This window comes from Agrococcus sp. GCM10030265 (genome assembly GCF_042666675.1).
GTDB lineage: Bacteria > Actinomycetota > Actinomycetes > Actinomycetales > Microbacteriaceae > Agrococcus.
In genome coordinates, this window is sequence record NZ_JBHTCZ010000002.1 from 1 (window position 1) to 229769 (window position 229769).

The window sequence follows — 229769 nt, forward strand, 5'->3', positions numbered from 1 at the left end:
GCCGGACTTCTTTTCGAAAGGGGCCCCAGCCACGACGCTGGGGCCCCTTTTCGCTTTTCCAGGAGGAATGCAGTGGCTGACAGCTCGGACCGCGATCGTCGACGTGACGGATCGCCGACTGGAGGCCGGCCCTCTGGAGGACGACGCGACGGCTCGAGCCCGCGTCAGCGTGACGACCGCGACGGTCGCCCCAACCGCGGCGACGACCGCGGGCCGCGCCGCGATGGTGAGCGCCGCTGGTCGCCCGAGAGCGGCGGCCCTCGTCGCGACGGGCAGCGCGGATACGACGACCGGCGCCCGTCGGACCGTCCGCAGCGCGATGGCGAGCGTCGCCCGTTCCAGCGCGACGACCGCGGTCCGCGCCGCGATGACGATCGCCGTGCGTCGGACCGCCCGCAGCGCGATGGTGAGCGTCGTCCGTTCCAGCGTGACGACCGTGGCCCGCGGCGGGAGGACGATCGTCGTTCGTTCGATCGCCCGCAGCGTGATGGTGAGCGTCGTCCGTTCCAGCGTGACGACCGTGGTCCGCGCCGTGATGACGATCGTCGTCCCCAGCGTGACGGAGAGCGTCGCCCGTTCCAGCGTGACGACCGTGCGCCGCGCCGTGACGATGACCGTCGTTCGTTCGATCGTCCCCAGCGTGATGGCGATCGTCGTTCGTTCGATCGCCCGCAGCGTGATGGTGAGCGTCGTCCGTTCCAGCGCGACGACCGCGGCCCGCGTCGGGACGACGAGCGTCGTCCCCAGCGTGATGGCGAGCGTCGCCCGTTCCAGCGTGACGACCGTGGCCCGCGCCGTGACGATGACCGTCGGTCGTTCGATCGCCCGCAGCGTGATGGTGAGCGTCGTCCGTTCCAGCGTGACGACCGTGGTCCGCGCCGTGATGACGATCGTCGTTCGTTCGACCGCCCGCAGCGTGATGGTGAGCGTCGCCCGTTCCAGCGTGACGACCGTGGCCCGCGCCGTGACGACGATCGTCGTTCGTTCGACCGCCCGCAGCGTGATGGTGAGCGTCGTCCGTTCCAGCGTGACGACCGTGGCCCGCGCCGTGACGACGACCGTCGCCCCCAGCGCGATGGGGAGCGTCGTCCGTTCCAGCGCGACGAGCGCGCGCCTCGCCGGGATGACGACCGTCGTTCGTCCGACCGTCCCCAGCGTGACGGTGAGCGTCGTCCGTTCCAGCGCGACGACCGCAGCCCTCGCCGGGATGACGACCGTCGTTCGTCCGAGCGTCCCCACCGCGAGGCGGCGCGCCCCGGCCGCGAGGAGCACGGGCTGCGTGGCACGGGCACGGGCGAGAGCTTCCGGCAGGTGCGCGACGAGTTCGACGCGCCGCTGATCCCCGCCGACGTCGAGGCATCCGACCTCGCAGGCGAGGCCCGCATGCAGCTGAAGACGCTCGACAAGGAGAACGCCGACGTCGTCGCGCGCCACCTCGCGATGGTCGAGCGTCTGCTCGACGACGACCCGGAGTCGGCGCACCAGCACGCGCTCGCCGCGTCGCGTCGCGCCGGCCGCATCGGCGTCGTGCGCGAGACGCTCGCGATCACCGCGTACCACCTCGGCGACTTCGGGCTCGCGCTGCGCGAGCTGCGCACCTTCCGACGCATCACGGGCAGCGACGAGCAGCTGCCGCTGATGGTCGACTGCGAGCGTGGCCTCGGTCGCCCCGAGAAGGCGCTCGAGCTGTCTCGCAGCGTCGACGCCTCGACGCTGCCGACGCCCGTGCGCGTCGAGCTCGCCATCGCCCGCTCGGGTGCGCGCCTCGATCTCGGTCAGACGCAGGCGGCGCTCGATGAGCTGCGCATCCCCGAGCTGCAGCGCGACGTCGCCCACTCGTACAGCCCCGCGCTGTTCGCCGCGTACGCGACGGTGCTCGAGGATCTCGGGAACGAGTCCGAGGCGGCGGAGTGGATCGCGCTCGCCGACCGGGCGATCGACGCCCTCGAGGCCGCGGCCGACCCGGGTGAGACCGAGACGGTGCGCGTCATCGAGGAGCGCATCGAGGTCGACGACGAGGACGAGCGCGGCTACGGCGACCAGGATGCGGTTGCTGACGCGGATGTTGACGCTGACGCTGACGCGGACGCTGACGCTGACGCGGACGCTGACGCGGACGCTGATGCTGACGCGGATGTTGACGCTGATGCTGACGCGGATGTTGACGCTGATGCTGACGCGGATGTTGACGCTGACGCTGACGCGGATGTTGACGCTGACGCTGACGCGGATGTTGACGCTGACGCTGACGCGGATGTTGACGCTGATGCTGACGCGGTGGACGACGCCGAGCCGGCGCTCGCGCAGGCTGCGGACATGGCGTCGGAGCCGGACGTCGAGTCGACGCCCGACGCGTCGTCGTCGCGCGACGGCGACTCGGACGGCCACTCGGACGCCGGCACGGACTCCGAGCCGGAGGGTGGCGCTGCCGAGGCCGCGCCGGCGGACGACGAGCCGATCGACACGTCCGCTGCCGCGATCGAGGCGGAGGTCGACGAGCTGCTCGCCGGCGCCTTCGTCGGGACGACGCACGGCGACGTCGTCGACGAGCCCGACGCGCTCTTCGACGTCGATCCCGAGGATGCGGGGGAGTCGGCGGCGGAGGCCGCGGACGCCGAGGCCGCGCAGGCGAGCGACGTCGAGCCGGACGCGCCCGCGCACGAGGCCGACGCGTCGGTCGTCGACGGCGCGGACGCCGACGAGGCAGTGGGCACGGACGCCGCCGACGCCGCGGAGGCCCCCGAGGCCGACCGCACGGGCGACGCCGACGCGACCGACGGCGGCACGCGCGCATGACGCTGCTCGACGGCGTCGACGCCGTGCTGCTCGACCTCGACGGCGTCGTGTACGCGGGGCCGGAGGCCGTGCCGCACGCGATCGAGGCGATCCGTGCGATCCGGCAGCCGGTGCTGTACCTGACGAACAACGCGTCGCGCACCGACGCCCAGGTCGCGCACCACATCTCCCAGCTCGGCATCCCCACGGCGCCCGAGCAGGTCGTCACGAGCCCGCAGGCGGCGATGCCGCTCATCGCGGCGCACGCGCAGCCGGGCGATCCCATCCTCGTGGTGGGGGGCGACGGCATCACGGTCGAGCTCGAGGCGCGCGGCTATCGTGTGGTGCGCACGGCGGCGGAGCAGCCGGTCGCCGTGATCCAGGGGTTCGCGCCCCATGTCGGCTGGAAGGATCTCGCCGAGGCGACGTTCGCGCTGCACCGGGGCATCCCGTGGGTCGCGACGAACATGGACTGGACGATCCCGCAGGCGGGGGGCATAGCCCCCGGCAACGGCACCCTCGTGTCGGCGGTGCACACGGCCGTCGGGCGCATGCCCGAGGTGGCTGGCAAGCCCGAGACGCCGATCTTCGAGGCCGCGGTGCAGCGCATCGGCGCTCGCTCGCCCATCATGGTCGGCGACCGGCTCGACACGGACATCCGTGGCGCGAACCGCGCAGGCATCCCGAGCGTGCTCGTGCTCACGGGGATCGACCAGGCTGCGTCGGTGCTGACGGCGACGGCCGAGGACCGGCCGACCCGCATCGTCGCCGACCTGCGCGAGCTCTTCGTCGACTACCCCGAGACGCGCGAGACGTTCGAGCGCTCGACGGGTGCGACGTACGTCGAGGTCGGCCGTGCCGCCGTGCGCAGGCTCGGTGCCGACGTCGCGCTCGTGCGCGCCGGCGAGGGTGCCGACACGCTGCGCGCGGCCGCGCACGCCGTCTTCACCGCCGACCGCGGCGCCTCGGCGCTGCGCATCGATCCGCAGCTCGCGCGCTGACGCACCCGGGGTCGCCCGAGCGTCCCGCCGCGTCCCACCGCGCGCGGTCGTCGGCGAGGCACGGCTCGCCGGGCTCCACGTCGCAGGCCGCCCACCGGGGCTGCGCGTGACCGAGCGGCGGCTGCACGCGGGCGACCTGGCCGCGGCGGCGTGATCCGACCATCGGTCGGCGCGGCCGAGCCTGTCGCCCGCGCCGTCCGCGGCGCTCGCGAGACGCGTGCCGCGCCCGAGCGCTCGGGCCGCGTTCGCCCGCGGCGAAGGCCGTGCGATGCGGGCGCCCGCAGTGCCATGCTCGCATCATGCGCGTCCTGATCCTCGGCGGCACCGCGTGGCTCGGCCACGCGATCGCAGCCGCCCACGTCGCAGCGGGCCATGACGTGACGTGCCTCGCACGCGGCGCCGGGGTGCCGCAGGGAGCCTCGCTCCTGCAGGCCGATCGCGACGCCGGCGTCGCGGCGCTCGACGGGGCGACGGGGGAGTGGGACGAGATCGTCGACGTCACGCGCATCCCGGCGCACGCGGAGGCCGCCGCCGCCGCGCTCGCAGACCGCGCACGGCACTGGACGCTCGTGTCGACGATCTCCGTCTACGCCGCGCACGACGAGCCGGGCGCCGACGAGTCGGCCGAGCTGCTCGAGCCGCTCGACGACCCTGCCGACTACGGCAGGGCGAAGGTCGCGATCGAGCAGACGATGCAGCGCGCGCTGAACGCGCGCCTCCTCGTCCTGCGTCCCGGTCTCATCGTCGGCCCAGGCGACCCGAGCGACCGCTACGGCTCGTGGGCGGCACGCGCGGCGCTCGCAGGGGACGGGCCGCTGCTCGTCCCCGCCTCCGACGTCGCAGCCCAGGTGATCGACGTGCGCGACCTCGCCGATGCGGTGCTCGCCCTCGGCACGCGCGGCGTCGTGGGCGTGCGCGACGCCGTCGGCGACGCGACGACCCTGCACGCGCTCGTCGACGAGATCCGCAGCGCCGCAGGGCACGCGGGACCCGTCGTGCACGCGAGCGACGCCGAGCTGGCGCGCGTCGACGTGCAGCCGTGGGCCGGGCCGCGCTCGCTCGCGCTCTGGCTGCCCGCCGGCCACGCGGGGCTCGGTGCGCGCGCCAACGCCGCTCTTCGCGCAGACGGCGTGGCGCTGCGGCCCACCGCCGAGACCGCCCGTGACGTCGTCGACGACGAGCGCGCCCGCGGTGTCGGACGCGAGCGTGCGAGCGGCATCGGCCGCGACGACGAGCTCGCGGCGATCGCCGCGCTGACCGGCTGACGCATCCACCCGACCCATCCACGCATCAGACCACCACGAGAGGGAACCACCACCATGACCGACACCGCCACGCGCGCCTCCGACCTGCTGCGCCTCCACCGCGACCCCGCACTGCTGAAGGTCGTCAACGTGTGGGATCCGATCTCGACCGCCGCGGTCGCGGGCGCCCAGGGCACCGTGGCGCTCGCGACCGCCAGCCACTCGATCGCCGCGACGCTCGGCTACGAGGACGGCGAGAACATCCCCCTCGACGAGATGCTCGACATGGTGCGCCGCATCGTCGCCGTGACCGACCTGCCCGTCTCCGCCGACCTCGAGGGCGGCTACGGCGACGCGCCCGAGACCATCCGCCGTGCGATCGAGCTCGGCGTCGTGGGCGCCAACGTCGAGGACCAGCTGAAGCCCCTCGACGAGGCGGCGGCGCAGGTCGAGGCCATCATGCGCGTCGCACGCGACGCGGGCGTGCCCGACTTCGTGCTGAACGCCCGCACCGACGCCTTCGTGCTCGGCGGCGACCGCGACCGCGACGTCGTCGTCGCCGACGCCGTCGAGCGCGGCCGCGCCTACCTCGACGCCGGCGCGCCCGTCGTCTTCGTGCCCGGGCCGCTCACCCGCGACGAGGTGGTCACGCTCGTCGACGCGTTCGGCACGCAGCGCCTCACCACGATCGCGGTGCCCGGCACGCCGTCGTTCGACGAGCTGCAGGAGCTCGGCGTCGCGCGCGTCTCGTTCGGCCCGATCTCGCAGCGCGTCGCGCTGACGGCGCTGCAGGAGCTCACCGAGACGGCGCTCGCGCACGGCGAGCTGCCCGGCTTCCGCCCGCTCAACTGACGCAGCGGACGCGGTGGCGCCTCCCCGCGGGGCGCCACCGCGTCGGTACCCTGGCACCGTGACCGATGACACCAGCGCAGGCCTCCTCGACGAGATCGAGCTCATCGAGGAGCAGCCGCTCGAGCGCCGCGCCGAGGCCTTCGCGGCGCTGCACGATCGGCTCGAGGCCGCGCTCGCCGGATCGTGACCGACCGCGACGCATCGCAGCGGCTCGACCAGGCGGTCGTCGCGCGCGGCCTCGCCCGCAGCCGCACGCATGCGCAGCGGCTCGTCGCAGCCGGGGCCGTCACGGTCGACGGGCGCGCCGTGACCAAGCCGTCGGAGCCCGTGGGGCCGGATGCCCGCATCCACGTCGCCGACGACGGCTGGGTGAGCAGGGCGGCGGGCAAGCTGCTCGCGGCGCTCGACGCGTTCGACGTCGACCCCTCGGGCCGCGACGCGCTCGACGTCGGCGCCTCGACGGGCGGCTTCACGCAGGTGCTGCTCGCACGAGGCGCTCGCCACGTCACGGCGCTCGACGTCGGCCACGACCAGTTCCAGGTGCCGCTCGACGCACGCATCACCCTGCTGGAGGGCGTGAACGTGCGCGACCTGCGACCGCCGCTCGAGCCGCAGCCCTCGCTCGTCGTCGCCGACGTCTCGTTCATCTCGCTCACGCTCGTGCTGCCTCCCGTGCACGCCGTCGCGACCGCCGACGCCGACTGGCTCGTGCTCGTGAAGCCGCAGTTCGAGGTCGGGCGTGGCCGGGTGCGCGGCGGCATCGTCGACGATCCGGACGCGCGGGCCGACGCCATCCGCCAGGTGCTCGGCACGGCATGGGCGCTCGGCCTCGGCACGCAGGGCATCGCGGCGAGCCCCGTCGTGGGCACGCACGGCAACCGCGAGTACCTCGCGCACCTGCGGGCGGGCGCGGCGCATCCCGAACGACTCGGAGAACTGCCGGACATCCTCGCGCGCAGCGCGGGCGACGACGCACGGGCGCCCGGTCCGACAGAATGAGAGGGCATGCTGCATCGGATGCGGATGGAGGGCGAATGAGCGAGCGCCGCTTCCTCGTGGTGTTCCACCCGGGTCGCGTCGAGACGCTGCGCACCGCATCGAGCGTGTGCCGCCGCCTCGTCGACGCGGGCGTGACGCCCGTGCTCATCGCCGAGGAGCGCGACGCGCTCGTGGCGCACGCTCCCGAGGCCGCCGTCGTCGACACATACGAGCCCGAGGGTCAGCAGGACATCGAGCTCGTCGTGACGTTCGGCGGCGACGGCACGATCCTGCGCGCGGCCGAGCTGCAGCGCGACACGGGCGCGCCGCTGCTCGGCATCAACATGGGCCACGTCGGCTTCCTCGCCGAGGCCGAGGTGGCCGACGTGCAGGCCGTCGTCGAGCATGCGGTCGCCGGTCGCTACGAGGTGGAGTCGCGGCTGACGCTCGACGTGCGCGTCGTCATCGACGGCGCCGAGGTGGCACGGACGTGGGCCGTCAACGAGGCCGCGATCGAGAAGCACGGCGCCGGCCGCATGATCGAGGCGCTGCTCGAGGTCGACGGGCGGCCGATCTCGTCGTTCGGCACGGACGCCGTCCTGCTCGCGACGCCCACGGGATCCACGGCGTACTCGTTCTCCGCGGGCGGGCCCATCGTGTGGCCGACGGCCCAGGTCATGCTCATGGTGCCGCTCGGGGCGCACGCGCTCTTCACGCGTCCGCTCGTCGTCGCGCCGGAGTCGATCATGTGCGTGACGGTGTCGCCGCACTCGACGAGCGACGCCGTGCTGTGGTGCGACTCGCGCCGCTCGGTCGACCTGCCGCAGGGCGCGCGGGTCGAGGTGCGGCGCTCGGAGACGCCGCTGCGGCTCGCGCGCCTGAACCCCGCACCGTTCGCCGACCGGCTCGTCGCGAAGTTCGACCTGCCCGTGCAGGGCTGGCGCGATGCCGCCAGGAGCGGCTCGTGACGCGGACCCGCCTCGACGAGCTCGCGATCCGCAGCCTCGGGGTCATCGACGACGCCGTGCTCGAGCTCGCCCCCGGCTTCACCGCCATCACGGGCGAGACGGGCGCGGGCAAGACCATGGTCGTGCAGGCGCTCGCGCTGCTGCGCGGCGCGCGCGCCGACGCCGGCCTCATCCGTGCGGGCGACGACCGCGCCGCCGTGCAGGGCGTGTGGATGCTCGACGACGCGACCGACCGCGCGACGATCGACGATGCGGGCGGCGTCGTCGAGGAGGGCGAGCTGCTCGTGGCGCGCTCGGTGTCGCGCGAGGGCAGGAGCCGGGCGCAGATCGGCGGGGCGAACGTGCCCGCCGCGTCGCTGCAGACGCTCGCCGACGCGCTCGTCGCCGTGCACGGGCAGTCCGACCAGCAGCGGCTGCGCGGCGCGCAGGCGCAGCTCGCGGCGCTCGACCGCGCGGCGGGCGGCGAGCTGGGGGCGCTGCTCGTCGAGTACCGCGGCCACCTGCGCGCCTGGCGCGAGGCCGAACGAGAGCTCGCGACGATCGTCGACGAACGCGACGCGCGCCGTCGCGAGGCCGACGAGCTGCGCACCGAGCTGGAGGCGCTCGAGGCCATCGACCCGCAGCCGGGGGAGGACGCCGAGCTCGACGCCCTCGCGCACCGGCTGGAGCACGTGGAGTCGCTGCGTGCGCTCGTCGCCGAGGCCCACGCGGCCCTCTCCGGCGAGGACGGCATCGACGCGACGACGCTCGTAGGCTCGGCCCGCAGGCTCGTCGAGCGCGGGGAGCGCGACGACGCGGCCCTCGCGCAGGCGCTCGCGCTGCTCACCGATGCCGAGGCCGCCGTGCAGGAGGCCGCCACCGAGCTGGCGCGATACGCCGACACGCTCGAGCAGCCCGAGCGACCCATCGACGAGATCCAGGATCGCCGTGCGGCGCTCGCACCCGTCGTGCGCCGGCACGGCTCGATCGAGGCGGCGCTCGAGCACGGCCGCCTCGGCGCGCTGCGCCTCGTCGAGCTCGACGCCGACGACGAGCGCACCGTCGAGCTCGAGGAGCGCATCGCGGCGGAGCGCGACGCAGCGGATGCGCTCGCGACGCGGCTCACCGCGCTGCGCACCGCGGCAGCGGAGGACCTCGAGCAGCGGGTGCAGGGCGAGCTGCGGGCGCTCGCGATGCCCGACGCGCGGCTGCGCATCGCCGTGACGGCCGGCGACGAGCACCACGAGCACGGCCGCGACGACGTCGCGATCCTGCTCGCACCGCATCCGGGTGCCGAGCCGCGGCCCGTCGCGAAGGCCGCGTCGGGCGGCGAGCTGTCGCGCGTCATGCTCGCGCTCGAGGTCGCGCTCGCAGCAGACGACGTGCCGACCTTCGTCTTCGACGAGGTCGACGCGGGCGTGGGTGGCGCATCCGCCATCGAGATCGGCAGGCGCCTCGCGGCGCTCGCGCAGCACGCGCAGGTGATCGTCGTGACGCATCTGGCGCAGGTCGCGGCGTTCGCCGACCGGCACATCACGGTCGTGAAGGCCACCGACGGCTCGGTGACGGCCTCGAGCGTGCAGACGGTCGCCGACGACGCCCGCGTCTCGGAGCTCGCGCGCATGCTCGCGGGCACGGCATCCGACACGGCCCTCGCGCACGCCGCCGAGCTGCTGGCCGACGCGCGCGCCACGCCGCGCACGCGCGCCTGACCGCCGCACCGCCTCCGTCGGATAGGGTGGGAGTCCGTGGCGAGCGATTCCCGGGTGACCAAGCAGATCTTCGTGACGGGCGGCGTCGTCTCGTCCCTGGGCAAGGGCCTCACGGCCGCTTCGCTCGGCAATCTCCTCACGGCTCGCGGGCTCCGCGTCGTGATGCAGAAGCTCGATCCGTACCTGAACGTCGATCCCGGGACGATGAACCCGTTCCAGCACGGCGAGGTCTTCGTGACCGACGACGGGGCCGAGACCGACCTCGACATCGGGCACTACGAGCGCTTCCTCGACATCGAGCTGTCGCAGGCCGCCAACGTCACGACCGGCCAGATCTACTCGCGCGTCATCGAGCGGGAGCGCCGCGGCGAGTACCTGGGCGACACGGTGCAGGTCATCCCCCACATCTCCGACGAGATCAAGCGCCGCATGCGCCTGCAGTCGCACGACGTGCCGCAGCCCGACGTCATCATCACCGAGATCGGCGGCACGGTCGGTGACATCGAGTCCCAGCCGTTCATCGAGGCAGCGCGGCAGGTGCGCCACGAGCTCGGCCGCAAGAACGTGTTCTTCGTGCACGTGTCGCTCGTGCCGTTCCTCGGCGCATCCGGCGAGCAGAAGACCAAGCCGACGCAGCACTCCGTCGCGACCCTGCGCTCCATCGGCATCCAGCCCGACGCGCTCGTGCTGCGCTCCGACCGCCCCGTGAGCGCGTCGAACCGCACGAAGATCGCCCTCATGTGCGACGTCGACGAGCGCGCCGTCGTCAACGCGGTCGACGTGCCCTCGATCTACGACATCCCGACGATGCTCACCGAGCAGGGCCTCGACGACTACATCATCGAGCAGCTGGGCCTCGAGGCGGGCGACGTCGACTGGAGCCGCTGGCAGCCGGTGCTCGATGCCGTGCACCACCCGCGCCACGAGGTCACCATCGGTCTCGTCGGCAAGTACATCGACCTGCCCGACGCGTACCTGTCGGTGACGGAGGCGCTCAAGGCGGGCGGCTTCGCCAACCAGACGGCCGTGACGATCCGCTGGGTGGCCTCCGACCAGTGCGAGACGCCCGAGGGCGCCGCGCAGCAGCTCTCCGACGTCGACGGCATCTGCGTGCCCGGCGGCTTCGGCGTGCGCGGCATCGAGGGCAAGCTCGGCGCCCTGCGGTTCGCTCGCGAGAACGACATCCCGACCCTGGGTCTCTGCCTCGGCCTGCAGTGCATGGTCATCGAGTACGCGCGCAACGTCGCAGGCATCGAGGGCGCGTCGTCGAGCGAGTTCGACGAGGACACCCCGCACCCCGTCATCGCGACGATGGCGGAGCAGGAGGCCCACGTGCACGGCGGCAACCTCGGCGGCACCATGCGCCTCGGGCTGTACGAGGCGGCCCTCGCGCCCGGCTCGCTCGCCGAGCGCGTCTACGACGCACCCGTCTCGCACGAGCGGCACCGCCACCGCTACGAAGTGAACAACCACTACCGCGAGCAGCTGGCGGAGGCGGGCCTCGCCTTCTCGGGGACGTCGCCGGACGGCCATCTCGTCGAGTACGTCGAGGTGCCCGGCCACCCGTACTACATCGCGACGCAGGCGCACCCCGAGCTGCGCAGCCGCCCGAACCAGGCGCATCCCCTCTTCCGCGGCCTGGTCGAGGCGTCGCTCGAGCGCCAGCGCGCGTCGAAGCTCTTCGACGTCGACTCCGAGTCGGGCGCCGAGGCGGCGAGCGCATGATCGAGGACGCGCTCGGCAGCCTCCCCGTCGCCCACCGCGAGACGGTCTTCTCCGGGCGCGTGTGGGACGTCGAGCGCCACACCGTCGACCTGCCCTCGGGCTCGACGATCGTGCGCGACCTGCTCGACCATCCCGGCGCCGTCGCCGTGCTCGCCGTCAACGAGCGCGACGAGGTGCTGCTCGTGCACCAGTACCGCCACCCCGTCGGCGCCACGATGTGGGAGCTGCCGGCAGGGCTGCTCGACGTCGAGGGCGAGGACCCGCTGGTGGGCGCGCAGCGCGAGCTCGCCGAGGAGACCGACACCGTCGCCGCGACGTGGGGCGTGCTGTGCGACATCTCGACCTCGGGCGGGGGCTCGAGCGAGGTGCTGCGCATCTACCTCGCGACCGACGTGTCGGATGCGTCCGAGACGTTCGCGCGCACGGACGAGGAGGCCGAGATGCAGGTGCGCTGGGTGCCGCTCGCCGAGGTCGTCGACGCCGCGCTCTCGATGCGGCTGCACAACGCGACGATGCTGACCGCCGTGCTCGCCTACGAGGCGATGCGCGCCCGCGGCGGCGCGCCCGCGCCCGCCGACGTGCCGTTCGACTGGCACCGGCCCGCGCGACCCGAGCGCTGAGGATCGGCGCGATGCGGCCAGCGGACGCCGTCGCCCGCTACCTGCGCCAGCTCACGATCGAGCGCGGGCTCTCGCGCCACACGCTCGCCGCCTACCGGCGCGACCTCGACGGCTACCTCGGGGTGCTCGCGGCGCGCGGGCGCGACGAGGTCGCGGCGATCGACGCATCCGACGTGCAGGCGTTCCACGCATCCCTCGCCGACCGCGGCCTTGCGGCGTCGAGCGTGGCGCGGCAGCTGTCGGCCGTGCGCGGGCTCCACCGCTTCCTGCTCGACGAGCGGCTCGTCGAGCAGGACGTCGCGCACGACCACCGGCCGCCCAGGCAGGCGATGCCGCTGCCGAAGGCCGTGACGATCGCGCAGATGGCGCGCATCCTCGAGCACGCGGGCGGCGACGATCCGCTGGGGCTGCGGGACCGCGCGCTGCTCGAGCTGCTGTACGCGACCGGCGCGCGCGTCTCGGAGGTGTGCGACCTCGACGTCGACGACGCGCACGACGAGCTGCTGCGGCTGACGGGCAAGGGCGGCAAGCAGCGGCTCGTGCCCGTGGGGTCGTACGCGCGCGTCGCGCTCGACGCGTACCTCGTGCGCGCGCGGCCCCTGCTCGCCACCGCCGGGCGCGGCACCCCGGCGCTGCTGCTGGGTGCTCGGGGAGGGCGGCTGTCGCGGCAGGCGGCGTGGGCGACGATCCAGCGCGTCGCGGCGGAGGCCGAGGTCGAGCGCGTGTCGCCGCACACCTTCCGCCACTCCTTCGCGACGCACCTGCTCGAGGGCGGCGCAGACGTGCGCGTCGTGCAGGAGCTGCTCGGGCATGCGAGCGTCGCGACGACGCAGATCTACACGCGCGTGACCGCCGACACCCTGCGCGACATGTACACGACGGCGCATCCGCGGGCCCGCCGGTAGCGAGCCGCGGCCCTCACGAGGACGCGACGCCGCGGCGACGCAGCACGGCGTCGATCGCGAGCCCGACCGCGAGCCCGACGGCGATGCCGATGCCGGCGGCGAGGACGGGGGAGTCGCCGAGCAGCCACGCGGCGCCGAGGCCGATGAGGACCGTCATCGTCGCCCACAGCGTCGCGGCGGTCGCGATGAGCGGCACGAACGCCCGTGCATCCATCCGCACGGCACCCGCGGTCGCGTTGACGGCGACGCGCAGCCCGGGCACGAAGCGCGCGGCGACGACGACGGAGGCGCCGCGGAGGCGCAGGAGCGTCGATGCCTGCCGCGCGAGCGTGCGCACGCGTCGGATGCGCAGCAGGCGACGCCGCGCGAGCGCACGGCCGAGCAGGTAGGCGAGCGCGTCGCCTGCGGTCGCGGCGAGCGCGATCGTCGCGCCGATGGCGACGGGATGCGGCCCGCCGCCCGTGGCACCGAGCACGACGAGCGCGATCACGACGGACTCGGTGGGCAGCGGCGGCACGATGCTGTCGACGACGCAGAGGCACGCGAGCACGAGCAGCGCCCACGGCGAGGCAGCGAGCGCCACGACGGCGTCGACGACCGAGTCCATGCGCCTCCTCGCTCGGGACGGTACGCGGCGCGCATGACCTGCGGATGGCCGGCGCGTGACAGGCTGTCGGCGGTCGCCGATAGCGTGACGACCGTGTTCCTGCGCGACGGCCTCCTGCTGCACAGCGCGAGCGACCTGCGGGCCGCGAGCGACTGCGAGTTCGCGATGCTGCGCGCGCTCGACGCGAGGCTCGACCGGGTGCCCCGGGTCGAGGAGCCCGACGATCCGATGCTCGCTCGCGCCGGGCGGCTGGGCGACGCGCACGAGGAGCGCATCCTGCAGGCGTACCGCGATCGCGCCGCGCGCGAGCCCGGCCTCCGCGTCGTCGAGATCGCGAGGCCCGACCCGATGACGCTCGCGGGCCTGCGCGCCGCGCGCGACGCGTCGCTCGCCGCGATGCGCGAGGGGGCCGACGTCGTCTTCCAGGCCACGTTCCTCGACGAGGCGACGGGCTTCATGGGCTTCGCCGACTTCCTCGTGCACGAGCAGGCTGCCGACGGCTCGTGGGCGTACGCGGTGTACGACGCGAAGCTCGCGCGCAGCGCGAAGACGACGGCGCTGCTGCAGCTCGCGGCGTACGCGCTCGAGCTGCGGCGCGAGGGGGTGCCCGTGCACGACGACGTGCACCTCATGCTCGGCACGGGCGAGACGACGACCCATCGGCTCGTCGACGTGCTGCCGGTCTTCTCGGCGCGCGTCGCCCGCATGCGCAGGCAGCTCGCCGAGCGGCTGGCCGCCTCCGGGCCCATCCCGTGGGACGCGCCGGACGTGCGGCAGTGCGGCCGGTGCGCGACGTGCGCGCTCGAGGTCGAGCGCACGCGCGACGTGCTGCTCGTCGCCGGTCTGCGCTCGACGCAGCGCGAACGGCTGCGCGCGGCGGGCATCGCGACGATCGACGCGCTCGCCCGCTCCGAGGGGAGGGTGGCAGGCATCGGCGATGCGCCCCTCGCGTCGCTGCGGCTGCAGGCCCGCATGCAGCTCGCGGCACCCGCGTCGGGCGTCGCGTACACCGTCTTCGACCGCCTTCCGCTCGCGCGGCTGCCCGAGCCGAGCCCCGGCGACGTCTTCTTCGACTTCGAGGGCGATCCGCTGTGGTGGGGTGGTGGCGCGCACTGGGGCATCGACTACCTGTTCGGCGCGACGACGTACGACACGGGCGAGGAGGTCTTCACGGCCTTCTGGGCCCACGACCTCGCGCAGGAGCGCACGGCGCTCGAGGACTTCCTCGACTGGCTCGCCGCCCGCCGCCGACGCTGGCCCGATCTGCACGTCTACCACTACGCGCCCTACGAGCGCACGCACCTGCACGCGATCGCGGCGCGGCACGGCGTCCGCGAGGAGGAGGTCGACGACATCCTGCGCGCCGACCTGCTCGTCGACCTCTATCCGATCGTGCGCGGCGCCGTGCGCATCTCGGAGTCGTCGTACTCGTTGAAGCGTCTCGAGCCGTTGTTCATGGGCGACCGCCTGCGCGACGGCGCCGTGAAGGACGGCGGGGCATCCATCGTCGCCTACGAGGAGGTCGGCAGGCTGCGCGGCGACGGCGACGATGCCGCCGCGAACGCGCTGCTCGCCGAGATCGGCGACTACAACCGGTACGACTGCGCCGCGACCAAGGGGCTGCGCGACTGGCTCGCGACGCGTGCCGACGAGCAGGGCGTGCCGCGGTGGCGCCGCGTCGAGGTCGAGGCGCCCGCTTCCGAGCGCCTCGACGCCCGCGAGGACGCCGTCGACGCGCGGCTGCGCGCGCGCATCGAGGGCGTGCCCGCCGACGAGCGCGACGACGAGGCGCGCGCCATCGCCCTCGCGGCGGCCGCGGTCGAGTACCACCGCCGCGAGGACGTCGCGTACTGGGTGCAGCACTTCGATCGTCTGCTCGCGCACGTCGACGAGTGGCGCGACCAGCGCGACGTGCTCGCGCCGACCGACGTCGCGGTCGAGGTCGTCGAGGGCTGGGCGATGCCCGCGCGCGGCCACCTGCGCCGACGGCTGCGCATGGTCGGCCCGATGCTCGCAGGCAGCCGTCTGTCGGCAGGCGACGCGCCGTTCGCCATCTACGCCTCGCCCGCGCCCTTCGGCGAGGACGCCGCGCCCGCCGCGCATCGCGCGCACTCGGGCGTCTCGGTCGTCGAGGCCCGCGAGGACGCCGGCACCTGGACGGTCGAGCTCGACGAGCGCGACCCGACGGGCACGGGGTGGTCGGCGCTGCCCGTCGCGCTCGCACCGCCGCGGCCGATCCCGACGACGAGGCAGCGAGCCGCCATCCTCGAGTGGGGTGAGCGCGTGGCGCGCTCGCCCGAGCGCGTGGTCGACCCCGTGCTCGACGTGCTGCGGCGCGTGCCGCCCCGCATCGCAGGAGGCGTGCCGACCGAGGGCACGCCGGCCGAGCGCATCGTCGACGCGCTCGTGGCGATGGATCGCTCGTACCTCGCGGTGCAGGGCCCGCCGGGCTCGGGCAAGACGCACGTAGGCGCCACCGTGCTGCGCGCCCTCGTCGAGCGCGGATGGCGCATCGGCGTCGTGGCGCAGTCGCACGACGTCGTCGAGCACCTGCTGCAGAAGGCCATCGACCTGGGCGTACCCGCCGACCGGATCGGCAAGCGGCCGAAGACGGGTGCGACGACCGTGCCCGGCGTCGCGCTGCAGACGCGCGAGATCGCCGGGTTCCTCGCGGGGGAGGGCGGCCGCATCCTCGGCGGCACCGCGTGGACGTTCGCGAACGCCGAGCAGGTGCCGAGGCACGCGCTCGACCTGCTCGTCGTCGACGAGGCGGGCCAGTACTCGCTGGCCGACACGATCGCCTGCTCGGTCTCCGCGGACCGGCTGCTGCTGCTGGGCGACCCGCAGCAGCTGCCGCAGGTGAGCCAGGGGCACCACCCCGAGCCCATCGACGCATCGGCGCTCGGGTGGCTCTCCCACGGCCACGACGTGCTGCCCGCCGGGCTCGGCGTCTTCCTCTCCGAGTCGTGGCGCATGCATCCGAGCCTGTGCGCGTCGGTCTCGGCGCTGTCGTACGAGGGTCGGCTGCGGTCGGCGTCCGCGGCCACGCGCCGCATGCTCGAGGGCGCCGCGCCCGGCGTGCACGTCGTCGACGTCGCGCACGAGGGCAACGCCGTCACGTCGGCGGAGGAGGCCGAGGCCGTCGTCGCGATCGTGCGCGAGCAGCTCGGGCGCACGTGGCTCGACCCCTCGGTCGCCGACGAGCCGCGCGCGCTGGGCGCCGCCGACGTCATCGTCGTCGCGCCGTACAACGCGCAGGTCGACCTGCTGCGCCGCACGCTCGACGCCGCAGGCCTGCACGAGACGCGCGTCGGCACGGTCGACCGCTTCCAGGGCCAGGAGGCCGTCGTGGCGGTCGTCTCGCTCACGGCGTCGAGCGCCGACGACGCCCCGCGGGGCATCGAGTTCGTGCTGCAGCGCAACCGCATCAACGTGGCGATCTCGCGGGCGCAGTGGGCGGCGTACGTCGTGCACTCGCCGCGCATCGCCGACGCGCTTCCGTACAGGGCCGACGGGCTCGCGCAGCTGTCGGGCTTCCTGCGGCTCACGGGCCGCGGCTGAGCGCAGGCCGTCGCGTGCCCGCGCGCACCCGGCCGTGCGCTGCCGCGGTCAGCGGATGCGAGGTCAGCCGATGCGCGGTCAGCGGATGCGCGGTCAGCCGATGCGCGGTCGCCGGATGCGCACGGGGCCACGTGCCGTGCGCACGTCGACGACGGCGCCGCGTTGCGTGACCTCGACCTCGCCCGCGTCGGCGAGGCGCGCGGCGACGGCGCGCGTCGCATCCATGAGGTCGCGCCACGAGTCGGGCTCGCCCACGGCGCGTGCGACGTCGCTCGGGCAGATGGTGCGGTCGGGCGCGCGCTCGTCGACGAGGCGCAGCATCGTGCGCTCGAGCTCGGCGTCTCGGGTCACGATGCGAGCCTCCCGCATCCGTGGACGTCGTGCGAGGGCTTGCGAGGCGGCGTCGCCGCTCGGGAGGCGCCGCTCCCGCATCCGTCAGCCTCCCGCGATGCCCGCAAACCCTCGACCAGTGGTTGAGATACACGCCCGTCGGGGCTGCGGGGCGCACGTCGGACGCGCGCCTAGACTCGAACGCATGAGCGGTAGGACGAAGCAGGCGGCGGCGCTGCCGGGCCTCGACGCACCCGCCATGGGCCCCACGGGTCGGCCGCTGCGCGCATTCGACGTGCCGCAGCCGCTCACGAGCCACGGCCCGGCGCGCATCATCGCGATGTGCAACCAGAAGGGCGGCGTCGGCAAGACGACGACGACCATCAACCTCGGCGCGGCGCTCGCCGAGTACGGCCGCAAGGTGCTCGCGGTCGACTTCGACCCGCAGGGCGCGCTGTCGGCGGGCCTCGGCATCGACAACCACGACGCGACGACCATCTACGACCTGCTGCTGTCGTCGAAGCGCGACACGCGCGAGGCCATCCAGCGCTCGAGCGTCGACGGCCTCGACGTCATCCCGGCGAACATCGACCTGTCGGCCGCCGAGGTGCACCTCGTGAGCGAGGTGGCGCGGGAGCAGATCCTCGCACGCGTGCTGCGACAGGTCTCCGACGACTACGACCTCATCCTCGTCGACTGCCAGCCGTCGCTCGGCCTGCTGACGGTCAACGCCCTCACGGCGGCGCACGGCGTGCTCGTGCCGCTCGAGTGCGAGTACTTCGCGCTGCGCGGCGTCGCGCTGCTGAAGGAGACCATCGACAAGGTGCAGGACCGGCTGAACCCGGCGCTGCGCCTCGACGGCATCCTCGCGACCATGTACGACTCGCGCACCCTGCACTCGCGCGAGGTGCTCGAGCGCGTCGTGCAGGCCTTCGGCCCCTCCGTGCTCGAGACGGTGGTGCGGCGCACGGTGAAGTTCCCGGATGCGTCGGTCGCCGGCCGCCCCATCACGCAGTACGCGCCGGAGCACGCCGCCTCGGAGGCGTACCGCCAGGTCGCGCGCGAGCTCATCGCGCGCGGCGCCGTCGCCTGAGCCCGCGCGTGAGCGAGCCCGCCGCGCCGGTCGCCGACGACGCGGTCGCCGACGACGCGGTCGCCGACGACGCGGTCGCCGACGACGCGTCGGGCTTCCGCATCCAACAGGCGCACTTCGACGGCCCGTTCGACCTGCTGCTGACGCTCATCGGCAACCGCAGGCTCGACGTCACCGAGATCGCGCTCGGCGAGGTGACGAACGCCTTCATCGCGTACCTGTCGACGCTCGAGGGCGAGGGGATGCTCGACGAGGCGAGCGAGTTCATCGTCGTGGCCGCGACGCTGCTCGACCTGAAGGTCGCGAGCCTGCTGCCCGCCGGCGAGGTCGTCGACGCCGAGGACGTGGCGCTGCTGGAGGCGCGCGACCTGCTCTTCGCGCGCCTGCTGCAGTACCGCGCGTTCAAGGGCGCCGCGGCCTGGTTCGACGAGCGTCTGACGGCGGAGTCGACGCGGCACGCCCGCTCGGTGCGCCTCGAGGAGCGCTTCCGCGAGCGCGCGCCCGAGCTGCGGTGGACGCTGTCCGCCGACGACTTCGCTGCGCTCGCGCTGCTCGCCATGACGCCGCGCGAGGTGCCCACCGTCGGTCTCGACCACCTGCATGCGCCGCTCGTCTCGATCCGCGAGCAGGCGGCGCACGTCGTCTCCGTGCTGCGCGGCGCGGGCACGCGCACGTTCCGCGAGCTCGTCGCGGGCGCCGAGAGCCGCGGCGTCGTCGTCGCGCGGTTCCTCGCCGTGCTCGAGCTGTACCGTCGAGGGGCGCTCGGATTCGAGCAGGTCGAGCCGCTCGGCGAGCTCTCGATCACGTGGACGGGCCACGACTTCCGCGACGACCAGCTGAGCACCCTGGGAGCCGACTATGACCACTGACGCAGCCGAGGCATCCGTCGACGCGACGCCCGACCGCGCGCACCTGCCGTTGCAGCGCCGCCTCGAGGCGATCCTGCTCGTCGCCGACGAGCCGCAGGGCGTCGTGCACCTCGCGAGCGCGCTCGGCGCACCCGTCGCCAGGGTGCGGGATGCGGTGGCGGCGCTGCGCGCCGACTACGACGGCGAGGGCGACGGCCCCGAGCGCGGGTTCGAGCTGCGGGAGGTCGGCGGCGGGTGGCGCATGTACGTGCGCGCGGCGTACGACGCCGACGTCGAGGGGTTCGTGCTGACGCAGACGCCCACGCGCCTGTCGCAGGCGGCGCTCGAGACGCTCGCGGTCATCGCCTACAAGCAGCCCATCACGCGCGGCGCCATCGCAGCCATCCGTGCCGTGAACGTCGACTCCGTCGTGCGCACGCTGCTCGGCCGCGGCCTCGTGACGGAGGCCTTCACCGACTCCGAGACGGGCGCGATCCACTACGAGACCACCGACCTGCTGCTGCAGCAGCTGGGCCTCGGCTCCATCGAGGAGCTGCCGCCCATCTCGCCGCTGCTGCCCGACTCCGACGAGGACGACGCGTGACCGACCACGACCAGCCGACCGAGGGCGAGCGACTGCAGAAGGTGCTCGCGGCCGCGGGCGTCGCGAGCCGCCGCGTCGTCGAGGACATGATCGTCGATGGCCGCATCGAGGTCGACGGCCGCGTCGTCACCGAGCTCGGCACCCGCATCACGCCCGACGCGCGCGTGACGGTCGACGGCACGCCGGTGCAGCTCGACGTCTCGAAGCGCTACGTCATGCTCAACAAGCCCACGGGCGTCGTGTCGTCGATGGCCGACGACCGCGGACGCCCCGACCTCACGCAGTACGTCGCGGACCTCGACGAGCGGGTGTACAACGTCGGCAGGCTCGACTTCGACACGTCGGGACTGCTGCTGCTCACGAACGACGGCGAGCTCGCGAACGTGCTCGCGCATCCGTCGTTCGGCGTCGAGAAGACGTACGTCGCGAAGGTCGCCGGCCGCGTCGACTCTCGCATCGTGCGCACGCTGCGCAACGGCTTCGAGCTCGACGACGGCTTCATCGCGGCGGACCGCGCCCGCGTGCTCGGGACGCCGGGCAGGCAGGCGTCGATGCTCGAGATCACGCTGCACTCGGGGCGCAACCGCATCGTGCGCCGCATGCTCGACCACGTGGGCCACCCCGTCATCGAGCTCGTGCGACGCCGCTTCGGCCCGCTGACGCTCGGCACGCTCGCCTCCGGGGCCACGAGGGAGCTCACGAAGGAGGAGCGCGGGGCGATCCTGCGGCTCGCACGGTGAGGCGGGCGCGGAGCGCGTCGAGCCGGATGCGCCGCGTCGCCTACCATTGACCGGTGACCCATCGACTCCGCGGACCCGTGCGCATCGTCGGCACCGGCCTCCTCGGATCGTCGATCGGGATGGGACTCACGCGCCTCGGGGTCGACGTGAGCCTCGCCGACGTGAGCCCGACGGCCGTGCGCCTCGCCGCCGACTACGGCGCGGGACGCCCTGCGGCCGCGGGAGACGCGCCGGCGCTCGTCGTCGTCGCCGTGCCGCCCGACGTCACCGCCGACGTCGTCGCGCGCGAGCTCGACGCGCACCGCGACGCGATCGTCGTCGACGTCGCGAGCGTCAAGGCTCCGATCCTCGCCGACCTGCGCGCCGCGGGCGCCGACGTCGCACGCTACCTCGGCACGCATCCCATGGCCGGGCGCGAGCGATCGGGCGCGCTCGCGGGCCGTGCAGACCTCTTCGTCGGCCGCCCGTGGGTCATCGCCGACCACGACGCGATCTCCTACGCGCGCGGCAGCGTCGTCGACGACCTCATCCTCGACCTCGGCGCCATCCCCATCGAGATGGACCCCGACGAGCACGACCGCTCGGTCGCGACCGTGAGCCACGTGCCGCAGCTCGTCTCGACGCTCATGGCCGCGCGCCTGCAGCACGCCGCCGACGAGGCGCTGCGTCTCGCGGGCCAGGGCGTGCGCGACGTGACGCGCGTCGCGGCGAGCGACCCGGGGCTGTGGGTGCAGATCCTCTCGGCGAACGCGCCCGCGGTCGCCGAGCAGCTGCGCGCGCTGCGTGGCGACCTCGATCGGCTCGTCGACGCGCTCGACGACGTCGACCGCGAGGGTGCGCGACGCACGCTCGCCGACGTGCTCGCCGACGGTCGCGCCGGCGTCGAGCGCCTGCCCGGCAAGCACGGGCAGCGGTCGCGCTTCACGCGCATCGCCGTGCGCGTCGACGACCGCCCCGGCCACCTCGCCAGGCTCATGACCGACATCGGAGACGCGAACGTGAACATGGAGGACGTGCGGCTCGAGCACGCCGAGGGCGCGCAGTTCGGCGTCGCCGAGATCCTCATCGCCCCCGAGACCGAGCAGCGCCTGCTCGAGGCGCTCGACGCGCGCGGCTGGGCGGTGGTCTCGTGACCACGGTGGCCATCGACGGGCCCGCGGGCTCGGGCAAGTCGTCCGTCGCGCGCGTCGCCGCGCAGCAGCTGGGGTTCCACCTGCTCGACACGGGCGCCGCCTACCGCTCGCTCGCGTGGCTCGTGCTCGAGCGCGGCCTCGACCCCGAGGTCGAGGCCGACGTCCTGGGCGTGCTCGACGCGTTCGACTACGCCGTCGACGTCTCGGGCGAGGCGCAGCGCTTCTCGGTGGGCGGCGTCGACGTCACCGACGCCATCCGCACCGAGCGCATCTCGGGCGCCGTCTCCGGCGTCGCACGCGTGCCGGCGGTGCGCGAGGCCGTCAACGTGCGCTTCCGCGCACTCATCGCTCACGCCCGACCCGGCATCGTCGTCGAGGGCCGAGACATCACCACCGTCGTCGCCCCCGACGCCGACGTGCGCATCCTGCTCACCGCCGACGAGGCGGTGCGCATCCGCCGCCGCATCGGCGACGTGGGCGACGCCGAGGGCGTCGCCGAGCGCCTGAGCGCGCGCGACCGATCCGACAACCAGGTGGTCGACTTCATGACGCCGGCGCCCGGCGTCACGCTCGTCGACTCCACCCATCTCGACTTCGACGAGACCGTCGCCGCGGTCGTCGAGCTCGTCCGAGCGCAGGAGCGTGCATGACCACCGATCAGCCCCAGAACGACGGCCTCGACGACGTCGAGGTCGTGCAGGCCTACCCGACCGACCTCGACGAGCACGCCGCGCTCGAGGAGGCGCGCGTCGCCTCGCTGCGCGCAGGCCTCGCCGACTACGACCTCGACGAGGAGGACGCCGCACTGCTCGGCGCCGAGATCGGCGAGGACGACGTCATCACCCTGCCGGCGCTGCCGGTGCTCGCGATCGTCGGCCGCCCGAACGTGGGCAAGTCGGCGCTCGTGAACCGCATCCTCGGCCGCCGCGAGGCCGTCGTCGAGGACACGCCCGGCGTCACGCGCGACCGCGTCACCTACCGCGCCGAGTGGGAGGGTCGTGCGTTCACGGTCGTCGACACGGGCGGCTGGGAGCCGGACGCGCGCGGCATCGACCGCTCGGTGGCGCAGCAGGCCGAGATCGCCGTCGACCTCGCCGACGCCGTCCTCTTCGTCGTCGACGTCACCGTCGGCGCGACGTCGACCGACGAGCACGTCGTGCGGATGCTGCGCTCGTCGGCGAAGCCCGTGCTGCTCGTCGCCAACAAGGCCGACGACACCCGCCGCGACCTCGAGGCGTCGAGCCTGTGGAGCCTCGGCCTCGGCGAGCCGTACCCGGTGTCGGCGCTGCACAGCCGTGGCGTCGCCGACCTGCTCGACGCCGCGATGAAGGTGCTGCCCGACGAGTCGGCGGTGGCGAAGGTCGAGATCGGCGGCCCGCGCCGCGTCGCGCTGCTCGGCCGCCCGAACGTGGGCAAGTCGTCGCTGCTCAACAAGGCCGCGGGGGAGGAGCGCGTCGTCGTCAACGAGATGGCGGGCACGACCCGCGACCCCGTCGACGAGCAGATCGAGCTCGCCGGGCGCGTGTGGCGCTTCGTGGACACCGCGGGCATCCGCCGTCGCGTGCACCTGCAGCAGGGCGCCGACTTCTACGCGACGCTGCGCACGCAGGCGGCGCTCGAGAAGGCCGAGGTCGCGGTCGTGCTGCTCGACGTCACGCAGGTGCTGTCCGAGCAGGACGTGCGCATCGTCGACCTCGTGCTCGAGTCGGGACGTGCGCTCGTGCTCGCCTTCAACAAGTGGGACCAGCTGGAGGACGAGCGCCGCAAGTACCTCGAGCGCGAGATCGAGCAGGATCTGCACCACGTCGCGTGGGCGCCGCGCGTCAACATCTCGGCGCGCACGGGCCGCCACCTCGAGAAGCTCGTGCCCGCGCTCGAGACCGCGCTCGACTCCTGGGACACCCGCATCCCCACGGGCAAGCTCAACGCGTTCCTCGCCGAGCTCGCCGCAGCCAACCCGCACCCGGTGCGCAGCGGCAAGCAGCCGCGCATCCTCTTCGCGACGCAGGCGGGCACGCGTCCGCCGACCTTCGTGCTGTTCACGACGGGCTTCCTCGACCCGCAGTACCGCCGCTTCATCACGCGGCGACTGCGCGAGGAGTTCGGCTTCGAGGGCAGCCCGATCCAGGTGAACGTGCGGGTGCGCGAGCGGCGCGAGCGCCGCTAGTCACCAGTCGACGTCGTCGACGCTCGCGATGACCCGCGGCGTCGACGGCGTCGCCGTGCGGCTGCGCGAACGCGTGCCGAGCGGGATGCCGGACAGGTCGAGCCCCGTGCGCGTCGCGAGGTCGTCGAGCGCGACCTCGTAGGTCTCGAAGCCGTCGAGGTATGCCGGCTGCACGTCGGACACGTCCTGCGCCAGCAGGAACGCTCGCGCGCGCACCGCGTCGCCCAGGCGGTAGACGACCACCTTCCAGTGCTCGCGCGGCAGCCGCACGAGGCCGCGGTACTCGGGGTCGCCCGGATCGAGGACGGGGCCCGCGAAGACGACGACGCGGCGCTCGTGCAGCCCGTCGAGGTCGAGCACCGCGTGCTCGAGCTCGCCCCACGCGCCACCGCGCCCAGCCTGGTTGAAGTCGGCGTGCTGCGGCGTGACGTTCGTGAAGCAGAACGAGTCGCGGTTGGCGGCCCTCGCCTGCGCGAGGCTGCCCCACAGCAGGTCGGCGCGCCTGGCGAGATGACCGCGGTCGAGGTCGTTGCGGGCGTAGACCGCGTCGGTGGTCTGCTCGTCGAGCGGCAGCCGCTCGTCTGCGAAGAAGCCCCGCTCGCGGGGGATGTCGGGGAAGAGGCGCAGGCCGTCGATCGACCACGCCACCGACCACGCGAGCCTGCGGGCGCGATGCATCGTGACCGAGAAGTGCTGGTAGTCGAGCACCGGTGCGTCGGGGTCGTCGACCGGCACGGGCGCCGGCACGGCGATGCCGAGGAATCGGGGGTCGTAGCCGGTGGGGGCCTTCGGGTTCGCCATGGTGGGCGATGCTACGGGCGACGTGCGACGGCGCGCGTGCGCGTCGCCGACCGGTCACGCGTCGCTCGCCACCCGGTCACCCGACGCCTCGCCGCCCGGCACGGCTGCCGCGCTCGGCTCGGGCAGCGCCACCGGCAGGTAGTACAGCCCGCGCTCGTCCTCGAAGACGCGCGCGAGCAGCGTCGCCCCCTCCGGCACGAAGGCGTCGACGTCGACGTGGCCGTCGGTCGGGGCGAGGGCCCGCACCGCGAACGCGGGGATGAGGCCCTGCCGCCCCTCGGCGTCGACGGCGAGCGCGTAGCGCGGCCCCGTCGAGCGCACCGTGACGTCGCGGATCGGGATGCGCCCGGACTCCCCGCGCGGACGCTCGGACGCGGGCTCCGCCGTGGCGACGTCGAACTCGCCCGCGAGGTCGTCGGCGAGCCGGTCGACCTCGGCGAGCAGGTTCGCCATCGTGCGCCCCACCGACCGGTGGAAGCCGCTCGGGCGCAGCCCGCCACCCGGCTTGTAGAGATCCTCGTGCGTCAGCTCGCCCCACGCATCCTGCACGCGCGTCTTGATCTGCACCTCGACGGCCACGACCGTCGCGCCGGCCGGCGTCGGCACGTCGACGTCGAGCAGCATGTGGATGGCGCGGTAGCCGGAGGGCTTCGGCTCGGCGACGTAGTCGCGCACCTCGACGACCTGGATGCCGCGCGCCCGCGCCGCCGTGACGTCGGCGGCCAGCAGCGTCTGGTCGCGCGTCGACTTGCAGAGCACCTTCACGCCGACGACGTCGCGCACGAGCTCCTCGACCTGCTCGGGGGTGACGTCGGCGAGCTCGAGCTCGGTCACGGCACGCGTGAGCCGGTCGAGCGTGCGCGCCTCGTCCTTGATGCGGCCGGGCACGACGACGAGCCGCATGCGGTCGGCGTCGGCGAGCAGCGCGTCCGCGCGCTCGTCGAGCCACCCCTCGACCATGCCCATCGCGGCATCCCACGCATCGGCGCGCGTCGCGTACGCGCGCCGGACGGCCTCGATCGGCTGGGGCACGAGGGAGCTCCTCTCGGGATGCGGTGCGCCGACCCTAGCGGACCTGGCGCACCTCGAACTGACGACGCGGGTGCGCGTACGCGTCCTGCGCCTCGACGAGCCGCAGCTCGCGCTCGCCGGAGTCGAGCGTCGTCTGCAGCAGGTCGAACACGCTCGACACCGTCGCCTCGAGCGCATCCCATGCCGAGCCCGACGTGCGGTAGTGCGCCGTGAAGAGCGCGGCCGTGACGTCGCCGGAGCCGTTGGCCTTGAAGGGCAGGAAGGGCGTCTGCACGATCCACGCGCCCTCGTCGTCGGCGACGAGCGTCTCGATGGTGCCCTCGGGTCGGTCCGGGCGCTCGACGCTCGTCACGAGCACCGTGCGCGGCCCCATGTCGCGGGCGCGGTCGACCGACTCGAGCGTCTCCTCGAGCGTCGAGGGCTCGGTGCCCGTCAGGAAGCCGAGCTCGAACTGGTTCGGGGCGATGACGTCGGCGTGCGGCACGACGCGCTCGCGGATGAGGGCGGGGATGGCGGGCGCGACGAAGCAGCCCGACCGCGCGTTGCCCATCACGGGGTCGCACGTGTAGGTCGCGGCGGGGTTGAGGGCCTTCGTGCGCTGCACGGCGTCGACGACGACGTCGACGATCGCCTCGCCGCCGAGGTAGCCCGAGAGCACGGCGTCGACCTGCGCGAGGGCGCCGCGCTCCTCGACGCCGAGGATGACGTCTGCGACGTCGCTCGCGGGCAGCAGCGGCCCGCGCCAGGCACCGTAGCCCGTGTGGTTCGAGAACACGACCGTCGAGACGGGCCACACCTCGTGCCCCAGCCGCTGCAGCGGGAACACGGCGGCCGAGTTGCCGACGTGGCCGTACGCGACCGACGACTGGATCGACAGGATCTTCATCCTCCGATCGTCCCACGCCTGCGCGCACGCGATGCAATCGGGCGACGCGACCGGGCGTCGCGTCGCGTCCGTGCGCGGTCGCTCAGCCGGCGGTCGCGGCCTCGACGAGGCTGCCCTGCGCGTATCCGAGCCAGTCGACGACCGCCTGGAACTGCGCGAGGTCGTCGGCGGTGAGGTCGAGGTGGCTCTCGGGGCCCTCCGCGACGCGCGTGTGCAGCACGATCCGGATGTCGCCGATGCCCGCGAGCCACGCATCCACCGACTCCTGCTGCACCGACACGCGCACGCGCTCGTCGGCGACGGTCGACTGCGCCGCGAGGTCGCGGGCCATCGTGCGCTGACGGTCGAGGCGCAGCGCCGCCTGGTCGTCGGACGTGAGCCTGCGGAACTCCTCAGCGAGCCCGTCGTCCTCGTAGGCGTCGGGGAAGAGGCGCGCGACGACGGGGTCGGCGAGGTCGGCCTCGCCGTCGCGCACCGCCACGAACACCTGGCGCACCTGCGACACGAGGCGCGTGAGCATCGTCGCCTCGTCGGCGGTGAGCTCGAGCACGAGGCTGTCGCCATCGCGTCGCCACGGCCTCATTCGACGCGCTCCAGCGTCGCGAGCAGCCCGTAGCCGTGCATGGCGGCGACGTGGAGCTCCTGCTGCTCGCGGCCGCCGACCGACACGATCGCGCGGCCCTTCGTGTGCACCTGCAGCATGAGGCGCTCCGCCTTCTGCTCGTCGAAGCCGAAGTAGGTGCGGAAGACGTACGTGACGTACGTCATGAGGTTCACCGGGTCGTCCCACACGACGGTCACCCAGTCGCCGTCGGCTGCCGACAGCGTCGCGTCGTCGACCTCGAGGTCGACGCTCGTCGCGGTGCCCTGCATGCATCGACCCTATGCACGACGCGGGTGGCACGTCACGGGGGCGTGCCGCATCCGCGTGGATGGGCTAGCGTGCGGCGCCGACGACCGTGCGCTGCTCGTGCGTCTCGAGCCGGCGCAGGGATGCGCTGCGGCGGTCGAGCAGCACGCTCACGACGGCGAGGCCGAGGCCCGCGGCCGCGAGCAGCACGCCCACCCAGCCGGGGGCGAGGTAGCCGAGGCCCGCGCCGATGACGGCGCCGCCGACGGCGGCGCCGAGCGCGTTGCCCACGTTGAACGCCGCATGGTTCATCGCGGCGCCGAGCAGCTCGGCCTCGCCGGCGATCTGGATGATGCGCGACTGGATCGACGGGATGAGCATCGACGTCGACAGGCCGATGAGGAACGCGAGCACGAAGAGCGCGACGGGCTCGCCGCCCAGCACGGAGTAGAGGCCCATGACGGGGATGACGGCGAGGAAGCCGCCGAGCATCGTGGGCACGAGGGCCCGGTCGCCGAGGACGCCGCCGAGGACGTTGCCGATCGTCATGCCGATGCCGAGCGTCGCGAGCACCCACGGGACGACGCCCTCGGGGAGGCCGGCGACGCGCGTGACCGTCTCGGCGATGTACGAGTAGATGGCGAAGAAGCCGCCGAAGCCCACGGCGCCGACCGCGAGCATGAGCCAGAGGCGGCCGCTGCGCAGCGCGGAGAGCTCGCGCATCGGGTTGCGTGCGGGGTTGCCCTCGACCTGGGGCAGCGTGCGGAACGCGAGGACGAGCGTGAGCGCGAAGATGCCCGCGATGGCGACGTACGACCAGCGCCACCCGGCGGTCTGGCCGAGCCAGGTGCCGAGCGGCACGCCGATCACGTTGGCGACGGTGAGGCCCGAGAGCGCGAGGGCGACGCCCGCGCCCTGGCGGCCGGGGCCCATGATGCGGGCGGCGAGCAGCGACGCGACGCCGAAGTACGCGCCGTGGGGGAGCCCGGAGACGAAGCGCGACAGCATCGTCAGCTCGAACGACGGCATGAGGGCGCTCGACAGGTTCGCGATCGTGAAGGCTGCGGCGAGGATGAGCACGAGGCGCGTCTGCGACATGCGCGCGGCGAGCACCGCGATCGCGGGCGCGCCCACGACGACGCCGAGCGCGTAGGCCGAGATCAGCCAGCCCGCGGTCTGGATGCCGCGCTCGGGGTTCGCGGCGAAGCCGTCGACGAGCTCGTCGCCGATGAGCGGCAGGAGGCCCATGGATGCGAACTCGGTCGTGCCGATGCCGAAGCCGCCGAGGGCGAGCGCGAGGAGCGCGAGGACGCGACGGGTGGGGGTGAGCTGCTGCATGGCGGGGTCTCCGTGAGGTGCGTGGGGACAGGGCTGTGCAGCGCTGCGCACCTCCATCGTATTCCGTCGCCGATCCGCCACGCGGGCGCGGCGAGCCTCGCCGGCTCGACGTCGCGACGCGACGTCGGCTAAGGTGAGGGTTGCCTTACCGCCTCCCCTCTCCCGCAAGGAGCTCCCGCATGGCCGGACCCGCGCGCGTCGCCGCCGTCGCACCGCACTTCGTCGAGCTCGAGGTGCTCGGCACCGAGCAGATCTCCCCGCACCTGCGTCGCGTGACGCTCGGCGGCGAGGACGTCGCGAGCATGACGCCGCAGGGCTACGACCAGTGGTTCCGGTTCTTCATGCGGCGGCCCGGCCAGGATGCCCTGCACGTGCCCACGAGCCCGAAGCAGTGGTTCCCGCAGTACCTCCTCATGCAGGAGGCGAACCGGCCCCACATCCGCAACTACACGATCCGCGCCTTCCGCCGCGACGTGCAGGAGCTCGACATCGACTTCGTCGTGCACGAGGACCCGGGCCCCGGCGCCCAGTGGTCGATCGACGCGAAGGTCGGCGAGCGCGCCGCGCTGCTCGACGAGGGGCTGCTCTACAACGACGAGGGCGTCGAGGGCGACGTGCTCATGGTCGGCGACGAGTCGGTCATCCCCGCCATCGCGGGCGTGTGCGGCTCCATCGATCGGGCGACGCGCGGCATCGCCGTCATCGAGGTCGGCCACGCCGACGACGTGCAGGAGCTCGGTCAGCCCGACGGCGTCGACGTGCACTGGGTGCAGCGCCGCGCCGGCGAGCGCGAGGGGCAGGCCGGCCTGCGTGCGCTCGCCGACCTCGACCTGCCCGGCGAGGTCGCCTACGCGTACGCCGCAGGCGAGCAGTCGCTCGCGACCGGCGCCCGCCGCCACCTCGTGAAGCATCGCGGGGTCGACAAGGCCAACGTGACGTTCACGGGCTACTGGCGCCTCGGCAAGGCCTACGTGTCCTGACGCATCCTGCGGCCTCCGTGCCCCGCATCCGACGAGAGCCCCGGTGAAGAACCGGGGTTCTTGTCGTCTCGGCAAGGCCGCGCCGTGCTCGCACCCGGTTCGCGCCCACGGCGACGCACCGGCCGAGAGGATGGGGATGCGGCGACATCCGCCGCAGGACGAGGAGCGAAGAGCGAGTGACGGACGCAGTGCAGCGATCCCAGGACGCATGGTTGAAGCGCGTCGCGACGGCCGAGTCGGCCATCCCCCTCATCGGCAGGCTGTACCGCGAGCGGAACGTCATCCCGCACGTGCACGGTCGCAAGATCATCAACCGCTCGGCGCTCGAGGTGCTGCGCGCGCACCGGTGGGCGCGCCGCGTCAGCGACGTCGAGCTCGACGTCGCCCAGTCGCTGCTCGCGCTGCAGATCGCCGACGAGCAGGGCCTGCAGGGGGTCTCGCTCGACCTCGGCCGCCTGCTCGACGGCGCGCCAGACGCGGCCGCCGACCTCGAGGCGTACGTGCGCGACGCGCTCGGCTCGCTGCAGTCGTGGGAGCACCAGGAGCCCACCGACGTCGTGCTCTACGGCTTCGGCCGCATCGGCCGACTCCTCGCGCGCATCCTCGTCGGCCACGCGGGCAACGGCCTCGGGCTGCGGCTGCGGGCGATCGTCGTGCGCTCCGGCGGCGAGCACGACCTCGACAAGCGCGCGAACCTGCTGCGTCGCGACTCGGTGCACGGGCCGTTCGACGGCACGATCCAGGTCGACCACGAGGCGGGGACGATCCTCGCGAACGGCACCCTCATCCAGGTCATCCACTCCGACGACCCGTCGACGGTCGACTACGAGGCGCACGGCATCCGCGGCGCGATCGTCGTCGACAACACGGGACGCTGGCGCGACGAGGCCGGGCTCGCGCAGCACCTGCAGGCGCGAGGCGTCGCGCGCGTGCTGCTCACGGCCCCCGGCAAGGGCCCGCTGAAGAACGTCGTGTTCGGCATCAACCACGACATGATCGCCGCCGACGACCGCATCGTCACGGCCGCGTCGTGCACCACGAACGCCATCACGCCCGTGCTGAAGGTGCTGCACGACGCGTACGGCATCGAGCACGGCCACGTCGAGACGGTGCACTCGTACACGAACGACCAGAACCTCATCGACAACTTCCACAAGGGCGACCGGCGGGGGCGCTCGGCGGCGCTCAACATGGTGCTGACCGAGACCGGGGCCGCGAAGGCCGTCGCGAAGGCGCTGCCGGAGCTCGAGGGGCGCCTCACGGGCAACGCGATCCGCGTGCCGACGCCCGACGTGTCGATGGCGATCCTCAACCTCACGCTCGACGAGCCCGTCGAGCGCGACCAGGTGAACGAGCTCCTGCGCCGCGCGTCGCTCAAGGGCCGGCTGCGCACGCAGATCGACTTCGTCGACTCGCCGGAGGTCGTCTCGACCGACTTCGTCGGCAACAACCGCGCCGGCATCGTCGACGGGCTCGCGACGATCGCGACCGGCAGGCACCTCGTCGTGTACGTCTGGTACGACAACGAGTACGGCTACTCGTCGCAGGTGGTGCGCGTGCTCGAGCACATGGCCGAGCAGATGCAGGCGGCTCGCGTCGAGCGCCCGCGGGCGGGGGCCATCGCGGGCGCGTGAGCCTGCCGCGCACCTGAGACGCCCTCAGGGTTCGCCACGCCCGAGGGCGCCCGCCGGACCAACCCGAGACGCCGACCGCCCCGAACGACGTCGTGTGCCCAGCCGGGCACGCGACGCTCAGGAGGGAATCCCATGCAGAAGACCACGCGAGCCATGAGCGGTGCCGTCGCGGCAGCCGCGCTCACCGTCACCGGACTCGCCATCGGCGGACCGGCGGCCATGGCGTCCGATGGCACCTCCGCAGCGGCCTCCTCGTCGTACGCCGCAGGCCTCACCTCGTCGGACGCCGCCACGACCTCGTCGCCCGCGCTCATCCAGGGGCCGCTCATCACCGGCCCGCTCGTCGACGTCGGCGGCATCCTGAACTTCCTGCAGATCGGTCAGTTCCAGTAGGCCTCGCGCCTCCACCGACCCACCACAGGACGAACGGAGCCCCGCGCACCGCGCGGGGCTCCGTCATCAGGAGCACCACGACGTGACGAGCACGAAGCCCGAGAACGACCGCACCGAGACCGATCGCACCGCGACGAGCGACGCCGCCGAGCGCATGCCGCTCACGGCTGCCCAGCGCGGCATCTGGTACGCCCAGGCGCTCGACGCCGACAACCCCGGCTACGCCATCGGCCAGTACCTCGACCTGCGCGGACGCATCGAGCCGAGGCTCATGCGCATCGCGATGACGAAGGTCGTGGCCGACCTCGACGCCATCAGCATGCGCTTCCGCGAGGACGAGGACGGCCCGTACGGCGTCATCGAGCGGCCCCGGCCCACCGACGACGTGCTCGAGGTCGTCGATCTGCGCGGCACGGATGCGGATGCGGCGTTCGCGCAGGCGCGCGAGCGCATGGACGCCGAGATGGCGACCCCGCGCGACCTCACGGGCGACGACCTCTTCGGCGCCACGCTCTTCCTGCTCGACGGCGACCGCTCGCTGTTCTTCCAGCGTGTGCACCACATCATGCTCGACGGCTACTCGGCCGTCGTCGCGCTGCGCTACCTCGCAGGCGTCTACTCCCGACTCGCGCGGCGCACGCCGGGAGGCCGCCTGCTCGACCTCGCCGCCGCTCCCATCGCCCACCTGGCCGCGAGGGCGCCCTCACCGCTGCCGTCGCTCGACGAGCTGCACGCGACGATCGACGCGTACGAGGCGTCCGACCAGCACGAGGCCGACGCCGAGTTCTGGCGCGAGGCGCTCGCCGACGACGTGGCCGTCGAAGGCCTCGAGGGCACCACGGGCTCCGTCGCCCGCGAGGTCGTGCGCGCGTCCGTCGCGCTCGACGACGCACGAAGCGCGCGCCTCGCCGCGCTCGGCCGCGACCTGCCGAAGACGGTCGTCGGAGTCGCCGCGATGTACATGGCGAAGGTGACGGGCGAGCAGCGCGTGTCGCTCGGCCTCCCCGTCACCGCGCGCCGCGGCGCCGTGGCGAAGACGACGCCGTCGATGCTCTCGAGCATCCTGCCGCTGCGCGTCGACGTCTCGTCGACCGCGACGATCGCAGACACCATCGCCCATGCGGGCGACGTCGTGCGCGGAGCCGTGCAGCACCAGCGCTTCCGCACCGAGACCATCGAGGGCGCGCCGACGCACGCCGGCCCGTCGATCAACCTGCTGCCCGTCATCGACGCGCTCCGCTTCGGCGACGCGACCGGCGAGGTGCAGATCCTCTCGACCGGCCCCGTGCACGACCTGTCGATCGTGCTCTCCGGCCTCGAGAGCGACGCCGCGGAGCCGACGCTGCAGCTCGAGGGCGACGCCGAGCTGCACACGCGCGAGACCCTGCTCGAGCATGCCGACCGCCTGCTCGCTCTGCTCGACGCGGCGATCGCCGCGCCGAGCGGCATCGTCGCCGACGCGTCCATCGTGAGCGGCGAGGAGTCGCAGACGCTCGTCGCGCAGGGCGCGGGTGCGCAGGTCGCGCTCGAGCCGCAGACGGTGCTGGAGGCGTTCGCCGACGTCGCCCGCGCCCGTCCGCACGACCCGGCGGTCGTCGCCGACGACGGCATGGTGACCTTCGCGATGCTCGACGCCGACGCGACGCGCCTCGCGCACCACCTCGTCGCCGAGGGCGTCGAGCCGGGCGCCCGCGTCGCCGTGCGCATCGAGCGCAGCGTCGCGCTGCCCACGCTCGTCCTCGCGGTGCTGCGCGCAGGCGGTGCCTACGTGCCGCTCGACCCCGAGTACCCCATCGACCGCGTCGCCGGGATGATCGAGGACTCGGCGCCCGTGCTGCTGCTCACGAGCACGAGCCAGCTCGAGCGCGACCGTGCAGCGGGGGCGACGTGGGCGGTGCCCGCGCTCGCGATCGACGCAGACACCGCCACGTGGCGCAGGCAGGGCGACGACGCGTCGACGCTGCCCGTCGCCGCCGCGAGCGACCTCGCGTACGTGGTCTTCACCTCCGGCAGCACCGGGCGGCCCAAGGGCGTCGGCGTCGACCGGCTCGCGCTGCGGAACCTCTTCCAGCAGCACCGCGCCGAGATGTTCGACCCCGCGGCCGAGCGGCTCGGCCGACCCGTGCGCGTCGCGCACACGGCGGGCCTGTCGTTCGACGCGGCCTGGGATCCGCTGCTGTGGCTCTTCGCGGGCCACGAGCTGCACATGATCGACGACGACGCGCGTCGCGACCCCGAGCGGCTCGTCGAGCACCTCGCGCGGCACCGCATCGACGCCATCGAGACGACGCCGTCGTTCGCCGAGGCGCTGCTCGCCGCCGGCATGCTCGACGCCGAGCGCCATCCGACGGAGATCGCCCTCGGCGGCGAGGCCGTCGGCCCCGCGCTGTGGGATGCGCTCGCCGCCCGCGACGACGTCCACGCCGTGAACCTCTACGGTCCGACCGAGACCACCGTCGACAGCCTCGTCGCCATCATCCGCCCCGGCGAGCAGCCGCACATCGGCACGTCGGTGCGCAACAGCCGCCACTACGTCCTCGACGCCACCCTCACGCCGGTGCCCGACCGCGCCGTCGGCGAGCTCTACCTCGCCGGCACGAACGTCGCGCGCGGCTACGTCGGACAGCCGGGCCTCAGCGCCGAGCGCTTCGTCGCCGACCCGTTCGCGAGCGACGGCTCGCGCATGTACCGCACGGGCGACGTCGTGCGCCGTCGCCGCGACGGCTCGCTGCGCTTCGTCGGGCGCATCGACGATCAGGTCAAGATCCGCGGCTACCGCGTGGAGCTCGACGAGGTCGAGGCCGCCATGCGCCGCCAGCTCGGCGTGACGCGAGCAGCCGCCGTCGTCGTCGGCGAGGGCGCCGCAGCGCGCATCGTCGGCTACGTCACCGGCGACGGCGACCTCGACGGGCTCGGCGCCGCCGTGAAGGAGGGCATGCGCAGGTCGGTGCCCGACTACATGGTGCCCTCGACCATCATGGCGCTCGCCGACATGCCGATGACGCCCAACGGCAAGCTCGACCGCCGAGCGCTGCCGAAGCCCGAGCGCTCGAGCGCCGACCCCGCGCAGCAGCCGCGCACGGCGGTGCAGCGGATCGTCGCGGAGGCGTTCGCCGAGGTGCTGGAGGTCGCGTCCGTCGGCATCGACGAGGACTTCTTCGCAGCGGGCGGCCACTCGCTGCTCGCCACGCGCCTCGCGTCGCGGCTCGCCGACCGGCTCGAGCGCTCCGTGACGGTGCGCGACGTGTTCGAGCACCCGACCGTCGCATCCCTCGCCGCGCGCGTCGGCGACGCGTCGGCCGACGACCGCCCCTCGCGCTTGTCGCGCGCGACGCGGCCCGACCCGATGCCCGTGTCGCTCGCGCAGCGCCGCCTGTGGTTCCTGAACCGGCTCGAGCCCGACTCGGCCGCCTACTCGATCCCCGTCGTGCTCGAGCTCGACGGCCGGCTCGACGTGGGTGCGCTGCGCGCCGCGTTCGTCGACGTCGCGATGCGGCACGAGCCGCTGCGCACCGTCGTGCCGCTCGTCGGCGACGAGCCCGTGCAGCGCATCCTCGAGGGCGCGGCCGCCGAGCCGCCGTTCGTCGCGATCGACGTGCCCGAGTCGCGCGTCGACGACGTCGTGCGCCAGGAGGCCCTGCGCCCGTTCGACGTCACGACCGAGACGCCGCTGCGCGCCGTGCTGCTGCGCGTCGCCCCCGAGCGCCACGTGCTCGTCGCCACCATGCACCACATCGCGTCCGACGGCTGGTCGCTCGCGCCGTTCGCGCGCGACCTCGGCACCGCGTACGTCGCGCGCGCACGCGGCGAGGAGCCCGGATGGGCGCCGCTGCCCGTCGACTACGCCGACTTCGCGCTGTGGCAGCGCGAGCACCTCGGCGACGCGAGCGACCCGTCGAGCGAGCTGGCGCGCCAGCTCGACCATTGGCGCCGCACCCTCGAGGGCGCACCCGACGAGATCGCGCTGCCGCGCGACCGCGCACGCGGTGCCGCCGACGCCTCGGACCCGGCGCAGCACGGCGTGGGGGAGGTGTCGCTCGAGCTCGACGCCGCGCGCCACGCCGCCGTGCGCGAGCTGGCGAGCGAGCACCGCACGAGCCTGTTCATCGTGCTGCACGCCGCGGTCGCAGCCATGCTCGAGCAGCAGGGCGCAGGCGACGACGTCGTGGTCGGCACGCCCGTCGCCGGCCGCTCCGACCCGCAGCTCGACGACCTCGTCGGGTTCTTCGTGAACACCGTCGTGCTGCGCACGTCGCTCGCGGGCGATCCCGCGCTCGGCGAGTTGCTCGAGCGCGTCCGCGCGAGCAACACCGAGGCGTACGCGCACCAGGACGTGCCCTTCGACGCCGTCGTGGATGCGCTGCGCCCGCCGCGCGTCGCCGACCGGCCCCCGCTGTTCCAGGTGCTCCTCACGCTGCAGTCGACCGAGCCGGCGACGCTGTCGCTCGGCGACGTCGACGTGACGGTGCCCGGGCAGATGACGAGCGCGGGCGTGAAGGCCGACCTGCTCGTCGACGTCACGACGCCGGAGGGCGACGACGGACCGCTCGTCGCGACCCTCGGCTACGACCGCGCCCTCTTCGACGCCGCGACCGCCGAGCGGATGCGCGACGCGCTCGACCGCGTGCTCGCCGCATTCGTCGACGCGCCGCACCGGCGCGTGTCGGACATCCCCGCCGTCGACGCCGAGACGATGCGCGTCCTCGAGCGCCAGGCGCACGGCCGCAGCGCCGACGTGCGCGGCACGGTGCTCGACCGCCTCGCCGCGACGGTCGACGCGCAGCCCGAGGCGTCGGCGCTCGTCGACGCGTCCGGTGCGACGACCTTCGCCGAGCTCGGCGCTCGCGTCGATCGCCTCGCGGCGGGGCTCGCGGCGCTCGGCGTCGCGCACGGCGACCGCGTCGCGATCGCGATGCCGCGCACGTCGGACGCCATCGCGCTCGTGCTCGGCGCGCTCCGCGCCGGCGCCGTGGCCGTGCCGGTCGACGTCGCCTACCCCGATGCCCGCATCGCGCAGATCCTCGACGGCGCCGACGCGAGCGTGCTCGTGACGGCGGAGGCGGAGCGTCTCGCGGGGCTCGCGCTGGCAGGGCGCGCACCGCGCATCGTCGCGGTCGCCGAGGTCGACGCCGCAGGCCAGGGCGCACCGGTGCCGAGCGCGCCGGCCGAGACGGACGTGGCCTACCTCGTCTACACGTCCGGCACCACGGGGGCGCCGAAGGGCGTGCAGGTGGCGCACGCCGCGCTCGCGACCGTGCTCGCGCAGCACGAGGAGGCGATGATCGCTCCCGTGCGCGACCGGCTGCACCGGGCGCCGCGCATGCTGCACCTGTCCGGCCTCGGCTTCGACGCCGCATGGGACCCGATCCTGTGGCTCGTCGCCGGCACGACGCTCGAGGTCGCCGACGAGGCGACGCGCATCGACGCCGAGGCCGTCGTGCGCGCGATCGTCGAGCACGACGTCGACGTGCTCGAGACGACGCCGTCGTACGTGCAGCAGCTGAGCGTCGTCGGCCTCGTCGACGCCGTCGAGCGCCGCGGCACGCCCCTCACGGTCGCGGTCGGCGGCGAGGCCATCGCGCAGTCGCTGTGGGACCGCCTCGCGGCGTCCGACGCCATCGACGGCTGGAACCTGTACGGTCCCAGCGAGTCGACGGTCGACGCCGTCGTCGCACGCATCGAGCCCGGCGCCGTCACGATCGGCGCGCCGGTCGCCGGCGTGACCGCACGCGTGCTCGACCGCATGCTGCAGCCCGTGCCGCACGGCGTCGAGGGCGAGCTCTACCTCTCGGGCGCGACGCTCGCGCACGGCTACCGCGGCCGCGCGGGCGAGACCGCCTCGCGCTTCGTCGCCGATCCCGCCGGCGACGGCACCCGCATGTACCGCACCGGCGACGTCGTGCGTCGCCGCGTCACGGGCGAGCTCGAGTTCCTGCGACGCGACGACGACCAGGTCAAGCTGCGCGGCTACCGCATCGAGGTCGGCGACGTCGCCCGATCGCTCGAGCGCGTCGACGGCGTCGAGACGGCGCTCGCGCGCGTCGTCGCACCCGGCGGCCCCGACACCGCCCGCCTCGTCGCGTGGGTCGTCGGCGACGTGGATGCGGATGCCGTGCGCCGCGCCGCCGCCGACGAGCTGCCCGACGCCATGGTGCCGACGGCGATCGCCGTCATCGACGCGCTGCCGCTCACGCCGAACGGCAAGGTCGACGTCGCGGCGCTGCCCGAGCCGACGGCGAGCGCAGGCTCGCGTGAGCCCTCCACCGACGACGAGCGCGCCGTCGCCCGCATCGTCGGCGACGTGCTCGGCGTGCACGACGTGGGGCTCGACGACGACTTCTTCGCGCTCGGCGGGCACTCGCTGCTCGCGGTGTCGCTCATGGGTCGCATCCGCGACGAGCTCGGCGCCACGCTCCCGCTGCGCACGATCTTCGACGCGCCCACGCCCGCCGGGCTGCTCGCAGCCATCGGATCGGGCGCGGCCCTCGCCGACGACGGGCCGCGCGCCGCCGCGGCACCCGCGCTGCGCGCGTGGGCCGCCGAGCATCCGCGCGTCGAGGGCGAGCCACTGCCGCTGTCGCCGAACCAGGCGCGGCTGTGGTTCCTCAACCGACTCGACTCGTCCTCCGCCGAGTACGGGGTCGTGCTGCAGGCGACGTTCGAGGGCGACCTCGACGTCGAGGCGCTGCGTGCAGCGATCGACGACCTCGTCGTGCGGCACGAGGTGCTGCGCACCACCTATCCGGAGGTCGACGGCCAGCCGGTGCAGCGCATCCACCCGCCGACGCGCGGCGTGCTCGGCGACGAGCCCGTCGACACGACGGCGGGCTTCGACCTCGCCGTCGACCTGCCGGTGCGCGCCGCGCTCGTCGCGACGGGCGACGCACGGTGGCGACTCGACCTCGTCATCCACCACATCGCCACCGACGGCGCCTCGCTCGCGCCGCTCGCACGCGACGTCGCGACGGCCTACGCCGCCCGCGCGGGCGGCACGGCGCGGGCGCAGCGCCCGCTCGCCGTGCAGTACGCCGACCACGCCCGCATGCAGCGTGCGCTCGAGGAGGCGGACGGCGGCAGGCACGACGCCTCGCTCGCGTCGTGGACCGAGCGGCTCGCCGGGATCCCCGACGAGCTCGAGCTGCCGGCCGACGGACGCCGACCGGAGTCGACGGCGCGCGCCGCGCGGCAGCTGACGTTCACGATCCCCACGGACGTCGCCACCGGCGTGCAGTCGGCGGCGGGGCTCGCGCAAGCGACGGGCTTCCACGCGTGGCTCGCGGGCCTCGCGGGGTTCCTGCACCGCATCGGCGCAGGCGACGACGTCGTGATCGGATCGCCCTCCGCCGGCCGCTCGGATCCCGACGTCGCCGACCTCGTCGGCTTCTTCGTGAACACGCTGCCGCTGCGCCTCGACCTCGCCGACGCGCCCACGCTCGTCGAGGCGATCGAGCGCGCCCGCGCCGCGACGCTGCACGCCATCGAGCACGAGGCGGTGCCCTTCGAGCGCATCGTCGAGGCCATGGCGCCCGAGCGCAGGCTCGGCAGGCACCCGCTGTTCCAGACGATGCTGTCGGTGGAGGAGCCCTCGGGCGTTGCGCTCGAGCTGCCCGGCGTCGCGACGACGCCGATGACGCCGGACACGACGGGGTCTGCGAAGGTCGACCTGTCGTTCACGCTGCGGCCCCAGCCGGACGGCTCGGTCGCCGGCGTGCTCGAGCACGACGCGACGATGTTCAGCGACCGCGCCGCGCGCGGCCTCGTCGACCGGTGGATCGCGTTCCTCGCCGCGGCGAGCGACGCACCGCGGCGACCCCTGCGCGACGCCGACGTCGAGCCTCGCGTCGACCGCCTCCACGCATGGACGACCCCCGTCGCCGAGCGACCCGCGCTGCTCGACGAGCTCCTCGCGTCCCTCGCGGCGCGCCCCGACGCCCCCGCGATCGTCGCGCCCGACGCGACGCTCGACGGCGCCGCGCTCGCGGGCCGCGTCGACGCGCTCGCTGCGGGCATCGCCGCGGCGGGCGTCGAGCCCGGTGACGTCGTGGCGCTGCGGCTGCCGCGCTCGAGCGACACGCTCGCGGCGCTGCTCGCCGTGTGGCGCGCCGGTGCCGTCGTCGCGCCCGTCGACGCCGAGCTGCCCCACGACCGCGTCGTGTCGATGCTGCGCACCGCGCGAGCCCGACTCGTCGTGCACGCGGGCGGCGACGACGACCTCGCGGTCGCCACCGCCATGGATGCGGGCGTCGCCGCCGAGCACGTGCTGCCCATCGCGTCGCTCGTGTCGGAGGCCGCGCCGGAGCCGCGCCCCGTGGCGCTCGACGCACCCGCGTACCTCATCTTCACCTCCGGCACGACGGGCGAGCCGAAGGCCGTGCAGGTGCCGCACCGCGCGCTCGCGAGCCTCCTCGCGAGCCACCGCGCGACGCTGCTGCCGGATGCGGCCGAGCGTCGCATCCGCATGGCGCACACGACGGGCGTCGGCTTCGACGCCGCGATGGATCCCGTCGTGTGGCTCGCCGCCGGGCACGAGCTGCACGTGATCGACGACGCGACGCGTCGCGACCCGCAGGCGCTCGTGACGCTGCTCGACGAGCGCGGCATCGGTGCGTGGGAGACGACGCCGAGCTACGTGGCGGCCCTCGCGGCGCAGACGTCGATCGCCGAGGTGCTCGACAGGCGGACCGCATCCGACCCCTTCGTCATGCTGCTCGGTGGCGAGGCGCTCGACGCCGGGCTCTGGCGCTGGCTGCACGAGCGCCCCGCGGTCGAGGCATGGAACCTGTACGGGCCGACCGAGGTGGGCGTCGACTCGATGGTGGCGCGCGTCGCCGACGCGCCGGCACCGGAGCTCGGGGCGACGACGGTCGACGTGGTCGGCTACGTGCTCGACGCGCGTCTTCGGCCCGCGCCCGTCGGCTCCGTCGGCGAGCTGTGGCTCGCGGGCGCGCAGCTCGCCCACGGCTACGCCGGGCAGGCGGGCACGACCGCCGAGCGCTTCGTCGCCGACCCGTTCGCCGCCGACGGCACCCGCATGTATCGCACGGGCGACCTCGTCGTCGTGCGCGACGCGGATGCGGGGGAGCGGCCGAGCGTCGTCTCCCTCGGTCGCAGCGACGGCCAGGTGAAGATCCGCGGCCACCGCGTCGAGCCCGGCGAGGTCGAGGCGCTGCTGCGCGGCGTCGACGGCGTCGCACAGGCCGTCGTACGGCCGATCGACACCGCACGAGGCGCGGCGCTCGGCGCCTGGATCGTCGCCGACGAGGGCTCGGACGCCGACGCGCTCGTCGCAGGGCTCGGCGACCGGCTGCGAGGCCGCGTGCCCGACTACATGGTGCCCGCGGGCGTCGCGGCGATCGACGCCGTGCCGCTCACGCCGAACGGCAAGGTCGACGTGCGCGCGCTGCCCGAGCTGCGCGCGGGCGGCGGCGACGGCCGCGCGCCGGAGGGCGAGGCGGAGGTCGCGATCGCCGCGGCGTTCGCCGACGTGCTCGGCGTCGACGACGTGCGCGCCGACGACTCGTTCTTCGCGCTCGGCGGCCACTCGTTCGTCGCGCAGCCGGCCATCCAGGCCGTCAACGCGGCGCTCGGCGCCGGCCTCCCGGTGCAGTCGCTCTTCCAGGCGCCGACCGTCGCCGGGCTCGCGGCGCTCGTCGCCTCGGGCGGCGCGAGCGTGGCCGAGAGCCTGCGCACGATCCTGCCGCTGCGGCGCGAGGGCGAGGGGGAGCCGGTGTTCGCCGTGCACCCTGCAAGCGGCGTCGCGTGGAAGTTCACGACCTTCGTGTCGCGGCTCGAGACGACGCGGCCCATCCTCGGGGTGCAGATGCCCGGCATCGCGCCCGACGAGGAGGAGCCGCCGACCGCGGCCTCGTTCGACGAGCTGCTCGACGCCTACGTGGCAGCGATCCGCGCCGAGCAGCCGCACGGTCCCTACCACCTGACGGGCTTCTCGTTCGGTGGTCGGCTCGCGCACCACCTCGCCGCTCGCCTGCAGGCGGAGGGCGACGAGGTCGCGCTCCTCGCGGTGCTCGACGCCTACCCGACGCCCGGGTCGGCGCTCGAGGGCGTCGCGCATCCCGACGACATGTGGCGCGGCTTCCTCGACGCGAACGGCGTCGAGCCGCCCGAGGGCGAGCTCGACGTGCATCGCGTGCTCGCGCTGCTCGACGCGGCGGGCAGCCCGCTCGCCGACGTGCCCGCCGAGGCCGTCGAGCGGATGGTGCGGCGCTTCCTGCGCCTCGGCGAGCTGCTCGACGAGGCGCCCGTGCCGGTGTTCGACGGATCGATGCACGTGTTCGCCGCGACCGAGCAGGTGCCCGCCGACCGACCGGAGCCGCACGCGTGGGAGCGCTTCGCGACGGGCGCGGTGACGTCGAGCCTCGTGGGCGCGCGCCATCAGGACATGCTGTCGGACCGTGCGCTCGACGACGTCGGGCCCGTGCTCGACGGCCTGCTGCGGCGCGCCTGAGCGTGCGCCGCAGCGGGCGGGGCGACACGCCCGGGGGCTGAGGACGTTTCGACTTCGAACCATCTCCCGGGGCGATCCGAAGCACTCTCGACGACAGACGAGACGATCCCGCGAGCGAGTGAGAGAAGAGCGATGACGAACCCCTTCGACGACCAGGACGGCACCTTCCGGGTGCTCGTGAACGAGGCGAACCAGCACTCGCTGTGGCCCGAGTTCGCCGACGTGCCGCGCGGCTGGGTGGCCGTGTTCGGCCCGGCGTCGAAGGCCGACGGCCTCGCGTACGTGACGGAGCACTGGACCGACATCGCCCCCGTGGTCGACCGCGAGCGCGACCGCGCCGCCTCGTGATCTCGATCCAGGGCGTCACGAAGCGCTTCGGCGACCATCAGGCCCTCGCGGGCGTCGACCTCGAGATCCCAACGGGCTCCGTCCAGGGTCTCCTCGGCCCGAACGGCGCTGGCAAGACCACGACCGTGCGCGTGCTGACGACGCTGCTCGACCCGGATGCGGGCGACGCGTTCGTCGCCGGGCACTCCGTGCGCACCGAGGGCCACGCCGTGCGCTCGCGCCTCGGCGTCTCGGGCCAGTACGCGGCGGTCGACGAGAAGCTCACGGGCTTCGAGAACCTCACGATGGTCGGCGAGCTCTACGGCATGCGCCGCCGTGAGGCGAAGGCGCGCGCACGAGAGCTGCTGCGCGACTTCCGCCTCGACGACGTCGGCGACACGCGCCGCGCCGGCCAGTACTCCGGCGGCATGCGTCGCCGCCTCGACCTCGCGGGCGCCATCGTCGCCCGGCCGCCCGTCGTGATCCTCGACGAGCCCACGACGGGTCTCGACCCTCGCGGCCGCCGCGACACGTGGGATGCCATCGAGTCGCTCGCCTCGGGCGGCACGACGGTGCTGCTCACGACGCAGTACCTCGAGGAGGCCGACCAGCTCGCCGACGCCATCGCCGTGATCGACGCCGGCCGCATCATCGCCGAGGGCACCGCGACCGAGCTGAAGGCGCAGGCGGGCGGCACGCGCGTCGACGTCGTGCTCGCCTCGGCAGCCGACGCGGATGCCGCGCTCGTCGCCGTGCGGCCGACGCATCCCGACGTCGCGGTCGACGTGCGCGCGCGCCTGCTGTCGACGGCGGCGCCGCACGGCGCCGAGTCGCTGCGCACCGTGCTCGGCGCCCTCGCGCAGGCCGACGTCGCGGTGCTGGAGGCCGCGCTGCGGCAGCCGACGCTCGACGAGGTGTTCCTGCGCCTCACCGGCAGCACCGCATCCGACGACGCGGACGACGACGACCGGGCCACGGCCCTCGAGGAGGTGCCCGCATGACGTCCATCGCATCCGCGCTGCGCGACGGGGGCATCGTCGCGCGCCGCAACATCACGGGCGTGCGCCGCACGCCGGGCGCGCTCGTCACGGGCGTCGCCCAGCCCATCATCTTCGTGCTGATCCTCGCGTTCGTCTTCGGCGGTGCGCTCGGCGGCGACGACTACCGCCAATTCCTCATCGGCGGCATCCTGGCGCAGACGCTGACCTTCAACTCGTCGTTCACGGCGGTGTACCTCGCGAAGGATCTGCAGACGGGTCTCATCGACCGCTTCCGTGCGCTGCCGATGTCGCGCGTCGGGGTGATCCTCGGTCGCACGACCTCCGACCTCGTGACGAGCGTCATCTCGATCGTCGTCATCGTGGCGTGCGGGTTCGCGATCGGCTGGCGACTCGAGGCCGACGTGCTGCAGATCGTCGTCGTCTTCCTCCTGCTGCTGCTGTACGCGTTCGCGATCTCCTGGGTGGGCGCGTTCATCGCGATGTCGGCGCGCAGCGTCGAGGTGGCGCAGAGCCTCGGCCTGCTGTGGCTCTTCCCGGTGTGCTTCATCTCGGGCGCCTTCGTGTCGGCGGACATGCTGCCCGGCCCGCTGCGCGTCATCGCCGAGTGGAACCCGGTCACGGCCGTCGCGACGGCGGTGCGGCAGGGCTTCGGCAACGACGCGCCGGCGGGCTTCGCCACGGCGGGCGGGTGGCCGGCCGACAACGCGCTGCTGTACGCGTTCCTCTGCTGCATCGCGATCATCGCGATCTTCGCTCCCATCGCCGTGCACCAGTACCGCAGGATCAGCCGGCGGTGATCGACGTCCTCGCGACGTCGGTCGACGACGTGCACGCGATCGCCGACCGCGTCGCGGGCGCGGCCCGCGGTGCCGGCGCGCGGGCGCTCGTCGACGACGCCGACCGCGAGGCGGCGGACGCGAAGGTGCGCGCCGATGACGCGCGTCGCACGCTCGCGGGCCGAGCGGCGCTGCGGATGCTCGTCGCGGCACGCGCGGGCATCCCCGTGGCCCGCGCGGCATCCCTGCCCGTCGACCGCACGTGCGTGCGCTGCGGCGCGCCGCACGGGCAGCCGCGCATCGACGGCCTGTCGGTCTCGACCTCGACGTCCGGCGGCCACGTGCTCGTCGCGGTGGGCGCGGGCGAGGCGCGGGTGGGCGTCGACGTCGAGCTGCTGCGCACCGAGCTGTGGACGGGGTTCGACGAGTACGTGCTGCATCCCGAGGAGCGTGGTGCGGTGCCCGCGGGGGAGGCGGGCGTCGCGCACCGCATCCGCGTGTGGGCCGAGAAGGAGGCCGTGCTGAAGGCCGCGGGCCTCGGGTTGCGCGCGGCGCCGGCGCGGCTGCGGATCTCGGGCGTCGAGACCCCGGGCGGCTGGCCGACCGGGGCGGGCGTGCTCGACCCCGGGGCATGGCGCCCCGTCGCGTCGACCGACGTGCGCGAGGCGGCGGGGTCGTGGGTGACCTCGGTCGACGTCGGCGAGGATGCGTGGGGCGTGCTCGCCGCGTCGGCGCCGCAGCCGATCCGCCGGTGGGTGGCCGCCGACCTCGCCGGCGGCGTCGGCGGCCCCGAGTAGGGTCGATGGGGATGAGCGACGACGCCGACACCACGAAGCCCGCAGCATCCACCCCCTCCGACGCCTCGGCCTCGCCTGCACCGCCGACGGTGGTCGACGAACTCGTGACGACGCAGCACACCCTGTCGACGCCAGGCGGCGACCTCGCGTACACGGCCCGCGCCGGTCGCGTCGTGCTCTTCGCCGACGAGGTCGAGGACGGCGTGCGCAAGGGCCGCGTCGCGAAGGCGCAGGTGGGCGTCACGGCGTACACGCTCGACGGTGCGGACCCGCTCACGAGGCCCGTGACGTTCGCGTTCAACGGCGGCCCGGGCTCGGCGAGCGTGTGGCTGCACATGGGCGTGCTCGGTCCGCGTCGCGTCGTCATGGGCGACGCGGGCGACCTGCACGCACCGCCGTACGGCATCGCCGACAACCCCGAGACCATCCTCCACGTCTCCGACCTCGTGCTCATCGACCCCGTGTCGACCGGGCACTCGCGCGTCGTCGACGGCGGGAAGGCGAAGGACTTCCACGGCTTCACCGCCGACGTCGAGTCGGTGGGCGAGATCATCCGCCAGTGGGTCACCGCCGAGGGGCGGTGGCTGTCGCCGAAGCTGCTCGCAGGCGAGTCGTACGGCACCACGAGGGCCTCGGCACTCGCGGAGCACCTGCAGGGCTCGGGCATGTACCTGAACGGCCTCATGCTCATCTCGGCGGTGCTCAACTTCGGCGTGCACGACTTCAGGGTCGGCAACGACGCCGCGTACCCGCGCTTCCTGTCGTTCTACGCGGCGACGGCGCACTTCCACGGCAAGCACCCGGGCCGCTCGCTGCAGGAGGTCGTCGCCGAGGCCGAGACGTACGCCGAGCGCGACTACCCCTACGTGCTCGCGCGCGGCTCGCGCCTCACGGCCGAGGAGCGGGCGGAGGCCGTCGCCACGATCGCGCGCCTCACGGGCGTCTCCGAGGACTACGTGTCGCGCTCCGACCTGCGCCTCGAGCACTGGCGCTACTTCGGCGAGCTGCGCCGCGACGAGGGCCTCACGGTGGGCCGCATCGACTCGCGATTCACGGGCTACGCCGCCTCGGGCATCGCCGAGCACCAGGACGCAGATCCGTCGATCGACGCGATCCTCGGCCCGTACTCGGCGGCGTACCAGCACTACCTGCGCGCCGAGCTCGGCGTGGAGGACGCATCGCCGTTCCACGTCTTCGGACCGGGCGTCATCCAGGAGTGGTCGTACAAGGAGTTCGAGAACGCGTCGGTGACGGTGCTCGATCGGCTCTCGCGGGCGATGCGCCAGAACCCGCACCTCAAGGTGCACGTCGCCTTCGGCTACTACGACGGCGCGACGCCGTTCGGCTGCGCGGAGGACGACCTCGCGCACCTGCAGATCCCCGAGGCGCTGCACGCGAACGTCGAGCGCCGCTACTACGAGGCCGGCCACATGATGTACGTGCACGAGCCCTCGCGCGTGCAGCAGGCGGCCGACCTCGCGGCGTTCGTGCGGAGCGCGACGGCGCGCTGAGCGGGGCTGGGCTGGACTGACTGGTCGTTTGGTGCGCTGACTGGTCGTCTCGCGCGCTGACTGACCGTTCCACGCGCTGACTGGTCGTCTGGTGCGCTGACTGGTCGTCTCGCGCGCTGACTGACCGTTCCACGCGCTGACTGGTCGTCTCGTGCTCTGACTGGTCGTTCCGCGCGCAGACTGGTCGTCTCCCGAGCGGACTGGTCGCTCCCGCACGCGCGAAGCGACCAGTCACCGGCGTGGCGGGGCGATAGCGTCGGGGGATGCCCGTGCCCGACCGACCGCTGCCGCCGGAGCACCTGCGCGACCCGGCGAACCGCGACCCCGCGGACGCGTGGGTCGAGCTGCCCGATGGGCGCCGGTTCTGGGGGCTCGCGGGCGCCGCGGGCCTGCTCGTGTGGCAGCCCGAGTCGGATGCCGTGCTGCTGCAGCTGCGCGCAGCGTGGGGCCACTTCGGCGGCACATGGGGGCTGCCGGGCGGCGCGCGCCGCTTCGGCGAGCCCGCGCTCGACGCAGCGCTGCGCGAGGCCGCGGAGGAGGCGTCGGTGCCGCGCGACGCGCTCGAGCTGCTCTTCGAGCACGTGCTCGACCTCGACGCATGGTCGTACACGACGGTCGTCGCACGTGCGACACGCGCCTTCGAGCCCGTGATCGGCGACGCGGAGTCGGATGCGCTGCGCTGGGTGCCCGCCGCCGACCTCGACGCGCTCGACCTGCATCCGGGCTTCGCCGCCGCCTGGCCGGGCCTGCGCGCCGACATCCGCGAGCGCTTCCCGATCTGACGCGCTCCTGGTCAGCGGCGACGCGAAAGTGCGGCTAGACTCTCCAAGGCCCGATCGCGAGATGGGGCAAGCCACGGGCTGTGGCGCAGCTTGGTAGCGCACTTGACTGGGGGTCAAGGGGTCGCAGGTTCAAATCCTGTCAGCCCGACAGCACTTCCAGGGGCCAAGTCCCCAGGAAACACAAGGCGAGAGGCCCCGTCCGAGTTCCGCTCGGATGGGGCCTCTGTCGTCGCCCTCGACTGCCCGCACCTGATCGCGCAGAGCGTCATCGGGCCACGCAGGACTCCGGGCCTGCCGGCCGCCGCGGTGGCAGGCTGGTGGCGTGACGTCCGACTCCGCTCCTCCCTTCCTGATGCGGATCCGCGGCCGACTGCTCACGGCGCTCGCAGGCGACCCGACCGGCATGGCGCCCTACGTCCGAGCGATCGCGGATGGCGACGACGCGGGCTACTTCGTCGAGGACGGACCGGCGTGGACCGTCCACGCCGGGATGGGCACGCTGGTCGCCGGCATCCGCGCACTGCTCCTGCAGGCGCTCCATCCTGGCGCCCTCGCCGGCGTGCACGACTGGTCGCGCTACCGCGAGGATCCGATCGCGCGCCTCACGGGCACCGTCCGCTGGGTCATCACGCTCACCTACGGGTCGAGGGCGCAGGCGGATGCCGAGACCGCCCGGGTCGGCCGCTACCACGGGCGCGTGCGGGGCGAGTACGTCGCCGGCGACGGCGCCGCGCGCCCCTACAGCGCCGACGCGCCCGACCTCGTGCGATGGGTGCACCTCGCCTTCACGGACGCGTTCCTGCGGAGCCACCAGGCGTACGGGCGCCCGATCCCCGGCGGCGCCGACGCGTACGTCGCGGACTGGGCGACAGCCGGGCGCCTGATGCGCGTGACCGACCCGCCCGCCACCGAGGCTGCGCTGCGCGCCGAGATCGACGGCTTCTTCGACCGCGGCGAGCTGCGCCGCGACGAACGCGTCGACGATGTCGTGCGCTTCCTTCGGAAGCCCCCGTTCGAAGGGCTCATGGGCGTCGCCTACCGGGTGCTGTTCGCCGCAGCCGTCGCGACCCTCCCGCCGCGGGTGCGACGCATGCTCGGGCTGCGTCGCTCGTGGCTGCCGGTGCAGACGGCGACCCGCATCATCCTCCGCGTGGTCGAGCGCGCCCTCGGCTCCGGCCCCCGCGCGCAGGACATGGCGCGGCTGCGCCTGCGGCGGCTGGGCCTGTAGCGCCGGCGAGCGGAGCCCTCTGCGAGGGGTCGCAGGTGCGCATCCCGTCAGCCGGACGGCAGAAGCCCCGACGCGGATCGCATCGGGGCTTCGTCGCGTCCGGGCACGTACGACACGGCCGGACGAGGGCGGCGCCGCTCAGGCGAACGTGACCTGCCGCTTGTCGAACGCCACGTAGCCGCTGTAGTCCGTGCCGACCCGGTCGAAGGAGGCGGGGTAGGGCTCGGGGTAGCTCCACGCGGCATCGTGGTGGGTCGTGCCTCCTGCGGTGACGTCGTGGTACTGCGCGACGCCCTTCCACGGGCACGTGTAGGGCGTGTCGCTGTCGCTGAACGCGGCTGCGTCGAGCGACGACGGCGGGAAGTAGTGGTTGCCCTCGATGCTGACGAGGTCCTCCGTGGGTGCGTCGGCGACGACGACCCCGTCGATGATTGCCTGCATGGCTTCGCTCCGTCTCGTTGCGGTGGGCTGTTCGCCCTCGTCCGCACGCTAGCCGACGACTCCCAGCGGCCGCCATGGCTTGCATCGCGGCGAGACCTCGGCACGTACGAGGCCGGTTCGCCGCCCTTTTCCTGACCGCCCGTTCAACCGGGGTCGACGTTCTGTGCCGATCTCGATGGCCCGGCCCGTCGTCTGTGGTTGCCTCCTGCCTGGGCTCGGCGCATCCGGCATGCGCGACGGCAACGGGGAGGAGGCGGCGATGAAGCGGAAGCCCGCACGCTGGCTCCCGGTGGCGGCACCATTCCTCGGGGCGGTGCTCGCCTGGGTCGTGCTTGCAGTCACCAATCGGCACCCCGACGTCATCGCGACCTTCATCGGGTCGTCGGTGCAGTGGCTCCTGACGATGTCCTGCATGGCCGGTCTCATCGTGACTGGAATCCGTCTCGGTGCGCTGTGGGCATCGGTCACGCGCTTCGCCGGTGCCGCGAGGACGGCGGCGCTGGCGTTGGCCATCGGCGGGGCGAGCCTGGTGCTCTTCGCGCAGACGTATTCGGCGACATCCGAGTCCGACGCGTCGGGCTACGTCGGTCTCGCATGCGCTGCCTCCGTGCCCGTGACGGCGGTCGCGGCGACGATCGCTGCGATCGGAACGTCGACAGCGAGCGCGCCCGGGAGCGAGCGGCAGCCTTCGAGCAGCGGGCCCCGATAGCTCAAGGAGCCGATGAGGACCGTGACTTCGCCACCGGGGTCGGTGAGAGGCCCCATCCGACGTTCGGTCGGATGGGGGCACTCGCGAGGACCCTAGGGCTGCGCTCGTCGTCGCGTCGCGAGCAGCATCGCTGTGCCGGCCGTGAGCAGCACGGCGGCGAGCGTCGCAGGCACCGCGGCGTCCGCGCCCGTCTGCGGCAGTCGGTGCGTGCTCGAGGCGGCGACGGCAGAAGGTGCGGGCGCAGGTGCGCGCGGCGCCGACGCTCCGGGTGCGGTCACGGCAGGGCCACCGGGAGCGGGCGTGCCAGGAGCCGGGGTGCCGGGCGCCGGCCTCGGCGTCGTCGTCGGATCGACCGCTGGCGCGGTCACCACCTGCGTCAGCACCGCCGACGTCGAGGCGAGGTTCGTCGCGTCGCCCGAGTAGACCGCCGTGATCGCGTGCGAGCCGGCGGCGAGCGTGACGGTGAGCTCAGCGACGCCGCCAACGAGCGGAGCGGAGCCGAGCGAGACGGTGCCGTCGAACAGCTCGACCGTGCCGGTCGGCGTCGCACCAGCGCCCACGACGGACACCGTGAGCCGCACGCTGCCACCGACTGCGACCGGGTTCGCGTCCGACGTCACCGTGGTGGTCGTCGCCGTCGGCGCGACCGCCGGCACGACGGTCTGCAGGTACGGCGGCGAGACCGACGGCGCGTTCGCCGCGTCGCCCGAGTAGACGGCCGTGATGCTGCGTACGCCCGGCGGCAGTGCCACGGACAAGGACGCGACACCGCCGACGACCGACGCGAAGCCGAGCGACGTGCTCCCATCGCGGAACTCCACCGTCCCGGTAACCGACGAGCCCGCGACCGTCGCCGTCAGCAGCGACGCCGCGGGCTGCGTCACGGTGGCCGCGTCAGAGGTCACGGCCGTGGTCGTCGGCGCGACCGACGACGCCACCGACAGCGTGCCGGGCCCGGAGATCTCGAAGCCGAACACCCCGGTCGACCCCGCGTAGTACGTCGACTGGAAGAGGTAGTACGGCGTGCCCGCCTCGAGCTGCACCGCCGTGCCGAAGCTCGCGTCGTCGATCGAGCCGACGCATCCCGCCGTCGGGTCGGCCGGGTCGAACGGGGCATCGTAGAAGGCGATGAGGCCGTCGCCGCCCGTGAGGTACAGGTCGGAGCCGAGGTAGCCGCCCGAGACGTCGACGGTCACGACGGCCATCGCATAGTGCACGTCGACGCCGACGGCGGGCAGCGTGCACGGCCCAGCCGAGCCGCCGACGCGGGATGCGATGGGATCGGAGGGCGACACCGTGTACGTGAGCGTGGTGGTCGCGGCGTGCGCGGGCCCCGCGAACGCGACGAGGCCCGCGGCGGCGAGGAGCATGGCGCACGCGCCCATGGCGGTGCGACGGAGCATCGATGGCATGGGCGTCACGCTAGGCGCGGGCGCGCATGACGACGCCGCCGAACGGCGAGATGTCACCGGAAGTCGACGGCCCCGCGCCGCCGCAGACCCTCAGCGCCCGTACGACGCAGCGAGTCGCGCGAGGCCCTCGTCGATCGACACCGACGGCGCCCAGTCGAGCGCCTCGCGGATGGGGCGTTGATCGAACCAGTGCGCCGTCGAGAGCTGCTCGGCGAGGAAGCGCGTCATCGGCGGCTCGTCCGCGCCCGGACGCACGGCCCAGACGCGCTCGACGAGCGACCCGGCGACGCGGCCGACGCCCGCGGGGATGCTCACGCGCGGAGGCCGCACGCCCGCCGCGACGCACATCCCGGCCATGAGGTCGCCGACGGGACGCGGCTCGCCGTTCGTCAGCACGAACGCGCGGCCGTGCGCGGCGTCGGCGCGATGCAGTGCCGCGACGATGCCGGATGCGGCGTTGTCGACGTACGTCGAGTCGACGAGCGCCGTGCCGCCGTTCAGCAGCGGCAGGCGGCCGCGGCGGGCGCGGTCGACGATGCGCTCGGTGAGCTGCGCGTCGCCGGGCCCCCACACGAGGTGCGGGCGGATGGCGACGACGTGCATCGCCGCACCGTCGCGCGAGAGCGCGAGCAGCTCGGCCTCGGCCTTCGTGCGCGCGTAGTCGCCGTGCGCGTGACCGGGGGACGCGGGCTCGGCGCCGACGCCGACGAGCGCCGCGCCCGCATGCGCGACCGACGGCGACGACACCTGCACGAAGCGGCCGACGCCCGCGGCTGCCGCGGCATCGAGCAGCGCGCGCGTGCCGTCGACGTTCACGGCGCGGAACTCCGCAGGGTCGCCGGTGAGCGAGACCTTCGCCGCGAGGTGCACGACGCCGTCGACGCCTGCGACGGCCTGGGCGACGGCCGACGCATCCGCGATCGACCCCAGCACGTCGTGGGCGCCCGCGACGCCGGTTGCGCGACGCTGCAGCGTGCGCACCTCGTGCCCTGCGGCGACGAGCGCCGAGGCGACGGCGCGGCCGAGGAACCCCGAGGCACCCGTGACGAGCACGATCACGGCGCACCCACCCGCTCGCCGGCGAGCATCCGATCCGCCCACGCCGACAGGCGCGTGCGATCGATCTTCGAGTTGTGGCGGATGTCGGTGGGCAGGGCGGGCACCTTGAGCACGGCGACGATCGGGATGCGCGCGCTCGCGCGCACGGCCGCGGCGAGCGACGCATCCGCGAGCCCTGCGCGCCGGGCTCCGGCGGAGGTCTCCACGACCGCGACGGCCTGCTGCAGGCCGACGGGGCCGACGCCGACCACGGCCGCCCGACGCACGCCGTCGACGCGCTCGGCGTCCTGCTCGGCGCCGACGGGCGCGATGGCGCCGTCGGCGGTCACGAGCACGTGGGGGAGGCGGCCCTCGATCCACAGCCGTCCGTCGGCGTCGAGATGGCCGACGTCGCCCGTGCGGTGCCAGCGACCGTCGCGGGGCACGTCGCGCGCCGCCTCGCGGTCGGTGAGCGCCAGGCGGTCGTAGCCGTGCTTCAGGTGCGGCGCCGACACGAGGACCTCGCCGAGCACGCCCGGCGCATCCGAGGGCTCGCCCGTCGCGGCGCCCGACGGGTCGAGGGCGCTCACGAGCACGCGGTTCGCGCCGATCGGGGCGCCGACGCACACGCCCGCATCCGACGACGACTCCGCGGCACGGATGCCGTCCAGCGTCACGTCGGTCACGAGCAGGCACTCGGTCATGCCGTACGGGGTGTGGGGCGTCGCGTTCGGCATGAGCGCCTGCGCCGAGGCGAGGAGCGCGGGCGCGACGGGCGCGCCCGTCGACAGGAACGTGCCGACGCCCTCGAGCACGGCCCGGTCGTCGTCGGTGAGCGCATCCGCCGTCGCCACCACGTTGAGGATCGCCGCGGGGGAGAGGAACACCATGCGCCCCTCGGATGCGCGCACGGCGGCCGCGACCGCGGTGGCCGTGAGCGTGCGCGGCGAGGACACGTCCATGTCGGGCGTGGCCGAGCGGGTGCCGAGCGCGGGACCCAGCAGCGCGAACGGCGCGAAGCCCGTCACGAGCCCCGTGTCGCGGCCGATCGCGAAGTGCTCGGCGAGCACGTCGCGCAGCGCCGACAGCTGCCGGTGGCGGTAGACGACGCCCTTCGCCGGGCCCGTCGAGCCGGAGGTGAAGAGGATGGCTGCCTCGTCGTCGGCGTCGGGCTCGGGCGGCAGGGCCGCACCGGCGCCGAGGGCTGCGACCTCGCCGAGGCTGTGCGCGACGTCGAGCGCCGAACGGGCGGCGGCAGGGAGGCGGCGCGCCGAGATGCGCAGGCCCGGCCAGCCGAGCGCGCGAGCCGCGGTGAGACCGGGCGTCTCGCCGATGACGACGTCGGGCCACGCGCCGCGCACGGCGCGCGTGAGGCCGCGCACCCCGAGGCCCGCGTCGGCGACGACGACGACGGCGCCGATGCGCAGGCACGCGTAGAGCGCGGCCGTCAGCGTGGGGCCGGGAGGCACGAGCAGCGAGACGCGGTCGCCGCGGGCGACGCCGAGCCGCGCGAGCCCGGCGGCGATGCTGCGCACGCGCTCGTCGAGCTGCCGCCAGGTGACCTCGCGCGGCGGCTGCCCGGGGCGTACCGCCATGTCGATGACGGCGACGTCGTCATCGTCGGCGCGTGCGTCGAGGCCCGCCCAGATCGGCGAGGAGGATGCATCCGGCGCGGCGGCGGCGGGCTCGGCGGGCGGGGCCGCTCCGGCAGCCCCTGCGCCGCCCGGAAGCCGCTCCGAGAGCCATGTCGTCACCGCATCCGCGTACGGCCTGTCCTCGGCGACGAGATGGCCGGCACCCTCGAAGCGGTGCACGTCTGCGTGCGGCAGGCGGTCGGCGAGGTCGTCGAGGTAGCGGTCGCCGAAGATCGGGTCGCGCGGACCCCACAGCATGAGCGCGGGCACGGTGAGCCTCGCGACGCCCGCGGCGATGCGGTCGAGCTCGGCCCGGGACTCGTGGTGCTCGTCGGCGGGGATGTCGGCGACGAAGCCGCCGATGCCGCCGCGTCGCTCGGCCGTCGCGTACGGCGATCGGTACGCCGCGCGCACCGCGGGCTCGAGGGCGGGCGAGGCGAGCGCGAGCGTCGTGTCGAGGAAGGCGGTCGTGCGCACGGTGGAGGCGGCGAGCATGCCGCGCGCGCCCGCGAGCCGCAGCGGCGCCGGGATGGGCACGCCCCCCGGGTGGTGGATCGCGGTGTTCAGCAGCGCGAGACCCGCGAGCGACTCGGGATGGTCGACGGCCCAGCCCATCGAGACGACGCCGCCCCAGTCGTGCCCGAGCGTCACCACGGGGCCCTCGAGGCTCACGGCGTCCGTGAACGCCGCGAGGTCGGCGACGCGCTGCGCGAGCGGTCGGTGCACGCCCGTGCGCTCCGACCAGCCCATGTCGAGCTGGTCGACGGCGACGACGCGCCACGCGGGCGCCTCGGGCCCCGCAGCGCGGACGGTCGCGGCCGCGAGCGCGCGCCACAGGTACGACCACGTCGGGTTGCCGTGCACGGCGAGGATCGTGCCCGCGATGGGCGCCCGCGCCTCCTCGAGCACCGCTGCGGTGTCGAGGCAGTGCCACCGGCGGCGGCGCCCCTCGTCGAGTCCGCGGCCGTCGGTCTCGACGATGCGGCTCCACCGCGGGTCGAGACCGGGGAAGCCCTCGGGCGGCAGCGAGGCGGGCTGCGTCATGCGCGCGGCATCCCCGTGCCCGGTGCCGCGTGGGTCACCACGCGAGCTCCATCATCGCCGTGTTGAGCCCGGATCCGACGCCCATGAGCAGCACGCGATCGCCCTTCGCGAGCGTGGACTGCTGCTGGTCGAGCGTGATGGGGATGGATGCGGGGCCCACGTTGCCGAGCTGCGGGTACGTGACGGGCACGCGGTCGCGGTCGAGGTGCGCCGCCTTCACGATCGCGTTCGTGTGCACCGACGACACCTGATGCGTGATGTAGCGATCCATGGTCGCCCAGTCCCACTCGGGCGCCGCCTCCTTCCAGGCGGAGACGACGAGGTCGAGCCCGCCCTTCAGCAGCGCCTTCGCGTCGGTGAACATGCCGTCGACGCTGCCGACGCACAGGTCGTGGAACTGCGTCGCGGCGCGCGTGACGCCGCCGAGGATGCGATGGCCGTCGGGGTGCTCGTCGCTGCGCCCGATGACCGCGGCGGCGGATCCCGAGCCGAGGGTGAGCGAGGCGAACTCGCTCATGAACGCCTCGCGGTCGCCGTCGGACGCCAGCAGGCGCTCGACGGTGTTCGTCTGGATCTCGTCGGCGTCCTCGCCGTTCACGACCATCGCGTAGCGCACCTGGCCGGAGTCGACGAGGCTCGCGGCGAGGCTCATGCCGTTGACGAAGCCGAGGCACGCGTTCGCGACGTCGAAGTTGATGGCCGACGACGGCAGCCCGAGGCCGTGGTGCAGTCGCACGGCGACCGACGGCTCGAGGTGCTTGCGCGTCACCGACGTGTTGACGAGCAGCCCCACCTCGCTCGCGTCGACGCCGGCCTGCGCGAGCGCGCGCCGCCCGGCGTCGATCGTCGCCTCGTCGGTCGACTCGCCGTCGATCCAGTTGCGTCGCTCGAGCACGCCGGCGACGCGACGCAGCATGCCCTTGCGCAGCCGGAGCCTGCGCAGGGCTGGTGCGAGCCGCTCCTCGATGTCGTCGGACGTCGTCACCTTGCTGGGCAGGGTGCTCGCGACCGACAGCAGGGACGCGTTCTCGAATCTGGTGGTGGCGTTGCCGGCCACGGGACCTCCGTCGAGCGAGCCCTCGGCTCGCATGGGTCAAGAGCGACCATTTTACGCCCGTACGCACAGTCCTCGAACGGCATGTGCCCGCAGGGCGCTCATGCGCTAGGGGTGGAGCGCGCGCTCGGCGGCGACGAGCACCTGCGGCACGGAGGGCACGCCCGCCGCGCGCAGCAGCTCCTCGCCGGTCGCGGAGCGCACGATGGTCGTGGGGGACCGGGTGATCGACAGCGACTCGCCGAGCTCGGGCTCGAACGCGAGGTCGTGCTCCACGACGACGGTGCCGGGCAGCAGCGTCGCAGCGCGATCGAGCACGGCGCGGGTCTGCCTGCAGGCACCGCAGAACGACGTCGAGAACAGCTCGAGCACGGCGACGGGAGCCTGCGGGTCGGTCATGCGGTGGTCAACCGTCGATGCGGCGCGGGGATTCCGCCTCAGTCGTCCCTGGGGGACCGCACGAGCGCGCCCGCCGTGAGGAAGAGGACGCCGGCGACGACGTGCGCTCCCGTCCACCACGGTCCCTCGAGGTCGAACGGGAACACGGGGTTCCACGCGACCGCGATCGCGCCGAAGACGGGCACCCACCACCAGTGCCCTGCCTGGCCGGCGAAGTACGCCTGGATGAGCGCGAGGATCGCGACGACGAGGAGCACGGCCGCGTACGGCTCCTGCCCGGCGAGCGCCGGCCCGACGAAGCATGCGACGGCACCGAGGATGCCGGGCACGAGCGCGTTGCGCTGGAACGACGGCTGCGGGTCGCGACCACGGTCGCGGCTGCGGCTGGACGGCGGCATCGGGCTCCTCGGTCGGCGGGGGGAGGGACCCCTCGATCCTGCCGCATCCGGCCGTCGACCCCGGCAGAGGACCTCGTCGTCGCATCCGCCGGCGCCGCCCTCCAGCCTCTCGGACGACCGGTCGAGGGTCAACCCCCGCGAGCGCCGCACGGCCCCTCTCGTAGGGTCGCTCGGACATCGACGACGAGGAGACCCATGCGTGACCTGGCCGAGCTGCAGTCGATCCTCGAGGGCGAGGCGCCGGATGGCGCGGGGCGCTCGGGATGGACGATCGCGTACGTCGACGGCCCCGGGGATCAGCCGCGGTCGACGGAGGATGCGCGCGAGCGGGCGCTCGTCGAGCGGCTCGCGGCGGCAGGTGCGCCGCAGGGCGACGTGGATGCCGTGGTCGCGGCGCTCGCGGCCGAGTCGCGGGTGCCGAGCCCGTCGACGCGCTACGTCGCGGTGCGCGACGGCGAGGTCGTCGTCGACGAGCACTTCGCGGGCGCCCGCGTCGAGGGCGAGGCGATCGAGCACGGTGCCGTGCCGCGCATCCTGCCGCTCCTGCGCCAGCGCGCCGGCGCCGTGCGCGTCGTCGTGGTCGAGACGGGCCGCGAGGGTGCGCAGGTGCGGCTCGAGACGGCCGGTGCGCCGGAGCCCGACGTGGTCGAGGAGGTCGTCGGGCGCGACGACGAGCTGCAGAAGGTCTCGACGGGCGGCCTCGGCGACGCGAAGTACCAGCACTACGTCGAGGAGGTGTGGGCGGCGACGCAGGCGCAGGTCGCGGCCGTCGTCGACCGGCTGGTGCGCGAGCATCGACCGCGGCTCGTCGTCGCTGCTGGTGACGTGCGGGCGAGGCAGCTGCTGCGCGAGCGGCTCGCGTCGGCGAGCGCCGAGCTGCTCGTCGAGGTCGACGCGCACACGCGTGCCGACGGGGCGGGCTCGGAGGCGCTCGACGCCGCGATCGCGTCGGCGGTCGACGCGCATCGGCGCGCAGAGGTCGAGCGCGTGCACGATCGCGCTGCGGCGCGCGACGGTGCCGCGGGCGCGCACGGCGTCGATGAGGTCGTGCACGCGCTGCAACGCGCGCAGGTCGCCGAGCTCGTGCTCGACGCGCGCCACGCCGAGACGGGCCGCTGCCTCGACGTGCTCGACGGCGCCCCGTGGGTCGCGGGCGGCGACGCGGAGCCGGGCGACGCGACGGCGATCGCCACGGTGGATGCCGGCGAGGCGCTCGCGCGCGCCGCGATCCTCGGTGGGGCGACGGTGCATGTCGTCGACGACGAGCCCCTTGCGCCGGACGCGCCGCGCGACGACCGCCCGCCGCGCGAGCCCGTCGCGCTGCTGCGGTGGAGCGACGAGGCGGGCGCCTGAGGGACGCGACGACGCCGCGGACGCGACGCGCCGCGGGCGCGACGGCGCAGCGGACGCGACGCGCCGCGGGCGCGACGGCGCAGCGGGCGCGACGGCGCAGCGGGCGCGACGGCGCAGCGGACGCGACGGCGCTGCGGCGTCAGCCCGCGAGCCGCAGGTCGAGCCCCGCCGCCTGCAGGTCGCCGGCGGCGGCGGGGTCGAGCGCCGCATCCGTCACGACGGCGTCGACCTCGTCGAGCCGCAGCGCGCGGTACTTCGCGAAGCGTCCGTACTTCGACGCGTCGGCGACGAGCACCGACCGCTCGGCGACGTCGATCGCCGCGCGCTTCGCCTCGACCTTCGCCTCGACGGGCGTCGTCACGCCGTGCTGCAGATCCCACGACGACGAGGAGACGAACGCCACGTCGATCGAGAGCTCCGAGAGCACGAGCCGTGCCAGGCGTCCCATCGTCGACAGGTTCGAGCGCTCGACGCGGCCACCGACGGCGATGAGGTCGATCGAGGGATGGTCGAGGAAGGCCTCGACCGTCGCGAGGTCGTTCGTGACGACGGTGAGGTCGGCGACGTCCTGCAGGTACGGCCGCATCGCCTGCATCGTCGTGCCCGCGTCGAGGTAGATCGTCATGGTGTCGCGCACGAAGGCGGCCGCGACGCGCGCGATCGCATCCTTCGCCGCGACGTCGACGCCCGCCTTCACCTCGCGGCTCGGCTCGGCCAGCAGCCGCGGCGCGAGCTTGGCGCCACCGGGCGTCGAGGCGACGCGTCCCTGCTCCTCGAGCACGGCCACGTCGCGGCGCACCGTCATGTGGCTCACGCCCAGCAGCTCGGTGAGCTGTCGGAACGACAGCACGCGCTCGCGCTGCAGATGCTGCACGATCGACTCGCGGCGCTGCTCGGGGATCAGCGGTGCTGCCTCGCTCACGAGCGGCCCCTTCCTCGTCGACATGCGGGTGCCGCCAGCCTACGAGCGCGAGGCCTCGGAGGCGCCGTACGACCCGGTCCACGGCATGCCCCAGCGGTCGGCGATCTCGCGCACCTGCTCGGGGGCGATGAGCCGACGCTCGGCGCCCGCCGTGAGCACGGCGATGCGGCACGCCTCCTCGAGCTCGATCGCGGCGGTCACGGCGGTCGGGAGATCCTCCCCGGCGACGATCGCGCCGTGGTTCGCGAGCAGCGCGCCGCGGAACGGATGCGGGCAGTCGGCCACGAGCGCGCCGAGCGCCGCGTCGCCCGGCGCCGCGAACGGCAGCAGCGGCACCTGGCCGACGCGCATGAGCACGTAGGGCGTCAGCGGCGGGATCGCCGACTCGTCCGACCAGGGCGCGAGGCACGACAGCGCGACGGCGTACGGCGAGTGCACGTGCACGACGGCCGCGTGGCGTGCGTCGCGCGCGTACATGCCCAGGTGCAGCGGCACCTCCTTCGACGCCCGCGCGCCCTCGAGCAGGGTGCCGGCGGCGTCGAGCGTCGACAGCGAGGCCGCGTCGAGCGCGCCGAGGCTCGCCCCCGTGCCCGTCATGCGGATGCGGTCGCCGACCCGCACCGAGAGGTTGCCGGAGGAGCCGGGGGAGAGGCCGGCGTCGACGAGCGCTCGGCCGGCGTCGACGAGCGCGCGCGCGGCGTCGTCGAGCGGCGCTCGATCGGTGGATGCCGTGCTCATGCGAGGGCCTCCCACGCGGTCGAGAACAGGTCGGGTGCGCCGAAGTTGCCGCTCTTCAGCACGATGGCGACGTCGCGGCCCTCGGGCGTCGTGACGCCGCTCCAGCACACGCCGGGTGCGAGCTGCGGGCCGATGCGCAGCAACCCGACCTCGAGCGCCTGCACGACGGCGCCGCTCGTCTCGCCGCCTGCGACGACGACGCGGTCGACGTCGCCTGCACGCACGAGCCGGGCCACGAGGCCCGCGAGCACCTGCTCGACGGCGGCTGCGGCTGCGCCGCCGGCGTCGTCGCGCACGTCGGCGAGGTCGCCGACCGAGTAGACGACGGGCAGCGAGGCGGCGTCGAGCGAGCGCACCCATGCGGCGATGCGCTCGGCCTCGGCGTCGGCGTCGGCGAGCGCCGCGTCCACGTCGACGCGCAGCGTCGCGTGACCGGCGGCGACCGCGGCGGCCACCTGGCCGCGCGTCGCCTCGGATGCGGAGCCCGCGACGACGAGTCGTCCGCTCGTGGAGGTCGGCAGCGGGGTCGCGCCGTGACCGCCCGTGGCGTCGATGCCCGCGCCGAGCGCCGCCCCGCCGGAGAGCAGGCGCAGGTGCTCGGTCGCCTCGGCGATCGTGCGCACGTCGCCGTCGGTGACGGCGTCGACGACGAGGTAGCCGGGGCGTGCGGCGTCGATCGCGGCGCGCAGCGCATCCGCGCCCTCGCGCACGACGTCGAGGCCGATCTCGTCGACGGGCGTCGGCGTCTGCGGCTGCAGCAGGTCGCGCACGCGCGAACGCGTCATGGGGGTGAGCGGGTGGTGGCGCATGGGCGACTCCTCGAGCAGCGCACCGTGCACCCGCAGCTCGCCGCCCTCGACCGTGCGCCCGTTCGCGGGGAACGAGGGCACGACGACCGTGCGATCGACGCCGAGGCGATCGCGCACGGCGTCGAGCACCGGTCCGATGTTGCCCTCGTCGGTCGAGTCGAAGGTCGAGCAGTACTTCACGAAGACGCGGTCGGCGCCCCACCCGAGCACGCGCTCGAGGGCGGCGATGGAGTCTGCGACCGCCTCGGCGACGGGGGCGGTGCGCGACTTCAGGGCGACGACGACCGCGTCGAGATGCTCGAGCTCGGCGGCGTCGACCGGGCGGTCGGCGACGACGACGGCGGCGCGCATGCCGCGTGCCTGCAGCGTGGTCGCGAGGTCGGTCGCGCCCGTGAAGTCGTCTGCGACGGCTCCGATGTGCATGGGGCTCCAGGGGTCGGGGCGGCTCGGCCATCGGCCCATCGCCGGTGACGGCATCCACTCTACGTGATGATCTGTGACGATTGTTGACAGGATGTGAAACTGCGTTATGGTTGGCGTCGCTCGCCTCCCATGGCGATCGACCTCGACGACGAATCAGGAACGATGGTGATCCGAAGCATCGCGCCCCGGCGCAGCACGCCCATCCGCGTCGCCCTCACGGGTGCGAACGGCGGCTACGGTCGCACGCTGCTCGACCAGCTGCGCCGCCTGCCCGACATGGAGGCCGTGCAGCTCGTCGACCCCGACGTCGCCGGCGTCACGCGCATGCTCGCCGAGCTCGGCGTCGACGCCGATCGCGTCGCGACCCCCGCATCCACCGCCGAGACCGCAGCCGCCGTCGGCGAGGGCCGCCTCGCGCTCGTCGCAGACGGCGCCGCGATCGACCTCGACTCGATCGACGTGCTCGTCGAGGCGACGGGCCGCATCGAGGCCGGCCACGCCTACGCCGACGCGGCGCTCGAGCACGGCGTGCACGTCGTCATGGTCTCGAAGGAGATCGAGTCGGTCGCAGGCGTCGCGCTCGCCGCCAAGGCCCGGGCCAAGGGCCTCGCGTACCTGCCCGGCGACGGCGACCAGCCCGCCGACCTCCTGCGGCTCGTCGACTGGGTGCTCGCCTGCGGCTTCGAGATCGTCGCGCTCGGCAAGTCGAGCGAGTACGACCTGCGGTTCGACCCCGCGACGGGCGTCGTCGACCAGGCGGGCACGACGATCGACGCACCCGGCCTCGCCGAGCACCTGCGGCTGGGCGACGACGTGCGGGCGACCCTCGACGCGCGCGCCGCCCAGGTGGCGAGCCTGAAGCGCTCCGCCGCCGCCGACGCGTGCGAGATGAACGTCGTGTCGCTGTACACGGGCGCCGTCGCCGACATCGAGGGCATGCACTACCCCGTCGTGCGGCCCGACGAGCTCGCCGACGTCTACGCGACGCGCGACGCAGGCGGCCTCATCGAGCGCACGGGCGCCGTCGACGTCTTCTCGATGCTGCGCCTGCCGGGCGAGGCATCCTTCGCAGGCGGCGTCTTCGTCATCGTGCGCACGGGCGATCCCGTCACGTGGGAGACGCTGCGCGGCAAGGGACACGTCGTCTCGCGCTCGGGCGACTTCGCCGCCATCTACTGGCCGTACCACTACATGGGCATCGAGACGCCGCTCACGATCGCCGCAGCCGTCGACGGCACGGCGACGCTCCGCGAGCCGCGCCAGCACACGATCATGGCCGCGCGCTCGACGGATGCGCTCGCCGCGGGCACGACCTTCCGCGTCGAGGGCCACCACCACGAGATCGCCGGCGTCGCACCCGTGCTCGTCGCCCCCGACTCCGGAGCCATCGCGCCCTACTACCTGCTGTCCGGCGCGCGCCTCCTGCGCGACGTGCCCGCAGGCGAGCTCGTGTCGCTCGCCGACCTCGACGGCGTGCCAGCCGGTGCGCTCGAGGCCTACCGCACGGGCCTGGCGCTCGGCGCCTGACGCGTCGAGCCGCCGGCGCCGACGGCACGAGGCTCGACGCGTCGAGCGAGCGGCGCCAGCGGCACGACGCCGCACCACCACCCCCATCCCATCCCACCCCAGCACCGCACCGAGGAGATCGACGACGATGCACCTGCCACCCACCCCCGAGCGAGCCGCCGAGGCACGCGCATGATCGAGGTCATCGCCCTCCTCGTCCTCGTCGCGGTGTTCGCCATCTCGGCGATCCGCGGCGTCCACATGGGGGCGCTCGCGCTCGTCGCCGCGCTGCTCGTCGGCGTGCTCGTCGTCGGCGAGCCGCTCGACGACGTGCTCGGCGGCTTCCCCGTCGACGCGCTGCTCATCCTGCTCGGCATCACCTACCTGTTCGGCATCGCCCGCACGGTCGGCGCCGTCGACTGGCTCGTCGACCGCTCGGTGCGCCTCATCGGCGACCGCGTCGCGCTCATCCCGTGGGCCATGCTGCTCGTCGGCACGCTCGTCGCGTGCCTCGGCACGTCGCACGCGGCCTTCACGATCGTGCCGATCGCGATGTCGCTCGCGCACAAGCACCGCATCCACTCGACGATGATGGGCATCTTCATGTCGTCGGCGATCGTCGGCGGGGCGCTCGCCCCGACGAGCATCGTCGGCATCACGGTCATGACCGTCGCGAGCACCGCCGACATCGCGTACGACCCCGCGCTGATGTTCGGCCTCTCGATCGGCATCAACCTGCTCGTGTCGTCGGTCGCGTTCCTCATGTTCGGCGGCCGCGAGCTCATCGCGCGCGGCCGTGCCGCGAAGGCCGCCGCGGCCGAGGATGCGCCGCTCGGCTCGGGCGGTCGCACCGCCGTCGCGACCGCGACCCGCACCGAGACCGAGGCCCCCGTGCGGCTCAGCGGCTACGGCCTGCTCACCCTCATCGCGATCCCCGTGCTCATCGTCGGCTTCGCGACCGTCACGATGCTCGAGATCGACCTCAACCTCGGCGCCGTCGCCCTCACCCTCGCGGTGCTGCTCGCCCTCGTCGACCCGAAGGTCGGCAAGCGCGCGCTCGGGATGATCGACTGGAACACGATCCTGCTGCTCGGCGGCATCATCACCTACGTGGGCGTGCTCACGCGCCTCGGTGCGATCGACCAGCTCGGCGAGGTCGCGCGCTCGGTGAGCGTGCCGCTCATCGCCGCGTTCGTCATGTGCGTCATCGCGGCGCTCGTGTCGGCGTTCGCGTCGACGATCGGCATCATCGGCGCGCTCATCCCGCTCGCCGTGCCGCTGCTCGTGCCCGGTGGCGGCCTCGAGATGACGGGCTTCATCTACGCCCTCGCCATCTCGGCGTCGCTCGTCGACTGCGCGCCGTTCGGCACGACGGGTGCGACGATCGTCGCCTCCGGGCACGAGGACGACCGCCCGCGCCTGTACCGGCACCTCGCGACGTGGGGCCTGTCGATGGTCGTCATCGGCCCCGTCGTCACGCTCCTGCTGCTCGTCGTGCCCTTCCTCGGGCGCTAGCTCCCTGTGCAGCACATGCGGCGGCATCCCACCACGGGATGCCGCCGCATCGTCGTGCGGGGCTATCGTCATGCCATGGCAGGCGATGAGGCTCGGCTCGCGACGCTCGCCGACGCACGCGACGTCGCACGCCTGCTCCATGCGTTCAACACGGAGTTCGAGGCTCCGACGCCGCGCGCCGAGGTGCTCGCCGAGCGCCTCGCGACGCTGCTGCCGCGCGACGACGCGTTCGCGGTCGTCGCCGGCTCGCCGCCGAACGCCGTCGGCCTCGTCACGCTGCGCGTCAACGTGTGGTCGGGCACGGTGGCGCTGCTCGACGAGCTGTACGTCGAGCCGGATGCGCGCGGTGGCGGCATCGGCGCGAGCGTGCTCGCGCTCGTCGTCGAGGAGGCGACGCGACGCGGCGCGACCGAGCTCGAGGTCGAGGTCGACGAGCCCGACGTCGACGCGCAGCGCTTCTACGAGCGGCACGGCCTGCCGCTCGTCGACGCCGAGACGGGCGACCGCGCCTTCGTCATCCGTCGCACGCTCGGCTGACGCGCGCGGCCGACGAGCAGCAGCACGGGGCGTGGCGTGCGCTCGCTAGGGTCGTGTCGACGGTCGACGAGGGAGTGGCGATGGAGCGGACCAGGATCGGCGCGAGCGGCCTCGAGGTGTCGAGGGTGACGCTCGGCTGCATGAGCTTCGGAGAGCCGGACGTCGGCAACCACGGATGGACGCTGCCGGAGGAGGAGTCGCGCGGCTTCATCCGCCGCGCCCTCGAGCTGGGCTTCACGTCGTTCGACACGGCGAACTCGTACTCGGCCGGCCGCTCGGAGGAGATCGTCGGCCGCGCCCTCGCCGACTTCGCGACCCGCGAGGACGTCGTGATCGCGACGAAGGTCTTCTTCCCCATGCGCGAGGGCGTCAACGGTCGCGGCCTGTCGCGCGGCCACATCCTCGAGTCCACGCACGCGAGCCTGCGTCGCCTCGGCACCGACTACGTCGACCTGCTGCAGATCCACCGCTTCGACCCGACGGTGCCGATCGAGGAGACGCTGCAGACGCTCGACGACCTCGTGCGCTCGGGCAAGGTGCGCTACATCGGCGCCTCGTCGATGTGGGCCTGGCAGTTCGCGAAGCTGCAGCACACGGCGCAGCTGCACGGTTGGACCCGCTTCATCTCGATGCAGGCGCAGTACAACCTGCTCACGCGCGAGGACGAGCGGGAGATGTACCCGTTCTGCACCGACTCCGGCGTGGGGGCGCTGCCGTGGAGCCCGCTCGCGCGCGGCAAGCTCACCCGCCCGTGGGACGAGCAGTCGGCCCGCTTCGCGACCGACGCCCTCGCCCCGCGCCTCTACCAGCAGGCCGAGGACTCCGACCGGCGCATCGTGGATGCCGTGCTCGCCATCGCAGCCGAGCGCGAGGTGCGCCCCGCCCAGGTCGCGCTCGCCTGGGTGCTCGCGCAACCCGTCGTCTCGTCGCCCATCGTCGGCGCCACCCGCATGCAGCACCTCGACGACGCGGTCGCCGCAGCCGAGCTCGAGCTCACCGACGACGAGCTGCGCCGCCTCGAGGAGCACTACGTGCCGCACGCCATGGAGGGCTTCGTCTGATCGGATGCTGGACCGCCGGCCGGGGCGGGCGTAGCGTCCTCGCATGGCGAGGCTGCTGTACGGCATGATCACGTCGCTCGACGGCTTCGCCGTCGCCGACGAGGGCGACCTCGGGCGCGGCGCCGAGGACGAGGAGGTGCACACCTACGTCGGCGACCTCTTCCGCGACGTCGGCACCTACCTCTACGGCAGGCGCATGTACGAGACGATGGTCTTCTGGGAGACGGTGCACCTGCAGGCCGACGTGCCGCAGCACATCCTCGACTACGGCCGCGACTGGCGCGCGGCCGAGAAGGTCGTGTACTCGACGACGCTGCAGGAGGTCTCGAGCGAGCGCACCCGCGTCGAGCGGCGCTTCGATCCCGACGCGGTGCGAGCCCTCAAGGCGGCGTCCGCCGTCGACCTCACGATCGACGGGCCGACCCTCGCGGCGCAGGCCATCGACGCCGGGCTCGTCGACGAGATCCACGTCTTCATGACGTCGACGGCCGTCGGCGGCGGCACGCCCCTGCTGCCGCGCGGCAGGCGGCTCGACCTGAGGCTGCTCGAGCATCGCGCCTTCGACAGCGGCCTGGTGCACCTGCGGTACGCGACGCGCTGAGGAGGGCTCGACTCGGCTTCGGGGGACAGATCGCACGCGAGACGTCACGTTCGGCATCCGCTGCTCGTCGTCGTCTCGGAGGTATCTCGTGTCACGAACCATGACCATGTCCACCGACGCCGCGGACGTGCCGCGCGCCCCGCTCACCCCGGTCGCTGCACGCCGCATGGCGCAGATCGTCGACGCCGCCGCGCGGATCGTCGCCGAGCGGGGCGCCGAGCGCCTCACGACCGCGGCGATCGCGCAGGCCACGGGGCTCGCGATCGGCAGCGTCTACCGGTACTTCCCCGACCGCGTCGCCATCCTCGTCGAGCTCGGCCGTCGCAGCCGCGAGCGCCTCACCCGGCGCCTCGACGACGCCTTCCGCCTCGGGCAGCCCACGCTCGAGCAGACGATCGACGCGTTCGTCGACGCCGTCGCCCAGCACTACCGCGCCGAGCCCGGGGTGCGCTCCGTCGGCCTCGGCGACCGCATCGACCTCGGCGCCGACCGCGAGCGGTGCCACTGGTCGGAGATCGCCGCGCCCGTCGTCGACGCGCTCGTGCGCGACCACGCCGTGCCGCGCCCCGTCGCGACCGTCGCCCTCGAGACCACGGGCCCCATGGTCGACGCGCTCGTCGAGCTCGCCTTCCGCGCGAGCGCCACCGCGGAGCCCACCTTCCTGCAGCACGCACGCCTCGTCGCCCGGGGATCCATCCGCCGCAACGTCGGGTAGGCGCGTCGGCGCTGCGCGGGCGCTCGACCAGCCGTCGAGGCGATGCCCCTGCAGCCCCACCCGCAGACGACGGCGGGCCGAGGCACCAGCCTGGCCCGCCGCCGTCGTCGCTGCGCGAGTGCGCGAGCGTCAGCCCTGCGTCGTGCGGCGACGCGTCAGCAGCAGGCCGCCCGCGAGCAGCGCGAGCACCGCGGCGACGAGCATCGCCACCGAGCCCTCGGCACCCGTCTGCGGCAGCGAGCCGCCCGAGCCAGCCGAGCCGGCGCCCGGTGCGACGTCGTCTCCGGCGCCGCCGGTGGGCGCAGGCGACGAGGGCGCGGGCTCGGACGGCGTCGGCTCGCTCGGCTGCGGGTCGACCGGCGGGTCGGTCGGGATCGCCGACGCGTCGGTCGTGAGCGACCAGTTCTCGACGAAGAAGTCGGCCGGGGCGATCGTGCCGCGCTCGCTCGCCCAGTCGATGAGCAGCTGCCGGATCTCGAGGCGCTCGTCGTAGACGACGGGCGCCGCGGCGACGTGCGGGAAGCCACCGCCGCCGGACTGACGGTAGTTGTTCACCGCCATCACGAAGACGTCGTCGTCGGCGACGGGCGTGCCGTCGGGGTGCGCGAGGCCCACGATGCGCGATCCCACGGGCTGCGACACGTCGATGACGTAGTCGAGGCCCGTGATGGCGTCGTAGTTGTAGTCCGGCACGCCCTCGGGGCGGTCGGGGTAGGCGGCGTTCGTGCCCGTCTCGGGGTCGAACTCGGCGCCGACCTCGGTCTGCACGAAGTAGCGCGCGGAGTGCTCCATGTAGTCGCGCAGCTGCGCGCCGGTGAGCTCGACGCCCGTGAGGGTGTTCTCGTAGATGTAGAGGCCTGCGATGTCGCGGATCGTCACCTGCCCCTGCGGGAACTGCGCCGTGCGCGAGAACGGCGAGGCCTGCGCGATGACGGTCGTGTCGGCCCACTCGGTGCCGTCGAGCGCCGCCTCGACGGTGTCGAGCTGGATCTGGTTGATGAAGTCGATGATCGCGGTGTCCTCGTAGCGCGACGTGGCAGCGGGGAGCGCCTCGGTCGACTGCGCGACGGGGGTGTTCACGTAGTCGATCGCGGCCTGGTGCTCGTCGCCGATCGCGTCGAGCACCGCCTGCGACTCGGTCGCGATGTCGCGGCCGTAGTGGGGGGTGACGACGGGCGCGAAGCCCGCATCCCACGAGACCTCGAACCCGTCGGCCGTCGGCGCGAGCTCGAGCGTGACCTCGCTCACCGAGGTGCCCCAGTACGCGGGCTGCGTGATGAGCACCTGCTCGCCGGCGGCGTTCGTGACCACGGTCTGCGGCTCGTCGCGGTGGCTGTGGCCGGCGACGAGCACGTCGATGCCCGGCACCATGCGCGCGATGTTGCCCGCGACGTCCTCGGGCAGCACCGTCGGGTCGTAGGCGGCGTCGTCGATGGTGCCCTGGCCGGTGTGGGCGAGCACGACGACGACGTCGGACTCGGCGGCCACCTGCGGCACCCACTCCTGCGCGGCCGTCACCATGTCCTGGAACTCGAGCACGCCGTCGACGAACTGCCGATCCCACACGCGCACGCCGGGCGTGACGAGTCCGAGCACGCCGACGCGCACCGTCTGGCCGTCGATGACGCGCTCCACGACCTCGTAGGGCTTGTGGTACGGCTCGCCGGTGGCGACGTCGATGACGTTCGCCCCGAGCAGGGGAGCGTCGAGGTCCTCGTCGTAGGCGCGCAGCAGGTCGAGGCCGTAGTTGTACTCGTGGTTGCCGACGACCTGCACGTCGGTGCCGATGGCGTCGAACGCCTGCGCCATCGGGTGGTCGATCTCGCCCGCGAGCACCGACTCGCGCTCGTCGCCGTACCCGTAGAGGTAGGTGAAGGGCGTGCCCTGCAGCGCGTCGCCGTTGTCGACCACGACGACCGACTCCTCGCCCTGCTCGGCGCGCACCTCGTCGATCGCGGTGCCGATGCGGGCGAGGCCCAGCGCATCCTCCGCCTCGTACGGCGCGTTCCGGAAGTAGTCCCAGTCGGCGACGTGGCCGTGGACGTCGGTCGTCGCCATGACGGTGAGGGTGACGCCGCCGGGCGGCGGTGCCGCGGTGGCTGCCGCGGGGGCGGCGAGGAGGGCTGCGGTGGCGAGGGCCGCGGTGGCGGCCACGCGTCTGCGAGCGGGCATGGAGGGTTCCTCTCGGGTGGAAGGGAGGCCCACCGCGAGCGGCGCGCGGCGATGCTGCGACCGACGCGGGCGGGGTACCCCGAATCTACGCATCGCACATGACGAGTGGATGAACTCGCCGTGGATCGATCGGCTAGGCCTCGGATGCGGCGACCGCCGTGTGGGTCTGCATGCGCGCTCCCGTCTCGTCGAAGATGCTCAGCACCTCGACGGGACGCGAGCCGACGACCGTCATCATGTGCGGCACCGACGTGTCGAACTCCGCGGCCTCGCCGCGTGTGAGCACGATGTCGCGATCGCCGAGCACGAGGCGCAGCCGACCCGACAGCACGTACAGCCACTCGTAGCCATCGTGCACCCGCGGCTCGCCGCACTCGTGGCCGGGGAGGTACGTGACCTTGAGCGCCTGCACCTTCGACCGCTCGCGCGACAGCGGCGCGAGCACCATGCCGTCGCGGCGGACGACGGGGCGCTGGACCCGTGGGTCGGGCTGCTCGCGCGTCACGAGGTCGTCGATGCGGATGCCGAGCTCGGTCGTGAGGGGCAGCAGCAGCTCGAGCGATGCCTGCCGCTTGCCCGACTCGAGGCGCGACAGCGTGCTCGCCGACATGCGGGCGCGGCCCGCGAGGTCGTCGAGGGTCCAGCCGCGCGCCTGGCGCGCCGCGCGCAGCCGTGCGCCGACCTGGTCGAGCGCATCCATGCATCCTCCTGATCGTCGTCCACGAGCGCACTTGCCGTTTCTGCAAGCACACTTGCCATCTTGTCATGCTCGACCGCATGGTGGAGGCATGGAAGATCGCTACGACGCCCTCGTGCTCGGTGGTGGGGCCGCAGGCCTCTCCGCAGCCCTCATGCTCGGCCGCGCCCGACGCCGCACCCTGGTGCTCGACGCGGGCAGCCCCCGCAACCGCTTCGCCGCCCACATGCACGGCGTGCTCGGCCACGACGGCATCGACCCGGCCGAGCTCCTCGAGCGCGGCCGCGCCGAGATCGCCGCGTACGGCGTCGAGGTCCGCTCCGGCGACGCCGTGCGCATCGACCCCGCCGACGCGGACGCACCGCTCGGCGACCTCGTCGCGACCCTCGCCGACGGCGCGCGCATCCACGCTCGCGCGGTCGTGCTCGCGACGGGCGTCACCGACGCGCTGCCACCCATCCCGGGCCTCGCCGAGCGTTGGGGCGTCACCGTGCTGCACTGCCCCTACTGCCACGGCTGGGAGGTGCGCGATCGCACGATCGGCGTGCTCGCGACGAGCCCGGCGAGCCTGCACCAGGTCGAGCTGCTGCGGCAGTGGAGCGACGACGTCGTGGCCTTCGTGCACGCCGCGGGCGAGCTGCCGCAGGAGGCCCTGCAGCGCATCCGAGCCCGCGGCATCCGCGTCGTCGCCGCCGAGGTCGCCGAGGTCGTGGGCGCCGGCACGGCGATCGACCACGTGCGCACGGTCGACGGCGCCAAGCACCCCGTCGACGCGATCTTCACCGCCGCGACGCTCGTGCCGCACGACGCCGCGGTCGCGCACCTCGGCCTCGCGCGCTCCGAGGGCCCGGCGGGCAGCGTGCTCGCCGTCGACGCCATGGGCATGACGAGCCACCCGCGCATCCTCGCCGCCGGCAACGTCGTCGTGCCGTTCGGCAACGTGCCGCTCGCGATGGGTGCGGGGTCGATGGCGGGCGGCGGGGCCAACGCCATGCTCGTCGGCGTCGACGCGGCCGAGGCGCTCGCGGTGCAGGCGCGCGACGCCGAGCCGCGGCCGGACGTCGCGCCCGCCGCCTACTGGGAGGAGCGCTACGCCGCCAGGCGCCACTGGTCGGGCCACGCGAACGCCGCGCTCGTCGACGTCGTCGGCCCGCTCGAGCCGGGGCGGGCCGTCGACCTCGGATGCGGCGAGGGCGGCGACGTCGTGTGGCTCGCCCAGCAGGGGTGGCACGTGACGGGCGTCGACATCGCGCCGACCGCCGTCGCCCGCGCGCGCCAGGCGGCCGAGCGCGCCGGCGTCGCGGACCGCGTCGACGCCGTCGCCGCCGACCTCGCCACCTGGGAGCCGGGCGGCGAGATCGACCTCGTGACGGCGAGCTTCCTGCAGTCGCCCGTGCTCCTCGATCGCGGCGCCATCGTGCGCGCGCAGGCGGCGCACGTCGCCGTGGGCGGTCGCGTGCTCGTCGTCGCGCACGCGGCCACGCCGTCGTGGGCGCCCGCCTCCATGCACGCGGGCCACCACGCGCTGCCGAGCCCGCAGGAGATCGTCGACGAGCTCGCGCTCGGCGCCGCATGGGCCGTCGACGTCGCCGAGGTGCGCACGCGCGCCGTCACAGCGCCCGACGGCTCCGACGCGACGCTCGACGACGCGGTCGTGCTGCTGCGGCGCATCGCCTGACGCGCTGGCGCGTCGCCCCGGCGAGGTGCCCTGCGACGAGCGACGGGCCCGCATCCTCGAGAGGATGCGGGCCCGTCGTGCGAGCGGTTCGGCTCAGAGAGCGCGGATGTTCGTCGCCTGCAGGCCGCGCTGGCCCTGCTCGGTGTCGAACTCGACGGCCTGGCCGTCGTACAGGTCGCGACGGCCGGAGCCCTCGATCGCGCTGAAGTGCGCGAAGACGTCGGCGGTGCCGTCGTCGGGAGCGATGAAGCCGAAGCCCTTCTCGGAGCTGAACCACTTGACAGTGCCAGTAGCCATGTCATTTTCCTTCGTTCGTGGTCGGCGGGTGCCGACCGGGTGTCGCAGCGATGCATGTTCGATGCGGTTCCGTCGCACGGGACGTGCGACGAGTCGATGGGCGATGCCACGGGGGCTGATCGCGGGATGGGCGGATGGTCGGGCGTCGCAGAGTCTGCAGCGACAGCCATCGACGCTGCCGGACGACGCCGGCGAAATGGCCCTCGAGCGGACCCAAGAAGCCGGGCCCGTGCACCCAGCCTAGGGGTGGAAGGGCCCGAATGGGAACGACGCGCGCGATCCGAGTGCGAGCGCGTGTCAGCGCAGGCCCACCGCGGCGGCGCTCACGCGCCACGTCGCGTCGACGAGCGCGGGGTCGTGCGTGCGCCGCGCGGCGCGTCCGAGCCTGCGCTGGTCGTAGTAGGCGCCGTCCGTCCACGCGACGCCCGGCACCCAGTCGGCGCCCGGCGATCCGGCGGCCAGCAGCGCGAGCGTCTCGCCCGCGTGCTCGTCGCTCGTCAGCAGCCGACGCAGCGCACCTCGGTACAGCAGCCGCAGCGCGCTCGTCGAGCCGGAGCCGAACGAGGTCGCGACGACGCCGGGATGCAGCGACACGGCCTGCAGCCCCGGCAGATGCGACGAGACGCCACGAGCGAACAGCACGTTCGCGAGCTTCGCGGCGCCGTACGCCCGGGCCGGGGTGTGACCGCGTCGCATCGTCGGGTCGCCGACGCCGAACGGTCCCGAGCGCACGCTCGCCCAGTGGTGCGCGGCGCTCGCGGTCTGCACGACGAGGCCATCGCCCGCGCGCAGCGCGTCCGAGAGCAGGTGCGTCAGCAGGAACGGTGCGAGGTGGTTGACCTGCATCGTCGCCTCGTTGCCGTCGACCGTGAGCGTGCGGCGTCCGAGGATGCCGCCCGCGTTGCTCACGAGCACGTCGAGCTCGCCGCCGGTGGCGTCGAGCACGTCGGCCGCCAGCGCGCGGACGTCGTCGAGGCGTGCGAGATCGGCGACGAACGCCCGACCGCCGACCGCGGAGGCGACGGATGCGGTGCGCTCGGGGGAGCGGCCGGCGACGAGCACGCGGTGCCCGGCGTCGGCGAGGCGTCGCGCGGCGACGGCGCCGATGCCGTCGGACGCGCCGGTGACGAGGATGGTGCGGCTCATGCGCCGAAGGCTCGCACATCCGCGTCGTCGTCGCCCGCGTCGCCGGGGGTGCTGGACGAGCCGGGCTCGAAGCGGTATCCCATGCCCGCCTCGGTGAGCAGATGCCGCGGATGCGCGGGGTCGGGCTCGAGCTTCTTGCGCAGCTGCGAGACGTAGAGGCGCAGGTATCCCGTGTCGCGCACGGCGCTCGTGCCCCACACCTCCTCGAGCAGCGCCTGCCTCGTGACGAGTCGCGAGGGGCTGCGCAGCAGCAGGCCGAGCATCTGCCATTCGGTGGGGGTGAGCCGCACGGGCTCGCCTGCGCGCGTCACCGTGCGGGCCGCGAGGTCGACGCGCACGTCGGCGAACCCCACGACCCGGTCGGCCTCCCGCGCGGGGATGCGGCGCGTGAGCGCCCGGATGCGGGCGAGCAGCTCGTCGATCTGGAACGGCTTCGTCACGTAGTCGTCGGCGCCGGCGTCGAGCGCCTCGACCTTGTCGGCCGCGCCCGTGCGTCCGGAGACGACGAGGATGGGCGTCGCCGACCAGCCGCGGATGGCTGCGATGACCTCGACGCCGTCGAGGTGCGGCATGCCGAGGTCGAGCATGACGAGGTCGGGATGCGCGTCGATCGCGACGCGCACGGCCTCGGCGCCGTCGCCGGCCGTGACGACGTCGTAGCCCTTCGCGCCGAGGGTGATGCGCAGCGCGCGCAGCAGCTGCGGGTCGTCGTCGGCGATGAGGATCCTCATGCGCGCACCTCCTCGTCGTCCGATGCGTCGTCGTCGGACGACGCGGCGCCGGCGGCCGCGCCGAGCGTCACGACCATCGTGAGGCCTCCGCCCGGGGTGTCCTCGGCCTCGAGCGTGCCGCCCATCCCCTCCACGAAGCCGCGCGAGAGCGCGAGGCCGAGCCCGAGCCCGGCGGTGTTGTCGGTGTCGCCGAGGCGCTGGAAGGGCACGAACACGTCGTCGCGGCGCTCGGGCGGGATGCCGGGGCCGTGGTCGACGACCCGCAGCTCGACCTGGCCTGCGAACGCGCTCGTCGCGATGCGCACGCGCGTGCCCGCCGGGGCGTGCCGCTGCGCGTTCGCGACGAGGTTCACGACGACGCGCTGCAGCAGCACGGCGTCGGCGACGACGAGCGTGCCCTCGGCGTCGAGGTCGAGCTCGACGTCGTCCGGGCCGAGCCGCAGCTCCTCGAGCGCGGGGAGCACCGCGTCGGCCGGGTCGGTGGGCGCGGCGGACACCGCGAGGACGCCGGCCTGCACGCGGGAGACGTCGAGCAGGTCGGTGACGAGCGTCGTGAGGGCGTCGAGCGACTCCTCGGCGGTCTCGAGCAGCTCGGCGCGGTCGTCGTCGGTCAGGCGTGCGCCCGCGGCGCGCAGCCCGCCGACGGCTGCACCCGCCGCTGCGAGCGGACGTCGCAGATCGTGGGAGAGCGCGGCGAGCAGGGCCGTGCGCACCTTGTCGGTCGCGGCGAGCGGTGCCACCTCGCTCGCGGTCTCGACGAGGTCGTCGCGCTCGAGCGCGGCCTCGACCTGCGCGACGATGACGGCCAGCAGTCGCCGCTCGCTCGCGTCGAGGTCGCGCCCGTGCAGCGCGAGCGCCGCCGCCGCCGTCACGTCGACGCGCGTCGCGACGCCCGTGCGCGCGCCCGAGGTCGCCACGACCTCGCCGTCGTCGACGAGGGCGACGCCGTCGAGCCCGAACGCCTCCCGCGTGCGGTCGACGAGCGCCTGCACGGCACCCGTGCCGCGCAGCACCGACCCGGCGACGGTCGCGAGCAGCTCGGCCTCCGCTGCTGCCCTGCGCGCCGCACGCGTCTGCCGCGCTGCGCGGTCGACGACGATGCTGACGAGCACGGCGATCACGACGTAGAGGGCGAGCGCGGCGGCGTGCGTGAGGTCGTCGACCGCGATCGAGAACAGCGGCTGCACGAAGAGCACGTCGAGCACGAGGCCGCTCATCACGGCGGCGAACACCGCCGGCCACAGGCCGCCTGCGAGCGCGACGACGACGACGAGCAGCTGGAACGCCAGCACGTCGGTCGTGATCGACTCGGCGCTGCGCACGCTCCACAGCGCCCACGTGAGCAGCGGGCCGACGCCGAGCGCGAGCGCGAAGCCCGCGAGGCGACGCCGCATCGACAGCGCGCCGCCCAGGCGAGGCAGCCGCGCTCGCGATCCACCCGCTGCCGCGTCGTGCGTCACGACGTGCACGTCGATCGACCCGGCCTTCGCGATGACGGTCTGCCCGATGCCCGGACCCGTGAGCGCCGACTGCAGTCGGCCGCGACGCGACGCGCCGATGACGAGCTGCGTCGCGTTGACGGCCCGCGCGAAGCCGACGAGCGCCTCCGGCACGTCGTCGCCCACGACCTGGTGGAAGGTGCCGCCGAGCTGCTCGACGAGCGCGCGCTGCCGCGCGAGCGCCTCGGGATCGCCCGAGCGCAGCCCGTCCTGCGTCGTCACGTGCACCGCGAGCAGCTCGCCACCCGACGACCGTGCGGCGATGCGCGCGCCTCGCCGCAGCAGCGTCTCGCCCTCGCGTCCGCCCGTCAGGGTCACCACGACGCGCTCGCGCGCCTCCCACGACGCGTCGATGCCGTGCTGCGCGCGGTAGCGCTGCAGCGCCTGGTCGACCTCGTCGGCGAGCCACAGCAGCGCGAGCTCGCGCAGCGCCGTGAGGTTGCCGAGCCGGAAGTAGTTCGACAGCGCGGCGTCGATGCGCTCGGCCGGGTACACGCGTCCGCCTGCGAGGCGGTCGCGCAGCGCCTGCGGCGACAGGTCGACGACCTCGACGGTGTCGGCGGCGCGCAGCACGTCGTCGGGGATGGTCTCGCGCTGCACGATGCCCGTGATGCGCTGCACGACGTCGTGCAGCGACTCGATGTGCTGGATGTTGACGGTGGAGATGACGTCGATGCCGGCGTCGAGCAGCGCGTGCACGTCCTGCCAGCGCTTCTCGTGGCGGGAGCCGGTCGCGTTCGTGTGCGCGAGCTCGTCGACGAGCGCGACGTCCGGCCGCCGCGCGAGCACGGCATCGAGGTCCATCTCGGTCAGTCGCATGCCGCGGTGCTCGCGCTCGGCGCGCGGCACGACCTCGAGCCCATCGGCCATCGCCGCCGTCGCAGCGCGGCCGTGGGTCTCGACGAGCGCCACGACGACGTCGAGGCCCTCGAGCCCGAGCCGTCGCCCCTCCTCGAGCATCGCGTACGTCTTGCCGACGCCGGGGGCAGCGCCCAGCAGCACGCGCAGCCGCCCTCGTGCCATCAGCCCTCCAGCTCGTCGAGCGCCAGGTTCAGCTCGAGCACGTTCACCGTAGCCTCGCCGACGAAGCCGGCGAGCGGCGCGCTCGTGTGGACCTCCACGAGATCCGCGACGGCGGCGGCGTCGAGGCCGCGCTCGTCGGCGACGCGGTCGACCTGGATGGCGGCGTAGGCGGGGGAGATGTGCGGGTCGAGGCCCGAGCCGGACGCCGTGACGGCGTCGGCGGGCACGTCCTCGGGCGCGACGCCCTCGAGCTCGGCGACCTGCGCGATGCGCTCGGCGACGGCGGCGACGAGGTCCGGATGCTCGGGGCCGTGGTTCGAGCCGGCCGACGCGGCGCCGTCGTACCCGTCGCCCGCCGCCGACGGTCGCGACTGGAAGTACTCGCGCAGCGGTGCGCCGTCGGCGTCGACGAACGCCTGGCCGACGAGCGCGGAGCCGACGACCTCGCCGTCGGCGTCGCGCACGAGCGAGCCGTTCGCCTGCGACGGCATGGCGAGCTGGCCGACGGCCGTGACGACGCCCGTGTAGGCGATGCCGGCGAGCACGGTGAAGACGGCGACGGCGCGGACCGACACCCACAGGGTGCGGAGGGTGGATCGGGTTGCGGACACGGTGGGCTCCTCGGTTCCGGGGCGTGCGGTGGATGCGGTGGACGCGGTGGGTCAGAACCCGGGGATGTGGCGCACGACGAGGTCGATGAGCCAGATGCCGGCGAACGGGGCGACGAGGCCGCCGACGCCGTAGACGAGGAGGTTCCTCGACAGCAGGCGCGACGCCGCGACGGGGCGGTAGCGCACGCCCTTCAGGGCGAGCGGGATGAGCAGCACGATGACGACGGCGTTGAAGATGACGGCCGAGAGCACCGCCGACGCCGGCGAGTGCAGGCCCATGACGTTCAGCACCTGCAGCCCCGGGTAGACGCCCGCGAACATGGCGGGGATGATCGCGAAGTACTTCGCGACGTCGTTCGCGATGGAGAAGGTCGTGAGCGCGCCGCGCGTGATGAGCAGCTGCTTGCCGATCCGCACGACGTCGATGAGCTTCGTCGGGTCGGAGTCGAGGTCGACCATGTTGCCGGCCTCCTTCGCCGCCGACGTGCCCGAGTGCATCGCGACGCCGACGTCGGCCTGCGCGAGCGCCGGCGCGTCGTTCGTGCCGTCGCCCGTCATCGCGACGAGGTTGCCGCCCTCCTGCTCCCTGCGGATGAGGGCGAGCTTGTCCTCGGGGGTCGCCTCGGCGAGGTGGTCGTCGACCCCGGCCTCCCTCGCGATCGCGGCGGCGGTGCGCGGGTTGTCGCCCGTGATCATGACGGTGCGGATGCCCATGGCGCGCAGCTCGGCGAAGCGCTCGGCGATGCCGGCCTTCACGACGTCCTTCAGGTGCACGACGCCGAGGGCGTGCGCGGGGCCGTCGACGGGTGCGACGGCGACGACGAGCGGCGTGCCGCCCGACGAGGAGATCGCGTCGGTCGCGGCCTCGAGCTCGCGCGCCGTCGCCTCCGACAGCCCGGCGCCCTCGGCGAGGAGCCACGCGCGCACCGCCGACACGGCGCCCTTGCGGATGCGCCTGCCGCCGGTCTCGTCGAGGCCCGACATGCGCGTCTCCGCCGTGAAGGGCACGACCTGCGCCCCGGGGGAGGCCGTGGCGCCCTCGTCGATCGCGACCCCCGCCGTGCGCGCGAGCTCGACGATCGACTGCCCCTCGGGCGTGGGGTCGGCGAGCGACGACAGCGCTGCGACGCGCAGCAGCTCGTCGCGGTCGACGCCCGCGAGCGGCACGACGTCGGATGCGCGGCGGTTGCCGTACGTGATGGTGCCCGTCTTGTCGAGCAGCAGCGTCGTGACGTCGCCGGCAGCCTCCACCGCGCGTCCCGACATCGCGAGCACGCCCCGCTGCACGAGGCGATCCATGCCCGCGATGCCGATCGCGCTCAGCAGCGCGCCGATCGTGGTGGGGATGAGGCACACGAGCAGCGCGACGAGCACCGACAGCGCCACGGGGCTCGCGGCGTACGAGGCGATCGGGTTGAGCGTGAGGGTCACGAGCACGAACACGATCGACAGCGACGCGAGGAGGATGTCGAGCGCGATCTCGTTCGGCGTCTTCTGCCTCGCCGCGCCCTCGACGAGCGAGATCATGCGGTCGACGAACGTCTCGCCCGGCTTCGCCGTGATCCGCACGACGATGCGATCCGACAGCACGCGCGTGCCACCGGTGACGGCGCTGCGGTCGCCGCCGGACTCGCGGATGACGGGCGCGGACTCGCCGGTGATCGCCGACTCGTCGACCGATGCGACGCCGTGCACGACGTCGCCGTCGCCCGGCACGGGCTCGCCGGCCGTGACGACGACGTGGTCGCCGAGCCGCAGCTCGCTCGAGGGGACATCCACGATGGTCGCGCGCTCCGCCCCTGCGTCGCCCGCGGCGTCGTAGACCTCGACGCGTCGAGCGACCGTGCTCGTGCGGGTGGCGCGCAGCGTGTCGGCCTGCGCCTTGCCGCGACCCTCGGCGATGGCCTCCGCGAGGTTCGCGAACAGCACCGTCAGCCACAGCCAGGCGGCGATGATCGCCGTGAACGCCGCGGGCACGGGCGTGCCGCCCGACGTGCCGGGGCCGCCCACGAACGGCTCGGCGACCGCGAGCACCGTCGTGAGCACGGCGCCCGCCCACACGATGAGCATGACGGGGTTGTGCCACAGGTGGCGCGGGTCGAGCCTGCGGACGGCGCCGGGGAGCGCCTGGCGCACCTGCGCCCACGACAGGCCGGGACGCGCCGGGGTGCGCTCCTGCGGGGTCGACGCCTCAGGCGACTCGGATGCGGGTGCGACGACGGTCATGCGACCAGCCCTTCTGCGAGCGGACCGAGCGCGAGCACCGGGAGGTACGTGAGCGCGGACACGAGGACGATGACGCCGGTCGTGAGGCCGACGAAGAGGGGGGTGTGGGTGGGCAGCGTGCCCGCGGTGCTGGGCACGCGGTCCTGCCTGGCGAACGAGCCCGCGAGCGCGAGCACGAGGATGATGGGGAGGAAGCGGCCGAGCAGGATCACGACGCCGAGGGCCGCGTTCAGCCAGTCGGTGTTCGCCGTGAGGCCCGCGAAGGCCGAGCCGTTGTTGTTCGCCGCCGACGTGAAGGCGTAGAGCACCTCCGTGAGCCCATGCACGCCGGGGTTCCAGATCGACGTCGACTCGACGTCGGCGCGCACGGCGGGGATGGCGAACGACAGCGCCGTGCCGCCGAGCACGAGCGTCGGCGTCACGAGGATCGACAGGGCCGCCAGCTGCATCTCGCGCGCCGTGATGCGCTTCCCGAGGTACTCGGGCGTGCGGCCCACGAGCAGGCCGGCGACGAACACGGCGATGATCGAGAGCACGAGGATGCCGTACAGGCCGGCGCCGACGCCGCCGGGCGCGACCTCGCCGAGCATCATCGCGAGGAGCGGCATCATGCCGCCGAGCGCCGTCCACGAGTCGTGCATCGAGTTCACGGCACCCGTCGAGGTCCCCGTCGACACGATGCCGAAGAGCACCGACCCGTCGACGCCGAAGCGCACCTCCTTGCCCTCCATCGCAGCGCCGGCGAGCTGCGTCGCCGTGCCGCCCGCCGCGGTCTCGAACGCCATCGCGGCCGCCCAGAGGGCGAGCAGCAGCACGAGCATGATCGCGACGATCGCGAGGCCCTGGCGCCGATCGCCGACCATGGTGCCGAGCATGCGCGGCATCGCGGAGGGGATCGCGAGCATGAGCAGGATCTGCAGCAGGCTCGTCCACCCCGCGGGGTTCTCGAGCGGATGCGCGGCGTTCGCGTTGAAGAAGCCACCGCCGTTCGTGCCGAGCAGGCGGATCGACTCCTGCGAGGCGACGGGCCCGCCCGGCAGCAGCTGCGGGAGCCCCGCGAGGGTCTGCACCTGCTGGAAGCCGGCCAGGTCCTGCACGACGCCGGCCGCGAGCAGCACGAGCGCGCCGAGCAGCGAGATGGGCAGGAGCACCCGGATGGTGCCGCGCGTGAGGTCCACCCACACGTTGCCGATGGTGCCCGCGCCGCGTGCGACGAGGCCGCGCACGAGCGCGACGGCCACGGCCATGCCGATCGCCGCCGACACGAAGTTCTGCACGACGAGCCCGGCCGACTGCACGGCGTAGCCCACCGTCGCCTCGGGCACGTACGACTGCCAGTTCGTGTTGCCGACGAACGACGCCGCCGTGTTGAACGACAGCAGCTCGGGCACGGCGGGCAGGCCGAGCGCGTACGGCAGCACGGGCTGCAGGCGCTGCAGCAGGTACAGGGCGAGCACGCCCACGAGCGAGAAGGCGAGCACGGCGCGGGCGTACGCCTGCCACGTCTGCTCGGCACGGGGGTCGACGCCCATGAGGCGGTACAGGCCGCGCTCGATCCGCAGGTCGCGCGTCGACGTGTACGTGCGGGCGAGGTGGTCGCCGAGGGGGCGGTGCACGAGCGCGAGCACGACGAGCACCACGGCGAGGCTCGCGCCGCCGGTCAGCCAGGCGGAGGCGGTCGCATCCATCAGAACCGCTCCGGGCGCACGAGCGCGACGAGCAGCATGCCGACGGCGGCGAGCGCGAGCGCGGCGGCGACGATCTCGAGCACGATCACAGGCGCTCGACCGCCTTCACGACGAGCCCGAGCAGGGCGAACAGCGCGAGCACGCTCGCGACGACGATGATGTCGAGCATCTTGGGGCACTCCTGTGGCGGTGCGTGACGCACCCGGGACGGGGTGCGGGTGCCGAGCGGCGCCGCATGCGATCCAACGCCTCCCGCATCCCGCGGCCGGCGATCCTCACGGAACCCTCACGGCCGCCCGCGCATCCCTCACGACCCCCGTGCGACGCTGGTGTCAAGGTGGCGACGGCGCCGGATGCGCGGGCGTAGCGTCCAGCGCGAGAGGAGTCGACGATGAGCGACGAGCACGTGGAGGGCACCGAGCACGACCGCGACCGCGAGGCCGAGGGCGTGACGACCGGCGGCCATCAGGACCGCGCCGCGCAGTGGGTGCGCGACGACGGTGCGGGCACGCAGGACGACCCGGGTCCGCAGGACACCGCCGACCAGTGGGCGGGCAGCGGTCCCGAGCGCACCGAGGACGCAGCGGAGCAGTGGACCGGCGACCGCGCCGAGGGTGGCGCGCAGGACACCGCACCGCAGTGGTACGAGGAGGGGCACGGCCGCGGCGACGCGGCCGAGCGCTAGCACGATCGACCTTCCCCCGTCCCATCGCTGCCGCTAGCGTGGCAGCGATGGGACACCTCACCTATGCCGGCGCGACCGAGTACCAGATCGAGGATCGGATGCTCGCCCACCTGAAGGCCGTCATCGCGTCGAAGCTGCGCCGCCAGGAGTCCTTCCTCGTGTCGTGGACGGTCGAGCCCGACTCGGGCTCCGGCCGCGTGAGCCTGTGGATGTCGCCGTCGGTGCCGCTCGAATTCCGCTTCGCGGGCTCGCGGCCTCCGCAGCTGAACGCCGTGTGGCTCGAGGTGCTCGCCGAGATGGCGAACACCGCGCGCGGGCTCGTGCTCGTCGGCGAGGGCGAGGCGGAGGCCATCCACCGCGGCGAGACCCCGCCGGAGCGCTGACCCGGTCCCGGCATCCCACCTGCCGGTCGAGGAGGCCGCGCCCGAAGGGCGCAGCCGTCGCGAGACCCGTCGCACGACCGCGACGTCGAGCCGAGGCACGATCCGCGGAGCCCGCGACGCGCGCTCCTCGACCAGCAGTGGTGGCGCTCCAGCGCGGGGCCGCATCCCACCTGCCGGTCGAGGAGGCCGCCTCCGAAGGGCGCAGCCGTCGCGAGACCCGCGGGCGACCGCGGCGCGGACCCGCTCCCTCGCCCCACGCCGTCCGCAGGACGCCGACGTAGGCTGGCCGCACCGCCACTGCGAAGGAGCAGCCATGACCGACACGATCGTCGCCGGATACGCCCGCACCCCGTTCGCCCGCTACCTCGGGCAGCTCGCATCCACCCCGTCGACCACCCTCGGAGGGCACGCGGGCGCCGCGGCGCTCGCGAAGGCGGGCGTGTCGCCGGAGGCCGTGCAGACGGTGATCGTCGGGCAGGTGCTCCCGGCGGCGGTCGGCCAGAATCCGCCGCGGCAGGCGGCCGTCGCCGCTGGCGTGCCCATGACCGTGCCCGCGCTCGGCATCAACGCCGTGTGCCTGTCGGGTGCGGAGGCGGTCGTCGCCGCGCATCGGCTCATCCAGCTCGGCGAGGCCGACGTCGTCCTCGCGATCGGTCAGGAGTCCATGTCGCTCGCGCCGCATGCGGCGCCCATGCGCACCGGGCAGCGCTACGGCGCGCTCGAGCTCGTCGACACCATGGAGCACGACGGCCTCACCGACGCGTTCGAGCGTCGATCGATGGGCGCGTCGACCGAGTCGTTCAACGGGCCCCTCGGCGTCACGCGCGAGGAGCAGGATGCGTTCGCCGCCTCCTCGCACCAGCGGCTCGCCGCGGCGCAGGACGCCGGGCTCCTCGACGACGAGATCGTGCCGATCGAGGTGCGTAGGGGCCGCGAGACGGTGCTCGTCGCCGCCGACGACGGCGGACGCCGAGACACGACCGCCGAGTCGCTCGCGGGCCTCCGCCCCGCGTTCGACCGCGAGCACGGCACCATCACGGCCGGCAACGCGTCGCAGATCACCGACGGCGCCGCGGCCGTCGTGCTCGTCTCCGACCGGTACGCCGCCGAGCACGGCATCGCCGGGCTCGCGCGGGTGCGCGCGACGGGCCTCGTCGCCGGCCCCGACGTCTCGCTGCACGCGCAGCCCTCGAACGCCATCCTGCAGGCCCTCGGCCGCATGGGCGCGAGCGCCTCCGACCTCGTGGCCGTCGAGATCAACGAGGCGTTCGCGGCGGTCGGCATCGTCTCGACGCGCGAGCTGGGCATCGACCCGGCGATCGTCAACGCGCACGGCGGCGCCATCGCGCTCGGCCACCCCATCGGCGCCTCGGGCGCGCGCATCGTCGGGCACCTCGCGCGGAGGCTGCAGCAGGCCGGGGCGGGCTCGCTCGGCGCCGTCGGCATCTGCGGCGGTGGCGGCCAGGGCACCGCCGTCGTGCTCGAGGCGCTCTAGGCAGGAATGGGGGAGGAGGGGCGCACGTTGGCTCCAGACGTGCGCCTCTCGATCCTCGACCTCGCCCCCATCAGCAGGAAGGAGTCGGTCGCCGACTCCCTCCACGGCAGCGTGCTGCTCGCGCAGGCCGCCGAGCGGCACGGCTTCGCACGCGTCTGGTACGCCGAGCACCACAACATGCCGACGATCGCCTCGAGCGCGACGGCCGTGCTCATCGCGCACGTCGCCGCGCACACGTCGACGATCCGGCTCGGCTCGGGCGGCATCATGCTGCCCAACCACTCGCCGCTCGTGATCGCCGAGCAGTTCGGCACCCTCGCGACGCTGCACCCGGGGCGCATCGACCTCGGGCTGGGCCGCGCGCCGGGCACCGACCAGCGCACGCTGCAGGCGCTGCGCCGCGACCCGCGCGTCGCCGACTCGTTCCCGCACGACGTGCGCGAGCTGCAGGGCTACCTGTCGGGCGCGTCGATCGTCGAGGGCGTGCAGGCCGTGCCGGGATCCGGCACCGACGTGCCGCTCACCATCCTCGGCTCGAGCCTGTTCGGCGCCGAGCTCGCCGCGGCCTACGGCCTGCCGTACGCGTTCGCGTCGCACTTCGCACCCGACCTGCTGCTGCAGGCGGTGCGCGCGTACCGCGAGGGCTTCCGCCCGTCCGCGCAGCTCGCCGAGCCCCACGTCATCGCCGCCTTCAACGCCACGGTCGCTCCCACGCGCGAGGAGGCTGCCGAGATGGACGCCGTCGTGCGCCGCTCGCGCATCCGCGCATTCCTGCTGCGGGGCGCGGCGGCGGCGGAGTCGCTGTCGGACGCCGACCTCGACGTGCTCGCCGAGTCGCCGCAGGGCAGGCAGGTGCTCGCGATGATGCGTCGCTCGGTCGTGGGCACGGGCGAGGATGCCGTCGCAGCGTTCGAGGCGTTCGCCGAGGAGGCGTCGGCCGACGAGGTCATGCTCGCCGTGCACGGCACGAGCGCCGCCGAGCGCGTGCGCGCCCTCGACCTCATCGCCGCGGCGCGCGTGCCCGCGGCGCAGCCCGCCTAGCGCGACGGCGCGGCGCCTACGCCCACACGCCGCTCGACCCTCGGCGGTGGCTGCCGACGAGGTGCGTGTCGACGATGCCCACCGCCTCCATCAGGGCGTGCATCGTCGTGGGTCCGACGTGGGCGAACCCCGCCGCGCGCAGCGCCTTGGCGAGCGCGATCGACTCGGGGCTCGACGTCGGCACCTCGGCGAGCGTCGCGGGTGCGGGCGTCTCGCTCGGCTGGAACGACCACACGAGCGCTGCGAGGCCTCCGGCGTCGCGCAGCGCGATCGTCGCGCGGGCGTTGCCGATCGTGGCGTCGACCTTGCGCCGGTTGCGCACGATGCCCGCGTCGCCCATGAGGCGCGCGACGTCGTCGTCGTCGAACGTCGCGACGACGTCGGGGTCGAAGCCCGCGAACGCGGCGCGGAACGCGGGGCGCTTCGCGAGGATGGTGCGCCACGACAGCCCCGACTGGAACGCCTCGAGCGAGAGCCGCTCGTAGAGGCCGCGCTCGTCGCGTACCGGCATGCCCCACTCGACGTCGTAGTAGTCGCGCAGCAGCGCGTCGTGCGAGGCCCATGCGGGGCGCGCGAGCCCGTCGTCGCCCACGACCAGATCCGCCATGCGACCGAGCCTAGGGTGGACGGGTGACGCAGGTGATCGAGTGAGGGCGGCGCCCCGCGCCACCGCCGAGCGGCAGGCGTGGCGGCAGGGCCTGTCGGTGGCGATCGCGACCGCCGCGTACGGCGTCTCGTTCGGCGCGCTGTCGGTGGCGAGCGGCCTCGACGTGCTGCAGACGTGCGCGCTGAGCCTGCTGATGTTCTCGGGCGGCTCGCAGTTCGCGCTCGTCGGGGTCGTCGCGGGCGGCGGCGCACCCGTCACGGCCATCGCCTCCGCGGCCGTGCTCGGCGTCCGCAACGCGCTGTACGGCCTCAGCGTGCGGCCGTGGCTCGGCACGCGCGGCCCCATGACGCTGCTCGCGGCGCATCTGACGATCGACGAGTCGACCGCCGTGGGCCTCGCGCAGGGCGACGAGCGCGCGCGCCGCGTCGGCTTCTGGGTCACGGGCGTCGGCGTCTTCGTCGGCTGGAACGGCACGACGCTCGTGGGCGCGCTCGTGGGCGACGTGCTGGGCGACGCGCGGCTGTGGGGCCTCGACGCCGCGGCCGCCGCGGCGTTCGTGGGGCTGCTGTGGCCGCGCCTGCGGACTCGGCAGGCCGCCGCGGTCGCGGTGGCGAGCGCCGTCGTCGCCGCGGCGCTCGTGCCCGCGCTGCCCGCGGGCGTGCCCGTGCTCGTCGCCGTCGTCGTCGCGATCGTCGTCGGCTGGACGAACTGGCTCGGCCGGCGCGACGAGCCGGGGGAGGAGCGCGCGTGACGACCTGGCACGTCATCCTGCTCGCGTCGATCCTCGTCGCGGGCACGAAGCTGCTCGGCCACCTCGTCCCGCCGGGTCCGCTCGAGGCGCCGCGGCCGCGCCGCATCCTCGAGCTCGTCACGGTGTCGCTGCTCGCGGCGCTCGTCGCGGTGCAGACGCTCGCCGACGGCGCCTCCCTGGTGCTCGACGCTCGCGTGCCGGCCGTGCTGCTCGCCGTCGTGCTGTACCGGCTGCGGGTGCCCTTCCTCGTCGTGGTGCTCGCAGCGGCGGCGACCGCGGCGCTGCTGCGCAGGCTCGCGGGCTGGGCGTGAGCGTGGCGAGCGGCGGCGCGCGTGACGTAGAGTGCCGGGCATCCCTCGAGCGCACGGGCGAGGCGACCGCGTGCATCGCGTAGTCTGAACCCGAACTCGAACGTTGTGGCCCACGTGGGGCCGACCCTGACACTGGAGGCGGCATGAGCGACCGCGACGGCGCTGCGCACGACGGCGACAGCACCCAGTCCTGGGGCCAGGACTACCAGCAGCAGCTCGCATCGATGCTCTCGGGCGTGGGTGCCGACGAGCAGGAGGCGATCGCGGCGCTGCCCTCGGGCTCCGCGCTGCTCATCGTGCGCCGCGGTCCCGACGTCGGGGCGCGCTTCCTGCTCGACCAGGACGTCACGGTGGCCGGGCGCCACCCCGACGCCGACATCTTCCTCGACGACGTGACGGTGTCGCGTCGTCACGCGGAGTTCGCCCGCTCCGGCCGGGCGTTCGAGGTCCGCGACCTCGGCTCGCTGAACGGCACGTACTCGGGTGGCGAGCGCGTCGAGCGCGCTCCGCTGCGCGACGGCACCGAGGTGCAGGTCGGCAAGTTCCGTCTCACGTTCTACGCGTCGCGACACGATCTCGGCCACGGGGCATGAGCGCGCAGGCCGCGTCGCGCTCGTCCGCCCGCAGCCAGACGACGCTCCTCTCCATCGGCCAGGTGCTCGCGCGCCTGACCCCCGAGTTCCCCGACCTCGCACCGTCGAAGCTGCGCTTCCTCGAGGATCAGGGGCTCGTCGCGCCGTCGCGCACGCCCAGCGGCTACCGCAAGTTCTCGGCGGCCGACGTCGAGCGGGTGCGCTACGTGCTCACGCTGCAGCGCGACCACTACCTGCCGCTCAAGGTCATCCTCGGGCATCTCGAGCAGGTGGATGCGGGCGAGGCGGAGCCCTTCGTCGCCGGCAACGTCGTGTCGGAGGGGCCGAGCATCCTGCGCGTCGATCGCCGGCTGCAGCGGCGTGAGCTCGAGTCGACGACCGGCGCCTCCCGCACGCTCGTGCAGGAGGCCATCGCGGCGAGCCTCGTGCCCGCCGCCGAGCCGTACGACGAGCAGGCCGTGCGGGTGGTGCGCGCGCTGGTCGAGCTGCAGCGCTTCGGCATCGAGCCCCGGCACCTGCGCGGCATGCGCGCCTCGGCCGAGCGCGAGGCCGCGCTCATCGAGTCGGCCGTGCGGCCCGTGCTGGGCAGGCGCGGCGAGGGCAAGCCGAGGGCGGCGGAGGCCGCCCGCGACATCGCGGGGCAGATCGCCTCGATCCGCGAGGTGCTCGGTCGCGATGCGATCGAGCGCGTCACCCGCTGAGGGCTCGCGCACGATCCATCGGCCCATCGTCGGGGGTCGGGCGTAGACTCGGGCGCGAAGAGCCCGACACGCCGGGTCGACATGCCCGATGGCGACGCTCCGGCTCTCTAGGCTTCGAGATGAAGGTTCAACTCCTGCTTGAAGGTTTGAGAAGGGCGCCATGATGGCCGAGAACGAGACGACACCCCGATACGACTCGGGGCTGCTGTTCACCGACGGCCTGCCCGACGATGTCGACGTGCAGGGCTACCGCGGCGCCGACGCCGTGAAGGCGGCGGGCATCACGTACCGCCAGCTCGACTACTGGGCGCGCACCGACCTCGTCGTCCCCAGCATCCGCAACGCGAGCGGATCCGGCTCGCAGCGCCTCTACGCATTCCGCGACATCCTCGTGCTCAAGCTCGTCAAGCGCCTGCTCGACACCGGCATCTCGCTGCAGCAGATCCGCGTCGCGGTCGCGAGCCTGCGTCACGAGGGCGTCGGCGACCTCGCCCAGGTGCGGCTCGTCTCCGACGGAGCGAGCGTCTACCTCGTCACGAGCGCCGACGAGGTCATGGATCTCCTCGACCGCGGCCAGGGCGTGTTCGCCATCGCCGTCGGCACCGTCGTCCGCGAGGTCCAGTCCGAGCTCATCGAGCTCGACACGACGCCCGTCGAGCCCGTCATGGACGAGCTCGCCGCCCGTCGCGCCGCACGCACGCGCGCATCCTGACCTACGCTCCGAACGCGAGAGGCGCCCACCATCCGGTGGGCGCCTCTCGCGTTCGGTCGGGGTGCGTCAGTCGCGACGCTCCTCCTGCAGGTCCTCGCCGGTCGCCTCCGCCTCGGCATCCTCGACGGATGCGGCGCTCGAGGCGTCGATCGCGGCGGTCGGCGCGGGGATGCGGCCGCCGGCGGCTGCCTCGTCGCCGCTCGTCGACGACGCGTCGAGCACGCGCTGCAGCAGCTCGTCGAACTGCAGCGCCATCTCCTGCGCGCCCTCGCCGGGCCACACGTGCAGCGGACGGGCTGCGCCCTGCGCCTGCTGCATCGACGTGCGCTCGGGCAGGATCGTCTCGAGCACGAGCGGCCCGAACATGTCCTTGAGCTCCTGGATGCGGTACTGGTGCTCGAGCGACTGCGGGCGTGCGCGGTTCACGACGATGCCCAGTGGCTGGAGGCGCGGGCTGAGGCCTCGGCGGATCTCCTCGATCGCGCGGAGCGCGCGGTCGGCGGCGGCGACGGAGAACAGGCCGGGCTCGGTGACGACCATGACGCGGTCGGATGCGGCCCACGCCGTGCGCGTGAGCGCGTTCAGGCTCGGCGCGCAGTCGATGAGCACGAGGTCGTACTCGGTCTCGAGCGTCGCGAGCGCCGTCTCGAGCCGCCAGATCTCCTTGACCGTGGGGTGCGGGCCGTCGAAGTTGATCGCCGAGGGGCTGCCGATGAGCACGTCGATCGTGCCGCCGTGGCCCTCCGTCCAGCCGGACGGGGCGATCGCCTGGCGCACGACCTTGTCGCGCGGGTTGCCGAGGACGTCGGCCACGTTGAGACGGCCCTGCACGTCGATGTCCATGCCGGTCGATGCGTCCGACTGGGGGTCGAGGTCGACCACGAGGGTGCGGAGGCCCTTCGCGAACGCGGCCGAGGCGAGGCCGAGGGTGACGGTCGTCTTGCCGACGCCGCCCTTCAGGGAGCTGATGGAGAGGACGTGCACGGTACGCGAGCCTACCCCGACTACTGTGGGATGACGCGCTGGCAGGCCCCTTCCGAACGATCCCCAGGGAGACCCATGTTCCGCAAGCTCCTCGTCGCGAACCGAGGCGAGATCGCCATCCGTGCCTTCCGCGCCGCCAACGAGCTCGGCATCCGCACGGTCGCCGTGTATGCGCACGAGGATCGGAACTCGCTGCACTGCCAGAAGGCCGACGAGGCGTACCAGGTCGGCGAGCCCGGCCATCCGGTGCGCGCGTACCTCGACGTCGACGACATCGTGCGGGTCGCGAAGGAGGCGGGCGCCGACGCCATCTACCCGGGGTACGGCTTCCTCTCCGAGAACCCCCGTCTCGCGACGGCCGCGGCCGAGGCGGGCATCACGTTCGTGGGCCCGCCCGCCAAGGTGCTCGCGTCGGCGGGCAACAAGGTGACGGCGAAGGAGCAGGCGATCGCCGCGGGCGTGCCCGTGCTGCGCTCCACGCCCGCGTCGAACGACCTCGACGCGCTGCTCGCCGGCGCCGACGAGATCGGCTTCCCCGTCTTCTGCAAGGCCGTCGCGGGCGGCGGCGGCCGCGGCATGCGCCTCGTGCAGACGCGCGACGAGCTGCGCCCGGCGCTCGAGGCGGCCATGCGCGAGGCCGACTCGGCCTTCGGCGACCCGACGATGTTCATCGAGCAGGCCGTCGTGCGCCCGCGCCACATCGAGGTGCAGATCCTCGCCGACACCACGGGCGAGACCGTGCACCTGTTCGAGCGCGACTGCTCGGTGCAGCGCCGGCACCAGAAGGTCGTCGAGCTCGCGCCCGCGCCGAACCTGTCGGAGGAGAAGCGCGCCGAGCTCTATCGCGACGCCGTCGCCTTCGCGCGCTCGATCGACTACGTCAACGCCGGCACGGTGGAGTTCCTGCTCGACACGGCGGGCGACCGCGCGGGCGAGCACGTCTTCATCGAGATGAACCCGCGCATCCAGGTCGAGCACACCGTGACCGAGGAGGTCACCGACGTCGACCTCGTGCAGTCGCAGATCCGCATCGCAGCCGGCGAGACGCTCGCCGACCTCGGCCTCACGCAGGACGAGATCTCGATGCACGGCTTCGCGCTGCAGTGCCGCGTCACGACCGAGGACCCCGCAGACGGATTCCGGCCCGACACGGGGCGCATCACCGCCTACCGCTCGCCCGGCGGCGCAGGCGTGCGCCTCGACGGCGGCACGATCAACCCGGGCGCCGAGATCAGCCCGCACTTCGACTCGATGCTCGCGAAGGTCACGTGCCGCGGGCGCGACCTCGCCTCGGCCATCGCGCGCTCGCACCGCGCGGTGAGCGAGTTCCGCATCCGCGGCGTCGCGACGAACATCCCCTTCCTCCTCAACCTGCTCGACGACCCGCAGTTCCGCGCAGGCGACGTGTCGACGCACTTCATCGAGGAGCACCCCGAGCTCACGCGCATCACGCCGTCGCGCGACCGCGCGTCGAAGGTGCTGTCGTGGCTCGCCGACGTCACGGTCAACACGCCGAACGGGTCGGCGGACGGCGTCATCCAGCCGTCGCTCAAGCTGCCGGCCGTCGACCTCGAGGTCCCGGCTCCCGACGGCGCGCGGCAGCGGCTGCAGACGCTCGGCCCCGTGGCGTTCGCGAAGGCGCTGCGCGACCAGACGGCGCTCGCCGTCACCGACACGACCTTCCGCGACGCCCACCAGTCGCTGCTCGCGACCCGCGTGCGCACCGCCGACCTCGTCGCCGTCGCGCCGCACGTCGCGCGCCTGACACCGCAGCTGCTCTCGGTCGAGGCGTGGGGCGGCGCGACGTACGACGTCGCGCTGCGCTTCCTCGGCGAGGACCCGTGGGAGCGCCTCGCGGTGCTGCGCGAGGCCATGCCGAACCTGCCCATCCAGATGCTGCTGCGCGGTCGCAACACCGTGGGGTACACGCCGTACCCGACCGAGGTCACGACCGCGTTCGTCGACGAGGCCGCGCGCACGGGCATCGACGTCTTCCGCATCTTCGACGCGCTGAACGACGTCGACCAGATGCGCCCGGCGATCGACGCCGTCCTCGAGACCGGCACGACGGTCGCCGAGGTCGCGTTCTGCTACTCGGGCGACATGCTCGACCCGGCCGAGGACCTCTACACGCTCGACTACTACCTGCGCCTCGCCGCTCGCATCGTCGACGCCGGAGCGCACGTCCTCGCGATCAAGGACATGGCGGGTCTGCTGCGCGCCGGCGCCGCGTCCACGCTCGTGTCGGCCCTCCGCTCCGAGTTCGACGTGCCCGTGCACCTGCACACGCACGACACGGCGGGCGGCCAGCTCGCGACGCTGCTCGCCGCCTCGGCGGCCGGCGTCGACGCCGTCGACGTCGCATCCGCCGCCATGGCCGGCACCACGAGCCAGCCGCCGATGTCGGCGCTCGTGGCGGCGATCGCGCACACCGAGCGCGACACGGGCCTCGACCTGCAGGCCGTGAGCGACCTCGAGCCGTACTGGGAGGCCGTGCGCCGCCTGTACAAGCCGTTCGAGTCCGGCCTCCCGGGCCCCACGGGGCGCGTCTACAAGCACGAGATCCCCGGCGGGCAGCTGTCGAACCTGCGGCAGCAGGCGATCGCCCTCGGCCTCGCGGACGACTTCGAGCGCATCGAGGACTGGTACGCCGAGGCGAGCCGCATCCTCGGCCGCCCCACCAAGGTGACGCCGTCGTCGAAGGTCGTCGGCGACCTCGCGCTGCAGCTCGTCGCGCAGGACGTCGACCCGGCCGACTTCGAGGAGAACCCGGGCAGGTACGACATCCCCGACTCCGTCATCGGCTTCATGGCGGGCGAGCTCGGCGACCTGCCGGGCGGGTGGCCCGAGCCCTTCCGCACGAAGGTGCTCGAGGGCCGCACGGTCAAGATCGGCGTCACCGAGCTCACCGACGAGCAGCGCGCGTCGCTCGTCGAGCCCGGCGTCGACCGGCAGCAGGCGCTCAACGCACTGCTGTTCCCCGGGCCGACCAAGGAGTTCCACGCCATGCGCGACGAGTACGGCGACCTCTCGGTCGTCGACACGATCGACTTCCTCTACGGCATGCAGCCCGGCGAGGAGCACCGCGTCGGCATCGGCACGGGCGTCACGCTGAACGTCGCGCTCGAGGCCATCGGGCAGCCCGGCGACGACGGCATGGTCACGGTCATGACGGTGCTGAACGGCCAGCTGCGGCCCGTGTACGTGCGCGACCGCTCGGTGAAGGTCGAGAAGGCCGCGGCCGAGAAGGCCGATGCGTCGCAGCCCGGCCACGTCGCCGCGCCCTTCGCGGGCGCCGTGACGGTCACGGTCGCCGAGGGCGACGAGGTCGCCGTCGGTCAGCCCGTCGCGACCATCGAGGCCATGAAGATGGAGGCGGCCATCACGGCGCAGGTCGCCGGCACGGTGCAGCGCCTCGCGATCCAGGGCACGCGCGCCGTGGAGGCGGGTGACCTGATCGCGGTGATCGCATGATCGAGGTCGAGCTCGCGATCGTCGGCTCCGGCAGCGGCAACGCCATCGTGGGCGCCGAGTGGGCGGGGCGCGCCGTCGCCATCGTCGACGAGGCGCCCGCGTTCGGCGGCACGTGCCTCAACCGGGGATGCATCCCGACGAAGATGCTCATCCACCCTGCCGACGTCGTCGAGGCCGTGCGGCACGGTGCCCGCATCGGCGTCTCCGGCACGGCGCACGCCGACTGGCACGCGGTGCAGGAGCGCGTCTTCGGTCGCATCGACGGCAACGCGGCGGCGAGCGAGCGGTGGCGGCTCGGGCAGGAGTCCGTGCACGTCGTGCGCGAGCACGTGCACCTCGAGGACGCCCGCACCCTCGTGACGGCGTCGGGCGAGCGCATCCGCGCCGAGCGGCTCGTGATCGCCGCGGGCTCGCGGCCGCGCGACATCCCCGGCGTCGACCCTGCGCTCGTGCACACCTCCGACACCATCATGCGCGTGCCCGAGCTGCCCTCGTCGCTCGTCGTGGTGGGCGGTGGCGCCATCGCGGTCGAGCTCGCGCACGTGCTGAGCGCGTTCGGCGTCGAGATCACGCTCGTGCTGCGCGGCGACCGCGTGCTCTCGGCCGAGGACGAGGCGGTCTCGGACCTCGCGACCGCCGCGGCCGCCGACCGCTGGACGGTGCTGCGCGGCCGCACGGTCGTCGGCGTCGAGGCGACGAGCGGCGGGCGCCGGGTGACGCTCGACGACGGCTCGACGCTCGATGCCGGCCTCGTGCTGAACGCCACGGGCCGCGTGCCCAACGCCGACGCGCTCGGCGCCGCCGCGCTGTTCGACACGCACGACGACGGCCGACTCGTGACCGACGCGCAGATGCGCGTCCTCGCTGGCGGCGAGGTCGTCGAGGGGGTCTACGCGCTCGGCGACGTCACGAGCGCGCACCAGCTGAAGCACGTCGCCAACCATCAGGCGCGCGTCGTGCGCGACAACCTCCGCGGCCGTGCCACCGAGGACGTCCTCGCGCCGATCCCGCAGGCGATCTTCGGGCATCCCGAGGTCGCGTCCTTCGGCGTGCGTGGCCAGGATGCGCCGAGCGACGCCATCGTCGTCGACCGCGCGTTCGGCACGACGGCCTACGGATGGGCGATGGAGGACGAGTCGTCGTTCGCGCGACTCGTCGTCGCGCGCGACGGCACGATCCTCGGCGCCCACGTCGCGGGCCCGAGCGCCGCGATCCTCATCCAGCCGCTCGTGCTCGCCGCGAGCGAGGGGCGCACGGTGCACGGCCTGGCGCGCAGCCTCTACTGGCCGCATCCCGCATTGACCGAGGTGATCGAGAACGCGCTGCTCGACGCCGAGAAGGAGCTCTCCCGATGACCGTCCGTGAGATCCGCGTGTTCGGCGATCCGGTGCTGCGCACCCCCGGCGAGCCCGTCGACCCCGCCGACCCCGCGACGCGGCAGCTCGTCGACGACCTCGTCGAGACCGTGCGGCTGCCCGGTCGCGCCGGCGTCGCCGCCTGCCAGATCGGCGTCGCGGCGCGCGCGTTCAGCTACAACGTCGACGGCGACGTCGGCTACGTGCTGAACCCCGTGCTCGTCGAGGTGCGCGGCGAACCTGAGCTCGTCGACGAGGGCTGCCTCTCGGTGCCCGGCCTCGGCTACCCGACGCCGAGGCATCCGTGGGCGCGCGTCGAGGGCGTCGACCTCGACGGCGCACCCGTGGTGCTCGAGGGCGAGGGGCTCATGGCGCAGATGCTGCAGCACGAGTGCGCGCACCTCGACGGTCGCCTGTACGTGCAGACGCTCGAGAAGGCGACGCGCGCGCAGGCGATGGCCGACATCCGCGCGTCCGCCTGGTTCTGATCGCCCACGCGGCGCAGACGACGAACGCCCCGGCGACCGCTCGGTCGCCGGGGCGTCGTCGTCTGCGGTCCGGCTACGGCACCGAGACGCCGAAGGACTCGTCGGAGTAGAGCCGCTCGATCTCGTCGGAGAAGTCCGCGGTGATGTTGTGGCGCTTGATCGACATCTTCGGGGTGAGGTGGCCGTTCGCCTCGGTGAAGTCGACGGGCAGGATGACGAACTTGCGCACGCCCTCGGCGCGCGAGACCTGCGCGTTGCCGTGCTGGACGGCGCGCGTGACCTCGGCGACGACGGCCTCGTTCGTCACGGCGTCCTCGACGCGCATCGACTCGTCGAGGCCGTTGTTGCGCAGCCACGTGGGGAGCATCTCGGTGTCGAGGGTCACGAGCGCGCCGACGAAGGGGCGCTGGTCGCCGACCGCGACGACCTGGCCGACGATGAGGTTCGAGCGGATGGGGTCCTCGAGCGACGTCGGCGCGACGTTCTTGCCGCCGGCGGTCACCATGATCTCCTTCTTGCGACCCGTGATCCTGAGGTAGCCGTCGGCGTCGAGCTCGCCGATGTCGCCCGTCTTGAACCAGGCGCCGTCGAACGACTCCGCCGTCGCCTCCGGGTTGTTCCAGTACTCCCTGAAGACCGCGATGCCCGTGATCTGCACCTCGCCGCCCTCGCCGATGCGGACGCCGTTGCCGGGCAGCACAGGGCCGACGGTGCCGATCTTGAACTTGTCCGGCCGGTTGACGGTCGCGGGGGCCGTCGTCTCGGTGAGGCCGTAGCCCTCGAGGATGCGGATGCCCAGCGAGCGGTAGAAGTGGCCGAGGAACGTCGACAGCGGTGCCGAGCCGGAGACGGCGTAGCGCACGCGTCCGCCGAGGGCGGCCTTCAGCTTCGAGTAGACGAGCACGTCGAAGACGCGGAACTGCAGCGCGAGGGCCAGGGGCACCTTGCCCGCGTCGACGGCCTTCGAGTGCGCGACGGCGACCTCGGCGGCCTTGCGGAAGATCTTGCCCTTGCCGCCGGCCTCGGCCTTCTGCTCGGAGACGTTGAAGACCTTCTCGAACACGCGCGGCACGGCGAGGAGGAAGGTGGGGGAGAACGACGTCATCGACTCGACGAGCTTCTTCGTGTCGGGCTGGTGGCCGACCTTGACGCCCGCGGTGACCGCGAGGGCCGCGATGAAGCGGGCGAAGACGTGCGCCGTCGTGATGAACAGCAGCGTCGAGGCTCCGGGCGCGACGACCTCCTTGAGGTCGATCGCCGCGTTGCGCGACAGCTCGACGAAGTTCGCGTTCGTCAGCACCACGCCCTTGGGGCGGCCGGTCGAGCCCGACGTGTAGATGAGGGTCGCGACGTCGTCGGCGTTCGCGATGCGGCTGCGGCGCTCGATCTCCTCGTCGGGCACGTCGACGCCCTTCGCGACGAGGTCGTCGAGGTGACCGGAGTCGATGCGCCACACGTCGCCGATCGCGGGCAGGTCGCCCTGCACCTCGTCGAGACGCGCGAGCATCTCGGCGGTCTCGACGATGACGCGCGTCGCACCCGAGTCGGACAGGATCCACTGGATCTGGCTCGGCGCGCTCGTCTCGTAGACGGGGACGAGGATGGCGCCCGCGAACCATGCGGCGAAGTCGATGAGCGTCCACTCGTAGCGCACGCGCGACATGATGCCGATGCGGTCGCCGGGCTCGACGCCCGCGGCCACGAGGCCCTTCGCGAGCGCCACGACCTGCGCGTGGAACTCGCGCGTCGAGATGTCACGCCATCCGGCACCCTCCGGCACGGCGAACAGGGGCGCGTCGGGCGTCGTCGTCAGGCGGTCGCGCAGCAGGTCGCACGTGTTCGCGTTCGGATCGGGCTCGACGAGCACGGGTCGGATCTGGCCGGCGTCGGTCACGGTGGCTCCTTCGGCTCCGTACGTGAGGGCTCGTCACGATCCTAGGGTGCGAGGCCCCGCCGACGGGGGACGGCGAGGGCGTGGCGCTCGCGCAGGACGCGAGCGGCGTGCTCGGTCCACTCCTCCTCGATGGCGATGGTCGAGGCGGCGTCGCCGCGCCACGCGACCCAGTGCTCGATGATCTGGCTCAGCCCGCGCTCGACGGGCCGCACGGCCTCGAGCAGATGCTCGTAGTCGAGCAGGCCCTCGCCGAGGCGCGCGCCCGCGTAGGTGAAGCCGACCCAGCCCTCGGCGCGCGAGAACCCGAAGTCCTTGACGTGCACGTTGGTCGTGAGGGCCGCGCAGCGCTCGACGACGTCGCGCGGATGCTCGAGCGCGGCGACGGGGTTCGCGGGATCGAGGCAGATGCCGACGGCCGGATGCCCGACGCGCTCGACGACGTCGACGAGCGTCGCGGTCGGCACCTGCTCGTACGTCTCGAGCGCGAGACGCACGCCGGCTGCCGCGTACGCGTCCGCGATGGCGCGCAGCAGCGTCACCGCTTCGTCCGGCGACGGCCGGTGGTCGCCGGACGTGAGCATCGAGCGGACGACGGGCGATCCGAGCGCGACCGCGACGTCGAGGAGGTGGAGGAGGTGGGCGGTCGCGATGCCGCGCGTGCCCACCTCCAGCGCGATGCCGAGCGCGTCGGCGCGATCGCGGAGCGCGTGGAGCTCGTCGGGCGACGCGGCCTCGAGCGGCGGGTGGTCGCAGATCTGCAGCACACCGAGCTCGAGGCGCGCGGCGTCGTCGAGCACGTCGTCGAGCGTCATGGGGCGCTCGGCGTGCTCCGAGAGACGCCACGTGTACGCGTACGTGCTGATGCCGATGCGCGGGATCACGGTCGAGCCGCGTCAGCCGAGGGACGGCACGAGCAGCACCTTGCCGGCGTCGCCCGTGAGCAGCTCGATCGCCTCGTCGGCCTGCGAGAGCGGCAGGCGGTGCGTGATGATCCACTCGAGGTCGACGCGGCCGGATCCGACGAGCAGGAGCAGCTGCTCCCACGTGTCCCAGAGGCGTCGACCGAAGATGCCGCGCAGCGTGATGCCGCGCTTGTTGATCTGCGAGGCGATCTCGAGCTCGGCGGGCTGGCTGGGGTGGCCGACCGTCACGATCGTGCCCTCGTGGCGCAGCGACTCGAGCAGCGGGCCCATCACGCCGCGCACGCCCGAGACCTCGAACGCCGCGTCGAAGCCGCCGCGGTGGCCAGCGAGGTCGCGGCAGAGCTCGACGACGTGCGCGCCGGGCGCGACGGCCGTCGCGCCGATCGACTCGGCCTGCCCCCTGCGGAACGGGTTCGGCTCGACGACGACGACGTTCGCGGCGCCGAGCGCTCGCGCGATCTGCGCCGTGAACAGCCCCACGGGGCCTGCGCCGTTCACGAGCACGTTCTGGCCGGCGACGTCGCCGCCTGCGCGCTGGATGGCATGCATCCCCACGCCCGCGCCCTCGAGGAGGGCGGCGGCCTCGAGGGAGATGGAGTCGGGCACCGGCACGCAGACCTGCGCGGGCACGATCGCCTGCTCGGCGAAGAGGCCGTCGACGTGCATGCCGACGATGCGCGTGCGCGGGCACGTGTGGGCCGTGCCGGTGCGGCACTCGAAGCAGCGACCGCAGGCGATGTGGCTCTCGAACGCGACGCGATCGCCGGCCGCGAGGCCCTCGACGCCGTCGCCGACGGCGACGACGGTGCCCGAGCCCTCGTGGCCGAGGACGACGGGCGGCGCGAGGCGGAAGGCCTGCGCGGACGGCGTCCACTCGTGCAGCTCGCGGTCGGTGCCGCACAGGGATGCGGCGGCGACGTCGACGAGCACCTCGCCGACGCCGGGCTCGCCGATCGTCCAGTCCTCTCGGTAGGCGAAGCCGGGGGCGGGGGCGGGCTTGATGACGGCTCTCATGCGTGCTCTCCAGGGGTGAGGCCTGCGAATCGCCGCAGGACGTCGGTGGGGCCGACCTGGCCGCCCTTCAGCAGCACGCGGCAGCCCGCTGCATCGGAGGCGTCGTCGGTGCGGCAGATGGGTCCGACGAGCACGAAGAGCTCGTCGACGCGCACCTCGCGCGCGCCGAGCGCGACGAGGGCGTGGCTCGAGGTGTCGCCACCGCAGATCGCGAGGTCGCGGGTGCGGCCGGCTCGCACCATGCGGCCGGCGAGCCTGCCGATGAGCCCGCCGACGTCGGCGGCGGAGGCGGTGGATGCGCGCAGGCGCGCATCGTCGCCCCCGCGGGCGGTGTGCGCGACGACGTGGCGGCCGGCGCTCAGGGCGGCCTCGACGGCGCGGCTCCAGTCGGCGTTGGCCTCCGACGCCGCGTCGCCGAACGCCTCGGCGGGGATGGCGACCTCGACGAAGCCGGCGGCGAGCGCGTCGTCGAGCTGCGCAGCCGTCGTCGACGAGGCGGATGCGCTGACGACGAGCACGGGACCGGAGGGCGCGGTCGTCGCCGGTGCGACGCGCGTCTCGCGGTGCAGGGCGCGCGCGAGCGCGGCCATGATGCCGCCGGAGCCGACGACGAGCGCGGGGGCGGGGCCGCGGTCGGCGTCGTCGAGCAGGCGCTGGGCGATCGCGTCCATGTGCGCCGGCGTCACGGCGTCGACGACGACGGCGGGTGCGTCGCTCGCGGCGAGCGTCGCCCACGCATCCCGCAGCCGCTCGGCCGACTCGAGCTCCGGCAGGTGCAGGCCGGGGACGACGGGGGAGCCGGGCAGCTGCTCCTGCAGCACGAGCCGCAGGTCGGCCTCGCGCATGGGCGTCGAGGGATGCGTCGCCATGACGGGGTGCCTGTCGAGGCGATGCACGGCGCCCGCGTGCCTGCCGAAGTGCTGGCTGAAGGCGGTGTGGCGGCCGAACTCGGGCTGCGCGGGCACGACGGGCACGGCGCCGCGACCCGGCCACGTCGCGCGCATCGCGTCGATGCTCGCGCCGATGGAGCCGATCGTCGGCGAGGAGTCGAACGTCGAGCACACCTTGTCGAGCACGACGCGCAGCTCGCGCTCGGCGAGCGCTGCGAAGCCTCGCGTCGCCTCCGCATGCAGCGCGGTCGCGTCGAGCGAGCGCAGGGGGCCGGCGATGCCGACGACGTCGACGTCGTCGGGCAGGGGGTGCGCGGCGTCGAGCACGAGCGCCGCGTCGAGGCCCTCGGCGTACGCCTGCGCGAGCACGTCGGCCGCGCCCGTGAGGTCGTCGGCGACGAAGCCGATCGTGGCTCGCCCGCTCATGCGGCGGCGCCGAACGTGCCGAGGGCGCGGGCGAGCGTCGTGTCGCCGACGGCGGCGAGCCTGGCGCCCGCGTCGTCGAGCGGCTCGCCCGCGACGGCGGCCGCCCACGCGGCACGCAGGCTGCGCACGCCCGCAGCGGGTCCATCGGGGTGGCCGATGACGCCGCCGCCCGCGAGCATGAGCACGTCGTCGTTGCCGATCGCCGCGAACGTGGGATGCGGCGAGCGCACCGTCTGCGCCGACGAGAGGGTCGGCACGGGTCCCGCGGTCGACCCGAGCGGCGTCTGGAGCGCTCGGATGGAGTCGACGACCTCGTCGTCGCGCTCCGAGAACTTGCTGCCGAGCCCGCTCGCATGCAGGTGGTCGGCGCCCGCGAGCCGCGCGAGCACCTGCCAGGCACGGTACGAGACGCCGAGCCCCGGGTGGCGCATCGATGCCGACAGGCCCGCCCGGTGCCCGTGGATCGGCACGCTCGCGAACGAGCGCAGGTGCTCGAGCCCGGGGATGCCCATGACGGGGATCGCGAGCATGACGCAGCCGGTGCCCGCGGCGACCGCGAGGTCGTGCCGCCGCTCGAGGTTCGCGACGTCGCCCGTGATGTTGGCGGCGTACAGCGCGCGACGTCCCGTCGTCTGCGACGCTCGATCGATCTCCTCGCCCGCGATGCGCACGCGCGTCGCGAGGGGGAGGTAGCCGGGGTCGGTCATGAGCTCGTCGTCCTTCACGAGGTCGATGCCGGCGCCGACGAGCGCGCGCACGACGGCGCGGAACCCGTCGGCGTCGAGGCCGACGTTCGGCTTCACGATCGTGCCGACCATCGCTCCCGTGGCACCGCCGAGCACCGTACGCGTGCCCTCGACGCCGAACGCGGGGCCCGCGTGGGCCGCGATGAGCTCGTCGGGCAGGTCGAGCGCCTCGAGCCTGCATGCGAAGAGGTCCGCGAGCTCGAACAGGTTGCCCGCGACGGTCGTCTGGATGGTCGCGAGGTCGGCGCCGACCGTCTCCATGGGGAACTCGACGACGATGCGCGCGGCCGTGACGTGCTCGGGGCTCGTGCGCGACGGGAGGGAGGGCGCCGTGCGCCCCAGCTCCTCGAGCGACACGACCTCCGCGCCGTGTCGCTGGCGCAGCGCGTCCGTCTCCCCGGCGATCCGCACGAACGTGCCGCTCGACTGCTCGCCGGCGAGCAGCGCGGCGGCGCGCTCGGGCTCGACGGCCTCGATGCGGTACGTGGCTCGGATGCGTCGTGGGTCGCGCATGGGTGCTCCTCGCATGCCGTGGGTGGGTGGATGGCGGTCAGTCGTTCACGGAGTCGGCGACGGCGTCGCGGAACTCCTTCGACCTCGACCCCTTGGCGATGCCGCCCTGCCTGCGCATGACCCAGCCTGCCGTGAGCGGTGCGAGCACCGCCGTCACGAGCACGGCGGTCGCTGCCTGCGCCGTCGCGGCGCCCACGAGGGGCTCGAGGCTCGGGTCGGCTGCCGCGACGGCCGCGGGCACCGCGACGGCGTTGCCCGCCGTCGTGCCCGCTGCGAAGCCGATGCCGCTCTGGCCGCCGCGCTTCAGCACGTATCGGTAGCCGAGGTAGGTGAGGCCGCCGGTGAGGACGACGACGAGCACGCCCATGGCGACGCCCGTGAGGCCGCCCGTGAGCACCGTGAGGAAGGAGATGCCCGTGCCGACGGAGAACGACATGAAGGGGATGACGATCGAGGGCACGTGCTCGAGCACCTCGGTCCACTCGCGGTCGAGGCGACCGATGACGAGGCCGATGACGAACGGCACGATCGCCGCGACGATCGCGAGGAAGGGGATGTCGCCGAGGCCGGAGGCGCCGAGGAAGATGAGCGCGAGGAAGGGGCCGTCGTCGAGCGCGGAGGCGATGTAGGCGCCGCGGTCGCGCGAGTCGCCGTACTGGCTGGCGAACGCGAGCCAGAGCCCGCCGTTCGAGTTGCCGAACACGGCGATGAGGCCGAGGACCGAGATGCCGAGGATGCCGTCGATGCCGACGACGAGGCCGAGCACGACGGCGAGCGTGATGGGCACGAGCGTCTTCGCGACGAGCACGACGAGCGTGGTGCCCGCTGCGGCCGCACCCGTGCGCGAGCCGGTGATCTGGGCGCCGGTCGAGACGATGAGCAGGCCGATGAGCACGAGCGTGCCGTCGCGGAAGAGCGCCGTCGTGAAGCTGCCGATGCCGAGGGCGTCGGGGATGAGGTTGGCCGCGAGCACGCCGAGGACGAGCGGCACGATCACGAGCCCGCCGGGGATCCGGCTGAGCGACCTGAACATCGGGAGGAGGGAGGCTCGCTCCATGGGGGGCTGCGTCATTGCGTGCTCCGTGTCTCGGGGACGACCATTGTCCGTACGAAAGATACGGACAACAATGGGGCAGGATGGGCCGAGGGTCAAGCGACACGCGGCCCGCGCGTCGGATCTAGGCTGAGAGGCCCATCGCGACGACGAGGAGGCGGGATGCTGGGCGAGCTCGCTGGCACGCCGCTCGACCGCGGCGGCGCGCCGCTGCACGAGCAGCTGCGTCGACGCGTCGCGTCCGCCATCGCGTCGGGGGCGCTCGAGGCAGGCGCCGCGCTGCCCACCGAGCAGGAGCTGCAGGACGCCCTCGGCGTCTCCCGCTCGGTGGTGCGCCAGGCGCTCGCGGCCCTCGCCGCCAGCGGTGCGATCGAGCGCCGCCGCGGCCGCGGCAGCGTCGTCGCCGCCCGCCGCACCCTCCACCGCAGCGCCGAGCGCGCCGGCGGACTCCTCCAGCACGTCGAGGGGCAGGGGTCGTCGCTGCGCACGCGCGTGCTCGCGCTCGAGCAGCGCACCCTCGCCGGCGACCTCGCCGCCGAGCTCGGCGCCACCGACGCGTGGGCGCTCGACCGCATCCGCTCGGTCGACGGCAGCCCCGCCGTCGCGGGCGAGACCCTCTTCCCCCGCGACCGCTTCCCGCATCCCACGGTCGAGGCGCTCACCGACGCGTCGCTGCTCGACTGGATGCGCTCGCAGGGTGCCGAGCCCGTCGGTGGCCCCCGCAGGCTCCGCGCCGCGCCTGCCGACGCACGCGTCGCGGGGCTGCTCGACGTCGAGCCGGGCACGCCGCTGCTGCTGCTCGAGGGCGTGACGGAGGACGCCTCGGGCAGCGTCCTCGAGCGCTTCTCGCTGTGGCACGCACCCGAGACGGTCTTCGACGTCGCCGCGCGCGTGCGCGACGACGCGCGCGATGCGGCGATCGCCGACATCCGCGAGCGCCTCGCCGCCCTGCAGGGCGCCGTCGCGCGGCTCGACGGGTGACGTCGCGCGCCGCCGCGGACGGCGACGGCCTCTGGCTAGAGTGGTGCGCCGGGGGTGGTCGCCGATGTTCAACTGGCTGCTGAAGCACTGGATCGTGGGGCCGTACATCCTCACCGTGTTCCGCCCGTGGATCAAGGGCATGGAGCACATCCCCGCCACGGGCCCCGTCATCATCGCCGGCAACCACCTGTCGTTCATCGACTCCGTGCTCATGCCGCTCGTCGTGCGCCGTCGCGTCTACTTCCTCGCGAAGTCCGAGTACTTCACGGGGCGGGGTCTGAAGGGCGCCTTCGTGCGCTGGTTCTTCCTCGCCTCCGGGCAGCTGCCCATCGACCGGTCGGGCGGCAAGGCGAGCGAGGCGAGCCTCGAGTCGGGCCTGCGGGTGCTCGCCCGCGGCGACGTGCTCGGCATCTACCCGGAGGGCACGCGCAGCCCCGACGGCAAGCTGTACCGCGGCCGCACGGGCATCGCCCGCATGGTGCTCGAGGGCCAGGTGCCCGTCGTGCCGTGCGTCATGATCGGCACCGAGCAGATCATGCCGACCGGCACGTTCATGCCGAAGGTGGGCCGCGTGGGCATCGTCTTCGGCGAGCCGCTCGACTTCTCGCGCTACTACGGGCTCGACACCGATCGCTTCGTGCTGCGCTCCGTCACCGACGAGATCATGTACGCGCTCGCGCGGCTGAGCGACCAGGAGTACGTCGACGTCTACGCCTCGAGCGCCAAGGCGAAGCGCACCGACGCCCGGCCGACGCCCGCGCGCCCGGCCGCGGAGGCCGCATCCGCCTGACCTCGAGCGGTCGCGGCGAGGCACGCGCGCACGCGTAGACTCGACCCTCGTGACCACCGCACTCGTGAGCCCCGATCCGACCGTCGTCGCAGGGCTCGACGCCTATCGCTCGCTGCCCATCAAGCAGCAGCCGAGCTGGCCGAGCGAGGATGCGATCGCAGCCGTGCGCCAGGAGCTCTCGACGCTGCCGCCGCTCGTCTTCGCGGGCGAGGTCGACATGCTGCGCGATCGGCTCGCCTCGGCGGCGGCCGGGCAGGCGTTCGTGCTGCAGGGCGGCGACTGCGCCGAGACCTTCGCGGGTGCGACGGCCGACCAGATCCGCAACCGCGTGAAGACGATCCTGCAGATGTCGGTCGTGCTGACGTACGGCGCGGCGATGCCCGTCGTGAAGATGGGCCGCATGGCGGGCCAGTTCGCGAAGCCCCGCTCGAGCGACCTCGAGACCCGTGAGGGCGTCACGCTGCCCGCCTACCGCGGCGACATCGTCAACGGCTACGACTTCACGCCCGAGTCGCGCGCCGCCGACCCGCAGCGCATCCTCCGCGGCTACCACATGGCCGCGTCGACCCTGAACCTCGTGCGCGCCTTCACGCAGGGTGGCTTCGCCGACCTGCGCGAGGTGCACTCCTGGAACAAGGGCTTCGCGAAGAACCCGGCCAACGCGCGCTACGAGGCCCTCGCGGGCGAGATCGACCGCGCCATCCGGTTCATGGAGGCGGCGGGCGCCAACTTCGACGAGCTGCGCGCCGTCGAGTTCTACACGGGCCACGAGGGCCTGCTCATGGACTACGAGCGCCCGATGACGCGCGTCGACTCCCGCACGGGGCTCGCCTACGACACGTCGAGCCACTTCCAGTGGATCGGCGAGCGCACGCGCGAGATCGACGGCGCGCACGTCGACTTCTTCTCGCGCGTCCGCAATCCCATCGGGGTGAAGCTCGGCCCGACGACCACGGCCGACGACATGGAGCGACTCGTCGACCGCCTCGACCCCGAGCGCGAGCCCGGGCGCCTCACGTTCATCACCCGCATGGGCGCCGGTCGCATCCGCGACGCGCTGCCCGCCCTGCTCGAGGCGTCGAAGTCGCTCGAGTCGACGCCCGTGTGGATCACCGACCCCATGCACGGCAACGGCATCACGACGCGCAACGGCTACAAGTCGCGCCGCTTCGACGACGTCGTCGACGAGGTGCGCGGCTTCTTCGAGGCGCACCGCGAGGCCGGCACGTTCCCGGGCGGCCTGCACGTCGAGCTCACGGGCGACGACGTCACCGAGTGCCTCGGAGGCTCGGAGCGGATCGACGAGGCGGCCCTCGAGAGCCGCTACGAGTCGCTCTGCGACCCGCGCCTCAACCACATGCAGTCGCTCGAGCTCGCGTTCCTCGTCGCCGAGGAGCTGCGCGCCATCTCCTGAGGCTGGGACGACGACGCCGGGCGGGTCCATCGCGGACCCGCCCGGCGTCGTCGTGCGGGGTCAGTACTGCGCGGTGAGCGTGACCGCAGAGCCCTCGTCGACCGAGGCGCCGGCCTCGGGGCTCACGGCGGTGGGCTGCGCGACGGCCTGCAGCGGCCCGGGCACGTTGGTGTCGAGGGTGACGACGAAGCCGAGCGCCTCGAGCGCCGCGACGGCGTTCGGGATGTTCATCGAGAGGATGTCGGCGGGGATCTGCACCTGCGGCACGCCGCTCGACACGACGATCGAGACCGCGGCGCCCGACTCGGGCTGCGCGCCCTCCGGGTACGCCGCGCGGATGATGCGCCCCTCGGGGACGTCGCGGCTCGCCTCCGTCGCGACGTCGCCGATCGTGAGGCCGACCGCCTGCAGCACGGTCTGCGCGTTCGCCTGGTCGAGCCCGGCGAGCCCGGGCTGCGGCCCCCGCGACACGACGGGGTGGAACGACGAGCCGCGCGGCCACTCGGGCTGCGACTGCGAGTCGGCGCCGCCCGGCGCCCATGCGGCGAGCACGATGCCGTCGGGCTGGTCGGAGAACCAGGGGATGCTCTCGACGGCGACGAAGCCGGCGGCCTCGAGCGTCGCGGCGGCGTCGCCCTCGGCGACGCCCGCGAGCTGCGGAGACGGCAGCATCTCGACCCCGAGCGACACGACGAGCGTCACCGCCGCGTCGCGCGGCAGCTCCGTGCCGGGCGCGGGGTCGGTGCGCAGCACGCCGTCGAGCTGCACGTCGGGGCTGTGCTCGCCGACGCGGTCGTCCGCGACGACGAGGCCGGCCTCCTCGAGCGCCGCGGTCGCATCCGCGATGCTCGAGCCCTGCGCGATCTCGGGCACCGTCGTCTGCCCGCCCGGCCCGGCGTTGAACCACCAGCCGGCGCCGGCGGCGACGAGCGCGAGCACGAGCACGATCGCGAGCAGCACCCAGCCGCGCCTGCGGCGCACGAGCGCCTTGCGCTGCAGCGCGTGCGCCGCGGGCGGCACCTCGCCCGTGCCGAGCGACGGCAGGTCGCCGGTCGCCACGGCGGCGCGCGGCGCGCGGCGCTCGGGACGGCGCTCGGCGGCCGTCTCGACGACGGCGGTCGCGGCGGTGGGCGCGCTCGTGGGCAGCATGCGCGTGTGGGCGCTCGTCGTCGAGCGCTCGCCACTGCGCACGCGCACGACCTCGTCGAGCATCTCGCCGGCATCCGACGGCCGCAGGTTCGCGTCGCGATGCGTCGACCAGTGCACGAGCAGGTCGAGCTCGTGCGGGATCGACGGCTCGAGCGACGAGGGGGAGGGCACCTGCTCGTGGGCGTGCTGGTACGCGATCTGCAGCGGCTGCTCGCCCGTGTAGGGCTGCTTGCCCGTGAGCATCTCGAAGAGCATGATGCCGACGGCGTAGATGTCGCTGCGCGCGTCGGCGATGCCGCGGGTCACGAGCTCGGGGGAGAGGTAGGCGATGGTGCCGAGCAGCGCCTTGCCCGTGGCCGTGTTGGCCGTCGCGGCGCGCGCGAGGCCGAAGTCGGCGATCTTGATGCGACCGTCGTGCGCCAGCAGCACGTTCTCGGGCTTGATGTCGCGATGCACGATGCCGGCGCGGTGCGCGGCCGACAGCCCGGCGAGCACGGCCTCGAGCACCTGCAGCGCCTGCTCGGGGCGCACGCGCCCGCGCTCGAGCAGCAGGTCTCGCAGCGTGATGGAGGGGATGTGCTCCATCACGAGGTATGCGAGCCCGGGCTCCTCGCCCTGGTCGAGCACGTTCACGACGTTGGGATGCGCGAGCCGGGCGGCCTGCCTGGCCTCCTGGATGAAGCGCTCGCGGAACTGGTCGTCGTCCGCGAGGTGCGGATGCATGACCTTGATGGCGATGCGGCGGTCGAGCCGGAGGTCGGTGGCGACGTAGACGGTCGCCATGCCGCCACGGGCGATGCGGTCGACGATCTGGTACCTGCCGTCGACGAGGCGCCCGATGAGCGGATCGTCGAGCGGTGCGGGCACGTCAGGATCGTAGAGGCTCGGCGGCGGTGCGCCGTGCGGGCACGCGGGAGACACGGCACACTGGTGTCGTGGACACCGCTTGGCTCACGATCCCCGATCTCGTCGACCGCATGGGGCTCGGCCCCTCCCGCATCCGCAGGCTCGTGGAGGAGCGGGCATTGCCCGCCACCCGCCGCGACGGCGTGCTCGTCGTGCCCGAGGTCTTCCTCGTCGACGACGCGCCCATGGGGGAGCTGAAGGGCACCGTCATGCTGCTCGGCGACCTCGGCTTCGACGACGACGAGGCCGTCGCATGGCTCCTCGAGGACGAGCCGTCGCTCGGCACGAGCCCGATCGCCGCGCTGCGCGCCGGCCGCAAGGCCGAGGTGCGGCGCGTCGCGCAGGCGCTCGGCTAGCGACTAGCGGTCGCGGTTCGCGGCCGCGGCGGCGAGCCGCTCGAGCTCGAGCACGGCGCCGCGCGAGAGCTCGGCGTCGCGCAGCGCCTCGAGCGCGCCGCCGACGGCGCGATCGATCATGCCCTCGAGGCGCTCGAGCGCACCCGCGTCGGCGATGGCGCGCTGCAGCATGCGGATCTGGTCGGGCTCGAGCGCAGGGTCGCCGAGCAGCTCGTCGAGCGTCGTGCGGGGGCCGGCCGCCATCTCGCGGCGCGCGAGCTCGATGAGCACGGTGCGCTTGCCCTCGCGCAGGTCGTCGCCGGCGGGCTTGCCGGTGACCTCGGGATCGCCGAAGACGCCGAGGATGTCGTCGCGCATCTGGAAGGCGGTGCCGACCGGCACGCCGTAGCCGCTCAGCGCCTCGAGCTGCTGCGCGCTGCCGCCCGCCATCGTCGCGCCGAGCAGCAGCGGCGCCTCGACCGAGTACCGCGCCGACTTGTAGACGGCGACGGTGTGGGCTCGCTGCAGCAGCGACTCTGGCTCCTGCCGCACCCACGCCGCCTCCTCGAGGACGTCGAGGAACTGGCCGTAGCCGACCTCCTCGCGCATCGTCGAGAAGACGCCCATCGCGGCGGGGCCTCGGCCGGCGGGCAGCGCTGCGGCACCGGCGCGCGCGAGGTCGTCGGCCCAGCCGAGCAGCAGGTCGCCGACGAGGATGGCGCCGTTCACGCCGAACGGCCCGGCACGGCCTGCCCACTCGCTCGCTCGGTGGACGCCCTCGAGCCTGCGGTGCACGCTCGGCTGGCCGCGACGCGTGTCCGAGGAGTCCATGACGTCGTCGTGCACGAGCGCGGCGGCATGGAAGACCTCGACCGCCGAGGCCATGGCGACAACGGCCTCCCACTCGGGGTCCTCGGGGCTGCCCGTGGTGCTGGGCGCGTCGGGGCGCGCGGCGGCGACGGCGTGCCAGCCCCAGTGCAGGAAGCCGGCGCGCATGCGCTTGCCACCCGTCGTCAGGCCGTCGACGGCGTCGAGGATGGGCGAGAGGTCGGGCGAGATCGCGGTCGCGGCGGCACGCCGCTCGAGGAGGAAGGACCGGATCCGCGCATCGACCGCCGTGGAGAAGCGGGAGCCGGACACATCCATAGCCTAGTGACAGTCCCAGGGCGTAGACTCGGTCGTCCGGGAACCTGGGGGGACTACATGCCTTTGAGCGAGCAGGAGCAGCGCCTTCTCGACGAGATGGAGCGCAACCTCTACAAGCACGAGGCCGACATCGTGTCGACGTCGAGCGGTCCCCGCACCGTGAACTACACGCGCGTGGCGCTCGGCATCGCGCTCGTGGCCGCCGGCCTCGCCGTCGTGGTCGTGGGCGTCGTGGTGCAGATCGCGCTCGTCGGGGTCGGGGGCTTCGGCCTCGCCGTCGCGGGCGCCATGGTCGCGCTCACCGCGTCGAAGCCCGCCGAGCCGTCGGAGGACGGCGCGCCCGCCACGGGCGCGGCGCCGAAGCAGCGCAGCCGCTCGTCGATCATGGATCGCCTGAGCGACGAGTGGGACAAGCGCCAGCAGCAGTAGCGCTCCACCCGCACCGCTCCACACGAGCTCGAAGGCCGGCCCCCACGGGGCCGGCCTTCTCGCGTCTCGGCGGCGACGAGCAGCCCTCCACCGCGCTCCACGCCCTGTGCATCGAGCCGGCGGGCGCCTCCCTCCACCGCGCTCCACGCCCTGTGCATCGAGCCGGCGGGCGCCTCCCTCCACGGCGCTCCACGCCGACCACGGCGCGGCGCCCGCCCGCCCTCGCGCGCCACCACCGCTCGTGGCGCGGCCTCGGCGCGCCCGCGGGCTCCTGCCCGTCCTCCACCGCACTCCACCAGGCGATTGCTGGGAAGTCGCGGCGAATCCGAGCGGATCTCCGTTCTCTGTGGGTGAAAGTGGAGTAGAGTGGAGGAACGTGCAGCACGCACGTCCCAACCACTGGCCGGATGGAGAGGGGGCGCAGTGTTCCTCGGCACCTACGCCCCGAAGCTCGACGACAAGGGCCGCGTGATCCTGCCCGCCAAGTTCCGCCAGGACCTCGAGTCGGGCATCGTGCTCACGCGCGGCCAGGAGCGCTGCATCTACGTCTTCTCCGCCATCGAGTTCCAGCAGGTGCACGAGCGCATCCGTCAGGCGCCGCTCACGAGCGCCGGGGCCCGCGATTTCCTGCGCCTCTTCCTCTCGGGGGCCTCGAGCGAGTCGCCCGACAGCCAGCACCGCATCACGATCCCGCCCGCGCTCCGCGAGTACGCGGGCCTCGAGCGCGACCTCACCGTCATCGGCGTCGGCGACCGCGCGGAGATCTGGGCCACCGACGCGTGGACCGCCTACTACGAGGCCAAGGAAGCCGACTTCTCGAGCACCACGGAGGAGGTGATCCCGGGGATCTTCTGACCCGAGCCCTCGACCCTCAGCCGAGGCCGCGCCGCACTTCCCCGGTGGCGCGACCGCGGATGGGGATCCGGGATTCGGGATCGGGCCCCGCACATCATGGCCGCAGACGCACTCCACACCCCCGTCATGCTCGAGCGCTGCCTCGAGCTGCTCGCCCCCGTCGCCGGTCGCGACGGCGCCGTCGTCGCCGACGCGACGCTCGGCATGGGCGGCCACGCCGAGCGACTGCTCGAGCGGCACCCGGGTCTGACCCTCGTCGGCATCGACCGCGACCCCGACGCCATCCGCATCGCGGGGGAGCGGCTCGCCCGCTTCGGCGACCGCGTGCGCATCGTGCGCCACGTGTACGACGAGCTCGAGGAGTCGCTCGACGCCGCGGGCGTCGACCGGCTCGACGGCATCCTGTTCGACCTCGGCGTCTCGAGCCTGCAGCTCGACGACGCAGATCGCGGGTTCGCCTACTCGAGGGACGCCCCGCTCGACATGCGCATGGGGCAGGAGGGCACGACCGCCGCCGAGCTCGTCGCGACGCTCGACGAGCGTGAGCTCGCCCGCATCATGCACCGCTACGGCGACGAGCGCCTCGCGAGCCGGTACGCCCGAGCGATCGTGCGCGAGCGGCAGGAGCGCCCCATCGTCACGAGCGCCCACCTCGTCGAGGTGCTCGACGCCGCGACGCCCGCCGCCGCCAAGAAGCAGGGGCACGTCGCGAAGCGCGTGTTCCAGGCGCTGCGCATCGTCGTCAACGACGAGCTGGGCGTGCTCGAGCGCGCCATCCCCGCGGCGCTCGACGCGCTCGAGCCCGGCGGGCGCATCGTCGTCATGGCCTACCAGTCGCTCGAGGACCGCATCGTGAAGCACGCGCTGCGCGACGTCACCACCGACCGCACGCCGCTCGGCGTGCCGGCCGCGCTGCCCGAGCACGCCGCGCCCTACCGGCTGCTGCTGCGCGGCGCCGAGCAGGCCGACGCCGACGAGCAGGCCAGGAACCCCCGATCCATCCCCGTGCGGCTGCGAGCCGCCGAGCGCATCGAAGGAGGAGCATGAGCGCGCTGCCCGCCATCCACGCACTGCCGGAGCGGACCCCGGATCGTGCCCCCGAGCGTCGCAGGGGACTCGTCGTCCTGCCGCGCCCCCGTCTGCGCCGCGCCCCGAGCATCGTGCACGGCGCCGTCGCGCTCGCAGGGCTCGGCGCGATCATCCTCGGCCAGCTGGGCCTGTCGATGCTCGTCGGCGAGAGCGCCTACGAGATCGCCGGCCTCCAGTCGACGTCGGCGACGCTCGGTCGCCAGGAGCAGACGCTGCAGGAGCGCCTCGACACGCTCGAGTCGCCGCAGCAGGTCGCGCTCGCCGCCGAGCAGCTCGGCATGGTGCAGGGCCAGGCGAGCATGTTCCTGCAGCTCTCGACCGGCGCGGTCGTCGGCGGGCCCGACGCGCTGCACATGCAGCAGCCAACCGTCGCCACCGACGGCAGCCTCCTCGTCGCGAACGAGCTCGTGCAGCCCTCGCAGCAGGCGCCCGCGGCGCCGGCGCCGGCCGAGGAGCCTGCGGAGCCCGAGCCCTACCCGGGGATGCTTCTGCCCGCCGAGGGCGTGGCACCCGGGGTCTCGGGCTAGTCGCCGCTACCGTCGCAGCGAGCCTCGCGAGGGGCGAGCGAACGTGAGGAAGGGGAGCCGTGCCGTCGAAGCAGCGCATGGGGCGCCACACGCGTCTGCGGTCGATCATCACCGGCGTCGTCATCGTGGCGCTCGTGGGCGCATGCGTCGTGCGGCTCGTCGACATCCAGCTCGTGCGCGCCGAGGCGCTCAACGCCGAGGCGGCGGGTCGCGTGGGCGCGACGGTGCCGGTGCACGGCACGCGCGGCGACGTGGTCGACGCGAACGGCACGGTGCTCGCAGGCACGGTCGACCGGTGGGATCTCACGATCTCGCCGCAGTTCGTGCACGACCTCACGGAGCGCGACGGGCTCGCGCCGGGCGAGGTCGTCACGGGTGGCGAGATCTTCGAGCGCCTCGCGGAGATCACGGGCGACGACCCGCTCGCCTACCAGGCCGCGGTCGACGCGGCGCTCCAGGCCGACGCCGCCTCCGACTACCTCGTGCTCGCCACTGGCCTCGACGGCACGCAGTACCAGCGCATGCGCGACCTGCAGACCGAGCTGCCCATCGGCTTCGTCACGATGCGCTCGAACCCGCAGCGCATCTATCCCGCGGGTGCCGTCGGCGGCAACCTCGTGGGCTTCATGGGCACCGACGGCCCGCTCGCCGGGCTCGAGATGACGCAGAACGACTCGTGCCTCGCGCCGACGCAGGGCACGCAGACCTTCGAGCGCGCGGAGGACGGCACGCCCATCCCCGGCAGCACCGTCGTGACCGACGAGGCCTCCGACGGCGGCACGCTCGCGCTCACCATCGACGCCGACGTGCAGTTCCAGGCGCAGCAGCTCGCCGAGCAGTACCGCCAGCAGTACCAGGCGCAGCACGCGAACGTCATCGTCGCGCGGACGGACGGCACGCTCGTCGCCGTCGCCGAGACGCCGTCGGTCGACCCCAACGACCCGGCGGCGACCCCGTCCGAGTTCCGCGGCTCGTTCGCCTTCACGCAGGGCATCGAGCCCGGCTCGATCTTCAAGACCATGGCGATGGCGGCCATGCTCGACCTCGGGCTCGTGCAGCCCGAGGACGAGCAGACGGTGCCCTGGCGGTACGACCCCGACGGCCCGGTCCGCGTGTCGGACTCGCGGTCGCACGCCGACGAGCGATGGACGGCGACCGGCATCCTCGTCAACTCGTCGAACGTGGGCATGGTGCAGCTCGCGCAGGGCCTCGGCCGCGACGACTACTTCGACTACCTCGAGGGCTTCGGCTTCGGCGAGCCCACGGTGGGCTTCCCGGGCGAGGAGGCGTTCCCGCTCGCGGCCGAGCCCACGTCGCTCGACCCGCAGACGCAGCTCAACGTGCTCTTCGGCCAGGGCATCCAGGTGACGCCGATGCAGATGGTCGGCGCGTACCAGGCCCTCGCGAACGGCGGTGTGCGGCAAGATCTGCGGCTCGTCGGCTCCTGCACCCTCGCCGACGGCACCGTCGTCGAGCCCGCGGCAGGCGACTCGAACCGCGTCGTCAGCGAGGAGACCGCCGACACGCTCCTGCAGATGATGGAGCACGTCGTCACCGACTACGGCGCCGTCGACTTCCCGATCCCCGGGTACCGCGTCGCCGCGAAGACCGGCACCGCGGAGGTCGTGCTCGACCCCGCCGCGGGCTACGACCCCGTGCAGCGCATCGTCACGACGTCGGGCGTGTTCCCCGCCGACGACCCGCAGTTCGTCGTGTACGTGCAGCTCGACCTGCCCCAGACGGAGCGCACCAGCGCGGCAGCCATCCCGCTGTTCCACGATATGGTGAGTGTCCTGATCCGGGAGTACGACATCCCGCCGAGCACCTCGCAGGCTCCAGACCTGCCGCTCGAATGGAACGACTGAGATGGACGGTGGAACGGTGGAGGGAGTCGTCCCGCCGATCCTGAGGCCCGAGCATCCGACGCCGAGGCCGCTCAGCGCGCTCGTGGACGAGTTCGCGCTCGAGCCCCTCGGCGACCCGGACGGCGTCGAGGTCACGGGGATCACGAACGCATCGCACGACGTGCGCCCCGGCGACATCTTCGCCGCGCTGCCCGGCCTGCGCAGGCACGGCGCGGAGTTCGCAGCCGACGCCGTGCGCCGCGGCGCCGTCGCGGTCGTGACGGACGCCGCCGGCGCGGAGGTCGCGGGCGTCGACGCGCCGATCATCGTGCTCGACGAGCCGCGTGCCGCGCTCGGCGAGATCGCCGCGTGGGTCTACCGCACGCGGGAGGATCCGCCGAAGCTGTACGGCATCACGGGCACGAACGGCAAGACGTCGACCGCCTTCATGCTCGAGGGCCTCCTCGCCGACCTCGGCTTCGTCACGGGCCTGTCGACGACGGCCGAGCGCCACGTCGGCGACGAGATCGTCACCTCGAAGCTCACGACGCCCGAGGCGAGCGAGCTGCACGCGCTGCTCGCCCGCATGCGCGAGGCGGGCGTGCGCGCCGCCGTGCTCGAGGTGAGCGCGCAGGCCATCGAGCGCCACCGCATCGACGGCGTCGAGTTCGATGTCGTGTCGTTCACGAACCTCAGCCATGACCACCTCGACGACTACGGCTCGATGGAGGCGTACTTCGCCGTCAAGCTCGAGCTCTTCACGCCCGACCGCGCCGAGCGCGGCGTCGTGTGCGTCGACTCCGAGTGGGGCAGGCGCGTCGCCGAGGAGACCCGCATCCCCGTCACGACGGTGTCGTCGACGGAGGCGGAGGCGGACTGGCGCGTCGAGGTGCTCGAGGAGCGCGTCGACGGCACCCGCTTCGCGCTCGTCGGCCGCGAGCGCACGATCGAGGTCGAGATCCCCTTCATCGGCAGGCATCTCGCGGTCGACGCCGCCATCGCGATGCTCATGCTCGTCGAGGACGGCTTCGAGCTCGACGCCATCGCCGAGTCGGTGTCGCGCGGCGTCCGCGCGACGCTGCCCGGTCGCATGGAGCGCGTCTCCGGCGACCGCGGCCCGGCGCTGTTCGTCGACTACGGGCACAGCCCCGACGCGTTCCAGCACACCCTCGAGGCGCTGCGGCGCGTCACCCAGGGTCGCGTCATCTTCGTCTTCGGCGCCGACGGCGACCGCGACGCGACGAAGCGCGCCGAGATGGGCAGGATCGGCGTCACGTACGCCGACGAGCTCGTCGTGACCGACTTCAACCCGCGCACGGAGGATGCCGCGAGCATCCGTGCGCAGATCCTCGAGGGCGCGAGGGCGGTCGACGCCGCTCGCGTGCACGAGGTCAGCCCCGAGGAGGACGCCATCCGTCTCGCCGTCACGATCGCCGGCCCCGGCGACACCATCCTGTGGGCGGGCCCCGGCGATGCCGACTACCGCGACGTCGCAGGCGTCCGCGAGCCGTTCGTCGCGCGCGACGAGGCGATCCTCGCCCTGCACGAGGCGGGCTGGACCGAGTGATCGCGCTGCAGGCATCCGACCTCGCGCGCGTGGTCGGTGGCACCCTCGCGGGCGCCGACGTGCGCGTCTCGGGCTCGGTGCAGACCGACTCGCGGCTCGTCGAGCCGGGCGACGTGTTCGTCGCCATGCCAGGCGAGGTCACCGACGGCCACCGCTTCGTCCCCACGGCCGTCGCGGCGGGCGCGGCGCTCGTCGTGTGCGAGCGCGCGATCGACGACGACGTGCCGCACGTCGTCGTCCCCTCCGGCCTCGCCGCCCTGCAGGCGCTCGCCGCGCACGTCGTCGCCGCCGTGCGCGAGCACTGCACCGTCGTGGGCATCACGGGCTCGAACGGCAAGACGACGACGAAGAACATGCTGCAGGCGATCCTCGAGCGCCACGGCGAGACCGTCAGCCCCGTCAAGTCGTTCAACAACGAGGTCGGCGCACCGATGACGATGCTGCGCGCGACGGCGTCGACGCGCTACCTCGTGCTCGAGCTCGGCGCGAGCCGCGAGGGCGACATCGCCTCGCTCGTGCGCCTCGCGATGCCGGACGTCGCGGTCGTGCTCAAGGTCGGGCTCGCCCACGCGGGCGAGTTCGGCGGGGTCGAGCGCACGCAGCGCGCCAAGCACGAGCTCGTGCGCGACCTGCCGGAGACGGCGGTCGCGGTGCTCAACCACGACGACGACCGCGTCGCCTGGATGGCGGAGCGCACCGATGCGCGCGTGCGCTGGTTCGGGCTCGAGGCCGACGGGCTCAGGCCCGGCGACCTGCGCGCGGACGACGTCGCGTCGACGATCGACGGCACCTCCGCCGTCATCCGCCGAGGCGACGAGTCGTGGCCGATGACCCTGCGCATCCTCGGCGAGCACCACGTGATGAACGCGCTCGCCGCCCTGTCGGTCGCCGACGAGCTCGGCATCGCGATGCCCGACGCCATCGCGGCGCTCGAGTCGATGGTGCGTGCCGAGCGGTGGCGCATGGAGCTGCTGCGCCCCGAGTCGGGCGTCGTCGTGATCAACGACTCCTACAACGCGAGCCCCGACTCGATGGCGGCTGCGCTGCGCACGCTCGCGCACGTCTCGCGCGCCTCGGGCGCACGGTCGGTCGCCGTCATCGGCGCCATGACGGAGCTGGGCGAGAGCCAGGTCGAGGAGCACGATCGCGTCGGCAGGCTCGTGGTGCGCCTCGGCATCGCGCGACTCGTCGTCGTCGGCGAGGGTGCGAAGGCCGTGCACGACGCCGCGGAGCACGAGTCGTCGTTCGGGCAGGAGACGACGTACGTCGAGACGGCCGAGCAGGCGCTCGCGCTCCTGCGTGCGACGCTCGAGCCCGGCGACGTCGTGCTCGTGAAGTCGTCGCTCTCGGCGGGCCTCAAGGATCTCGGCGACGCGATCGGAGGCGTCGCATGATCGTGCTGCTCGTCTCGGGCACGATCTCGCTCGCGTTCGCGCTGCTCGTCACGCCCCTCTACGTCCGTCTCGCGACGCGACTCGGCTGGGGCCAGTTCATCCGGGCGGACGGACCCCAGTCGCACCACACGAAGCGCGGCACGCCCCAGATGGGCGGCCTCGTGTTCATCGTCGCGACGATCGTCGGGTACTTCGGCGGCAAGCTCGTCGGCTCGCTCGACGGCGTGCCGAACATGCCGACGGCGCCCGCGCTGCTCGTGCTGCTGCTCATGGTCGGGCTCGGGGCCGTCGGCTTCCTCGACGACTACCTCAAGGTGCGCAAGCGGCAGTCGCTCGGCCTCGGCGGCTGGGCGAAGATCGCAGGCCAGGTGCTCGTCGGCGTCGTGTTCGCCGTCCTCGCGCTCCAGCTGCCCGACCAGCACGGGCAGACCCCGGCCTCGACGGCCATCTCGGCCGTGCGCGACATCGAGTGGCTCGACCTCACGCGCCTCGGCCTCGTCGTCGGCATCGGCCTCGCCGTCCTCTGGTTCGTGTTCATCATCGTCGCGACGTCGAACGCCGTGAACGTGCTCGACGGCCTCGACGGCCTCGCGTCGGGCTCGACGATCTTCTCGGCCTCGGCCTTCGTGCTCATCGGGTTCTGGCAGAACGGCCAGGCGTGCCTCGGCCTGCAGCCCGACGCCGCCGTGCCTGGCGGCGCCGTCGACGCCGACCTCTACCGCTGCTACGCCGTGCAGGCGCCCCTCGACCTCGCGGTCGTCGCCGCGTGCCTCGCCGGCGGGCTCATCGGCTTCCTCTGGTACAACACGAGCCCCGCCCAGCTCTTCATGGGCGACGTCGGGTCGCTCGGCCTCGGTGGCGCGCTCGCGGGCCTCGCGATCATGACGCACACGCAGCTGCTGCTCGTGCTCGTCGCCGGCCTGCCGCTCGTCGTCACGGGCAGCGTCATCCTGCAACGCGTGTACTTCCGTCTCACGGGCGGCAAGCGCATCTTCCTCATGAGTCCGCTGCACCACCACTTCGAGCTGAAGGGCTGGGCGGAGATCCGCATCGTCGTGCGGTTCTGGATCGTGTCCGGCCTGTTCGTCGCCGCCGCCGTCGGCCTCTTCTACCTCGATTGGGTGATCCATCCTGTCCCGTGACGCGACCGAGCCCCGTGACCTGTCCTCGCTGACGAGCTGGCACGCCGACTGGCGCGGCATCCGGGCCGTCGTGCTCGGCCTCGGCGTCACGGGCTTCGCGGCGGCCGACACGCTCGTCGAGCTCGGCGCCCAGGTCACGGTCGTCGCCGAGCGGGGCGACGCGGAGCGCGAGCGCATCCTGACGGTGCTCGGCGTCGAGACCGTCGTCGCGAGCGCAGCCGACGCGCCGGATGCGCTCGTCGACGCCGAGCTCGTCATCGCGTCGCCCGGCCTGCCGCCGACGCATCCGTGGCTCGTGGCCGCCGCGGCGCGCGGCCAGGCAGTGTGGGGCGACGTCGAGCTCGCGTGGCGCGTGCGCGACAAGGTGCGCGCAGCCGAGTGGGTGCTCGTCACGGGCACGAACGGCAAGACCACCACGACGCAGCTCGTCGCCCACATGCTGCGCGAGGGAGGCCTGCGCGTCGCGCCCGTCGGCAACATCGGCACGCCCGTGCTCGACGCCGTGCGCGACCCCGAGGGCTTCGACGTGCTCGTCGTCGAGCTCTCGTCGTTCCAGCTGCACGCGCTCGGGGAGGTGTGGCCGCACTCGGCCGTGTGCCTCAACCTCGCGGACGACCACCTCGACTGGCACGGTGGCGCCGACGCCTACCGCTCGGCGAAGGCCAAGGTCTATCGCAACGCGCGCGTCGCCGCCGTGTACAACGTGGCCGACCCCGCGACGATGTCGATGGTCGAGGAGGCCGAGGTCGTCGAGGGCTGCCGCGCCATCGGCTTCGGCCTCGGCATGCCCGGCCTGTCCGAGCTCGGCGTCGTCGAGGGCATCCTCGTCGACCGCGCCTTCCTCGACGACCGCCGCTCGCAGGCGCTCGAGCTCGCGACCCTCGACGATCTCGGCGTCGCAGGCCTCGCGACGCCGCACATGGCGCAGAACGTGCTCGCGGCCGCCGCGCTCGCGCGGGCCGTCGGCGTCGAGCCCGCGTCGATCCGCGCGGCCATCCGCTCGTTCCGCCTCGACCACCACCGCACCGAGCTCGTGGGCGTGGTCGACGGGGTGCGGTTCGTCGACGACTCGAAGGCCACGAACCCGCATGCGGCCGACGGCTCGCTCACGGCCTTCCCGCAGGTCGTGTGGATCGTCGGCGGCCTGCTGAAGGGGGTCGACGTCGGCCCGCTCGTCGAGCGTCACGCCGGCAGGCTCCGCGCCGCCGTCGTCATCGGCGTCGAGCGGCAGGCCGTGCTCGCCGCGTTCGCGCGACACGCGCCCGGCATCCCGGTCGTCGAGGTCGACGAGCCCGACACTGGTGGAGTCATGCGGACGGCGGTGACGGCAGCGTTGGCGCACGCGACGAGCGGCGACACGGTGCTCCTCGCCCCGGCGGCCGCGTCGATGGACCAGTTCCGCGACTACGCCGACCGCGGGACGCAGTTCCAGCAGGCGGTGCGCGAGAGGTGGAGCCATGGCGACGACGGTGGTGGACGCCCCTCCGACGCCGGCAGCGGCGGGCCGAGCTAGCAGCGCGGTCGTCCGGCTCCGCAGGCTGTTCCCGACGGTCTCGGGCAACGAGCTGCTGCTCGCGGGCACGACGCTCTTCCTCGTCGTGTTCGGCCTCGTGATGGTGGCGTCGTCGTCGGCGATCGAGAGCCGAGCCGAGAACGGCTCGATGCTCGGCGCGTTCCAGCGCCAGGGCCTCTTCGCCCTCGTCGGCGTGCCGCTCATGCTCATCGCGAGCCGCGTGCCCGCGTCGTGGTGGCGCAGGCTCGCGTGGCCGGCCATCCTGCTCGCGATCGCGCTGCAGGCGCTCGTGGTCTTCACGCCGCTCGGCATCGTCGTGAACGGCAACCGCAACTGGCTGTCGATCGGCGGCTTCACGCTGCAGCCCGGCGAGCTCGGCAAGCTCGCGCTGTGCGTGTGGATCGCGGCGATCTTCGTCCTGAAGGACGATCTCGGCAGGCGGTTCCTGCACGCGTGGATCCCCGTGGCCCCCGTGGCGGGCGCCTTCATCCTGCTCGTGCTCGAGGGCAACGACTTCGGCACCGTCATCATCCTCGCGATCGTCGTGCTCGGCACGATGTTCTTCGCGGGCGTGAAGTGGTGGCATCTCGTGCTGCCCGCCATCGCGGCGGGCGTCGCCGCGGTGCCCGTGCTGCTGTCGGCCGACTCCCGCGTGCAGCGGCTGCAGTCATTCGTCGTCGGCTGCCAGAACACCGACCAGGACTACTACGACACCTGCTGGCAGCAGCTGCACGGCATGTGGGCGCTCGCCAACGGCGGGCTCTTCGGCGTGGGGCTCGGCAACTCCCGCGCGAAGTGGATGTGGCTCGCGGAGGCCGACAACGACTACATCTTCGCCATCATCGGCGAGGAGCTCGGGCTCGTGGGCGCCGTCGTCGTGCTCCTGCTGTTCGTCGTGCTCGCCGTCGCGCTGCTGCGCATCGTGCGCGACGCGCGGCAGCCCATGACGCGCATCGTGACGGGCGGCGTGCTCGTGTGGATCGTGGGCCAGGCCATCGTGAACATCTGCGTCGTGCTGGGGCTCCTGCCCGTGCTCGGCGTGCCGCTGCCGCTCATCTCGGCGGGCGGCTCGCAGCTCGTCGCGACGCTCCTGGCGATCGGCATCGTGCTGTCGCTCGCGCGCAGCGAGGCGCGGCTGCGTCAGACTGGACCGTGATGTCGTCCTACCTCTTCGCCGGCGGCGGCACCGCCGGTCATGTGAACCCCCTGCTCGCGACCGCCGATCGGCTGCGCGAGCGCGAGCCCGACGCTCGCATCGTCGTGCTCGGCACGCAGGAGGGGCTCGAGCGCGACCTCGTGCCCGCCGCGGGCTACGAGCTCGTGACCATCCCGAAGCTGCCGTTCCCGCGGCGCCCGGATGCTGCCGCGATGCGCTTCGCCCGCTCGTGGGCGCCGACCGTCCGGCGCGTGCGCGCCCTCGTCGCCGAGCGCGACGTCGACGTCGTCGTCGGGTTCGGCGGCTACGCGTCCGCTCCCGCGTACCGCGCCGCGCATCTCTCGCGCACGCCCCTCGCGATCCACGAGGCGAACGCTCGCCCGGGGATGGCGAACCGGCTCGGGGCGCGCTGGACGCGCCACGTGGGCCTCACCTACGCACCGACGACGCTGCCCGGCACCGTCGTCGGCATGCCGCTGCGCCGCTCGATCACGACGCTCGACCGCGCGGGCCTGCGCGCGAGGGCGCGGGCCGAGCTCGGGCTCGACGCCGAGCGGCCCACCCTGCTCGTGACGGGCGGCTCGCAGGGCGCCCGGTCCATCAACCGCGCCATCGTCGCCGCGGCGCCCGCCATCGTCGACGCCGGCTGGCAGATCCTGCACCTCTCCGGCGGCAGGCAGACCGACTTCGAGCCCGCGACCGTCGAGCACTACGTCGCGGTCGAGTACCTCGACGGCATGCATCTCGCGTACGCGGCTGCCGACCTCGTGGTCTGCCGTGCTGGCAGCCTCACGGTCAGCGAGCTCATGGCCGTCGGGCTGCCGGCCGTCTACGTGCCGCTGCCGTACGGCAACGGGGAGCAGGCGCTCAACGCGCACGACCAGGTCGCCGCGGGCGGTGCGATGCTCGTCGACGACGGCCTCATGGCGTCGGGGTGGGCCGAGGACGCCCTCGTGCCCCTGCTCGCCGATCGCGACCGCGTCGCCGCCATGGCGTCGGCGACGCGCGGCTCGGCGATCGCCGATGGCGACGACCGCATGTGCGACCTCGTGCACGCAGCGATCCAGGAGCAGCGATGATCGAGCCCGACCTGACCCAGCCCATCCCCGAGGGCATCGAGCGCGTGCACATGATCGGCATCGGCGGCTCGGGCATGTCGGGCATCGCGCACATGCTGCTCGACGAGGGCGTGCGCGTGTCGGGCTCCGACCGCTCCGGCTCGGCGACGGTGGATGCCCTCGTCGCGCACGGCGCGGCCGTCGCCATCGGGCACGACGCCGCGAACCTCCCCGCCGACGTCGACGCCGTGGTCGTCACGAGCGCGCTGTGGCCCACGAACCCCGAGCTCGTCGCGGCGCAGGAGCGCGGCATCCCCGTGCTGCATCGCTCGCAGGCGCTGCACCTGCTCGCGCGCGGCAAGCGCCTCGTCGCCGTCGCGGGCGCGCACGGCAAGACGACGTCGACCGGCATGGTCGTCTGGGCGCTGCACCGGCTGGACGCGGGTGCGAGCTACGTCAACGGCGGCACGATCGCGGGTCTCGGCGGCTCGAGCGGCCACGGGCCGAGCGACCTCTTCGTGCTCGAGGCCGACGAGTCGGATGGCTCGTTCCTGCTCTACGACGTCGCGGTGGCGCTCGTCACGAACGTCGACACCGACCACCTCGACCACTACGGCACCCCCGGCGCCTTTGACGCGGCGTTCGCGCGCTTCGCCGACGCGGCCTCGGAGGCGGTCGTCATCTCGAGCGACGACGCCGGTGCGCGCCGCGTGCGCGACCTCGTCGGCCACGAGCGCGTCGTGACGTTCGGCGAGCACGACGACGCCGACGTGCGCGTGCGCGACGTCGAGACGGGTGCCGGCATCCGCTGCGTCGTGGAGCACGCGGGGGAGCGGCACGCGATCGCGATGGACGTCGTCGGGCACCACAACGCCGTGAACGCCGCGGGTGCGTTCGCCGTGCTGCTGCAGCTCGGCATCGCGCCCGCCGAGGCCGCGGAGGCGCTCTCGGGCTTCGCGGGCACGGGCCGCCGCTTCGAGTCGCACGGCGAGCGCCGCGGCGTGCGCGTGTACGACGACTACGCGCATCACCCCGCCGAGGTCGAGGCCGCGCTCGCCGGGGCGCGCACCGTGCTCGGCGGCGGCAGGCTCATCGCGGTGCACCAGCCGCACCTGTACTCCCGCACGCGCGACATGGCGGGCGAGTTCGCGGCCGCCTACGAGCGCCTCGCGGACCACACGATCGTGCTCGACGTCTACGGCGCACGAGAGGACCCCATCCCGGGCGTGACGGGTGCCCTCGTGTCGGGCGCCTTCGACGACGCCGACCGCGTCGACTTCCTGCCGGACTGGCAGGCGGCGGCCGATCGCGTCGGCGAGATCGCGCGCGACGGCGACCTCGTGATGACGCTGTCGTGCGGCGACGTGTACCGCATCATCCCGCAGCTGCTCGCCTCGCTCGAGGCCACGGACGGCGACGGGTGAGGCGCCCGGAGGGATTCGACGGGCCGCCGCGGCCGCCGCGGCCGCCGCGGCAGCCAGAGCCCCCGCGGGCCGAGGAGCCGGAGGAGCCGCGCGCCGTCGTCGCGCCGCAGCCGGCGGAGGCCGCGGGCGCGACCGAGGAGGCGCCGATCGTCGCGCAGCCGGGCGCTCGTCGACGCAGCGAGTCGCACGCGAGCCGCACGGATCGGCTGCTGCGCGAGGCCGAGCTGCGGCAGCTGCGCATCGACCGCGCGGAGGCGCGTCAGGCGGCGGCGACGGCGCGGCAGGCGGCGAGGGCGAGGCGCCGCGCCGAGCGCGCGGAGGTGCGGAGGTTCACGGCGGCGTCCCGCGGGCGCCTGCGCGGCGCGCTCGTCGCCGCGGGCGTGCTCGTGGGCTCGTTCGCGCTGCTCGTCGGCCTCGTGCACTCGCCGCTCATGGCGGTGCGCACCATCGAGGTGCAGGGCTCGCAGCGCGTCGACGCCGTGGCGATCCAGGCGGCGCTCTCGGGCCATCTCGGGCAGCCGATCGCGACCGTGACCGACGGCGGGGTGCGCGAGGACCTCGAGCGGTTCACGGGCCTCGAGTCGTTCGTGGTCGACGTCGTGCCGCCGGGCGCCATCGTCGTGCGCGTCGTCGAGCGCCAGCCGGTGGTCGTCGTGGAGGCCGACGGGCAGGACGTCATGCTCGATCCCGCGGGCGTCGTGCTGGGCCCGCCGGATGCGACGGTGCTGCCCCGGCTGCAGGACGTCGAGGTCGGGTCGGCCGCGTACGAGGCGGTCGCGGCGTCGCTCGTCGCGATGCCGCGGTCGCTGCGCGACCAGGTCGCGACGATCACGGCGTCGACGAGCGACGACGTGGCGATGACGCTCGTGGCCGGCCAGCAGGTCGTGTGGGGGAGCGCGGAGGACGCGCGGCTCAAGGCCGACGTGCTCTCGGCGCTCGTCGCGGCGGCCGATCCGGCGACGCCCGCGACGTTCGACGTCAGCGCGCCCGAGCATCCCGTCGTGCGTCCCTGACGCGCGCGGCACGATCCTCATCTCGTTCCTCGCAGCCGCGCGGCGTGTCTCGGCCGCGGCGCCGACGCACCGCCGTACCGTCGGATCCGACAACGAACGCTGAGGAAATCTCTAAACCTCTACCTGAGGTTGAAGGTTTCGATCGAGGGGCCGGACCGTGACTTCGAACAACAACTACCTCGCCGTCATCAAGGTGGTCGGCGTCGGCGGCGGCGGCGTGAACGCCGTGAACCGGATGATCGACCTCGGCCTGCGAGGCGTCGAGTTCATCGCCATCAACACCGATGCGCAGGCGCTGCTGCTGAGCGACGCCGACGTCAAGCTCGACGTCGGCCGCGAGCTCACGAAGGGTCTGGGCGCAGGCGCCGACCCCGAGGTGGGGCGACGCGCCGCCGAGGACCACCTCGAGGAGATCGAGGAGGCCCTCGCAGGCTCCGACATGGTCTTCGTCACCGCGGGCGAGGGCGGCGGCACCGGCACGGGCGGCGCGCCCGTCGTCGCGCGCATCGCCAAGAGCCTCGGCGCCCTGACCGTCGGCGTCGTGACGAAGCCGTTCTCGTTCGAGGGCAAGCGCCGCCAGGCGCAGGCCGAGGCCGGCGTCGAGGCGCTGAAGAACGAGGTCGACACGCTCATCGTCGTCCCCAACGACCGACTGCTCGAGATCTCCGACATGGGCATCTCGATGGTCGAGGCCTTCGAGACCGCCGACCAGGTGCTCCTCGCCGGCGTCCAGGGCATCACCGACCTCATCACGACGCCGGGCCTCATCAACGTCGACTTCGCCGACGTCAAGAGCGTCATGCAGGGCGCGGGCTCGGCGCTCATGGGCATCGGCTCGTCGCGCGGCGCGGACCGCGCGATCAAGGCGGCGGAGCTCGCGGTCGCGAGCCCCCTGCTCGAGGCGAAGATCGACGGCGCGCACGGCGTGCTGCTCTCGATCCAGGCGTCGAGCAACCTCGGCATCCACGAGACGTACGACGCCGCGAAGCTCGTGCAGGAGGCCGTGCACCCCGAGGCCAACATCATCTTCGGCACCGTCATCGACGACACCCTCGGCGACGAGGTGCGCGTCACGGTCATCGCCGCGGGCTTCGACGGCGGCGCACCCGTCGCGAAGACCGACGACACGGTGCTGCGCTCGACGCCCGCGCGCGACATGGGCGTCGGCGGCTTCCTCGCCGCAGGCACCGGTGCCGCGGCGAGCGAGTCGGCCGAGGCCGCCGAGCCGCAGGCGCCCGGACGCCACGCGGGGCCCACCCCCGAGGTGCCGCAGCACCTCACGGGCCCCGTGCAGCCGCTGTCGGACAGCGACGAGGACGAGGACGAGTTCCTCCCCGACTTCCTGCGTCAGTAGGAGCGGGGCGGATGTCGACCGCGGCCGAGCGGCTCGCAGCCATCCGCGACGAGATCGCGTCGGCGCCCCACGGCGCCGACGCGACGCTCGTCGTGGTCACGAAGTTCCACCCGGCATCCCTCGTCGCCGAGCTCGCTGCCGCGGGTCAGCGCGACATGGGCGAGTCGAGGCACCCCGAGGCCCGCGACAAGGCGGCCGCCCTCGCGCACCTCGGCCTCACGTGGCACCACGTCGGCCAGCTGCAGCGCAAGAAGGCGCGGCAGGTCGCGCGCTACGCGCACGTGCTCCACTCGGTGGACTCGGCGGCCATCGTCGAGGCGCTCGAGGGCGGCGAGCCCGGCGACGAGCTGCCGGTGCGCGACGCGTTCGTGCAGGTGAACCTCACCGACGATCCCGGTCGCGGCGGCGTCGCGCCGGATGGACTCGAGGCGCTCGCCGAGCGCGTCGAGGCGTCGCCGGCGCTGCGCCTGCTCGGCGTTATGGCGATCGCACCCCTCGGCGAGGAGCCCGCATCGGCCTTCGCGCGCCTCGCGACGTACGCCGATCGGGTGCACCGCATCGCACCGACGGCCCGCTGGCTGTCTGCCGGCATGTCGCAGGACTGGCGCGTGGCGCTCGAGCATGGCGCGACACACCTGCGGATCGGCACGGCAATCACGGGAGAACGGCCCACCACTCCGTAGCCTGGAGTGCAGATCGGGAGGATCGCATGAGCAACGCATTGAAGAAGGCGGCCGTCTACTTCGGCTTCGCCGAGGAGGACGAGCTGACCCAGGAGTCGCCCGCCGTGCGCGCCTCCGAGCCGGAGCAGCGCGAGGAGCGCGCGGAGCGTCGCGCCGACCGCGTGGAGCGCCCGGAACGCCAGGAGTCGAAGCCGCGCGCCGTCGCGCCGCTGCGACCCGCCACCCAGCAGGTCGGAGCCATGCACGAGATCCTCACGGTGCACCCGCGCCAGTACAAGGACGCGCAGGAGATCGCCGGCGCGTTCCGCGACGGCACGCCCGTCATCATCAACCTGTCGCAGATGACCGATGGCGACGCACGTCGTCTCATCGACTTCTCGGCCGGCCTCACGCAGGGCCTGCAGGGCCGCATCGAGCGCGTGACCACCAAGGTCTACCTGCTCACGCCCGAGCACATCGCGGTCGCGGGCGGTCGCATGGAGGTCGGCGAGCCCGACGCCTTCGCGCACTGACGTGCAGATCATCGCCCTCGTCGTCCACTTCGCGGCGTACGTCCTCTTCTACATGCTGTGGGCGAGGTTCATCCTCGACGTCGTGCGGCAGGTGCGGCGGGACTGGAAGCCGAAGGGCTTCTGGCTCGCCGTGTCGGTGGCGATCCTCGCCGTGACGGATCCGCCGCTGCGCCTCGTGCGCCGCTTCGTCAAGCCGCTGCGCGTCGGCGGCGCCGCCGTCGACCTGTCGATGCTGATCCTCATGGCGCTCGTGCTCGTCGTCATCGTCATCGCGGGTGCGTTCGCCTGATCCATCCCTCGCGGCCCGGTAGGCTGGCCCGCGATCCATCCCCCGGAGCCGCGCACGACCGTCGACTCCGATCCACTCGAGGAAAGGCTGCACGATGGCACTGACGCCGGACGACATCGTCGCGAGGACGTTCGAGACGACGCGATTCCGCGACGGCTACGACCAGGACGAGGTCGACAACTTCCTCGACGAGATCGTGGCCGAGTTCCGCGCGCTCACGGCCGAGAAGGAGCGCCTCGAGGCGCGCGTCGCCGAGCTCGAGTCCGGCGCCCCCGCAGCCGCAGCCCCCGCATCGGCGCCCGCTCCCGAGGCCGCAGCCGAGCCCGCGCCCGTCGTCGAGGCGCCGGCGGCCCCGGCACCCGCCGAGCCCGAGGCCTCCTCGAGCGCCGTCTCGCCCGAGGGCCTGCTCGCGCTCGCGCAGCGCGTCCACGACGAGCACGTCGCCGAGGGCCAGCGCCGCAAGGACGAGCTGGTCGCCGAGGGCGAGCGCGAGGCAGCGGAGATCGAGAAGCAGGCAGCGAAGCGCAAGGCCGACCTCGAGCAGGAGTTCGAGCGCACGAAGGCCGACCGCGAGAAGGTCAAGGCCGAGCTCGAGACGAAGATCGACGAGCTGCAGACGTTCGAGCGCGACTACCGCCTCAAGCTCCGCGGCTACATCGAGAGCCAGCTGCGCGACCTCGACCGCACGTCGTTCGCGTTCGGCGGCTCCGCCCCCACCCAGTAGGTGGCGGCCGCGCGCGGCGTCGCCTGGCGCCTGGTCGGACTGCTCGGCGGCATCGCCGTGGCGGTCTGGCTCGTCGACCTCCTCGTGAAGGAGTGGGTGCTGGCGACGCTCGACGAGGGCGAGCGCGTGCAGGTCGTCGGCGAGCTGCTGCAGTGGCATCTCGTGCGCAACCCCGGCGCCGCGTTCTCGCTCGCCGCGGGCTCGACGTGGATCTTCACGATCATCTCCACGGCCGTGGCGCTCTTCATCGTGTGGCAGGCGCGCAGGGTGCGGTCGCTCGCATGGGCGATCGTGCTCGGCGCCCTGCTGGGCGGCGTGGTCGGCAACCTCACCGACCGCATCGTCCGCGAGCCGGGGGGCCTGCAGGGCCACGTCATCGACTACATCCAGGTCTGGGGCTTCCCGGCGATCTTCAACGTCGCCGACATGTTCGTCGTCTGCGCGATGGGCGCGTTCATCGTGCTCGTGCTGCGCGGCGTCGGGCTCGACGGCGTCCGGCGCACCGACGAGCCGGAGCCCGACCCGACGCCGGCGGTCGACCCCGCGCCCACGCGCGCCGAGGACTGATGGAGGAGCGCTCGCTCATCGTGCCGCCCGGCCTCGACGGGCTGCGGGCCGACGCCGGCATCGCACGCGTGCTCGGCCTGTCGCGCACCGCGGTCGCCGACGCCATCGAGGCGGGTGGGGCCGTGCAGGACGGTCGCGTGCTCGGCAAGTCCGACCGGCTGCGCGGCGAGGCCTGGCTCGAGGTGCGCTGGGAGGCGCGGCGCGAGCCCACGATCGAGCCCATCCCCGTTCCGGACCTCGGCATCGTGCACGACGACGACGACCTCGTCGTCGTCGACAAGCCCGCCGGCGTCGCGGCGCACCCCTCGATGGGATGGACGGGGCCGACCGTCGTGGGTGCGCTCGCCGCCGCCGGCTATCGCATCTCGACGTCGGGCGCCGCCGAGCGGCAGGGCGTCGTGCACCGCCTCGACGCGGGCACGAGCGGGCTCATGGTCGTGGCGAAGAGCGAGCGCGCCTACGCGTCGCTCAAGGCGCAGTTCCACGACCGCGAGGTCGAGAAGGTGTACCACGCTGCCGTGCAGGGTCATCCGGATCCGCTGCGCGGCACGATCGACGCGCCGATCGGCAGGCACCCGAGCCACGAGTGGCGCTTCGCGGTCGTGTCGAGCGGCAAGCACGCCGTGACGCACTACGAGACGATCGAGGCCTTCCGAGACGGCAGCCTCGTCGAGGTGCACCTCGAGACGGGTCGCACGCACCAGATCCGCGTGCACATGGCGGCGCAGCGGCGCCCGTGCCTCGGCGACGCGATGTACGGCGCGGATCCGACGCTCTCGGCGCGGCTCGGGCTGGAGCGGCAGTGGCTGCACGCCGTGCGCCTCGGGTTCTCGCACCCCGCGACGGGCGAGTGGCTCGAGACGACGAGCGAGCCGAGCGCCGACCTGCGGCGCGCGCTCGAGGTGCTCGAGGGCTGACGCCCTCGCGCCAGCGCCGCGCGCGACGCCGACCCGGGCGTCGGGTCGTGTCGCGTCGGTGGCCGCTCGTACGATGGAGGCCACATGAGCGATCAGTTCGCGCACCTCCACGTGCACACCGAGTACTCGATGCTCGACGGCGCCGCCCACGTCGGCCCGCTCGTCGAGGCGGCCGTCGAGCACGGCATGCCCGCCATCGCCATGACCGATCACGGCAACGTGTTCGGCGCGTTCGACTTCTGGTCGAAGGCGACGAACGCGGGCATCAAGCCCATCATCGGCATGGAGGCCTACGTCACGCCCGGCACGCACCGCGGCGACCGCACGCGCGTGCGCTGGGGCGACGACGCCGGCGGCGACGACGTCTCGGGCGGCGGCTCGTACACGCACATGACCCTGCTCGCCGAGACGACGGCCGGCATGCACAACCTGTTCCGCATGGCGTCGCGCGCGTCGATGGAGGGCTTCTACTTCAAGCCGCGCCTCGACCGCGAGCTGCTGGCCGAGTACGCGGACGGCATCATCGCCACGACGGGATGCGTCGGCGGCGAGGTGCAGACGAAGCTCCGCCTCGGCCAGTACGACGAGGCGAAGAAGGCTGCGGGCGAGTTCCGCGACATCTTCGGCAAGGACAACTTCTTCGCCGAGATCATGGATCACGGCATCGACGTCGAGCGCCGCACCATGGGCGACCTCCTGCGTCTCGCGAAGGAGCTCGACCTCCCGCTCGTCGCGACGAACGACCTCCACTACACCCACGCCTCCGACGCGACGGCGCACTCGGCGCTGCTGTGCGTGCAGTCGGGCACGACGCTGCACGACCCCAAGCGGTTCAAGTTCGACGGCGAGGGGTACTACCTGAAGTCGGCCGCCGAGATGCGGCACATCTTCAAGGATCGGCCCGAGGCGTGCGACAACACGCTCGTGATCGCCGAGCGATGCGACGTGCAGTTCGACACCAAGGCGAACTACATGCCCCGGTTCCCCGTGCCCGAGGGGCACACGGAGGAGTCCTGGTTCCGCGAGGAGGTCGCGACGGGCCTCCTGCGCCGCTACCCCTCGGGCGTGCCCGAGCGAGTGCAGGCCCAGGCCGACTACGAGATGGGCGTCATCGCCCAGATGGGCTTCCCCGGCTACTTCCTCGTCGTCGCCGACTTCATCAACTGGGCGAAGGAGAACGGCATCCGGGTCGGACCGGGCCGCGGCTCCGGTGCAGGCTCGATGGCGGCGTACGCGCTGCGCATCACCGACCTCGACCCGCTCGAGCACGGCCTGATCTTCGAGCGCTTCCTCAACCCCGATCGCGTCTCGATGCCCGACTTCGACGTCGACTTCGACGACCGGCGCCGCGGCGAGGTCATCCGATACGTCACCGAGAAGTACGGCAGCGAGCGCGTCGCGCAGATCGTCACGTACGGCACCATCAAGTCGAAGCAGGCCCTGAAGGACGCGACACGCGTGCTCGGCCAGCCCTTCGGCCTCGGCGAGCGCCTCACGAAGGCGATGCCCGCGCCGATCATGGCGAAGGACATCCCGCTGTCGGGCATCACGGATCCCGAGCATCCGCGCTTCAAGGAGGCGGGCGACTTCCGCGCCATCCTCGACGCCGACCCCGATGCGCGCACCGTCTACGACACGGCGCTCGGCCTCGAGAACCTGAAGCGCCAGTGGGGCGTGCACGCCGCCGGCGTCATCATGTCGTCGGATCCGCTGCTCGACATCATCCCCGTGATGAAGCGCGAGCAGGACGGCGCGATCATCACGCAGTTCGACTACCCCACGTGCGAGTCGCTCGGCCTCATCAAGATGGACTTCCTGGGGCTGCGCAACCTCACGATCATCTCCGACGCCCTCGACAACATCACGGCCAACCGGGGCGAGACGCTCGACCTCGAGGGGCTGGCGCTCGACGACCGCGGCGCCTACGAGCTGCTGACGCGCGGCGACTCGCTCGGCGTCTTCCAGCTCGACGGCGGGCCGCTGCGCTCGCTCATGCGCCTCATGCGTCCCGACTCCTTCGAGGACATCTCGGCGCTCATCGCCCTGTACCGCCCGGGCCCCATGGGCGCGAACTCGCACACGAACTACGCGCTGCGCAAGAACGGCGCGCAGCCGATCACGCCGATCCACCCCGAGCTCGAGGAGCCGCTCGCCGAGATCCTCGAGGAGTCCTACGGCCTCATCATCTACCAGGAGCAGGTGATGGCGATCGCGCAGAAGGTCGCGGGCTTCACGCTCGGCGAGGCCGACATCCTGCGGCGCGCGATGGGCAAGAAGAAGAAGTCCGAGCTCGACAAGCAGTTCGAGGGCTTCTCGCGGGGCATGGCCGAGCGCGGCTACTCGACGGCCGCGCGCGACAAGCTGTGGGAGATCCTGCTGCCGTTCTCGGACTACGCGTTCAACAAGGCGCACTCCGCGGCCTACGGCGTCATCTCCTACTGGACCGCCTACCTGAAGGCGCACTACGCGCCCGAGTACATGGCCGCGCTGCTGACGAGCGTCGGCGACTCGAAGGACAAGATGGCGCTCTACCTCTCCGAGTGCCGCCGCATGGGCATCACGGTGCTCCCGCCCGACGTCAACGCCTCGTCGCTGCGCTTCACGGCCGTCGGCGACGACATCCGCTTCGGCCTCGGCGCCGTGCGCAACGTCGGCGCGAACGTCGTCGACGCGATCGTCGAGGCGCGTGTCGCCGAGGCGTACGACTCATTCCACGACTACCTGAAGAAGGTGCCGGTCGCCGCGGCGAACAAGCGCACGGTCGAGTCGCTCATCAAGGCGGGCGCCTTCGACTCGATGGGCTCGACGCGGCGCGCGCTGCTCGAGGTGCACGAGGGGGCCGTCGACCAGGCCGTCACCGACAAGAAGCGCGAGGAGTTCGGCGCCGTCGGCTTCGACTTCGACTCGCTGTGGGACGAGCCGGACCACCAGCAGAAGGTGCCGGACCGGCCCGAGTGGGCGAAGCGCGACAAGCTCGCCTTCGAGCGCGAGATGCTCGGCCTCTACGTCTCCGACCATCCGCTCGCGGGCCTCGACCTCGAGCTCGCCAAGCATGCGAGCCACCAGATCCAGACGCTCGTCGACGACTGCGAGGACGGCGACACCGTCACGGTCGCCGGCCTCATCACGACCGCGCAGCACCGCGTCGCGAGGCAGTCCGGCAACCCCTACGGCATCCTCACCATCGAGGACTTCGGCGGCGAGGTCGACGTCATGGTGCTCGGCAAGACGTACACCGCCTTCCAACACGACATGCAGGCCGACCGCATCGCGGTCGTGAAGGGTCGCTTCCGCACGCGCGACGAGGGCTTCACGCTGCACGCCAACCACCTCGAGTTCCCCGACCTCATGCCCGTCGACGAGACGAAGCCCCTCGAGCTGCGGCTCATGGAGCGGCGTGCGACGCTCGCGGTGACGCGCGAGCTGCGTGGCGTGCTCGAGCGGCACGCCGGGCCGACGGAGGTGCGGATGCGGCTCGAGCGGCCGGGCGCCGCCCGGGTGTTCCGTCTGCAGCACCAGGTGCAGATCTCGTCGGCGCTGTTCGGGGAGATCAAGAGCCTGCTGGGGCCGTCGGCGCTCGTGTGACGTCCTGCGCTCCCGCGGCGCAATACCCTGGGAGCATGCTGCGACGCCTCGATCTGTCCGCGCGCGCCGACATCCCGGCGCTGCCTCGCGCCGCCCACGACGTCGACCGCGCCCTCGATGCGGCCCGTGCCCTCGTCGACGCCGTCCGCACCGACGGCGCGGAGGCGCTCGTCGCGCAGGCGGTGCGATTCGACCGCGTGCGGCCGCCGGCGCTGCGGGTGCCGCAGGCCGCCCTCGACGCCGCCCTCGAGGCGCTCGATCCCCGCGTGCGCGACGCGCTCGAGACGGCGATCGGTCGTGTGCGGCTCGCCACGGCCGCCCAGGTGCCGCCGCCCGCGTCGACGATGCTCGCCGCGGGGGCCGTCGTCGAGCAGCGCTGGGTGCCGGTCGCGCGCGCCGGCGTCTACGTGCCCGGCGGCAAGGCCGTCTACCCGTCGAGCGTCGTCATGAACGTCGTCGCCGCGCAGGTCGCGGGCGTCGAGCGCATCGTCCTCGCGACGCCGCCGCAGGCCGACCACGGCGGGCTGCCGCATCCGACGATCCTCGCCGCAGCCGCGATGCTCGGCGTCGACGAGGTGCTCGCCGCAGGCGGCGCCGGCGCGATCGCCGCGCTCGCGTACGGCGTGCCGGGCGTCGTCGACGCCGTCGACGTCGTCACGGGCCCCGGCAACGTGTTCGTCGCCGCGGCGAAGCGCGTGGTCGGCGGGCACGTGCGCGTCGACTCCGAGGCCGGGCCGACCGAGATCCTCGTCATCGCGGACGCGACGGCCGACGCCGACCTCGTGGCCGCCGACCTCGTGAGCCAGGCCGAGCACGACGAGCTCGCCGCCGCCGTGCTCGTGACCGACTCGCCCGCGCTCGCCGACGCCGTCGACGCGGCGCTCGCCATGCGCGTCGCCGCGACCCCGCACGCCGAGCGCGTGCGCACGTCGCTGGGCGCCGAGCAGTCGGCGACGATCCTCGTCGCCGACCTCGAGCAGGCCATCGCGGTCTCGGACGCCTACGCGCCCGAGCACCTCGAGATCGTGACGGCCGACGACGACGCCGTCGTGGCGCGCATCCGCAACGCGGGCGCGATCTTCGTCGGGCCCGCGACGCCCGTGAGCCTCGGCGACTACGCCGCGGGGTCGAACCACGTGCTGCCCACCGGCGGCCAGGCAGCCCGCGTCTCGGGGCTCGGCGCCGCCACCTTCCTGCGCCCGCAGCAGGTCGTGCGCTACGACCTCGAGGGTCTGCGCGGCGTCGCCGACGCGGTCGTCGCGCTCGCCGAGAGCGAGGACCTGCCCGCGCACGCCGAGGCCATCCGAGCGAGGCTCTAGATGCACTGCCCCTTCTGCCGCCACCCCGACTCGCGCGTCGTCGACACGCGGTCGTCCGACGACGGCCTCACCATCCGCCGCCGCAGGCAGTGCCCCCGGTGCGAGCGCCGGTTCACGACCACGGAGTCGGCGAGCCTCCTCGTGGTGAAGCGATCCGGCGTCGTCGAGCCCTTCAGCCGCGACAAGGTCATCGAGGGCGTGCGCAAGGCGTGCCAGGGCCGCCCCGTGACGGATGCGGACCTCGCGACGGTGGCGCAGAGCGTCGAGGAGGCCATCCGTGCGACGGGCGTGAGCCAGATCGACGCGAACGACATCGGCCTCGCCGTGCTGCCGCCGCTGCGCGAGCTCGACGAGGTCGCGTACCTGCGCTTCGCGAGCGTCTACCAGGCGTTCGAGTCGCTCGACGACTTCGAGTCGGCCATCGGGCAGCTGCGGCTCGACCACGCCCGCCAGGAGGCCGACGCATGAGGCTCTACGCGCCCCTGTTCCGGCACGTGCTGCGACGCCTCGATGCCGAGCGGGCCCACCATCTGGGCGCGGCGGTCGTGCGGGCGGCCGGTGCGCTGCGGCCCGGGGTGCGCGCCGACGCGAGGCTGCGGGTGCGCGCGCTCGGGCGCGAGCTGCCGACGCCCTTCGGCCTCGCGGCGGGCTTCGACAAGGACGCGACGATGATCGCGGGCCTCGGGGCACTCGGGTTCGGGCACGTCGAGGTCGGCACGCTCACCGCGCGACCGCAGCCGGGCAACGACCGCCCGCGGCTCTTCCGCCTCGTGGCCGACCGCGCGCTCGTCAACCGCATGGGGTTCAACAACGGGGGAGCGGCGGCGGCCGCCGACCGCATCCGGGCCGCACGCGCGGCGCGCTCGCGCCCCGTGATCGGCGTCAACATCGGCAAGAGCCGCGTCGTCGACGTCGACGACGCCATCGACGACTACCTCGTCTCGACGCGCCTGCTCGCGCCGGTCGCCGACTACCTCGCCGTCAACGTGTCGTCGCCGAACACGCCCGGCCTGCGGGGCCTGCAGGACGAGGAGCGGCTCGCGCCGCTGCTCGAGGCGGTGCGGGATGCGGCAGGCGAGACGCCCGTGCTCGTGAAGATCGCGCCCGACCTCGACGACGACGCCATCGAGGGCGTCGCGGCGCTCGTGCTGCGGCTCGGCCTCGCCGGCGTCATCGCCACGAACACGACGATCGCGCGCGACGGGCTCGTGACCGACGCCGCCGTCGTGGAGCGTGCCGGTGCGGGCGGACTCTCGGGTGCGCCGCTCGCCGCCCGCTCGCTCGCGGTGCTGCGCATCCTCCGCCGCGTGCTGCCCGCCGACGTGTGCGTCATCTCGGTCGGAGGCGTGACGACCGCGGCCGACGTGGCCGAGCGGCTCGCCGCCGGAGCGACGCTCGTGCAGGGCTACTCGGCGTTCGTGTTCGAGGGCCCCGGCTGGGCGGCACGCATCAATCGCGAGCTGCCCGCGCTCCTCGCGGCGCGCTGACGCGGCGAGGCGCTCGGGCCCCGCGCGAGCGCCGGGCCCGAGCCCGCGGCTACGGCGCCGACTCGTCGTCGGCGGTGGCGTCGACCTCGCGCTCGGGGCGCTCGTGCGTCACCGGGTCGTCGTGGATCCACTCGGTGTCGGGCAGCGGCGAGGCCGTCTGCTCGCCCCGGACCATGCGGCCGAACTCGTCGACGGACTTCTCAGTCATGGCGACTCCCTTCACGTCGTCCCCGGACGCTACGCCTGCGCGCCCGTCGGCGGAAGGGGGTGGCGGGGGATCCAGCAGCGCACCAGGTCGCGGTACGAGGCGTAGGACGCGCCGAACCGGGCCAGCAGGTCGGCCTCCTCGACGGGACGCACGACGACGTGCCACACGACGACGCCCGCCGCGGCGTAGGCGACGACCATCCACGATCCGACGACGAGTCCCACCGCGATGCCCTGCGCGATGCCGGCGACGGCCATCGGGTTGCGCACCCAGCGATACGGGCCCGCGACGACGAGGCGGCGCGGCTGCGACGACGGCAGCGGCGTGCCCTCGCCCACGATCGACAGCGATCGCGCCGACCAGATGCCGAGCAGGCTCCCGGCCACGAGCAGCAGGATGCCCGCCGCCTGCACGATGGGCGCCGGCTCGACGCGCAGCTGCCAGCGCGCCTCGACGACCGCGATGATCGCGGGCAGCACCACGAGGAACGTGCCCCAGAAGACGACCGTCTGCCGCGCGGTGCGCGCGACGTGCGTGCGGGCGTCGGCGACGGGTGCGACGGCGAACGCGAACGGGCCGCGCGCGATGAGGTCGCCGGGGATGCGCCCCAGCAGCACGAGGATGGCGGCGCCGATGCTCGCGACGGCCGCGGCGACCATGAGCAGGGCGCCCACCCCCGCCAGCTGCGTCACCGTGGCGTAGCCCGCCATGCCGACGGCGACGAGCGTCGTCCACGCGGTCGCGAGCCACGTCGCCCAGCGCACGCCTGCGGCGGCGACGGCCGAGCCGACGACGAAGAGGGGGAGGTCGAACGCCGCGACCGCGACGGGCGGCAGGCCGCCGAGGGTCGCGTCGCGGACGGCGTCGACGGTGAAGACGCCGATCCACCACGCGGCGCCCGCGAGCGCCTGCACGGCGAAGTAGGCGCGACCGAGGAGACTCAGGCGAGCGCCGGAGGCACGCGATGCGGGGCCGACGCTCATGCTCCCGAGCGTAGCCACGCGACGCTCGACGCTCGCCGGACGCCACGCGGCGCCCGCTCACCGCGTCGGCAGCGGCCGCAGGTCGTCGAGCGACTTGTCGGCACGCAGGCCGCGCCAGACGGGCTGGCGGAAGGCGCCCGCCTCGGTCACCGACGTGAAGCGCACCTCGCCGACGGCGGCGCGCATCCACGTCATGGCGCGTGCGACGTCGGCGGGCACGTCGTCGACGGCGCGGGATGCACGCGACTGATCGGGCAGCCGCTCGCGGATGGCGGCGCGGTCGCGGGCGGAGAAGCCGGTGCCGACCCTCCCGGCGTAGCGCAGCCCGCCGGCCTCGGTCGGCGCGGCGAGCACGAGCGAGCCGAACGTGCGCCCGAGCGATCCCTCGCCGGGCAGCCAGCCGACCACGGCCACCTCGTGCGTGCGCACGTGCACGACCTTGCGCCAGTCGTCGCTGCGCGCGCCCGGCTGGTACGTCGACGCGAGGCGCTTCGCCACGAGCCCCTCGATCCCGAGGCGCTGCGAGGCCTCGACGATCGCCGACGCCGACCCGAGGAGCTGCTCGGTGATGGCGACGCGCTCCGACGGCACGACGACGCGCTCGAGCTCGTCGCGGCGCTCGGACAGCGGCAGCCGCAGCAGCGACCGGCCGTCGACCTCGAGGGCGTCGAAGGCGACGAACGTCACGGGCTCGCCGCGATCCACCGCGCGACCGCGGGCGCGGCGATCGCCGAGCCGCCCCTGCAGCGACGAGAAGTCGCCACCGCCCGCGCCGGCGACGAGCTCGCCGTCGAGGATGGCGCGCTCGGCGGTCACGGCCTGCCGGATGGGTGCGAGGAGCTCGGCGAACCCCTCGGTGAGGGACTGGCCCGATCGGGAGCGCACGCGCACGTCGTCGCCGTCGACGACGACGAGGGCGCGCCAGCCATCCCACTTCGGCTCGAAGACCCAGCCCTCGCCGACGTCGGCGAGCGATCGCGTCGAGGCGAGCATCGGCGTGATGGCGCGCGGCACGGCGGCACCGCGCGAGCGCTCCCTCCGCTCGCCCGCCGCGGTGGGGAGCCGCATGCGATGGCAGAGCCACTGGTCGCCGTCGGTCTGCACGAGCGCGATGCGCACGGGCGCGCCGCCGAGCCCGCCGTCCGATCGCCCGTGCAGCGTCACGGCCTTCAGCGCCGGATCCCAGTCCTTCACGGTGTACTCGCCGGCATCCCAGATGCGGATCTCGCCCGCGCCGTACTCGCCCTTCGGGATGGCGCCCTCGAAGCCGCCGTACTCGAGCGGATGGTCCTCGGTGCGCACCGCGAGCCGATCCCTCTCGCCCGACGTCGGGATGCCCTTGGGGATCGCCCACGACTGCAGCACGCCGTCGTGCTCGAGGCGCAGATCCCAGTGGAGGCTCGACGCGTGGTGCTCGTGGATGACGAACGAGCGACCGTAGGTCGGCTGCGGCGCCTCCTCGGGCACGGGCTCGGGCGTGCGATCGGCGGAGCGCTTCTGCCGGTACGCCGCGAGGCGGTCGACCATCGGCGGGGGAGCGAGCGGTGCGAGCAGGTCGCCGTCGCGCGCGACGCGCTCCAGCACCTCGGCATGCGTCAGCTGCGCGAGGCCGTCCGACTCGATCTCGCTCCACGTGCGCGGCGCCGCGACCGTCGGCTGCGACCGCCCGCGCAGGGAGTACGGGGCGATCGTCGTCTTCGCGCCGGAGTTCTGGCTCCAGTCGACGAGCACCTTGCCGACGCGGCTCGCCTTGCGCTGCGACGACACGACGAGGTCGGGATGCAGCTCCTCGAGCGAGACGGCGATGGCCTTCGCGAGCGCCGAGGCCCGCTCGCCGTCGAGCCCGTCGATGCGGCAGTAGAGGTGGATGCCCTTCGACCCGCTCGTGACGGGGAGCGGTCGCAGCCCCATGTCGCGCAGGAGGTCGCGAGCGACGAGGGCGACCTCCTGGCACTCCGGCAGCCCCGCGCCCTCGCCGGGGTCGAGGTCGAGCACGAGCCGATCCGGGTCGCGTCGCGCGCCGTCGGGCCCGAACCGCCACTGCGGCACGTGCAGCTCGAGCGCCGCCATCTGCGCGAGCCACGCGAGGGTCGCGGCGTCCTCGACGAGCGGGTACTCCTTCGGCCCGTCCTTGTGCTCGATGGGGCGCCTGGGGATCCACGAGGGCGCACCCTGCTCGAGCGCCTTCACGAAGAACACCTCGCCGGGGTCGTCGTCCGTGCCCACGCCGTGCACCCAGCGCTTGCGCGTCACGGGTCGATCCCGCACATGGGGGAGCATGACGGGCGCGACCTCCTGCAGGTAGGCCATGACGTCGGCCTTCGTGGTCCCGGCGTCCGGGTAGAGCACCTTGTCGAGGTTCGACACTCCGAGCGTGCGGCCGCCGACGCGGACGCTCTGCTCGGCCATCCGCGGTCGCCTCAGGCCGACTTCGAGCGCTTCGAGGACGAGCCGGTGCCCGACTCCTTCGCGGCGCCCTTCGACGTGTCCTTCGCGTCGCCCTTCGAGGCACCCTTCGCCGCGCCCCGGCGCCGCTCGACCGAGCGCTGCAGCGCCTCCATGAGGTCGAGCACCTCCGCCTCCTCGGCCTCCTCGCCGAACGTGGCGGCGGTGTCGATCGCGTCGCCCTGCTCGAGCTTCGCCTCCACGAGCTGCCGCAGCTGCACCTGGTAGTCGTCCTGGTACTCGTCGGGCGCGAAGTCGCCCGAGAGCTCCTTCACGATCGCCTTCGCGAGGTCGAGCTCCTTCGCCTGGATGCGCGGCCGCTCGTCGAGGCTCGCGAAGTCGGCGGCGCGGATCTCGTCGTCCCACAGCATCGTCTGCACCATGAGCACGTCGTCGTGCACGCGCAGCACCGCGAGCCGCGAGCGCTGCCGGATCGAGATGCGCACGATCGCCGTGCGCTGGGTCTCGTCGAGCACGCGCCGCAGCAGCGTGTAGGCCTTGAGCGCCGTGCCCGTCGGCTCGAGGTAGTACGACTTCTCGAGCCGGATGGGGTCGACCTGCTTCGAGGGCACGAACTGCACGACCTCGATCTCGCGCGAGCGCTCGACCGGCAGCGCCTTCAGGTCGTCGTCGCGCAGCACGACGGTCTTGCCGTCCTCCTCGTACGCCTTGTCGATGTGCTCGTAGGCGACGACCTCGCCGCACACCTCGCACTTGCGCTGGTACCGGATGCGACCGCCATCCTCGTCGTGCACCTGATGCAGGCGCACGTCGTGGGTCTCGGTCGCCGAGTACAGCTTGACGGGCACGTTGACGAGCCCGAAGGCGATGGAGCCCTTCCACATGGCGCGCATGCAGCCATGCTGCACCGACGAGCAACCTTCGACAAGGCCTTGAGACAGCGGCCGCGAGCGCGGACGATCCGGAATGCGCCGCGACCGCATGCGGTTCGCCCTCACGATGAGCACCCCCAGCGCAGCCCCCGCCGCCGTCGGCCTCCGATCCGAGCGCGGCCCGCTGCTGCTGGCGATGATGCTCTCGACGGGGCTCGTCGCCATCGACGCCACGATCCTGTCGACGGCGGTGCCGTCCATCGTCGACGACCTCGGCGGCTTCGCGTCGTTCCCGTGGCTGTTCTCGATCTACCTGCTCGCGTCCTCCGTCACGACCCCCGTGTACGCGAAGCTCGCCGACACGATCGGCCGCAAGCCCGTGATGCTCTTCGGCATCGCGGCGTTCCTCGTGGGCTCGCTGCTGTGCGGCGTCGCATGGGACATGCCCTCGCTCATCGCATCCCGCGCCGTGCAGGGCATCGGCGCCGGCGCGATCCTGCCGGTGTCGATGACGATCGTCGGCGACGTGTACACGCTCGAGGAGCGCTCGCGCGTGCAGGGCTACCTCGCGAGCGTCTGGGCGATCTCCGCCGTCGTCGGACCGACGCTCGGCGGCGTCTTCGCGCAGCTCGACGCGTGGCGCTGGATCTTCCTCGTGAACGTGCCGCTGTGCATCGTGGCGGGCGTGCTCGTCGCGCGGCGATTCCACGAGCGAGTCGAGCGGCAGACGCATCGGCTCGACTGGCTCGGGGCGCTCCTGCTGACGTCGTCGCTCTCGCTGCTCATCCTCGGCGTGCTCGAGGGCGGCCGCGCGTGGGCGTGGGCGTCGCCCCTCTCGGTCGGCATCCTCGGCGCGGGCGCCGTGCTGCTCGCGCTCTTCGTCGTCGTCGAGCGCCGCGCCGCCGAGCCCATCCTCCCGCCGATGCTGCTGACGCGACGCCTCCTACGCACGACGGCGCTCATGGGCCTCGCGATCGGCGGCGGCCTCATCGGCCTCACGGCGTACGTGCCGACGTACCTCGAGGGTGCGATCGGCCTCGCACCCATCTGGGCGGGGCTCGCCCTCGCGACGCTCACGATCGGCTGGCCCATCGCGGCGTCGCTCTCGGGCCGCCTGTACCTGCGCATCGGCTTCCGGGCGACGACGATCGTCGGCGGCGTCATCCTCGTGCTCGCGGCCGGGGCGCTCGCGGCCCTCGCCGGCTTCCCGTCGCCGTGGATCGTCGCGGTGCTGTGCCTGCTCGTCGGCCTCGGCTTCGGCTTCACGGCGGTGCCGAGCGTCGTCGCGGCGCAGGCGAGCGTCGACTGGTCCGAGCGTGGCGTCGTCACGGGAGCGCAGATGTTCTCCCGCTCGATCGGGCAGGCGATCGGCGCCGCCGTGCTCGGCGCGCTCGCGAACGCCACGGTGGATGCGGCCGGCGGCGACGCGACGGACCCCGCGACGATCGTCGGCGCCTCGCAGGTCGTGTTCGTCGGCACCGCGGTGCTCGCGGTGCTCGTGCTCGCCGCCGCGCTCGCCATGCCGCGCGACCGCGGCGTCCACGCGGCGCAGGAGGCGCGGGAGCCCGCGGCTCGGGGCTGACGGCTGCGCGCGCATGCCAGGATGCCCCTGATGCCCACGACGCGCGCTCCCGCGAGCGATCCGGCGCCATCGGCGCCGCAGCCGCTGCTTCGGGCGCTGCACGACGCGCTCCTCGCCCGCATGGGGCCGCAGGGGTGGTGGCCGGCCGACGACCGCTTCGAGATGATGCTCGGCGCGGTGCTCGTGCAGCACACGCGGTGGGAGAACGCCGTGCTCAGCATCGGGCGACTGCGCGAGGCGGGGCTCCTCGATCCGCCCGCGCTCGCAGCCGAGTCGCCCGAGCGCCTCGTGCCGCTGCTGCGGCGCAGCGGGTTCATGATGGCGAAGGCGCGCGCGTGCATCGCGCTCGCGCGATGGACCGTCCGCGAGGAGGCCGAGCACGGCCTTCTCGACCACCTCGACGACGCTGCGCTGCGGGCATCGCTGCTCGCGGTCACGGGCGTCGGCCCCGAGACGGCGGACGTCATCGCGCTGTACGCGTTCGGACGCGGGGTCCTCATCGCCGACGCGTACGCGTGGCGGCTGCTCGTCGCGCTCGGCCACGACGCACCGCGACCCTACGAGGCGCTGCGCCGCTCCCTCGCGCCGCACGTCGCCGAGGCGGGTCTCACGGTGCCCGAGCTGCAGGAGCTGCACGCGCTCGTCGACGAGTTCGGCAGGCTCGCCGCGCGCGACGCGACGCTCGTGCCTGCCCTGCGCGACGAGCTGGATGCCGTCGGGGTCGCGCCCGCGGCGCGGGGCTAGCCGGCGCGTCGCCGCGCGACGAGGCCGAGAGCCCACATCCCCACGGCGACGAGCGTCGCGAGCGCAGCGGCGACGACCCCGGCGACCACGCCGGCCACGAACGAGAAGACGAAGGCCGCGACGCCCACGACGAGCATCGTGACGACGACGAGCGTCGCGAGCAGGAGGCGGTCGCCCAGCCGCACCGTCGCCTCCTTCACGCGCCTGCCGAACAGCAGCCGGTGCACGGCCACGGGCGCGAGCCCGAGGAGCGTCGCGAGGCCCGCCAGCGCCACGAGCACGAGGTAGTGCACGACGAGCTCGCGCGAGAGGTCCTCGAAGCGGGACTGGAAGGCGACGGCGAGCAGGAAGCCGGAGATGAGCTGCGTGCCCGTGAGGGCGACGCGCAGCTCCTGCAGGATGTCGTTCCAGTTGCGATCGAGCCGCTCGCTCGTTGACTCGTCGCGGTCGTCGCCGCGCGCAGCCTCGGTCATGCGCTCATCCTGCATCGACGCACGCGCCCACGCCAGTGGCGGCTCAGTGGGAGCGGATGCGCTCGATGAGCTGCTGCTTGCGCAGCCCGGAGTACCCCGTGATGCCGAGCTCCTTCGCGCGCGCCCGCAGCTCGGGGACCGTGCGGTCGTCGAGATCCTGCGCCTCGCCGCCGCGCCTGCCGACGGCGCCGCGGCCGTCGCGCGCCGCCGCGTTCGCGATCCGCGCGGCCTTCTCGGCGCTCGCGCCGTCGTCGCGCAGGTCGCGGTAGAGCTTCTCGTCCTTGATGGAGGGGTTCGGCATGGCACCACGGTCGCCGATCGGGCCGTGCGCGAGGAGGGGCTTGACGAGTCAGACGAGCGCGCGCCGGCGCGCGGGGAGGCTCACGAGCACGATGCCGACCGCGACGGCGGCGAGTCCCATCCACGCGAGCGTCGACAGCCGCTCGTGCAGGACGAGCACGGCGAGCATCGTCGCGACGACGGGCTCGGCGAGCGCGAGCGTCGTGGCGGTCGAGGCCGTGAGGGCGCGCAGCGCGAAGCCGAAGAGCAGGTACGACGCGGCCATGGGCACGAGCGCGAGGTACGCGAGCGTGAGCGCACCGTGGGCGGACGCGAGGGGACCGGGCCCCAGCACCAGGAAGAGCGGCACCATCACGACGCTGCCGACGAGGAAGATCGCGGCCATCGAGCCATGCGACGTGCGTCCGCCGGCGATGAGGCGCGCGCCCGCGTAGGAGTAGAGCGCGTAGCCGACCCCCGCCGCGAGGGCGAGCGCGATGCCGAGCGGGGGGTTCGCGCCGGTGGTCGACTCGCCCGAGCCGACGGCGAGCAGCGCGACGCCCGCGGCCGCGACGACGGTGGCGACGCCCCACCGCATCGACGGTCGACGGCGGTCGAGCGCCCATTCGAGCACGGCGGCGAAGATCGGGCCCGAGCCGAGCGCGAGCACGTTGCCGACGGCGACGCCCGCGAGGTCCATCGCCGGGTAGTAGGCCGTCGGATACAGCACGGCGCCCGCGCCGCCCGCGAGCAGCCACGGCCATGCAGCGCGGTCGCGCAGCACGCGCGAGACGGCGCGCCACGAGAGCGCGGCGAGCACGAGACCGCCGACGCCGAACGTCGCCATGCCGATCAGCAGCGGCGACGACCCCTCGGGCGCGAGGTGCGCGACGGTGCCCGTCGTGCCCCACAGCACGGCGGCGGCGAGGACGGCGGCCGTGTGGATGGGACGCGCGTCGCTCACGGTCCCGAGCCTAGGCGGCGCACGGCGGGCGATTCGCCAGCCATCCGCCGGCGCGATCGGGGAGGATGGGCCCGTGCACCGCATCCGAGCCCTCCTGCACGGCATGACCATCCTCGCCGCCGGACTCCGGCTCGGCTGGCGGAGTCCGCGCCTCGCGATCCTCGGCATGGTGCCGCCGCTCGTCGTGGGCCTCGCGTTCGTCGTGGGGCTCGTCGTGCTCGGGCTGCGCGCGAGCGCGATCGTCGACGCGCTCACGCCGTTCGCCGACGCCTGGGCCGATCCGTGGCCCGCGGTGCTGCGCATCGTGCTGGCGATCGCGCTCGTCGTGGGCGCCGCGGCGATCGGCGTCCTCCTCTTCGCCGCCGTGACCCTGCTCGTGGGCGCGCCCTTCTACGAGCGCATCTGGCGCGCGGCGGAGGACGAGCTCGGCGGCATCCCGGACGAGGTCGAGCTCACGGTGCGGCAGTCGATCGCGAAGGGCATCGACGACGGGCTGCGGCTCGCGGGCGTCGGCATCCTCACGGGCATCGTCGTGCTGCTCCTCGGCCTCGTGCCGGTCGTGGGCTCCGCGATCGGATGGATCGGCGGGGCGCTCGTCGGCTCGCGCGCCCTCGCGGTCGAGCTGACGAGCATGGCGTCGGATGCGCGCGGCCTGTCGCTCGACGAGCGTCGTCGCCTGCTCGACACGGCTCCCGACGTCGCGCGCGGCTTCGGCCTCGCCGTCTACCTGCTGTTCCTCGTGCCCGGGGGCGCCGTGCTCGTGACGCCCGCCGCGACCGTCGGCGGCATGCTGCTCGTCCGCGAGCTGCGCGGCGAGCCGACCGCGCCGACCACGCCGTCGCGCGATCCCGGCGCGGACGACGCGCCGCCCGTGCCGCCCGCGCCGTCGATCACCTCGCCGCTCGCGTAGGCTGTCACGGATGTCCGGCTCCTTCCTCGTCCGCACGGCGACCGCAGCCGAGATCGACCGCTGGGACGCGCTCATCGCGCAGAACCCCGACGGTGGGCACATGGTGCAGTCCGCCGCCTTCGCCGACGTCAAGCGCGGCGATGGCCTCGAGCCCCGCTTCCTCGTCCTCGAGGGCGCGCAGACGATCCACGTCCTCGCGCTCGAGGGCCGCGTGTGGCTCGGGCGCTACTGGTACGTGCCGCTCGGCCCCACGGCCGACGACCTCGAGGGCGTCGTCGCCGCGCTGCGCACGTACGCGGCCGCGCAGCCGGGCCTGCTCGTCGTGAAGATCGAGCCGCGCCTCGAGCGCACGCCCGAGCTCGTCGCGCGCCTCGAGGCCGCGGGCCTCGAGCGCAGCCGCGACATGCAGGTGCAGACGCACACGGTCGTGCTCGACCTCGAGCAGGGCGCGGAGGCGCTGCTGGCCTCGTTCTCGCAGTCGACCAGGCGGCACATCCGCAAGGCGGAGCGCGACGGCTACCGCGTCGAGCGCGTCGACGTCACGCCCGAGACGCGCGAGCGCATGCACGCGATGATGCAGACCGTCGCGGGCGGCAAGGGCATGGCCGGCATGCGCGAGCGCGCCTACTACGACCGCTTCTGGCAGGCGTTCGCCGATCGCGGCACCGGCCAGCTCTACCTCGGCTTCGACGACGACGGCGACGTGCCGCAGGCGGGCATCTTCGTGACCTTCGCCGGCCGCACCGCCGTGTACAAGGACGGCGGCTCTCGCCCCGATCGGCGCATCGCGGGCGGTGCGCCGCTGCTGCTGCACACGGCCATGCAGGATGCGATCGAGCGCGGCTGCACGGCGTTCGACCTCGCAGGCACGCCGCCGGCCGACCGCCTGGGCGACGAGACGCATCCGTTCCACGGCCTCGGCCAGTTCAAGACGCGCTTCGGGCCCGTCACGAGCTTCCTGCCGTCGTTCGACCTCGTGCTGCATCCGCTGCGGCACCGACTCTGGGAGCACGGCCTGCGCAGGATCGAGTGGCGGCTGCGGCCCGGACCGGACACGCTGCGATGACGGGGGAGACGGTGCACGAGCTCCGCGAGGCGACCGCGGCCGAGATCGCCGACTGGGACGCCCTCGTCGCGCAGAACCCCGACGGCGGCCAGTTCACGCAGACCCTCGCGTTCGCCGAGGTCAAGCGGTGGGACGGCTTCCGCACCCACCACATGGTGTACGACGGCGCCGAGCCCGTGCGGGCGCTCGTGCTCGAGCGCCACGGCGTCATCGGCCGCTTCTGGTACGTGCCCTCGGGGCCGTGGCATCCGCGCCTCGACTCGATCGTCGCCGCGACGCGCGCGTACGTCGAGCGGCACCGACCCGACCTCGTGTCGGTGAAGCTCGAGCCTCGCCTGCGACGCACCGACGAGCACATGGCGCTGCTGCGCGGCGCCGGGCTCGTCGAGGCCGACGACGTGCAGATCCACACGCACACCGTGATCGCCGACCTCACGCAGGGCCCGGAGGCGCTGCTCGCGAGCTTCTCGAAGGCGGTGCGCAAGAACATCCGCCACGCCGAGCGCGAGGGCTACACGGTCGAGCGCGTCGAGCCGACGCCCGCGCTCATGGATCAGATGTGGGCGCGGATGCAGACGATCTCCGGCGGCAGGGGCCTCAGCGGCATGCGCGGCGAGGAGTACTACCGCACGGTGTGGAAGGCGTTCACCGACCACGGGATGGCCGACTGGTGGGTGGGCGACGACGGCGGCGACGGCCCGCAGACCATCACGTTCACCATCCCGTTCGGTCGCGACGTCATCGACAAGGACGAGGGCTCGCGCCCCGATCGCCGCATCAACGGCGGAGCCCACCTCGGGAGGTGGACGCGGATGCGCCACTACGCCGAGCGCGGGTTCGAGGGCTTCGACATGATGGGCGCGCCGCCGTCGTGGCGGAAGGACGACGAGACGCACTTCATGCACTCGCTCGCGCGCTTCAAGACGCAGTTCGCGCCGATCGCCGACTTCGTGCCGTCGTTCGACCTCGAGCTGCGGCCGGGCAGGCAGCGCGTGTGGGATCGCTACGTGCGGCCCATCGAGTGGCGTGCGAGGCGTCGCCCGACGGGCCTGTGGTGAGGGCCCGCGGTGACGAGCGCGGTGACGAGGACGCGATGGTGACGGAGGGGGCGGACGCGGTGGCGACGCTGAGGACGGCGACGGCGGCGGAGGTCGCACGCTGGGACGCGCTCGTGCAGGCGAACCCGGACGGCGGTCAGTGGGCGCAGGGCGAGGCCTACGCGGCGCTCAAGCAGCACGAGGACGACCTGCACCCCGTGCATCTCGTGCTCGAGGGCGCGCCGGGCGTCGCGGGCGACGTCGCGATGCTCGCGCTCGAGCACCGCTCGATCGTGGGCCGTCAGTGGTACCTCCCGCAGGGGCCGAGCCTGCCCATCGAGGCGGTGCCCGCCTTCACGCAGGCGCTGCGCGCGTTCGCGCGCACCGTGCCGCACCTCTACGCGGTGCGCATCGAGCCCTTCCTCGTCGACGTGCCCGAGGCGCGGCGCACGCTGCAGGACGCGGGGTGGCAGGCCTCCGACCGCATGCAGCAGAACCAGCACACGGTGCTCGTCGACCTCGAGCCGGAGCCCGACGCGATCTTCGCCGCGTTCTCGAAGAACCTGCGCAACCACATCCGCAAGGCCGGTCGCGACGGCTATCGCGTCGAGAAGGTCGAGCCGACCGACGAGAACCTCGAGACGATGTACCGCCTCATGCAGACGGTCTCGGGCGGCAAGGGCGTCGCAGGCATGAAGCCGTACCCGTACTACCGCAGGCTGTGGACCGAGCTGCGCGAGCGCGGCCAGGGCCATCTGTGGTTCGGCTACGACGGGGCGCACGAGGGCCCGCAGGCGTCGTCGTTCATGATCGGCTACGGCCGCTACGCGCTCGCGAAGGACGGCGGCTCGGTGCCCGATCGCGCCATCCGCGGCGGCGCCCACCTCATCCGCTGGACGGCGATGCAGTGGTTCAAGGAGCACGACGGCCGCACGATCTACGACGCGTACGCGACGCCGCCGTCGTGGAAGGCCGACGACCAGAGCGAGCAGCTCTACGGGCCGGGCCGGTTCAAGCTGCTCTTCGGCCCCATCACGGACCACCTCCCGAGCCACCTGCTGCTGCTCGAGCCGCGCCGCTGGCAAGCCTTCGCCCGCGTGGTGCTGCCCATCGAGTGGCGACTGCGCAGGCGCCCCTGGGGCATCTGGTAGCCGCCTGCACGTCGGCTGGACGCGCGGCACGCCGCGGGGGCGGAGCCGACGCTCGGGCGCACCTCGATACGCTGGGCGCATGGCACGCGTCGGAGATCCAGCCGAGCTCGCCCGCATCCTGCGTGGGGAGTGGGCGATCCGCGCGACGACCTTCCCGTACTGGCTCTCGCCGAACCGCCGGAACACGCGCGTGACGATCGAGACCGTCGAGTCGTCGCCGCTCAAGCTGCGCGAGACGTACGAGTACCACCGGCCCGACAAGGGCGATCGCGAGCTCGTCGCCGAGATGCGATGGAAGGGCGACCACTTCGCGTGGAAGGCGCTCGGCGCCACGAAGCTCATCCGCACGGCGTGCGTCGTGAGCGACACGCCCGCCACCGCCGACATCGTGAGCGTGCACTACGGGCGCAGCACCATGGTGCGGCAGCCGGCCGTGACGCTGCTCGCGCGCCCGCACCTCGACCCGGACCACGTGCGGGCGATGGTGTCGCGCGACACGCACTCGTTCGAGCTCTCGGCCGGCGAGTTCTGGCGCCTGCAGTGGCTGCAGGTGCATCCGATCGTGTCGGCGGAGCCCACGCCCTCCTGAGTCGTGTTGGATGGACCCATGCTCGACGACGCGGCCGGCATCCTCAGGCGCCTCGCCGCGAGCACGGGCCGTGAGCTGGTCACCTTCCGGCAGCAGGATCTCGAGCCCGTCTCCGACGGCATCATCCTCGGTTACGCGTGCACGCTGCGCGGCCCGGACGACGCGCTCGAGCGCGTGACGATCTACGTCAACACCTCGCCGGACGCGCCCCTCGGCGAGCAGACGGTGCAGCTCGTCGACCGCGCGACGGGCGACCGCCTCACGGCGTGGACGTACCCGCAGGATCCGTCGCTGCCGTCGCTGCCCGCGGTGTCCTACCCGGAGGCCGCGGGCGTCGTGCTCGCGAAGTTCGGCATCGAGGCCGCCGGCGCGACGCTCACGATGGAGTCGTACCGCCCGGGCAAGCGCGCGGTGCTGCGCGTCGACACGGGCGGCACGCAGCACTTCGCGAAGGTCGTGCAGCCAGCGCTCGCCGCGACGATCCACGACCTGCACGTCGCGCTGCACGCGGCAGGCCTGCCCGTGCCGCGCAGCCTCGGCTACTCGGAGGCCGGCCTCCTGCTGCTCGAGCGCATGCCGGGCGACCCCGCCCTCGAGCACGTCGCCGCCATCGCCGACGACCCGCGCTTCGTGGCGAGCATCGACGGCATCGTCGCGCAGCTCGCCCGCGTGCGCGTCGGCGTCGCCGCTCGCGAGTCGCTCGCGCGACGCGCCGAGTGGTACGCGGCGCGCATGGCCGAGACGGCGCCCGTGCTCGCGCCCCGCGCCTCGGCCATCGTCGAGCGGGTGCGCGCGCTCTACGCGTCGACGGCGGTGCCGATGCCCGTGACGGTCCACGGCGACCTGCACCTGGGGCAGATCCTCGTCGACCGGCACGAGCCGTGGCGCATCACGGGCCTCATCGACATCGACACCGCGGGGCTCGGCGACCCCGCCGACGATGCGGCCGCCCTCGCAGCCCACGTGGTCGTGACGGCGTTCGAGTCGGCGTCGGCCGGGGCGCGCAGCGATGCGGATGCGCTGCGCAGGCTCGCGGGCGCGCTGCGCTCGCGCTGGGCCGACGGCGGCCGCACGGCCGCGATCGCCGCCATCCACCTCACGGGGCACGCCCTCGCCGTCGCGGGCAGGGGCGACGAGCATCTGCCGGTGGCGGCGCGCCTGCTCGACGAGGCCGACCTCGCCCTGGCGACGACGCTGCATCCGCAGGCCTGACGCGCGCTCAGTCGAGCGGGATGCCGTCCTCGCGCAGGCTGCGCTCGAGCCCGCCGCCGTTCGGGGCGAAGTGCCACGGCACCGTCGAGTCCTGCCGCTCGTGCTTGCGGCCGCCCGCGAGCACCGCCTCCTGCGGCGAGAGCTGGCGGATGGCGACCGCGGCGACCGACTCGGGATGCTCGTCGGCGAACGCCGCGTAGATCGACTCGTCGTGCTGGCCGTCGTCGCCGACGAGCAGCCAGCGGATGTCGGGGAAGTCGCGCGCGAGCCTGCGCAGCTGCGCGCGCTTGTGCACCTGGCCCGACCGGAAGAACCGGTCGTGCGTGGGGCCCCAGTCGGTGAGGATGAGCGGCCCCGGCGGGTAGAGGTTGCGCGAGAGGAAGCGGCGCAGCGCCGGGGCGACGTTCCAGGCGCCCGTCGAGAGGTAGATGAACGGCGCGGTCGGGTTGGCGCGACGCACGCGGTCGTACAGCACGGCCATGCCGGGCACGGGCCTGCGCGCGTGCTCGTCGAGCACGAACGCGTTCCAGGCCGCGAGCATGGGGCGGGGGAGCAGCGTGACCATGACGGTGTCGTCGACGTCGGAGACGACGCCCACCCGCGTGGCGGGGTCGACGACGAAGATCGGCGCCTGCACGGGCTCGGAGCCCGGCACCGTGAGCGTGACCTCGCGCCACCCGGGCTCGAGCGACACGGGCACGACGGCGTCGACGACGCCGCCGCGGTCGGCCGTCACGGTCGCGGTCGTGCCGCCGGACGACACCGTGACCTCGGCCGACGAGAGGCTGATCGACGTGAACGTGCGCCAGCCGCGCATGTTCTCGTACATCGCGCGCTGCTCCCGGCCGGGCGTCACGAGCAGCACGCGACACAGCACGCGCACCCATCCGTCGCCGCCGTAGCCGGCGTAGGGGATGACCGCGGGTCGTCGGCCGCCGCGCAGCGCGCGCGCCTCGAGCCGCTCCTGCACCCAGTCCTCGATGCGCGCGGCGCGGTGGAGGATGGGGTCCGGCACATGCGCCAGGGGGTCGAGCTCAGCCACGTCGATGCCTCATCGCCTTCACGCTACCTGCGCCGATGGGGTGCCGTCGTCCGCGCGCGTCACGCGAGCGGTGCGACGAGCCACGGTCCCTCGGCGCGCACGTCGCCGACCTCGCGGCCCACCTCGCGCAGCGACAGCTCGTCGACGTGCTCGGAGGCCGCTGCCACGACGGCCTCGACGAGGTCCTGGTCGCCCTCGGTCTCGGCGTCGAGCCACGTGTCCCACAGCTCGGGTGCGAGCACGACGGGCATGCGGTCGTGCAGGTCGGCGAGCCGGCCCGTGGCGTCGGCGGTGAGGATGGTCGACGAGAGCACCCAGGCGCCCTCGGGGTTGCGCCACCATGCGTACAGCCCGGCGAAGCCCATGGGCTGCTCGCCCTCGGCGTGCACGAGGAAGGGCGTGCGCTCGGGCTTGCGCCACTCGTACCAGCCCGAGGCGGGCACGATCGCGCGGCGCGTCGCGAGCGAGGCGGCGAAGGTGCGCCGCTCGTGCACCGTCTCGCTGCGCGCGTTGATGGCCTTCACGCCGCTCGAGAGATCCTTCGACCACGGCGGCACGAGCCCCCACCGCGCGGCCTCGAGACGTCGCGTCGGCGGCGTGCCGTCGCGCGAGGGCGGCTCGACGACGATGGGCGCGAGGTCGGTCGGCGCCACGTTCCAGGAGCGATCGGGCAGGTCGCCCATCTCGTCGACCTCGAACAGCGCGACGAGATCGCTGGGATCCGCAGCCATGACGTAGCGTCCGCACACCCGGGCATCATGGCACGTCCGCATCCGGTGGGCGCGGCGCACGCGGCGACCGAGCCGACCCGGAGTAGCATCGGGCGAACTGAGCGTCGCTCGAATGTGCATGCGGCGCGCCTGCAGGATGGAGTGAGCGATGCCCATGTCGGTGCACCCGGACGCCGCCTCGGTGGCGGTCCGCAGCGAGCCGGTGCAGCCGCGAGCCGCTGCTCGCATCGAGGCCCTGCTCGACGCCGCGGCCCACTGCGTCGACGACGTCGGCTCCGAGCTGCTCACGACCGCGATGGTCGCGAAGTCGGCGGGCGCGTCGATCGGCACGGTCTACCGCTACTTCCCCGACCGCATCGCCGTGCTCGTCGCGCTCGCCGGTCGCAACCTCGAGCGGCTGCGTGCGCGCTTCGAGCGCACGCTCTCCGACGCCGACCACGTCACGTGGGAGGACGCCGTCACCGCGCTGCTGCGCGACTTCATCGGCGCGTACCGCGAGATCCCGTCGTTCCGCTCCGTGCGCACGGGCGACTGGCTCGACGTCGGCTCCGAGCGGCCGGCCGACTCGACCGAGCTCATCGCGGGCGAGACGCTGTCGGTGCTGTCGGCGCGCTTCGGCACGCCGAACGACGCCGAGGGCGCTGCCGCGCTGCGTCGCGGCTTCCGCGTGGCGGACGCGCTCGTGATGTTCGCCTTCCAGCGCGACCGCTTCGGCGACGAGGAGATCCTCGAGATGGCGCTGGAGCACGGCCTCATGGAGGCCAGGAAGGGCCTGGCCCCGCGATCGTGATCGTCTTCGAGCAGGTCTCCAAGCTCTACGGCGACGCCGTCGCCGTCCGCGCGTGCTCCCTCGAGATCCCGCCGCGCACGTGCACGGTGCTCGTCGGCTCCTCCGGCTCCGGCAAGACCACGCTCATGCGCATGGTCAACCGCATGGTCGACCCGACGTCGGGTCGCGTGACGATCGACGGCGAGGACGTCGCGTCCAAGGATCCCGTGCGCCTGCGCCGCGGCATCGGCTACGTGCTGCAGGCAGCCGGGCTGCTGCCGCATCGCACCGTCTGGCAGAACGTCGCGACGGTGCCGATGCTCGACGGCACGGGCAAGCGGGAGGCGCGCGAGCGCGCCCTCGCCCTGCTCGGCACCGTGGGTCTCGACCCCGAGCTCGCCGACCGCTACCCGCACCAGCTCTCCGGCGGGCAGCAGCAGCGCGTCGGGGTCGCCCGCGCGCTCGCCGCCGACCCGAACATCCTGCTCATGGACGAGCCGTTCGGCGCCGTCGACCCCATCGTGCGCCTCGAGCTGCAGCGCGAGACGCGCAGGCTGCAGCGCGAGCTCGGCAAGACGGTGCTGTTCGTGACGCACGACATCCAGGAGGCCTTCGCCCTCGCCGACCAGGTGGTCGTGCTCGAGAAGGAGGGCGTCATCGCGCAGCGCGGCACGCCCGCCGAGATCGTCGCGCAGCCCGCGAACGACTTCGTGCGCGAGTTCATCGGCGCCCGAGCAGGCGAGCGCTCGCTGCACGTCGAGGAGGTCGACGGGCGCCAGGTCGTCGTCGACCGCGACGGCACGCCGCTCGGCACCCTCGACGCCGCCTGAGGTCATCCCGCCATGGATTGGGTGATCGCCAACTGGGATCAGGTCTGGGACCTGACCGTCAACCACGCGCGCCTGTCGGTCGCGCCGATCGTCGTCGGCTTCCTCGTCGCCGTGCCGCTCGGCTGGCTCGCCGCAGGCAACCGCGTCGCGCGCTTCGTCATCCTCGCGTTCGGCAGCGCCCTCTACGCGATCCCGTCGCTGCCGCTGTTCCTCATCCTGCCGCTGCTGCTCGCGACGCGGACGCTCGACGAGATCAACCTCACGGTCGCCCTCACCCTCTACGCCGTCGCCATCATGGTGCGCAGCGCCACGGATGCGTTCGCCTCGCTGCCGCCCGCGACGATCTCGGCGGCGACGGCCGTCGGCTACGGCCGCGTGGGCAGGTTCCTGCGCGTCGAGCTGCCGCTCGCCGGCCCCGTGCTGCTCGCGGGCCTGCGGGTCATCGCGGTGTCGACCGTCGCGATGGTCACGGTCGGGGCGCTCATCGGCAGCGACAACCTCGGCTACCTCTTCACGAACGGGCGCGCGACGGGCAACCTCGACTCCGTGCTCACTGGCCTCGTGGGCACGCTCGTGCTCGCAGCCCTCTTCGACGCCGTCCTGCAGCTCGCAGGCCGCCTCGCGATGCCCTGGAGGCGCTGATGGAGTTCCTGCTCAGCGCCCTCGCATGGCTCGTCGCGCCCGAGCAGTGGGCCCCGCGCGCGCTGTACCCGGTGGGCACGCGCACGCTCGAGCACCTGTGGATCTCGCTCCTGTGCGTGCTCGTCGCCGCCGTGGTCGCGCTGCCGCTCGGCTGCTGGATCGGGCACACGGGCAAGGGCAGGCAGGCGGTGATCGCCATCACGAGCGCCGCGCGCGCCGCGCCGGCGCTCGGCGTGCTCTTCCTGTTCGTCATGGTGCTGACGGAGCCGCTCGGCACGCGTCCCGCACAGCTCGTCGGCTGCACGATCGCCCTGGCGATCATGGCGATCCCGTCGATCCTCGCCGGTGCGTACGCGGGCATCGAGAGCGTCGATCGCGTCACGATCGACGCCGCGCGAGCCTCGGGCATGACCGAGTGGCAGATCCTCACGAAGGTCGAGCTGCCGCTCGCGGCGCCCGTCATCCTCGGCGGGGTGCGCGCGGCGGTGCTCATGGTGATCGCGACCGCGACCATCGCCTCCTTCGCGGGTCTCAGCGGGCTCGGTCTCATCATCGCCGCCGGCATCAACCTCAACGACTACGACCTCATGCTGGGCGCATCGCTCGTCGTCGCGCTGCTCGCGATCGTCGTCGACCTGCTGCTCGCGATGGTGCAGCGCGCCGCGCAGCGGGCCCGCCACCTCGTCTGACCCAACGCCTGCGATCGCATGTCGCATTCGTAACACCGCGTCAAGGGCCTATCCGGGCGGTGCGGATGTCACCGGCGGATGCTTGCATGGAGATCCCTTCCCCCTTGAGGAGCTCCCATGCAGCGTCCCCTTCGCGCCATCGCGCTCACGCTCGTCGCCGGCGTCGCCCTCGCCGGCTGCGCGACGACCGACCCGACCGACTCCTCCGGAGGCGGCGAGCCCGCCGCCGACGGCGAGCTCGTCATCGGCTCGAACTCCTTCCCCGAGGCCGAGATCCTCGCCGAGCTCTACGCGCAGGCGCTCGAGGACGCGGGCTACGAGGTCGAGCGCAACCTCTCGATCGGCACGCGCCAGCAGACGTTCGCCGCCCTGCAGGACGGCGGCATCACGCTGCAGCCCGAGTACGCGGGCAACCTGCTGACCTTCCTCGACGAGGAGTCGACCGTCACGAGCGAGGACGAGATCGAGGGCGCCCTCGACGACGCGCTCGACGGCACGGGCATCGTCGCGTACGACTTCGCCTCCGCGCAGGATCAGGACGCCTACGTCGTCACGAGCGAGTACGCCGAGGCGAACGGCCTCGAGTCGATCGCCGACCTCGCGAACGTGCAGCCCTTCACGCTCGGCGCCAACCCCGAGTTCGGCGAGCTGTCGTACGGCCTGCCGGGCCTCGCCGACGTGTACGGCGTCACCGACGTCGAGTTCACGCAGTACACCGACTTCGGTGGCCCCGACACCGTGCAGGCGCTCGTCGACGGCACGATCGACGTCGCCAACATCTACACGACGAGCCCGGCCCTCGAGGAGAACGACCTCGTCGTGCTCGACGACCCCGAGCAGATCATCACGGCGCAGAACATCGTGCCGGTCATCGCCGAGACCGTCGCCACCGACGAGATCGAGGAGATCCTGAACGGCGTCTCCGCCGAGCTCACGACCGAGGACCTCATCGCGCTGCGCACGCGCGTCGAGGGCTCGGAGGCGGCGAGCCCCGCGGTCGCTGCGACCGACTGGCTCGTCGAGAAGGGCCTCATCGAGGGCTGATCGCCCGAGCCTCGCAGCGGGGGCTGTGCGTCGCATCGGCGACGCACAGCCCCCGCTTCTGCGTCGCACAGCGCTCGCTACCGTGTCGCACAGATGCGAGGGGGCCGCCTCGGGAGGAAGATCGAGGGAGATCCTGGCCAGACGCGAGGTGGACCTTGGCAGACGAGCTGCTCGACCCCCTGTCCCTTGCGCGTTGGCAGTTCGCGCTCACGACGATCTACCACTTCCTGTTCGTGCCGATCACGCTCGGCACCGTGTGGCTCGTCGCAGGCTTCCAGACCGCATGGCTGAAGACGGGCGAGCTCGCATGGCTGCGCCTCACGCACTGGTTCGGCCGCCTGTTCCTCATCAACTTCGCCATCGGCGTCGCGACGGGCATCGTGCAGGAGTTCCAGTTCGGCATGAACTGGTCCGACTACTCGCGCTTCGTCGGCGACGTGTTCGGCGCGCCCCTCGCCTTCGAGGGCCTCATCGCCTTCGCGTTCGAGGCGACCTTCATCGGCCTGTGGATCTTCGGCTGGGATCGGCTGCCCCCGAAGGTGCATCTCGCGTGCATCTACATGGTGGGCCTCGGCACCGCCGCGTCCGCGTACTTCATCCTCGCCGCGAACGCCTTCATGCAGAACCCCGTCGGCTTCGAGATGAACGACGAGCTGCAGCGCGCGCAGCTCACCGACATCGGCGCCGTGCTCACGAACCCGGTCGCCCTCGCGGCGTTCCCGCACACGCTGTTCGGCGCGTTCATGGTCGCGGGCACGGTCGCCGTCGCGGTCGCGGCCTGGCATCTGAAGCGCGGGCAGCACGTCGACACGATGCGCAAGGCGCTGCGCGTGGGCCTGTGGACGACGCTCGTGTCGACGGCGCTGACGTTCGTCGCCGGCGACGCCGTCTCGCTCGCGATGGTCGAGGCGCAGCCGATGAAGATGGCGGCGGCCGAGGCGCTGTACGACACGGCGAGCGGGGCCGACGCGTCGTTCTCCGTCTTCTCGATCGGCACGCCGGACGGATCGAGCGAGATCTTCTCGTTCCGCATCCCGTACCTCCTCGCCCTGCTCTCGACGCACGATCCGAACGGCACGGTCGAGGGCATCAACGACCTGCAGGCCGAGTACGTCGAGGCGTTCGGCCCCGGCGACTACACGCCGACGATCTGGATCACGTACTGGTCGTTCCGCTGGATGATCGGCCTCGGCGCCGTCACGGGCCTCGTCGCGCTCGTGGGCCTGTGGCTGACGAGGAGGGGCCGCGACGTGCCGCGCTGGGCGTGGACCGTGGCGATCTGGACGCTGCCGCTGCCGCTGCTCGCGATGGTCGTCGGCTGGATCTTCACCGAGATGGGCAGGCAGCCCTGGCTCGTGTTCTCGCTGCTGCCGACGGAGGCGGGCGTCAGCCCGGGCACCACGGGCGGCGAGGTGCTGCTGTCGCTCATCGCGTTCACGGTCGTGTACGGCGTGCTCGGCGTCATCAACGTCTCGCTCATGCGGAAGGCGGCGCAGGCCGGCCCGCCCGAGGCGCCCGCCCTCGACGAGGACGGCCGCCCCGCCCAGCCCGTGACGGTGTACTGATGGATCTGCAGCTGCTCTGGTTCGCCATCGTCGGCGTCATGTTCGTCGCCTACTTCGTGCTCGACGGCTTCGACTTCGGCGTGGGCATGAGCATGCCGCTGCTGTCGAGGGACGACGTCGACCGCCGCCACATGATCAACACGATCGCGCCGGTGTGGGATCTCAACGAGACGTGGCTCATCATCGGCGGCGCCGCGCTCTTCGCCGCGTTCCCCGAGTGGTACGCGACGATGTTCTCGGGCTTCTACGTGCCGCTCCTGCTCATCCTGCTCGCGCTCATCGTGCGCGCCGTGTCGTTCGAGTGGCGGCATCAGCACGACGACACGCGCTGGCGGCGCACGTGGGATGCGTGCATCGTCGCCGGCTCGATCCTCCCGCCGCTGCTGTGGGGCGTCGCGTTCGCGAACCTCGCGCACGGCGTCGCGCTCGAGCCGCACCAGGGCGGTGCGCTCATGACCGACGGCCTGCTGGGGGTGCTGCACCCGTACGCGCTGCTGGGCGGGCTCGCGCTCGTCGCGCTGTGCCTCGCGCACGGCGTCGTCTTCACGGCGCTGAAGACCGACGGCGACCTGCAGCAGCGGGCCATCCGGATGGCGCGGATCGCGCTGCCCGCGGCGATCGTCGTCGGCGGCGCCTTCCTCGCGTGGACGATCGCGATCGTGCCGGCGCCCGGCGTGGTCGCCGCTGCCGCGGTCGCCGCCATCGCGCTCGTGGTGGCGCTGCTCGCGGCGCTGCGCGCGCGCGAGGGCGTCGCGTTCGCGGCGACGGCGATCGCGATCGCCGCGGCGGTCGCGACGATCCTGCTGGCGCTCGCGCTGCGCGACGGCGGGCCGTACGTCATGCCGGCGTCGAACCCCGTCGGCGACTTCGTGGGCCTCACGATCCGCAACGCGTCGAGCTCGACGTACACGCTGCAGGTCATGTCGTGGACGGCGCTCGCCGCGATGCCGCTCATCGCGGGCTACCAGCTCTGGACGTACTGGGTGTTCCGCAAGCGCATCCTGCGGGAGACCATCGCGGCAGCGGCCCACTAGCGGCACCGCGGCGGCCGCGGGCGGCGGAGCGACGACGCCGCCCGATCGTAGGATGAGATCACCGCGCAGCCCCGTCGGGGCGCGCGGCAGCAGGAGACGGAGGGCACGTGCGGCCGCTGGATCCCCGCCTCCTGCAGGTCGCATCCGCCGCTCGTGCGCTGCTCGCGGCGACGGGCGCCATCGCCGTCGTGCAGGCCGTCGCGATCGTCGCGTTCGCGGCGGCGGCGGGGCTCGCGATCGCGATCGTGCTCGGCGGGGCCGAGGGGCAGCCGTGGCAGCCGCTCGTCGTCGCGGCCGCCGCCATCGTGGCCCGCGCCGGGCTCGGCTGGCTCGATCAGGTGCTCGCGACGCGCGGATCGGTGCGCGTGCGCTCGCAGCTGCGTGCGCGGGCGCTCGAGCGCATCGGCGCGGTCGGCGTCGCCGACCCCGTCGCGGCGGCCACGGGGCTCGGTCGCGGCCTCGACGCGCTCGACGGCTACCTCGCGGGCTTCCTGCCGCAGCTGGCGCGCACGATGCTCGCCGTGCCGGTCGTGCTCGTGGCGCTGCTCGTGCAGGATCCGTTCTCGGGCATCGCCGTCGCCGCGTGCCTGCCGCTCATCCCCGTCTTCATGGTGCTCATCGGGCTCGCGACGCAGTCGGTGCAGCGTGCGCAGTGGCGCGAGACCGAGCGGCTCGCCGCCGCCACGCTCGACACCCTCGAGGGCCTCGCGACGCTCAAGCTCTTCCGCCGCGATCGGCGCGCGAGGTCCCTCGTCGAGACGCGCAGCGCCGAGCACGGCGCGCGCACGATGCGCGTGCTGCGGGTGTCGTTCCTCTCGAGCCTCGTGCTGGAGCTCGCGGGGTCGATCGCCATCGCGGTCGTCGCCGTGTCGGTGGGCGTCCGCCTGCTGCAGGGCGACATCCCGCTCGCCACGGCGTTCAGCGTGCTGATCCTCGTGCCCGACGCCTTCGCACCCGTGCGGCTCGTGGGCATGGCGTTCCACGCCTCGACCGAGGGCGTCGAGGCGACGGGGCGCGTGCTCGACATGCTCGAGCGCGAGTCGGCCGCGCGCCCGAGGGCCACGGATGCGCGACCGGAGGCGGGTGGGGGTCTCGTGCTCGTGGACCTCGCTGCGCGGCACGGGGGCGGTGCCGTGACGGCGACCCTCGTGCCCGGGACGCTCGCGTGCCTGCACGGGCCGTCGGGCGTCGGAAAGTCGAGCGTGCTCGCCGCCCTGCTCGGCACCGCGGACGCCGAGGGCTCCGCGAGCCTCGACGGTCGAGCCGTGGCGCGCGCCGATCTCGCGTGGGCGCCGCAGCGCTCGGGCGACGCGCTCGTCTCCGGCACCGTCGGCGAGAACGTCGCGCTCGGCGGCGACGACGCGCACGTGGCCGAGGCGATGGCGCTCGCGGGCGTCGACCTCGATCCGGCGACGTCCGTCGATCCGGCGACGGGCGGCGTGCACGGCGCCTCCGGCGGTCAGGTGCAGCGCGTCGTGCTCGCGCGCGCCATCCGCAGGCACCTCGACGGCGCGCGCGTGCTGCTCGTCGACGAGCCGACGAGCGCCCTCGACGCCGCGCACGAGGCGCACGTCGTCGCAGGGCTGCGGGCGCTCGCCGACGCCGGCGGCATCGTCGTCGTCGCGAGCCACCGGCCCGCGGTGGTCGCCGCGGCCGACGTCGTCGTCGAGCCGGTCGTGCGCGCCTCGCCGCCGGAGGTGCGGGCGTGAGGCCCGTGCGCGAGTGGAGCGTGCGCTCGGCGCGCCTCCTCGGCTACGCCGCGGCCGCCGCCACCGGGCTCGCCTCGATCGCGCTCATGGCGACGGCGGGCTGGCTGCTGGCGTCGGCGTGGCCGCAGCCGCCCATCCTGCACCTGCAGATCGCGATCGTCGGCGTCCGCGCCTTCGCGATCGGCAGGGCGGCGCTGCGCTACCTCGAGCGGCTCGTCTCGCACGAGGCCGCGTTCCGCGACCTCACGCGCGAGCGCGTCGAGCTGTTCGACCGCCTGCGGCCCGCGCTGCCCGCGGGCGCGGGCGCACGGTCGTCGCAGCTGCTCGCACGCGTCGTCGCCGACGTCGACCGCCTGCAGGACCGGCCGCTGCGTGCCGTCGGACCGCTCGTCACGGCCGTCGCATGCGGCGTCGCGACCGTCGCGGTCGTCGCGGCCATCGACCTCGCCGCCGGAGCCATGGTGCTCGTCGCGCTCGCCGCGAGCGGCGCGGTCGCCACGTGGCTCGCCGTCCGCGTCGCCGCGCGTGCCGAGCAGGAGGTCGCACCGCTCGCCGCCGAGCTCGATGCGCGCCTGCTCGAGGCGCTGCGCGCCCGCGACCTGCTCGTCGCCTTCGACGCGTGGGAGGCGGAGGCCGCGCGCATCCTCGCGCTCGAGCGCCGGCTGGGGGAGCGCAGCCGCAGGCTCGCGCTCGCCGCGGGGGCGGGGTCGGCCGTCATCGTCGCCGTCGGCGGCCTCGCGGTCGTCGCGGCACTGGTGCTGCTCGACGGCGCAGCGCTGGCGGGCGGGCTCGTCGCGCTCGTGGCCCTCGTGCCGCTCGCGCTCTTCGAGGTGTGGGGCGCCGTGCCCGCCGCGGCGCTGCAGCTGCGCGAGTCGCGCATCCGCCGCGCCCGCGTCGAGGCGGCGACCGCCGCGGTCGACGTGCCCGCCGAGGTCGGCGACGACGTGCCGCCGCGTGGCACGCTGCGCCTCGCGGGCGTCACCGCGGCGTGGCCGGGGGCGCGACCCGCGTTCGCGCCCGTCGACCTCGTCGCCGAGCCGGGCGACGTCGTCGCCATCCGCGGGGCGTCGGGCGTCGGCAAGTCGACGCTCGCGGCCGCGCTCGTGCGCTTCCTCGACCACGAGGGCTCGGCGACCGTCGGCGGCGTCGACCTGCGCACCCTGCATCCCGATGCCGTGCGCACGTCGATCGTGCTCGTCGAGCAGCTGCCGCACCTGCTGGACACCAGCGTGCGCGAGAACCTGCGGTTCGCGCGCGAGGGCGCGACCGACGACGACCTGTGGGCAGCGCTCGACGACGTCGGGCTCGCCGACTGGGCCCGAGGCCGCGACGGCCTCGACACGATGCCAGGCGATCGCGCGGCGCTCGTCTCCGGCGGCCAGGCGCAGCGCCTCGCGCTCGCGCGAGCCCTGCTCGCCGCACCGCCCATCCTCGTGCTCGACGAGCCGACCGCCAACGTCGACGACGCGGTCGCCATGCCGCTCGTGCGACGCATGCTCGAGGCGGCGCGCGCATCCGGCCGCATCGTGCTCGTCACGAGCCACACGCCGCTGCCCGCAGACCTCGTGACGCGCACCGTGACGCTCGAGGCGGCGACGACGGGCTGAGCGTCAGTCCATGTGGCGCGACTCGCGGCGCAGCAGCCAGCGCTTCGCGAGCCACGCGACCACGAGGAAGGCCGCGATGATCGCGACGAAGAGGTAGCCGGCGCCGTGCAGGCGATCCGAGAGCTCGCGGAACGATCCGGCAGCCAGCCATCCGACGCTCGCGTAGGCGAGCGCCCACACGGCGCAGGCGGGCGCCGTCCACGCCATGAAGCGCCGATAGCGCATGCCGCTCGTGCCCACGACGAGCGGCACGAGCGAGTGGGCGACGGGCAGGAAGCGCGACAGCAGGATCGCGGGCCCGCCGCGCCTGCGCAGGTAGCGCTCGACGCGCGACCATCGCACGGCGGCGCGCGGCCAGCGACGCGCGAGCCAGACGTCGATGCGCGGGCCGAGCCACCGCCCGATGGCGAAGCCGAACGACTCGCCCAGCAGCGCGCCCACGATGCACGCCGCCACGAGCGCGCCCCACTGCGCGGCGTCCTCGATGCCGGTCGCGGCGACGATGACGACGGTGTCGCCCGGCACGACGAGCCCGAGGAGCACGCTCGTCTCGAGCATGATGGCGACGCCCGCGATGAGGGTGCGCAGCCACGGGTCGACCGACTGCACCGTGTCGAGGAACGCGGTGATCCAGGCGTTCACGTCCACGGGCGCCGCAATCGCTCGAGCGCCGCGTGCCAGGCGTCGGCGCGCGTCGGCGCCGCGAGCGGGTGGTGCGTGCCGTCGGCCTCGGCCCATGCGGCGACGCCTCGCACGCCGTGCAGGGCGTTCACGGCCCAGACCTCGGCGTCGACGAGGGATGCGGGCGTCGCGTCCTCCTCGACCACGGGGGTGCCGAGGGCGAGCGCGAGGGTCGTCAGCTGGCCCGCGGTGACGGAGGCGACGCGCTCCCGCTCTCCGGGCGGCATGCGCAGCGTGCCCTCTCGCCACCACGCGAACGCGGTCGTCGCACCGTCGACGACGCGGCCGTCGACGACGATCGCCGCCTCGTCGGCGCCGTGCGCGCGAGCCTCGGCGCGCAGGGCGCCGAGCGCCGTGAGGTCGGGCCCCTTGATCGTCGGCGTCGTGCGCGGGTCGTGGGATGCGGTGCGCACGCGCACGCGGCGGCCGAGCGTCGGCGCGGGTCGCACGTGCAGCACCGGCGCGTCGCGCTCCGCGTCGCGCACCCAGTCGAGACGGGGGAACCACGTGCCCGTCGCGGGCACGGCGTGCGGCACGGCGGCCGCTGCGCGCGCAGCGACCTCCGCGTCGCCGCCCTGCGCCGTCGCCGACGCGACGAAGCGGTCGACGTGCGTCGCCCATCCGACGACGCCGCCGTCGCGCACGAGCCACGAGTCGGCGACGAGCGGGTCGCCCGCGGGCGCCTCGACGGGTGCGAAGCGGTCGCCGTCGAACGCGAGCGCCCAGCCGCCGGCGCGCGTCGTCGCTGCAGCCCCGCTCATAGGATCGAGGGTATGGCACCTGCCCATGGGCTCCTCATGCCCTGGCTCGGGGCGACGTCTGCGATCGACGTGCCGTACGCCGATCCCGCGACGATCGCGACGGCGCTGTGGGCCATGCGCGACGGCGACGCGCCGCGCGACGTCGTGTGGCTCGACTCGGCCTCCGGCGGCAGGCACGTGCTCGGTGTCGGCGATGCGACGCTCGTCGCACGCGACGGGGTCGCGACGCGCGACGGGGTCGTCGTCGCCGGCGACGCGCTCGCCGCGCTCGACGCTGCGGTCGCCGAGGGCGGCGCGTGGATCGGGTGGCTCGGCTACGAGGCGGGCGTGCGGATGCTCGGCGTCGACGCCGACCGCGCGCAGGCGCCCGCACGCCATCCCGATGCCGCGTGGATCCGGCTGTCGACCTGGCTCGTCGTCGACGACGAGACGCAGCGGGCGCAGCTGCAGTCGCGGCTGCCCCAGCCCGAGCGGCTGCCGGCGCCCGCGGCGCCGCCCTGGTACGCCGACGCGGCGCCCGCGAGCGTGCGGTGGCGCGACGAGCCCGCGGCGTACCTCGAGGCGATCGCCGCCTGCCAGCGCAGCATCCGCGACGGCGACTCGTACCTGCTGTGCCTCACGACCGCGCTCGAGACGGGCCCCATCGACGCGCTCGCGACCTACCTCCGGCTGCGCGCGACCGCGCGGGCGCACCACGGCGGCCTGCTGCGCATCGCGGGCACCACGCTCGCCTCCGCGAGCCCCGAGCGCTTCCTGCGCGTGGAGGACGGCCGCGTGACGACGAGCCCCATCAAGGGCACGAGGCGCCGGGGGAGCGGCGGCGACGACGCAGCGCTCGCCGAGGAGCTGCGCACGAGCGAGAAGGAGCGCGCCGAGAACGTCATGATCGTCGACCTGTGCCGCAACGACCTGCAGCGCGTGTGCGAGCCGGGCACCGTCGCGGTCACGAGTCTGCTCGCGATCGAGACGTATCCGACGGTGCACCAGCTGGTCTCGACGATCGCCGGCACCATCCGCGCGGGCACGACGCCCGTCGACGTCGTGCGCGCGACCTTCCCGGCGGGCTCCATGACGGGTGCGCCGAAGCGACGCACCGTCGAGCTGCTGCGCGCGTACGAGTCCGGCCCGCGCGGCGTGTACTCGGGATGCTTCGGCGCGATCGCCGCCGACGCGTGCGATCTCGCCATGGTCATCCGCTCGATCGTCGCCGACGACGACGGCGCCACGATCGGCGTCGGCGGCGGCATCACGGCGCTCTCCGTCCCCGAGGAGGAGGTCGACGAGGTGGCGCTCAAGGCCGAGGCGCTCGTGCGCGCCCTCGTGCCGCGCTGACGCCCGGCGCGGCGGTGCGGCTCAGGCGGCGCGCGACTCGGCGTAGGCGACGAGCTCGTCGAGCTCGACCGTCCATCCCTGCGCGAGCGCGCGCAGCGACGCACGCACCTGCGACTGCGAGCCCTCGAGCTGGAAGCCGCGCTCCTCGAAGTGCACGAGCGTGCCGCCCTCGGTCGGCTTCAGGGCGAACGTCACCTGCGTGGCCCGTGCTCCCAGCACGCCCTCGGACCACTCGAACGACAGCCGCTCGGCCGGCACGGCGTCGAGCACGCGCGCGGCGAGCACGACCTCGCCGGTCCACGCGAAGCGTCCCTGCGCGCCGGCGACGAGCCCCTCGGGGAAGGCGGCGATGTCGCCGAGCCAGTGCGAGAGATGCTCGGGCTGCGTGATGCACGTCCACACCGCATCCGGCGTCGCGTCGACCGTGACGATGCGCGTGACGCGATGGTCATGCAGGTCGATCGTCGCAGGCGGATTGTCGAACCCGGGCACCACGCTCCCTTCCAGCGGCCCAGTCTGCCACCGCATCGCCTCCGGCGCATGCAGCGGGCGAGGTGCGTCGGCCATCGCGGCCGTAGGATCGGATGCGGTGCTCGCGCGCGCTCGCGCGCCGTGCCCGCACGCATGAACCCAGGAGACGACCGGTGAGCGAAGAGTACGACGTCCACGCGATGCAGGAGCGATGGCTGCAGGAGTGGGATCGACTTCGACCGTTCGCGACCGACGACGACGCCGACTCGCGTCCTCGCAGGTACGTGCTCGACATGTTCCCGTACCCGTCGGGCGACCTGCACATGGGCCACGCCGAGTCCTACGCCTACGGCGACGTGCTCGCGCGCTACTGGCGCCAGCAGGGCTTCAACGTGCTGCACCCCATCGGGTGGGACTCGTTCGGCCTGCCCGCCGAGAACGCGGCCATCAGGCGCGGCGCCGACCCGGCCGAGTGGACGAACGAGAACATCGAGCAGCACAAGCGCTCGATGCGCCGCTACGCGACGGCGTTCGACTGGGATCGCATCCTGCACACGTCCGACCCCGGCTACTACAAGTGGAACCAGTGGCTGTTCCTCGAGCTGTTCAAGGCCGGGCTCGCCTACCGCAAGCCCGCGAACGTCAACTGGTGCCCCAACGACCAGACGGTGCTCGCCAACGAGCAGGTCATCGACGGGCACTGCGAGCGCTGCGACGCCCTCGTCGAGAAGAAGCAGCTGACGCAGTGGTTCTTCAAGATCACCGACTACGCCGACCGCCTGCTCGACGACCTCAACCAGCTCGAGGGCCGGTGGCCCGAGAAGGTGCTGCGCATGCAGCGCAACTGGATCGGCCGCTCCGAGGGCGCCGACGTCGACTTCGCCATCGAGGGCCGCGACGAGCCCGTGCGCGTCTTCACGACCCGCCCCGACACGCTCTTCGGCGTGACGTTCATGGTCGTCGCCCCCGACTCCGACCTCGCGTCCGAGCTCGTCGCCGGTGCCGACGAGGCGACGCAGGCCGCGTTCGCCGAGTACCTGCAGCGCACGCAGCGCATGAGCGACATCGATCGCCAGTCGACCGAGCGAGAGAAGACGGGCGTGCCCCTGGGGCGCGAGGCCATCCACCCGTTCACGGGCGAGCGCCTGCCCATCTGGGCCGCCGACTACGTGCTGGCCGACTACGGCCACGGCGCCGTCATGGCCGTGCCCGCGCACGACCAGCGCGACCTCGACTTCGCGCTCGCGTTCGACCTGCCCGTCAAGGTCGTGCTCGACACGAACGCGCCCGTCACGGGCGTCATGCCGATGATCCCCATCGACGACGACGGCAACGCGATCATGCCGGAGGAGGCCGAGCCCGTCGACCCGCGCGTCACGGGCGAGGCGCTCACGGGCTCGGGCCGCATGATCCAGTCCGGCCCGCTCGACGGCCTCTCGAAGCAGAACGCCATCGCCCGTGCGATCGCGATGCTCGAGGAGCGCGGCATCGGCGGCGCCGCGAAGACGTATCGTCTGCGCGACTGGCTCATCTCGCGCCAGCGCTACTGGGGCACGCCCATCCCCATCGTGCACACGGCCGACGGCGAGATGGTGCCCGTGCCGCTCGAGCAGCTGCCCGTGACGCTGCCGGATGCCTCGGGCCTCGACCTCACCCCGAAGGGCACGAGCCCGCTCGGCGGCGCGACGGAGTGGATGCAGGTGCCCTCGCCGGTCGACGGCAGCCCCGCGCAGCGCGACCCCGACACGATGGACACGTTCGTCGACTCGTCGTGGTACTTCCTGCGCTTCCTCTCGCCGAACGACGACACGCAGGCGTTCGACCCGCGCCAGGCCGACCGCTGGGCGCCCGTCGACCGCTACGTCGGCGGCGTCGAGCACGCCATCCTGCACCTGCTGTACGCGCGCTTCATCACGAAGGTGCTCTTCGATCTCGGCCACGTCTCGTTCACCGAGCCGTTCGAGTCGCTGCTCAACCAGGGCATGGTCATCCTCGACGGCGCGAAGATGTCGAAGTCGAAGGGCAACCTCGTCACGCTGTCGGAGGAGCTCGACCGCTTCGGCGTCGACGCCATCCGCGTCACCATGTCGTTCGCGGGTCCGCCGGAGGACGACATCGACTGGAAGGACGTCAGCCCCGCCGGCGCGCAGAAGTTCCTGGCGCGCGCGTGGCGTCTCTCCGGCGAGGTCGCGGCGCCGAGGGGCGCCGACGCGAAGGGCGGCGACGCCGCGCTGCGCCGCGAGACGCATCGCTTCTGGCGCGACGCCCCCGGGCTCATCGAGGCGCTGAAGTTCAACGTCGTCGTCGCCCGCCTCATGGAGCTGACGAACGCGACCCGCAAGGCCGTCGACGGCGCGGCCGGCCCTGCCGACCCCGCGGTGCGCGAGGCCGTCGAGGCCATCGCGCTCGGCCTGTCGCTCTACGCGCCGTACACGGCCGAGGACATGTGGGCGAGGCTCGGCCACGAGCCGTCGATCGCGAACGCCGGCTGGCGCAAGTCCGACGCCACGCTGCTCGTCGAGCAGACGACGACGGCGGTCGTGCAGGTCAACGGCAAGGTGCGCGACCGCATCGAGGTGCCCGCATCGATCGGCGCCGACGAGCTCGAGTCGCTCGCGCGCGAGCTGCCGGGGGTCGTGCGCTCGGTGGGCGACGGGCAGATCGTGAAGGCGATCGTCCGCGCGCCGCAGCTCGTGAACCTCGTGGTGCGCTGACGCCGGACGCTGCAGCCAGCGGAGGCTGGTCGCCGCTGGTCGCCGCTCGTCGTTCGCGTCTCGCAGGCGATCCCGGCAGCGAACGGGTATCTCTTCCCCTCGCTGCCGGGATCGCCTGCGAAGCGCACGTCCACGTGGGCCGCCGTGTGGGTGATGGATGGGTGAGGAGGCCGCCGTGGACGTTCCCGTGATCGGCGTCGCCATCGCGGCGGTGCTGCTCGTCGCGATCGCGCTCGTCGCGCTGACGGGGCGCAGGCGCCGGCCCGCGCGCCATCGGCCGCCGCGTGCGCCGTCCGGCGTCGGCGTCCGCCTCACGACGCACGCGCGCGAGCGCATGGCGCAGCGCGGCGTCGCCATCGCCGACGTCGAGGGCACGGTGCGTGCGCCCGACCGCGCGGAGGACGATGCCGAGGAGGGCAGCGTCCGCCTCGAACGCGACGTCGGCGACGACGTGCTCAAGGTGTGGGTCGTCGCACCCTGGCCGCCGGAGGGCGACGTCGTCGTGAAGTCGACGGCGTGGCAGCGCGTCGCCGTCGGCCGCATCCCGCGCGGCGCGGTCGGCGCGGTCATCGGGCCGCGCGGCGCGACGATCGGCGAGCTGCAGCGGCGCACGGGCGCGAGGATCGCGATCGATCGGTCGACGGGCGTCGTGCGCGCCTCGGCGAGCGATCGGAAGGCCGCGGAGGATGCCGTGCGCCTCGTGGAGGCGCGGGCGCGCACGCGCTGACCGCTCCGGCCGCTCCCGCACAGCCCGCCCGCATCCACAGGCTCGACTCGCGCGCTGGCGCGGCGGGCCGCGGCGCCTAGCGTCGCTCGGCATGGAGCACTCCCTGCGATGGCGGATCGGCGTGGGCGCCGCCGCGGTGCTCGTGGGCGGCGCGGTCGTCGGGGCCGTGGTGACGCAGGCGGCGGTGCCGCAGGTCTCGCCCGCCGTCGTCGAGGATGCCGACGAGGCGTCGGCCGCGACGATCCTCGTCGACGTGGGTGGCGCCGTCGCGCGTCCTGGCGTCTACGCGCTCGTCGAGGGCGCGCGCGTCGTCGACGCGATCGCCAGAGCTGGCGGCACGACGCCCGAGGCCGACGCGTCGACCCTCAACCTCGCGCAGCCCCTCGCCGATGGCGCGCAGGTGCGCGTGCCCGTCGCCGGGGCGTCGCCGGTGGGCGCGGCCGACGCCGCGGGCCTCGTGAGCCTCAACCAGGCGACGGTCGACGAGCTCGACACCCTGCCCCGCATCGGTCCGGCGCTCGCCGCGGCGATCGTGGCGCATCGCGACGAGCAGGGGCCGTTCACGGCGATCTCCGAGCTCGACGACGTGTCCGGCATCGGGCCCGCGCTGCTCGCGCAGCTCGAGCCCCTCGTCACCCTCTGACGCCGTGCGTCGTCTCGGCTCGGTGGATGCGCGCCTCGTCGCACCCGCGGCGATCGCGTGGGCGGCGATGGCCGCGTGGTGGGGCAGCGACGCGCAGCACGTCGCCGCCGCCGTGGCCCTCGTCGTCGCCGTCGGCGGCGTCGTCGCGGCGCACCGCGTCGACCGCATCCGCTCGGTCGCGGCCGTCCTCGCCGTGGGTGCCGGGCTCGCAGGGCTGCTGCTGAGCGCACCCACGATCGGGCACGACCTCGAGCGCTGCGACGTGCTCACCCTCGAGCTCGGTGGCCACGCGGCCCCCATGCCGGCGCGCGTCGTCGAGGCGGCGTGCGGCGACGAATCGGTGCGCGACGCGCGCGTCGTGCTCGTCGAGCTCGACACGACGGGCGACGACGTCGCGCTCGGCGACGTCGTGACCGCGACGTGCGACGCGTGGCCGGGCGACGCGGGTGGGGCGGATGCGTGGCGGCTGGCGTGCACCGATGCGGAGCGCGTCGACCGAGCGTGGTGGTCGGGCTGGTCCGCGGGTGTCCGCGAGGGGCTGCGGCGGGCCACGGCGCATCTGCCGGGCGACGGCGGGGCGCTGCTGCCCGGGCTCGCGATCGGCGACACCTCCCGCGTCTCGCCGGCGCTCGACGCAGCGATGCTGCAGGCGGGCCTCACGCATCTCACGGCGGTGTCCGGCGCGAACTGCGCGATCGTCGTGGCGCTCGCGCTCGGCGCGGCGACGGCAGCGGGTGCCGGTCGTCGACTGCGCATCCTCGTGGCGGGCGGTGCCCTCGCGGCGTTCGTCGTGCTCGTGGGTCCCGAGCCGAGCGTCGTGCGCGCCTCGATCATGGCGGGGCTCGCGCTCGTCGCGCTGCACCGCGGCGTGCGCAGGGTGGGCCTCGCGCTGCTCGCGCTCGCCGTGCTCGTGGCCCTCGCCGTCGATCCGACGCTCGCGCGGTCGGCGGGCTTCGCGCTGTCGGTGCTCGCGACCGCCGGGCTCCTCGTGCACGCGCATCCGCTCGCCGATGCGATGGCGACCTGGATGCCGTTCCCGCTCGCCGCGGCGATCGGGGTGCCGCTCGCAGCCCAGCTGTGGTGCCTGCCCGTCCTCGTCGTGCTCGACCCGCGCGTCGCGCTCGTCGCGGTGCCCGCCAACGTGCTCGCGGCGCCGGCGGCGCCCGTGGCGACGGTGCTCGGGCTCGTCGTCTGCGCGGTGGCCGTGGTCGCGCCGGCCGTCGCCGCCGCGGTCGCGTGGATCGCGTGGCTCCCGTCCGCGTGGATCGCGGGCATCGCGCACGCGTCGGCACTGCTGCCCGCCGGTCCGCCGTGGCCGGCGGGATGGCCAGGGGTGCTGCTCGCGGTCGCGACGCTCGCTGCCGTCGGCGCGGGCGTCGCCGCCGGCCGCATCCGCCGCGGTGCCGTCGCGGCCGCATGCGTCGCGGTGCTCGCGACCGCGTCGGTGCAGGTGCCTGCGCTCGTCGCCCGCGCGACGCTGCCCGACTGGTCGATCGCGCAGTGCGACGTGGGCCAGGGTGCCGCCACGATGCTGCGCGTCGGTGACGCGACGGTGCTCGTCGATGCCGGGCGCGAGCCCGAGCCCCTCGCGGCATGCACGGCGCTGCTGGGAGTCGACCGCGTCGACGTGCTCGTCCTCACGCACTTCGACGCCGACCACGTCGGCGGCGTCGACGCCGTCGCAGGACGCGTCGAGCTCGTGGTGCACGGCCCGCCGGATGACGACGGCCGCCCGCTGCTCGACGACCTCGCCGCGCGCGGCGCGCGGCTGCACGAGGGAGGCGCGGGGGAGCGCATCCGCGTCGGCGATGGCGCGCTCGACCTGCTGTGGCCTCTCGACGCGCGCGTCGAGCCCGGCAACGACGCGAGCCTCGTCGTCGCGACGACGATCGGCGGCGAGCGCGTGCTCGTCCTCGGCGACCTCGGCGCCGACGCGCAGCGCGGCCTGCTCGCGGAGGGCGTGCCCGAGTCGGACGTCGTGGTCGTCGCGCATCACGGGTCGCCCGACCAGCACCTGCCGCTCTACGACGCGATCGGCGCCGCCGTCGCGCTCGTTCCCGTCGGTCCGAACGACTACGGGCACCCCGCGCCGGAGCTCATGGCCGAGCTCGAGCGCCGCGGCATGCGCGTGCTCCGCACCGACGAGCGCGGCACCATCGCGCTCGACGGCACGATCGCGTGGACGCAGCGGTGAGCGGCCGCGTCGCCCGTCGGCCCTACGCTGGAGGCATGCCGAGGCAGATGACGTGGGATGCCGCCGCTCCCGCACCCGTCGTGCTCGTCTCCGGCAAGGAGGAGTACCTCGCGCAGCGCGCGACGCAGCGCATCCGCGCCATCCTCGCGCACGAGGATCCGTCGCTCGAGATCTCGGACATCGAGGCCGACGCGTACGTGCCCGGCACGCTCATCCAGCTCGCGAGCCCGTCGCTCTTCGGCGAGCCGCGCCTCATCCGCGTCACGCGCGTGCAGGCCACGAGCGACGCCTTCCTCGAGGAGGCGCTCGCCTACGTCGCGCAGCCCGTGCCCGACACGACGCTCGTGCTGCGTCACGACGGGTCGAGCGTGCGCGGCAAGCGGCTGCTCGACGCGGTGCGCAAGACGCACGTCGAGGTGCCGTGCCTGCCGATCGCGAAGGACTCCGAGCGCATCGCCTTCGCGCGAGCCGAGATCCAGGGCGAGGGCCGCTCGGTGACGCAGGGCGCGCTGCGAGCGCTCACGGAGGCGTTCGCGAAGGATCTCGGCGAGCTCGCGTCGGCGTGCAGCCAGCTCGTGCAGGACACCCAGGGCGAGATCACCGACGAGACGGTGCGCGAGTACTACTCCGGGCACGTCGAGACGACGGCGTTCGACGTCGCCGACGCCGTCGTCATGGGCGACGCGGCAGGGGCGCTCGTGCGCCTGCGGCACGCTCTCGCGTCGGGAGCCGATCCCGTGCCGGTCGTCGCCGCCTTCGCGATGCGCTTCCGGCAGCTCGCGAAGGTCTCGACGAACCACGGGCCCGAGGGGCAGGCCGCGAAGGCGCTCGGCATGGCGCCGTGGCAGGTGCGCAACGCGCGCCGCGACCTGCAGCGCTACTCCGACGAGCGGCTCGGCCGTGCCATCGCCCTCATCGCCGAGACCGACCACGCGGTGAAGGGCGCCCAGCGCAGCCCGCACCATGCGCTCGAGCGCATGGTGCGCATCCTCGCGTCCTAGCCGCGGCTCACAGCGCGAGGCCGACGAGCAGGCCGAGCACCGCCAGGGCGACGGCCACGAGCCACACGAGGCGCGGATGGCGCTCGACGATGCTCGTGGCCCCCGGGTGCAGCGCCTCGAGCTCACGGGCGGTCGTGGATGCGGGGAGCGTCGCGAGGGGCACGCCGGCGGCCGCGAGCGCGGCACGCGCCGAGCCCGTGCGGCCGCGCCGCTCGGACCAGGTCGCGCGGGCACGGGTGCGGCCGTCGCGGTCGACGAGCAGCAGCCGCACGGCGGGCTCGGGCCCGAGGCGCGAGGGACGCAGCACGATGCCGAGCACCGCACGCGTCACGTCGCCTCGCGCGAGGGATCGAGGCGGCAGGAGCACGCGCGAGATGCGCACCCGCTCGCCGTCGAGCGCGATCGTCGTGGTCCACCGCGGTGCCACGAGCAGCAGCGCGACGAGCGCCGAGCCGCCGAGCACGATGCACACGCTCGCGGGCACCAGCACGGGGTCGTCGCGATCGTCGACGCCGAGCGCGAGCACCGTGCCGACGACGACGGCGATCGTCGACGCGGCGATCAGGGCGCGCAGCAGCCGCACCTCCCACGTGGACAGCGCCACGAGCGTGTCGGGTGCGGTCATGCATCCACCCTGACGCACGCCGCCGGTCAGCGCCTGGGAACGACGAAGGGCCGGTCCGCGACGGACCGGCCCTGCGTGCGATGCCCGCTCGATCAGAGCGCGGCGACCTGCTTCGCGAGCGACGACTTGCGGTTCGCGGCCTGGTTCTCGTGGATGACGCCCTTCGAGACGGCCTTGTCGAGCTTGCGCGTCGCCTGCTTGAGGGCCGACTCGGCAGCGGCCTTGTCGCCGGCCGTGATCGCGGCCTTCGTCGCACGGACGTGCGTGCGCAGCTCGCTCTTGACGGCGCGGTTGCGCTGCGTCGCCTTCTCGTTGGTGAGGATGCGCTTGATCTGCGACTTGATGTTCGCCATGGTGATTCCTTCGTTCGTGATTGCCTGTGGGGCTGGCGGCCGACCGGGTGTGGGACTCGGAGGGCTCGTGGCCCCGGACACGCGATCGCGGAAGAGGGCGCGACGCATGGAAGCCAACAGGGAACTTTACCAGGCAGCCGGATGCGACGCCAACGCATCCGAGGGCGCGTCGCGCGGGCGCGCGTGCTCGCGGCGCGCCCGGTGCCGTGGGTGCTCCATGAGAGGATGGAGGGTCCGCTTCGCCCCCTGATCCACAGGAGCACCGTGCCCCGCTCGTCCATCGCCCTCGAGCCCGCCTCGACCGCACCCGAGCGCATCCGGAACTTCTGCATCATCGCGCACATCGACCACGGCAAGTCGACGCTCGCCGACCGCATGCTGCAGCTCACGGGCGTCGTCGAGGCTCGCGCGATGCGGGCGCAGTACCTCGATCGCATGGACATCGAGCGCGAGCGCGGCATCACGATCAAGTCGCAGGCCGTGCGCATGCCCTGGGACCTCGACGGCGAGACGTTCGCGCTCAACATGATCGACACCCCGGGCCACGTCGACTTCACGTACGAGGTGTCCCGATCGCTCGCCGCGTGCGAGGGCGCGATCCTGCTCGTCGACGCCGCGCAGGGCATCGAGGCGCAGACGCTCGCGAACCTGTACCTCGCGATGTCGAACGACCTCGAGATCATCCCCGTCCTCAACAAGATCGACCTGCCGGCGGCCGACCCCGAGAAGTACGCCGCCGAGATCGCGGGCCTCATCGGCGGCGACCCCGCCGACGTCCTCCGGGTCTCCGGCAAGACGGGCGAGGGCGTCGAGGCGCTGCTCGACCGCGTCGTCCGCACGATCCCCGCGCCGAGGGGCGTCGTCGAGGCTCCGCCGCGCGCGATGATCTTCGACTCGGTCTACGACGCGTACCGCGGCGTCGTGACGTACGTCCGCATGGTCGACGGCACGCTGCACCCTCGCGAGAAGGTGACGATGATGTCGACCGGCTCCACGCACGAGCTGCTCGAGATCGGCGTCTCGAGCCCCGAGCCCGTCGCGTCGAAGGGCCTGTCGGTCGGCGAGGTCGGCTACCTCATCACCGGCGTGAAGGACGTGCGGCAGTCGAAGGTCGGCGACACCGTCACGACGTCGCGGAACGCCGCGACCGAGCCGCTCCAGGGCTACGCCGACCCGAAGCCCATGGTCTTCTCGGGCCTGTACCCGATCGACGGCGGCGACTACCCCGACCTGCGCGAGGCGCTCGACAAGCTGAAGCTGTCGGATGCCGCGCTCGTCTACGAGCCCGAGACGTCCGTCGCGCTCGGCTTCGGCTTCCGCGTCGGCTTCCTCGGCCTCCTGCACCTCGAGATCATCTCCGAGCGCCTGCAGCGCGAGTTCGGCCTCGACCTCATCGCGACCGCTCCGAGCGTCATCTACGAGGTGCGCACGGAGTCGAAGGACGCCGTGGTCGTGACGAACCCGTCGGAGTTCCCCGAGGGCAAGATCGACGCCGTCATCGAGCCGGTGGTGAACGCGACCGTGCTCGCACCCAAGGACTACGTCGGCACGATCATGGACCTGTGCCAGACGCGTCGCGGCACCCTGCAGGGCATGGAGTACCTGTCCGAGGATCGCGTCGAGCTGCGCTACCGGCTGCCGCTCGGCGAGATCGTGTTCGACTTCTTCGACCAGCTGAAGTCGCGCACGCAGGGCTACGCGTCGCTCGACTACGAGGTCGACGGCACGCAGGAGGCCGACCTCGTGAAGGTCGACATCCTGCTGCAGGGCGAGCAGGTCGACGCGTTCAGCGCCATCGTGCACCGCGAGAAGGCGTACGCGTACGGCACGCTCATGGCCGGCAAGCTGCGCGAGCTCATCCCGCGCCAGCAGTTCGAGGTGCCGATCCAGGCGGCGATCGGTGCGCGCATCATCGCCCGCGAGACGATCCGCGCCATCCGCAAGGACGTCCTCGCGAAGTGCTACGGCGGCGACATCACCCGCAAGCGCAAGCTCCTCGAGAAGCAGAAGGAGGGCAAGAAGCGCATGAAGATGGTCGGTCGCGTCGAGGTCCCCCAGGAGGCGTTCATCGCCGCGCTCTCGACCGGCGAGCGCAAGGAGTCGTAGCGCTCAGCCCTCGAGGGCGGCGAGCTGCGCGTCGAGCGCGACCTGCCGCACGTCCTCGCCGAGCTCGGTGGGCACCTGCACGACCGCCACGGCGCCGTCGACGACGCGCCACAGCACGTCGACCTCGGGCGCCGCGGGCACGAGCGGCTGCGTGCTCGTCGAGGTGACGCGGATGCCGCTCCACCCCGGAACGTCGAGCGCCGCGAACGACTGGCCGCCCGTCTCCCACGTCGCCGTCGCACCGGGGCAGCCGGCGGCGATGCCATCGAGCGCGGCGGCGATCGACGCATCCTCGCCCTCGAGGATCGGGGCGGCGAAGAGCGCCGTCCGGTCGAGCGAGAGGTCGGTGCCGATGCGCAGGGGCGAGGAGAGGAGGATGCTGCTCGCGCTGGCGTAGGCGTCGTGCGCGGCGACGCACGCGGGCGACGTCGTGAGCCGCGGCTGGAGGTCGAGAAGCGGCTGCGCGCCCGCGGGCACCCACGGCTGCTGGTCGATCGCGCACAGGTCGGCAGCGCTCGGCGCGCGTCCCTCCTCCGCCGACGACCCGCTCGCGTCGCACGGGTCGCCGGCGACGTCGGCGCGCGGCTCGTCGAGCAGCGCGTCCTGCGCCGCGGTCGCCGTCTCGAGCACGGAGGCCGGTGTGCCGATGGGCACCTCGACGAGCGAGAGCGTCGTGCCGTCGACGCGCCAGTGCTGCTCGACGGCCGGCCCCGATCCCTCGATCCGCAGCCCCGACCAGCCGTCGACCGACGCGATCTCCGCGAGCGCGAAGGCGTTCGACGGTGCGGCCTCGGCACCGCACGCGTCGACGATGCCGTCGAGCGCGGTGCCGATCGCCATCGCGCGCTCGCCCTCGGCGACCCCGATGCGCACGACCGTCGCGCCGTCGTCGCCGCCGGTCGAGAGCAGCGACGAGAGCCTGCCGTCGAGCGATGAGACCAGCTGCTGCGTCTGCTGCGCCGTCGCGCGGCACGGCTCGTCGGCCGACGCATAGGCGGAGACGGGGGAGCCGGCGCCGGCGTCCTGCCAGTCGAGCCCGTCGATCGCGCACAGGTCGGCGGCCGTGACCGCGACGGACGGCGTCGCGACCGTGGCCCCGGGAGAGCCCGGGCAGGGTGCGTCGCTCGCCGCCGCGGAGGGCGTCGACGACGGGGCGGGATCCGCCGAGCAGCCGGCGAGGGCGGTCGCCCAGAGCACGGCGAGGATGGCGATGGGGAGGCGACGAGGCATGGGTCACATCCTCCGCCCACCCCGTGCCGGTCGCCTGGACGGCCTCCGAGCGGATGCCCTGAGCCGGCTGGCGCGCTATCCTCGCTGGGGCCGTCCACCCGGGGCGAGCCGCGAGACGACGTGGGGGACTCGCAAGTGCAGGATCTCGCCGGGCGGCAGGCCAACTACGGCATCATCGGCGCCACCGCCCACTTCGACTTCGACCGCTTCCCGCCGAAGGGCTTCGAGCTCGTCTCGAAGCGCGCGCGCATCGGCCATGGCCGCGCCCGCTACGACGCGGCGGTCGCGGCGCTGCGCACGTGGCGCGTGCAGCGGCTGAGCGGCGTCGAGGTCGACGTGCAGCCCACGGAGGACCGCTCGACGTACCGACCCGTCGGCTTCGACGGCAAGGATCCCGCTCGCGCCGCCCAGACCGAGACGCAGCAGGTCTTCGCTGCCGACGGCGAGCCCTTCCTGCAGCCCGGCGACTCCGCGATGCAGCGCATCCGCATCGGTCTCCTGCAGATCCACGCGCCCGTGCGCGTGATCGCCGTGGAGGACGAGGCCACCACCCACGCCGTGATCTTCGGCACCCTCGAGGGGCATCCGGAGGCGGGCGAGGAGCGCATGCTCATCGAGCTGGCCGACGACGACTCGGTGTACTTCCACCTGCGGGTGCTCTCGCGGCCGCATGCGTGGTGGGCGCGTCTGGGCGGTCCCGTGACGCTGCGCATCCAGCGACGGTTCCACGAGCGCTACCTCGACGCGCTGCGTCGCATCCACGTCGGGTGAGCGCGCTGCGCACGAGGGTCGCCTGATGGGCGCCCTGCCCGACGGCGACGCCGCGCCCGCGAGCGGTGCGCTACCCGCATCGGCCGCGGAGCACGCGGGCGAGCGCGCGTTCGGCGTCTACCTGCACGTGCCGTTCTGTCGCGTGCGATGCGGCTACTGCGACTTCAACACGTACACGTCGACCGAGCTGCGCGGTGCCCGGCAGGACGACTACGCAGACCAGGCGATCGCCGAGATCGCGCTCGCGGGCCGCGTGCTCGCAGAGCTCGCCGAGCACGACGCCGCCGTGCGGCGACCGGTGTCGACGGTCTTCGTCGGCGGCGGCACGCCCACGCTCCTGCCCCCCGGCGATCTCGCGCGCATGCTGGATGCGGTGCGCGAGACGTGGGGGCTCGCCGACGGAGCGGAGGTGACGACGGAGGCGAACCCCGACTCCGTCGACGCCGCCGACCTGCGCACGCTGGCCGACGCGGGCTTCACGCGAGTGAGCGTCGGCATGCAGTCGGTCGTGCCGCACGTGCTGCAGACCCTCGATCGCACGCACGACCCCGAGCGCGTGCCGCAGGTCGTCGCGTGGGCGAGGGATGCGGGGCTCGATGCGAGCGTCGACCTCATCTACGGCACGCCCGGCGAGTCGCTCGACGACTGGCAGCGCTCGCTCGACGCGGCGCTCTCGTACGACGTCGACCACCTCTCGGCGTACGCGCTCATCGTCGAGGAGGGCACGGCGCTCGCCCGTCGCATCCGACGCGGCGAGGTCGCGCCGGTCGACGACGACCTGCACGCCTCGATGTACGAGGCGGCCGACGCCGCGCTCTCGGCCGCGGGCTACGAGTGGTACGAGGTGTCGAACTGGGCGCGCGGCGGCGCCGTCTCGCGCCACAACCTGTCGTACTGGCACGGCGAGGACTGGTGGGGCATCGGCCCCGGTGCGCACAGCCACGTCGGCGGCGTGCGCTGGTGGAACGTCAAGCACCCCGCGGCGTACGCGCAGCGGCTCGCGGCGGGCGACTCGCCGGCGCTCGCTCGGGAGGAGCTCGACGCCGAGACGCGCCGCGTCGAGCGCGTGCTGCTCGAGACGCGCATCCGCGACGGCCTGCCCGTCGACGTGCTCGACGCCGACGGGCGCCTCGCGGTCGCAGGGCTCATCGCCGACGGGCTCGTCGAGGGCGCGGCCGCGCTGCGCGGCCGCATCGTGCCGACGCTCGCCGGCAGGCTCCTCGCCGACGCCGTCGTCCGGCGTCTGACGCCCGGCGTCTGACGCCCGTGCGCATGACGACGGGCACCCCGCGGCGCGGGATGCCCGTCGTGTCGACCGTCGTCGCCTACTTGATGATGCGCCAGTTGAACGGGTAGCGGTACGAGCCGCCCGCGTTGACGCGCACGGCGCCGACGATGGCGAAGATGAGGCCGAGCAGCGGCGGCACCCAGCACACGGCGAGGAACACGAAGCCGATGAGGATGAAGCTCGTGATGCTGCCGACCAGCACGAGGCCGACGAACAGGATCGTCATGAAGAGCTGGAAGTTCAGCGCCTCCTTCGACTCCTGACGCACGAAGGCGCTGCGGTCCTTGTACATGAGGAAGACGATGAGCGGGCCGAGCCAGCCGAGCGAGAGCACCCAGGCGATGCCGCCGAGGTGGCCGAGCATGGCCCACTGCTTCTCGTCCTGCGGCGACATGGGGGCGCCGGCCGGGTACTGCGGCTGGCCGGGAGCGCCGTACTGCGGGGCGCCGTAGGGCTGCTGCGGCGGCACCTGCTGGCCGGGCGCGCCGTACGGGGGAGCCGCGGGCGGCTGCTGGGCGTGCTGCTGGCCGGGTGCCCCGTACGGGGGAGCGGCGGGCGGCTGCTGCCCGTGCTGCCCGGGTGCGCCGAAGGGGGCCTGCGGGGCCTCGGGCGCGTGGTGCGCGGCGCCCGGGGCGGGGCTGGAGAAGGGCTGGGCGGGCTCGCCGGGGGCCGGGGCGGCCTGGGATGCGTCGCCCGCCTGGGGCGCGCCGAACCGGGGAGCCTGGGGCTCCTCGGGGGTCGCGGGGCCGTGGGGGTCGGTCATGGTCGAACCTCTCGATGACGGATGCCGAAGGGGGCTGGCGACCATCTTCCTCGCAGCAGGCTGAGAACGCACCCACCATCGCGGTACGATTGGCAGTCGAGAACGTCGAGTGCCAGACGAGGGGGGACGGACGATGGTGACGGATCGCGGCCTCGAGGTGCTGCGGGCGATCGTGCAGGACTACGTCGCCTCGAGCGAGCCCGTGGGCTCCCGCTCGATCGTCGAGCGCCACTCCTTCGGGGTGAGCGCCGCGACGATCCGCAACGACATGGTGCTGCTCGAGGAGGCCGAGCTCATCGTGGCGCCCCACACGTCGTCCGGCCGCATCCCCACCGACAAGGGCTATCGGGTCTTCGTCGACCGCCTGCAGGGCATGCAGCCCCTGTCCGCGGCGCAGCGCGCGGCGATCGCGCGGTTCCTCGACGAGGCCGACGACCTCGACGACGTCATGGCCCGCACCGTGCGGCTGCTGTCGCAGCTCACGAACCAGGTCGCGCTCGCGCAGTACCCCTCGGTCGCCAAGGCGCGCGTGCGCCGCGTCGAGGTCGTGCAGATCGCCGAGTCGCGCCTGCTGCTCGTCGTCATCCTCGACTCCGGGCGCGTCGAGCAGCGCATGGTCGACGCGGGCCAGCAGATCGGCGCCGACGCGGCGCAGACCATCGGTCGCGCGCTCGACGTCGCGGTCGCGGGCAAGCCCACGGTCGACGCCGAGGAGGCGCTCGTCGCCGTCGTCGACCGCGCTGCCCCCGCCGTCGCACCCGCGACCGAGCGGCTCGTCGCCGTGCTCGGCGAGGTGCTCGCGCCCACGGCGGGCGATCGGCTCGTCATCGCGGGCGCCTCGCATCTCGTGCGCGGCCGCCACGACCTCTCCGGCTCCGTGACGCTCGTCCTCGAGGCCATCGAGGAGCAGGTCACGCTGCTGCGCCTCTTCGGCGAGATGGATGCCGAGGCATCCGCCGTCGCGACGCGCATCGGCCGTGAGATGGCAGACGGGCTCGAGCAGACGTCGATCGTCACGGGCGCCTACGGCGCCGGCGGCCACGAGGCGGGCCGCGTCGGCGTGCTCGGCCCCACCCGCATGGACTACGCATCGAACATGGCAGCCGTCCGCGCCGTCGCGCGGTACCTCACCCGGCTGCTCGACGACGAGGAGCGATGAGCGATCACTACGAGGTCCTGGGCGTGCCCCGCGAGGCCAGCCAGGACGACATCAAGCGCGCATACCGCAAGCTCGCACGGCAGCTGCATCCCGACGTGAACCCCTCGGAGGACGCGGCCGAGCGCTTCAAGGACGTCACGCACGCGTACGACGTGCTCTCCGACCCGCAGTCGCGCGCCGACTACGACCGCGGGCCGCAGGCGCAGGGCTTCGGGCTCGGCGACATCTTCGAGCAGTTCTTCGGCGGGCAGGGCAGGCAGCAGGGGCCGAGGCCGCGCAGGCGGCCGGGCCAGGACTCGCTGCTGCGCATCGACCTCGACCTCCACGACGTCGTGTTCGGCGTGCACCGCGACCTGCGCGTGCAGACCGCGGTGCTGTGCGACACGTGCGACGGTCGCTGCACGGCGCCGGGCACGCGCGAGGAGACCTGCGACATCTGCGGCGGCTCCGGGCACGTGCAGCGTCAGGTGCGCTCGCTGCTCGGCAACATGGTCACGAGCCAGCCGTGCGGCTCGTGCCAGGGCCACGGCACCGTCATCCCGTACCCGTGCCCCACGTGCGCCGGGCACGGTCGCGTGCGCGCCGAGCGCTCCATCCCCGTCGACGTCCCCGCGGGCGTCGACACGGGCCTGCGCATCCAGCTGCCCGGCCAGGGCGAGGTCGGCGAGGCGGGCGGCGAGCCCGGCACGCTCTTCCTCGAGGTGCATGTCACCCACCACGACGTCTTCAGCCGCGAGGGCGACGACCTCCTCGGCACGCTCGAGGTGTCGATGATCGACGCCGCGCTCGGCACGGAGGCGACGGTCGAGTCGATCGACGGCCCCATCACCGTGACGATCGAGCCGGGCACGCAGTCGGCCGACGTGCTCACCGTGACGGGGCGCGGCGTCGGCAGGCTGCGCGGCTCGGGCCGCGGCGACCTGAGGCTCGGCGTGCAGGTGGCGACGCCGACGCGGCTCGACAGGAAGTCGGAGGAGCTCCTCGAGCAGCTGCGCCGACGGACGAAGCCGCCGGCTCCGCGCATGGCGCAGTTCCAGCAGGGGCTCTTCTCGAAGCTGCGCGACCGCTTCCTGCGCTTCTGATGGCCCACTGCTACTACGTCGACGCGCTCGACGTCGGCGTGGGGGAGACGGTGACGCTCGGCACCGAGGATGCGCGCCACGCCGCAACGGTGAGTCGCGCCCGCGTGGGCGAGGCGGTGCTCGTGGGCGACGGCCGCGGCACGATCGCCGAGGCGGCGTTCGTCGAGCTGCGGCCCGAGGTCGTGCTCGAGGTGCGGTCGGTGCGGCACGAGCCTGCGCCGAGCCCGCGCATCGGCCTCGCGCAGGCGCTCGCCAAGGGCGATCGCGACGAGCTCGCGATCCAGGCGGCGACCGAGCTCGGCGTCGACGTCGTCGTGCCGTGGCAGGCGGCGCGCTCGATCGTGACGTGGAAGGGCGAGCGCGGCGCGAAGGCGCTCGGGCGCTGGCGCTCGATCGTGCGCGAGGCGGGCAAGCAGTCCCTGCGGGCACACGTGCCCGAGGTGCAGGACGTCGTCGACACGCGGGGCCTCGCGGCGCTCGCCGAGCGCTTCCGGCTCGTCGTGCTCGAGCCGACGGCGGCGGCATCCCTCGCCGACCTCGAGCCCGACGGCCGCGACCTGCTGCTCGTCGTCGGGCCAGAGGGCGGCATCGCGCCCGACGAGCTCGAGCGGCTCGGCGGCGAGCACGTGCGGATGGGTCCGCACGTCGTGCGCACCTCGACGGCGGGGCCCGCGGCGATCGCCGCGCTCGCCGCCCGCTGGCGCTGGTGACGCGCGAGTACGCTGGGGCCATGGCAGAGCGAACCATCTTCGAGCGCATCGTCGCCCGCGAGATCCCGGCCGAGATCGTGCTGGAGGACGACGAGATCATCGCGTTCGCCGACATCGCGCCCAAGGCCGAGATGCATGTGCTGGTCGTGCCGAAGACGGCGCGCTACCGCGACGTCGTCGAGCTCGCGGCCGGCGACCCCGACCTGCTCGCCGCGATGGTGCGCGCCGCGAAGGCCATCGCGCTCGAGCGCGCGGCCGGCGACTTCCGGCTCGTGTTCAACACCGGCGAGCGCGCCGGCCAGACCGTGTTCCACGTCCACGCCCACGTGCTCGCGGGCGCCGACCTCACCGAGGAGTCCCTTGCCTGACGCACATGCCGAGATCCACGTCGACGGCATCCAGATGGTGCGCCTGCTCGGCCCGCAGGATCGGATGCTGACGCGGCTCGAGCGCGAGTACCCCGACGTCACCGTCGTGGTGCGCGGCAACCAGGTGATGCTCGACGGCGACGCCGAGCAGGTCGAGCAGGCCGAGCGACTCGTGCGCGAGCTCGCCGACCTCGTCGCGAACGGCACCGACCTCGGGCAGTCGGAGGTCGGCGAGGGCGCGCGACTCATCCGCGAGGACTCGCCGATGACGCTCGCCGACGTCACGGGTGACGCCATCCTCACCACGGGGCGCAAGAGCATCCGCGCGAAGACCGAGGGCCAGCGCGCCTACGTCGACGCGATCGGCGAGCACACCATCGTGTTCGGCATCGGGCCGGCGGGCACCGGCAAGACCTACCTCGCGATGGCGAAGGCCGTGCAGGCGCTGCAGCGGCGCGAGGTGCAGCGCATCATCCTCACGCGGCCCGCCGTCGAGGCCGGCGAGCGGCTCGGCTTCCTGCCAGGCACGCTCACCGACAAGATCGACCCGTACCTGCGCCCGCTGTACGACGCGCTCAACGAGATGATGGATCCCGAGCTCGTGCCGAAGCTGCTCGCGACGGGCGTCGTCGAGGTCGCGCCGCTCGCGTACATGCGCGGCCGCACGCTGAACGACGCGTTCGTCGTGCTCGACGAGGCGCAGAACACGACGCCCGAGCAGATGAAGATGTTCCTCACGCGCCTCGGCTTCGGCTCGCGGATGGTCGTCACGGGCGACATCACGCAGATCGACCTGCCCGAGGGCACGAGCGGCCTGCAGGTCGCGAGCCGCGTGCTCGGCGGCATCGACGACATCCACTTCGCGCAGCTCACGAGCGCCGACGTCGTGCGGCACACGCTCGTGGGCCGCATCGTCGACGCCTACACGGCGCACGAGGCGCGCGTCATGGCCCAGGAGGGCGGCACGCGCGAGCAGCGTCGCGAGCACCTGCAGCGGAAGGGGCGGCGATGAGCGTCGACGTGCTGAACGAGTCGGGCGTCGCGATCGACGAGGCGCGGCTCGCGCGACTGGTCGAGTTCGACCTCGAGGCGCTCTTCGTGCACTCGGAGGCCGAGGTGAGCGTCGTGCTCGTCGACGTCGCCGCCATGGAGCAGCTGCACGTGCAGTGGATGGACGAGCCCGGGCCCACCGACGTCCTGTCGTTCCCGATGGACGAGCTGCGGCCGGGCACGGCCGAGCGGCCGACGCCCGCGGGCCTCCTCGGCGACATCGTGCTGTGCCCGCAGGTGGCGGAGGGCCAGGCGCAGGAGGCCGGGCATCCGCTCATGGCCGAGCTCGAGCTGCTCACGACGCACGGCATGCTGCACCTGCTCGGCTTCGACCACGCGGAGCCCGCCGAGCGCGACGAGATGTTCGCGCTGCAGGACGAGCTGCTCGCGCGGTTCCGAGCCGCCGATGCTTGAGCTGGCGCTCTTCGCGATCGCGGCGGTGCTCGTCGTCGTCGGCGCCTGGCTCGCCGCATGCGACGCGGCGCTCGGCGTCACGAGCAGGCGCGACCTGCAGGACATGGCGCAGGAGGCGCGAGGCCGCGGCGCGCTCCAGGGCATCGCCGACGACCTCACGGGCCACGTCATGGTCGTGCAGTTCGGCCGCATCCTGTTCGAGACGACCGCGGCGGTGCTGCTGACGATCGGGCTCACGCGCCTGCTCGAGTGGTGGTGGGCGCTCGTCGTCGCCGTCGCGATCATGGCGGTGACGTCGTTCGTGCTCGTCGGCTCGAGCCCGCGCGCCGTGGGCCGGGCGCACGCACGGCAGCTGCTGCGGCTGTCGGCGGGCCCCATCCGTGCTCTGCGCGTGCTCTTCGGCCCCATCGCGACGCTCGTGCTCGCGGTCGGCGATCGCGTGACGCCAGGCAGGCAGCGCGAGACGGCGTTCACGAGCGAGGAGCAGCTGCTGTCGATGGTCGACGAGGCCACGACGCGAGCGGTGCTCGAGGAGGACGACCGCGAGCTCATCCACTCGATCTTCGAGTTCAACGAGACGTACGTGCGCGAGGTGATGGTGCCCCGCACCGACATGATCGTCGCCGAGTCGGCCATGACGGCGGAGGAGGCGCTGCGCCGGTTCCTCGAGTCGGGGCTGTCGCGCATGCCGGTCGCGGGGGAGTCGCTCGACGAGATCGAGGGCATCCTGTACCTGCGCGACGTCGTGCGCAGCCGCACGATGCGGCCGGACGAGCACGAGACGGCGCGGTCGCTCGCGCGCATCGCGCTCTTCGTGCCCGAGTCGAAGAAGGCCGACGACACGCTCGCCCACATGCAGCTCGAGCGCGTGCACGTCGCGATGGTCGTCGACGAGTACGGCGGCATCGCGGGGCTCGTGACGCTCGAGGACCTCATCGAGGAGCTCATCGGCGACATCCACGACGAGCACGATCGCGCGGGCTCCGAGGCCGTCGCGCTCGCCGACGGCACGTACCTCGTGTCGGCGCGCCTGCAGATCGACGAGCTCGGCGACCTCTACGACCTGCAGCTCGACGACGACGACGTCGACTCGGTCGGCGGGCTGCTGCAGAAGGAGCTCGGCCGCATCGCCGAGGTGGGCGACGTCGTCGAGACGCACGGCCTGCGCCTCGCCGTCGAGCGCGTCGACGGTCGCGGTCGCGAGGCCGGTCGCGTGCGGGTCGAGCGCATCGTGCCCGCGGAGGTGGAGGCGGAATGACGCATCGCAGTGGATTCGTGACGTTCGTGGGTCGCCCGAACGCGGGCAAGTCGACGCTCATGAACGCGCTCGTCGGCGAGAAGGTCGCGATCACGTCGTCGAAGCCGCAGACGACGCGGCGCGCGATCCGCGGCATCGTGCACCTCGACGACGCGCAGATCGTCGTCGTCGACACCCCGGGCATGCACAAGCCGCGCACGCTGCTCGGCAAGCGCCTGAACGCCGTCGTGCAGACGACGCTCGGCGACGTCGACGTCATCTGCCTGTGCGTGCCTGCGAACGAGCGGCTCGGACCTGGTGACCGCTACATCGACCAGCAGCTCGACGGCTTCCCCGGGGCGCGCAAGGTCGCGCTCGTGACGAAGGTCGACGCGGCCTCGAAGGATCGGGTCGCCGAGCAGCTGCTCGAGGTCGCCGCCCTGCGCGAGTGGGATGCCATCATCCCCCTCTCCTCGGTGTCGGGCTCGCAGCTCGACGTGCTGCTCGACGAGCTCGCGCAGCTGCTGCCGGAGTCGCCGCCGCTCTACGACGCGGGGACGTCGACGGAGGAGCGGCTCGACGACCGCATCGCCGAGCTGATCCGCGAGGCGGCCCTCGAGGACGTGCGCGACGAGCTGCCGCACTCGATCATCGTGACGATCGACGACGTCGTCGCCCGCGAGGACAAGCCCATCACCGACGTGTACGCGAACCTCTGGGTCGAGCGCGACAGCCAGAAGGGCATCGTCATCGGCCGCGGCGGCGAGCGTCTGCGCCGCATCGGCAAGGATGCGCGTGCCGAGATCGAGGCGCTCGTCGGGCAGCAGGTGCACCTCGACCTGCGCGTGAAGATCGCGAAGGAATGGCAGGGCGATCCGAAGCAGCTGGGACGCTTCGGGCTCTAGGCGCTCGCCGCGCGATCGCAGGGCGCCGCGACGCGGCGTGCCGTGCGGGTGACACACGACGATCCTTCAGGGAACCGTGAGGTTCGCTCAGCCCGTCTCGCCGCCGTTCCCACCATAGCGACGCGGGCTGGCCGATGGGCCGGGTTCCTCGGTGGCCACGAAGTGCTCCTCGGAAGCCACGGGATCGTGCCCGAGCGGCTGCACCGGTGCGCAGGATCGACGCACCGGCGCTCAGCCGGCAGGCGACGGAAGGACACGATCCCCATGAGACGAAGCATCCAGGCCATCACGACGGCGACCATCGCGGGGGCGATGCTCGCATTCGGCAGCGGCATGGCGGTCGCAGCACCCGCCCCGGCCGACGCCGACGTCGACGCGTTCAGCGTCCCCGCATCCGAGACCGCCGCGGCCGCGTCGGCATGGTCGCCGGAGCGGATGCAGGCCGCCGTCCCCGCCGATGCGCTTGTGAACGACGAGGTCGGCCAGCTCGAGCAGGGCGCGCCCGATGGCGCCGCCGTCACCGCCGAGGGCCAGCGTCCGAGCCTGCTCGCGACGCCCGCGAACCCCGTCGCCCACATCGGCAAGGTCTTCTTCACGCTCGGCGGCGTCGACTACGTCTGCTCGGCGAACTCCGTCGCGTCGGCGAACGGCAGCACCGTCGCGACGGCCGGGCACTGCCTGAACGAGGGCCCTGGCGACTTCGCCTCGGAGTTCATCTTCGTGCCGGCGTACGACGAGGGTGCCGCGCCGTACGGCCAGTGGGCAGCGACGGAGCTCGTCGCGCCGACGCAGTGGACCGCTGGCGGCGACATCAACTACGACACGGGCTTCGCCGTGGTCGACGGACCGGGCAGCGCGACCCTCGCCGCCACCGTCGGCTCGTCGAGCGTGGCCTTCAACCAGTCGACGGGCCTCGGCTACACGCTGTACGGGTACCCGGCGGCGCGGCCGTTCGACGGCGAGACGCTGCAGACCTGCGCGGGCACGTCGTTCGCGGACACCATCGGCGGCACCGACTCGCAGGGCGTGCCCTGCGACATGACCGGCGGCTCGTCCGGCGGCCCCTGGTTCATCGGGTCGGGCTCCGGTGGCACGCAGAACTCGGTGAACAGCTTCGGCTACAACGCGCAGTCGGGCGTCATGTACGGCCCCTACTGGGGATCCGTGATCCAGGGCGCGTATCAGGAGGCGCAGGGCTGATCGACCCGCGACGCGACGGGGCCGGCGACGTGCCGGCCCCGTCGTCGCGTGCGCACGCGACGCCGCAGGTCGTCCGAGCGGATGATTCCCACCGCCGGATGCTGCCCGGCCCTCGCGTGCGCCGTAGCGTGAGGGGGTGGTCCGGCCCCTCACGCGCGTGCAGCTGACGTTCGACGTCGCCGTCGCGATCGGGCTCGGGTTCCTGCTCGGCGCGCCGTCGATCCTCATCGGATCCGGTCCCGAGCTGCCGTGGGTGCTGCTGACGATCCTCGGCCTCGGCAGCCTCGTCGCACTGCGCAGGGTCGCACCGATGGTCACGCTCGGCATCGGGCTGCTCATGGGCGCCGGCTTCCTGCTCGCCGGCCTCACGACGCTCACACCCGTCTGGTTCCAGGTGCTCGTGCTGCTGTACACGGTGGGGCGGTGGTGCGGCGGCCTGCAGCGCGTGCTCGGCGCGGTCGTCGCGCTGCTCGGGGCGACGCTCGTCGCCGTCTGGTTCGTGCGCTTCGGCTACGGCGTGGGCCTGTCGGGCGGCGTCGTCGACGTGCTCTTTCCGTTCGCGCTCGCGTCATTCGGCTTCACGCTGCTGTTCGGGCTCGCGCTCGTCTCCGGCATCCTCGTCGCCGAGATCGTGCGCAGCCAGTCGCTGTCGAGGCAGACGCGCGCCGAGCGGGAGCGCGCAGAGGTCGAGCAGGAGCGCACCGGCATCGCCCGCGACATGCACGACGTCGTCGCGCACTCGCTCGCCGTCGTGATCGCGCAGGCGAACGGGGCGCGCTACGCGGGCTCGGTGGAGGCGAAGGACGAGAGCCTGCAGCAGATCGCCGCGACGGCGTCGGCCGCGCTCGGCGACGTGCGCGGCCTGCTCGAGCGGCTGCGTCACGCGCAGGCCGCCGACCCCGACGCATCCCTCGCGACGCTCCCCGCGCTCGTGCAGCGCGTGCGCGCCGCCGGCCTCGCGGTCGAGGTGCGGGAGCAGGGCGTGCCGATGCCACTGCCGCGCGCAGCCGACATCGCCGCGTACCGCATCGTGCAGGAGGCGCTCACGAACGCCCTGCGCCACGGCGACCGCATGCATCCCGTCCTCGTGTCGCTCGTGCACGGCGAGCAGCTGGAGGTGACGGTGCGCAACGCGATGCGGCAGGCGCCCGGGCACTCGGGACACGGGCTCGTCGGCATGCGCGAGCGTGCGAGGATCGCAGGCGGGCACGTCGACGTCGGGCCCTCCGGCGGCGCCTGGGTCGTCCGGGCCGTGCTGCCGCGCTGGGAGGCCGTCGCATGATCCGCGTGCTGCTCGTCGACGATCAGGCGCTCTTCCGCAGCGGCATGCGGATGCTCGTCGACTCGCAACGCGACCTCGAGGTCGTCGGCGAGGCAGGCGATGGCCGTGAGGCCGTGCGCGAGTGCGCGCGCCTGCAGCCCAACATCGTGCTGATGGACGTGCGCATGCCCGTGCTCGACGGCATCGACGCCACGACCGAGATCGTGGCGTCGGGCAGCGCCGCCCGGGTCGTCGTGCTCACGACCTTCGACCTCGACGAGGCCGTCGCACGAGCGCTGCGGGCCGGCGCGAGCGGCTTCCTGCTGAAGGACGCGCATCCCGAGCTCGTGCTCGCGACGGTGCGCGCCGTGCACGACGGCAGCGAGGTCGTCGCGGCGTCGGCCACGCGGACGCTGCTCGCACGGCACGCCGAGGCACCCGCGCCGCCGCCGCCCGCGCTCGCCACCCTCACGCCGCGCGAGCACGAGATCCTGCTGCAGGTCGCTCGCGGGCTGTCGAACGCCGAGATCGCGCGCAGCGAGTTCGTGAGCGAGACGACCGTGAAGACCCACGTGTCGCGCATGCTGCAGAAGCTGGGGCTGCGCGACCGTGTGCAGGCCGTCGTCCTCGCGCATCAGCACGGCCTCGTCTAGGGCGGCGCTGCCGGCTCATCCGCTCGGATGACGCGATCGGCACGCGCGGACGACGCGGCGGATGCCGGTGCCCGGCTGGGATGGGAGCATGCACGCATCCCCAGCGCTCCGCCTCACCGACGTCACCCGCCGCTACGGCGCGGGAGACGCCTCCGTCGTCGCCCTCGACGGCGTCTCGCTCGCGATCGACCCCGGCGAGTTCGTCGCCATCATGGGCCCGTCGGGCTCGGGCAAGTCGACGCTCATGCACCTCGCTGCCGGCCTCGATGCTCCGACGACGGGCTCCGTCCGCATCGGTGACGCCGAGCTCGTCGGCCTCGACGACGCCGCGCTGACCCGCCTGCGCCGCGACCGCGTCGGCTTCGTCTTCCAGGCGTTCAACCTCGTGCCGACGCTCACGGCCCGCGACAACATCCGCCTGCCGTTCGACCTGGCAGGGCGTCGCGCCGACGACGCGCTCATCGACCTGCTCGTGTCGTGGCTCGGCCTCGCCGGTCGCGTCGACCACCGCCCGGGCGAGCTCTCGGGCGGGCAGCAGCAGCGCGTCGCGATCGCCCGCGCGCTCGCGACGCGGCCCACGATCGTCTTCGCCGACGAGCCGACGGGCAACCTCGACTCGCGCACGGCGGGCGACGTCCTCGCGATCCTGCAGCAGGCTGCGCGCGAGCACGGCCAGGCGATCTGCATGGTCACGCACGACCCCATCGCGGCCGAGGCCGCCGATCGCGTCGTGCTGCTCGCCGACGGGCGCATCCGCGGCGACGAGCGCGGGCTCGACCGCGGCGAGATCGCCGCGCGGATGCTGCGCCTGCAGGAGCGTGCCGCGTGAGCCGCGCCCACGTGCCGACCGTCGCGGTCACGGCCGTCGCCGCGTGCTTCGCCGTGCTGCTCACGAGCGTCACCGAGATGCTCTTCACCCTCGTGCTCGACTCCGAGCTGCTCGCCTCGGGCGCTGCGCCCCTCCTCGCCGCCATCGCCGTCGCATGCATCACCGTCGTCGCGGTGCTCGTGTCGGCGATCGTCGCGCGCACGACGGTGCAGCACGTCGTCGAGGAGCAGCGCGCGGTCATCGCGCTGCGCCGCCTGCTCGGCGCCTCCAGCAGGCAGGAGCGCTCGCGGGTGCTGCGCTCGTCGCTCGTCGCCGGCGTGCTCGGCACGCTCGGCGGCGCCGTCGTCGGCCTCGCCGCCGGCGCCGCGACGCAGCTCGCCGTCGGCGCGACCGGGATGGTGGAGGGCGCCGACGTCGTGCTGCTGCCGCCCACGGCCATCGCACCCGTCGTCGGCATCGCCCTCGCCGTCGCTGCCGTGACGCGCTCGGGCACGCGCGGCGTGCTCGACGTGACGCCGATCGAGGCGCTCGGCGCCTCGGCCGCGCAGCCGAGGCGCGCTCGGCGACCCATCGCATCCCTCGCCGTGCTGGGCGCGGCGCTCGTGGTGCTCGTCGGCGCCGTGGTCGGCGCGCCGTGGAGCCCGCTCGCGATCCTCGTCGCCGTGCTGGGCGGCGTGCTGCTGTCGATCGGCATCATCGGCATCGCACCGGCGGTGCTCGTGCCCGTGCTCGGCGCCGTCGGTCGGGTGCTCGGCTCGTCGGTGCCCGCGCGAGCCGCGGTGCGTTCGGCCCAGGACGCGCGCGAGCGCTCGAGCGGACTCGTGCTCGCGCTCATGGTCGGCATCGCGACGGTCGTGCTGCTCGCGACGGCCGGTGCGACGATGCGCGACGCGCTCATCGCGATCGAGCGCGAGCCGGAGTACGTCGCCGAGATCACCCGCATCGTCGACGGCATCGTGCTGGCGCTCGGCGTCCTCGTCGGATCGACGGCGGTCGTCGCCGTGCTCGGGTTCGTCACGAGCATGCTCACCGCCGTGCGGCAGCGCACGCGCGAGATCGGGCTGCTGCGCGCGCTCGGCATGACGAGCGCGCAGGTGCGGTGGATGGTGACGGCGGAGACCGTGGCGATCGCGTTCGTCGCGCTCGTCGGCGGCGTCGCCCTCGGCGTCTCGCTCGGGTGGGTCGCGGTCTGGACGATGTTCGCGTCGTCGTACGGCGTGGGACCGATCGTGCCGTCGGTGTCGCCGTGGCTGCTCGTCGGCAGCGTCGTCGCCGCGGCGCTCGTCGCGCTCGCCGCCGCCGCTCCTGCGACGGCGAGGGCGCGCCGCATCGCGCCCGTGGAGGCGCTGCGCGTCGCGTGATGGCCGCGCCGCGGCGTGCGCGCGGTGGGCGGCGAGGGGGGTATGGTTGCCCCATGCGCTCCTCGCTGCTCATCCTTCGCCGCCGCGGCGAGGCCTAGACACCGGGCCTCCTCGCCGCGGAGTCCTCGTGCAGCCCGGAGTCGATCCGACCCCAGGAGCATCCAGCATGAAGAGCATGCAGCAGCCGTCGGGCATGCCGGCGCATCGCTACACCCCGTACCACGAGCAGATCCGGGTCGAGCTGCCCGATCGCACGTGGCCCTCGAAGCGCATCGAGCGCGCACCGCTGTGGTGCGCCGTCGACCTGCGCGACGGCAACCAGGCCCTCATCGAGCCCATGACCCCCGAGCGCAAGCGGATCATGTTCCAGCTGCTCGTCGACATGGGCTACAAGGAGATCGAGGTGGGCTTCCCCTCGGCGAGCCAGACCGACTTCGACTTCGTGCGCCAGCTCATCGACGACGGCCTGATCCCCGACGACGTCACGATCCAGGTGCTGACGCAGTGCCGCGACCACCTCATCCGTCGCACGTTCGAGGCGATCGACGGTGCGAAGCAGGCGATCGTGCACATCTACAACTCGACGAGCGTGCTGCAGCGCGACGTCGTCTTCCGCTCGGACCGCGAGGGCGTCAAGCAGATCGCCGTCGACGGCGCGCGGCTCTGCCTCGAGCTCGAGGGCATGCTGCAGCACACGCAGGTGCGCTACGAGTACAGCCCCGAGTCGTACACGGGCACCGAGCTCGACTACGCGCTCGACGTGTGCAACGCCATCATCGAGGTGCTCGACGCGCGACCCGAGCGCCCCGTGATCATCAACCTGCCCGCGACGGTCGAGATGGCGACGCCCAACGTCTACGCCGACTCGATCGAGTGGATGCACCGCAACCTCGCGCGACGCGAGTCGGTCATCCTGTCGCTGCACCCGCACAACGACCGCGGCACGGGCATCGCGGCCGCCGAGCTCGGCTACATGGCGGGCGCCGACCGCATCGAGGGCTGCCTCTTCGGCAACGGCGAGCGCACCGGCAACGTCGATCTCGTGGCGCTGGGCCTCAACCTGCTCACGCAGGGCATCGACCCCGAGATCGACTTCTCGGACCTCGACCACATCCGCCGCACAGCCGAGCACTGCAACCAGCTGCGGGTGCCCGAGCGCTCGCCGTGGGCGGGCGACCTCGTGTACACGGCCTTCTCCGGATCGCATCAGGATGCGATCAAGAAGGGCTTCGAGCGGATGTCCGCCGACGCCGAGGCGGCGGGCAGGAGCGTCGACGAGATGCCGTGGGCCGTGCCGTACCTGCCGATCGACCCGAAGGACGTCGGCCGCTCGTACGAGGCGGTCATCCGCGTGAACTCGCAGTCGGGCAAGGGCGGCGTCGCCTACCTGCTGAAGAGCGACCACGGACTCGACCTGCCGCGACGCCTGCAGATCGAGTTCTCGAACATCGTGCAGGCCCGCACCGACTCGGAGGGCGGCGAGGTGTCGAGCGCCGCGATCTGGGAGATCTTCGGCGACGAGTACCTGCCGAACCCGTCGCGCGAGGCCGAGGACCAGTGGGGCCGCTTCGAGCTGCGCGAGGTCGCGTCGCAGTCGTCGCTCGGCGGCGAGACGCGTCTCACGGTCGTGCTCCGCGACGAGCAGACGCTGCGCGACGCGGAGGCGTCGGGCAACGGCCCGATCGACGCGCTGCTGTCGCTGCTGCGGGCCGAGGGCGTCGAGGTGTCGCTCGTCGACTACGTCGAGCACACCCTCGCGGCCGGGCAGGACGCGCAGGCCGCCTCGTACGTCGAGCTCGAGCTCGGCGGCGAGCGGTTCTGGGGCGTCGGCATCGACCACTCGACGTCGCACGCCTCGTTGCGCGCCATCGTCTCCGCGGTGAACCGCGGGCTGCGCGTGCGCGTCGCCTCGCCTGCCGCGACGGCGTAGGGCGCGCGTGCCGGTCTACCGCGACGAGGGGGTCGTGCTCACGACGCACCACCTCGGCGAGGCCGACCGCATCGTCGTGCTGCTCACGCGCGAGCACGGCAAGGTGCGTGCCGTCGCGAAGGGCGTGCGCCGGACCTCCTCGAGGTTCGGCGCACGGCTCGAGCCCTTCATGGTGGCCGACCTGCAGCTCGCCGTCGGCCGCAGCCTCGACATCGTGACGCAGGCGGAGACCATCGGCGCGTACGCCGACCAGATCATGGTCGACTACCCGCGGTACACCGCTGCGGCCGCGATGGTCGAGACCGCCGACCGGCTCACCGACCACGACGCCTCCGTGCAGCAGTACCTCCTGCTCGTGGGCGCGCTGCGGTCGCTGTCGCGCGGCGAGCACGACCCGGGCCTCACCCTCGACTCGTACCTGCTGCGCTCGATGGCGATCGCCGGATGGGCGCCGACCTTCGGCGACTGCGCCGTGTCGGGGGAGCCAGGGCCGCACTCGGCGTTCGTGCCGCAGCTGGGCGGCATGGTGGCCGACGGGCACGCGCCCCCGGGCGTCGCGCGGCTCGACGCCGAGACCGTCGCGCTGCTCGCCTCCCTCCTCACGGGCGACTGGGTCGTCGCCGATGCGACGGGGGACGGCTCGCGGGCGCGGGCGTCGGGCATCGTCGGCGCGTGGGTGCAGTGGCACCTCGAGCGCGGCCTCCGGTCGCTCGAGCACGTCGACCGCTCGCGCGCGCCCGCCGGTCCTGGCGCGCAGTAGCCTCGATCCGATGAGCGAGCGACGCATCCCGAGGCATCCCGACGCCGTCGCGTCGCGACCGGTCGACTGGACGGGGCAGCAGCCGCCTGCCTACGAGCCCGGCACGGTGCCCGCGCACGTCGCCATCATCATGGACGGCAACGGCCGCTGGGCGAACGGCCGCGGCAAGACGCGCGTCGAGGGCCACCAGGCCGGCGAGGAGGTGCTGCTCGACGTCGTCGCCGGTGCGCTGCAGGCGGGCGTGCGGCACCTGTCGGTGTACGCGTTCTCGACCGAGAACTGGAAGCGCGATCCGAGCGAGGTGCGCTTCCTCATGGGCTTCAACCGCGCGGTGCTGCACCGCCGCCGCGACCAGCTGCACGACTGGGGCGTGCGCATCCGCTGGGCGGGCAGGCGTCCGCGGCTGTGGCGCTCGGTCGTCGACGAGCTGCGCGTCGCCGAGCGGCTCACCGAGGGCAACGACCGCATGACCCTCACGATGTGCATCAACTACGGCGGCAGGCTCGAGATCACGGATGCCGTGCGCTCGATCGCCGAGGACGTCGAGGCGGGGCGGCTCAAGGCGTCGGGCGTGTCGGAGCGGCTCATCCGCAGCCGCATGTACCTGCCGGACGTGCCCGACGTCGACCTCTACGTGCGCTCGTCGGGGGAGCAGCGCATCTCGAACTTCCTGACGTGGCAGGGCGCGTACGCCGAGATGGTCTTCCTCGACACGCTGTGGCCGGACTTCTCGCGACTCGACCTGTGGCGGGCGATCGACGTCTACACCGGTCGCGAGCGCCGCTTCGGCGGGGCGATCGACGCGCCCACGACCTGAGCGACCTCCGCCGTGCTGCGTCGTGCAGACGATCCCGGCAACGGAGGGGCATGCTCCCTCGGCTGCCGGGAGCGCCTGCGAGACGCACTCCGCGAGCGAGCGATCGGCGCAAGCGCCACCCCGCGTCGCGACGCCGCGGGCGAACGGCAGTGGTGTCACCGCCCCGTTCGGGGGACGGTGGCAGAAAATGCGACTCGGCGTGTCGAGTTGGAAGGATCCTCACTTCCCCTAGGTTCTCACTCGTGCCTCGTCTCCTCGCTCCTGCCGCCGTGCTCCTCAGCGCCGCGCTCGTCCTCCTCTCGGCGCCGGCCGTCGCGTCCGCCGCGACGCTCACCGGCTCGGATGCCACGCCCGCCACCGTCGACGGCTCCCAGGTAATCCGCTCGATCCCCATCACGTCGACCGCCACGGTCGAGTCGGTCACGATCGCGCTCGACATGCGCCAGGCGTCGTCGAGCTGCGAGAACGTCAACCTCGGAGGCGGCACCGCCTTCTACGACATGGAGTACATCCTCACGTCGCCGGCCGGGACCGCGGTGACGCTCATCCGCTTCAATGCCGCGGGCGGCGGAGCCGGCGGCTACGGCGTCGGCGGCGAGGTGCCGCGCCAGGTCGTCACGCTCGACGACGCGGCATCGGCGGTCGTCGGATCCACCAACGACGGCGTCCCGGAGGCCGGGACCTTCCGCCCGGCGCAGCCGCTCGCCGCCTTCCAGGGGGAGCCGGCTGGCGGCACGTGGCGTCTCACCGTCGCCGACCGACTCGGTGGGTATCCGAACTGCTACTCCGGGGCCACCCTCACCATCGTGGACTCCGCCCCGACCCTCCCGGGCGGTGCGCTGCCCGCCGGCACGGAGGGCACGCCGTACGCGGAGCAGCTCGTCGCCACCTCGTCGAACCCGCCCGTCGCGTATGCCGTCGTCGATGCCGCAGCGCTCCCGCCGGGCCTCTCGCTCTCGACCTCGGGAGCACTCACGGGCACGCCGACGACCTCCGGCGCCTACGCCTTCGCCGCCACCGCGACGGACCAGGACGGCACGTCCGAGCCCGCGCAGTACACGCTCGTCGTCGAGGGCGCGCCGTCGCTCGCCGGGCCCGCCACCGCGTCGGCGCAGATCGGCGTGCCGTTCTCCTACCAGCCGACGCTCGACGACGGCGAGCGCGCCACGGTCGTCACCGCGACGGGCCTTCCGGACGGCCTCGTGGTCGACGCGGCCACGGGCGCCATCACCGGCACGCCGACCGGCACGCTCGGCGACGCCGTCGTCACGCTCACCGCGTCGAACGGCGTCGCGCCCGATGCGACCCTGACCACGACGATCACGGTCGCGGCGGGGCCCGTCGCCGCGATCTCGCTCACGCCTGCCGAGCAGACCGTCGGCGTCGGTGCCGCGATCGAGTTCGCCGTCGCGGGCGAGGACTCCGAGGGCAACCCCGTGGCCGTGGATGGCGACGTGACGCTCGTCTCGGACGGCGAGGGCGACGTCGTCGACGGCCTCGACGTGACCTTCGGCTCGGTCGGCACGCGCACGGTGACGGCGACGCACGCCGACGGCTCGACGGACACCGCGACCATCACGGTCGTCGCGGCGCCCGTGCTGCCCGCAGGCGAGCTGCCGGGCGGCATCGTGGGCGACGCCTACGCCACGACGCTGCCCGAGGCATCCGGCACGGGCGACGTCACCTACGCCGTCGTCGAAGGCGACTCGCTGCCCGCGGGCATCGCGCTCGCTGAGGACGGGACGCTCTCGGGCACCCCGACGGCGCCCGGCACGTACGCGTTCGACGTCGTCGCGAGCGACGCCTACGGCTCCTCCGAGGCGACGACCTTCACGGTCGTCGTGCAGCAGCGCGCCGCGATCGGCGGACCGGCGACGGCGGATGCCGTGCTCGGCACGCCGTTCGCGTACGCGCCCGAGCTCGAGCCCGGCGACCCGGCCGCGACCGTGACGTCGACGGCGCTGCCCGAGTGGCTCGCCCTCGACGCCGCCACCGGCGTGCTCTCGGGCACCCCGACGGGCGAGCCGGGCGTCGTGACCGTGACGCTCACCGCCGACAACGGCATCGCGCCCGCTGCGACGCTCGACGTGACGATCACGGTGTCGGCAGCGCCCGTGCCGTCGGCACCTGCGCCGTCCGCGCCCGCGCCCTCGACGCCCGCCGTCGCCCCCGGTGCTCCCGGCTCCGGCCTCCCGGTGACCGGTGCCGACGCGCCCGCCGGGCTCGTCGTGCTGGCGGCGATCGTCATGCTCGGCTCGGGTGCGCTCGTGCTCGTGCGACGTCGCACGCAGCAGCGCTGACCCGCCTCGTGCGAGCGGCACGCGCCGCCGCGGCCCCGGCCGCGGCGGCGCTGTCGTGCGCCTCCCGACCTGCGCGATCGGCCTGGTCGAGGCGTCGTGTCGTCATGAACCATCTCAAGCGTCGTATGGCGGCGCGAACGGGGGACAGGAGAAGCATCACCGTGTCTCTCGCTCTCGGGCGTGTCGCGATGGGGTGAGTTATCTTCAGCCACGTGAAGCGATTCCTCGCACCCGTCGCCGCGGCTCTCGGCATCCTGCTCGTCGCCGTCTCGGCGCCTGCCGTCGCGAACGCGGCGACCGTCGGTGCATCCGACGCCTCCTCCTTCAGCGTCGACCAGAGCAGCCGCGACGTCGCACTGCCCGTCGTGTCGACCGCGAACGTCGGTGCGGTGCGCATCGCGATCGACTTCGAGAAGGACGGTCCGCAGTGCGTCGGCTTCGCCGACGACAACCCGTACCACAACGAGACCCAGTTCCAGCTTCGCTCGCCCGCGGGGACGACGGTGACGCTCATCGCATCGGGCACCTACGCCGGGGCCAGCACCCAGCGCGTGCTCGTGACGCTCGACGACGCAGCGCCGGCGCGCGTCGGGGGCGGCGAGCCCGTCCGCGGCACCTTCCGACCCTCGAGCCCGCTCGCGGCGTTCGCGGGCCAGCCCGCCGGCGGCACGTGGGTGCTCACCGTCACCGACACCGTGGGCAGCGACCCGCTGTGCTACTTCGGCTCCACGCTCACGATCGACGAGGCCGCGCCCGTCCTCCCTGCGGGTGCGCTGCCGCGCGGGACCGAGGGCGTCGCCTACTCGGCGCAGCTGCCCGCAGCGACCGCCTCGGGCGCCGTCACCTACGCGGTCGTCGATCCCGCTGCCCTCCCGCCGGGGCTGACGGTCCAGACGAGCGGCGCGGTCGTCGGCACGCCGACCGTCTCGGGCACCTACGTCTTCTCCGTCACCGCGAGCGATGCGATCGGGACGTCGCAGCCCAGGTCGTACACGATCGTCGTCGAGGGGCCGCCGAGCATCTCGGGTGCCGCATCCGCCGCCGCGACGAACGACGTGGCCTTCTCCTACGCTCCCGTCGTCGACGACGGCGAGCGCGCTGCGACCGTCACGGCCGAGGGATTGCCGAGCGGCCTGACCGTCTCGCCCACGACCGGCGTCATCTCGGGCTCGCCGACGGCCCTCGTCGGCCGCTACGGCGTGCTCCTCACGATCGACAACGGCCTCGGCACCGACGAGCACGCGGTGGTCGTCACGGTCGGCGCGGGAGCAGTCGCGTCCCTGACGCTGTCGCCGCTCACGAGCCGCATCGCCGAGAACGCCTCCATCGCCTTCGGCGTCACCGCGCAGGATGCTGGCGCGAACCCCGTGCCGGCCGACGGCGTCACGCTCACGACGGACGGCGCGGACGATGCCGTCGACGGCCTCACCGTCGTCTTCGGCGACCCCGGTCAGCGCACCGTCACCGCCACGCACGGCGCCACCGGCGTCACGACGACCGCGACCGTCTCGGTGCTGCCCGCGCCCGTCGTGCCGCCCGGCACGCTGCCCGTCGCCCGCGTCGGCGAGGCGTACGCGGCGACCCTGCCCGCCGCGATCGCCGAGGGCGACGACGTGACCTACGCGCTCGCAGAGGGCTCGGCCCTCCCGGCGGGCCTCACCCTCTCCGACGACGGCACGATCGCGGGCACGCCGACGACGTTCGGCGCCGCATCCTTCGACGTCACGGCGACGGACGAGTTCGGCACGTCCGAGGCGGAGACGTTCTCGATCGAGGTGCAGGCGCCACCCGCCATCACGGGCGCGGCGACGGCCTCGGCGACGCGCGACGCGCCGTTCTCCTACGAGCCCGCGCTCGTCGCCGGCCAGCCCGCCGCGAGCGTGACGGCGGCGGGCCTGCCCGACGGACTCGTCGTGGATGCCGCATCCGGCGCCATCACGGGCGAGCCCACGGACGCACCCGGCACCTACGCCGTGACGCTGACGGCGACCAACGCGGTCGGTGCCGACGAGCACACGGTCACGATCACGCTCGTCGCAGGTGCGGCGGCGCAGCTCGCGCTGACGCCGTCGGCCACGCAGGTCTCGCAGGGCGGCACGGTCACCTTCGAGGTCACCGCCGTCGACGACGACGGCTACGCGACCGACGCGAGCGACGTGACGCTGTCGACGGGCGTCGAGGGCGACGAGGTCGCCCAGACGCAGGACGCCATCACGTTCGGCGCGCCCGGCACTCGCACCGTCACGGCGACGTCCGCATCCACGAGCGCGACGACGACGGCGACCATCGAGGTCATCGCACCGCCGACGCTGCCCGCGGGCGAGCTGCCGAACGGCATCGTGGGCGATGCATACGCCGCGGCGCTGCCCGCGCCGACGACGACGGGCGACTGGACGATCGAGGCGGTCGACGCCGAGGCGCTGCCCCCGGGCATCGTGCTCGACGAGACCGGCACCCTCGCCGGCACGCCCACCGAGGCCGGCACCTTCACGTTCGCCGCGACCGTCACGGACCGGTTCGGCACGTCGGAGGAGACGACCTTCACGATCGTCGTGCAGCAGCGCGCCGCGATCTCCGGCGAGGCCACGGCCGTCGCGCGGATCGGCGAGCCCTTCGCGTACGCACCCGACCTCGAGCCCGGGGACCCCGCCGCCACGGTCACGACGCCCGAGCAGCTGCCCGCATGGCTGTCGCTCGACGCAGCGACCGGCGAGCTCACCGGCACCCCCACGGGCGCGCTCGGCGAGGTCATCGTGACGCTCGTCGCAGACAACGGCCTCGGCAGCGACAGCCACGTGGTCACGATCGACGTCGTGCCCGGCGTCGTCGCGACGCTCGCCCTCACGCCGGCGGCGACGACGATCGACCAGGGTGGCTCGGTGACGTTCGAGGTCTCCGGCGCCGACGTCGAGGGCAACGCCGTCGACGTGACGGACGAGGTCGCACTGACCTCCGACGTCGCGACCGATGCGATCGACGGGCTGCGCGTGACCTTCCCCACGGCATCGGCGCACACCATCACCGCGACGCACGAGTCGACGGGCGTCACGGCGACGGCCGTCGTCGAGGTCGTGCCCGCGCCCACGGTGACGCAGCCCACGCCCTCGGCACCCGGCGTCACGGCACCGCCGCCCACGCAGGCGGGCACCGACCTGCCGCGCACCGGCGCGGAGCTCGCGGGCACGATGATGCTCGTCGCGCTCGCCGCGATGCTGCTCGTCGCCGGCGTCGTGCTCGGCCTGCGCCGACGCCGCTGACGTCTCGTGCACGCCGGACGGCGGATGCGGCCCCGCGCCGCATCCGCCGTCCGGCGCCCGCCGCGTCCTGGGAGGATCGACGCATGCGCATCCCACGGCTCGTCGCGGTCGCGGCCGCGAGCCTCCTGCTCGCCGGTTGCTCGTCGGCGCCGCAGCCGGCGCAGGTGACGGGTGACGACGTCGAGGCGCGTTGGGAGGCCGCGGTCGTCGGCGCCGTCGACTACCAGCTGGGCGGTGCCGACGAGCCCGCGAGCGGCACGACCGTCGTGGCCCGCGATGCCACCCAGCCGCCCGCGCCCGGCACCTTCTCCATCTGCTACCTGAACGGCTTCCAGACGCAGCCGGACGCAGCGCGGTGGTGGCTCCAGGAGCATGCGGACCTGCTGCTGCGCGACGACGCGGGGGAGCCCATGATCGATCCGGGATGGCCGGACGAGATGGCGCTCGACACGACCACGCCGGAGCGTCGGGAGGCGATCGCCGCCATCGTCGAGCCGTGGGTCGACGGCTGCGCCGAGGCCGGGTACGACGCCGTCGAGTACGACAACCTCGACTCGTGGACGCGCTTCGACGGCCTCACGGTCGAGGGCAACCTCGCGCTCGCCGCGCTGCTCGTCGACGCCGCGCACGCCCACGGGATGTGGGCCGCGCAGAAGAACGCGCTCGATGCGGGCGAGGCGGGGCCGGCCGCAGGCTTCGACCTCGTCGTGAGCGAGGAGTGCGGGCAGTACGACGAGTGCGCGGGCTACGCCGAGCTCTACGGCGACCGGCACCTCGACGTGGAGTACGTCGAGTCGACCGACGAGGACGCGTTCCTCGCGATGTGCGAGGCGGGCGACGTGCCGCGGCTCTCCGTGCTGCGCGACCGGCCGCTCGCGCCTGCAGGCGAGGCCGGCCACGTGCGCATCCCATGCCCGTGACCGCCCCGCACGTGCGTCGGCGTGCACGCCCCCGACACGCGTCGCCGGTAGGATCGAACGTCCCCACGAAGCCCAGCGCGCACTCCGGCGCGCATGATCCAGGAGCATCATGCCCACGAGCCGTCTCGACCAGGTCATCAATCTCGCGAAGCGTCGCGGATTCGTCTTCCAGGCCGGTGAGATCTACGGCGGCTCGCGCTCCGCATGGGACTACGGACCCCTCGGCGTCGCGCTGAAGGAGAACATCAAGCGCCAGTGGTGGAAGACGTTCGTGCAGGGCCGTGACGACATGGTCGGCCTCGACTCGTCGATCATCCTGCCGCAGAAGGTGTGGCACGCCTCCGGCCACGTCGCGACGTTCACCGACCCGCTCGTCGAGTCGCTGCACACCCACAAGCGCTACCGCGCCGACCACCTCATCGAGGCGTACGAGGCCAAGCACGGCCACCCGCCCGAGAACGGCCTCGCCGACATCAAGGACCCCGAGACGGGACAGCCGGGCTCCTGGACGGAGCCCAAGGCGTTCTCCGGCCTCATGAAGACCTACCTCGGCCCCGTCGACGACGAGGAGGGCCTGCACTACCTGCGCCCCGAGACGGCGCAGGGCATCTTCGTGAACTTCAACAACGTCGTGACGACCGCACGTCGCAAGCCGCCGTTCGGCATCGGGCAGATCGGCAAGTCGTTCCGCAACGAGATCACGCCCGGCAACTTCATCTTCCGCACGCGCGAGTTCGAGCAGATGGAGATCGAGTTCTTCGTGCCGCCCGCCGACGCACCCGAGTGGTTCGACCGCTGGGTCGCCGACTGCGAGGCATGGTTCCACGACCTCGGCCTGCGGCCCGAGAACATCCGCCACCTCGACGTGCCCGACGGCGAGCGCGCGCACTACTCGGCGCGCACGATCGACCTCGAGTACCGCTTCGGCTTCCAGGGCAGCGAGTGGGGCGAGCTCATGGGCGTCGCGAACCGCACCGACTACGACCTGCGCACGCACTCCGACCACTCCGGCAAGAAGCTCGAGTACTTCGACCAGGCGGCCAACGAGCGCTACACCCCCTTCGTGATCGAGCCCGCGTTCGGCCTCACCCGCAGCCTCATGGCCTTCCTCATCGAGGCGTACGACGAGGAGGAGGTGCCGAACGCGAAGGGCGGCACCGACACCCGCACGGTGCTGCGCCTCGACCCGCGCCTCGCCCCCGTGAAGGCTGCGGTGCTGCCGCTGTCGCGCAACGAGCAGCTGTCGCCGCTCGCCCGCCAGGTCGCGCAGTCGCTGCGACGCCACTGGTCCATCGAGTTCGACGACGCCGGCGCGATCGGCCGCCGCTACCGCCGTCAGGACGAGGTCGGCACGCCGTTCTGCATCACCGTCGACTTCGACTCGCTCGAGGACCAGGCGGTGACGGTGCGCGAGCGCGACACCATGCAGCAGCAGCGCGTGCCCATCGCCGAGCTCGAGGGCTTCCTGGCGCAGGCGCTCGTCGGAGCCTGATCGTGACCGGCACGCAGACGACGAGCGCGACGCGGGCGCCGGCGCTGCGGATCGGCCCCATCGAGCTCGAGGCCCCCGTGGTGCTCGCCCCCATGGCGGGCATCACGAACACCGCGTTCCGCAGGCTGTGCCGTGAGCACGGCGCCGGGCTCTACGTCGCCGAGATGGTGACGTCTCGCGCGCTCGTCGAGCGCGGCGAGGAGACCTTCCGCCTCCTGTCGCACCACGAGTCCGAGACGCCGCGCTCCGTGCAGCTCTACGGCGTCGACCCCGCGACGGTCGAGCGCGCCGTGCGCATCATCGTCGACGAGGACCGCGCCGACCACATCGACCTGAACTTCGGCTGCCCCGTGCCGAAGGTCACGCGCCGCGGCGGCGGCTCGGCGCTGCCGTGGAAGCACGAGCTGTTCCGGGCGATCGTCGAGCGCGCCGTGCGCGCAGCGGGCGACGTGCCGCTCACCGTCAAGATGCGCAAGGGCATCGACGACGACCACCTCACCTACCTCGAGGCCGGTCGCGCCGCCGAGGCAGCGGGCGTCGCGGCCATCGCGCTGCACGGGCGCACGGCGGCCCAGCACTACTCGGGCACCGCGGACTGGGACGCGATCGCGCGCCTCAAGGAGGCCATCACGTCGGTGCCCGTGCTCGGCAACGGCGACGTCTGGCAGGCGGAGGACGCCCTGCGGATGATGGACGCGACGGGCTGCGACGGCGTCGTCGTCGGTCGCGGCTGCCTCGGGCGCCCGTGGCTCTTCGGCGACCTCGTCGCGGCGTTCGAGGGCCGCGACGAGCGCTTCCGCCCGTCGCTCCTCGAGGTGTTCGCCGTGTTCCGCAGGCACGCCGAGCTGCTCGTCGAGTTCTTCGGCGACGAGGATCGCGCCTGCCGCGACATCCGCAAGCACGTCGCCTGGTACGGCAAGGGCTACCCGATGGGCGGCGACGTGCGCCGTGCGCTCGCCGCGGTCTCGAGCCTCGCCGAGATCGACGAGCTCGTCGCGACGCTCGCCGACGCTCCCTACGACGCCGCGGGCGTCGAGGGGCAGCGCGGCCGCGCCGGCAGCCCGAAGCGGCCCGCGCTGCCCGACGGCTGGCTCGAGAGCCCCGAGCTGAGCCCCGCGCAGCGCGCGGCGCTCATCGAGGACGAGAGCGACACGCGTGGCGGCTGACTACGTCGGCCACGACCGCGAGCGGTGGTGGCCCGAGACCCATTCGACGAGGCGCAGCGACTTCGCACGCGATCGTGCGCGCCTCCTGCACTCGAGCGCGCTGCGACGCCTCGCGCAGAAGACGCAGGTGGTCTCGCCGACGTCGGGCCTCGACTTCGCCCGCAACCGCCTCACGCATTCGCTCGAGGTCGCGCAGGTCGGTCGCGAGCTCGCAGGCGCCCTCGGGCTCGACCCCGACGTCGTCGACACGGCGTGCCTCGCGCACGACATCGGGCATCCGCCGTTCGGGCACAACGGCGAGCGCGCGCTCAACGACTGGGCCGCCGAGATCGGCGGCTTCGAGGGCAACGCGCAGACCCTGCGCGTCATCACGCGCCTCGAGCCGAAGATCGTCGGCGACCGCCCCTACGGGCTGAACCTGACCCGTGCGAGCGTCGACGCGGCGACGAAGTACCCGTGGCCCGCCGACCAGGAGGTGCTCGACGCAGGGTCGGGCCGTGTGAAGTTCGGCTTCTACGCCGTCGACCGCGACGTCTTCGAGTGGGCGAGGGAGGGTGCGCCCGACTCGCGGCGCTGCATCGAGGCCGAGGTCATGGACCTCGCCGACGACATCGCCTACTCGGTGCACGACTTCGAGGATGCCGTCGTGAACGGCTTCATCGACCCGCGCGCGCTCGCGGGACGCGCCGACCACGACGCGCTCGTCGACCGCATGGAGCGCTGGGTGGGCGACGTGCCGCGCGACGAGCTGCTCGCGGCGTTCGACCGGCTCGACGACCTCGACACGTGGCTCGAGTCGTTCGACGGCAGCCGCGGCGACCAGGCTCGGCTGAAGAACCTCACGTCGCGACTCATCGGGCGCTTCGCCACCGCGGCGGCCGGCGCCACCCGTGCCTCGTTCTCGGGGTCGCTCGCTCGCTTCGGCGGATCCGTCGTCGTGCCCCCCGAGGTGCGCGCCGAGATCGCCGTGCTGAAGGGCACCGTCGCGGCCTTCGTCATGGACGTCGAGCACCGGCAGCCGCTCTACGAGCAGCAGCGCGTCGTGCTCGCCGAGCTCGCCGACCGCCTGCTCGAGGTGGGGGAGGGGGCGCTCGACGCGACCTTCGCCGAGGACTGGCGCCACGCATCCGACGACGCCGCCCGCATGCGCGTTGTGGTCGACCAGGTCGCCAACCTGTCGGATCACACCGCCGTCGCCTGGCACGCGCAGCAGGTGGTCTGATGCCGGGCCGCATCCGCAGGGAGGACATCGACGAGGTCCGCAGCCGGATGTCGATCGTCGACGTCGTCTCCGACCACGTGTCGCTGAAGTCGGCGGGCGTGGGCAGCCTCAAGGGGCTGTGCCCGTTCCACGACGAGCGGTCGGCGTCGTTCCACGTGCGGCCGGCCATCAATCGCTACCACTGCTTCGGATGCGGCGAGGACGGCGACGTCATCGGCTTCGTCATGGCGATGGATCACACGTCGTTCACCGAGACGGTCGAGCGCTTCGCCGCGCAGCTCGGCATCACGCTGCGCTACGAGGACGGCGGGGCGCCGCAGATCGAGGCGGGCTCGCGGCTGCGGCTGCTCGAGGCCTCGAAGGCGGCTGCCGAGTTCTTCCAGGCGCAGCTGCTCACGCCCGCCGCCGAGCCCGGCCAGCGCTTCCTGGGCGAGCGCGGCTTCGACCTCGCCGCGGCGCAGCGCTTCGGCGTGGGCTTCGCGCCGCAGTCGTTCGAGGCGCTGCGCACCCACCTGCGAGGGTTGGGCTTCAGCGACGACGAGCAGCTGCGCGCAGGCCTGCTGTCGGAGGGGCAGCGCGGCCCGTACGACCGGTTCCGTGGTCGCCTCGTGTGGCCCATCCGCGACGTCACGGGTGCGACGGTCGGCTTCGGCGCGCGCAAGCTGCTCGACGACGATCCCGGTCCCAAGTACCTGAACACCCCCGAGACCGCGATCTATCACAAGTCGCAGGTGCTGTACGGGCTCGACCTCGCGAAGCGCGACATCTCGCGGCAGCGCGAGGCCGTGATCGTCGAGGGCTACACCGACGTCATGGCCTGCCATCTCGCGGGCGTGGGCACGGCGATCGCGACGTGCGGCACCGCGTTCGGCGTCGACCACATCAAGGTGCTGCGCCGCGTGCTCGGCGACGTGTCGACGTCGGACACGACGGCGCTCGGCCGCGTCGTCTTCACGTTCGACCCCGACGAGGCAGGGCAGAAGGCGGCGAGCCGCGCCTTCGCCGAGGAGCAGCGCTTCGCGGCGCAGACGTTCGTCGCCGTCGCCCCCGACGGACTCGACCCCTGCGACCTGCGGCTGCAGCGCGGCGACGATGCGGTGCGACGACTCATCGAGACGCGGCGACCCATGTTCGAGTTCATGCTGCGGCGGGTGGTGGATGCCTTCGACCTCGAGACCGTCGAGGGCCGCGTGCAGGCGACGCGCGCGGCGGCGCCGGTGCTCGCGACGATCCGCGACCGCGCGCTCGCAGAGGGGTACCAGCGCCAGGTGTCCGGCTGGCTCGGCGTCGAGCCGCGCGACGTGCACCGGGCGCTGCAGGCATGGCGGGCGCAGCAGGGTCGGCAGGAGCAGCAGCGCGCCCAGGGCCGGCCGGGGCAGCCGAGCGCGAGCTCGCAGGGCGGGCCGGGCGCGCAGCAGGAGCGGCAGTCCGAGCCGCAGGTCACGATGCAGCAGCTGCCCAAGGATCCCGCGACGATCCTCGAGCGCGAGGCCATCGTCGCGATGCTGCAGCAGGGTCGGCACGTGCCGGAGTCGCTGCGAGCACGCGGCGCGTCGGCCCACGTCGGCGACGGGTCGCTGCGCATCGTGCGCGACGGCATCCTCGCCGAGCTCGACCGCATCGCCGAGCCTGGATTCTCGGAGCGCGTGGCGGCCGTCGTGCCGCAGCCGCTCGCGCCGCTCGTGCGCGAGCTCGCGATCGCGCCGATGATCGCGGGGCCGCGCGGCGTCGAGTCGAGCGTGCGCGGCGTCGTCGTGTCGCTCGTCCTGCGTGACATCCTGAGGGAGAAGGGCGAGCTGCTCGGCCAGCTGTACCGGCTGCGCGACGGCGATCCGGCGGCCGCGCGTCGGCTCACGACCCGGATCGACGAGCTCGACGCCGAGCGAGCGCGCATGGAGGAGCAGCGATGATCGAGCCGACGCACGCCGCGATCCGGGTGCACGACGCATCGCTCGCCCATGCGGGCGCCTCGGCGCTCGTGGTGCGCGGCGTCTCGTTCGTCGCCGAGCCCGGCGCGCCCGTGACGGTGCTCGGGCCGACGGGCGCCGGCAAGTCGACGCTGCTCGACGCCATCGCGCTGCGCACGCCCAAGGAGGCGGGCGCGGAGGTGCACGGCGGGTCGATCTCGGTGCTCGGCCACGACGTGCGCGGTCTGGGCGCGCGCGCTCGGACGCGGCTGCTCGCATTCGTCGGGCACGCGCCGCAGCGCGGATCCGAGCACCTCGAGGGCACGCTCACGGTGGGCGACGTCGTCGCGAGCCCGATCTTCGACCGCGATCCACGCTTCGACCGCGGCGAGGCGGGCATCGCCGTCGCAGGAGCGCTCGATCGCGTGCGGCTGCCGCTCGGCGTGCTCGATCGGCACGTGTTCGAGCTGTCCCGCGGCCAGCGGCAGCGCGTCGCGCTCGCGCGGGCGCTCGTGCTCGATCCGCGTGCGCTCGTCGTCGACGACCCGATCTCGGGCCTCGACCCCGTCGTCGCCCCTGCGGTGCTCGCGGCGCTGCGCGATCTCGCAGCCTCCCGCGCGCTCGTCGCCGCGGTGCGCACGCCGCGGCACGCCCGAGCGCTCGGCGGCACCTCGGTCGTGCTGCATCGCGGCCGCGTCGTGGGCGTCGGGCCCATCGACGACCTGCTGGCCGACCCGCGGCATCCCTTCGTCGCGGCGCTCGCTCGCACGAAGCACGCGGCCGCCTGACGGTGCGCGGGGTACGGCCGCGTGCCCCTGACGAGGACCACGCCTCGGCCCCGCGCCGTGCGCCAGCGATGCGCGGCCGAGCACCACCGCGGCCCGACCGAGCACCGAGCGGCTCGCGCGGCCCGGGGAACGACGAAGGCCCCACCGCGAACGGTGGGGCCTCCTGCTGCTCCCCGAGATGGACTCGAACCATCAACCTGCCGGTTAACAGCCGGCTGCTCTGCCAATTGAGCTATCGAGGAATGCTGGGAACAGCCCGGCTAGCCTAGCACCGATCCGAGGTGCGCTCGCACCACGGCGTGCGCGCGGCTCACGCCTCGACGTCGTCGACGCCCGGCGTCCACGACAGTCCCGGTCGCCCGAAGCGAGCCTTCTTGATGGCCTTCTCGATCGACTTCCACTCGCGATGGTCGAGCCGGTCGGCGTAGAGGATGCCGTCGAGGTGGTCGAACTCGTGCTGGAAGATGCGGGCGAGCCAGCCGGTCGCCTCGATGCGGAACCGCTCGCCGTCGAGGCCCGTCGCCTCGAGGATGGCCGCGTGGGATCGGATGAGCGGCTCGCGCGGGCCGGGGATCGACAGGCATCCCTCCTCGTCGTCCTCGGTGACGTCGGCGATCGGCAGGGGAGCGATCCACAAGGTGGGGTTGATCGCGACGCCCGACGACTCGACGCCGTCGGCATCGGTCCACGACCACACGAAGAGCCGCAGGCCGACGCCGACCTGCGGCGCCGCGAGCCCGACGCCGGGCGCGGCATGCATGGTCTCGACCATGTCGGCCACGAGCGTGCGCAGCTCGTCGTCGACCTCCGTCACCTCGGAGGCGCGGGCGTGGAGCACCGGCTCGCCGGTGATGCGGATCGGGAGCACGGCCATGTCGCCAAGGCTATCGACGGTTGCGCGCCGGTACTGTCGAGGGGTGCGCCTGGCCGACCTCACCGATCTGACCGAGCAGATCTCGTTGACGCCGCTGCAGGCGCTCGGGATCCCGATCGCGATCGTCGGTGCGGTGGTGCTGTCGCTCGGCACCCAGTTCCAGCACCGCGGCGTCTCGCTCGTCGAGGGGTCGACGGGCCAGTCGGGCGCGACGCTCGACATGCGCCAGCTCGGCCACCTCATCCGTCGCCCGTCGTGGGTCGTCGGCACGGCGATGCTCGGCATCGCCGCGCTCATGCAGCTGTGGGCGCTGTCGCTCGCGCCGCTCATCGTCGTGCAGCCGCTCGGCGCCGTCGCGCTCGTCGTGACCGCGGTGGTCAACGCACGCGTCGCCAGGCACCGCCTCGACTCCCCGACGATCAACTCGATCCTGTTCTGCCTGGTCGGCATCGGCATCTTCGTGTCGGTCGCTGCGGTGTTCGCCGTCGAGCACCCCATCCGCGATCAGCAGCTCCTCACGGTGCTGAGCCTCCTGCTCGTCGTCGGCATCGGCCTCGGCCTCGCGTGGTGGCGCTGGCGCGACCGCGCGAGCGCGATCTTCTACGTCATCGCCGCCGGCGTGCTCTACGGCTTCGTCGTCACGCTCATGAAGATCGTGCTGAACCGCATCACCACCGGCAACTTCGAGTGGCTCACGATCGTGTGCCTCCTCGGCGTCGCGGCGGCGCTCGTGTTCGGCGGGTACTTCGTGCAGCTCGCGCACGCGTCGGGCCCGCCCGACCTCGTGATCGCCGGGCTCACGGTCGTCGACCCGCTCATCGCGGTGCTCATCGGCGTCACGGTGCTCGGCGAGGCCGCGCAGACGCCTCCGTGGGCGCTCATCGTGTTCGTGCTGGCGGGCGGGCTGGCCGTGTTCGGCGTGTTCCAGCTCGCGAGGCACCACCCCCAGCTGCAAGCCAAGACCCTCGTGGAGGACGACGAGTGACGGACCCTCTCCGCATCCTCATCACGGGCGACACGTTCGCCCCCGACGTGAACGGCGCTGCCACGTTCGCCACCCAGCTCGCCGCGGGCCTCGCCCGGCGCGGGCACGAGGTGCACGTCGTCGCGTCGGCCACGGGGCGAGGCAGGCAGGGCACGCGCATCGAGGAGCACGAGGGGGTGCGCTTCACGGTGCACCGCCTGCGCTCGCTGCGCTACCCGGGCCACGAGTGGCTGCGCTTCGCCGAGCCGTGGCGCATCGTGCAGAACGCCGGCTCCCTGCTCGACGCGCTGAAGCCCGACGTCGTGCACTTCCAGTCGCATCTCGTCGTCGGTCGCGGCTTCGCCACGGCGGCACGGGCGCGAGGCATCCGCCTCATCGGCACGAACCACATCATGTTCGAGAACCTCATGGACCACTCGAACATCCCGCGCATGGCGCAGGGCCGCATCACGGGTGCCCTGTGGGCGGATGCGGGGCGCGTCTTCGGGCGCTGCGACGCCGTGACGACGCCGACGCGGCGCAGCGCCGACTACCTCGAGCAGATGGCGGGTCTCGATCACGTGCACGCGGTCTCGTGCGGCCTGCGCGCATCCGACTACACGGTGTCGCCGAAGCGCAACCGCGGGACGATCGTGTTCGTCGGCCGCGTCACGAGCGAGAAGCGCATCGAGACGGCCGTGCGGGCGCTCGTGCGACTGCCGAAGGAGCTGGATGCGCGGCTGCAGATCGTCGGCACGGGCGACCTCGTCGACCATCTGCGAGGGCTCGCCGACGAGCTGGGCGTCGGCGACCGCGTCGAGCTGACGGGCCTCGTGTCCGCCGAGGAGCTGCGAGCGCGGCTCACGGGCGCCGAGGTCTTCGTCATGCCGTCGACGGCCGAGCTGCAGTCGATCTCCACGATGGAGGCGATGGCGTCGGGTCTGCCCGTCGTCGCGGCCGACGCGATGGCGCTGCCGCACCTCGTCGACGGCAACGGCTTCCTCTTCCGCCCCGACGACGACGCGCACCTCGCCGAGCAGCTCGAGCGAGTGCTGCGGGCGAGCGACGAGGAGTGGCTGCGCATGCGCCACCGCTCGCTGGAGATGGTCGCGCCCCACGACATCGAGACGACGCTCGACACGTTCGAGGCGCTGTACCGCGGTGAGGACGTCGCCGATCCCGTCACCGAGCTGCCGCACCTCGAGACCGAGGACGGTCGCGTCACCCTCGGTGGCGAGGTGACCGTGTCGGCCCCCGAGGGCGCGGACACGAACGTCGCCCCGGCGGACGAGTCGCGCTAGCGACCCGATCGATCTGCTGATCGGTCGGCGCCCTCGCTGCTCGGAGCGGTCGCGTCAGCAGGTCGCCCACTCCCACCGTCAAAGGGGAGGTCGTGTCGCATGACGACGACGAGCCCGACGAGCGAGGTGCAGAGGTAGGCCGCGAGCGCCCAGACGGGCGCGGCGTCGAGTCGGAGAGAGGACCCGAGCCAGCTGCCGGCGACGTCACCGAGCGCCGTCGACGCGAATCCCCAACCTACGACGCTCGCGAATCGCCGGCCGTGCGTCGTCATGCTGCGTCCTTCGCTCGCGTGGGATGACGAACGCGCGATGACGCCCGTGCGCCTGGCGGCCGTCCGATCGTCGGGACGCAGCGTAGGCGGGATGCGACGTCGCACTGGGCAGACGGGTGCGAACCGACATCTCCTGGTGACGGCGGCTGCTGTCGACGTCGGAGGTGGCGCTCACGCGCGTCGGTAGGCTCGTCGGCGGGGCGGTAGCTCAGCTGGTCAGAGCAGCGGACTCATAATCCGTCGGTCACGGGTTCAAGTCCCGTCCGCCCTACCAAGCACGCTCAGTCGAGCCTCGACGGTCGCGCCCTTCACGGTCGACTCGGTCGGGACCCACCGGACGTAGCGACCGCTCAGCGAGACTCGGTGCTCAGCATCAGCGCCTGGGCGACGATCACTCGCTCGCCATCGAACGTCGCGGCCGGCGAGCCGTGGAGGACGTACCCCTCGTCGAGGAGCGCGGACACGCGTCGACAGAACAGGGCATCGTCAGGCCCCGTCAGCAGCCGGTACGAGAGCGCGCCGTGGTCGTTCGTCATGGGTGAAGCCTAGGAGCACTGCCGTCCAGCCACGAGGCCGGTCCCGGCAGTCGCGATCGGCCCGGGTGACGAGATCCGTCGAGCAGCGCCTGCGTGATCGTCGTCGAACGCGCCGCACGCGCGCGGTCTTCGTCATGCCTGCATGGAGGCGTCTTGCTGGTGAGGCGATCGGCGCCGGCTCGCCGCATCCTGGCGTGCTCGGCAGCGAGCCGTGCGACCGCTGGGCGCTCGCCGCCCGATCCAAGCATGACGCCGCCGGCCGGGCTGACGCCCGACGCGGCGGCGGATGTCGACGCTAGACGGTGGGGGAGGCCTGCTCCTCCGGCTCCATGCCCGGGTCGTCGTCGGTCGTCGGACCGTCGGACGTCGGCTCCTCCGTCTCGGGATCGGTCGCGAAGTCGGGGTCGGATGCCGTCGGGTCGCCGATGCTGCCGCTGATGGTGTCGCTCATGCCTCGAGGCTCCTCGCCTCGAGCCACCGCCGCCAACCCCTTGCGGTGCTCGTCGTCACCTCGCGTGGACGACCGCAAGCTCGTCCCAGTGCGTCGTCGCGCGCGGCGAGAGCAGCTCGCGCCGCATCGTCCACGTGCGGCGCGCGCGCACGCCGCCGAGGCCGAGCCCGACGCTCTGCGCGCCGAAGCGGTGCACGATGTCGTCGACGACCGCGCTCGTCGTCGGCTTCGACGCGTCGGCGCCCGTGCCGAACAGGTCGAGGGCGGCGTACGCATGCTGGTCGACGAGCTCGTGCAGCGAGACGCCCGCGCGGACGTAGCGCTTGCCCGGCTCGAGCTGCGGCCCGAGGGCGGCGACGGCGGCGCGGTGCAGCACGAGGGCGTCGTCGGTCGGCTCGGGGAACGCGACCGACACGGCGTGGCTCGTGTGACCGCCGGTGCCGAACGGCGACGTCGCCGCGAAGCACGTCATCGCCTGCGCCAGCGAGCCCTGCGCGCGAGCGCGTGCCGCCGCCCGCTGCGTGTAGACCGAGAGGACCTCGACGAGCTCGGCCGTCGTCGTGATGGGCACCGCGAAGGAGCGCGAGTGCTGGATCTGGTCGCGGGTCTCCTCGACGTCCTCGAGAGGCAGGCAGTCGATGCCGCGCAGTTCGTGCACGACGCGCTCCTGCACGACGCTGAAGCGACGGCGGATGAGCGCGGCATCGGCGTCGCGGAGGTCGGCGGCGGTGAAGATGCCGAGCGGGGCGAGCCGCTTCGCCGTGCGGCGGCCGACGCCCCACACGTCGCCGACGTCGATCGAGGCGAGGATGGCGTCCTGCTGCCGCTGATCGTACGCGCCGAGGTGGCACACGCCGTCGAGCGCCGGATTCGACTTCGAGCCGCGGTTGGCGAGCTTCGCGAGCGTCTTGGTGGGGGCGATGCCGACGCTCATGGGCAGCCCGACGAACCTGCGCAGCGCGGCTCGGATGGCGTGCGCCTGCGCGATCGTCTCGGCGACGCTGCCCTCGAGGGTCACGAAGCTCTCGTCGATCGAGTACACCTCCTGGCTCGCGGCGTAGCGCGAGAGGATCTCGGCGGCACGCGCGGACATGTCGCCGTAGAGCTCGTAGTTGCTGGAGCGCGCCACGACGCCGTTCAGCCTCGCGCGATCGGCGACCGTGTGCCACGGCACGCCCATGCCGATGCCCGACGCCTTCGCCTCCTTCGAGCGCGCGACGACGCAGCCGTCGTTGTTCGAGAGGACGACGACGGGGCGCCCCTCGAGGCTCGGATCGAAGACGCGCTCGCACGAGACGTAGAAGTCGTTCGCATCGACGATCGCGACGTGCTGCTCAGACACGGTGCAGGCACCTCGTGACGACGCCCCAGATCACCAGGTCGTCCTCCGGGGTCATGACGATGGGCGGATACGCGGGGTGCTCGGCCTCGAGCGAGGTCGCGCCATCGCGCTGACGCAGCCGCTTGAGCGTGAACTCGCCATTCACGACCGCGACGACGACGGACCCGTCGTGCGCGTCGAGACCGCGGTCGACGAGCACCTCGTCGCCGTCGAAGATGCCCGCTCCCGTCATGGAATCGCCGCTGACGCGCAGCACGAACGTCGTGGTCGGGTCGCGCATGAGGTGGCGATTCAGGTCGACGGGCCCCGAGTAGTAGTCCTGCGCGGGGGAGGGGAAGCCCGCGCGCACCTCGCGCGGCGCACGCCGAACGGCACGCTCGCGGGTGCGACTCGGCTGATGCACGTGCAGACTCCCGTCGATGGATGGCCGCTCGGAAGCGTACGGGGCACCTCCGACATCCGAGCCGCAGGACCACGTCCGTCGCGCCCGAGGCCCCCGGCGACGGACGGTGACCGCGAGCGACGGCGCACCGGGCCGCATGGACGTCCGCGGCGTGACGATCGAGGCGGAGCGCACGCGATCTGGAGAAGGAGGGACGGCGCCAGTCCTCGCCGGCCGTCGAGTTGCATGCGGGCCGCGCGGACGGGAGGGTGGTTCGCGGCGCAGCACGCGTCGACGCCGCGAGGAGGGGGCACGCACCCATCCGACGACGATCGAGGAGCACGTCATGCGCAGGCCCGGACAGCCGTACGAGATCAAGCGTCGCTCGACCTACCTCGAGCCCGCGGCCGACGGCGCGGAAGGCGACGGCGGCCCTCCGACGACCCGCACCGCCGCGCGCCGACGCCGCGCCGTCTACCGTCGACGACGCATCGTCGCCTCGGTCGGCGCCGCCGCGCTCGTCGCATCCGTCGCCGTCGTCGCCTTCGTCGCGAGCACCTCGGTGCGCGTGCTCGACAACATCGGCGAGAACGCCGTCGCCCGTCCTGGCGTTGACCGCGACAAGCTCGACGCGCCGGCGTGGGACGGCGCCGTCGACCTGCTCATCATGGGATCCGACACGCGAGACGGGCAGGTCTCGGGCGACTACGGCGAGGCGAGCGGCGCCCGCTCCGACGTCATGATGCTGCTGCACGTCGCCGCCGACCGCGAGAGCGCGACGCTCGTCAGCATCCCGCGCGACACGATGCTGCCGTCACCGGAGTGCCTCACGGACGGCGGGCGCACGATCGCGGCCAGCGCCGCGGTGCAGGTGAACGGCCTCCTCGAGCACGGCCCCTACTGCTCGCTCGACGCGATGCGCGACTTCACGGGCCTCGATCTCGAGCACTTCCTCGTCGTCGGCTTCGACGGCGTCGTCGGCATCACGGAGGCGATCGGCGGCGTCGAGGTCTGCGTCGCGCACGACGTCGCCGACCCGTACTCGGGGCTGTTCCTCGACGCCGGCACCCACACGCTGGCGGGCGAGCAGGCCCTCGCGTTCCTGCGCACACGGCACGGATTCGCCGACGGCAGCGACCTCGGCCGCATCCAGGCGCAGCAGGCCTTCCTCGGCTCGCTCGCACGGTCGGTGCAGGATGCGGGCACGCTGTCGAACCCGACGGCGCTCTTCCGGCTCGCCGATGCCGCCTCGCAGGCGATCACGGTCGACGAGGCCATCGCCGACCCCGGCAGCCTCGTCGCCCTCGCGAGCACGCTCGCCGACGTCGACCTCGATCGCCTCGTCATGGTGCAGCTGCCGGTCATGCCGTACGCGCCGGACCCGAACCGCGTCGCCCCGCGCAGCGAGGAGGCCGCGGCGCTCTTCGCGGCGCTGCGCGACGACCGCCCGGTGATGCTGACGAGCGAGTCGCCGGAGGCAGCGCCGGAGGCCCATGCGCCGTCCGCTCCCGCGGAGCAGTCGACGGCGGTCCCCGAGCCCGCCGAGCCGACCGGGTCGGCTCCCGAGCCGACGCACGAGCTCGACGGGGCCGGCCAGCGAGCCGACGAGGTGCGCTGCGCCGCCTGAGTCGGGCGGGCCCTCGGGCCGCGGGGCGGCCGGCGACGCGTGCGTCAGCGGCCGCCGCAGCCGATCGTCTCGACGTCGTGCTCGACCTCGTGCGACGCGAGCAGTCGCTCGACGTCGGCGCGCAGCACCTCGGGGTCGACCGCGGGCGAGCAGCCCGCGACGTCGAGGTCGAGCAGCACCGTCATGCGCGGCACGCCGCGCGCACCCGTCGGCTCCACGCGCCATTCGAGGGTCGTGTCGAGCTCGACGTGCACGGCGTCGGGGAAGGGCAGCGCCGTGACGCGCTGGATGAGATCGGCGAGCGCGGCGGGGATCGCGGCAGGTTGCGTCGCCGTGCGCACCAGCATGCCGTCGGGCGTGCGCAGCTCGATGGCCGTCGTGCCGCCGAGCGCCGCCTCGGCGTCGGTCGCGAGCTGCTCGGCCGCCACGAGCAGCTCGAGCCCGCTCGCGGCGTCGACGGGCGCGCCGATCGTGAAGCCGTCGCCGCGGTCGTCGCCGAGCAGGATCCCGAGATGCGGCGGGCCGACCACGTCGAACTGGCCCTGCTCGTGCGATGCCGGCTCGAGATCGAGCCAGGCGCCCTCCGGAAGCCGCAGCGCGAGGCTCGCGACCGACTCGAGCTCGGCGGTCGTGACGACGCGCTCCGGCAGCAGCGGGCTCCAGCCGTCGAAGATGCGGCGCTCGGTCTGCGCCTGCACGTACTCGATCGACACGTCGTGCTCGGCGAGCCGATCGTGCTGCAGGGCGGCGCGCGCGTCGTCGAGGATGCGGGCGAGCGCTGCGGCGTCGACCGATGCGGCGACGGTGACGGTGACGGTCGCCTCGCCGTCGGAGCGATCGGTGTCGGAGACGAGTGCTCGCCGCAGCTGCCTGCGGGAGGGCACGCGCTCCTCGAGCTCCGTGGACACCGCGGCGACGCCCGGCATGGCCTCGATGCGCGTCGCAGCCTCGTCGAGCGCCGCGCGCGGCGAGCCGAGCAGCGCCTGGTGCACCGCGAGCCCGAGGCCCACCGCGACGACGACGCACACGGCGACGGCGCCGAGGATCGGCCCGCTCGGCCTCGACCGCGTCGCCATCGCGGACTCCCTCCGGGCGCGAGCACCCGCGACCCTCGGACGAGGCTACGGGGCGGGCCCGGGCGCAGCCTGAGCGCTCAGCGCGCCGCGAGCACCGCCCGCGCCGCCATGCCGATGATCGCCGAGTAGGTCGGGTACGCGAAGCGCACCTCCGCGAGGGTCTGCACTCGCACCCCGGCCGCCATGGCGGTCGTGAGCGCCTGCACGACCTCCACGGCGCTCTCGCCCGCTGCGTGCGCCCCGAGCACGGTCGAGCGCGAGCGGTCGACGACGAGCTTCAGGAAGCCCGCGTCGCGGTCGTCGATGACGGCGCGGTCGACGGCGTCGTACCGCACGGTGGCGACGACGCACTGCGGATCCCGCTCGCGCGCCTCCGCCTCGGTGAAGCCGACGCCTGCGTAGTCCGGATCCGTGAAGCCGCCCGCGGGCAGCAGCCTGTGGGGTGCGCGCACGGAGGCGCCGAGCACGGCGTTCTCGGCGGCGGCCTCGCCCTCGAACTGGGCGGCCTGCACGAGCATGTCGCGCCCGTTCGCGTCGCCGACCGCGAAGACGTGCGGCACGGAGGTGCGGAGGTACTCGTCGGCGGGGATGGCTCCGCGCTCGACGGCGATGCCTGCGTGCTCGAGCCCGAGGTCGGCGACGTCGGCGGGCCAGCCGGCCGCCATGATGACGCCGTCGACCTCGAGGGTCTCCTCCACGCCGCCGTCGACGAGCACGAGGTCGATCGCGCCGTCGTCGGTCCGCGACAGGCGCGAGACGCCGGCGATGCCACAGCGCACCGTCACGCCGCGCTCGACGAATGCCTGCGTGACCTGCTCGGAGATGTCGGCGTCGGATGCCATGAGGATGCGCGGCGCGAGGTCGAGCAGCGTGACCTGCACGCCGAAGGCGGCGAGCACCGTCGCGAGCTGCGCGCCCGTGTTGCCGCCGCCGATGACGGCGACGCGGTCGGGGAGCGAGGGGAGGGCGAGCACCTCGTCGGGGAGGATCGCGAGCTCCGCGCCGGGGATCGGCAGCCGTCGAGCGTGGCCGCCGACGCACACGAGGATGCTGTCGCCCGCGATGCGCCGGCCGCTGTCGAGCTCGACGGTGTGGGGGTCGACGAAGCGCGCCCGGCCCTCCTGCACGAGGTCGACGCCTGCGGCGGCGAAGCGCTCGGCCTCGCGCTTCATGGCGCGCACCTCGTCGACGCGGGCGTGCACGCGCTCGACGACGCCCGCCCAGTCGACCGTCACGTCGCCGACGAGGATGCCGTGCTCGTGCGCCGAGCGCGCGTCGCGGACGAGTCGCGCGGCCCGTGCGAGCACGCGCGTGGGCACGCATCCCGAGTTCACGCACGTGCCGCCGAGGCGTGCTGCCTCGAGCACGACGACGCGGGCTCCCAGGTCGGCGGCGCGCAGGGCGGCGGCGGTGCCGCCCGGCCCCGCGCCGATGACGACGACGTCGTAGCGGTCGGTCTCGGGCATCGTCGGGCTCCTCGTGGTCGCGATGCCTCCATCCTCGTCGGAGCGTCCGACAGCGGGGAAGGGCTGGCGTCGCGGGTCGCGATCCGCCATGCCCGGGCGCGACCGCGCCGCCGGCCGCTCGTCGAGCGGCGGCACGCGGTGGCTATGCTGACGCGCGATGGCAACGGACGACCGCCCCCGGCGCACGCGCAAGGCGCCCGGGGAGCGCACCGCCGAGATCCTCGCCGCCGCCATCGCGATCGCAGGCGCCGACGGGCTCGGCGCGCTCACGGTGCGCTCCGTCGCCGAGCGGGCGGGCGTGACGCAGGGTCTCGTCGCCCACTACTTCCCGTCGATGCACGAGCTCGTCGCTCGCGCGTACCGCGAGCTCGTGGGGGCGGAGGTCGCCGAGGTGCGCGCGATCGTCGCGGGGCGTCGCGATCACCGGCAGCGCATGCTCGACGTGCTCGCGACCGTGCTCGACGGCTCGCGCGAGGAGGTCACGGTGCTGTGGGTCGAGGGGTGGGCCCTCGGGCGGTCGAACGCCGCGCTGGCGGCCGCGGTGCGCGAGCAGATGGATGCCTGGCACGCGCTGCTCGCCGAGGTGATCGCCGAGGGTGCGACGGCGGGCGAGCTCGTGGTCGACGACGCGGGACGCGCGGCGTGGCAGGTGCTCGCCATCGTCGACGGCGTCAACGCGCACTCGCTCGTGCGCGAGGTCGATCCCACGTCGGCGATGGACGACGCGATGCGGGGCGTGGCGACGCTCCTCGGCCTCGAGGCGTCGTCGCCGAGCGTCGACGCCGAGCATTGACCTCGCGACGCCCACGGCGTAGCGTGCGTCGTTGAGCGCACGACCAACAGCGTTCGTCGCACGGATGGAGGAAGCCATGGCCTGGCGGATGCCCGCGGAGACCGCACCCCACGAGCGCACCTGGATGGCGTTCCCCGTCGAGGGCGTGACCCTCGGCGAGAGCGACGCGGAGCGCGAGGCCGGCTACCGCGCCTGGACCGACGTCGCGCTCGCCGTTGCCGACCTCGAGCCCGTCACGATGGTCGTCGACCCCAGCGAGCTCGCTCGCGCCCGCCGCATGCTCGGCTCGGCCGTCGAGGTCGTCGAGGCGCCGCTCGACGAGTTCTGGATGCGCGACTTCGGCCCGACGTTCGTCGTCGACGACGAGCGCCCCGGGGTGCTGGGCGCCGTCGACTGGATCTTCAACGGCTGGGGATCGCCCGACTGGGCCAACGCGGCCCTGTCGAACGAGATCGCACGGATCGTCGGCGACATGGTGGACGCGGAGATCGTGTCGTCGGTGCTCGTCAACGAGGGCGGCGGCATCCACGTCGACGGCGAGGGCACCGTGCTCGTCACCGAGACCGTGCAGCTGGGCGACGAGCGCAACCCGCACGCCGACGCGGCGCGCGTCGAGGCGGAGCTCGCGCGCACGATCGGCGCGACGCACGCCGTGTGGCTGCCGCGTGGCCTCACGCGCGACTACGACCGCTTCGGCACGAAGGGGCACGTCGACATCGTCGCGACCATCCCGTCGCCCGGCCGGCTCCTCCTGCACCAGCAGCGCGACGCCGCGCATCCCGACCACGTCGTGACCGCCGAGCTGCGCGCGATGCTCGCCGAGCAGACCGACGCCGCCGGCCGTCGCTTCGAGATCGTCGACCTGCCCGCGCCCGAGACGCTGCGCGACGACGAGGGCTTCGTCGACTGGAGCTACGTGAACCACCTGGTGACGAACGACGGCGTCGTCGCCTGCGGCTTCGGCGAGCCGCGGGCCGACGACGAGGCGCGCGCGATCCTCGAGGACGCCTACCCGGGTCGCCGCGTCGTGACGGTCGACGCACGCGAGATCTTCGCGCGCGGCGGCGGCATCCACTGCATCACGCAGCAGCAGCCGGCGGTCGGCCGGTGAGCGTCGACGTCGTCGAGGCGACGATCGCCGAGCTGCGCGGTGCGCTCGAGCGCGGCGAGACGACGGCGGTCGAGCTCGTCGAGGCGTACCTCGCGCGCATCGACGCGTACGACGCGCCCGGCACCGCGACGGCGCTCAACGCCGTCGTCGTGCGCAACCCGGATGCGCTCGCCGAGGCGGAGGCGGCGGATGCGCGACGCGCGGCGGGCGCCGTGCTCGGGCCGCTCGACGGCATCCCGTACACCGCGAAGGACTCCTACCTCGTGCGCGGGCTCACCGCCGCGGCCGGCAGCCCGGCCTTCGCGCACCTCGTCGCGCAGCGCGACGCGTTCACGATCGAGCGGCTGCGGGCGGGCGGCGCCATCTGCCTCGGCCTCACGAACATGCCGCCCATGGCCAACGGCGGCATGCAGCGCGGCCTCTACGGTCGCGCCGAGAGCCCGTACTCGTCCGACTGGCTGCCCGCGCCGTTCGGCTCGGGCTCGTCGAACGGCTCGGGCACGGCGACCGCGGCGAGCATGGCGGCGTTCGGGCTCGGCGAGGAGACGTGGTCGAGCGGCCGCGGGCCGGCGTCGAACGGTGCGCTCTGCGCGTACACGCCGTCGCGGGGCGTCATCTCGACGCGCGGCAACTGGCCGCTCGTGCCCACGATGGACGTCGTCGTGCCGCATGCGCGCACGATGGCCGACCTCCTCGAGGTGCTCGACGTCGTCGTCGCCGACGACCCCGAGACGCGCGGCGACCTGTGGCGCACGCAGCCGTGGGTGCCGATCCCGGCGGCGTCGACGATCCGTCCCGGCTCCTACGTCGCGCTCGCCCGAGACGCGGGCGCGCTCGCAGGGGCGACGATCGGCGTGCCGCGCATGTACGTCGGCACCGACCCCGACGCGGGCTCGAACCCCGATGGCGGCATCGGCGGCGCGACCGGCAGGCCCATCCGCCCGCGGCCGTCGTCGCTCGAGCTGTGGGCCGCGGCGCGCGCCGATCTCGAGGCGGCGGGCGCGACGGTCGTCGAGGTCGACCTCCCGGCGGTCACGAACTACGAGGGCGACCGCGCGGGGGCGCCCACGATCGCGACGCGCGGCCTCGTGAGCCCCGAGTACCTGCGGCGCGAGATCCTCGACCTGTCCGCATGGGCGTGGGAGGACTTCCTCGACGCGAACGGCGACCCCGCGCTGCGCACCCTCGCGGGCGTCGACGGCGCCACCATCTTCCCGCCGCCGCCCGGCGCGCTGCCCGACCGCTACGACGGCTTCGCCGACGACCTGCCGCACTATCCGGCGTGGGTGGCCGCGAACCCGGGTGCCTCGTGGCGCGACATGCCCGAGCTCGAGGGGGGCATGCGAGGGCTCGAGGAGACCCGCCGCATCGACCTCGAGGCGTGGATGGATGCGCTCGGCCTCGACGCCGTCGTCTTCCCCGCCGTCGCCGACGTCGGGCCCGCCGACATGGACGTCGACCCCGCCTCCGCCGATGCGGGCTGGGCGAACGGCGTGTGGGTGGCGAACGGCAACCTCGCCATCCGCCACCTCGGCATCCCGACCGTGACGGTGCCGATGGGCACGATGGCCGACATCGGCATGCCCGTCGGCCTCACGTTCGCGGGTCGCGCCTACGACGACACCGCGCTGCTGAGGCTCGCGGCCGCGTTCGAGGCGACGGGCGACCGGCGCAGCGAGCCGCCGCGCACGCCGCGGCTCTGAGCGGGGCCCGCGCGCCGAGGCTCGGTGCGCACGCCCCGAGCGCGAGCGCGCAACCGCTGGCAGACTCGGGCGCATGACGACGACGTCCATCCGCGGAGCCGTGCTGCACGAGATCGGAGCCGAGCGCCCGTACGCCCTGTCGCGTCCGCTGCGGGTCGAGACGCTCGAGCTCGCCGCACCCGGGCCCACCGAGGTGCTCGTGCGCATCGAGTGCGCTGGCCTGTGCCACTCCGACCTCTCGGTCGTGAACGGCGACCGCGCCAGGCCCGTGCCCATGCTGCTCGGCCACGAGGCCGCCGGCATCGTCGAGGAGGTCGGCGCCTCGGTGCCCGCGCTCGCGGTCGGCGACCGCGTCGTGATGACGTTCCTGCCGCGCTGCGGCGAGTGCAGGGGATGCGCGTCGGGCGGCGCGAGCCCGTGCGAGCGCGGCTCGGCGTCGAACGCGGCGGGCACGCTGCTCTCGGGCGAGCGGCGCCTCGCGATGGGCGGCGAGCCCGTGCACCATCACCTGGGCGTCTCGGGCTTCGCGACCCATGCGGTCGTCGACCACCGCTCCGTCGTGCGCGTCGACGCCGACGTGCCGGCCGACGTCGCCTCGCTCCTCGGCTGCGCCGTGCTCACGGGAGGCGGTGCGGTGCTCAACGCCGCGCGGCCCGAGCCCGGCTCGACGATCGCGGTCGTCGGGCTGGGCGGCGTGGGCATGGCGGCGGTGCTCGTCGCCCTCGGCCTGCCGGACGTCGAGGTCGTCGCCGTCGATCCCGTGCCCGAGAAGCGCGCGCTCGCCGAGCGCCTCGGCGCGCGTGCGGCGACGGCGGACGAGCTCGCCGACGCGACGGAGCGCTTCGCCTGCGTCGTCGAGGCGGCGGGAGCGATCCCGGCGCTCGAGGCCGCCGTCGCGCTCACGGCGCCCGGCGGTCGCACCGTCACGGTGGGCCTGCCGCATCCGGGCGCCCGCCTCTCCCTGTCGCCGACGGCGCTCGTCGGCGAGGGCAGGTCGCTCGTGGGCAGCTACCTCGGCTCGGCGGTGCCGTCGCGCGACATCCCGCGCTATGCCGCGATGTGGCGCGCGGGCGACCTCGACGTCGGCGTGCTCGTGTCGAGCCGCATCGGCCTCGACGACGTCGCGAGCGGCATGGATGCGCTCGCCTCGGGCGCTGCGCTGCGCCAGATCGTCGAGCTCGGCTAGACGACCTCGAGCGCCCCCGCCGCGCCGCGCACGAGCCCGTCGACCAGCTCCTCGAACGGCACGCCCGCATGCGCGAGCATCCGGGGCAGCTGGCTGCGCGCCGTCATCCCGGGCATGGTGTTGACCTCGTTGCAGACGAGGCGCTCGCCGTCGACGAACCAGTCGACGCGCGCGAGGCCTCGGCAGCCGAGCGCTGCGAAGACCCGCACCGACTCGGCCTCGATGCGGGCGCGCACGGCGGGGGAGAGCCGAGCAGGCAGCACGAACGGCGGCTCGCCTCCGTACTTCGCGGCGGCGTCGAACACGCCGCCGGGCTCGCGGACGATCTCGAGCGGCGACCCGACGCGCACGACGCCGCCCAGCTCGACGACGGCGACGTCGACCTCCATGCCGCCCGAGTAGCGCTCGACGAGCCTCGGCCCCGCGGCGCACGCCGCCGCGACCTCCGCGGCCGTCCATGCGACGAGCAGCCCGACGCTCGACCCGTCGGCGAGCGGCTTCACCACGACGGGCGCGCCGAGCGCGGCCATCGCCGCGGCCGCCTCGACCGGGGTCGCGACGACGCGACCGTCGACGGTCGCGACGCCGTACGCCGCGAGCACGGCCTTCGTGACGTCCTTGCGCATGCACACGGCGCTCGCCTCGACGCCGCAGCCGACGTACGGCACCCCGAGCGTCGCGAGGAACCCCTGCAGCGTGCCGTCCTCGCCTCCGACGCCGTGCAGCGCGGGGAAGACGACGTCGACGTCCGCGAGCGCGGCGACGAGCTCGGGATGCGCGTGCACCACGCCGCCGACCGTCCACGACCCGTCCCGACCGATGGTCGCCCGCACGACGTCGTGCCGTGTCGCCAGCGCCTCCGCCACGGCGGCCGCGCTCGCGAGCGACACGTCGTGCTCGTTCGACGCACCTCCGCCCACCACCATCACGCGCATGCCGCACCTCCCGTGAACGACCGCTGCCACCTGGAACCGAGGTGCGTCACGATGTCGTGCGCGATCGTGCCCGACCACGACGCCCAGTCGCCGAGCGTCGGCGCCGCCGGCTCGGTGCCCACGATCGTGACGGGCTCGCCGGGCTCGACCCCCGCGTCGCCGACGTCGACGACCACCTGATCCATCGACACCGCACCGACGACCCGTGCGCGGCGTCCGCGCACGAGCACCTCGGCGCGGCCGGAGGCGACGCGCGGGATGCCGTCGGCGTAGCCGACCGGGATGGTCGCGAGGCGCGTGCGTCGGTCGGCCACCCAGGCGTGGTCGTAGCCGACGCCCGTGCCCGCTGCGACGTCGCGCACGACGACGGCGGGCGCGGCGAGTCCGACGACGGCTGCGAGCGCGTCGCCGCCGGCCGGGTCGATGCCGTAGAGGCCCGCACCGACGCGCACGAGCTCGTACTCGGTGCCGATGCCGCGCAGCGCCGCCGCCGTCGCCGCGACGTGCCGCACCTGCGGCACGAAGCCGCGACGCGACGCCGCGCGCACGGCGTTGTCGAAGAGCATGCGCTGCGTGCGGTTGCGCGGGTCGAGCGGGTGCGCCGCGTGGCTCAGGTGCCCCATGACGCCGACGGGCTCGACGACGCCCATGCGGGCGAGGGCGCCGGCGAACGTCGCGAGCTCGCGCCACGCCTCCCTCGGCGCACCGTCGCGGGCGATGCCGAGGTCGACGTGCAGGTGCACGCGCGCGCGCTTGCCGGTCGCTCGTGCGGCGGCCACGACGGCGCGCAGATGCGCGAGCGATGGCACGGCCACGTCGACGCCGGCCGCGACGGCCGGGTCGAAGTCGGCGGCGGGGGAGGCCAGCCAGGCGAGCGTGCGCGCGCCCGTGCGCCGTCGCAGCGCCACCGCCTCGTCGAGCGACGTCGTGCCGAGCCAGTCCGCGCCGTTGGCGAGCAGGTGCGCGGCGACGTCGCCGTGCCCGAAGGCGTCGGCCTTCACGACGGCGACGAGACCGCGAGCGCCGCGGCGGATGGTGCGGGCGTTGGCGGCGAGGGCGTCGAGGTCGACGCGCAGCTGCGGCGACGCGATGCGGGTGGTGACGGTGGGCATGCTCCCACCCTCCGCCGCTGGCGCATGCGTCGTCGTCGGCCGCGAGGCCGGTCGCCGTCATCCCAGCGGATGATCCACGAGGCTGCACGAGCCGTCCAGGCTCGGCACGTAGCGTCGCGTGCATGACGTCGCAGTGGCTCGCCGACCTGCCCGGATGGGCGCCCTTCACCTTCGCATCGGAGCCGGCGCCCACCGCCGAGATGCTGCCGCAGTGGCCGCGCATGCACGAGCCGTACCCGCTGGTGCACGGCTACTCGCGGCTCGGCCACGTCATCCTCTCCGACGAGGCGCAGCGTCGCTTCGCCGTGCTGTACCCGCTGCAGGGCGGCTCGAAGGGCTACGAGGCGGCGTCGCTCGACGAGTTCCGCCGCACCGTCGTCGACGACGTGGGCTTCCAGTCGTTCGTCTTCCCCAGCCCGCTCGTGCGCGCGGTCGTCGAGCGGCTCGGCCCCATCGATGCGGGGTCGGTCTACTACCCGGTGCCCTACCCGATGCTCGGCGGCTCCGGCGCGCCCGAGACGTACTCGTCGGGCGACGTGTGGGTGTTCCTCGACATCGTCGGGCAGCTGTGGATGCGCACGCCGCCGCAGGGCTGACGGGCGTCCGCCCCGCGCACGGGTAGCGTGGCCGCACACCGCCGAGGGGAGCCGCATGCCATTCGCGACCGACGAGCTCGCAGCCAGACTCGACGCCGTGCGGCAGCGCATGGCCGCCGCCGACCTCGATGCGCTCGTGGTCGCCGATCCGGCGAACATCCACTACCTCGCGGGCTACGACGCCTGGTCGTTCTACATGCCGCAGCTGCTGCTCGTCACCCACGACGAGGAGCCCGTCCTCGCGCTGCGCGCCATGGACGCGAACGGCGCGCACCGCACGGCGCGGCTGGCCGCGTCGCGCATCCTCGGGTATCCGGAGACGTGGGTGCACCAGCCGGACCGCCATCCGTTCTCCTGGATCGTGGATGCGCTGCGCGAGCGGGGCCTCGTGCAGCCGGGTCGCGTCGGCTACGAGGCCGAGGCGCACTTCCTCACGGTGCGATCGTTCCTCGCGCTGCAGGCGGCCGCGCCGGAGTGGACGCTCGTCGACGCCGAGCAGCTCGTCAACTGGGCGCGGCTCGTGAAGAGCCCTGCCGAGCTCGAGCGCATGCGCGCGGCCGGTCGCGTCTGCACCGCGGCGATGCTCGCGGGCTTCGAGGCCGTGAGGCCCGGGATGGGGCAGCACGAGCTCGCGGCCGTCGTCGCGCACGCGCAGGCCACGGGCGTCGACGGCGTCGCGGGCGACTACCCGGCGATCGTGCCGATGCTGCCCACGGGCGAGTCGGCGGACACGCCCCACATGACGTACTCGGGCCGCGTGCTCGAGGCGGGCGAGGCGGTGTCGTTCGAGATCGCGGGCGTCTCCGAGCGCTACCACGCGCCGCTCGCGCGCACCGTGTCGCTCGGGGAGCCGTCTCGCGAGCTGCGCGCCCTCGCATCCGTCACGGCCGACGGCCTCGACCTCGTGCTCGACGCGATGACGCCGGGCCGCACGCTCGCCGAGGTGCACGGCCTCTGGCAGGCCCACCTCGCGCGGGCGGGCTACGAGAAGGCGTCGCGGCTCGGCTACTCGATCGGCATCGGCTACCCGCCCGACTGGGGCGAGCACACGGTGTCGGTGCGCGGCGACGACGAGACGGTGCTGCAGCCGGGGATGACGCTGCACGTCATCGCGGGCATGTGGCTGACGGGATCGGGCTGCGAGCTGTCGGAGTCGGTGGCCGTCACCGAGTCGGGCATCGAGCTGCTCACGCACGTCCCGCGCGAGCTGGTGGTGCGATGACGCGCGACGCCGACGTCGAGCGGGCGCTCGCGCTCGTCGACGAGGCGACGATCGTCGCCGACGCGTCGAGCCTCATCCTCGCGCCGAGCGAGAACCCCGGCGGCACCGAGGCGCGGGCGGCACGCGCGCTCGCCGCCATCGCGTCGCGGCTCGGCGGTCGCGTCGCGCTGGAGGAGGCTGCGCCGGGCCGCCCGAACGCGTCGGTGCGCTTCGGGCCGGACGTCGACGCCTCCGGTTCGGCGGGCCTGCTCTTCCTCGGCCACAGCGACGTGGTGCCCGCAGGCCCCGGGTGGACGCGCGATCCGTTCGCGCCCACGGTCGTCGACGGCACCCTCGTGGGTCGCGGCGCCACCGACATGAAGGGCGGCCTGGCAGCCGTGCTGCAGGCGCTCGCGGCCGTGCACCGCATCCGCCCGGACGTGCCGCTCGAGCTGCTCGTCACGGCGGACGAGGAGGACCTCGCGCTCGGCATGGCGGCGCAGCTGCGGCACCCGCCGCGCCCGTACCTCGCGTGCATCGTCGCCGAGCCCACCGACCTCGCGACCGTCGTCGCGTGCCGCGGCGCGTCGAACCACGAGATCGTCGTGCACGGTCGCGCCGCGCACGCAGGCAGGCCCGAGGACGGCGCGTCGGCGATCGCCGGCGCGGCAGCCGTGGTCGACGCGATCCTCGCCGACCACGCCGCGCTGCGCGCCGGAGCCTCGGGACTGCTCGGATCGGCCTCGTGGAGCGTGGGCCGCATCGACGGCGGCCATGCGACGTCCATCGTGCCCGACCGCTGCACGCTGCTCGTCGACCGGCGGCTGCTGCCGGGCGAGGATGCCGGCACCGTGCTGCAGGCGCTGCTCGCCGAGGTGCGGCCGCGCGTCGAGTCGCTGGGCTGCACCGTCGAGGGCGCCACGCTCATGGCGATGCCCGGCTTCACGACCGATGCGGCGCATCCGCTCGTCGACGCCGCCGTCGCCGCGCTCGCTGCCGAGGGGCGCACGAGTCGCGTGGAGGTGTGGACGGCCGCATGCGAGGGCGGCTTCGTCGCCGAGCATCACGGCTGCCCGACCATCATCCTCGGCCCGGGCGACATCACGGGGCAGGCGCATCAGCCCGACGAGCACGTGCGCATCGCCGACCTCGGCACGGCGGCGCGCGCGTACGTGCGGCTCGCGATGGCGCTCGCCGGCTGAGGTCGTGCGAGCGCCTGTCCACCCCTCCCGCCGCGTCGCCGGCTGCCCGTAGCGTCGGAGCATGGATCGCCACGACGTCATCGTGCTCGGCGCCGGCCTCGCCGGCCTCCGCGCTGCCGTGCGCCTCACCCGCTCGGGGCTCGACGTCGTCGTCCTCGAGGCGTCCGACGCCGTCGGTGGTCGGCAGCGCACCGATGCCGTCGACGGGTTCCTGCTCGACCGCGGCTTCCACGTGCTGAACCCCTCGTACCCGGCGATCGAGCGGTGGGTCGACGTCGACGGCCTCGACCTGCGCCGCTTCCCGGTGGGCGTGCGGGTGCGACGCGAGGGCGGCCTCGCCGAGCTCGCCCATCCGCTGCGCCATCCGTCGAGGATCGGCGCGACGCTCGCGAGCGGCCTGCTCGACCCGCGCGAGCTCGCCGCGCTCGCCGCGTGGGCAGGTCCCGCGATCGTCGACCCGCGAGGCACGATCCGTGCGGCCGCCGCGGGCGACGACGCGACCCTCGCCGAGGCGTGGGAGCGGGGGCACGTGCACGGGCCGCTGCGCCGCGAGGTGCTCGAGCCCTTCCTCGCGAGCGTCGTCGCCGACGGCGCGGGCACGACCTCGGATGCGTTCGTGCGGCTGCTCGTGCGCATGTTCGCGCTCGGCCGCCCCGGGTTGCCCGCTCGCGGCATCCAGGCCCTTCCCGAGCAGCTGTCGGCCGGCGCGCGCGACGACGGCGCCGAGCTGCGCCTCGACCGTCGGGCGGTGCGCGTCGCGCGCGAGGGCGCGGGCGTGCGGGTCGACGTCGCGGGCGGCGACGCCGTGCACGCGGACGCCGTGGTCGTCGCCGTCGGCCCGGAGGCCGTCGCCGGCCTCGTCGACGTGCCCGCGCCCGCGACCCGCGGCCTGCAGACGTGGTGGTTCGACGCACCCGCATCGCCGACGCGCTCGCGCATGCTCCACGTCGACGGCACGCGCTCGGGGCCCGTGCTGCACTCGACGGTCGTCTCGGGCTCGGTGCCGACGTACGCGCCCGCCGGCAGGTTCCTCGTCGAGGCGACGTGCCTGCTCGGCGATGCGGTCGAGTCCGACGTGCGGGCGCAGCTGCGCCGCATCTGGGGCGTGGAGGTGGATGCGTGGCGCCTGCTGCGTCGCGACGACGTGCGTCATACGCTGCCGGCCGAGCTGCCGCCGCTCGCGGTCGCTGCCCCCGCTCGCGTGGCCGACCGCACCTACGTGGCTGGTGACCACCGAGACACCGCGTCGATCCACGGGGCCCTCGTGTCCGGGGATCGGGTCGCTCGGGCGGTGCTGGCCGACCTCGGCGCCTGAGCACCCCGGTCGAGGCCGCCCGCGCGGGTGTCGGCGGTGCGGCCTATGCTCCCACCATGAGCGAGCCCATCCCCGGCGACGCAGCCCCCCGCCCCTCCACGACGAACCCCGAGGTGCCGGCCGACGGCATGCGCCGCTTCGGGCACGTGCTCGTCAACACGCTCGTCGCCAACGTCACGACCAGCTTCCTCTGGTTCGCGCTCACGTTCTGGGTCTACCTCGAGACGCGCTCGGTGCTCGCGACGGGCATCATCGGCGGCGCGTACATGCTCCTCGTGGCGATCTTCGCCATGCTCTTCGGCACGATCGTCGACCGCCATCGGAAGCATCGCGTCATGGTGCTCTCGAGCGTCGTGACGCTCGCGGCGTTCTCCGTGGCGGGCGTGCTCTACCTGCTGTTCCCCGAGGCGGCGCTGCTCGACGTCGGCGGCCCCTGGTTCTGGCTCTTCTCCGGCATCATCCTGTTCGGCGCCGTCGTCGAGAACATGCGCAACATCGCGCTGTCGACCACGGTCACGCTGCTCGTGCCCGAGCAGCGCCGCGTCAACGCCAACGGCCTCGTCGGCACGGTGCAGGGCGTCGCGTTCATGATCACGAGCGTCTTCTCCGGCCTCGCGATCGGCCTCCTCGGCATGGGCATCACGCTCGGCATCGCCATCGTCGCGACGGGCGTGGCGCTCGCGCACCTCGCGTTCGTCCGCATCCCCGAGGCGCAGCCCGAGCACGACGCCGAGGGCGGCGGCGCGGTCGACGTGCGCGGCGCCATCCGGGCGGTGCGCGCCGCGCCCGGCCTGTTCGCGCTCATCGTC

At 73.7% G+C, this 229769-nt stretch carries 205 protein-coding genes and 3 tRNA genes (1 of these 208 running past the window's edge); 143 read left to right on the forward strand and 65 right to left on the reverse strand.

From position 1 onward, the window contains the following. Positions 1–1434: hypothetical protein (locus ACFQPP_RS04220; RefSeq protein WP_376915302.1), on the reverse strand; the 1434-nt coding region annotated here is incomplete at its 3' end. On the opposite strand from ACFQPP_RS04220, the gene ACFQPP_RS04225 reads away from it, so the two are divergent. The 11 genes from ACFQPP_RS04225 to xerD all read left to right on the forward strand — a co-directional run bounded on the left by ACFQPP_RS04225 (position 1384) and on the right by xerD (position 12759). After that, on the forward strand, positions 1384–2796 hold the full coding sequence (locus tag ACFQPP_RS04225) for a hypothetical protein (RefSeq protein WP_376915303.1): 1413 nt from the start codon (positions 1384–1386) through the stop codon (positions 2794–2796). The genes ACFQPP_RS04220 and ACFQPP_RS04225 overlap by 51 nt on opposite strands. Next, on the forward strand, positions 2793–3776 hold the full coding sequence (locus tag ACFQPP_RS04230) for an HAD-IIA family hydrolase (protein ID WP_376915304.1): 984 nt from the start codon (positions 2793–2795) through the stop codon (positions 3774–3776). Before ACFQPP_RS04225 ends, ACFQPP_RS04230 begins: the two co-directional genes overlap by 4 nt. A gap of 299 nt (positions 3777–4075) precedes the next feature. Next, a complete protein-coding gene (locus ACFQPP_RS04235) occupies positions 4076–5041 on the forward strand; it encodes an NAD-dependent epimerase/dehydratase family protein (protein ID WP_376915305.1) in 966 nt (321 codons plus the stop codon). Between the two features lie 54 nt (positions 5042–5095). After that, entirely contained in the window at positions 5096–5872 is a 777-nt protein-coding gene (locus ACFQPP_RS04240) for an isocitrate lyase/phosphoenolpyruvate mutase family protein (protein WP_376915306.1), read from the forward strand. Between the two features lie 58 nt (positions 5873–5930). After that, positions 5931–6059, forward strand: coding sequence for a hypothetical protein (locus tag ACFQPP_RS04245; protein ID WP_376915307.1), 129 nt, complete (start codon positions 5931–5933; stop codon positions 6057–6059). Continuing rightward, positions 6056–6871, forward strand: a complete 816-nt coding sequence (locus ACFQPP_RS04250) for a TlyA family RNA methyltransferase (protein WP_376915308.1) — start codon at positions 6056–6058, stop codon at positions 6869–6871. Before ACFQPP_RS04245 ends, ACFQPP_RS04250 begins: the two co-directional genes overlap by 4 nt. A 35-nt stretch (positions 6872–6906) precedes the next feature. Next, a complete protein-coding gene (locus ACFQPP_RS04255; RefSeq protein WP_376915309.1) occupies positions 6907–7818 on the forward strand; it encodes an NAD kinase in 912 nt (303 codons plus the stop codon). Beyond that, positions 7815–9509: a DNA repair protein RecN gene (recN, locus tag ACFQPP_RS04260; protein ID WP_376915310.1), complete on the forward strand. Its 1695-nt coding sequence runs from the start codon at positions 7815–7817 to the stop codon at positions 9507–9509. Before ACFQPP_RS04255 ends, recN begins: the two co-directional genes overlap by 4 nt. Before the next feature lie 54 nt (positions 9510–9563). Next, entirely contained in the window at positions 9564–11234 is a 1671-nt protein-coding gene (locus tag ACFQPP_RS04265; RefSeq protein WP_376915311.1) for a CTP synthase, read from the forward strand. Next, on the forward strand, positions 11231–11854 hold the full coding sequence (locus tag ACFQPP_RS04270) for an NUDIX domain-containing protein (RefSeq protein WP_376915312.1): 624 nt from the start codon (positions 11231–11233) through the stop codon (positions 11852–11854). The genes ACFQPP_RS04265 and ACFQPP_RS04270 overlap by 4 nt, the downstream gene beginning before the upstream one ends. 11 nt (positions 11855–11865) lie before the next feature. Then, positions 11866–12759, forward strand: a complete 894-nt coding sequence (gene xerD, locus ACFQPP_RS04275; RefSeq protein WP_376915313.1) for a site-specific tyrosine recombinase XerD — start codon at positions 11866–11868, stop codon at positions 12757–12759. A 13-nt stretch (positions 12760–12772) separates the two neighbouring features. On the opposite strand, the gene ACFQPP_RS04280 is transcribed toward xerD, so the two are convergent. Continuing rightward, positions 12773–13366: a DedA family protein gene (locus tag ACFQPP_RS04280; RefSeq protein ID WP_376915314.1), complete on the reverse strand. Its 594-nt coding sequence runs from the start codon at positions 13364–13366 to the stop codon at positions 12773–12775. 93 nt (positions 13367–13459) lie between these two features. Between ACFQPP_RS04280 and ACFQPP_RS04285 the strand changes: the two genes are divergently transcribed. Then, positions 13460–16927 (forward strand): TM0106 family RecB-like putative nuclease, encoded by a 3468-nt coding sequence (locus ACFQPP_RS04285; protein WP_376915315.1) that lies wholly within the window; start codon positions 13460–13462, stop codon positions 16925–16927. A gap of 93 nt (positions 16928–17020) precedes the next feature. On the opposite strand, the gene ACFQPP_RS04290 is transcribed toward ACFQPP_RS04285, so the two are convergent. Then, on the reverse strand, positions 17021–17278 hold the full coding sequence (locus ACFQPP_RS04290; RefSeq protein WP_376915316.1) for a DUF3253 domain-containing protein: 258 nt from the start codon (positions 17276–17278) through the stop codon (positions 17021–17023). A gap of 184 nt (positions 17279–17462) precedes the next feature. Between ACFQPP_RS04290 and ACFQPP_RS04295 the strand changes: the two genes are divergently transcribed. From ACFQPP_RS04295 to der, 7 genes are read left to right on the forward strand one after another with little or no spacing between them, the layout of a single operon-like run. Then, positions 17463–18350: a ParA family protein gene (locus ACFQPP_RS04295; protein ID WP_376915317.1), complete on the forward strand. Its 888-nt coding sequence runs from the start codon at positions 17463–17465 to the stop codon at positions 18348–18350. An 8-nt stretch (positions 18351–18358) separates the two neighbouring features. Further along, a complete protein-coding gene (locus ACFQPP_RS04300) occupies positions 18359–19219 on the forward strand; it encodes a segregation and condensation protein A (protein WP_376915318.1) in 861 nt (286 codons plus the stop codon). Further along, positions 19209–19802 carry an SMC-Scp complex subunit ScpB gene (scpB, locus tag ACFQPP_RS04305; RefSeq protein ID WP_376915319.1) on the forward strand — a complete coding sequence of 198 codons (594 nt, stop codon included), beginning with the start codon at positions 19209–19211 and terminating at the stop codon, positions 19800–19802. Before ACFQPP_RS04300 ends, scpB begins: the two co-directional genes overlap by 11 nt. Continuing rightward, positions 19799–20542, forward strand: coding sequence for a pseudouridine synthase (locus ACFQPP_RS04310; RefSeq protein ID WP_376915320.1), 744 nt, complete (start codon positions 19799–19801; stop codon positions 20540–20542). The genes scpB and ACFQPP_RS04310 overlap by 4 nt, the downstream gene beginning before the upstream one ends. 53 nt (positions 20543–20595) lie before the next feature. Further along, on the forward strand, positions 20596–21675 hold the full coding sequence (locus ACFQPP_RS04315; protein WP_376915321.1) for a prephenate dehydrogenase: 1080 nt from the start codon (positions 20596–20598) through the stop codon (positions 21673–21675). Beyond that, positions 21672–22325, forward strand: coding sequence for a (d)CMP kinase (gene cmk, locus ACFQPP_RS04320; RefSeq protein WP_376915322.1), 654 nt, complete (start codon positions 21672–21674; stop codon positions 22323–22325). Before ACFQPP_RS04315 ends, cmk begins: the two co-directional genes overlap by 4 nt. Then, positions 22322–23842, forward strand: a complete 1521-nt coding sequence (gene der / locus ACFQPP_RS04325; RefSeq protein ID WP_376915323.1) for a ribosome biogenesis GTPase Der — start codon at positions 22322–22324, stop codon at positions 23840–23842. Before cmk ends, der begins: the two co-directional genes overlap by 4 nt. Here the strand turns inward: der and ACFQPP_RS04330 are convergent, their stop codons facing one another. From ACFQPP_RS04330 to ACFQPP_RS04355, 6 genes are all read right to left on the reverse strand, one after another. Next, a complete protein-coding gene (locus ACFQPP_RS04330) occupies positions 23843–24643 on the reverse strand; it encodes a DNA/RNA non-specific endonuclease (RefSeq protein ID WP_376915324.1) in 801 nt (266 codons plus the stop codon). It abuts the gene before it with no gap. 54 nt (positions 24644–24697) lie between these two features. Then, the gene (locus ACFQPP_RS04335; RefSeq protein ID WP_376915325.1) at positions 24698–25675 is read right to left on the reverse strand and encodes a GTP pyrophosphokinase family protein; all 978 of its coding nucleotides are present in this window, start codon (positions 25673–25675) and stop codon (positions 24698–24700) included. Positions 25676–25709: 34 nt separating this feature from the next. Then, a complete protein-coding gene (gene pdxY, locus ACFQPP_RS04340; protein ID WP_376915326.1) occupies positions 25710–26561 on the reverse strand; it encodes a pyridoxal kinase PdxY in 852 nt (283 codons plus the stop codon). An 82-nt stretch (positions 26562–26643) separates the two neighbouring features. Then, positions 26644–27144, reverse strand: a complete 501-nt coding sequence (locus ACFQPP_RS04345; protein ID WP_376915327.1) for a DUF2017 family protein — start codon at positions 27142–27144, stop codon at positions 26644–26646. Then, complete coding sequence (gene clpS / locus ACFQPP_RS04350; RefSeq protein WP_376915328.1) at positions 27141–27434, reverse strand: ATP-dependent Clp protease adapter ClpS; 294 nt, start codon at positions 27432–27434, stop codon at positions 27141–27143. Before clpS ends, ACFQPP_RS04345 begins: the two co-directional genes overlap by 4 nt. A gap of 64 nt (positions 27435–27498) precedes the next feature. After that, entirely contained in the window at positions 27499–28749 is a 1251-nt protein-coding gene (locus ACFQPP_RS04355) for an MFS transporter (protein ID WP_376915329.1), read from the reverse strand. A gap of 179 nt (positions 28750–28928) precedes the next feature. Between ACFQPP_RS04355 and ACFQPP_RS04360 the strand changes: the two genes are divergently transcribed. The 12 genes from ACFQPP_RS04360 to ACFQPP_RS04415 all read left to right on the forward strand — a co-directional run bounded on the left by ACFQPP_RS04360 (position 28929) and on the right by ACFQPP_RS04415 (position 48643). Next, the gene (locus ACFQPP_RS04360) at positions 28929–29729 is read left to right on the forward strand and encodes a siderophore-interacting protein (RefSeq protein ID WP_376915330.1); all 801 of its coding nucleotides are present in this window, start codon (positions 28929–28931) and stop codon (positions 29727–29729) included. A gap of 176 nt (positions 29730–29905) precedes the next feature. Beyond that, positions 29906–31363 (forward strand): glyceraldehyde-3-phosphate dehydrogenase, encoded by a 1458-nt coding sequence (locus ACFQPP_RS04365; protein WP_376915331.1) that lies wholly within the window; start codon positions 29906–29908, stop codon positions 31361–31363. A 132-nt stretch (positions 31364–31495) separates the two neighbouring features. Beyond that, entirely contained in the window at positions 31496–31756 is a 261-nt protein-coding gene (locus tag ACFQPP_RS04370) for a hypothetical protein (RefSeq protein WP_376915332.1), read from the forward strand. An 82-nt stretch (positions 31757–31838) separates the two neighbouring features. After that, a complete protein-coding gene (locus ACFQPP_RS04375; RefSeq protein WP_376915333.1) occupies positions 31839–42221 on the forward strand; it encodes an amino acid adenylation domain-containing protein in 10383 nt (3460 codons plus the stop codon). 132 nt (positions 42222–42353) lie between these two features. Further along, on the forward strand, positions 42354–42569 hold the full coding sequence (locus tag ACFQPP_RS04380) for an MbtH family protein (RefSeq protein ID WP_376915334.1): 216 nt from the start codon (positions 42354–42356) through the stop codon (positions 42567–42569). Continuing rightward, complete coding sequence (locus tag ACFQPP_RS04385; RefSeq protein WP_376915335.1) at positions 42566–43549, forward strand: ATP-binding cassette domain-containing protein; 984 nt, start codon at positions 42566–42568, stop codon at positions 43547–43549. The genes ACFQPP_RS04380 and ACFQPP_RS04385 overlap by 4 nt, the downstream gene beginning before the upstream one ends. Beyond that, positions 43546–44346: an ABC transporter permease gene (locus tag ACFQPP_RS04390; protein WP_376915337.1), complete on the forward strand. Its 801-nt coding sequence runs from the start codon at positions 43546–43548 to the stop codon at positions 44344–44346. Before ACFQPP_RS04385 ends, ACFQPP_RS04390 begins: the two co-directional genes overlap by 4 nt. Beyond that, positions 44343–45122 carry a 4'-phosphopantetheinyl transferase family protein gene (locus ACFQPP_RS04395; protein WP_376915338.1) on the forward strand — a complete coding sequence of 260 codons (780 nt, stop codon included), beginning with the start codon at positions 44343–44345 and terminating at the stop codon, positions 45120–45122. The genes ACFQPP_RS04390 and ACFQPP_RS04395 overlap by 4 nt, the downstream gene beginning before the upstream one ends. An 11-nt stretch (positions 45123–45133) precedes the next feature. Then, positions 45134–46633: a S10 family peptidase gene (locus ACFQPP_RS04400; RefSeq protein WP_376915339.1), complete on the forward strand. Its 1500-nt coding sequence runs from the start codon at positions 45134–45136 to the stop codon at positions 46631–46633. Between the two features lie 263 nt (positions 46634–46896). Next, positions 46897–47415 (forward strand): NUDIX domain-containing protein, encoded by a 519-nt coding sequence (locus ACFQPP_RS04405; RefSeq protein WP_376915340.1) that lies wholly within the window; start codon positions 46897–46899, stop codon positions 47413–47415. A 74-nt stretch (positions 47416–47489) separates the two neighbouring features. Beyond that, positions 47490–47563 (forward strand) — tRNA-Pro (locus ACFQPP_RS04410). A gap of 204 nt (positions 47564–47767) precedes the next feature. Next, complete coding sequence (locus ACFQPP_RS04415) at positions 47768–48643, forward strand: oxygenase MpaB family protein (protein ID WP_376916749.1); 876 nt, start codon at positions 47768–47770, stop codon at positions 48641–48643. A gap of 138 nt (positions 48644–48781) precedes the next feature. On the opposite strand, the gene ACFQPP_RS04420 is transcribed toward ACFQPP_RS04415, so the two are convergent. Further along, a complete protein-coding gene (locus ACFQPP_RS04420; RefSeq protein WP_376915341.1) occupies positions 48782–49084 on the reverse strand; it encodes a DUF427 domain-containing protein in 303 nt (100 codons plus the stop codon). A 229-nt stretch (positions 49085–49313) separates the two neighbouring features. On the opposite strand from ACFQPP_RS04420, the gene ACFQPP_RS04425 reads away from it, so the two are divergent. Beyond that, entirely contained in the window at positions 49314–49793 is a 480-nt protein-coding gene (locus tag ACFQPP_RS04425; protein WP_376915342.1) for a hypothetical protein, read from the forward strand. A gap of 92 nt (positions 49794–49885) precedes the next feature. On the opposite strand, the gene ACFQPP_RS04430 is transcribed toward ACFQPP_RS04425, so the two are convergent. The 6 genes from ACFQPP_RS04430 to ACFQPP_RS04455 form a co-directional block, all read right to left on the reverse strand. Beyond that, positions 49886–51205 (reverse strand): Ig-like domain-containing protein, encoded by a 1320-nt coding sequence (locus ACFQPP_RS04430; protein ID WP_376915343.1) that lies wholly within the window; start codon positions 51203–51205, stop codon positions 49886–49888. Positions 51206–51295: 90 nt separating this feature from the next. Further along, positions 51296–52264: an NAD-dependent epimerase/dehydratase family protein gene (locus tag ACFQPP_RS04435; protein WP_376915344.1), complete on the reverse strand. Its 969-nt coding sequence runs from the start codon at positions 52262–52264 to the stop codon at positions 51296–51298. Then, entirely contained in the window at positions 52261–54921 is a 2661-nt protein-coding gene (locus ACFQPP_RS04440) for an alpha/beta fold hydrolase (protein ID WP_376915345.1), read from the reverse strand. The genes ACFQPP_RS04435 and ACFQPP_RS04440 overlap by 4 nt, the downstream gene beginning before the upstream one ends. 34 nt (positions 54922–54955) lie before the next feature. Continuing rightward, on the reverse strand, positions 54956–55978 hold the full coding sequence (locus ACFQPP_RS04445; RefSeq protein ID WP_376915346.1) for a 3-oxoacyl-ACP synthase III: 1023 nt from the start codon (positions 55976–55978) through the stop codon (positions 54956–54958). Between the two features lie 105 nt (positions 55979–56083). Beyond that, complete coding sequence (locus ACFQPP_RS04450; RefSeq protein WP_376915347.1) at positions 56084–56374, reverse strand: thioredoxin; 291 nt, start codon at positions 56372–56374, stop codon at positions 56084–56086. Positions 56375–56412: 38 nt separating this feature from the next. Beyond that, positions 56413–56772, reverse strand: coding sequence for a DUF6804 family protein (locus ACFQPP_RS04455; RefSeq protein WP_376915348.1), 360 nt, complete (start codon positions 56770–56772; stop codon positions 56413–56415). Between the two features lie 195 nt (positions 56773–56967). Between ACFQPP_RS04455 and ACFQPP_RS04460 the strand changes: the two genes are divergently transcribed. Further along, positions 56968–58125, forward strand: coding sequence for a Vms1/Ankzf1 family peptidyl-tRNA hydrolase (locus tag ACFQPP_RS04460; RefSeq protein ID WP_376915349.1), 1158 nt, complete (start codon positions 56968–56970; stop codon positions 58123–58125). 139 nt (positions 58126–58264) lie between these two features. Here the strand turns inward: ACFQPP_RS04460 and ACFQPP_RS04465 are convergent, their stop codons facing one another. From ACFQPP_RS04465 to otnK, 3 genes are read right to left on the reverse strand one after another with little or no spacing between them, the layout of a single operon-like run. Further along, complete coding sequence (locus tag ACFQPP_RS04465) at positions 58265–59071, reverse strand: DeoR/GlpR family DNA-binding transcription regulator (protein WP_376915350.1); 807 nt, start codon at positions 59069–59071, stop codon at positions 58265–58267. 15 nt (positions 59072–59086) lie between these two features. Next, complete coding sequence (locus ACFQPP_RS04470; protein ID WP_376915351.1) at positions 59087–59785, reverse strand: class II aldolase/adducin family protein; 699 nt, start codon at positions 59783–59785, stop codon at positions 59087–59089. Further along, the gene (gene otnK, locus ACFQPP_RS04475; protein ID WP_376915352.1) at positions 59782–61017 is read right to left on the reverse strand and encodes a 3-oxo-tetronate kinase; all 1236 of its coding nucleotides are present in this window, start codon (positions 61015–61017) and stop codon (positions 59782–59784) included. The genes ACFQPP_RS04470 and otnK overlap by 4 nt, the downstream gene beginning before the upstream one ends. Positions 61018–61182: 165 nt before the next feature. Here otnK and ACFQPP_RS04480 point away from each other — a divergent pair, with 165 nt between their 5' ends. From ACFQPP_RS04480 to ACFQPP_RS04505, 6 genes are all read left to right on the forward strand, one after another. Next, the gene (locus ACFQPP_RS04480) at positions 61183–62544 is read left to right on the forward strand and encodes a homoserine dehydrogenase (RefSeq protein ID WP_376915353.1); all 1362 of its coding nucleotides are present in this window, start codon (positions 61183–61185) and stop codon (positions 62542–62544) included. Between the two features lie 171 nt (positions 62545–62715). Then, complete coding sequence (locus ACFQPP_RS04485; RefSeq protein ID WP_376915354.1) at positions 62716–64038, forward strand: SLC13 family permease; 1323 nt, start codon at positions 62716–62718, stop codon at positions 64036–64038. Between the two features lie 75 nt (positions 64039–64113). Beyond that, on the forward strand, positions 64114–64575 hold the full coding sequence (locus ACFQPP_RS04490; RefSeq protein WP_376915355.1) for a GNAT family N-acetyltransferase: 462 nt from the start codon (positions 64114–64116) through the stop codon (positions 64573–64575). A gap of 80 nt (positions 64576–64655) precedes the next feature. Next, positions 64656–65636: an aldo/keto reductase gene (locus tag ACFQPP_RS04495; protein ID WP_376915356.1), complete on the forward strand. Its 981-nt coding sequence runs from the start codon at positions 64656–64658 to the stop codon at positions 65634–65636. 43 nt (positions 65637–65679) lie between these two features. Further along, positions 65680–66237 (forward strand): dihydrofolate reductase family protein, encoded by a 558-nt coding sequence (locus ACFQPP_RS04500; protein ID WP_376915357.1) that lies wholly within the window; start codon positions 65680–65682, stop codon positions 66235–66237. Positions 66238–66343: 106 nt separating this feature from the next. Further along, positions 66344–66952: a TetR/AcrR family transcriptional regulator gene (locus ACFQPP_RS04505; protein WP_376915358.1), complete on the forward strand. Its 609-nt coding sequence runs from the start codon at positions 66344–66346 to the stop codon at positions 66950–66952. 129 nt (positions 66953–67081) lie between these two features. Here ACFQPP_RS04505 and ACFQPP_RS04510 read toward each other — a convergent pair whose 3' ends face one another. Next, on the reverse strand, positions 67082–69124 hold the full coding sequence (locus ACFQPP_RS04510) for a bifunctional metallophosphatase/5'-nucleotidase (RefSeq protein ID WP_376915359.1): 2043 nt from the start codon (positions 69122–69124) through the stop codon (positions 67082–67084). Between the two features lie 133 nt (positions 69125–69257). Then, positions 69258–69824 carry a helix-turn-helix domain-containing protein gene (locus tag ACFQPP_RS04515; RefSeq protein WP_376915360.1) on the reverse strand — a complete coding sequence of 189 codons (567 nt, stop codon included), beginning with the start codon at positions 69822–69824 and terminating at the stop codon, positions 69258–69260. Between the two features lie 88 nt (positions 69825–69912). On the opposite strand from ACFQPP_RS04515, the gene ACFQPP_RS04520 reads away from it, so the two are divergent. Further along, complete coding sequence (locus tag ACFQPP_RS04520) at positions 69913–71499, forward strand: FAD-dependent oxidoreductase (protein ID WP_376915361.1); 1587 nt, start codon at positions 69913–69915, stop codon at positions 71497–71499. Between the two features lie 93 nt (positions 71500–71592). Here ACFQPP_RS04520 and ACFQPP_RS04525 read toward each other — a convergent pair whose 3' ends face one another. From ACFQPP_RS04525 to ACFQPP_RS04560, 8 genes are all read right to left on the reverse strand, one after another. Further along, entirely contained in the window at positions 71593–71796 is a 204-nt protein-coding gene (locus ACFQPP_RS04525; RefSeq protein ID WP_376915362.1) for a cold-shock protein, read from the reverse strand. A gap of 297 nt (positions 71797–72093) precedes the next feature. After that, positions 72094–72942: an SDR family NAD(P)-dependent oxidoreductase gene (locus ACFQPP_RS04530; protein ID WP_376915363.1), complete on the reverse strand. Its 849-nt coding sequence runs from the start codon at positions 72940–72942 to the stop codon at positions 72094–72096. After that, positions 72939–73673: a response regulator gene (locus tag ACFQPP_RS04535; protein WP_376915364.1), complete on the reverse strand. Its 735-nt coding sequence runs from the start codon at positions 73671–73673 to the stop codon at positions 72939–72941. The genes ACFQPP_RS04530 and ACFQPP_RS04535 overlap by 4 nt, the downstream gene beginning before the upstream one ends. Next, positions 73670–76195, reverse strand: coding sequence for an ATP-binding protein (locus ACFQPP_RS04540; protein WP_376915365.1), 2526 nt, complete (start codon positions 76193–76195; stop codon positions 73670–73672). Before ACFQPP_RS04540 ends, ACFQPP_RS04535 begins: the two co-directional genes overlap by 4 nt. Continuing rightward, complete coding sequence (gene kdpC, locus ACFQPP_RS04545) at positions 76195–76806, reverse strand: potassium-transporting ATPase subunit KdpC (RefSeq protein WP_376915366.1); 612 nt, start codon at positions 76804–76806, stop codon at positions 76195–76197. The genes ACFQPP_RS04540 and kdpC overlap by 1 nt, the downstream gene beginning before the upstream one ends. Positions 76807–76857: 51 nt before the next feature. Next, entirely contained in the window at positions 76858–79032 is a 2175-nt protein-coding gene (gene kdpB / locus ACFQPP_RS04550; protein WP_376915367.1) for a potassium-transporting ATPase subunit KdpB, read from the reverse strand. Further along, on the reverse strand, positions 79029–80720 hold the full coding sequence (kdpA, locus tag ACFQPP_RS04555) for a potassium-transporting ATPase subunit KdpA (RefSeq protein WP_376915368.1): 1692 nt from the start codon (positions 80718–80720) through the stop codon (positions 79029–79031). Before kdpA ends, kdpB begins: the two co-directional genes overlap by 4 nt. After that, the gene (locus ACFQPP_RS04560) at positions 80720–80809 is read right to left on the reverse strand and encodes a potassium-transporting ATPase subunit F (RefSeq protein ID WP_376915369.1); all 90 of its coding nucleotides are present in this window, start codon (positions 80807–80809) and stop codon (positions 80720–80722) included. The genes kdpA and ACFQPP_RS04560 overlap by 1 nt, the downstream gene beginning before the upstream one ends. A 302-nt stretch (positions 80810–81111) precedes the next feature. Here ACFQPP_RS04560 and ACFQPP_RS04565 point away from each other — a divergent pair, with 302 nt between their 5' ends. The 4 genes from ACFQPP_RS04565 (at position 81112) to ACFQPP_RS04580 (ending at position 84324) form a co-directional block, all read left to right on the forward strand. Continuing rightward, positions 81112–81405, forward strand: a complete 294-nt coding sequence (locus ACFQPP_RS04565; protein WP_376915370.1) for a hypothetical protein — start codon at positions 81112–81114, stop codon at positions 81403–81405. 47 nt (positions 81406–81452) lie between these two features. After that, positions 81453–81788 (forward strand): hypothetical protein, encoded by a 336-nt coding sequence (locus tag ACFQPP_RS04570; protein WP_376915371.1) that lies wholly within the window; start codon positions 81453–81455, stop codon positions 81786–81788. Positions 81789–82101: 313 nt separating this feature from the next. Next, positions 82102–83283: an acetyl-CoA C-acyltransferase gene (locus ACFQPP_RS04575; protein WP_376915372.1), complete on the forward strand. Its 1182-nt coding sequence runs from the start codon at positions 82102–82104 to the stop codon at positions 83281–83283. Positions 83284–83289: 6 nt separating this feature from the next. Further along, positions 83290–84324, forward strand: coding sequence for an LLM class flavin-dependent oxidoreductase (locus ACFQPP_RS04580; RefSeq protein WP_376915373.1), 1035 nt, complete (start codon positions 83290–83292; stop codon positions 84322–84324). A gap of 16 nt (positions 84325–84340) precedes the next feature. On the opposite strand, the gene ACFQPP_RS04585 is transcribed toward ACFQPP_RS04580, so the two are convergent. After that, entirely contained in the window at positions 84341–84931 is a 591-nt protein-coding gene (locus ACFQPP_RS04585; protein ID WP_376915374.1) for a DNA-3-methyladenine glycosylase I, read from the reverse strand. Here ACFQPP_RS04585 and ACFQPP_RS04590 point away from each other — a divergent pair. The 5 genes from ACFQPP_RS04590 to ACFQPP_RS04610 all read left to right on the forward strand — a co-directional run bounded on the left by ACFQPP_RS04590 (position 84930) and on the right by ACFQPP_RS04610 (position 87999). Continuing rightward, entirely contained in the window at positions 84930–85682 is a 753-nt protein-coding gene (locus ACFQPP_RS04590; RefSeq protein WP_376915375.1) for an AzlC family ABC transporter permease, read from the forward strand. The two genes, ACFQPP_RS04585 and ACFQPP_RS04590, sit on opposite strands and share 2 nt — an antisense overlap. Beyond that, on the forward strand, positions 85679–85993 hold the full coding sequence (locus tag ACFQPP_RS04595; protein WP_376915376.1) for an AzlD domain-containing protein: 315 nt from the start codon (positions 85679–85681) through the stop codon (positions 85991–85993). The genes ACFQPP_RS04590 and ACFQPP_RS04595 overlap by 4 nt, the downstream gene beginning before the upstream one ends. Positions 85994–86136: 143 nt before the next feature. Further along, the gene (locus tag ACFQPP_RS04600; protein ID WP_376915377.1) at positions 86137–86586 is read left to right on the forward strand and encodes an FHA domain-containing protein; all 450 of its coding nucleotides are present in this window, start codon (positions 86137–86139) and stop codon (positions 86584–86586) included. Next, positions 86583–87287 (forward strand): MerR family transcriptional regulator, encoded by a 705-nt coding sequence (locus ACFQPP_RS04605; protein ID WP_376915378.1) that lies wholly within the window; start codon positions 86583–86585, stop codon positions 87285–87287. Before ACFQPP_RS04600 ends, ACFQPP_RS04605 begins: the two co-directional genes overlap by 4 nt. 160 nt (positions 87288–87447) lie before the next feature. Next, positions 87448–87999 carry a MerR family transcriptional regulator gene (locus ACFQPP_RS04610; protein WP_376915379.1) on the forward strand — a complete coding sequence of 184 codons (552 nt, stop codon included), beginning with the start codon at positions 87448–87450 and terminating at the stop codon, positions 87997–87999. A 66-nt stretch (positions 88000–88065) separates the two neighbouring features. Here ACFQPP_RS04610 and ACFQPP_RS04615 read toward each other — a convergent pair whose 3' ends face one another. Next, complete coding sequence (locus ACFQPP_RS04615; protein WP_376915380.1) at positions 88066–88983, reverse strand: ParA family protein; 918 nt, start codon at positions 88981–88983, stop codon at positions 88066–88068. Positions 88984–89058: 75 nt separating this feature from the next. Here ACFQPP_RS04615 and ACFQPP_RS04620 point away from each other — a divergent pair, with 75 nt between their 5' ends. Genes ACFQPP_RS04620 through ACFQPP_RS04630 form a run of 3 tightly spaced genes read left to right on the forward strand, consistent with a single transcriptional unit; the run spans position 89059 to position 94300 of the window. Further along, complete coding sequence (locus ACFQPP_RS04620) at positions 89059–92457, forward strand: pyruvate carboxylase (RefSeq protein WP_376915381.1); 3399 nt, start codon at positions 89059–89061, stop codon at positions 92455–92457. Further along, positions 92454–93812: an FAD-dependent oxidoreductase gene (locus tag ACFQPP_RS04625; RefSeq protein WP_376915382.1), complete on the forward strand. Its 1359-nt coding sequence runs from the start codon at positions 92454–92456 to the stop codon at positions 93810–93812. Before ACFQPP_RS04620 ends, ACFQPP_RS04625 begins: the two co-directional genes overlap by 4 nt. Next, the gene (locus ACFQPP_RS04630) at positions 93809–94300 is read left to right on the forward strand and encodes a peptide deformylase (RefSeq protein ID WP_376915383.1); all 492 of its coding nucleotides are present in this window, start codon (positions 93809–93811) and stop codon (positions 94298–94300) included. Before ACFQPP_RS04625 ends, ACFQPP_RS04630 begins: the two co-directional genes overlap by 4 nt. A 73-nt stretch (positions 94301–94373) precedes the next feature. Here the strand turns inward: ACFQPP_RS04630 and ACFQPP_RS04635 are convergent, their stop codons facing one another. Genes ACFQPP_RS04635 through ACFQPP_RS04660 form a run of 6 tightly spaced genes read right to left on the reverse strand, consistent with a single transcriptional unit; the run spans position 94374 to position 101739 of the window. Next, positions 94374–96194, reverse strand: coding sequence for an AMP-dependent synthetase/ligase (locus ACFQPP_RS04635; RefSeq protein WP_376915384.1), 1821 nt, complete (start codon positions 96192–96194; stop codon positions 94374–94376). A gap of 41 nt (positions 96195–96235) precedes the next feature. Continuing rightward, positions 96236–97075 (reverse strand): sugar phosphate isomerase/epimerase family protein, encoded by an 840-nt coding sequence (locus ACFQPP_RS04640; RefSeq protein ID WP_376915385.1) that lies wholly within the window; start codon positions 97073–97075, stop codon positions 96236–96238. A 12-nt stretch (positions 97076–97087) separates the two neighbouring features. Then, on the reverse strand, positions 97088–98131 hold the full coding sequence (locus ACFQPP_RS04645; RefSeq protein WP_376915386.1) for an alcohol dehydrogenase catalytic domain-containing protein: 1044 nt from the start codon (positions 98129–98131) through the stop codon (positions 97088–97090). Next, positions 98128–99447, reverse strand: a complete 1320-nt coding sequence (locus ACFQPP_RS04650) for a four-carbon acid sugar kinase family protein (protein ID WP_376915387.1) — start codon at positions 99445–99447, stop codon at positions 98128–98130. The genes ACFQPP_RS04645 and ACFQPP_RS04650 overlap by 4 nt, the downstream gene beginning before the upstream one ends. After that, positions 99444–100706, reverse strand: a complete 1263-nt coding sequence (locus ACFQPP_RS04655) for a RuBisCO large subunit C-terminal-like domain-containing protein (protein WP_376915388.1) — start codon at positions 100704–100706, stop codon at positions 99444–99446. Before ACFQPP_RS04655 ends, ACFQPP_RS04650 begins: the two co-directional genes overlap by 4 nt. A 37-nt stretch (positions 100707–100743) precedes the next feature. Further along, complete coding sequence (locus ACFQPP_RS04660) at positions 100744–101739, reverse strand: 2-keto-3-deoxygluconate permease (RefSeq protein WP_376915389.1); 996 nt, start codon at positions 101737–101739, stop codon at positions 100744–100746. A gap of 183 nt (positions 101740–101922) precedes the next feature. Between ACFQPP_RS04660 and ACFQPP_RS04665 the strand changes: the two genes are divergently transcribed. The 3 genes from ACFQPP_RS04665 to ACFQPP_RS04675 all read left to right on the forward strand — a co-directional run bounded on the left by ACFQPP_RS04665 (position 101923) and on the right by ACFQPP_RS04675 (position 104945). After that, entirely contained in the window at positions 101923–102741 is an 819-nt protein-coding gene (locus ACFQPP_RS04665) for a GntR family transcriptional regulator (protein ID WP_376915390.1), read from the forward strand. Between the two features lie 64 nt (positions 102742–102805). Further along, complete coding sequence (locus ACFQPP_RS04670; RefSeq protein WP_376916750.1) at positions 102806–103531, forward strand: lysophospholipid acyltransferase family protein; 726 nt, start codon at positions 102806–102808, stop codon at positions 103529–103531. A 49-nt stretch (positions 103532–103580) separates the two neighbouring features. Then, positions 103581–104945, forward strand: a complete 1365-nt coding sequence (locus tag ACFQPP_RS04675; protein WP_376915391.1) for a class II 3-deoxy-7-phosphoheptulonate synthase — start codon at positions 103581–103583, stop codon at positions 104943–104945. 60 nt (positions 104946–105005) lie between these two features. On the opposite strand, the gene pknB is transcribed toward ACFQPP_RS04675, so the two are convergent. Next, a complete protein-coding gene (pknB, locus tag ACFQPP_RS04680) occupies positions 105006–106961 on the reverse strand; it encodes a Stk1 family PASTA domain-containing Ser/Thr kinase (RefSeq protein WP_376915392.1) in 1956 nt (651 codons plus the stop codon). A gap of 68 nt (positions 106962–107029) precedes the next feature. Here pknB and ACFQPP_RS04685 point away from each other — a divergent pair, with 68 nt between their 5' ends. Beyond that, positions 107030–107356, forward strand: a complete 327-nt coding sequence (locus tag ACFQPP_RS04685) for an Rv2175c family DNA-binding protein (protein WP_376915393.1) — start codon at positions 107030–107032, stop codon at positions 107354–107356. Positions 107357–107359: 3 nt separating this feature from the next. Here the strand turns inward: ACFQPP_RS04685 and ACFQPP_RS04690 are convergent, their stop codons facing one another. Then, positions 107360–108475, reverse strand: coding sequence for a polyprenyl synthetase family protein (locus ACFQPP_RS04690; RefSeq protein ID WP_376915394.1), 1116 nt, complete (start codon positions 108473–108475; stop codon positions 107360–107362). A gap of 63 nt (positions 108476–108538) precedes the next feature. Here ACFQPP_RS04690 and ACFQPP_RS04695 point away from each other — a divergent pair, with 63 nt between their 5' ends. The 24 genes from ACFQPP_RS04695 (at position 108539) to ACFQPP_RS04810 (ending at position 134929) form a co-directional block, all read left to right on the forward strand. Next, the gene (locus tag ACFQPP_RS04695) at positions 108539–108910 is read left to right on the forward strand and encodes a DUF3040 domain-containing protein (protein WP_376915395.1); all 372 of its coding nucleotides are present in this window, start codon (positions 108539–108541) and stop codon (positions 108908–108910) included. 423 nt (positions 108911–109333) lie between these two features. Continuing rightward, positions 109334–109765 (forward strand): division/cell wall cluster transcriptional repressor MraZ, encoded by a 432-nt coding sequence (gene mraZ / locus ACFQPP_RS04700; RefSeq protein WP_376915396.1) that lies wholly within the window; start codon positions 109334–109336, stop codon positions 109763–109765. Positions 109766–109861: 96 nt separating this feature from the next. Continuing rightward, positions 109862–110812, forward strand: coding sequence for a 16S rRNA (cytosine(1402)-N(4))-methyltransferase RsmH (gene rsmH / locus ACFQPP_RS04705; protein WP_376915397.1), 951 nt, complete (start codon positions 109862–109864; stop codon positions 110810–110812). Further along, complete coding sequence (locus ACFQPP_RS04710; RefSeq protein WP_376915398.1) at positions 110809–111381, forward strand: hypothetical protein; 573 nt, start codon at positions 110809–110811, stop codon at positions 111379–111381. The genes rsmH and ACFQPP_RS04710 overlap by 4 nt, the downstream gene beginning before the upstream one ends. A gap of 59 nt (positions 111382–111440) precedes the next feature. Next, a complete protein-coding gene (locus ACFQPP_RS04715; RefSeq protein WP_376915399.1) occupies positions 111441–113246 on the forward strand; it encodes a peptidoglycan D,D-transpeptidase FtsI family protein in 1806 nt (601 codons plus the stop codon). A gap of 16 nt (positions 113247–113262) precedes the next feature. Further along, positions 113263–114792, forward strand: coding sequence for a Mur ligase family protein (locus ACFQPP_RS04720; protein WP_376915400.1), 1530 nt, complete (start codon positions 113263–113265; stop codon positions 114790–114792). Beyond that, entirely contained in the window at positions 114789–116186 is a 1398-nt protein-coding gene (gene murF / locus ACFQPP_RS04725; RefSeq protein WP_376915401.1) for a UDP-N-acetylmuramoyl-tripeptide--D-alanyl-D-alanine ligase, read from the forward strand. Before ACFQPP_RS04720 ends, murF begins: the two co-directional genes overlap by 4 nt. Continuing rightward, positions 116183–117328, forward strand: a complete 1146-nt coding sequence (mraY, locus tag ACFQPP_RS04730; protein WP_376915402.1) for a phospho-N-acetylmuramoyl-pentapeptide-transferase — start codon at positions 116183–116185, stop codon at positions 117326–117328. The genes murF and mraY overlap by 4 nt, the downstream gene beginning before the upstream one ends. Further along, a complete protein-coding gene (gene murD / locus ACFQPP_RS04735; RefSeq protein WP_376916751.1) occupies positions 117318–118841 on the forward strand; it encodes a UDP-N-acetylmuramoyl-L-alanine--D-glutamate ligase in 1524 nt (507 codons plus the stop codon). Before mraY ends, murD begins: the two co-directional genes overlap by 11 nt. Then, a complete protein-coding gene (gene ftsW, locus ACFQPP_RS04740) occupies positions 118786–119997 on the forward strand; it encodes a putative lipid II flippase FtsW (RefSeq protein ID WP_376915403.1) in 1212 nt (403 codons plus the stop codon). The genes murD and ftsW overlap by 56 nt, the downstream gene beginning before the upstream one ends. Further along, positions 119997–121076 carry a glycosyltransferase gene (locus ACFQPP_RS04745; protein ID WP_376915404.1) on the forward strand — a complete coding sequence of 360 codons (1080 nt, stop codon included), beginning with the start codon at positions 119997–119999 and terminating at the stop codon, positions 121074–121076. The genes ftsW and ACFQPP_RS04745 overlap by 1 nt, the downstream gene beginning before the upstream one ends. Beyond that, a complete protein-coding gene (gene murC, locus ACFQPP_RS04750; RefSeq protein ID WP_376915405.1) occupies positions 121073–122479 on the forward strand; it encodes a UDP-N-acetylmuramate--L-alanine ligase in 1407 nt (468 codons plus the stop codon). Before ACFQPP_RS04745 ends, murC begins: the two co-directional genes overlap by 4 nt. Beyond that, on the forward strand, positions 122476–123492 hold the full coding sequence (locus ACFQPP_RS04755; RefSeq protein ID WP_376915406.1) for a cell division protein FtsQ/DivIB: 1017 nt from the start codon (positions 122476–122478) through the stop codon (positions 123490–123492). The genes murC and ACFQPP_RS04755 overlap by 4 nt, the downstream gene beginning before the upstream one ends. Before the next feature lie 157 nt (positions 123493–123649). Continuing rightward, entirely contained in the window at positions 123650–124846 is a 1197-nt protein-coding gene (gene ftsZ / locus ACFQPP_RS04760; protein ID WP_376915407.1) for a cell division protein FtsZ, read from the forward strand. 11 nt (positions 124847–124857) lie between these two features. After that, on the forward strand, positions 124858–125529 hold the full coding sequence (locus tag ACFQPP_RS04765) for a YggS family pyridoxal phosphate-dependent enzyme (protein WP_376915408.1): 672 nt from the start codon (positions 124858–124860) through the stop codon (positions 125527–125529). A gap of 26 nt (positions 125530–125555) precedes the next feature. After that, the gene (locus tag ACFQPP_RS04770; protein ID WP_376915409.1) at positions 125556–126041 is read left to right on the forward strand and encodes a cell division protein SepF; all 486 of its coding nucleotides are present in this window, start codon (positions 125556–125558) and stop codon (positions 126039–126041) included. Between the two features lies 1 nt (position 126042). Beyond that, positions 126043–126330 (forward strand): YggT family protein, encoded by a 288-nt coding sequence (locus ACFQPP_RS04775; protein ID WP_376915410.1) that lies wholly within the window; start codon positions 126043–126045, stop codon positions 126328–126330. 94 nt (positions 126331–126424) lie between these two features. Continuing rightward, positions 126425–127054 (forward strand): DivIVA domain-containing protein, encoded by a 630-nt coding sequence (locus ACFQPP_RS04780; RefSeq protein ID WP_376915411.1) that lies wholly within the window; start codon positions 126425–126427, stop codon positions 127052–127054. Continuing rightward, entirely contained in the window at positions 127055–127621 is a 567-nt protein-coding gene (gene lspA / locus ACFQPP_RS04785; protein ID WP_376915412.1) for a signal peptidase II, read from the forward strand. It begins immediately after the preceding gene. Then, complete coding sequence (locus ACFQPP_RS04790; protein WP_376915413.1) at positions 127621–128538, forward strand: RluA family pseudouridine synthase; 918 nt, start codon at positions 127621–127623, stop codon at positions 128536–128538. Before lspA ends, ACFQPP_RS04790 begins: the two co-directional genes overlap by 1 nt. Before the next feature lie 84 nt (positions 128539–128622). Beyond that, positions 128623–132123: a DNA polymerase III subunit alpha gene (dnaE, locus tag ACFQPP_RS04795; RefSeq protein WP_376915414.1), complete on the forward strand. Its 3501-nt coding sequence runs from the start codon at positions 128623–128625 to the stop codon at positions 132121–132123. Positions 132124–132158: 35 nt separating this feature from the next. Continuing rightward, positions 132159–133442: a histidinol dehydrogenase gene (gene hisD / locus ACFQPP_RS04800; RefSeq protein ID WP_376915415.1), complete on the forward strand. Its 1284-nt coding sequence runs from the start codon at positions 132159–132161 to the stop codon at positions 133440–133442. Then, a complete protein-coding gene (nrdR, locus tag ACFQPP_RS04805) occupies positions 133443–133910 on the forward strand; it encodes a transcriptional regulator NrdR (protein ID WP_376915416.1) in 468 nt (155 codons plus the stop codon). After that, a complete protein-coding gene (locus ACFQPP_RS04810; RefSeq protein ID WP_376915417.1) occupies positions 133907–134929 on the forward strand; it encodes a quinone-dependent dihydroorotate dehydrogenase in 1023 nt (340 codons plus the stop codon). Before nrdR ends, ACFQPP_RS04810 begins: the two co-directional genes overlap by 4 nt. Before the next feature lie 49 nt (positions 134930–134978). On the opposite strand, the gene ACFQPP_RS04815 is transcribed toward ACFQPP_RS04810, so the two are convergent. From ACFQPP_RS04815 to ACFQPP_RS04830, 4 genes are read right to left on the reverse strand one after another with little or no spacing between them, the layout of a single operon-like run. Beyond that, on the reverse strand, positions 134979–135137 hold the full coding sequence (locus ACFQPP_RS04815; RefSeq protein WP_376915418.1) for a hypothetical protein: 159 nt from the start codon (positions 135135–135137) through the stop codon (positions 134979–134981). A 29-nt stretch (positions 135138–135166) separates the two neighbouring features. After that, positions 135167–136120 carry a methyltransferase family protein gene (locus ACFQPP_RS04820; RefSeq protein WP_376915419.1) on the reverse strand — a complete coding sequence of 318 codons (954 nt, stop codon included), beginning with the start codon at positions 136118–136120 and terminating at the stop codon, positions 135167–135169. A 57-nt stretch (positions 136121–136177) separates the two neighbouring features. Further along, positions 136178–138529 carry a non-homologous end-joining DNA ligase gene (ligD, locus tag ACFQPP_RS04825; RefSeq protein ID WP_376915420.1) on the reverse strand — a complete coding sequence of 784 codons (2352 nt, stop codon included), beginning with the start codon at positions 138527–138529 and terminating at the stop codon, positions 136178–136180. Between the two features lie 11 nt (positions 138530–138540). Then, positions 138541–139419 (reverse strand): Ku protein, encoded by an 879-nt coding sequence (locus tag ACFQPP_RS04830; RefSeq protein ID WP_376915421.1) that lies wholly within the window; start codon positions 139417–139419, stop codon positions 138541–138543. Positions 139420–139525: 106 nt separating this feature from the next. Here ACFQPP_RS04830 and ACFQPP_RS04835 point away from each other — a divergent pair, with 106 nt between their 5' ends. Together ACFQPP_RS04835 and ACFQPP_RS04840 are read left to right on the forward strand one after the other, a co-directional pair. Further along, positions 139526–140980: an MFS transporter gene (locus tag ACFQPP_RS04835; RefSeq protein WP_376915422.1), complete on the forward strand. Its 1455-nt coding sequence runs from the start codon at positions 139526–139528 to the stop codon at positions 140978–140980. Between the two features lie 30 nt (positions 140981–141010). Next, positions 141011–141724, forward strand: coding sequence for an endonuclease III domain-containing protein (locus ACFQPP_RS04840; protein ID WP_376915423.1), 714 nt, complete (start codon positions 141011–141013; stop codon positions 141722–141724). Here ACFQPP_RS04840 and ACFQPP_RS04845 read toward each other — a convergent pair. From ACFQPP_RS04845 to ACFQPP_RS04855, 3 genes are read right to left on the reverse strand one after another with little or no spacing between them, the layout of a single operon-like run. Continuing rightward, on the reverse strand, positions 141721–142197 hold the full coding sequence (locus ACFQPP_RS04845; RefSeq protein WP_376915424.1) for a DUF6328 family protein: 477 nt from the start codon (positions 142195–142197) through the stop codon (positions 141721–141723). The genes ACFQPP_RS04840 and ACFQPP_RS04845 overlap by 4 nt on opposite strands. A gap of 43 nt (positions 142198–142240) precedes the next feature. Then, the gene (locus tag ACFQPP_RS04850; RefSeq protein ID WP_376915425.1) at positions 142241–142498 is read right to left on the reverse strand and encodes a Rho termination factor N-terminal domain-containing protein; all 258 of its coding nucleotides are present in this window, start codon (positions 142496–142498) and stop codon (positions 142241–142243) included. A gap of 48 nt (positions 142499–142546) precedes the next feature. Further along, positions 142547–143440: a DMT family transporter gene (locus ACFQPP_RS04855; protein WP_376915426.1), complete on the reverse strand. Its 894-nt coding sequence runs from the start codon at positions 143438–143440 to the stop codon at positions 142547–142549. 73 nt (positions 143441–143513) lie between these two features. On the opposite strand from ACFQPP_RS04855, the gene ACFQPP_RS04860 reads away from it, so the two are divergent. From ACFQPP_RS04860 to ACFQPP_RS04885, 6 genes are all read left to right on the forward strand, one after another. Beyond that, positions 143514–144350 carry an EI24 domain-containing protein gene (locus ACFQPP_RS04860; protein ID WP_376915427.1) on the forward strand — a complete coding sequence of 279 codons (837 nt, stop codon included), beginning with the start codon at positions 143514–143516 and terminating at the stop codon, positions 144348–144350. 10 nt (positions 144351–144360) lie between these two features. Continuing rightward, positions 144361–145416 carry a lipid II:glycine glycyltransferase FemX gene (locus ACFQPP_RS04865; protein ID WP_376915428.1) on the forward strand — a complete coding sequence of 352 codons (1056 nt, stop codon included), beginning with the start codon at positions 144361–144363 and terminating at the stop codon, positions 145414–145416. Positions 145417–145427: 11 nt separating this feature from the next. Further along, positions 145428–146474 (forward strand): lipid II:glycine glycyltransferase FemX, encoded by a 1047-nt coding sequence (locus ACFQPP_RS04870; protein WP_376915429.1) that lies wholly within the window; start codon positions 145428–145430, stop codon positions 146472–146474. 35 nt (positions 146475–146509) lie between these two features. Beyond that, a complete protein-coding gene (locus ACFQPP_RS04875) occupies positions 146510–147604 on the forward strand; it encodes a lipid II:glycine glycyltransferase FemX (RefSeq protein WP_376915430.1) in 1095 nt (364 codons plus the stop codon). A 79-nt stretch (positions 147605–147683) separates the two neighbouring features. Further along, positions 147684–148193, forward strand: a complete 510-nt coding sequence (locus ACFQPP_RS04880) for a hypothetical protein (RefSeq protein ID WP_376915431.1) — start codon at positions 147684–147686, stop codon at positions 148191–148193. A gap of 18 nt (positions 148194–148211) precedes the next feature. Continuing rightward, a complete protein-coding gene (locus tag ACFQPP_RS04885; protein WP_376915432.1) occupies positions 148212–149405 on the forward strand; it encodes a phosphotransferase family protein in 1194 nt (397 codons plus the stop codon). Positions 149406–149412: 7 nt separating this feature from the next. On the opposite strand, the gene ACFQPP_RS04890 is transcribed toward ACFQPP_RS04885, so the two are convergent. Both ACFQPP_RS04890 and ACFQPP_RS04895 read right to left on the reverse strand, forming a co-directional pair. Next, the gene (locus ACFQPP_RS04890; RefSeq protein WP_376915433.1) at positions 149413–150447 is read right to left on the reverse strand and encodes an App1 family protein; all 1035 of its coding nucleotides are present in this window, start codon (positions 150445–150447) and stop codon (positions 149413–149415) included. A gap of 59 nt (positions 150448–150506) precedes the next feature. Beyond that, entirely contained in the window at positions 150507–151220 is a 714-nt protein-coding gene (locus tag ACFQPP_RS04895) for an SOS response-associated peptidase (protein WP_376916752.1), read from the reverse strand. Positions 151221–151326: 106 nt separating this feature from the next. On the opposite strand from ACFQPP_RS04895, the gene ACFQPP_RS04900 reads away from it, so the two are divergent. From ACFQPP_RS04900 to cydC, 9 genes are all read left to right on the forward strand, one after another. After that, positions 151327–151968 carry a TetR family transcriptional regulator gene (locus ACFQPP_RS04900; protein ID WP_376915434.1) on the forward strand — a complete coding sequence of 214 codons (642 nt, stop codon included), beginning with the start codon at positions 151327–151329 and terminating at the stop codon, positions 151966–151968. After that, positions 151965–152777, forward strand: a complete 813-nt coding sequence (locus tag ACFQPP_RS04905) for an ABC transporter ATP-binding protein (protein WP_376915435.1) — start codon at positions 151965–151967, stop codon at positions 152775–152777. Before ACFQPP_RS04900 ends, ACFQPP_RS04905 begins: the two co-directional genes overlap by 4 nt. A 12-nt stretch (positions 152778–152789) precedes the next feature. Further along, the gene (locus tag ACFQPP_RS04910; RefSeq protein ID WP_376915436.1) at positions 152790–153419 is read left to right on the forward strand and encodes an ABC transporter permease; all 630 of its coding nucleotides are present in this window, start codon (positions 152790–152792) and stop codon (positions 153417–153419) included. Next, entirely contained in the window at positions 153419–154108 is a 690-nt protein-coding gene (locus tag ACFQPP_RS04915; protein WP_376915437.1) for an ABC transporter permease, read from the forward strand. Before ACFQPP_RS04910 ends, ACFQPP_RS04915 begins: the two co-directional genes overlap by 1 nt. Before the next feature lie 117 nt (positions 154109–154225). Continuing rightward, entirely contained in the window at positions 154226–155152 is a 927-nt protein-coding gene (locus tag ACFQPP_RS04920; RefSeq protein WP_376915438.1) for an ABC transporter substrate-binding protein, read from the forward strand. A gap of 155 nt (positions 155153–155307) precedes the next feature. Next, positions 155308–156717, forward strand: coding sequence for a cytochrome ubiquinol oxidase subunit I (locus ACFQPP_RS04925; RefSeq protein WP_376915439.1), 1410 nt, complete (start codon positions 155308–155310; stop codon positions 156715–156717). Further along, positions 156717–157751: a cytochrome d ubiquinol oxidase subunit II gene (gene cydB, locus ACFQPP_RS04930; RefSeq protein WP_376915440.1), complete on the forward strand. Its 1035-nt coding sequence runs from the start codon at positions 156717–156719 to the stop codon at positions 157749–157751. The genes ACFQPP_RS04925 and cydB overlap by 1 nt, the downstream gene beginning before the upstream one ends. A gap of 107 nt (positions 157752–157858) precedes the next feature. Beyond that, positions 157859–159460 (forward strand): ABC transporter transmembrane domain-containing protein, encoded by a 1602-nt coding sequence (locus tag ACFQPP_RS04935; RefSeq protein ID WP_376915441.1) that lies wholly within the window; start codon positions 157859–157861, stop codon positions 159458–159460. Then, on the forward strand, positions 159457–161067 hold the full coding sequence (gene cydC / locus ACFQPP_RS04940; RefSeq protein WP_376915442.1) for a thiol reductant ABC exporter subunit CydC: 1611 nt from the start codon (positions 159457–159459) through the stop codon (positions 161065–161067). Before ACFQPP_RS04935 ends, cydC begins: the two co-directional genes overlap by 4 nt. A 3-nt stretch (positions 161068–161070) precedes the next feature. On the opposite strand, the gene ACFQPP_RS04945 is transcribed toward cydC, so the two are convergent. Both ACFQPP_RS04945 and ACFQPP_RS04950 read right to left on the reverse strand, forming a co-directional pair. Then, on the reverse strand, positions 161071–161709 hold the full coding sequence (locus tag ACFQPP_RS04945; protein WP_376916753.1) for a DedA family protein: 639 nt from the start codon (positions 161707–161709) through the stop codon (positions 161071–161073). Beyond that, positions 161706–162509 carry an aminotransferase class IV gene (locus ACFQPP_RS04950; RefSeq protein WP_376915443.1) on the reverse strand — a complete coding sequence of 268 codons (804 nt, stop codon included), beginning with the start codon at positions 162507–162509 and terminating at the stop codon, positions 161706–161708. Before ACFQPP_RS04950 ends, ACFQPP_RS04945 begins: the two co-directional genes overlap by 4 nt. Positions 162510–162521: 12 nt before the next feature. Between ACFQPP_RS04950 and ACFQPP_RS04955 the strand changes: the two genes are divergently transcribed. Beyond that, entirely contained in the window at positions 162522–163841 is a 1320-nt protein-coding gene (locus ACFQPP_RS04955; protein ID WP_376915444.1) for an anthranilate synthase component I family protein, read from the forward strand. A 21-nt stretch (positions 163842–163862) separates the two neighbouring features. Here ACFQPP_RS04955 and ACFQPP_RS04960 read toward each other — a convergent pair whose 3' ends face one another. Further along, complete coding sequence (locus ACFQPP_RS04960) at positions 163863–164333, reverse strand: SRPBCC domain-containing protein (protein WP_376915445.1); 471 nt, start codon at positions 164331–164333, stop codon at positions 163863–163865. A gap of 92 nt (positions 164334–164425) precedes the next feature. Here ACFQPP_RS04960 and leuS point away from each other — a divergent pair, with 92 nt between their 5' ends. The 5 genes from leuS to holA all read left to right on the forward strand — a co-directional run bounded on the left by leuS (position 164426) and on the right by holA (position 171591). Further along, entirely contained in the window at positions 164426–167026 is a 2601-nt protein-coding gene (gene leuS, locus ACFQPP_RS04965; protein ID WP_376915446.1) for a leucine--tRNA ligase, read from the forward strand. Positions 167027–167201: 175 nt separating this feature from the next. Further along, on the forward strand, positions 167202–167753 hold the full coding sequence (locus ACFQPP_RS04970) for a KH domain-containing protein (RefSeq protein ID WP_376915447.1): 552 nt from the start codon (positions 167202–167204) through the stop codon (positions 167751–167753). A 91-nt stretch (positions 167754–167844) separates the two neighbouring features. Beyond that, positions 167845–168396 (forward strand): helix-hairpin-helix domain-containing protein, encoded by a 552-nt coding sequence (locus ACFQPP_RS04975; protein ID WP_376915448.1) that lies wholly within the window; start codon positions 167845–167847, stop codon positions 168394–168396. A gap of 4 nt (positions 168397–168400) precedes the next feature. Then, the gene (locus ACFQPP_RS04980; protein ID WP_376915449.1) at positions 168401–170590 is read left to right on the forward strand and encodes a ComEC/Rec2 family competence protein; all 2190 of its coding nucleotides are present in this window, start codon (positions 168401–168403) and stop codon (positions 170588–170590) included. Positions 170591–170625: 35 nt separating this feature from the next. Next, positions 170626–171591: a DNA polymerase III subunit delta gene (holA, locus tag ACFQPP_RS04985; RefSeq protein ID WP_376915450.1), complete on the forward strand. Its 966-nt coding sequence runs from the start codon at positions 170626–170628 to the stop codon at positions 171589–171591. Positions 171592–171598: 7 nt separating this feature from the next. Here holA and ACFQPP_RS04990 read toward each other — a convergent pair whose 3' ends face one another. Both ACFQPP_RS04990 and rpsT read right to left on the reverse strand, forming a co-directional pair. Further along, complete coding sequence (locus tag ACFQPP_RS04990; RefSeq protein ID WP_376915451.1) at positions 171599–172216, reverse strand: hypothetical protein; 618 nt, start codon at positions 172214–172216, stop codon at positions 171599–171601. Positions 172217–172308: 92 nt separating this feature from the next. Beyond that, the gene (rpsT, locus tag ACFQPP_RS04995) at positions 172309–172569 is read right to left on the reverse strand and encodes a 30S ribosomal protein S20 (RefSeq protein ID WP_376915452.1); all 261 of its coding nucleotides are present in this window, start codon (positions 172567–172569) and stop codon (positions 172309–172311) included. Positions 172570–172833: 264 nt separating this feature from the next. Between rpsT and lepA the strand changes: the two genes are divergently transcribed. Further along, the gene (lepA, locus tag ACFQPP_RS05000) at positions 172834–174675 is read left to right on the forward strand and encodes a translation elongation factor 4 (RefSeq protein ID WP_376915453.1); all 1842 of its coding nucleotides are present in this window, start codon (positions 172834–172836) and stop codon (positions 174673–174675) included. 3 nt (positions 174676–174678) lie between these two features. Here the strand turns inward: lepA and ACFQPP_RS05005 are convergent, their stop codons facing one another. Then, positions 174679–175905, reverse strand: coding sequence for a hypothetical protein (locus ACFQPP_RS05005; RefSeq protein WP_376915454.1), 1227 nt, complete (start codon positions 175903–175905; stop codon positions 174679–174681). 135 nt (positions 175906–176040) lie between these two features. On the opposite strand from ACFQPP_RS05005, the gene ACFQPP_RS05010 reads away from it, so the two are divergent. Together ACFQPP_RS05010 and hemW are read left to right on the forward strand one after the other, a co-directional pair. After that, a complete protein-coding gene (locus tag ACFQPP_RS05010; RefSeq protein WP_376915455.1) occupies positions 176041–176676 on the forward strand; it encodes a DUF1990 family protein in 636 nt (211 codons plus the stop codon). A 25-nt stretch (positions 176677–176701) separates the two neighbouring features. Beyond that, positions 176702–177937 carry a radical SAM family heme chaperone HemW gene (gene hemW / locus ACFQPP_RS05015; protein ID WP_376915456.1) on the forward strand — a complete coding sequence of 412 codons (1236 nt, stop codon included), beginning with the start codon at positions 176702–176704 and terminating at the stop codon, positions 177935–177937. Between the two features lie 64 nt (positions 177938–178001). Here hemW and ACFQPP_RS05020 read toward each other — a convergent pair whose 3' ends face one another. Then, entirely contained in the window at positions 178002–178727 is a 726-nt protein-coding gene (locus ACFQPP_RS05020; protein ID WP_376915457.1) for a DUF4870 domain-containing protein, read from the reverse strand. Between the two features lie 133 nt (positions 178728–178860). On the opposite strand from ACFQPP_RS05020, the gene hrcA reads away from it, so the two are divergent. The 24 genes from hrcA (at position 178861) to ACFQPP_RS05140 (ending at position 207515) form a co-directional block, all read left to right on the forward strand. After that, positions 178861–179886 carry a heat-inducible transcriptional repressor HrcA gene (gene hrcA, locus ACFQPP_RS05025; protein ID WP_376915458.1) on the forward strand — a complete coding sequence of 342 codons (1026 nt, stop codon included), beginning with the start codon at positions 178861–178863 and terminating at the stop codon, positions 179884–179886. Continuing rightward, positions 179883–180968, forward strand: a complete 1086-nt coding sequence (locus ACFQPP_RS05030; protein WP_376915459.1) for a DnaJ C-terminal domain-containing protein — start codon at positions 179883–179885, stop codon at positions 180966–180968. The genes hrcA and ACFQPP_RS05030 overlap by 4 nt, the downstream gene beginning before the upstream one ends. Beyond that, positions 180968–181678 (forward strand): 16S rRNA (uracil(1498)-N(3))-methyltransferase, encoded by a 711-nt coding sequence (locus ACFQPP_RS05035; protein WP_376915460.1) that lies wholly within the window; start codon positions 180968–180970, stop codon positions 181676–181678. Before ACFQPP_RS05030 ends, ACFQPP_RS05035 begins: the two co-directional genes overlap by 1 nt. A 20-nt stretch (positions 181679–181698) precedes the next feature. Next, complete coding sequence (locus tag ACFQPP_RS05040) at positions 181699–182046, forward strand: HIT domain-containing protein (protein WP_376915461.1); 348 nt, start codon at positions 181699–181701, stop codon at positions 182044–182046. Positions 182047–182080: 34 nt separating this feature from the next. Beyond that, a complete protein-coding gene (locus ACFQPP_RS05045) occupies positions 182081–183058 on the forward strand; it encodes a PhoH family protein (RefSeq protein ID WP_376916754.1) in 978 nt (325 codons plus the stop codon). After that, positions 183055–183510 carry an rRNA maturation RNase YbeY gene (ybeY, locus tag ACFQPP_RS05050; protein ID WP_376915462.1) on the forward strand — a complete coding sequence of 152 codons (456 nt, stop codon included), beginning with the start codon at positions 183055–183057 and terminating at the stop codon, positions 183508–183510. Before ACFQPP_RS05045 ends, ybeY begins: the two co-directional genes overlap by 4 nt. Continuing rightward, a complete protein-coding gene (locus ACFQPP_RS05055; RefSeq protein WP_376915463.1) occupies positions 183503–184768 on the forward strand; it encodes a hemolysin family protein in 1266 nt (421 codons plus the stop codon). Before ybeY ends, ACFQPP_RS05055 begins: the two co-directional genes overlap by 8 nt. Beyond that, the gene (era, locus tag ACFQPP_RS05060; protein WP_376915464.1) at positions 184765–185652 is read left to right on the forward strand and encodes a GTPase Era; all 888 of its coding nucleotides are present in this window, start codon (positions 184765–184767) and stop codon (positions 185650–185652) included. Before ACFQPP_RS05055 ends, era begins: the two co-directional genes overlap by 4 nt. Before the next feature lie 264 nt (positions 185653–185916). Further along, complete coding sequence (locus tag ACFQPP_RS05065; protein WP_376915465.1) at positions 185917–186852, forward strand: trypsin-like serine peptidase; 936 nt, start codon at positions 185917–185919, stop codon at positions 186850–186852. A 136-nt stretch (positions 186853–186988) separates the two neighbouring features. After that, complete coding sequence (locus ACFQPP_RS05070) at positions 186989–188134, forward strand: sensor histidine kinase (protein ID WP_376915466.1); 1146 nt, start codon at positions 186989–186991, stop codon at positions 188132–188134. Next, positions 188131–188766, forward strand: coding sequence for a response regulator (locus ACFQPP_RS05075; protein ID WP_376915467.1), 636 nt, complete (start codon positions 188131–188133; stop codon positions 188764–188766). The genes ACFQPP_RS05070 and ACFQPP_RS05075 overlap by 4 nt, the downstream gene beginning before the upstream one ends. 61 nt (positions 188767–188827) lie before the next feature. Further along, positions 188828–189595: an ABC transporter ATP-binding protein gene (locus ACFQPP_RS05080; RefSeq protein WP_376915468.1), complete on the forward strand. Its 768-nt coding sequence runs from the start codon at positions 188828–188830 to the stop codon at positions 189593–189595. Then, positions 189592–190956: an FtsX-like permease family protein gene (locus ACFQPP_RS05085; RefSeq protein WP_376915469.1), complete on the forward strand. Its 1365-nt coding sequence runs from the start codon at positions 189592–189594 to the stop codon at positions 190954–190956. Before ACFQPP_RS05080 ends, ACFQPP_RS05085 begins: the two co-directional genes overlap by 4 nt. 166 nt (positions 190957–191122) lie before the next feature. Then, positions 191123–192886 carry a 2-isopropylmalate synthase gene (gene leuA / locus ACFQPP_RS05090; protein WP_376915470.1) on the forward strand — a complete coding sequence of 588 codons (1764 nt, stop codon included), beginning with the start codon at positions 191123–191125 and terminating at the stop codon, positions 192884–192886. Between the two features lie 7 nt (positions 192887–192893). After that, a complete protein-coding gene (recO, locus tag ACFQPP_RS05095) occupies positions 192894–193646 on the forward strand; it encodes a DNA repair protein RecO (RefSeq protein WP_376915471.1) in 753 nt (250 codons plus the stop codon). 10 nt (positions 193647–193656) lie between these two features. After that, the gene (locus tag ACFQPP_RS05100; RefSeq protein ID WP_376915472.1) at positions 193657–194463 is read left to right on the forward strand and encodes an isoprenyl transferase; all 807 of its coding nucleotides are present in this window, start codon (positions 193657–193659) and stop codon (positions 194461–194463) included. A 242-nt stretch (positions 194464–194705) separates the two neighbouring features. Further along, a complete protein-coding gene (locus ACFQPP_RS05105; protein ID WP_376915473.1) occupies positions 194706–196763 on the forward strand; it encodes a putative Ig domain-containing protein in 2058 nt (685 codons plus the stop codon). 212 nt (positions 196764–196975) lie between these two features. Continuing rightward, on the forward strand, positions 196976–200020 hold the full coding sequence (locus tag ACFQPP_RS05110; RefSeq protein WP_376915474.1) for a putative Ig domain-containing protein: 3045 nt from the start codon (positions 196976–196978) through the stop codon (positions 200018–200020). 83 nt (positions 200021–200103) lie between these two features. Continuing rightward, the gene (locus tag ACFQPP_RS05115) at positions 200104–200940 is read left to right on the forward strand and encodes an endo alpha-1,4 polygalactosaminidase (protein ID WP_376915475.1); all 837 of its coding nucleotides are present in this window, start codon (positions 200104–200106) and stop codon (positions 200938–200940) included. A gap of 109 nt (positions 200941–201049) precedes the next feature. Then, positions 201050–202432 carry a glycine--tRNA ligase gene (locus tag ACFQPP_RS05120; protein WP_376915476.1) on the forward strand — a complete coding sequence of 461 codons (1383 nt, stop codon included), beginning with the start codon at positions 201050–201052 and terminating at the stop codon, positions 202430–202432. Positions 202433–202434: 2 nt separating this feature from the next. Next, positions 202435–203598, forward strand: coding sequence for a tRNA dihydrouridine synthase DusB (gene dusB, locus ACFQPP_RS05125; protein WP_376915477.1), 1164 nt, complete (start codon positions 202435–202437; stop codon positions 203596–203598). After that, positions 203588–204820, forward strand: coding sequence for a deoxyguanosinetriphosphate triphosphohydrolase (locus ACFQPP_RS05130; RefSeq protein WP_376915478.1), 1233 nt, complete (start codon positions 203588–203590; stop codon positions 204818–204820). The genes dusB and ACFQPP_RS05130 overlap by 11 nt, the downstream gene beginning before the upstream one ends. Next, positions 204820–206730, forward strand: coding sequence for a DNA primase (dnaG, locus tag ACFQPP_RS05135; RefSeq protein WP_376915479.1), 1911 nt, complete (start codon positions 204820–204822; stop codon positions 206728–206730). Before ACFQPP_RS05130 ends, dnaG begins: the two co-directional genes overlap by 1 nt. Beyond that, positions 206727–207515 carry an ATP-binding cassette domain-containing protein gene (locus ACFQPP_RS05140; RefSeq protein WP_376915480.1) on the forward strand — a complete coding sequence of 263 codons (789 nt, stop codon included), beginning with the start codon at positions 206727–206729 and terminating at the stop codon, positions 207513–207515. The genes dnaG and ACFQPP_RS05140 overlap by 4 nt, the downstream gene beginning before the upstream one ends. A gap of 169 nt (positions 207516–207684) precedes the next feature. On the opposite strand, the gene ACFQPP_RS05145 is transcribed toward ACFQPP_RS05140, so the two are convergent. Together ACFQPP_RS05145 and def are read right to left on the reverse strand one after the other, a co-directional pair. Beyond that, positions 207685–207757: transfer RNA gene (locus ACFQPP_RS05145), tRNA-Asn, on the reverse strand. Between the two features lie 68 nt (positions 207758–207825). After that, positions 207826–208389 carry a peptide deformylase gene (gene def / locus ACFQPP_RS05150; RefSeq protein WP_376915481.1) on the reverse strand — a complete coding sequence of 188 codons (564 nt, stop codon included), beginning with the start codon at positions 208387–208389 and terminating at the stop codon, positions 207826–207828. Positions 208390–208432: 43 nt separating this feature from the next. Between def and ACFQPP_RS05155 the strand changes: the two genes are divergently transcribed. From ACFQPP_RS05155 to ACFQPP_RS05165, 3 genes are all read left to right on the forward strand, one after another. Continuing rightward, positions 208433–209374 carry a multidrug DMT transporter permease gene (locus ACFQPP_RS05155; RefSeq protein ID WP_376915482.1) on the forward strand — a complete coding sequence of 314 codons (942 nt, stop codon included), beginning with the start codon at positions 208433–208435 and terminating at the stop codon, positions 209372–209374. After that, a complete protein-coding gene (locus ACFQPP_RS05160; protein ID WP_376915483.1) occupies positions 209371–210654 on the forward strand; it encodes a glycosyltransferase in 1284 nt (427 codons plus the stop codon). The genes ACFQPP_RS05155 and ACFQPP_RS05160 overlap by 4 nt, the downstream gene beginning before the upstream one ends. 469 nt (positions 210655–211123) lie before the next feature. Continuing rightward, a tRNA-Ile gene (locus ACFQPP_RS05165) sits at positions 211124–211200 on the forward strand. A 76-nt stretch (positions 211201–211276) separates the two neighbouring features. Here the strand turns inward: ACFQPP_RS05165 and ACFQPP_RS05170 are convergent. The 4 genes from ACFQPP_RS05170 to ACFQPP_RS05185 all read right to left on the reverse strand — a co-directional run bounded on the left by ACFQPP_RS05170 (position 211277) and on the right by ACFQPP_RS05185 (position 213658). Further along, positions 211277–211462: a DUF1737 domain-containing protein gene (locus ACFQPP_RS05170; protein WP_376915484.1), complete on the reverse strand. Its 186-nt coding sequence runs from the start codon at positions 211460–211462 to the stop codon at positions 211277–211279. Positions 211463–211757: 295 nt separating this feature from the next. Further along, complete coding sequence (locus tag ACFQPP_RS05175; protein ID WP_376915485.1) at positions 211758–211913, reverse strand: hypothetical protein; 156 nt, start codon at positions 211911–211913, stop codon at positions 211758–211760. A 55-nt stretch (positions 211914–211968) separates the two neighbouring features. Continuing rightward, the gene (locus ACFQPP_RS05180) at positions 211969–213255 is read right to left on the reverse strand and encodes a Y-family DNA polymerase (RefSeq protein WP_376915486.1); all 1287 of its coding nucleotides are present in this window, start codon (positions 213253–213255) and stop codon (positions 211969–211971) included. Continuing rightward, the gene (locus ACFQPP_RS05185; RefSeq protein WP_376915487.1) at positions 213248–213658 is read right to left on the reverse strand and encodes a LexA family protein; all 411 of its coding nucleotides are present in this window, start codon (positions 213656–213658) and stop codon (positions 213248–213250) included. The genes ACFQPP_RS05180 and ACFQPP_RS05185 overlap by 8 nt, the downstream gene beginning before the upstream one ends. Positions 213659–213983: 325 nt before the next feature. Here ACFQPP_RS05185 and ACFQPP_RS05190 point away from each other — a divergent pair, with 325 nt between their 5' ends. Beyond that, positions 213984–215264, forward strand: a complete 1281-nt coding sequence (locus ACFQPP_RS05190; protein ID WP_376915488.1) for an LCP family protein — start codon at positions 213984–213986, stop codon at positions 215262–215264. A 44-nt stretch (positions 215265–215308) separates the two neighbouring features. On the opposite strand, the gene ACFQPP_RS05195 is transcribed toward ACFQPP_RS05190, so the two are convergent. Together ACFQPP_RS05195 and ACFQPP_RS05200 are read right to left on the reverse strand one after the other, a co-directional pair. Continuing rightward, the gene (locus ACFQPP_RS05195) at positions 215309–216340 is read right to left on the reverse strand and encodes a hypothetical protein (RefSeq protein ID WP_376915489.1); all 1032 of its coding nucleotides are present in this window, start codon (positions 216338–216340) and stop codon (positions 215309–215311) included. 77 nt (positions 216341–216417) lie between these two features. Then, positions 216418–217806 carry a dihydrolipoyl dehydrogenase family protein gene (locus ACFQPP_RS05200; RefSeq protein WP_376915490.1) on the reverse strand — a complete coding sequence of 463 codons (1389 nt, stop codon included), beginning with the start codon at positions 217804–217806 and terminating at the stop codon, positions 216418–216420. A gap of 157 nt (positions 217807–217963) precedes the next feature. Between ACFQPP_RS05200 and ACFQPP_RS05205 the strand changes: the two genes are divergently transcribed. From ACFQPP_RS05205 to ACFQPP_RS05220, 4 genes are all read left to right on the forward strand, one after another. Then, a complete protein-coding gene (locus tag ACFQPP_RS05205) occupies positions 217964–218599 on the forward strand; it encodes a TetR/AcrR family transcriptional regulator (protein WP_376915492.1) in 636 nt (211 codons plus the stop codon). Positions 218600–218675: 76 nt separating this feature from the next. Continuing rightward, positions 218676–219710 (forward strand): agmatine/peptidylarginine deiminase, encoded by a 1035-nt coding sequence (locus ACFQPP_RS05210; RefSeq protein ID WP_376915494.1) that lies wholly within the window; start codon positions 218676–218678, stop codon positions 219708–219710. Continuing rightward, on the forward strand, positions 219707–221413 hold the full coding sequence (locus tag ACFQPP_RS05215) for an amidase (protein WP_376915495.1): 1707 nt from the start codon (positions 219707–219709) through the stop codon (positions 221411–221413). The genes ACFQPP_RS05210 and ACFQPP_RS05215 overlap by 4 nt, the downstream gene beginning before the upstream one ends. A gap of 73 nt (positions 221414–221486) precedes the next feature. Further along, entirely contained in the window at positions 221487–222599 is a 1113-nt protein-coding gene (locus ACFQPP_RS05220; RefSeq protein WP_376915496.1) for an alcohol dehydrogenase catalytic domain-containing protein, read from the forward strand. On the opposite strand, the gene ACFQPP_RS05225 is transcribed toward ACFQPP_RS05220, so the two are convergent. Both ACFQPP_RS05225 and alr read right to left on the reverse strand, forming a co-directional pair. Next, positions 222596–223534, reverse strand: a complete 939-nt coding sequence (locus ACFQPP_RS05225; protein ID WP_376915498.1) for a D-alanine--D-alanine ligase — start codon at positions 223532–223534, stop codon at positions 222596–222598. The genes ACFQPP_RS05220 and ACFQPP_RS05225 overlap by 4 nt on opposite strands. Continuing rightward, positions 223525–224646, reverse strand: a complete 1122-nt coding sequence (gene alr, locus ACFQPP_RS05230; RefSeq protein ID WP_376915499.1) for an alanine racemase — start codon at positions 224644–224646, stop codon at positions 223525–223527. The genes ACFQPP_RS05225 and alr overlap by 10 nt, the downstream gene beginning before the upstream one ends. A 122-nt stretch (positions 224647–224768) precedes the next feature. Between alr and ACFQPP_RS05235 the strand changes: the two genes are divergently transcribed. From ACFQPP_RS05235 to ACFQPP_RS05255, 5 genes are all read left to right on the forward strand, one after another. Beyond that, complete coding sequence (locus ACFQPP_RS05235; protein WP_376915501.1) at positions 224769–225242, forward strand: T6SS immunity protein Tdi1 domain-containing protein; 474 nt, start codon at positions 224769–224771, stop codon at positions 225240–225242. Between the two features lie 55 nt (positions 225243–225297). Continuing rightward, positions 225298–226464, forward strand: coding sequence for a M24 family metallopeptidase (locus ACFQPP_RS05240; protein WP_376915502.1), 1167 nt, complete (start codon positions 225298–225300; stop codon positions 226462–226464). Continuing rightward, a complete protein-coding gene (locus tag ACFQPP_RS05245) occupies positions 226461–227645 on the forward strand; it encodes a M20 family metallopeptidase (RefSeq protein WP_376915503.1) in 1185 nt (394 codons plus the stop codon). Before ACFQPP_RS05240 ends, ACFQPP_RS05245 begins: the two co-directional genes overlap by 4 nt. A gap of 61 nt (positions 227646–227706) precedes the next feature. Next, a complete protein-coding gene (locus ACFQPP_RS05250) occupies positions 227707–228960 on the forward strand; it encodes an FAD-dependent oxidoreductase (RefSeq protein WP_376915504.1) in 1254 nt (417 codons plus the stop codon). Between the two features lie 56 nt (positions 228961–229016). Continuing rightward, positions 229017–229769 carry the 5' portion of an MFS transporter gene (locus ACFQPP_RS05255; RefSeq protein ID WP_376915505.1) on the forward strand. 681 nt of this gene lie beyond the right edge of the window, so the window shows 753 of its 1434 coding nt (coding positions 1–753); its start codon is at positions 229017–229019; its stop codon lies off the right edge, out of view.

Excerpts from the sequence above, each read along its gene's own strand:
- clpS (WP_376915328.1), bottom strand. The coding sequence starts at position 27,434 with ATGCAGGGCACCGCGACGAGCGTCGACCTCGAGGTCGACGACGCGACG.
- ACFQPP_RS04955 (WP_376915444.1), top strand. The coding sequence starts at position 162,522 with ATGGCACCTGCCCATGGGCTCCTCATGCCCTGGCTCGGGGCGACGTCT.
- ACFQPP_RS05210 (WP_376915494.1), top strand. The coding sequence starts at position 218,676 with ATGGCCTGGCGGATGCCCGCGGAGACCGCACCCCACGAGCGCACCTGG.
- ACFQPP_RS04765 (WP_376915408.1), top strand. The coding sequence starts at position 124,858 with ATGTCGACCGCGGCCGAGCGGCTCGCAGCCATCCGCGACGAGATCGCG.
- ACFQPP_RS04280 (WP_376915314.1), bottom strand. The coding sequence starts at position 13,366 with ATGGACTCGGTCGTCGACGCCGTCGTGGCGCTCGCTGCCTCGCCGTGG.
- ACFQPP_RS05065 (WP_376915465.1), top strand. The coding sequence starts at position 185,917 with ATGAGACGAAGCATCCAGGCCATCACGACGGCGACCATCGCGGGGGCG.
- ACFQPP_RS04865 (WP_376915428.1), top strand. The coding sequence starts at position 144,361 with ATGTCCGGCTCCTTCCTCGTCCGCACGGCGACCGCAGCCGAGATCGAC.
- ACFQPP_RS05240 (WP_376915502.1), top strand. The coding sequence starts at position 225,298 with ATGCCATTCGCGACCGACGAGCTCGCAGCCAGACTCGACGCCGTGCGG.
- ACFQPP_RS04500 (WP_376915357.1), top strand. The coding sequence starts at position 65,680 with ATGGCGAGGCTGCTGTACGGCATGATCACGTCGCTCGACGGCTTCGCC.
- ACFQPP_RS04510 (WP_376915359.1), bottom strand. The coding sequence starts at position 69,124 with ATGCCCGCTCGCAGACGCGTGGCCGCCACCGCGGCCCTCGCCACCGCA.
- ACFQPP_RS04840 (WP_376915423.1), top strand. The coding sequence starts at position 141,011 with ATGCCCACGACGCGCGCTCCCGCGAGCGATCCGGCGCCATCGGCGCCG.
- ACFQPP_RS05245 (WP_376915503.1), top strand. The coding sequence starts at position 226,461 with ATGACGCGCGACGCCGACGTCGAGCGGGCGCTCGCGCTCGTCGACGAG.
- ACFQPP_RS04430 (WP_376915343.1), bottom strand. The coding sequence starts at position 51,205 with ATGCCATCGATGCTCCGTCGCACCGCCATGGGCGCGTGCGCCATGCTC.
- holA (WP_376915450.1), top strand. The coding sequence starts at position 170,626 with ATGCCGAGGCAGATGACGTGGGATGCCGCCGCTCCCGCACCCGTCGTG.
- ACFQPP_RS04540 (WP_376915365.1), bottom strand. The coding sequence starts at position 76,195 with ATGGCACGAGGGCGGCTGCGCGTGCTGCTGGGCGCTGCCCCCGGCGTC.
- ACFQPP_RS04660 (WP_376915389.1), bottom strand. The coding sequence starts at position 101,739 with ATGTTCAGGTCGCTCAGCCGGATCCCCGGCGGGCTCGTGATCGTGCCG.
- ACFQPP_RS04665 (WP_376915390.1), top strand. The coding sequence starts at position 101,923 with ATGCTGGGCGAGCTCGCTGGCACGCCGCTCGACCGCGGCGGCGCGCCG.
- ACFQPP_RS04235 (WP_376915305.1), top strand. The coding sequence starts at position 4,076 with ATGCGCGTCCTGATCCTCGGCGGCACCGCGTGGCTCGGCCACGCGATC.
- leuA (WP_376915470.1), top strand. The coding sequence starts at position 191,123 with ATGAAGAGCATGCAGCAGCCGTCGGGCATGCCGGCGCATCGCTACACC.
- ACFQPP_RS04600 (WP_376915377.1), top strand. The coding sequence starts at position 86,137 with ATGAGCGACCGCGACGGCGCTGCGCACGACGGCGACAGCACCCAGTCC.
- ACFQPP_RS04380 (WP_376915334.1), top strand. The coding sequence starts at position 42,354 with ATGACGAACCCCTTCGACGACCAGGACGGCACCTTCCGGGTGCTCGTG.
- cydB (WP_376915440.1), top strand. The coding sequence starts at position 156,717 with ATGGATCTGCAGCTGCTCTGGTTCGCCATCGTCGGCGTCATGTTCGTC.
- ACFQPP_RS04535 (WP_376915364.1), bottom strand. The coding sequence starts at position 73,673 with ATGAGGATCCTCATCGCCGACGACGACCCGCAGCTGCTGCGCGCGCTG.
- ybeY (WP_376915462.1), top strand. The coding sequence starts at position 183,055 with ATGAGCGTCGACGTGCTGAACGAGTCGGGCGTCGCGATCGACGAGGCG.
- ACFQPP_RS04655 (WP_376915388.1), bottom strand. The coding sequence starts at position 100,706 with ATGCGCGACCCACGACGCATCCGAGCCACGTACCGCATCGAGGCCGTC.
- dnaE (WP_376915414.1), top strand. The coding sequence starts at position 128,623 with ATGAGCGATCAGTTCGCGCACCTCCACGTGCACACCGAGTACTCGATG.
- der (WP_376915323.1), top strand. The coding sequence starts at position 22,322 with ATGACCACCGATCAGCCCCAGAACGACGGCCTCGACGACGTCGAGGTC.
- ACFQPP_RS04900 (WP_376915434.1), top strand. The coding sequence starts at position 151,327 with ATGCCCATGTCGGTGCACCCGGACGCCGCCTCGGTGGCGGTCCGCAGC.
- otnK (WP_376915352.1), bottom strand. The coding sequence starts at position 61,017 with ATGCACATCGGAGCCGTCGCAGACGACTTCACGGGCGCGACCGACCTC.
- ACFQPP_RS04225 (WP_376915303.1), top strand. The coding sequence starts at position 1,384 with ATGCAGCTGAAGACGCTCGACAAGGAGAACGCCGACGTCGTCGCGCGC.
- ACFQPP_RS04990 (WP_376915451.1), bottom strand. The coding sequence starts at position 172,216 with ATGACCGCACCCGACACGCTCGTGGCGCTGTCCACGTGGGAGGTGCGG.
- ACFQPP_RS04670 (WP_376916750.1), top strand. The coding sequence starts at position 102,806 with ATGTTCAACTGGCTGCTGAAGCACTGGATCGTGGGGCCGTACATCCTC.
- ACFQPP_RS05205 (WP_376915492.1), top strand. The coding sequence starts at position 217,964 with ATGGCAACGGACGACCGCCCCCGGCGCACGCGCAAGGCGCCCGGGGAG.
- nrdR (WP_376915416.1), top strand. The coding sequence starts at position 133,443 with ATGCACTGCCCCTTCTGCCGCCACCCCGACTCGCGCGTCGTCGACACG.
- ACFQPP_RS04490 (WP_376915355.1), top strand. The coding sequence starts at position 64,114 with ATGGCAGGCGATGAGGCTCGGCTCGCGACGCTCGCCGACGCACGCGAC.
- ACFQPP_RS04950 (WP_376915443.1), bottom strand. The coding sequence starts at position 162,509 with ATGAGCGGGGCTGCAGCGACGACGCGCGCCGGCGGCTGGGCGCTCGCG.
- ACFQPP_RS04880 (WP_376915431.1), top strand. The coding sequence starts at position 147,684 with ATGGCACGCGTCGGAGATCCAGCCGAGCTCGCCCGCATCCTGCGTGGG.
- ACFQPP_RS04240 (WP_376915306.1), top strand. The coding sequence starts at position 5,096 with ATGACCGACACCGCCACGCGCGCCTCCGACCTGCTGCGCCTCCACCGC.
- ACFQPP_RS04465 (WP_376915350.1), bottom strand. The coding sequence starts at position 59,071 with ATGTCGACGAGGAAGGGGCCGCTCGTGAGCGAGGCAGCACCGCTGATC.
- ACFQPP_RS04450 (WP_376915347.1), bottom strand. The coding sequence starts at position 56,374 with ATGACCGACCCGCAGGCTCCCGTCGCCGTGCTCGAGCTGTTCTCGACG.
- ACFQPP_RS05045 (WP_376916754.1), top strand. The coding sequence starts at position 182,081 with ATGGTGCGCCTGCTCGGCCCGCAGGATCGGATGCTGACGCGGCTCGAG.
- ACFQPP_RS04515 (WP_376915360.1), bottom strand. The coding sequence starts at position 69,824 with ATGGATGCGCTCGACCAGGTCGGCGCACGGCTGCGCGCGGCGCGCCAG.
- ACFQPP_RS04850 (WP_376915425.1), bottom strand. The coding sequence starts at position 142,498 with ATGCCGAACCCCTCCATCAAGGACGAGAAGCTCTACCGCGACCTGCGC.
- rsmH (WP_376915397.1), top strand. The coding sequence starts at position 109,862 with ATGGCCGCAGACGCACTCCACACCCCCGTCATGCTCGAGCGCTGCCTC.
- ACFQPP_RS05020 (WP_376915457.1), bottom strand. The coding sequence starts at position 178,727 with ATGACCGACCCCCACGGCCCCGCGACCCCCGAGGAGCCCCAGGCTCCC.
- ACFQPP_RS04470 (WP_376915351.1), bottom strand. The coding sequence starts at position 59,785 with ATGAGCACGGCATCCACCGATCGAGCGCCGCTCGACGACGCCGCGCGC.
- ACFQPP_RS04835 (WP_376915422.1), top strand. The coding sequence starts at position 139,526 with ATGAGCACCCCCAGCGCAGCCCCCGCCGCCGTCGGCCTCCGATCCGAG.
- ACFQPP_RS04360 (WP_376915330.1), top strand. The coding sequence starts at position 28,929 with ATGGCCGGACCCGCGCGCGTCGCCGCCGTCGCACCGCACTTCGTCGAG.
- ACFQPP_RS04820 (WP_376915419.1), bottom strand. The coding sequence starts at position 136,120 with ATGAGCGTCGGCCCCGCATCGCGTGCCTCCGGCGCTCGCCTGAGTCTC.
- ACFQPP_RS05100 (WP_376915472.1), top strand. The coding sequence starts at position 193,657 with ATGAGCGAGCGACGCATCCCGAGGCATCCCGACGCCGTCGCGTCGCGA.
- ACFQPP_RS05170 (WP_376915484.1), bottom strand. The coding sequence starts at position 211,462 with ATGACGAACGACCACGGCGCGCTCTCGTACCGGCTGCTGACGGGGCCT.
- leuS (WP_376915446.1), top strand. The coding sequence starts at position 164,426 with ATGCGGTGCTCGCGCGCGCTCGCGCGCCGTGCCCGCACGCATGAACCC.
- ACFQPP_RS05200 (WP_376915490.1), bottom strand. The coding sequence starts at position 217,806 with ATGCCCGAGACCGACCGCTACGACGTCGTCGTCATCGGCGCGGGGCCG.
- ACFQPP_RS04910 (WP_376915436.1), top strand. The coding sequence starts at position 152,790 with ATGGATTGGGTGATCGCCAACTGGGATCAGGTCTGGGACCTGACCGTC.
- ACFQPP_RS04895 (WP_376916752.1), bottom strand. The coding sequence starts at position 151,220 with ATGCGGACGTGCCATGATGCCCGGGTGTGCGGACGCTACGTCATGGCT.
- ACFQPP_RS05250 (WP_376915504.1), top strand. The coding sequence starts at position 227,707 with ATGGATCGCCACGACGTCATCGTGCTCGGCGCCGGCCTCGCCGGCCTC.
- ACFQPP_RS04575 (WP_376915372.1), top strand. The coding sequence starts at position 82,102 with ATGACCGACACGATCGTCGCCGGATACGCCCGCACCCCGTTCGCCCGC.
- ACFQPP_RS04845 (WP_376915424.1), bottom strand. The coding sequence starts at position 142,197 with ATGACCGAGGCTGCGCGCGGCGACGACCGCGACGAGTCAACGAGCGAG.
- dnaG (WP_376915479.1), top strand. The coding sequence starts at position 204,820 with ATGCCGGGCCGCATCCGCAGGGAGGACATCGACGAGGTCCGCAGCCGG.
- ACFQPP_RS04875 (WP_376915430.1), top strand. The coding sequence starts at position 146,510 with ATGGTGACGGAGGGGGCGGACGCGGTGGCGACGCTGAGGACGGCGACG.
- ACFQPP_RS04780 (WP_376915411.1), top strand. The coding sequence starts at position 126,425 with ATGGCACTGACGCCGGACGACATCGTCGCGAGGACGTTCGAGACGACG.
- ACFQPP_RS05120 (WP_376915476.1), top strand. The coding sequence starts at position 201,050 with ATGCCCACGAGCCGTCTCGACCAGGTCATCAATCTCGCGAAGCGTCGC.
- ACFQPP_RS04565 (WP_376915370.1), top strand. The coding sequence starts at position 81,112 with ATGAGCGACGAGCACGTGGAGGGCACCGAGCACGACCGCGACCGCGAG.
- ACFQPP_RS05035 (WP_376915460.1), top strand. The coding sequence starts at position 180,968 with ATGGCCCACTGCTACTACGTCGACGCGCTCGACGTCGGCGTGGGGGAG.
- ACFQPP_RS05235 (WP_376915501.1), top strand. The coding sequence starts at position 224,769 with ATGACGTCGCAGTGGCTCGCCGACCTGCCCGGATGGGCGCCCTTCACC.
- ligD (WP_376915420.1), bottom strand. The coding sequence starts at position 138,529 with ATGGCCGAGCAGAGCGTCCGCGTCGGCGGCCGCACGCTCGGAGTGTCG.
- ACFQPP_RS04390 (WP_376915337.1), top strand. The coding sequence starts at position 43,546 with ATGACGTCCATCGCATCCGCGCTGCGCGACGGGGGCATCGTCGCGCGC.
- ACFQPP_RS05225 (WP_376915498.1), bottom strand. The coding sequence starts at position 223,534 with ATGCGCGTGATGGTGGTGGGCGGAGGTGCGTCGAACGAGCACGACGTG.
- xerD (WP_376915313.1), top strand. The coding sequence starts at position 11,866 with ATGCGGCCAGCGGACGCCGTCGCCCGCTACCTGCGCCAGCTCACGATC.
- ACFQPP_RS04425 (WP_376915342.1), top strand. The coding sequence starts at position 49,314 with ATGCGCGACGGCAACGGGGAGGAGGCGGCGATGAAGCGGAAGCCCGCA.
- ACFQPP_RS05175 (WP_376915485.1), bottom strand. The coding sequence starts at position 211,913 with ATGAGCGACACCATCAGCGGCAGCATCGGCGACCCGACGGCATCCGAC.
- ACFQPP_RS04495 (WP_376915356.1), top strand. The coding sequence starts at position 64,656 with ATGGAGCGGACCAGGATCGGCGCGAGCGGCCTCGAGGTGTCGAGGGTG.
- ACFQPP_RS04585 (WP_376915374.1), bottom strand. The coding sequence starts at position 84,931 with ATGGCGGATCTGGTCGTGGGCGACGACGGGCTCGCGCGCCCCGCATGG.
- ACFQPP_RS05005 (WP_376915454.1), bottom strand. The coding sequence starts at position 175,905 with ATGCCTCGTCGCCTCCCCATCGCCATCCTCGCCGTGCTCTGGGCGACC.
- ACFQPP_RS04330 (WP_376915324.1), bottom strand. The coding sequence starts at position 24,643 with ATGGCGAACCCGAAGGCCCCCACCGGCTACGACCCCCGATTCCTCGGC.
- ACFQPP_RS05080 (WP_376915468.1), top strand. The coding sequence starts at position 188,828 with ATGCCGGTGCCCGGCTGGGATGGGAGCATGCACGCATCCCCAGCGCTC.
- ACFQPP_RS04770 (WP_376915409.1), top strand. The coding sequence starts at position 125,556 with ATGAGCAACGCATTGAAGAAGGCGGCCGTCTACTTCGGCTTCGCCGAG.
- hrcA (WP_376915458.1), top strand. The coding sequence starts at position 178,861 with ATGGTGACGGATCGCGGCCTCGAGGTGCTGCGGGCGATCGTGCAGGAC.
- ACFQPP_RS04530 (WP_376915363.1), bottom strand. The coding sequence starts at position 72,942 with ATGAGCCGCACCATCCTCGTCACCGGCGCGTCCGACGGCATCGGCGCC.
- ACFQPP_RS04920 (WP_376915438.1), top strand. The coding sequence starts at position 154,226 with ATGCAGCGTCCCCTTCGCGCCATCGCGCTCACGCTCGTCGCCGGCGTC.
- ACFQPP_RS04610 (WP_376915379.1), top strand. The coding sequence starts at position 87,448 with ATGATGGCCGAGAACGAGACGACACCCCGATACGACTCGGGGCTGCTG.
- alr (WP_376915499.1), bottom strand. The coding sequence starts at position 224,646 with ATGCCCACCGTCACCACCCGCATCGCGTCGCCGCAGCTGCGCGTCGAC.
- ACFQPP_RS05040 (WP_376915461.1), top strand. The coding sequence starts at position 181,699 with ATGGCAGAGCGAACCATCTTCGAGCGCATCGTCGCCCGCGAGATCCCG.
- ACFQPP_RS04885 (WP_376915432.1), top strand. The coding sequence starts at position 148,212 with ATGCTCGACGACGCGGCCGGCATCCTCAGGCGCCTCGCCGCGAGCACG.
- ACFQPP_RS04815 (WP_376915418.1), bottom strand. The coding sequence starts at position 135,137 with ATGACTGAGAAGTCCGTCGACGAGTTCGGCCGCATGGTCCGGGGCGAG.
- ACFQPP_RS04420 (WP_376915341.1), bottom strand. The coding sequence starts at position 49,084 with ATGCAGGCAATCATCGACGGGGTCGTCGTCGCCGACGCACCCACGGAG.
- ACFQPP_RS05140 (WP_376915480.1), top strand. The coding sequence starts at position 206,727 with ATGATCGAGCCGACGCACGCCGCGATCCGGGTGCACGACGCATCGCTC.
- ACFQPP_RS04810 (WP_376915417.1), top strand. The coding sequence starts at position 133,907 with ATGAGGCTCTACGCGCCCCTGTTCCGGCACGTGCTGCGACGCCTCGAT.
- hisD (WP_376915415.1), top strand. The coding sequence starts at position 132,159 with ATGCTGCGACGCCTCGATCTGTCCGCGCGCGCCGACATCCCGGCGCTG.
- ACFQPP_RS05055 (WP_376915463.1), top strand. The coding sequence starts at position 183,503 with ATGCTTGAGCTGGCGCTCTTCGCGATCGCGGCGGTGCTCGTCGTCGTC.
- hemW (WP_376915456.1), top strand. The coding sequence starts at position 176,702 with ATGGGCGCCCTGCCCGACGGCGACGCCGCGCCCGCGAGCGGTGCGCTA.
- ACFQPP_RS04695 (WP_376915395.1), top strand. The coding sequence starts at position 108,539 with ATGCCTTTGAGCGAGCAGGAGCAGCGCCTTCTCGACGAGATGGAGCGC.
- ACFQPP_RS04270 (WP_376915312.1), top strand. The coding sequence starts at position 11,231 with ATGATCGAGGACGCGCTCGGCAGCCTCCCCGTCGCCCACCGCGAGACG.
- ACFQPP_RS04415 (WP_376916749.1), top strand. The coding sequence starts at position 47,768 with ATGCGGATCCGCGGCCGACTGCTCACGGCGCTCGCAGGCGACCCGACC.
- murC (WP_376915405.1), top strand. The coding sequence starts at position 121,073 with ATGATCGAGCCCGACCTGACCCAGCCCATCCCCGAGGGCATCGAGCGC.
- ACFQPP_RS04520 (WP_376915361.1), top strand. The coding sequence starts at position 69,913 with ATGGAAGATCGCTACGACGCCCTCGTGCTCGGTGGTGGGGCCGCAGGC.
- mraY (WP_376915402.1), top strand. The coding sequence starts at position 116,183 with ATGATCGTGCTGCTCGTCTCGGGCACGATCTCGCTCGCGTTCGCGCTG.
- ACFQPP_RS05030 (WP_376915459.1), top strand. The coding sequence starts at position 179,883 with ATGAGCGATCACTACGAGGTCCTGGGCGTGCCCCGCGAGGCCAGCCAG.
- ACFQPP_RS04620 (WP_376915381.1), top strand. The coding sequence starts at position 89,059 with ATGTTCCGCAAGCTCCTCGTCGCGAACCGAGGCGAGATCGCCATCCGT.
- pdxY (WP_376915326.1), bottom strand. The coding sequence starts at position 26,561 with ATGAAGATCCTGTCGATCCAGTCGTCGGTCGCGTACGGCCACGTCGGC.
- ACFQPP_RS04405 (WP_376915340.1), top strand. The coding sequence starts at position 46,897 with ATGCCCGTGCCCGACCGACCGCTGCCGCCGGAGCACCTGCGCGACCCG.
- ACFQPP_RS04570 (WP_376915371.1), top strand. The coding sequence starts at position 81,453 with ATGGGACACCTCACCTATGCCGGCGCGACCGAGTACCAGATCGAGGAT.
- ACFQPP_RS04580 (WP_376915373.1), top strand. The coding sequence starts at position 83,290 with ATGGGGGAGGAGGGGCGCACGTTGGCTCCAGACGTGCGCCTCTCGATC.
- ACFQPP_RS04590 (WP_376915375.1), top strand. The coding sequence starts at position 84,930 with ATGCGACCGAGCCTAGGGTGGACGGGTGACGCAGGTGATCGAGTGAGG.
- ACFQPP_RS04440 (WP_376915345.1), bottom strand. The coding sequence starts at position 54,921 with ATGACGCAGCCCGCCTCGCTGCCGCCCGAGGGCTTCCCCGGTCTCGAC.
- ACFQPP_RS04975 (WP_376915448.1), top strand. The coding sequence starts at position 167,845 with ATGGAGCACTCCCTGCGATGGCGGATCGGCGTGGGCGCCGCCGCGGTG.
- ACFQPP_RS04915 (WP_376915437.1), top strand. The coding sequence starts at position 153,419 with ATGGAGTTCCTGCTCAGCGCCCTCGCATGGCTCGTCGCGCCCGAGCAG.
- ACFQPP_RS05075 (WP_376915467.1), top strand. The coding sequence starts at position 188,131 with ATGATCCGCGTGCTGCTCGTCGACGATCAGGCGCTCTTCCGCAGCGGC.
- ACFQPP_RS04645 (WP_376915386.1), bottom strand. The coding sequence starts at position 98,131 with ATGAGAGCCGTCATCAAGCCCGCCCCCGCCCCCGGCTTCGCCTACCGA.
- ACFQPP_RS04625 (WP_376915382.1), top strand. The coding sequence starts at position 92,454 with ATGATCGAGGTCGAGCTCGCGATCGTCGGCTCCGGCAGCGGCAACGCC.
- ACFQPP_RS04355 (WP_376915329.1), bottom strand. The coding sequence starts at position 28,749 with ATGCAGCAGCTCACCCCCACCCGTCGCGTCCTCGCGCTCCTCGCGCTC.
- ACFQPP_RS04255 (WP_376915309.1), top strand. The coding sequence starts at position 6,907 with ATGAGCGAGCGCCGCTTCCTCGTGGTGTTCCACCCGGGTCGCGTCGAG.
- ACFQPP_RS04790 (WP_376915413.1), top strand. The coding sequence starts at position 127,621 with ATGGAGGAGCGCTCGCTCATCGTGCCGCCCGGCCTCGACGGGCTGCGG.
- ACFQPP_RS04295 (WP_376915317.1), top strand. The coding sequence starts at position 17,463 with ATGAGCGGTAGGACGAAGCAGGCGGCGGCGCTGCCGGGCCTCGACGCA.
- ACFQPP_RS04230 (WP_376915304.1), top strand. The coding sequence starts at position 2,793 with ATGACGCTGCTCGACGGCGTCGACGCCGTGCTGCTCGACCTCGACGGC.
- ACFQPP_RS05195 (WP_376915489.1), bottom strand. The coding sequence starts at position 216,340 with ATGGCGACGCGGTCGAGGCCGAGCGGGCCGATCCTCGGCGCCGTCGCC.
- kdpB (WP_376915367.1), bottom strand. The coding sequence starts at position 79,032 with ATGACCGTCGTCGCACCCGCATCCGAGTCGCCTGAGGCGTCGACCCCG.
- ACFQPP_RS04455 (WP_376915348.1), bottom strand. The coding sequence starts at position 56,772 with ATGCCGCCGTCCAGCCGCAGCCGCGACCGTGGTCGCGACCCGCAGCCG.
- ACFQPP_RS04605 (WP_376915378.1), top strand. The coding sequence starts at position 86,583 with ATGAGCGCGCAGGCCGCGTCGCGCTCGTCCGCCCGCAGCCAGACGACG.
- ACFQPP_RS04345 (WP_376915327.1), bottom strand. The coding sequence starts at position 27,144 with ATGAGGCCGTGGCGACGCGATGGCGACAGCCTCGTGCTCGAGCTCACC.
- ACFQPP_RS05190 (WP_376915488.1), top strand. The coding sequence starts at position 213,984 with ATGCGCAGGCCCGGACAGCCGTACGAGATCAAGCGTCGCTCGACCTAC.
- ACFQPP_RS05115 (WP_376915475.1), top strand. The coding sequence starts at position 200,104 with ATGCGCATCCCACGGCTCGTCGCGGTCGCGGCCGCGAGCCTCCTGCTC.
- ACFQPP_RS05220 (WP_376915496.1), top strand. The coding sequence starts at position 221,487 with ATGACGACGACGTCCATCCGCGGAGCCGTGCTGCACGAGATCGGAGCC.
- ACFQPP_RS04505 (WP_376915358.1), top strand. The coding sequence starts at position 66,344 with ATGTCCACCGACGCCGCGGACGTGCCGCGCGCCCCGCTCACCCCGGTC.
- ACFQPP_RS04710 (WP_376915398.1), top strand. The coding sequence starts at position 110,809 with ATGAGCGCGCTGCCCGCCATCCACGCACTGCCGGAGCGGACCCCGGAT.
- ACFQPP_RS04485 (WP_376915354.1), top strand. The coding sequence starts at position 62,716 with ATGATCGAGGTCATCGCCCTCCTCGTCCTCGTCGCGGTGTTCGCCATC.
- ACFQPP_RS04370 (WP_376915332.1), top strand. The coding sequence starts at position 31,496 with ATGCAGAAGACCACGCGAGCCATGAGCGGTGCCGTCGCGGCAGCCGCG.
- ACFQPP_RS04460 (WP_376915349.1), top strand. The coding sequence starts at position 56,968 with ATGCGTGACCTGGCCGAGCTGCAGTCGATCCTCGAGGGCGAGGCGCCG.
- scpB (WP_376915319.1), top strand. The coding sequence starts at position 19,209 with ATGACCACTGACGCAGCCGAGGCATCCGTCGACGCGACGCCCGACCGC.
- def (WP_376915481.1), bottom strand. The coding sequence starts at position 208,389 with ATGGCCGTGCTCCCGATCCGCATCACCGGCGAGCCGGTGCTCCACGCC.
- rpsT (WP_376915452.1), bottom strand. The coding sequence starts at position 172,569 with ATGGCGAACATCAAGTCGCAGATCAAGCGCATCCTCACCAACGAGAAG.
- ACFQPP_RS04650 (WP_376915387.1), bottom strand. The coding sequence starts at position 99,447 with ATGAGCGGGCGAGCCACGATCGGCTTCGTCGCCGACGACCTCACGGGC.
- ACFQPP_RS04525 (WP_376915362.1), bottom strand. The coding sequence starts at position 71,796 with ATGGCTACTGGCACTGTCAAGTGGTTCAGCTCCGAGAAGGGCTTCGGC.
- ACFQPP_RS04400 (WP_376915339.1), top strand. The coding sequence starts at position 45,134 with ATGAGCGACGACGCCGACACCACGAAGCCCGCAGCATCCACCCCCTCC.
- kdpA (WP_376915368.1), bottom strand. The coding sequence starts at position 80,720 with ATGGATGCGACCGCCTCCGCCTGGCTGACCGGCGGCGCGAGCCTCGCC.
- ftsW (WP_376915403.1), top strand. The coding sequence starts at position 118,786 with ATGGCGACGACGGTGGTGGACGCCCCTCCGACGCCGGCAGCGGCGGGC.
- era (WP_376915464.1), top strand. The coding sequence starts at position 184,765 with ATGACGCATCGCAGTGGATTCGTGACGTTCGTGGGTCGCCCGAACGCG.
- ACFQPP_RS04830 (WP_376915421.1), bottom strand. The coding sequence starts at position 139,419 with ATGCGCGCCATGTGGAAGGGCTCCATCGCCTTCGGGCTCGTCAACGTG.
- ACFQPP_RS04745 (WP_376915404.1), top strand. The coding sequence starts at position 119,997 with ATGTCGTCCTACCTCTTCGCCGGCGGCGGCACCGCCGGTCATGTGAAC.
- ACFQPP_RS04630 (WP_376915383.1), top strand. The coding sequence starts at position 93,809 with ATGACCGTCCGTGAGATCCGCGTGTTCGGCGATCCGGTGCTGCGCACC.